Genomic DNA, 206570 nt, shown 5'->3' with positions numbered 1-206570 from the left:
ACCCAACAAAGCAATTTTTTTGCTATTTACCTAGAATAGTCCTGAGCAGCTTGGGATTTGATAACCGTTTCATTTTTGGTAACTGTAACTTATACAACACTAAATATTTCCGTCTAGGATTAGGGGATATAACAGTATTTGTTGGTATCCGGTCAATAATCCGGGTTAAGTAATTACTCAGTAGACGTAGGTTGGGTGGAGCGGAGTGCAACCCAACTGATTATCAGGATGTTGGGTTACGCAAAGCCTCCACCCAACAAAGCAATTTTTTTGCTATTTACCTAGAATAGTCCTGAGCAGCTTGGGATTTGATAACCGTTTCATTTTTGGTAACTGTAACTTATACGACACTAAACATTTCCGTCTAGCATTAGGGGATATAACAGTATTTGTTGGTATCCGGTCAATAATCCGGGTTAAGTAATTACTCAGTCGCTTATACCAATTCTTTATGAAGACGCATAGAAAGAACCCCACCACCTGCGGCACCTCCATGCCTTGGGGAGGTTGGGAGTTCCACAACGACAACTCAAAAGCTACTCTTGAGCCTATGTTCGAGATACTAACACTGTGGAAGATGCCTTCTAGCGGAGATCAACGCTACAACAATGCGGGTTGGTTTATGTATCAGGGATTGTCAGTAGACCGAAAAGTTTTGCGATCGCTCAGTGATGGATACTTGCAAATCATATTGCTGTCTGAAAAATGTACTTTTTGATACATTTTTGGGGAAATTCGTTGATGAGCATGGATACTGAAACCAGTCGTATCCTATGGTGTTGTATCATGTTCAGTGAAATACTTATTATGAAGACAGCAGGGAGCAAGGGGGAAAAGAGTTTTAGATTTTTGCACAGATATATCGAACGATCGTTAATTAACTGGACTTGATGTAACAGAGCGCTTTCAATACTAAAGTCATTGGAACAGGTATATGAAACTAAAAGATAAAATTGCACTGGTTACAGGTAGTAGTCAAGGGATAGGACAGGCGATCGCAATTCGTCTAGCACAGGAAGGAGCAAGTATTGTTATCAACTATCGCTCTCATCCTGAAGGGGCAGAAGAAACCTTGTCGAAGGTAAAGGCAGCTGGTGGCCAGTGCCATATCGTAGACGGGTTCACAATTCAAGGAGATACAGGTAAGGTTGCCGATGTGCAGCGCCTGATTGCAGACAGTATTTCCCACTTTGGCAAGTTAGATATCTTAGTTAACAATGCAGGGATAGAAAAAAACGCCGATTTTTGGGATGTGACTGAAGCTGATTACGATGCTGTGATGAATGTGAATCTCAAAGGAGTATTCTTTGCCACACAAGCATTTGTGCAACACCTACTAAAAACAAAGCAACCTGGCAAGATTATTAATATTAGTTCCGTACACGAAGAATTACCCTTTCCGCACTTTGCTGCTTACTGTGCTAGCAAAGGTGGCTTGAAAATGCTCACCCGTAATTTGGCTGTGGAACTGGCTCCTCATGGCATTAATATTAATAATGTTGCGCCAGGGGCAATTGAAACCCCTATCAATACTAAACTTTTAAACGATCCACAGAAGTTAGGGGCACTCCTGAAAAATATTCCCTTGGGACGATTGGGACAACCAGCAGATGTTGGATCTATGGTGGCATTTCTGGCATCTTCTGAGTCTGATTATGTGACCGGCACAACATTTTTTGTTGACGGTGGATTGCTCTGGAATTATCAAGAGCAATAGAGAGGCAAGGGGGCAGGGGGGCAGGGGGGCAGGGGGGCAGGGGGGCAGGGGGCAAAAGATTTGGAGTTCAAAGCCTCATTAATGGAGTTTAAAGCCTCATTAATGGAGTTCAAAGCCTCATTAATGGAGTTCAAAGGTTCATTAATGGAGTTCAAAGGTTCATTAATGGAGTTCAAAGGCTCATTAATGGAGTTCAAAGGCTCATTAATGGAGTTCAAAGGCTCATTAATGGAGTTCAAAGGTTCATTAATGGAGTTCAAAGGCTCATTAATGGAGTTCAAAGGCTCATTAATGGAGTTCAAAGGCTCATTAATGGAGTTCAAAGGTTCATTAATGGAGTTCAAAGGTTCATTCCCCATTCCCCATTCCCCATTCCCATTTTAAATTTTAAATTTTGAATTCGGAGCGAAGCAACGTGACTCCAGAAGAAGTAAGATTGCAGCAGGATCGGGAACGTGTTGCCTACTGGAAACGCTGGGGGCCTTATCTCAGCGATCGCCAATGGGGAACGGTGCGGGAAGATTATAGCCGAGACGGTTCTGCTTGGGATTATTTTCCTCACGATCATGCGCGATCGCGTGTTTATCGTTGGGGCGAAGATGGTATTGCTGGTATTTCTGATAGTCGGCAGCGTTTGTGTTTTGCGATCGCTCTGTGGAATGGCAACGATCCCATTCTCAAAGAACGACTATTTGGACTAACGGGCACAGAAGGTAATCACGGTGAGGATGTTAAAGAGTATTACTTTTATCTTGACAATACGCCCACCCATTCCTACATGAAATGCTTGTATAAGTATCCCCAACAAGCATTTCCCTACACGCAACTGCTAGAAGAAAATCGGCGGCGAAGCAAATTTGAGCCGGAGTTTGAGCTACTTGATACGGGGATCTTTGCCGAAAACCGTTATTTTGATGTTTTTGTTGAGTATGCCAAAGCCGCACCGGAAGATATTTTAATTCAAATTGCGATCGCTAATCGCAGTTCAGAAGTCAGCACACTCCATCTACTACCAACACTTTGGTTTCGGAATATCTGGGCTTGGAATCCCGAAATTGAGAAACCTTTTATGAAAGTGGTTAGCTCAGATTCCAACTTCAGTTTAATTGAAGCCGATAATTCTCACCTGGGAACTCGCTGGCTTTACTGCCAAGGAGATACAGAACTCCTCTTTACCGACAACGAAACCAATTCCGAACGATTATTTGGTTATGCCAATGGCTCACCTTATGTCAAAGATGGCATTAATGAGTATGTTGTAAATGGGAAAACAGCAGCCGTCAATTCCAAACATATAGGTACAAAGTTTGCTTCTCACCACAAATTAACCATCAATCCAGGTGAAACTAAAGTTGTGCGCTTGCGGTTGAGTGATGTGCAAACACTGACAGATCCTTTTGGCAAAGATTTTGACACAATTTTCCAGACACGCATTACCGAAGCTGATGAATTTTATCAGGGCATCTGTCCCTTTCCCGTGTCAGAAGATGAGCGCAATATTCAGCGCCAAGCCTTTGCCGGTTTGCTATGGAGCAAGCAGTATTATAACTATGTCGTTCATGACTGGCTCAAGGGCGATCCCCAACAACCGCCACCTCCACCGGAACGACAGGCTGGACGCAACCATGAGTGGATTTCTCTATTTAGCGAAGACATCCTCTCGATGCCAGACAAATGGGAATACCCTTGGTTTGCTGCTTGGGATCTAGCATTTCACCTGATTCCTTTAGCTGTCATCGATCCAAATTTTGCTAAGTTGCAGCTTGACCGACTGACACGAGAATGGTATATGCAGCCCAATGGTCAATTACCTGCTTACGAATGGGCATTTGGTGATGTTAATCCCCCCGTGCAAGCGTGGGCAGCTTTGCGCGTTTATCAAATCGAGCAGAAATCTTGCAAAAAAGCCGATCGCGCTTTTCTAGAAAAGGTCTTTCACAAGCTGCTGCTGAATTTTACTTGGTGGGTAAATCGCAAAGATGTAGAAGGTAAGAACGTCTTTCAGGGCGGGTTTTTGGGACTGGACAACATAGGGGTATTTGATCGCAGCAAGGAATTGCCCACAGGCGGCCATCTCAATCAAGCAGATGGTACAAGCTGGATGGGAATGTACTGTTTAAATATGCTAGCGATCGCCCTGGAACTCGCTAAAGAAGATTCTACCTACGAAGACATTGCTAGCAAGTTCTTCGAGCATTTTCTCTACATTGCCGATGCCATTGACGATATCGGGAATGCAGATATTTCGCTGTGGGATGAAGAAGACGGCTTTTATTACGATGCGCTGCATTTACCCGATGGACGGCAATTTCCCGTCAAAGTGCGCTCAGTGGTAGGCTTAATTCCCCTCTATGCCGTCGCAGTGCTGGAATTAGAAACTTTAGAACGTTTTCCCGGCTTTAAGCGTCGGATGGAATGGTTCATTCGCAATCGCCCAGATTTAAAAGATAATATTGCCTGTATGGAAACACCGGGAGTTGGTGCGAGAAGGCTATTAGCGATCGCTTACAAGACAAAGTTACAACGTATTCTGCAACGGATGCTGGACGAGAATGAATTCTTGAGTGATTACGGAATTCGCGCTATTTCAAAACATCACCTCAAAGATCCTTATGTTTTACATCAAGGCGAACATGATTACTGCGTTCGTTACGAACCCGCCGAATCTACCACAGGTTTGTTTGGCGGTAACTCTAACTGGCGTGGCCCGATTTGGTTCCCGGTAAACTACTTAATTATTGAATCACTCTGGAGGTTTTATGATTACTTCGGAGATAGCTTGAAGGTGGAATATCCCACAGGTTCCGGGGAAGAAATGACATTAAAGGAAGTAGCGATCGCGCTTTCTCATCGCTTAGTTGCAATTTTTGAGCAAGATCCTGCCGGTCGTCGTCCAGTATATGGCGGTCTGGAAATATTTCAATCCGATCCCCATTGGCGCAACTATATTTTATTCCACGAATACTTTCACGGAGATAACGGGGCGGGTATTGGAGCCAGTCATCAAACAGGCTGGACAGGATTAGTCGCCGCGCTAATTCTCCAAAATGCTGAACACCGGGCAAAAGAGCAGTATGGAAACATTTAGAAAGCATTTACCAGAATACTTAATGGAAGCAGCAGAACTGGGATTATTTATGATTGCTGCGGGAGTATTTACCTGTGTGTTTCAGTATCCTGGTTCCCCGATTCATCAAGCAATTCCCAATGGCGATTTGCGCCGATTTTTAATTGGTGTGGTCATGGGGATAACGGCAATTACCCTGATTTATTCGCCTTGGGGCAAGCAATCCGGCGCACATATAAATCCTGCTGTCACGCTCACATTCTATCGTCTGGGAAAAGTCAAACGTCAGGATGCTATTTTTTACATTCTGTTTCAATGTTTGGGTGGATTGTTTGGGGTTTATTTGGTGGCATTATTGCTGGGTCAGGTGTTCACCAAAGTGCCTGTGAACTATATTGTCACCGTCCCCGGAAAATCAGGTTGGGTTGTGGCTGTATTGGGCGAACTAGTCATTGCATTTGTGATGATGATCACAGTTTTGCTAAGTAGTAACAATCAGAAACTCAGTCGCTTTACAGGGCTATTTGCCGGATTTCTGGTAATGCTTTACGTTTTTTTTGAAGCTCCTTTATCTGGCTTTAGCATGAACCCTGCCCGCAGCCTTGCTTCTGCTTTACCTGCCCACATTTGGACAGCATTTTGGTTATATATAATTGTCCCACCTACGGGGATGTTGTTGGCATCAGGAGTATATCAATATTTATTTGGCAAACGCGCCGTCAAGTGTGCCAAATTGCATCACGACAATCACAAACGCTGTATTTTTCGCTGTGACTACAATCGTCACGGCAAAATCGATTTGAGCGACTCTCTGCCAATTCCAGGAGAACAATCATGACAACGAACACTCATTATGATGCGATTATCATCGGCACTGGGGCGGGTGGTGGCACTTTAGCCTATCATCTTGCACCCAGTGGCAAGAAAATTTTAATTTTGGAACGGGGTAAATTTTTACCGCGAGAAAAGGAAAATTGGAGTGCGCTGGAAGTTTACCAAAAAGAAAGGTATCACACTCCAGAGCAGTGGTATGACGTAAACCATAAACCCTTCCGTCCAGCAACGAACTACTGGGTTGGTGGTAATACGAAAGTTTATGGTGCAGCTTTGTTACGATTACGGGAACGCGACTTTGAGCAGGTGGAACACAAGGACGGCATTTCACCAGAATGGCCATTAAAATACCGCGACTTTGAAGCGTACTACACTCAAGCAGAGCAGCTTTACGATGTCCACGGTCAAGGGGGTATCGATCCCACCGAGGCAGCTAGGAGTTTACCTTATCCTTATCCTCCCGTACACCATGAACCCCGAATGCAGGAACTTGTTAACAGTCTGAGGGAAGCTGGTTTGCATCCCTTTAATCTGCCGTTGGGATTGAAACTTAATGAAGTAGATAAGAGTTTGGGGAATTGTATTCGTTGCGATACCTGCGATGGCTTTCCTTGTTTAACTCAAGGTAAAGCCGATGCTGAAGTTAACTGTATTCAACACATTCGCCATAATCAAAACATTACTTTACTGACTGAAGCCAAAGTCACACGGTTACATACAAGTCCCTCTGGTCGAGAAGTCACCCGCGTAGAAGCTGAGATTGGCGGCGAAACTCAATTCTTTACAGGTGATATTGTTGTAGTTGCTTGTGGCGCGATTAACTCAGCAGCATTGTTATTGCGATCGCACAATGACCAACATCCCAACGGATTAGCAAACAGTTCCGATCGGGTGGGACGCAACCTGATGAAACATGTTTGCATGGCAATGGTGCAACTAAATACAAAACTTAATCCATCTGTTTATCAAAAGACGATCGCCATTAGTGATTTTTATTGGGGCGAATCCGATTTTCCCTACCCGATGGGTTTGGTACAAAATACTGGTAACGTATTGGCAGATATGCTACCTGCCGAAGTTCCTGCACTACTGGCTCCACTATTAAAACTGCGACCAGGGGCAGAACTGAAAACAGTTGCCGAGCATACAGTTGGCTGGTGGTTGCAAACAGAAGACTTACCCGATCCTGAGAATCGCGTGCAGGTAAAGGAAGAGCGCCTTTACTTGAACTATAAACCCAACAACCTAGAAGCAAGCGATCGCCTAGCTAAACGTTGGGTAGGTGTTCTCAAGCAGGTCGATCGCGCAGAACACTGTATTCCATTTAGCCTCTATCCCCGCAACATGATGCCACTGCAATCGGTTGGTCATCAATGCGGTACTTGTCTTTTTGGAGAAGACCCAACAACCTCCGTACTCGATCTTAATTGCCGTACCCATGACGTGGATAATCTCTATGTTGTCGATGGCAGTTTCTTTCCATCCAGTTCCGCCGTCAATCCGACGCTGACCATTATCGCCAATTCCTTGCGAGTTGGCGATCGTTTACTAGAGCGATTGAAATGATCCACATTCAGGAGGGGTAAAAATCCCGGAGCAAGTCAAACAGAGAACAAAGCAACGAATATGGTTTGAAGACTTCGCAGTTGTAGTCATTGGTTAACTGGATAATGCGTAGACGCTCTTAGCGGCTTGTCGCAGACATCGCCCTCGCGCAACAAATTCCCACCTTATCAAAACATTGTTCGCGTAGCGTCTCGTAGAGAAGGTGGGGACTTTTGCGACACGTTAAATTAAGCCTTGATGTAATTGAAAATATTGTTGTAGAGTACATAATTGTCCTATGCCACTCACCCTATGACTACCGCACCCTTAAGCTGGGAAGAACTAGAAACCCTCACGGACTATCAAATAGATACCGTTAATGGTCTTACCAACGCTAGAGCCAGGTTGCGCTTGTTTGGTCAGCCAGAATCTGCTGTGCGGGTAACGCTGTACCGCGATAACCACGCCTGGTGTCCTTACTGTCAAAAAGTTTGGTTATGGCTAGAGGAAAAACAGATCCCCTATCGCATCGAAAAAGTGACAATGTTCTGCTATGGGGAGAAAGAAAGTTGGTACAAACGTAAAGTACCATCAGGAATGCTCCCCGCGATCGAGCTAGATGGACGGATTATTAAGGAAAGCGATGACATTTTGCTCGCTTTGTCAAAGGTATTTGATCCATTGAGCCAAGGGATGGAAGACCGCACGGTGATTCCTCTACGTCAATTAGAACGACTTTTATTTAGAGCTTGGTGCGCTTGGCTATGCTCTAGAACCGATTCCTCTCAACAAGAACAACGCAACCGAGAACAATTTATCGGAGTGGTGGCTAAGGTTGAGTCGGCTCTGGGTAGCACCTCAAGCCCTTACTTTCTATCAGGCTTCGGCATCGTCGATGTCATTTTTACGCCATATCTCGAACGGATGAATGCCAGCCTTTACTACTACAAGGGCTACTCCCTGCGTTCGGAAAACCCTCGCTTGAGCGCGTGGTTTGCGGCAATGGAAAGCCGACCGACCTACTGCGGTACCCAGAGCGACTTTCACACTCACGTACATGATTTGCCGCCCCAGATGGGGGGCTGTTGGGAAAACGGCGAAACCCAGATGCTTCTCAATAAAGCGCGGGTGGATAACGGCCCCTGGTTCGGGCTACCAGATGTTACTTATCCAGAACCGGAAAACTCCCGCATGGAAGCTCTTCAACGAACTATCGATCACCGGATCAATATTATCCGAGTCAACCCCTTAGATGATAAATTGTTTGATCGAGCGCTACGTTGTGCTTTAACACAGATGATGACAGGTGAAGACTGTGTACCTCCATCGGGATCTGATGTTGCTCTACGGTATTTGCGCGATCGCATTAATGTACCGCGAGACATGTCCATCTACGCAGCCAAGCGATTGAGGGAATCCCTGGAGAAAACCGCAGCCCTTGCCGGTGATGGGCAGCCAGCCCCCATTCCCACTAAGCATCGACGAGATCAAGACCCGTCTAACTTTGTCATCAAGTAGGATTACGCATCACGACCCGTAAGTTTGTTGGGTGGTACTCTGGGTGTATCTAGTCAGAATTATCGTGGCGATCATCTGGCATCTGTGACTAATTCTAACTGCGATCGCCACCTCAATATCTGTGATTTGAATCATCGGTTAATCCGGTAGCCACTGCCGACCATCGCGCATCAACAAATTATCTGCTGCCAATGGCCCCCATGAGCCTGCTGTGTAGTTTGGAAAGTTTTCAGGCGAAGTGCTTGCCCAAGCCTCCAGAATGGGGCTGACGACGCTCCAGCCCAGTTCTACGTTGTCAGATCGCTGAAACAAAGTCGCATCACCGATCATGCAGTCGTACAGCAAGGTTTCATAGCCGGTACTTGCGATCTTACCAAAGTGATCATTGTAGCAAAAGTTCATTTCTACTGCATCCATCATCATGGCGGGGCCAGGAACCTTTGCACCAAATTGGAGGTGAATTCCTTCCTTTGGTTGAATGCGGATGGTCAAGAAATTAGGCGTGAGGCAATCAATCGACGTATTGCGAAACAATAGTGAGGGTACTTGCTTAAATTGAATTGCAATTTCAGTTACGCGTTGGGCCAGACGCTTGCCTGTTCGGAGATAAAATGGTACCCCTGCCCAGCGCCAGTTGTCGATGTTCAGCTTTAAGGCAGCATAAGTTTCAGTGGTAGAGTCTGACGCAACTCGTGACTCTGAGCGATAAGCAGATACTTGAGTATCTTTAAGCGTTCCCGCATCATACTGTCCTCTTACGGTGTTAGTTTGTACGGCTTCAGCAGTTAGCGGAATGATCGACTTCAATAGTTTTGACTTTTCATCACGCACCTCGTCAGCTGAAAACGAGATTGGCGGTTCCATCGCCGTCATTGCCAGTAGTTGAAACAGATGGTTTTGCACCATGTCCCGCAATGCCCCTGTGCCTTCATAGAAATTACCTCTGCCTTCGACTCCAACGGTTTCGGCTACGGTAATCTGTACGTGATCGATATGTTCGCGATTCCAAATCGGTTCAAACAAGCCATTACCAAACCGAAACACCAGAATGTTTTGTACAGTCTCTTTTCCCAGGTAGTGATCGATCCGGTATATCTGTTTTTCCTCTAGGACAGCTGCAATAGATTTGTTCAAGGCACGAGCCGAGTTCAAGTCGTGCCCAAACGGTTTCTCAATGATGACTCGCCGCCATTGATTATTGTCTTCACGCACCAATCCTGCTGCACCTAATTGCGTAATGATGTCGCAAAAGAAGTTAGAGGCAGTTGCCAGATAGAACAAATAGTTTCCCTGAGTACCACAGTCTTGATCGACTTGAGTAAGTAAGTCTTGCAATTGATGATAAGTGTCAGCTGACTGAAACTCACCTGCAAGATAGTACAATCGTTGCTCAAGCGGTTGCCAGAGATCATCTTCTACGGGAACTGTTGCGAACTCATGAATATCTTGGGCGAGTTTGCGGCGAAAATCATCCTGGCTCATTGGAGTGTGTGCGATTCCAACGATCGCAAATTCCGGCGGCAGCAAATTGTTTTGTTTGAGGTTGTAGAGAGCCGGAAGTAACAGACGCTTGGTTAAATCTCCTGCTGCTCCAAAGATAACGATACAGCAGGGTTCTGCCGAATGGATTGAGGGTTCAACAGGAACCTGGGGCGTGGTGGCGGTCGTCATGATAAAATCTCCGCATATTCTTCAAGATGTCCACCAAACTATATCGCATTGCAGACAACAGTTTATCGTCAGCAAACTCACCTTAAGCATAATATTTTGATTTTTACAGTTATCTTCAATTGGGCTAAATCTATTGTTGATGAAATTCCTGTAATTATTGACTATCTGAATATTCATTCTCAATGTCATATCAATATAATATCAAAAATCTCTGATTACAAAAACTGGATAACAGCGGTATGAACCTAAAGATTTATTTGATGAACCTAGGCTGCACATTAATTTAGTAGTTGGCAGATAAAGTTACGATGACACGGTAATTGATAAACCTCATAGTAACCCGAATCTAACAGAACTAATTGGTTATGTTTATTCAGGAAGGCATCACCCAGTCAGTTCTGATGCGTTCATAGTGATTGTCAATTGTAATAAAGCTGAAATTGGGTGGCGATATCAGTAGCAAAGCTTTGTCGTAAATCCCAAGGTGTTAAGACTTCAACTTGAGGTTGCCATGCTCGTAAACGCATGATGATGTTGTTGTCTCTGTGTTGGTGATCTTGATAGCGGATGAATACTTGATAGTAAGCATCTGTTCGCGATCGCTTGCGAAGAACTTTTAGTAAAGTCTGCTGTTGTTGAGGCTGTTTGATTTCACGTTGAATTAGATGCTCTACTTGCTGGTAACTGATTTCTTTAAAAGTTTCGTGGCGTTCAGTACCTTTAACATAGCGATCGCAAAATTCTCTCTCAAATCGCAGTAACATCAATTGCGAAGGCAAGTAGAAATCAAATCCCCAAGCTTTAGACATTTCTAAAGCTATATAATCTGGACTAGGCAAGGATGCTTGTTTAAACTGCTGTTGTAGATTGACAGGCAGATCAGGGTTTGTCCACTCTAAAGAAGTCATACTTTGAATATGGTCAAGGCGAAAATTATACCAGTTAGTATCTTTTTCCGGGCTTTGTCCATAGGCACACAGATAAACCGCTCTCTGTACGTAGTAGATGCATACGGGATAAACGATACAATCAACTTTATCCCCAAGTTTGGCACTACCATAAGTTAGCTTGATCGGTGGAACTGGAGTTTTAGCCCAAAGTTGTCTTAGCTCGCATTCCAAATCCTCAACCGCGTCCAGGGTGTCACGGGGAATCACATAATCGAGTTTCAAAAAAAAGCGTTGGATGCCATTGATTTTTTGAGAGTGATTTTCTGCGATCGCTGCTAAATCTTCATGCATGAAATTCAATTCATAAGCACTAATTTTGGTGATGCTAATGTCATATTTAGCAGTTATGGGACGTGGTGGAAACTCACACACCCGGTAATATTTATGATATTTGTATACAAGCCAACCCAGTTCAGCGAGAATTTCTAAATCAGCTTGCAAGGAACGACGAGTTACGCCAAACAAACGCTGCTGTAACAGTTTGTCTAAAGCCGATGCGTCGATAGCAGTGTGAGCAAGTATTGATTTTTGCCACTGGCTAGCAACTATTCCTGTTTTTTCACTGAATAACCATTGAGTTGTGGTTTTGGTACAAGGACAATGAGAGTCATGTACGAGGGGAATTTCTTCTCCTTTAGGATGTGTGGGACTAAAGAATGCCTTGCGCCAGTCTGCGTAAGAGAAAGAATCGTCTAAAACCACACCGTCTTGATTGTCACCGTAGAGCGATCGCAGCCACACCCACAACCGAATTGCCCGTAAGAGATTTTGCTTGAGATATCCGCGTCCTAAGTACTGCAATAGTTCTACATCAGGAATATCTTGAAAAACTAGTTCAGACACCAGCCCAATCTCAATAAATATAACTTTCTTTAAGATACAGCATCTTGGAAGAAGTATCTTCCAAGTGCGTGTATGATGTACCCATCAAATAAAGCTAAAGGTAATGAGTAGTTACAAAATAGAGCTAAAAGACGGAATTCTACGTATAAATTTTGGAGAACCTGCCCAAAATGACCAGATTGTGCGTGATGCAGCAGCCCGATTGGAGGAAATGGCAACATCAGGAGAACTCACAGGAGGGCAGTTACTCAAAATCAACGGGCCTATTTCTATCCCTGTAGCATTTGTTTTAGCACATAAGCTTGCTCATATTTACGGTGCAGTTGCTTTTTTCGATCCGAAATTAGGTAAATATGTTATATCAATAACACATAACCCCTCGTATAAACTAGGAGACTTAATTGATTGATAAAGGAGATGTAGCTACCAAAAACTTATATGACAACGTATCAGATAAGTCTCGAAGGCGACGTTTTGAAAGTTGGGTTTAGTGCAACACTTGCTACAGGCGATCAGATTGTGCGAGATGCAGCAGCGCAGTTGGATGCAATGATTGCTTCAGGTGAACTTCCTGGTGGTTCCCTGATTAAAATTAACGGACGCATATCGGTACTGGTTAGTCAGGTATTAGCTGATAAATTATCTAAGTTGTATGATGCGATCGCTGTTTTTGACCCCAAGATTGGCGACAGAGGGCTGGATAGGTATGTAGTCACCATTAGCAGACATCCTAAGTATAAAGTAGGGGATACATTGGATGTGGTGCGATGCCTGCAACAATCGAGTATCAAAGTTGTGCTGTGTGGGTTTGCGAATACAGGAAAGACTTGCTTCCGGGATGGTTTAAAACAAGCATTATTGCAGATTCCCAATGCACCAGAGTCTTATGTCATCTCTGGTTGTCCAGATGGTGATGGTTCTTGGTATGGGGAAACTGCACGGCGCGATTTGGATTTGGCGAAAAAGTTAAAAGCTGAATATAAAGCTAGATTTACGCCAGAGTTTGCCCAACTGAAAGCGCAGGAAGTCAGGGGTATCAATACACGAATCTTTATATTTGATGTCGGTGGAAGAATATCTGACGATAACCGCTTGATTATGGCCCAAGCGACTCATGCAGTGATTTTGGTGAAAGATCAGTCTGAGATTGCACCTTGGCAAGGATTCTGTGAATCTTTAGGTTTGGAAGTGGTAGCAATTATTTACAGTGATTATGAAGGTGTAAGTGATGCGATTTCGGGGGAAACGCCGATTCTTAGAGGAAATGTTCATCGGTTGCAGCGTGGGGAGGATGTTTCTAGTCGTCTGATCGTGCAGACATTGGCGCGGGTTTTGGTGGGGTTAATTTGAGGTAAATGTCAAAATGGATAAGATTAGTTCTATTAGTATAGCGATCGCTTGGTGTCTGGCTTGGGGTGATGAGAAAAAACCTCAACATAATTTGTCTGTGTTACAAAAGATGTACCAAGCATTGAAAAATGGGGAACAAGTTCCAGAGGAAGTATCCTTTGTAATAGATGCAGTAAGACAATGGGAAAAATTAAAGAAACCGGAAAATTTTCCTAACACATTAGACAATTTAAAGCAATTAATTGAAAAATACCCCATTCTTTGGGAATCAAAAATTGGTTTAGTTTATGGTGGTGCCACCAAAATTAAGCAGTATGTTTTTGAAGAATCAAAACTCCCAGATATTCGCGGTGCTTCTGGACTGTTAGATAGAATTAACTTAGTAGATTTACCTGCTTTTTTTAATGTAATTCCACAATCATCAAATTGTAACTACAGTATTCAATGTCAAGAAGTTAGAAAATGGCTAAATGATAATTTCGATAATGAACCTAATTTTTCCGATGCTTTAATCCCCGAACTTATTATTTACTCAACTGGTGGTAACATTCTTGCTTTTTGTCCTGCTGCCTTTGTCAATGATTTAGCGAATGCGATTGAAAAACGCTATACCGAGGAAACATTAACAGCTAATTCCTGTGCAGTTGGAGAAAAGTTTAGACTAATAGAAACTCGCTTAGGTTTACTAAAAAATAATATTGATGAAACATTTTGGCTAGAAAAATATCAACAAGAAGAAGTATATAAAAATCCTCTAGTTCAAGCCTGCTTTGGTAAACTAATAGAAGTTTCTCAAACAATAGAAAACTTCATAAAGCATAAAAGTTTTAACGAATTAACTACAAAACTAGCAATTCACTTTAATCAACGCCGGAGTGGGAATGATAGTGAAAATCGTCCCAGTCGTCGCTATCCGCCAATGTTTGAGACTCATCCCTATATCAGGAGAGATGAGAGTGATAAACGCTCAAGTATTACTCACTTAACTCACCTTGCTGGACAACCTTATCTATCTGAAACTTTAATACGTAAACGGCGAGTAGGTGATAGAGCAAAAACTGGTGATTATCGTACACCTAAATGGTATCAGGAAAGTGGATTCAAGTGGGAAGCAGGAATAATTGAGGGCTGGCTTGATAAATTTGAGGATTTTTTGGCAAATAATTCAGAACAGTCCCAAGCATATTATGGAATTAATAACACGCAGAAAAAAGAAATTAAAATTCCCCAATCTTTGACGCAATTAAGCAAAGTAAGTCAAGGATATATTGCCTATATATATGCAGATGGTAATAATATGGGAGGTTTTATTCAAAACATCCGCACACCTGAAAAATATCAAGAATTTAGCAAAGATGTTGAAAATACAACAAAATATGCTGTTTATCAAGCTTTAGCATACAATCTATGTCCCCGTAAAATCCAAGGTATCACTGAACCAGAATCAAACATTCAAGATGGTGATTTAATTCATCCGTTTGAAATTATAACTATCGGTGGTGATGACATTTTATTGATAGTACCTGCTGACAAAGCCTTACAAATTGCTAAGATGATTGGTGAGCAATTTGAAAAAATTCTTTTGGAAGAGCCAGAAATCTCAATATCACCTATAAAAATAATAGGCGACTATAATACAGAAGAAAAACTAGCTGAACCTAACAAATTCCATCGTTTTTCACAACAAGTTGCAGGACATCACCAGTGTAAATTGAGTATATCAAGCGGCGTATTAATTACTGCTTATAGCACTCCAATTTACTATGCAGAATATTTGACAAATCAGTTGATTAAATCTGCTAAAAAATATGCTAACCTCTTGAAATATACTGATGAAAAAAATCAAGAAATTATTTATTATGGTGGTACAGTTGATTTCTTCACAATGAAATCAGTGACCATGATTTCATCAAACATTGAAGAATTTCGTAAACAAGCTTTAAATATTGAAAGTAGAGGCGCAAAACTTAAGCTGTACACTGCACCCTATACACTGCCAGAATTAAATAAATTTTTGCAATCTCTTCAGGCATTAAAAGAGGCTGAATTTCCCAAATCGCAACTATATCAAGTTCGTAGCTTCTTAGAAAGAGGTAAGCGAACTGCAAGTTTAAATTATTACTATTTTCGTCACCGACTAAAAAAAGGACAGCCAGCACTTGAAGCTGACTTTGAAAATATATGGTGTCTAGCTAAAACAAACAAAGGTAATATTGCACCTTGGATGTACGACATAAAAGAAGAACAATATGAAACTATCTGGCGAGAAATGGTTGATTTATTCGATTTAATCGAATTTTCAGATACCAAATATCCACAACTATCATCTATGGAGACTGCGCCATGATAAGACTTAACGAATTATCCAATAGTAACAGAGTTGAAACTTACACAATTACTGCTGTGATTGACTCAGCCTTATGTGTAGGCGCAGGAGGTTCTTCTGGTTCATTAGCAGATAAACCAATTGTGCGTAACTCAGAACGTAATTTACTAATTCCTGGTTCACAAATTAAAGGACGTGTGCGCCACGAATGCGAAAAACTGCTGCGAGGCTTAGGATGGGAAATTTCGGAATCTCCCAATGCAGGAAGAATGGTTATTCGCAGAGATAACGCACCTGCTAAATTTCAACGACATGAATATGAGATAAGTGGATATGAATATACATACCACTGTTTAATTAGTCAGATTTTTGGCGACCCGATTTTACCTTCACGGGTAATTTTTGATGATTTAGTTTGTACTGAAGAACTAGAAGACTTAGCTGAAATCTTACGTCCTGGTGTCACAATTAATCGCCGTCGGCGCATTGCAGAAGAAAAAAAACTTTATTTTCTAGAAACATCACCTGTTAATGCAAAACTTCAGTTTAAAGGAGAGATACACATTCAACCAAATCTCACGCCTGAAAGACCAGATTATGCAAAAGTGTTAATTTTGGCAGGTTTGCGACAAATTTATGCTTTAGGGGGAAGTAAATCGGCTGGTTTAGGTTGGCTGCATTGGGAATTAGAAGAATTACAAAATGGATTAAAAAATATTGATATTGATGAAGTTTGGCAGTTTTTAGCAAAAGGAGAAATAAAGTGAAGCGGATTGAATTAGAAATTAAGGCATTATCTCCCTTAGCGATTTCTCGACAAAAACCAGGTGGTTCTGTGAGTGAATGTGAAGATTATATTCCTGGCAGTGTAATTCGTGGGGCAGTTGCAAGTGAAATTTTGAAACAATCGGGTCAACAGTTTACAAATTTGAGTAAGAATGGTGGTGATTTTCAGGCTTTATTTTTGAGTGATGAACCAGTTATTTTTCAAAATGCTTATTCGGCCAATGTAAAAGCTGAAAAAGGTAGAATATTTCCTCAAAACAGGATACAAGAAATTAAATTATTACCCGCTACTGTTTTGAGTTCCAAAACTAAACCAGGATTTTGCAGAAAGAGAAATGAAAAATGTTCCACTGAATCCAAAGGAGCTTTTGATAGTTTAATCGACCGATTTTGTGCTGAATATTATGGTTTACCTTATGATCCTAATTGTCCAGATGATGGAGGAAGAGTTGAACCATATAGCGGCTTTTACAGCAAAATAGATGGGATGTATTACAATGCTTATGTTAGCAAACGTCTCTTAACAAGAGTCGGTATTAATCGCAGAAGGGCTACTTCTGAAGAAGAAATATTGTACAGTATTGAAGTTCTAAATGAATCTGAATCTAAAAATCGTCAATCTATATATAAATCATCTATTTTAATTCCAGATAATTTAGACAATTTAACAAATGCTTTACAATATTTTATTAGCTACAACGCTAATAAATTTCGTCTTGGTGGTTCAATTTCACGAGGCTTAGGCAAAGTAGAAATTCATGCTAAATTAGTAGACATTAAACAACACATAGAAAGCAAAATAGAAATATTTAACGATCATCTGTGGCAACGTTGGCGAAAATGGTCAGTTTTTGGTAATCCAATAGAGGAATTATCTAAGCGTACTTACTTTACTTTAGATTTACAATCAGATGCAATTTTGAGAGACAAATGGCAAAGTACTACTGTGATTTCTGCACAAATGTTAAAGCAATTTGCAAATATTGAGGATGACTTGTTAAAACTCGAAGTTGCTTACAGTAGTTACGATTACCGTTCAGGTTGGAATGCAGCTTGGGGATTAATGAAAGATGTGGAACTAATAACAAATAAAGGTGCAGTTTATTTATTTAGTACTGCACAGCCGGACATTTGGTATACAGCTTTAGCTAATTTAGAGTTAAAAGGCGTAGGAGAACGTACTTGTGAAGGTTTTGGTCAAGTAGAAGTTTGTAATGATTTTCATCTTGTGTTTAGAGAGGAGGCTGCATGACTGATTTTTCAGAACAACAAAAGCAACTTAAAATTCAGCAAGGAATTCGCAAAGTTGAAGATGAACTAGTTAAAGCTATTCAAACTGTATTAAATGATAAAACATCTTACGATAAATTAGAAGAGTCTCAATTCCGTAATTTAGTTCGTGTTGCAGATACTACTGAAAGTGTGGAAGTAATTAAAAATTTTTTACTCTATCAACTTGGAAGGGATAAAAAGTGGGGTAAAGGTAAAAATTCTCTTGCTCACAAAATTATTAATAATATAGATGATGAAATTAAGACCCTAGCTAAAGAAATTAAAACGACATCCGATGCTGATGAGTTAAATCCTATCTGGATAGAGTTAATTCGCCGTTATTTAGGCTATGGCGCCCGCTATCTGGTTTACAAAAATAAAGGTGAAGTTTAAATTACTAAGGAGTTAGTTATGCCAAAGCTTATAGTTTCTACTGTAGGAACAAGTTTATTAACCAACCAAATTGATGTATACACTGATTCTGAAGAGTATTTTACACATATACAAGAAACAGCAAATGATACAGAGGAAGAAATAAAGGATAAGGCTAAAAAAATTATTCTTGAATTGAAAACTAGGACAGAAGATAAACTTTATAAAGCTAAGAATACTAAACAGATTAGAGATGCCAGTGCTGAACTCAATGGTATTTATGGACTATATGAAGGAAACCTTGAACAAGGAAAATCAGATATACATTGGCTGATTGCTACAGATACCTATCAAGGTAAAATCACGGCACAGATTGTTCAAGAATTTTTAGAGACAAAAGGGATAAAAGCTCATATCCAATCACCAGAAAAACTTTCTACACGAAATACTGAAAGGTTTTCGTATGGAATTGATGAGCTTTTAGAATGGTGGGATGGAATTTTTCTAGCATATCAATATACTCATGATATTTATTTTAATCTTGTAGGTGGTTTTAAAGCATTGCAAGGTTATGCAAACACAATTGGGATGCTGTATGGTGCTGAAATTATCTATATATTTGAGGGAAATTTAGAGTTTATTACAATACCTAAATTACCAATTGCAATTGATTATTCTGTAATCAAACCTGCACAATTTGCTCTGATGGCATCAAAATCTGTAGATATTTATATTAAATTATCAGAACTTGAAAATGTACCAGATAGTTTAATATCAATCGCTGGAGATGAAGCCAAGCTTAACAACTGGGGACATTTGCTTTGGAATAGATGTAAAAGTAGATTTTTTACAGGCGATAACCCAGTAGTTTTTCCTAGTTTGATTTATGACAAGTCTTTTATAAAAGATTATGAGAGAAATAATGTCAATGAACAAAACAAGTTTGATTTACATGAAGTATTAACTGAAGTTTCCGCTTCTATGATTAAGTTTAATGGAGATACTACTCGTTTTGATCCCAGGCTACATTTTACTAGATATGAGGGTGGGCAGAAATATGAAGGAGGATTCAAAAAAAATCAAATTGATCATTTTTATATTAAAAACACTGGCTGGCGTGTAAGTTGCATTGCTAAAGATGGCAATTTGCATTTACGTCACTATGGAGAGCATGATTATGTCAACAACAACCCATAAGTATCTTATGTTTGACACATTCACAAACCGCCTAACAATCATAGGAATACTAACAACAATTACAGGATTACGTATTAGTGCTGGACGTTCTACAGAACCAATTGGTTCAGACTTACCCGTAATCAAAGACACTTTTGGTAAACCATTAATACCTGGTTCTAGCTTCAAAGGCGCATTAAGATCCCGCCTTGAAAGTTTCCTCCGGGGTATAGATCCAAATCTTGCAGCTAATCCTACAATTGAATCAGAATCATCTATTCCATCTAAAGCACTAAAAGATGAATATGGAAATATTCTCAAAAAAGGTTTAGATACTATCAAGCAAGAAATTGAAGATGAACTTAAAGATGACAAAGAAAAAAATCTGAAAGCTGATAAACGATTCACAGAAGAAATTTTGAAAATTTTAAAAAAAGAAGATTTAACTTCACATCTATTTGGTTCTCCTTGGTTTGCTAGTAAATTCCAAGTACGTGACTTAACAGTAAAACCTGAATTTTGGTTTGGACAATACCAAGAACGTGATGGCGTCTCAATTGACCGCGATACAGAAACCGCAGTAGACAATAAACTCTATGACTTCCAAGTAGTTCCCGCCGGAACTTTATTTAAATTTAAAGCTGTAGTGGAAAATGCTGAACCTTGGGAACTAGGTTTATTAATGATTGGCTTACACCAGTTTGAAACTGAACAAATTCCCTTGGGTGGTGGACGTTCTCGTGGCTTGGGTGTTGTTAAACTAGAAATTGATGAGATGAAATGGATTGATGTCAATAACGACCCAAAGAAATTACTTAAATATTTAGAAAAATTGGTTAGTGTTGATAACAACGACCCATCAATCTATGAAGACGGCAAGGAATTCAAAGGTATTTGGACAAAAGCTTTAATTGATAACTTAAAGCAAAAGATTGTTAATAGTTCCACTGAATCAAAACCTGCGGGAGGATAAAATGGCTTTTAGTAACTATAAAACTATCAGTGAAGTTCTCAAAGCATTTCAAGTTACGTACACAGAAGCAATTTTTATTAGCGAAATTCCTTTTAATATTCCCGACTACTTCCGCGAAGATTTAGAACTGATGATGCGGGATGCTGTAGTTGATAATTCAGAATTTGCTATCTGTGAAAATCTCATTTATCCCGTTCTTAAAGAAGTTTGGAAAACCTACCGCCATCATTTTATTTTATGGAGTCATGAATCCTTAAATTATGATGAAAAATTATCCGGGTTTCCTGAATATATTCTGGCGAAACGCTCTCCATTAGGTAAAGTTGTATTTGATAAACCATACTTTATTTTAGTTGAAGCGAAACAAGATAACTTTGAAACAGGTTGGGCGCAATGTTTAGCAGAAATGATTGCTGCTCAAAGATTAAATGGAGAACATCAAATAATTATTTTCGGAATTGTTTCTAATGGGGAACGTTGGCAATTTGGAAAACTAGAACGTGAAATATTTACCAGAAACAGCACTTATTACACCATTCAAGAATTAGATAAATTATTCGGTGCTGTAAATTTTGCCTTTCAACAATCTGAATTACAGCTAAATAATTTAGTCGCCGCCTAAACAGATTTAGTGGAATAAATACATCTATGCACAAACGACTTGTAAACCATTGCACTATTGATTTAAACATCATCCCAGATGGCCCGATTCTGATTAAATCGGGACGTGAAGGTGCAGACCCTACAAATCCTGATATGGAATTTGTCAAAACTTTTCATGGGGGTGGGTGGTCAATTTATTTACCTGGAAGCAGCTTAAAAGGTGCAATTCGCGCCCATGCTGAAAGAATTGTCCGTACTGTTGGTGGTGATAATAATACAAAGAAGCTTTGGGCAAGTGACCCTACCAAAGGTGATTACTTACCTAAAAAGTTAAAAAGTCACGATATTTATCAACAATCTTCATTTACTGACCAAATTTTTGGTAATACTTCAATAGCAAGTCGCATTCGCATTGAAGATGCACATCCAGTTGACTTAAGGCAACTGAAATTAGAAGAACGTAACGGTGTCGCTATTGATCGGGTATTTGGTTCTGTTGCGGTTGGCCCTTTCAATTATCAAGTTTGCACTGCTGGAGAATTTCGTACTAAAATCCATTTGAAGAATTTTACTTTAGCGCAACTTGGTTTAATTGGTTTGGTACTGCGTGATTTAAATAATGGTTGGTTTGGGTTAGGTTTTGCCAAATCACGCGGTTTAGGTACGGTTCGCGTTCAATACAATAGTGCAATTGTCCAGTATCCAGGCTGTCAACTCGAAACAGGAAAAATTCGTCAACTAGGAAATCCAGGAGAATGGGATTCAAATTATCTACTTGGGGTAGGAGAGTTTTTAATAGACGATGAAGCCAAAAAATATGGCTTTCCTAAACCAGATAAACGAGATTCTGAAGGTTTTGCAGAGTCAATGGAATTAGGATTTGGCGTAAAAGTTACATGGAACAATAACACTAATTCTGGTGTAAAAGATTTGTTTATGCGTGCTGTTGAGGTTTGGGGTGAGGGGTTTTAAAAGTATGACACAAGAATTTACAACTGGCTATGTATATCATAAGCAATTGGTAGCACCCGATGAACTCGCTACTTTAATTAATCAACTCTCTAACTCTCAAAGTTATTATTTTTTACGTTACTCTCATGCTGTGAGTGGGATTTGTAGGAAATTGCCTGATCAAAGAGGAGAAATTGAAGGACAGGTATTTAATTCTATCTGTGAAATCCGATGGAAAAAATATAAATCTGGTTATGAAGTTTTAATCCTCAGTCAACAGAAATTTAATTTAGAAGGATTTGAAAATTTAACTGGTAATTGGAAAATTGGTGATAGAGATGCCTATTGGCATAACCCAGAAGAAACAAGATTTCCTAAAGGTTTCATTTTTAAAGGTGAAAATGATCAATCTATCAAGCCTGAAGCAATCAAGCAAAGATATTTCAAAGACTCTGATACTGCAACTATTCATTTTGTCGCCTTAACGGTTAACTCAAATGACCAACACCCCAAAACCTAAACTACGAAACCCAGTACCTCCTCAACCTCAATCTCCTGATGATTCTGTAGTAAACACACAAAAACCATACAATTTTGTTTCTTTTCCACAGGAACGTCCCCGATTAGAACATCCTGCTGGACATCATAGATTTGATCATAATTGTCTACATGGAACTTTATTTTTAACCCTGAAAGTTAAAACTTCACTTCATGTTTCTACTGGTATAGTTGTTCCTGGTAGCGATATTGTAACTCGTGTACCTTTAATTAAAACAATGGCACAGGGGGTTGATAAGCACCTTCTAATTCAAGGGAGTTCCCTTAAAGGTTGTATTCGTTCAGTTTATGAAGCGATTACTAGAAGTTGTATTTGTAAAACCAAAGCAGACTTGAGAAAACTTCCAGAAGGATATAGCAGAGAATGCAAAGTAGATATCAAACAAACAATAAATCAGGTATGTGATGCTTGTCGAATATTTGGAGCATTAAATTTACAAGGATTTTTTGAGTTTAATGATGTTAAGTGCGAAAATATAGGTTTTAATACGGGGTTTATGCCTTCGTTATATCGTCCACGCCCTGAACCCGGAAGCGCATATTTTGACACAAGGGGAAAAGTTGCTGGACGTAAGTTTTATTATCATACAATTCGCGCTATTGAAAAAGGTCAAAATCAAGGAATTGCAATTCAACAAGCAGCAAGAGAATACACTTTTATTACTCAATTGCAATTTAAAAACATCAAACCTGAAGAACTTGGGACGCTGTTTGTTGTGCTGGGACAAGATTCTAACTACCCCATAGCTTTAAAAGTTGGTGGTGGTAAACCTATCGGGATGGGAACAATGACTGTAGAAGTCACCCAAGCTAGGATATTGCAAAACTTTGATGATTTGCGATCGCACTACTCCACTTACACTCCCGATAACAATCATCTTCTCACAGGAGAGGCACTACAAACATTTATCGCTACCCAAATTAAAACAGCACATTCCCGACTCATTCAACTTCCCCAACTGCAACAACTCGCTGAAGTTCTACGCTACCCAACCGACCGCGAACCACCAGAAGGAATGTATTAATGTTGACTACAGAATCTTTAACAGAAGCGGAATCTCAACTTGCTCACAATTTAGCGATAACCTTGGTTAAAGAAGAAACAGATGTTAACGAAGTAGGAAAAGTTATTGCATATCTGCGTAGCATTGTAGAGCAACCGGACGCAGGACGGCGATTTTTTAGCTATCTTAAAACCTTAGTTACTAACGGTTGGCAAATTGGACATAGTGGCCGAACTACAGGCTACTACCGCAGTATCGAACGCGCCTGTAATCAGTACTTGCAAAGCCAACAAGCAAACGCTCAGACCATGTTAAAAATTTTAGGCTGGGCGATGCGTTTAATGCGGTATTACAAAGTTAGTCCGATTGAAGAAATATCCATTTCTCAAAGTCCACAGGTTGAACAAATTTCTGAACGTCAAGCAGAAATTGCGGAAGTTGCTAGTAATTTGAAATTTAATGTTGGTCAAATTCTAGACGCTACGGTAATTGGAAAAAAAGGGAATAAGGTAACATACGAGATTTTGGAAAAAATTAAACTTACTGAAAAAGAACCCAAAAAAGCAGAATTTATTTCTGAAGGGCAAATTGTTAGGGTAGAAGTTGTAGATATCAAGGAAGACGGCAGCATCCGCAAGATTAGATGTATTGATTAAAAAATATCATTAGTTGGCACTGACCTTATAGTGATCGTAATATAAGTGTATGGCTTGTAAAAGTCTGTATTAAGTTGTAAATTTAGATACTTACAAAGGGGTGGTATAAGTATGAGTGAGTGATAACTAGGCTGAAACATACCCATTTATCTAGTTGATTTTTTCAGGTAGTATCCAGCCTGATAGAAGAAGCTTAACTGAAGTAACTGTTGAAACAGTCTACAGAACATGTTTTGAGAACATAGAGGTAAGTATGAAAAAAGACTTTCTGGCATCAGATAGTGACTCAGAAAACGAGAATGACATTGAGTTTTCCTGTATATTTTATGGAAATTGCTCTCATAGCAGAGTGATTACTCAACTACAGCAGCAAATTGAGTCCCTGCAAAAGCAGATGAAAGATTCTTGCGAAGAACAAGAAAGGTCGAAAAAGGAACAAGAAACCTTGACAAATCAAATGGGATATTGTTTAGCAAATTTAGATAGGTTAGGTATCTCAACAGATGCAGAGAGCCTGGAAACCTATAAAGAATATAGCTGTGGTAATCATTACAACTGGTAGGAAAATCAAAACTCCTATAGGCTAAAAAGAAGACTCAGCATTAGGTTGCCTGGAGTGAATTTTAAAATTGCTTCAGGAACCTATTATCGGGTTATTATCTGGAAAAAATTGTTTTTTAGGCATATATTGGCAAAATTGACTATTTAATGTCATAGGTTTATTTGACTTTATGATGGTTTTTAGGTAAGATTTTCATATAGAAACCTGTGCTTGATTACCTAAATAAGCTTTAACTTACCCCGCAAGGGGATTGAAACAGGTTTCTGTAAACTGGTTAAACTGTTACCTCAGTTGTAACCAATTCCCCGCAAGGGGACACTGATTTACCGACTTACGCAACTTTCTTAAGTTCTCACATCACCAAGCTAGAAAGGTTGTTTATTTTTTCCCATTCTCACCACAGCATTAAGAGCGATCGCTTCACTAATACCAAAACTGCGATCGCCCTACAGGTTCAGGAAAAACGGAAACAGCGATCGCCTTACCCTTTTTCACTTGACCTCCGCTTTTTAATTGAATTGAGACTAAATTAGTACATTTTACCTAATCATTCCAGCCTTAATTGAGGTGATGGAGAATAGAAAAAACGTAAAAGTTCTATAGCTTCAAGCTTCAAAACACAACAATTCCAAGCTGGACAGAATTTCTTCAGTAAGTGCGATCGCCACAGTAGATTGTTCATCTCGCCCAAAATCTTGTCGCAGTTGATGACGTACAGACTAAAATTTTACGTGGCTGTAAAACACTCGTTTTACATTCTCAGCCGCAGTCACGTAGAACAACACGATCGCTCCCAGAACCAGCACAAAACTCAACGGCAACGGTTGAAATCCGAGTCGGGTTGCTAACGGTGTCCAGGGAATGATTATTGTCACTCCAATAGTCGCCAGTGTTGCCGCCAACAAGTATTTTCCCGGCTTACTGTTGAAAATGGATTGGCGGGTACGAACGACTAGCACAACCAGCGATGCAGAGATTACAGACTCCAAAAACCAGCCTGTTCTAAACTGTTCTGGTTGAGCGTGCAACAGCAACAACAGTGCCCCAAAGGTGAGATAATCAAATATAGAACTCAACAAACCAAACACAATCATGAAGTTGCGGATAAACTTGATATCCATCCGCCGAGGTTTGTTGACTAATTCCTTGTCTACCCGATCTGTTGCGATCGTCAATTCCGGGAAATCGGTGAGTAAGTTCGTCAGCAAAATCTGACTAGGTAGCAGCGGCAAAAAGGGCAGAAACAGAGAAATTCCCGCCATACTAAACATGTTGCCAAAATTGGCGCTAGTTGCCATAAATACATATTTTAAAGTGTTGGCAAATGTCACCCGTCCTTCCTTTACGCCTTCAATGAGGACATTTAAATCCTTTGCCATCAACACAATATCAGCAGCTTCCTTAGCGACATCGACTGCGCTCTCGACTGAAATGCCGACATCGGCAGCATGAAGCGCAGAGGCATCGTTAATACCGTCTCCCAGATATCCAACTACATTCCCCACTTTTTTGAGGGCGATGATGATCCGCTCTTTTTGGTTTGGCTCTACCTCGGCAAAGACATTTGTATCTTGTACTTGATGCATCAAGGCTTCATCACTGAGCTTCTCTAGTTCGGAGCCTGTCAACGCCTTTGGTTCGGGCAGTCCTACTTGCTGAATGATACTCATTGCAACTGCCTTGCTGTCTCCGGTAATCATCTTCGGGGTGATTCCCAGCATTTGCAACTCTTTGAGGGTGTCAGCGATGCCAGCTTTGGGCGGATCGAACAGAGCAAGGTAGCCGAGAAATGTCATGTTCGTTTCATCGTCTTTGCTGAAAGAATCTTGATTAAAATCACGATAAGCCACACCCAAGGCTCTAAATCCCTTACTGCCCAAGTCTTCAGCCTGTTGGTGGAGTTTTTGTCGCTGATCTGCAATGGGAATTGTTTTCCCCTCAGCAGTCTCAACGGTTGAGCAAACATCCAGAATATTTTTCAGTGCGCCTTTAGTGATAATCAGATGCGTACTCTCTTGCTTGAACAAGATGCTTAGACGTTTGCGGTTAAAGTCATAAGGCACTTCATCTAGCTTTTGATAGCCAGAAATATCGAATGTTTTGTATTCTCGAATCGCTGCATCGATGGGATTAATATAACCCGACTCAGATGCAGCATTCAAATAAGCGTAAAGTAGAACGCGATCGCTTTCTTTCCCCTCCACATCAACCGCAGAGTGAATTTTCACCTCTCCTTCCGTCAGCGTACCCGTTTTATCAGTGCAAAACACATTCATACTGCCAAAGTTTTCGATCGCAGGTAAGCGCTTCACAATTACCTGTTTTTTCGCCATTTTCTTGGCACCACGAGCCAGGTTAACGCTAACGATCGCAGGTAACAATTGGGGAGTCAAACCGACCGCTAGCGCCAGAGAAAACAGAAAGGATTCCAGTACTGGGCGATCGAGGTAGACGTTAGCGACAAAAATTAGCACTACCAAAATTAGCGTTACTTCCATCAGAAAGTAGCCAAACTTGCTCAGTCCCCTTTCAAATTCGGTTTCGCTCGGTCTGAGTTTCAGGCGTTCCGATACTTTGCCGAATTCAGTTTCTTTTCCGGTATGAACGACTATTGCTTTCGCCGTTCCACTAATAACATTAGTTCCCAGATACAGGGAATTGGTGCGTTGGCTCAGTCCAGTTTCAGCCGGCACTACGCCACTTAGCTTGTCAACTGGATAGGTTTCTCCTGTCAGTGCTGCTTCATCCACCGATAAATCTTTTGACTCTAAAACTAGACAGTCGCCCGGAATATTTTTACCTGCACTCAGCAACACAATGTCACCCTTGACCACTTCCTCATTGGGGATTTCTTGAGATTGACCATCTCTCAAAACAGTTGCTTTAACTTGCACTAATGCCAATAATTTTTCGACGGCATTCGAGGCTCCTCGCTCTTGCCAAAATCCTAATAGCCCACTGATCAAGACAATCGTCAAAATGATTATGGCATCTGTCGCATCTTTCAGAAAAATCGATAGCACGGCCGCAAAAATCAGAATCAAGATAATCGGACTCTTGAACTGATTGAGCAACAGCATCCATGCGCTCGATTTGTGTTTTTGTTTGAGGCTGTTTGCGCCGAACTCGCTTAGGCGTTGTTTTGCATCTTGACGGCTTAACCCTGCGGTTGTAGAGTGCATCTGCTGAAGCACCTGATCCGTGGATAAGCTCCAAAACGTGGAGAGTTGGGGATTCATCGGTTTGGTTTTTTGAGGTTAGTCAAGCGATAAAGGAATATCAAGCTTTAACGACAATTGCGAATAAGTATTTAATTCCCAATGCAATCCATCAGGAGAATAAGCAATTTTTTAAAGTTCACTAAATAGATTTTGATCCGGGGGAGTTATACCATTACGAAGGTAAGGAATAACTTCTGCAACGATATCAACGATTGTTAGTTGTTGCTTCACCATTATTATTAATAATAATCAGTTCTACAGGTTGCTTGATAATATCAATAATATCTCGATCTAGTTCAGTTTTTTCTACTGTCCATCCTAGTCCATTGACCGTCATAGGACGAGTCGCTACAACCCAAAATTCCGTGATAACTTGAGACGTAATAAAGCACTGACCACCTTCTACTAAGATTTGTGAAATAGCATTGTTTATCAGGTCATACTCTGCGAAGTCAGTATCAGTAAACCTGAGAATAATATTCGTATCTAGCAAATAGTTTGTCATCTGCCTTGATCATCATAAATATTTTCTCGGCGGATATCTCCGTCAGATAGATTAGCATTACTTTTAGGAAATTGAGCGACCCATTGACGAAATTGCTCGGCTTTTTCGGTTGAGGTTACATTTTTGTGAGTGGTTGCCTCTATTTGCCTATTAGAGAGCTTTTCTTGAAAGAGTTTTTGGTCTTCAGGTGAGAGGTTTAATACTACTTCGACAAGAGAATTAACAAGCTGTACATTCATAGTTATCTTTGAGATTTTTCAGCTTACACTCTATTATATTATTTTGAAGTACATTCCTCTCCCCTTTAATATTAACTGAGTAATTGGTGCAAGATATATATGAGATAGTTAACCCCAATTTAAGGAGCTGCAAGCGGCATTGCTTCTGGCTATCCAGGAAATAATTGGTCTATCTCAGAAGTGATTAAAATTCCCGGCTTTAGGATTAATGAGACTGATACACCTTTAACTGTGCCCGTAATTGGGCAATTTCAGTTGTCATATCTAGCACCATTGCCGCTCCGACTAAGTTCAGCCCCAAATCTCGACGCAAGCGTTGAATCTGAGCAATTCGCGCAATTTCGCGGGAATGCAGCAAATCACCGATGGGTTCGATGACACCTAACTCAACATAAAACTTCACCAGCGTAATCGAAGTCTTAGTGATCAATGCAGCATATTCAAAGCTGTAAAGTTGCTCACCTTCGAGTGAAACCACGGTTTTTGAAAGGCTGAAGGTCATAACTTAATCTCCTCTAATTGGGTACGTGGGTTAAAGGTAGTGTTTGCCTGGATTTTTTCGTAGTATTCTTGCTCGATTGCAGGTTATTTTGCGGTGGGCAGTAAGCAACGCTAGAATAGTTGCCCAAACAGGTTTAGCGATCGCAACTCTCGATATCAGTTCGGTAGATGCGATCGCTAGCAGTACGCCAGCAGCAGCGTGCAGTGCAAGTCCTAATGTTTGTTTTGATGACGGTAAGGCTTCAGCAATCATTGCTCCCATGAAGTTGCTGACAACGGGCAAAGCTGATAGTGTTAGAGCAAATAGAAATTCCTGCATAAATCAGGCTCCGCTAGTCGTAACAGACTTTTTGATGTTTGATCGTTCTACCGATAGATTGCATCATCAATTGTGGCTCGGAAAAATTCGCCCTCTGACTCAAACCGCTCAGTGCCGAAGTACCATCCAACCCGCAGACGGGTGGGAATGGTGTAGCCACAAAATGTACCCTCTTCATCTACAATTGCACCGAAGTCCACATCATGAAACTCAGCACCTTCTGGATTGCCCCAGCGCGGCAGCTTCAAAGTCTTGAGCCTACCCGTTTGATCAATGGTAAAATCAAGTTCTGCTCTCTGGTCTTGCACTACAAAACTGGAATGTAAATGTGATGAATCCGTTGTTGTCCATGACATATCATCACCACAAAATACAGATGGCAAGCACACTGACTCACACTGAAGACGACCAATATTAGATCGCGTAATATCAGCACCTGAACCTATCATCACCGGGAAAATTCCTAAAAGCTTCCACTGCATAGCACCTATGCCGTCTATGAGGCGATCTGATCCCCAAATTGGTAAGCCGTTCATCCATGCCGTAGCACTCCAAATCAGTCCATGCTCCCAGCAAATAACTTGCTCTGCTTTGAATGGAATCCAACTTTTCAATTTGATTTCGCCGTGCATCTGCAATCGAACCGCAGATGCGATCGCAGTTCCAGGAGCGATCGCGTGTTCAAGATATCGTCTTGCACCTTCTGGCAGATGAGCAAATACATCTGAATGGAATACACGATCCTTAGATATCGCAGAATCCCATAGTGTATTGAGAGAAATTTGTTTAGTCATTATTGCCGCCAGTATTTTTAATTCAGAATTTGATAAATTGTGATGATAAGAATCATTATGAAAATAGATGTATAGATCGACTTAGTATATTTGGCTAACCAACTTGGAAGATAAATATCAAAATTGTCCTTTGTAGAATTTGAATATTTTCGGGCAAGCAGATTTAATGGGCAGTGTAATTTAAACGTTAGTAGGGTTAGTCTTTCTATAAATACCAATCCATAACCAATCCAGAGCCAGAAATCGAGTTTATTTGCGCTTGCGGCATAAAGCATATAGAAAATAACGAAATTGAAGAATACCCATATCAACGTGTGAATTACTTTAATTAGCGTCAATTTTCTTTCATTTTCCATATTGGTATTAGTGTCACGGGTGTTTGTTCTATTTCCTGAATGAATTGATTGAATACGATATGAAACGTAACAGTCGATGTCCGAGTGAAACTTTATTGACCGTTACCGTATGCACTTTGAGTAAGTCAAAATCTTTGGATAGCTGAGAATAAGTTTCACCACAGTGTCAAGCTGATGTTGGATCGTTTGGTATTATAAAGTGCGATTTGCCACAGGCAACGCTACGCGATCGCTCTATCTTGTAAAGAATGCCAAAAATTGATCGCAGGTATAATAACAGAGATAGCCAGAAACCAGATTTAAAGTTATGCGATCGCCGCGAAAAGTTGGTTAATTATCCTGCGATCGCAAATAGACCATAATGGAATGGCACGCTTGTAAAGCCCAAAGGCTTGTGTCGTCTTGTTCCCAGCCTCCAGGCTGGGAATGTATTTAAAAGAGGCTCTGCCTCTTGTCAAGCTAATGGAGGCGTAGCCTCCCAGAATGGGTTAAGAGCCTAGAGGCTCTTAACCAGTCAGAGCAAAGGCTGTATCTTTTTTTAGTGCCATTCGACCATAATGTAGGGGCACAGCAATGCTGTGCCCTTACGAAAGATGTGATTTTTAAACTTATGCATATTTAGTATTTATTGTCAATGCGTAAGTCCTAGAGATTTAAAGCAATATTTCAAATAAAAATCCCTGCCACAGTGGACAGAGATAGTAGTTTTTAGCTATAGCTTGTCTCTCAGCTAACAAAATCTTTGTGGGCTGCGACAAGCATCTGAGCTTGCCTTAAAACGTTTCCGAATAAATAAAAAGGAATTTGCCAAGCTGCAACGGTAACTTCTTTGACTATATCCTGTACACTAATTGCGATTAATTCATGCTCTGGCGGCTCTCCCTCAACTGTACCAGACCAAGTAAAAGCTAATAAGAAATCATCGTCTCCAGGCAAGGATGCAATCAAACATTCTTCTGGTGTTGGTTCGCAAATAATTCCATAATCATTTGCAAGTTCTACTAATCTTTGAAAGTTGTTTCCGTTTGTCATTTGTCGTTTGGATGTAATTGAATCTCAGTTTTAGAAGAAATCATATTTTGAACTCCAGAACTCAAGTGAGTTGCTACATAGCAGAAGTTACGAATTATTAATTATTCGTTGAGAGTTATGAGTTATTGGAGTTAGATCGGGCTTAAGTTCAAAATCTTACCGCGATCGCCTGGTTCTATCAGCAACAATTGTTACTATTTTAAAAAAATCCCGACTACCTACTTTTTCGGTTTACCCTATTTACATACACCTCCCTTTGTTAACATTTCAATATTGAAGCCCTAATCTCACACAGGCTGACGCAGTGCATTGAAAATTGCGTCAGCTTTTGGGGGAACAGCTGTAAACCGAAGCAGAAAAAGATGCTCATCAACATGAGATTGTTGGATCACCTTGGCATAGATGTGTTCTTCTTCTGTAGGCATTTCTGCTTCGATCAATAACTTGAGTTTGAGATTACTCAAGAGTTCTAAAGAATGTGGCGATCGCAGCTGCGCCCCTTTTTCTGAGAGGCTAATAAATTCTCCCATAAATACTGTTCCCACTGCATGTTTTCCCTGCAAAACAGTATATTTTACAGGTACTTCTTGAGTGAGAATGATCATTTTCTCATCATATTTAGGCAAGAATAAATTATATTTACCGCCAATGCCACGAATTTCACAAATTGTCACAGGGTGTTTTATTCCCTTGGGTTCTATTTGTAATTGTCCAGCAATTTGGAGGTCAACATTGGCATCTTTCCAGGTATTTTCGGAAATTAAAATCTGTCCCCCCACTGTATAAGACTCAATTCGAGCAGCCAAATTAACATGGCTGCCAATAACTGTATATTGAGCGCGTTTTTGAGAACCAATATTTCCCGCCACAGCCTCGCCTGTATTAATCCCAATTCCCATTTCGAGGATTGGGAAATTCATTTGTCGATTTTGTTCATTTACTTGCTGCATTGCCAATTGCATGGCAATAGCACAGGCGATGGCTCGTTCAGAATCATCTTTGCGACTAATTGGCGCACCAAAGATTACAAAAATCCCATCACCCATAAACTCATTAATCGTGCCTTTATACTGGTTAATCACATCTGTCATTGTTCCCAGATAAAGATTCAAAATCTTTACTACTTCTTCAGGGGGCAATTGTTCGGAAATAGCCGAAAATCCTCTTAAATCAGACACGAGAACCGTAACTTTTCGGCGTTCTCCTCCCAGCTTTAACCCAGAAGGAGTTTCTAGGATATTGGCGACGATTTCATCAGTTAGATAGCGGCCGAGGGTTTTTCGCATCTCGGTAGCGCTTTGAGCAATATACTGAGTGAGTGCGAAAGCAGAACCGACAAATGCCAGCAATGAAGGTACAACGGGAATCCACCAACCAGCAACAAACGCCAGAAAACTACCACCAATTAAACCGCTACCTGCCAACAAAACACTAACAGCCATGAGGGTTTTCTGGTGGCTACTGTGGCGTTGCAGCCAACACAAGCTAGCACCAATAATTGACCAGAGCAAAATCAATAGCCATTCTAGCGGGTCAGGTAAACACTTGATTAGCGGACGACCTTCCATTGCCGCACTTAAAATTTGACTAATCAAATTAGCATGAATTGTCACACCCGCCATCCGTTCCGGGTCAGTCAAGACATTACTGCTGTAGGGCGTATAGAATAAATCCTTCAAACTTTCAGCGGTAGCACCAATTAATACCACCTTGTCTCGCATTAAATCTTGTGGGATGAAGTTCTCTTGCACTTGAGTTAGAGAGACTTTAGTAAACTGCTGTATGCGTCCTCGGTAGTTCAACAGCACTTGATAACTCCCCGCATCTGCTCGGACATAACCCCCATCATTAGCTTCAAAAATCGGGAAAACACCCTGATTTAACTGCAAGTAATTAGAGTTAGTTGCTGATGGCTTCGCAGTAATACCTTCAGGTTTCAAGTACAACAATGCCAGCTTTAACCCAAAGCTTTCGAGAATCTCATCATTATTTAAATTTACGTACAATAATGCTCGCCGAATTTTGCCATCTCCATCTATGGGTATGTCATTCGACCCAACTTGATGAAGTTGCTTCAGTTCTGGAGATGAATCAACCGCCGAACTATCAATAGTATCAGAGACTTTTTGTACTCCAATCAAATTAGGAGTAGACTTAAACACCTTAAGTAAGTCTTGATGACCGGGATTGACGGGTAAATCACGATAAATATCTAAACCAATTGCTCTGGGTTGCTGCTGTTTGATTTTCTCTAACAAACTGGCAAGTTTTGCATCAGACATCGGCCACTGTCCCTGCTTGCGGACATCTGCTTCATTAATCTCAACTATGACGATGCGGGTATCAGCCGACTCTCCTGGACGGAGGAGAAATAATTGATCCAGTGCTGCCAATTCCAACAATTGCAGTAATCCAGTCAAGCGTAGTGCAATCACCAAGGCTGTAATATTGGGAACAGCAAGTAAAACACCCCGCCATTGCCAGATTTGCGGTTTCAGCTTTGCCCACATAATATTTAGTGCTGAGTGCTGTTAGCGGATAGCTAGGGTTTAGCCCGTGCTGAGTTAGGAGTTTTCCCAATACCCTTTTTTAATTTTGTGGTGAATTCTTAGATGTGCAACAATCGATCAATGGTTCGGAAGCGATCGCACTTAAACCAACTGACTTGAAAAATTGTCTCCAATCTAGCCTCGCTTTGAAATTATTCGGCTCAGTCCGGCGTAGCTGCACCAAACTAGTCAGCGCTTCATGCCAAATCCCGGCTTCTGCATAGATAGCGGGCAATTTGTACAAATTTGCCTTTGCTAAGGCTTCCGACAATGGCGATCGTGGTTGAGTGCGTTCCACCCAACCATCTACAGTGGGATTATCACTAGAGTCTTGAGTATCACAAACAATTGTTAGATACCAGTGATAAGTTTTACCTACAGAGAGTGCAGGGGCACTGTCAGGAAGTTTAAAGCTAATAATTCCCGGTTTATTTGGAAGTATAAAAGATGTTTCATAAAATACGTTCTGGTCTTCAGTCAGAAGCAGAAACTTAGCTGTTTTGAGTTGAGATGGAGGTACATACCAGAAAAATGTTGGATGTTGAGCAAATGTCAGCCCTAATTTATCTGGAGGTATTAGGGGAATTATCAATTGTTTCTTTGTTAGGCAAGAGCTACCACGGGTAGAACCACCAGCACTTGCGGGAGGTTTTCCCCGCTGTGGTGGCTTAAATGTTTGACTAATTTGCCAAGTTTTATTGGGATGGTACGACTGAGCCTGTACCTGTGCTGTTAAAGCGGAAAGCAAATACAAAGGTAAAGAAAAGGCTACAAAATATAGAGATGGTTTAATCCATTTCATATTGATAATGCCTAAGTTCTAGATTAGTCAGGTGAATAAATTAAGTATTCCCAAAAGCAGAGTCAGATTTTCCACTCAACTACAGAACTATTTATTGGGCATTGGGGCAGAGGGGCAGAGCGGAAAAACTTACTGCAACTGCTCCCCTGCTTCTTCTCCACTCCCGACTCAAATATATGGTGAAATATCTTCACCACATTTATCTGCTAAATAGGAGAGGGCGCGGAAACGTAAGCCCACGAGTTGCTCATATAACGGGTTAATTTTACACATCGGTGGGATATGCACAATCTTGCGTCCAAATAGGGTGACATCCCGTTCAAAGGGACACTGGGAGGGAATCATTTTACACAAAAAGCGGGCTACTCTTGGGTCTTGGATATCTAGCCCATCGAGCCAGTCACGCAGGGGGTGTAGTGCATTAATTTGACGCTTTGTCAGCCCAGTGCTAGCGATAGTGGGGGTAATTTGCAGTGGGTGTTCCAGGGTGTGGCGAAGGGCTTCCAGTAACTTCTCTGGCTGTTCCAAGGCTTGGCAGAACTGTTGCAGAACTTGATCTTCGCTGGGAGAATAAGTACCATCTGCGATCGCTACCATTATCGCTGTCCTTAAGAAATTTTCGGCGGCGGGTGTAGCTTTACCCAACACTGCGGCTAATTCCTCTGGCGTAATTACCTCTAGTGAGTCGAATTTAATCTTAGGAGCTAATTCATCTTTGGTGATACTGGCAATTAATTCCTGTTCTTGGTCATCAAAATTACCATCTGCCCAAGCAATGGTGAGCAGTCCACGCAACCAAGCGGCAATCTGTTCGCTGCTGTAGGGGGATTGAACTGTACTTGTCATAAACTCACGTCTCAAGCTTTCCTCAGTCACTACTACGCTACCCTACCCAGTGACTATGAAGATAGTAAAAGCAGCAGAGAAAAATAAATTAGAGAAGTTTTCAAATCGTAACAGTCGGTCTTAAGGTAAAATCCATTTGTACCGTTATTGATAATTTTTCTACTTAAAGTGAATTTGATTGGGCTATCTCAAATATTCATCAGATTAAAGACTGGAATTCACGCTACGAAGTCATCGAACAAAGTCTGTAAGTATGGAAACCTGCCAGCTAAATATCGCCAACGTTTTTCTCTAATGAATCGTTTAATGATGTTATTTCCTATTCTGTGGGATTCATATAGCGTTTCCTAATCATATAAGGTACATTATAGTCCCCTCATCGCTTGCTCTTAGGGGGTTGGGGGTGGGGTTCTTGTATCTCACTCAAGCGAGAACCGCTATATCGCTTGGCATTAGTTAGATTAGGTTAACTCTAAGCAATTAAGGTACACATAATGTTTTTTTTTGGCATTGAGCATGAAGTCGCTTTCTTGAACAAAGAAGGAAAATTTGCTGATTTCTCTCACACAACATTTGCTGATTTAAATCAAATTATTCAAAGGCTACCCACATACCCCAGCGACTATCCTCAACTACGGGTCGGCGATGCGGGTATTAAGATGAAGAGATGGTACATTGAAGGATTTGAAAGATTTGCAGATTCCGATGAGGTGATCGACTGTCATGTTAAAGGTATTGAAATTAGAACAACTATACATTCTAATATTCAAGGCGCTATTACTGAATTATCAGAAAGTTTTGACTTGCTACGTGAGGTTGCTGCTAACTTTGGGTTATCACCAGTTTTGGTTAGTTTCAATCCTTACAATCCCGCTTTTGAGCCTCAACCCCCATTAAACAATTATGAAATCAAACAGCTAGAGGCTTATCCTGACGAACAAACTGCTAATATTCACATGGTGTCTTATGGGCCAGATTTAAATATTTCAATGGCAGATTTGTCTCCTGAAGATGTGATTGATATTGGCAGAAAGTTAACTTATTATAGTCCCTATATCGTTCCTTTTAGTTATAGTTCCCCTTTTTATAATGGAGGTTTATGGGATGGGTTATCGGTACGAACATTTATCAGAACTGGAAAAAGACCAGCTACTCTGGTTTTTGTTCAGAAAGAGGAGCAATTGATTAATAGCATACCTTCCTTAACAAAAATCGCCCGCATTCCGGCTGAAGTGGGACGCATCGAATTTAAGGCTTGCGATAGTTGTGATGATTTTTTAATCTATGCGGCTTTACTGATATTATTGAAAGGTTTGGTGTTAGATGAAACCTTGCTAGGTAGAGCAACTGTACCCGATGCAGCGTTACACCAACTTTCTGCAAAAGAAGCGTTTGAAAACGAGGATATTTTTGGGAATGCGACAAAAGTCTTGCAAGCAGCCGAAGTTGCTTTAGGAAATGACCCAGATATTCATTATTTAACGCCGTTAAAAGTGATGCTGGCGAAGCGAAAAATCAGATCCCATGAATTAATAGAAATGTTCCATCGCGTAAGTTCAATAGAAGAGGTAATAAGGCAGACTTATCAAGTTTAAAGAAAAGATTTATTTTTTCCCCTTTATTAAAGAGGGGAATGTTTATATAAATTTATACTTTACAAATGTCCTTTAAGGTGCATAGTCCTGAAAGTCCTTTGATTGGATAAAGTCGAGCTAACACGGTGTACACACAAGTGCTATCCAGATATGTTTCAACTCTTTTCGCCCCCTAAATACCCAAATATTGGGGACTAGAAACTCCACTTCTGGCCATAATTTGAGAGCTAGAGCGACAAAACCAATTATTAGGTGGAATTTTGAGACTTGTGTGTACACCGTAGAAAGCATCGGGGTGGGGTGCAATGACTGTAGTCAGCATAACTAATTATCCGAACTTGATATAACCTGCCAAAACTAGATTAAGTCGATATACCTAGAGACTGATTTTCTTGCAACCAAAGATGCAGGAAATTTCATTCTAGAGATTGATGCAGACATTAGCATTTTCAAAGTAAAAGTATAAATATGGAACCTGGGAACGAAAAATTTCAAGATAAAATCTAATGATTTTGCTAAAGAATTAAGGTGGTATTTGCTTATTATGCCTTACTAATTCGATGCAGAAATCCAAAGAGAATTTCTTCACCAGGTTTGTTTTTCAAGAACTTCTAGATTGAAGCGGAGCTTGGCAGTTTTATTATTGCTTAAATTTGCTAAGTAAAGGTATGTGCTTCGCTTTTTCAGTGAAAGTTCTGCGTTGTTAAAGCTGTTATCGAGGATTTCAAATGAAAATTATTGCTTCTGTTTTATCTATTTTCCGTCCAGTACGTTTTCTAGTAGTAGCTTTTACTTGTGCCCTAGTCTTATTCTCTAATGCTTTTCCTGCTTTTGCAATCGATAGCTACCAAAGTAAGCCTACCGAAGGTACAACACAACTGCTTGATATTCAGGCTAAAACTGACAAAGCCGCTAAAGAACCACCAGCGGGACTAGAAAAGGTTCAAGAAGAGTCCAATAAAGGACTCAATGAAGTTCAGGGAGCAGCTGATATTGACAAGCAAAAGAGTCCTGAAAATTCACAGGGTGCAACCTCAGTGGAAGAAAAGGCAAAGAGTTTGTTGGAAAAAATTACAGGTAAATAACAGAGTTAATACCTTGGTAGTTTTTCGTTAGTAATGGGTGATTGCTTTTACGCAATCACCCATTACTACTTAGTAGTGTTAAGCTGGCAACTTCAACCTCGCCCCTTGCTAAGGGCAGTGTCTGCGCCAGCAAATACGGGCTAGTGACCACTGTATTGCATCCAAGTGAGAACCGCTATAAAACTGGGATTGCAGATGTCTTAATTAACTATTATATTAATATTTCTATTTTTTTAGCTGATAAAAAACAAGGAAATATAGCTAATTGATAAATTATCTATCGACTGAATAGTACTACCTATTAAGACATAGGTATAACTATGTAATGTGATAATTAATCTCAACTCATAATGTTTCCTTTGGTTGATGTGGATGATGTGGAAAATTTGGCAAATTAATAAATAAGTTTGCTTAGGGATGGAAAATAATGCGTGCGATAAACATTGGTTTGACAGACGAACAGCGTCAAGGTGTAATTAATCTGTTGAATCAAGATTTGGCAGATGCCTATTTACTGTTGGTAAAAACCAAAAAGTACCACTGGGATGTGGTTGGCCCTCAGTTCCGCTCTTTGCATCAGCTTTGGGAAGAACACTACCAAAAGCTGACTCTAAATATTGATGCTTTGGCAGAGCGGACTCGTGCTTTGGGCGGTTATCCAGTTGGTACATTGGAAGGATTTCTCAAGCTTGCTAGCCTCAAGGAACATGCTGGTAATGTGCCCACAGCAACAGGGATGGTAGCTAATCTAGTGGACGATCACGAGCAGGTTATTCGTAATTTGAGAGACCATGTAGATCAGTCTGGTGAAAAGTTCCACGATCAGGGAACTGCTGACTTTTTAACTGGACTGCTGGAACAGCATGAAGAGATAGCTTGGATGCTCCGTTCATTTATTGAAGGGGAAGCACTAGACTCAGATGGTAGACAGCCAGCAGAAGGGGCTAAGACTCCCGTAGGTGTATAGCTGATAATGTCTTAGTTGAGGATGGCTGAGTGTGCAACTAGTTGAGTGAGGAATGAATCCTCCCTCAACTGATGTGAAAGAATCAATCTGCCTGTATCTACCCATTCACCATATTCATTGCAAAAACGGCGTTGCTGAATTAGATGTATGAATCTTGGTGTAGAGACGTTGAATTGCAACGTCTCTACACAGGTTTTGAAATCACGCAAAATCATTTTCATACCTGAATTCAGCAACGCCGCCAAAACAAAATAATACCAGGAGTATTTAAGTGCCAGAAGTATATAAAGCAGAACGTACTATATCTGCTGTATTCAAAGATCAGAAGCAGATTGATGATGTGATTCGACGTTTACTAGACAGGGGTGTGCCTAGAGATCATATTTCGGTTATGGGCAGAAACTTCCAGTCGGAAACGAGAATAGCTGGCTTTATTAGTAAAAAAGATGTGATTCTGGGAGGTTTGCGAACAGGGGCAGTTTTTGGTTCTTTGTTTGGTTCCTTTCTCAGCTTGCTTACGGGTGTAGGCGTATTATTTATTCCTTTTGTCGGCCCAATCGTGGCAGCAGGGCCTATTGGTGCAGTGCTGTTGGGGGCTGCTAGTGGAGCGATCGCAGGTAGTGCAGGTGCCGGTCTAGTATCGGTTCTAACTACTTTGGGGATGCCAGAAGATAAAGCGGCTATCTACCAAACTCGCTTACAAGCTGGCGAATTTTTCGTGATGGCAGAAGTTCCGAGCGATCGCACTGGCGAATTTCAATTGCTGCTCGAAAGTGCTGGTGCCGAAGAAATTCACACGATTGAGAAAACTCTGGCTCGTTCTTGTTCTGGACAGTGCAATAGTCCAGAAGATTTGTCTCCTGAAGTTCGCGCTCATCTTTCTGATCAAGCTCAGAGGACATTCATTGAGCGCTATAATAATGTACTCAATGAGAGAAGTGACGAGTTTACGGCTGAACAAGCCGCTTGGGAGACTGTTCACCAGCAATATGATGAAGATGAAAATGGTGTCTGGTCTAAAGCTAAGGTCAAAGCTTAAACTACTTTGCGAGACTTAATATTAGGAATTTATAACAAATAAATTATCCAATCTTGTGAGGTGGGTCGAAAAGCCCACCTTTAGTTATAGGTAAGCGTTTCGTCTACCCGACAAGATATAAATATATTGACAATTCTTTGGTAAGATTTATTACTTTTTATACATAATTAGACGGATGAGGGTAGGCGATCGCACGTAGATCGAAGTTGTCTAGCTTTCAGCCAAGGAAAGCATAACTTCCGATACATTACCGCAAATGCGCTGATATTTGAATTTCCCCTCTTCATAAATTCCGCAAAAACACCGTTACGCTATTTGTGCTTGTGATCAAAACTTAGAGCATCCAGTTTATTAGGGCGTATTTATGACCAACCCTGTAAAGACGGTTATCCAAGTCAATCTGGAGATGGCTCTAGAAGTAGCTCAAGAATTGGAGCAAGCTCCATACACTCAACTCAGTACTTATTGTTTGGAGATTTTACGGGAAATAGGATGTCCTGGTACTGAACTGCCACTTAACTTACAAACTCGCGATCAGCAGCTAAACTTTATCACAGGCTTTGCATCTTATGCTTTTGGGGAGGTACAAAGTGTATAAAACATTAATTGATGATATATTTTCTGATTCAGAAGGGGCAGAAGAAACTACTTTTGCTGCCACAGATGAAGATTTATTAATCTTAACAGAAAAATTTTTAGGGTTTGAAATTCCCTCAAAGGTTTTCTTGCAAGCTATAGCCATTGCTGATTACGACGGTGCAGCGGCTTTTCGCTACGTTGATAATTATTTGATTACTCTCAAGAATAAGAATAAGCGTAAGCATAAGAAATTACTTGTGTTAGGTTATTCGACTAGGTTTGACAATAATTGACGTGCCCATTCACAAGCTAACTAAAAACAAATCCGATTTAGATAAGATAATTTGCACAACCGGTGTAGAGGCGTTGCATTGCTACGTCTCTACACATATTTTTCCCACACCAACAATAAAGAACAATAAGAATTTATCTAGAGTTAGTAGTGGGATCTTTGTTAGACTAAGCATTTTTATGTGTACGCTAATTACGAATTAGTATTACTCTCTCCCAAGACAAACTTGTTCATAGCTTTTACCAGCTATATCCCAAGTGAATTCTGTTTCTACCAATTGTCTGCCGTTGTGAGACAATTCTGAACGCAGATGTGGACGATCAAATAGTTGACTAATAGCGGTGACGTACTCTGCTGGTTTATTTGCTCGTAATGCCCGTAATGGTTGACTAGCAACATCTACAGCTAATCCTTCTAAGCCGCGATCGCTCGCGACTAAAGGTATACCAGCTGCCATTGCTTCTAAAGTTTTATTTTTAATACCAAACCCAGTCCGCATCGGGACAACGCAGATGGTGGCTTGATGTAAATATTCTGCCATCGAAGGTACACGCCCAAGCACATTAATTCCTGGTTTTTTATCAAGTGCTAAAACTTCTGCCACCGGATGAGAACCGACAATATCGAAAGTTGTATCGGGATACAATTTTTGGATTTCTGGCAAAACTTCGTTGCTGAAAAAGCAGACAGCATCAATGTTTGCTAAATTATCCATTGCACCAATAAAAATTAGGCGATGTCCTCCTGGATCGATGGTACGGTTAGGGAAAGAAACTAAATCTACGCCATTGGGAATAACTGTAATTTCACTATTGGGGTTAAATTCTTCTAGTTGAATTTTATCTTCTTCTGTTGTCGCGACAATTGCCGAAAATTTAGCACAGTAGTTTTGCTCATAACGACGCAAAAGTGGTAGATTAATTTTGTCTCTGAGTGAATTTTCCGAAATACCCGTTGCTAGTTGGTTCTGACAGGTAGCGTAAACAGAACTATGAACATTAACGATGGTTTTTAGCTGTTTCTGAAAATGCGATTGTATATAAATTTCATTGACACTATGTTCGCAGGTAATTACATCACATTTCCCTGCTTCCACCCAGTTATCAACCCATGTTTGCATCTCAACTGAGTAGCGGTTAAGTACGCTTGGCGGCGTTCCCTGCTGCAAAAATCTCCCAAATCGCTGTATTTTCTTCAATATTCCGGTGGTTCGAGAATCTGGCGGGCGTTCAAAAATAGCTAGATGATCTACACAATCGCGTAATCCTGCTACTTCTGCGTCTGTAACATCACCCTCGCGTTGAGTAGCGAGGGTGACAGTATGACGTTGACTCAAGTACTTGAGTAAATTAAATGTTCTAACTTGGGTTCCCCCGCGTGTTGGTGGGTAGGGAAAGGTGGAAGATAGCATTAAAATGTTCATACAAGCGATCGCTTTGCAACTAAAGTGTTTTTACGTTCATTTTCAAAAGTTTTTGATTTAGCCAAAATATGAGGGTGCAGCCAAAGTCAATTCTAAAGGGTGCGATCGCATCGGAATTTTAATCATAAACTCTGTTCCCTGACCAGGTGCTGAAAGGCACGTTATGTGACCACCATGTTTGGAGACAACAATTTCCTGGCTAATTGACAAGCCTAAACCTGTGCCTCTACCTACGGGTTTTGTCGTAAAGAAGGGGTCAAATAAGCGATCGCGTATTTCCTCTTTCATACCGGGGCCAGTATCCCTAATCCTAATAGTCACAAACTCATTGTCAGTTACTTCAGTACAAATCCAAATTGTACTGCGGCAAAAGTAAATTTCCTGGGGCGATCGCTCTTTATCGTACTCCTCCAAAGCATCAATTGCATTCGCCAGTAGATTCATAAACACTTGGTTCAGTTGTCCTGCATAACACTCCACAAGCGGTAGGTCGCCATAGTCTTTAACGAGTTGAATACCTAGTTCGTTAGAACTGGCTTTAAAGCGATTGTGCAAAATCAGCAGCGTGCTATCTAGCCCAGCGTGAATATCCACCGGCTTCATTTGAGCTTCATCCACGCGAGAAAAAATCCGTAACGACTGAATAATCTCGCGGATGCGGTCAGCCCCAACCTTCATCGAACTCAGCAATTTAGGTAGGTCTTCACTCAGAAATTCTAAATCTATCGCCTCAGTCAGCTTCTGAATTTCAGGTAGCGGTGAGGGAGTGTACTTAGCATAGAGGTTCAAGAGGTCGAGCAAGCCTTGGCTATATTGATAGGCGTGAGTCAAATTCCCATAAATGAAGTTGACGGGATTGTTAATTTCATGGGCGACACCCGCCACCAATTGTCCCAGACTAGACATTTTCTCACTATGAACCAGTTGGCTTTGAGTTTCTTGAAGTTGGCGAAAGGCAAGTTCTAGCCGATTGGCTTGTTCTCGATAGCGTGCTTCTGATTCCTGCAATGCTTGTTCTGTACAAATGCGCTCTTGAATTTCCTGTTGCAGCAGCTGATTAGATTGCTCAAGTGCAGATGTCCTTTCTTTCACCCGTTCTTCTAACTCAGATGTCAGCTTTAAAAGGGCGTTCTCTGCCTTAGTCCGCTCTTGAATCTCCTGTTCCAGATGCACATTTTGCTCTTGCAGTTTCTTAGTCAGATTTCGGATGCTTAAATGGATTTTGACACGGGCTAAAACCTCTTCATGCTGAAGCGGCTTAGTGATGTAATCCACCGCCCCAAGATTCAACCCTCTGACTTTATCCACCGTCTCAGAAAGCGCCGTCATAAAGATTACGGGGATGTCTTTAGTTGATTCTTGAGCTTTCAAATGCTGGCAAGTTTCAAACCCGTCCATACCAGGCATGAGTACATCTAACAAAATTAGATCGGGGAGAGCATATTCGACCTGTTCAATTGCATCCTCGCCATCCTGTGCTACCAACACTTGGAAGCCAGAATCAACCAAAAAATCAAATAACACTCCTAAATTTGTCGGGTTATCATCAACGATTAAGATAATGCTATTTTCAATGTTGGAAATACTCATTAATTCACCCCTACCTTTTTTAAAATTTCACGAATTTTTTTAACTTGAAACCCTTTAGCTAATTGACGCAACTCTAAAGAAAAAGGTGCATATTTAACATCCAATTCTTCCAAGTGAGTAACTTGCTCCACAATACCTTTGAGATCGCCTTTCATTGCTAAATTCAACAGAATCGCAATTTCGTCTGCCGAGGGAGCTACCAATGATTGCTGAGAATTTTCTTCTTGATTACCTTTACCTACTTGAATTTCCCCATCTTCATAAATCCATTCCAGTTCTAAGTGATACCGTAACTTTTCTAAAAGCTCTGTTATTCGGATGGGCTTAGGTAGAAAGTCATTGCAACCCGCCTCTTTACTTTTGTTGAGATCAAAATCAAAAACGCTGGCAGAAGTGCCAATCACAATCACATTCTTTAGTTCAGGCGATCGCCTAATGCGACGGGTAGTTTCAAAGCCATTCATTTGAGGCATCAACAAATCCATTAAGATACAATCTGGATTCGATTTAGATGCTTTATTGAGACAATCTTGACCATCTATTGCTTCCACAATTTCAAATCCTAAAGGCGATAGCATCTTGACCAAAATTGCCCGATTTTCTGGTCTGTCATCTGCTACGATAACTTTCCGCTTGCCGCCTTTAAAACCTTGAATATTTCGTTGCTCTTTTTTGACAACATCAGCGTATTGATAAACTTCAGGCAAATCTAAATCAAAGAAGAAAACGCTCCCTTTTCCTAAATTACTCTTCACCTCGATTTCGCCACCCATCATCTGAACTAATTGGCGGGTAATTGCCAGTCCTAATCCTGTTCCTTCTGCTTTGCGATTGTGATCTCCTACCTGCTGGAACGGCAAAAATATCTCTTCTAATTGCTCTGGTGCCATGCCAATTCCTGTATCTTCCACCTGAAACCGAATTTTACCTTCTTGATAGCCAACTTTGAAAGCTACGCCTCCAGTTTCGGTAAACTTAACGGCATTACCTAGTAAGTTAATCAAAGCTTGCCGCAACCGTTTTTCATCAGCCTTGACACCTATAGGAAGTTGAGTAATCTGTTCAAAAATTAAGCAAATACCTTTTTGTTCGGCGCGGATACGGCAGATTTCGGCAATGCCTTCGAGAAATTCTGGAAAATGAAAATCCGTTAGGTGGAGTTCCATTTTTCTCGCTTCAATTTTAGAGAGGTCTAAAATGTCATTGATCAGGTTTAAAAGATGGTCGCCACACTGATGAATAATATTCACACCATCTTTTTGTGAGTTAGTTAAACTTTTGTCTCGCTTGAGGATTTGGGCGTAACCCAAAATGCCATTAAGTGGTGTTCTTAGTTCATGGCTCATGTTGGCCAGAAAATCACTTTTAGCACGGTTAGCTGATTGTGCAATTTCTTCTGCTTTTTGCAGATGCACATTTTTTTCTTGTAACTCTAAAGTTCGCCCTTGTACTTTGGCTTCTAAGTTAGTGTTGGCTAATTTTAAGTCTTTATAAAGACGAGCATTTTCAATGGAAATTGCCGCTTGAGAAGATAACAGTTGTAATACTTCTAAGCGATCTGATGTAAATGCGCCAATAGTGAGATTATTTTCTAAATAAAGAATGCCAGTAAGTTTTCCTTGATGGATGAGCGGTGTACATAAAACCGATTTGGGTTGATGGGTAGCGATGTATGTATCTGTGGTAAATGTTCCTTCACAAGTTGCATTGCTGAGGACAACATTTTCTTTAGTTCGGGCTACATAGTTAATCAGTGAAATTGGTAGCTGCTGACTGGTTGATACTAGAATTCCTTGTAGCACAGTTACATCGTTTTTGTCTACTGCTCCTGATGCTTCTATTAGTAAGTCTCCTGATTTTTCTAAAATTAGGTAGCCTATTTGAGCGCCAGCATTCTCTAGCACAATTGTCATTAATTTAGTGAGCAACTTGCTAAAAACTATTTCTCCAGAAAGGGCTTGAGATGCTTTCATAACTGTGGCTAAATCCAGCGAGTCTGATGCATTGTCACCCGTAGAGCTAATTATCCTAGTCACGTTCGTATTGACGGTTTCTCGCTTTGATATCCGAAATAGTTGAGGATATCTTTTTTCCAAGTCTTTGACTTTTGCCTTCGCTCCCCAACAACCATATCCATAGTAGGCATCGTTGAGATAGGTATTAGCAACTTTCTCTCTGCCACACGCAAAATAGAACTCTGCTGCTAGTTCCGAGGCTAGGGCTTCTTCCTGAATATATCCATGTTCTCTGGCTCCAGTTATTGCTCGATCATAAAACGCGATCGCTTTGGCATCTTGTTGCAATAATCGTGCCTTTTGTGCTTCCACGAGATCGTATTTATGCTGATAGTTTGCAGGAGAATGCAACGCCCATTGCTTCATTTTTTTCTGCTGCGCTACCACTTGACTGAAATATTGTTGGCGCTCGCTTTTTGATGCACTGGGATACAAAGCTAGGAGAGTCAGAGAGGAGTAGAACTTATGTTCGGCTCTGTACATCAACCCTCGTCCACCTTGTTCGTATTTTTCTGCCAGCAAGGCATACTCAGCGGCGCGATCGTAATTTTTAAATAAATAACCTAGAATCAGTTTAGAAACATAGATAGGATAAATAGCCATATAATTATTGCTATTTATCAGAATTGGCAACATTTTATTTTCATCAAAACTTTCGCCAATTAATCGATATGGTTCAGCCGTTTTTTTAACTAAATTCAAACCAGTTTGTCGGACTATATTAGCATAAATAATTTGAAATTCTTGTTTGGTTCTTTGCATCAAAGCGATATAGTGCGCCTGTTTCTGGATAACTATTTCCAGATTTTCACCGATAAAAAACAAATGCGTACAATAAAAACAAGCCGAATAAGAAGCATATTCTAAATCTCCTGTTTCTAGCCCTCTTTGGACACCCTCAATTAACGGCTCTATAGTATTAATAGCTGGTTCTTTCCAATGCCTGATAAAATAATTAAATGTTTCATAGATTTTCGCCGTCATTTCCTTAGCATTGAATTGATTTAACAGCTTTAAGCCTAACTGACCGAATTGATAACCAGAATCCATGTCTTCAAAAGCGCCACATAGCAACATTCCATAAAGTACATACGTATAAGCTGACAAAGGAGAGTTTCCATCTTTGAGACAGAGATTGGTCATTTTAAAAACGACCTGGGGATAAAGTTCGGGAGCTGCAATATAAACCGGAGGAATCAGATTTATCAAAACTCGCAGTGCAGCTAATTTATAAACATCAGTCATTTCTGGCAATTCTATTAAATCCTCAATTCGTTTTCCTCCTAAATTCAATCTAGTCAGTCTCATCGGGGGTTTTTCTGATAAAGGCAACCCTAGCATTTTCAGCACTTGCAATCCAGTATTTAACGCAGCTTGCATTTCGTTTTTAGCAATATAAAACTGCATTTTTGTCTCGTACACCTGGACTCGATCGAGTAGGGTTTTTGCTTGTGACAAAACTACATCAGAAAGCATTTCTGCTCGCTCGAAATTAGTGTTGAGGAATTCTACTGCTGCTGTTTCTACATGGAGGTTGAGTGTCATGTCATACTGACACTGCCAACTATCTGCCGCAAGAAGTTCCAAACCTACGTTTAAATATTTAACAGATGATTCATACGCTGTTGCTGCTTTTGCTTTCTGTCCAGCGATGAGATTGAGTTGAGCCAGTCTATCTTTTTGAGGCTGCTGAGTGATAAATTCAGCACCAATATTCAATTGGTTAACAATCTCAAAGATGTTTTCTTCAATGTCCGTTTTTGAGGTATGTATTAGTAACAATTCACCGATTGTTAGGTGAGTCTGTTTTTTCTGGTCATCTGGAATGAGAGAATAAGATGCTTGCTGCACCCGGTCATGTAAGAACTTATAGGTGATGGGTGATTGGGGCTGGTTAATGGGCGATCGCCTGTTCTCAGCCTCCATTTGTTCTGAGTCAAAAACAAGCGGTGTTTTGTAGGAATTATTGAGGGGTAGAACCAAACCTGATTGCAGAGCTTCCCACAAATCGGCTGCTGTTTCTGACTGAGATGTTTTATTAATAATCGCCAACATATCTAAAGTAAATTTGTCTCCAATGCAAGCGGCAAACTTTAACACATTCTGGGTTTTTTCAGATAGCTTTTGAATTTGACTGACCATCAATTCAACGACGTTATCAGTTATATTAACTCCTTGAAGAAACTCAATATTCCATTGCCAAAAACCACGCTGAAAGTCAAATGATAACAAGTTATCCTGATAAAGGGATTTGAGTAACTGAGTTAAGAAAAAGGGGTTGCCTTGGGTTTTTGTAAAAACTAACTCAGCTAGCGGCTTTACCTTTAAAACTTCACTACGAAGAGTATCGGCTACTAACTGGTTGACGTGAGCGATATCTAAAAGCTGGAGGATAATGTTATTTACGATCGCACCAGTCTTTTGAATCTCCTCCAAGGTCTGAATCAAGGGATGAGTGGCACTTACTTCGTTATCTCGATATGCACCAATTAGCAATAGATATTGGCTATCTGGATCGGTGATAATTAACTGGATAAGCTTGAGGGAAGCTGAATCTGCCCACTGTAAATCATCCAGAAACAAAACTAGCGGGTGTTCGGGTTGACTAAATACATGAATGAATTGTTGAAACACCCGATTAAATCGGTTTTGTGATTCTGATGATCCTAATTGAGGAACTGCTAGCTGCGGGCCAATAATCCGTTCTAATTCGGGAATAACATCTATAATCACTTGAGCATTGGAGCCAAGGGCATCTATTAGTTTTGATTTCCAAACGGCGATTTGGTCATCGGTTTCTGTTAGCAATTGCCGCATCAAATCTTGAAATGCTTGAATTAGGGAAGCAAAAGGAATATTCCGCTTGAACTGGTCAAATTTACCGGAGATAAAATAACCCCGTTGGCGCACAATCGGTTTGTGAACTTCGGAAACTAAGCACGATTTCCCGATGCCTGAGTAACCAGAAACTAGCATCATTTCCGTAGTCCCAGAACTGACGCGATCGAATGCTTCTAACAAAGTAGCAACTTCTATTTCCCGTCCGTAGAGTTTTTGCGGGATGGAAAATTGGCTGTATGAATCTAGTTGACCGACAATAAAGTGGGAAATCTCTCCATGCGTCTGCAACTGAGTCAGACAGGTTTCTAAATCGGCTTTTAGTCCTAGAGAGCTTTGATATCTATCTTCAGCAGTTTTAGCTAACAATTTCATTACAATGTCAGAAACCGCTGAAGGAATTTTGGGATTGAACTCGTGAGGCGTTATTGGTGTTTTTGCAATATGGCAATGAACAAATTCTAGAGGGTCAGCGGCATTAAAGGGCAGCGAACCTGTCAGCATTTCATAAAAGGTAACACCTAAAGAATAGAAGTCGGTACGGTAATCAATTGACCGATTCATTCGTCCGGTTTGCTCCGGTGACATATAGGCGAGAGTGCCTTCTAATAAATTGGGATTGCTGATACTTTGATTTTCTTTTTCTAAACGCGATGCAATACTGAAGTCGATAATTTTAACTTGCCCGGTTTTTGGGTTAATAACGATATTGTCGGGTTTAATATCTTTATGAATAATCTTGGCTTGATGCAGTTGAGTGAGAGTGGATGCTAGCTGAATGGCTATTGTGAGAAATTCGGTTAATGACAATTGGCGATCGCTAATATACTTTTTCAGAGATTCTGCACCAAAGTCTGCCAAAATTAGGGCTAGACCGTTATGATGATTTTCTAAAGCTAGAGACTTGACAATTCCTTCTATATCTACTAAGGTCTGTGAGATTTTATATTCATGTCTGAGTCGGGTTAGTTCTTCGAGGCTGGGATACTCGGCTTTCAGGGCTTTAACGATCGCAAGGCTTTGATCCAACTGCTTGGAAGCGCGATAAATAACGGTATTCACACCTTCATGCAGAGCTTCAATAAAGTTGTAACCGGGAAGGACAGGTATCATTTTTCTAGGACTGAGTAGTACGATGAACTGGGTATGAGGCTAATGAACGTTATCCACAACTGTCAAACAAAAGGACAATCAGGTGCTTTCTTTAGCATTCCCAGCCAGCCCAAAATTTCTCTAAGGCTAAATAAAGCTCAACATTTGGAAATATATGCTTGGGTTAAGGGTTATTGGTGTAGATAATTGGTCTTTCAAGACGCGATAAATCGCGTCTCTACATCTGGGTTTTGTTGCTCATTCTGAACTGTATTGGTCTTAAACCCTTTTATTCAGACGCTCTCTGCTTTTTCGGTCAGAATATCCAACTGACTCCTGACTTCTGAATTCTGTATTAGACCTCTTGCACAAATGCAAAATTCGCCCTCATCCCCCAACCCCTTCTCCCAATTTTGGGAGAAGGGGAGCCAATTTCAAAGTCCCTCTCCCAAGCTTGGGAGAGGGATTTAGGGTGAGGGCAAGGGATTCATACAAGAATTCTGTATTGATCACGATCTCATATTTTTAATGACTAAAGATCAAAGCAGAATCAAACCCAGTCGCACACCCACAGCAACAGCCTCGGTGCGACTGGAGACACTGAGCTTTTGAAAAATGGATGAGAGATGAAATTTGACGGTATGCTCAGAAATATGCAAGCGTTTGGCCATCGCTTTATTTCCCAACCCTGACCCCAGCATTCCTAAAACCTCTATCTCTCGTGGTGTCAAGCTTTGTACGGGATTCGTTACCACTTTTTCGCGGATAGATAGTAATTCTACAGCATCCGGGTGCAGCACCAGCAAACCAAAAGCGATCGCCTCCACAGCCGCGACAATTTCTGACTCTGTACTAGTACTGGGCAATATCCCCCGGATACCAGAACGTAACGCTGCCTCTAAGTCGATGCTGTCGAGTTCTTCAACAATCACGATTATTCCTAATGGGTATTGCTGTTCTTGAATAACCAGCAATTTTTCCCACACCGCTTGTTGAAAATTACCGCTCAAATCTACCAGCACCACATCCGGCTGTAATTGCCCAACTTCACTCGCCAATACATCCAAATCGGATGCACTCCCCACAACCGTCAGCCGAGGATTGGTAGTCACCACAGTTGATAACCCTGCCCGCACCACAGGGGAAGTAGCAACTACCATCACCCGGATCATGTCGCCTCCACAGCAGTTTGATCGGGCTGCACGGCAACATAAATCACGAATTGCTGTCTACCGCGTAGGAGTTGTAGCGGCACAGATCCTTTACTGTTAGGACTTACGCATAAGAGATCCCCCAACCCCCTTAAAAAGGGGGCTTTTGAGATCCCCCCCTTTTTAAGGGGGGTTAGGGGGGATCGAGGTTTCAGGTTTTGAGTGCCTAATTCCTGACTGTCATGGAGATATTTGGTTAAGTCATTCATGCTAGTGAATAATCGCCCCGAAACTCCAATTAAAACATCGCCGATTTGCACACCAGCAGTTTCCGCTGCACTGTCAGGTAAAATTGACAGCACCAATAAACCCAATCTACGCCGATCTAAAAGCACAGGTTGCAGCGTGACTCCCAACTGCGGACGACTATTTCTCTGTACAAAACGCTCAACGGTGCTGCTGGGAACTGCCACAGCCAAACCATTAACAATCATCGTATTAATTCCCACGACAAGGCCTTGACAATCGGCAAGCGGCCCCCCAGAATTACCAGGATACAGCTGCAAATCGGCCATAACTGCTCGCTGATTATTTGCATGGATAATTCCAGTTGTCACAGCACCACTTTCAGCAAAGGGATTACCCACCGCCAAGACTAATTCACCCACTCGTAGCGCTTCCGAATTGCCGATGGTTGCAGCAGTTAAATCACTGGCGACAATTTTCAGGGCGGCTAAATCCTGCTGTGGATCAAATTGGGTACGCACCGCATCAAATACTCTTCCATCTGCCAATTCCACAGTTGCGCGATTGCTGGTTGCGACATGGGCATTAGTGATAATTAGTCCGTCAGGTTGCCAAATTACACCAGAACCAATTCCCAAAGAGCCGCTTTTCACTTTGACAGTGCGTAGGCGTAGTTTAGCAGCGACTTCTGTCAATTCAGCAGCGATGTTTGTTAATGTTGTGTTTGCCATGTTATACAATTTTTAAGCATGTCAAAATAGAATCAGTGAAACGTTCGAGGAAAAAGGTCGAAGTTTCGTGTTCAGAAGCGCAACGTTCGAGGAAAAAGGTCGAAGTTTCGTGTTCAGAAGCGCAACGTTCGAGCAACAAGGTCGAAGTTTCGTGTTCAGAAGCGCAACGTTCGAGCAAAAAGGTGGAAGTTTCGTGTTCAGAAGCGCAACGTTCGAGCAACAAGGTGGAAGTTTCGTGTTCAAAGCTTGAACGTTCGAGCAAAAAAGTCGAAATTCCGTGTTCAGAGGTTAAAGTTCCGAGTTCAGAAGCTCGAATGAATAGAAAATTTAGATAAATCTTGACAGAGCTAGTTAAACCCATCCCAAATTGACATTATTCCTCCTTAGTAGGTCGTTCGCCAACTGCGATCGCTAACTCAATTAACACTCCACCCCGGACAATTTGTACATTGACAGCTTTACCAATGCGATCGCTATCATTGAGTAGCGCCAACACATCACCTGTATCACCCACAGTTACGCCATCGAACGTTACCAAAACATCGCCAAGCAGCACACCTGCATTCTCAGCCGGCCCAGAAGGCTCAACATTGACAACAATTACCCCCGTTGCCGAACTTAAATTCAGAGCAGTTTTCAGGTTTTTTGGTAAGCGTACAGGTTGCATTCCCACACCCAAGTAGCCCTTAGAAATGCGTCCTTTTGCGATTAATTGGTCAACCACGCGATCGACTGTAGCAGTGGGGATAGTCAAAGCAGTACCACGCCGCCCCGATGTATTCATACCTACCACAAAACCAGCAGCATCTACGAGCGGCCCACCCGCAAAGCCAGAGTAAAGGGTGATGTCTGGGCGGATGAATTGGTCAATATTTCCGCCATTCATACTCCGCCAAGCACCGCTAACTACGCTGACTGCACCCATCGCCGCCCTTAAGTCACCTTCGCTACCTCTTGCCAGTCCTAGTACCAGATGACCAACTTTCAGCGTTTTGGCATCGCCAACTTTTGCCACAGGTATTTCTACATTTTCTAGTTTAAAAACAGCTATATCGGTGCTAGAATCATGACCAACGAGTGTTACTGGTGCAGTACTACCATTCGATAAGGTAATGGTGATATCGTCATAGCGCTGAAGGCACTCATCAGAAGTAACAATGATGCCATTACGCCAGTGAATGCCGCTTGGGGAAACACGTGTACCCCCATTTACCGCAACCACAGCACTTCCAGCTTCTTCTACGGTATCAGCTAAACTGTTGGACAAAGCCAGTAATGAAGACATAAGATTTTTGTGCAAACGTTCTTAGATATTCATATCGTGCCGTTTTCTCAACACAGATGGCATCGGAAAAATGGGGAGTAATTCATCCTAGAAAAATGGCTAGGATTTACATCAGCATTTTGGTGTTACTGAATCAAGATATAGCAGATTGCAACTTCTCTACGAGAGGCTACGCCAAGGTGAGGTACAGAGAATCGTAGGGGCACAACATGTTGCATTAGTGTCAACTTAACGTGAAAACTAGCCTAGTACAAGCTTTTAGATATTATCTCGTTCCCAGTCTCCGACTGGGAATGTCGTCCTAGAGGCTCCGCCTCTCTTGCTGGCGGCAGAGCCGCTAGGAGCAGCATTTCCAGTCTCCGGCTGGAAACGAGGTTTTAAAGGAGTTTCAGCTTAAGTTGACACCAATGAACATGTTGTGCCCCTACCTGTGTACTTCATTTACCTGAAATACGCTGTATGAATAATTTTGTGTAATTGTGTGTATCCAAATGAGAGATGTTAGCGTACCTGAAAACCGCTATACATTTAGCAACGCCCATTCTAAGGTGGAATAGCAATCAAATGGGAGATAAACAAATGCCCACCCAATCCAGAAAAATCAACCGGCTTACTCCATCTAGAGAATTACCTCTCTATGGCAAGAGAATTTTAGTAACAGCACCGAGAAATTATGCTTATAGGTTATCTGAACAAATCATCAAAAAAGGTGGTTTACCTGTTCTCATGCCTACTATCGAAACTTGTTATTTATCAAACTACACTAAGTTAGATACTGCTCTAAACAACATAGGTAAATTTGATTGGATCATCTTCACCAGTAGAAATGGCATCACTGCATTTTTTCACCGGATGAATGATTTAGATATTCCTGTATCTGTGGTACAAAAATGTCACTTATGTGCTTTAGGAAAAGATGCAGAACACTTATTGTCTTTTTGTAGCCAGGTGGATTTAATCCCAACAGAATCTAGTCCAGCCGGAATTGTGACTGAATTAGGGAAACTTCCGCAAATTCACGACAAAAAAGTGCTGATACCTGCTCCAGAAGTTGTTGGTTTGCCTGAGCCTGATGTTGTACCCAATTTAATTGAGGATTTGCAGAAATTGGGTATGGAAGTAACTCGCGTACCCATATATATTACGCAGGGTTTAGACAAAACTATCTACGGTATGGAATTAAACCTGATGCGTCAAGGAATTATTGATGTAATTGCCTTTAGTAGCACGGCGGAAGTAGAAAGCTTTTTGACAATGGTTAACTCGCAAAGCGATTATGAACGTTGTATTATTGGATGTTTTGGCCCTTATACAACTGCTAATGCCCAAAAGTTGGGAATGAATGTCTCTATCGTGTCTAGGGATTATAGTTCATTTGAGGGATTTGCTGAAGCGATCGCAGCATTTTTTACTCTTACTTCCAGTTCACATTCAGCGCTTCAGGATATAGAGTAATCAACCAGATTTCACTCTAGACTAGCTGCACATAAACCCGTAGTATCGGAAATGGAGTTTATATTGAGTTAGGAATTTTTACATGGCAACTTACAAAGTTACATTACGTACCCCAGACGGTGAACAAATAATTGATGTCCCTGATGATGAGTACATCCTAGAGATTGCTAACGAAGAATATCATCTGGACTTGCCCTATTCCTGTAACGCTGGTTCTTGCTCTACCTGCACCGGGAAGCTGATTTCAGGTAAAATTGACCAATCGGATCAGAACTACTTAGACAACGATCAAATGGACGCGGGATGGGTTCTCACCTGCGTCGCCAGGCCCCTTTCTGATTGCGTTATCGAAACCCATCAAGAGGAAGCGCTTAACGCTTAAGAGCGGGTGAGGGTTGAGGGCGTTGGTGTAAACTTCAGCCCAAACCCTCTTCAAATCTCGTTTCTCTGGCTGAAAATGCTGCTCATTAGGCTGCTGCCGCCAGCCAGGGAGGCGGCAGCAGCCCCTATTGTATATGTCACCCTAAGCAAAATGTGAAAATTAAGCTGCGATCGCAAATGGGTTTAGATGTGCAGCAACTTTTTGGTAATTTGCATTGTCTGAAAGATTAACCAAAACTTACAACCGCTCTAAGTCTGGATAAAAAAGGGGAAAGATAAGGGGACAGATGAGTTTGTTGTCGGTGCAGAATTATGGAATATCAGCCCTCACCCCAACCCTCTCCCCTTGGGAGAGGGAGTCAAGGAGAAGAGGAAGAAGAGAATAAATATCAACAAGATAAATCTTGTTCCCCTCTCCCAGAGGGAGAGGGGGTAGGGGTGAGGGCGGAAATTGCTAAATTAGCTGGTAGTAATCGGCGAATTCCCAAATTATTATTAGAACGCGCCCGTAAGTTAAGAAAAAAACAAACACCAGCAGAAGAAATATTATGGGAATGTTTAAGAAATAGACGTTTGTTAAATACAAAATTTCGCAGACAACATAATATTGGTAAATATATCACTGATTTTTATTGTCACGAAAAATTACTAATTATTGAATTAGATGGTAGTATTCATGCAAATCAGCAGGCTCAAGATTTTATCAGAGAAAACTGGTTAAAATCTAATCATTTTACTGTGATTCGCTTTAGTAATGAGCAAATATTTAATAATATCGAGTTAGTTTTACATACAATTGCTCAAGCCCTCATCCCCTAACCCCTTCTCCCTTGGGGACAAGGGGAAGTAAAATTTTAAGGAGAATTGAATTTATGGCAACAACAGCTTTAATTGTCGGTGCAGGTAGTGGACTGAGCGCTTCTTTAGCTCGCCTATTTGCCAAAGAGGGATTCACCGTAGCTTTAGCGGCTCGCCAAATTGAAAAAATCACTCAATTGAGCAGTGAAATTGGAGCAGTTAGTTTCGCTGCTGATGCCTCAAAGCCAGATGAAGTAGAACAGTTATTTATTGATATCGATCATCAAGTCGGTTCTCCGAATATTGTCATTTACAATCCCAGTTTCCGGGTGCGGGGGCCTCTTGTTGATCTAGACCCTGCTGAAGTGGCAAAAACCCTAGATGTCACTGCTTATGGTGGCTTTCTTGTAGCCCAAGCTGCTACCAAAAGGTTTTTGCAGCAAGGTGGCGGTGCAATATTTTTTACTGGAGCCTCAGCCAGTGTTAAGGGTTATGCTCTGTCTGCTCCCTTTGCAATGGGTAAATTTGCACTACGCGGTTTGGCTCAGAGTATTGCTAGAGAATTAGCACCAAAGAATATCCATGTGGCGCATTTTGTGATTGATGGTGCAATCCGCTCCGCAGGCCGCCAAGATCCACTAGATAATCCTGATAGTACTCTTGACCCGGATGCGATCGCTCAAACTTATCTCAGCATTCTCCGCCAACCCCGCAGTGCTTGGACTTATGAAGTAGAACTACGTCCGTGGGTAGAGAACTTCTAGCCTAGACAATTGTTACAAAAATAGTTTTGCAGGTATGAAAATTGATTTTGGTGCAACTGCTACTGATTATGCAAAATACCGCGCTGGCTTTCCCAGTTCATTATTTAACAAACTGTCTGAATATGGTATAGGTTTACCAGGGCAGAATATTGTTGACCTCGGCACAGGAACAGGAACACTAGCGCGGGGGTTTGCCGATAGAGGTGCTTATGTAATTGCCATAGACCCATCAGCCTCACTTTTAGAACAAGCCAGACTGTTAAGCGAATCTGTCCAAATTAAAGTAGATTATCGAGTCGCAACTGCCGAGAATACCGAGTTACCAGACGCCAGTGCGGATGTGGTGACAGCAGGACAAGCTTGGCATTGGTTTGACCGTCCGCGTGCCGTCCAGGAAATTACTCGTATATTGAGAGGGAATGGCTCGATCGCGATCGCACATTTTGATTGGATACCCTTAAAAGGTAATGTCGTTGAAGCAACAGAACAACTGATCAAGGCTCATAATCCCGCGTGGACACTGGACGGTGGCAATGGATTGTATCCCTTGTGGTTACAAGATATTGGCGAAGGAGGATTCCGAGAAATCCGCACATTTTCTTACGATGTATTTGTCTGTTATACACACGAAGATTGGCGGGGACGAATTCGTGCTAGTGCTGGCGTGGGAGCCAGCTTGACACCAGAAAAGGTAGAAGTATTTGACCAGGAATTGGCGACATTACTCGCAGCCAAATATCCGACGCCAATTCTTCAAGTTCACCATCGAGTTTGGGCTGCGATCGCAAAATCACCACTATCTAATTCGTAATTAAGAGGTGTCAGATATCTGGACTAGTTGATGGGCGCTTATATGAGTAGCAGACGTGTCTGTAACGCACTATTAACCTAGAAAACAATCGCACAATTTTAGGAAAAAAACCATGATTGAACTTTATTATTGGGCAACTCCAAACGGTCATAAAATCACGATTTTCTTGGAAGAAGTCGGCTTACCATACACTATAATTCCTGTGAATATTGCGGCTGGAGATCAATTTAAGCCGGAATTTCTGAAGATATCTCCTAACAATCGTATGCCTGCGATCGTTGACCAAGAACCAGCAGATGGAGGTGCGCCAATTTCGGTATTTGAATCTGGGGCAATCTTGCTATATTTGGCAGAAAAAACCGGGAAATTAATCCCCCAAGATATACGTAATCGCACTCAAGTTTTAGAATGGTTGTTTTGGCAAATGGCAGGGCTGGGGCCAATGGCGGGACAAAATCATCACTTTAGTACTTATGCTCCCGAAAAGATTGAATATGCGATTAACCGCTATGTGAATGAGACGGGACGCTTATATGCACTACTGAATAAACAACTAGCAGATAGAGAATTTGTGGCTGGCGATTATTCCATCGCCGATATTGCTGCTTATCCCTGGATTGTGCCCCATGAGATCCAAAGTCAGAATCTAGAGGATTTTCCTCACCTCAAGCGCTGGTTTGAGACAATTAAAGCGCGTCCAGCAACAATTCGCGCCTACGAAAAAGCAGAAGCATTCAAAACTGAAGCGCTCGATCCAGATAAGTTACGAAATTTGTTATTTAACCAGTCGGCGAAGACTATTCAGCCTTGAGCCTTTTGAATTATCTTCTCACTGTGGCGATCGCTAAGTTAGCTCTAACCCCAGATCATTCAGTTGCAACTATGAGCAAAGATTTCTCACCATCTTCCTTTCCTCAATTAGAAACAGAAATGCTGCTTCTTGGTGAGACAACCTTGCAGGATGCTGAGGCTATCTTTGCTGTCCTCTTTGATCCAGGTGTGACTGAGTTTCACGATCTTGATACCTTCACTTCTATTAAAGAAGCGATGTCTACGACGGGCTACGCCTACGCGGTCATTGAACGTAGTGTACTTACCAAATAAACAAGAGGGGGAAAGGGATGAATTAGGTTGCCCACTAGGGGCGAGGTTTTTACCTTCGATGCGGATTATTTCGCTTAACTTCGGGCGTTAGCGCCGCAGGACGAAGTAAGTAAGGTTTTTAGCTTTCCCCTTTCTCCAACTTGTGATGTTAAAGATGGGGAATCCTGGGCGCTACCAGTTAAAATACGGTAAGTCTTCTAAATTACCGTTGATTGAGCCAACATCATGCTTAACTAGTATTATTACTTATTTGTATAATTGGAAACTCAAATAACTCCTGATGTCAGAACAATATCGTTTTGAAACCCTGCAAGTTCATGCTGGACAAGAGCCGGCTCCTGGAACTAATGCTCGTGCTGTACCGATTTACCAAACGACTTCCTACGTTTTTGACGACGCCGACCACGGAGCGCGGTTATTTGCTCTCCAGGAATTTGGCAACATTTACACCCGGATCATGAACCCGACGACGGATGTATTTGAAAAGCGGATTGCTGCCTTAGAAGGGGGTGTAGCAGCATTAGCAACCGCTAGTGGTCAGGCAGCACAATTCTTGGCAATCATTACCATCGCTCAGGCTGGGGATAATATCGTTTCCACTAGTTTTCTCTATGGGGGAACATATAACCAGTTTAAAGTAGCCTTACCACGTTTAGGTATTAACGTCAAGTTTGTTGAGGGAGATGAGCCAGAAAGTTTCCGTCAGGCGATCGACGATCGCACAAAAGCGTTATATGTTGAAACCATTGGCAATCCTCAATTCAACATTCCCGACTTTGCCGCTTTAGCTGACATTGCCCACGAAAACGGCATTCCTTTAATTGTGGATAATACCTTCGGTGCTGGTGGGTATCTAGCTCGACCGATTGAACATGGTGCAGATATCGTAGTGGAATCTGCAACTAAATGGATTGGTGGGCATGGTACTTCCATTGGTGGCGTAATTGTCGATTCGGGTAAATTTGACTGGGGTAACGGCAAATTTCCTCTGTTTACTGAGCCAGCACCCGGCTATCATGGGCTGAATTTCCAAGAAGTGTTTGGCCCTAATGGTTCCTTTGGCAACATTGCCTTTATTATCCGCGCCAGAGTCGAGGGGTTAAGGGATTTTGGCCCATCCTTGAGTCCATTTAACGCCTTTCTGTTACTGCAAGGATTAGAGACCCTCTCTCTACGTGTAGATCGTCATGTGAGCAATGCCCTAGAATTGGCTCGGTGGTTAGAGCAACAAGAGCAAATATTATGGGTTAATTATCCCGGACTTTCCAATCACCCCGATCATGAACGAGCGAAAAAATATCTCCGGCATGGCTTTGGGGGAGTTTTAAACTTTGGCATCAAAGGTGGACTGGAGGCGGGTAAAGCTTTTATTAATCATCTGAAATTAGCGAGTCATTTAGCAAATGTTGGTGATGCGAAAACCCTCGTTATTCATCCCGCTTCCACAACACATCAACAGCTAAGTAATGACGAACAGCTTTCAGCAGGTGTGACACCCGATTTGGTGCGAGTATCAGTGGGAATTGAACACATCGACGACATCAAAGAGGATTTTGAGCAGGCATTCCGACAAGTTAGGATTTAGTTTTCAATAAATTGGGAATTGGAAATGGGGAATTGGGTTGATAGCGCTTCTCGTTTGTATGCAATAGACTTTGACCTCACTTCCATTCCTCTCTCCTTTTAGCAGAAAGGCTTTGAATCTTACCCCCCTTCCTTACAAGGGAAGGGGCTGGGGGTTAGGTCTGTAGCGCTATCTATAGTAGTCCCCCTTGTCCCCTTGTCGCCTTGTCTCCTTGTCTCCCCCATCTCTCCACTACTAGATATGATCTACTCAGACTTTATCTCACCGCAAACCCAGTTTTACCAGATGACGGTGCCATTTCAACTAGAAGGGGGCGAAACATTAACAGGGGTTCAGGTTGCCTATCGCACCTGGGGACAGTTAAATGCTCAAGGCGATAATGGGGTACTAATTTGTCATGCCTTAACTGGTTCGGCTGACGCTGATGATTGGTGGGAACCTTTGTTTGGTTCAGGGAAAGCCTTCAATCCAGAACGCGACTTTATTGTATGCAGCAACATTTTGGGAAGTTGTTACGGCACAACTGGGCCAACTACTATCAACCCCATTACAGGAAAGCCTTATGCTGTATCCTTCCCTAAGATTACAATTAGAGATATGGTTCACCTGCAAGCTGTACTACTAGAATACCTCGGTGTTCAATCTCTGCGGTTAGTAATTGGCGGATCATTGGGTGGGATGCAAGCACTGGAGTGGGCGTTGTTATATGCAGAAAAGGTGGAAGGAATTGCACCCATTGCTGTTTCTGGCAGACATTCAGCTTGGTGTATTGGATTAAGTGAAGCCCAAAGACAGGCAATTTATGCCGATCCAAACTGGCAAGGAGGGAACTACACCCTGGATGCGCCCCCAAACCAAGGACTAGCAGTGGCGCGGATGATGGCGATGTCTACTTACCGCTGTTGGGATAGTTTTACAATCCGCTTTGGACGCGAGTATGATGCATCTGAGCAGTTTGCTATAGCCAGTTACTTACAGCATCAGGGTCAAAAGCTAACAGAACGATTTGATGCCAACACTTACATTACCCTCACCCACGTAATGGATCGCCACGATGTTGCACGCGATCGCACCAGTCCTGATTTGTCAGATTATGAATCTATTCTGCAAAGCATCCAGCAACCGACTTTAGTTGTCGCAATTGATTCTGATATCCTCTATCCTCCAGTAGAACAACAAGAATTGGCGAATTTAATTCCTAATGCTCAACTGGCGTGGCTGAAGTCAACCCACGGACATGATGCATTTTTAATTGACATGGCTGCATTGAATGAATTGCTGATCTCTTTTCGGCAAAGTTTAGATTTCTCAGCTTCCTAACTCGATAATCTCGTTTTGTCGGGTGTGTTATCGTGTCAGCGTAACGCACCGTCAGGTATTTTCGGTGAGTTAGGACTAAATTCCGTAACGCTACCAAATTAAAGCTTGTGTATATGGAAACAATTTATAGAGTGGCGACAGTCGCGGGAGTTGAGATTTTGCGACAGCGCCAACTAAAAGATAGTGTACCAGATTTACGGCGGGTATCTGAGCGCGTTGAAAAATACCTATTTTTGTTAACCCAGCGGGCGGCTATTGGTAAGGGTAAGCTCTCTTTCAAAGATGGCAAAGCGGCTGATATGGCGTTGCGATGGACAGCAGTGCTGCAAAAACTCCAAGATAAATGGACAATTCAATCGCTGCATTTCTCCTCCAATCTGCTGGATAACCCGGTGTTGAATGCTGCTCAACAATTGGGGCGGATTCTAGCAGTTGCAGCAGGTGTGGGCGGTTTCCTTCTGGGCGCGGTGGTGATGCTACTATTACGTCGCAGCACTAAGAGGATGTTTGAAAAGTCTACGCTTGTATCTAGATCCCCCCTAGCCCCCCTTAAAAAGGGGGGAATAACGTTCTCAAAGTCCTCCAATTTATCGGAGGATTTAGGGGGATCTAAAGTTTTGGATACCTCAGTCACTTATCGATCCCCCCTAGCCCCCCCTTTTTAAGGGGGGAAACGGAATCAAAGTCCCCCAATTTATCGGGGGATTTAGGGGGATCTAAGAGTATTTGATACATCACTAAGGACTTTTCAAACAACCTCTAAGGAACAAACCGAAAAGATATAGCAAATAAAGTGGGAAGAAGCACCTATCAGCCCAGTAAAATTAGCTTTCATCACCGTCTCAAAGCAACCATAGTAGTTTTATTGGTGTGGGGTAGCGTGAGTTTGCTGCACTGGCTACCAGAAACACAATGGTTAATGCTGGGATTAACGGCAATCCTGACTGTGCAAACGTTACGGATGCTGGTAGCAAAACCAGAGGCGGCGGTGATGGAGAGTGACATTTATTTACCGCCAGTCTCGATTTTAGTTCCGGCTAAAAATGAAAGTTCAGTCTTGGCTAATCTAGTTTACAGCTTATGCCAATTGAATTATCCCAGCGTAGGCGATGCCTGCGGCGGGCTTCGCCTCGATATCTGGGTTGTTGATGATGGTAGTACCGATGAAACCCCCCAAGTTTTGAAAGAATTACAAACTCAATTTCCAGCTTTACAAGTTCATCGACGGGAATCAAAAGGTGGTAAATCAGGCGCGTTGAATGCGGTGTTTCCCTTTACCCAAGGGGAGATTATCCTAGTCTGTGATGCGGATGCTCAGTTAAGAGCCAATTTTCTCCGGCAAACAGTACCTTTGTTTCAGAAGCAAGCGATCGGTGCAGTGCAAGTGCGAAAAGTGATTTCTAATGCTAATACCAATTTCTTAACCCGTTGTCAGCAGATGGAAATGAACTGTGATAGCTTTCTGCAAACCCATCGCATTGCTATTGGTGGAATGTCTGAACTACGGGGTAATGGGATGTTAGTTCGTCGGGAATTATTAGAAAAGTGTCAAGGTTGGAATGAGAACACTGTCACCGATGATTTGGATCTTTGCTTCAAACTCTATTTAGCAGGTGCGGAAATTGAGTTTGTTACAGTTCCATGCATTCAGGAAGAAGGCGTAACTACTTGGGAAAAACTTTGGAATCAACGCTGTCGTTGGGCTGAAGGTAGCTATCAGCGTTACCTGGATTATTTTCCGCAAATTTTTACTTTAGGTTGGGCGAAAGAAATTGATTTAATCTTGTTTTTTATATTGCAATTTCTTCTACCAATTGGACTAATCCCCGATTTACTTTGGACAATATTTTATAGCCATCATCCAGTTTTGTTACCACTTCAAACACTACTGGGCATCATTCTGACAATTGCCTTTATTGCTGGACTTTACCAATTTCAAAGTTTACGAGGATGGTCTTTGGTTTGGGCAACAATTCAAGGGTCATTATACATGGTGCATTGGATTCCTGTGATGATTGTAACAACTTTAAAGATGTGTGTGCAAAGGGAGCGATCGCCCTGGGTGAAAACTGAACATCAGGGTCAAAATCCTGACAGTGATTTTGGTAACAAATAAAATAATATTTAATATGCCGGCAAAAGATATCTATCATGATGCTGTTAAAAACTCCTTAGTTCAAGAAGGTTGGATAATTACAGATGACCCTCTACATTTTCACAGCTTTATTCGAGGAACCAATTGGTACACTTTTAATAGAAAGTGAAAATCTAAATTTACTTGTTTTCAATCCTGAAACTGAGAGGATTATCCAATGGATACCTTAGATAACTATCGACGCATCATCAAAGAGGTGTTAGTACCTTATACAAAAATTCCTTATTCTTACGCACTTATTGAATGTAAAACAGTCTTTGATAGCGAAAATGACAGCTATTTGCTGATAACTTTTGGTTGGGATGGTGCTAAAAGAATTCACGGTTGCTTAATTCATATTGACATTATTGATGGCAAAATCTGGGTACAACGCGATGATACAGAAGATGGTGTTACCTACGAATTAGAAGCTGCTGGAATTCCTAAAGATAAAATTGTTTTAGGATTTCACCCACAAAATGTTAGGCAATATACGGGATATGCTGTTGCATAAGTTTAACCAAGTAAATCGGAAGAATGAGCGATGCCTACGGCGATAAACTACGCACTGAGTGAAAACTGAGCATTTGGGTGGATAAATTATGATTGAAGAATCAGATAATCTTATCAAAAAACAGAAGAAATACTTCATGTTAATTGGAATAAGTGTTTATGAAGGTCAAACAATTGAATATAAGCTGAAAAAGCTTAGTAAATTTATCCCTCATAATAGTGACGATGTATTCTCTGAAATTACCGAAGAAGATTTTTTTGCGAGAGAGAAGATTTTACAAAAAAGAACACTTGGTTGTATTTTCAAGTATTTAAAAGAAAGACAATTTTTCTTAAATAATAATGCAGAAGGTTTAATTAATAAATTTGTCAATGATAGAAATACTGTGATTCATCATCTTGTGAAATTACCAGGCTTTAATCTAAATACAGAGGAAGGAATAGATCGAGGAATACACTTTTTACAGGAATATAGAAAAACAATACAAGACATCAATAATATTTTTGATCCAATTTTAATTTCTGCACATATATTATTATACGAAAATGTCGAGAATATAGATGACATGAACAAGTATCAGAATAGTTTAAATAATATGTATTCACTCTTGAATGAATCCTTGACAAGAGCAGGCGGTTCTCTTGAAATAGAATTTCTCAATAATCTTGATGAACGTTTTGATTACCAGACAAAAAGTAATTTGAATAAAAACGATTCTTCTGTAGTTAACCCGAAAGGAGAAAAAAGTAAATTATGGCAAAATACTAAAATAGTTCGTGCATTGATTTGTATTGGGGCAGATATCGCAAATCAAGATGGATGGATTTCTTTATCTATTTGTGAACAACGTCTAAAAACAGACTACCCAGAAATAAAACCTGATGATTATGGCTTTAAGAATATTCTGGAAATAATCAAAATATCTAATTTGTTTGAATTTAAAAAATACAAAAACAAAAAACAGAGTAAATCTAAAGTTTATTTTCGGGTTTATCAAGAAAATCATGAAATGCGCTGAAGTTGCGATCGCTATTTCAAAACAACCCCAGCAAATCCTTTTTCCGCTAAAGCTACAATCAATTTAGAATCACAACTAGACAAAAGAGCGAGATGAGTATTAACCTGAATTTACCATCAGAACTAGAAAACGAACTTCACACCGAAGCCTCTCAACTCAATTTACCCTTATCCGAGTATATTTTACGTATTTTATTTACAAGAAAATCTGTAGATAATTTACCCAAAACTGGAGCAGAAATTGTTACATACTGGCAAAACGAAGGTGTAATCAATTCACGCCCGGATATTACTGATAGTCAAGCCTATGCTCGTGAGTTGCGCCATCAGGCTGAAATACGGGAGCAATCATAGGTAAGTTTAATGTACTTATTGGATACAGACATTCTGATTGACATTCAGCGCGGTCACACTCCTGCAATTGCTTGGTTTGCCAGCCTTCCAGAAGTACCGAGCATTCCTGGCTTTGTTGTTATGGAACTCATCCAAAATGCTCAAAATACCCAACGAGTTCGTAATACTCTTAAGCTCGTTGCTCCTCTACCCGTGATTTGGCCTACTGAAACTGACTGTGCGCTTGCTCTATCAAATTTCACCAGCTATCACCTATCAGATAATTTAGGCTTACTTGATGCTTTGATTGCCGCTTGCGCTGTTGGCAGAGGAGCTACGCTATGTACTTTCAACATCAAACATTACAGAATTATACCTCACCTTACTACAGCACAACCTTACACACGCTGAAGTGGAAATTGAAGATATGAGGCTAGCTTGACATCCTCACCGGACTAAAGCAACGGTGATTCCCAAACATTACTATTTGGGTTCATTTCTAATAAATTCCCAGCCTATAATGGCAATAAACTCCCATTTGAGAGTACCAGTATGCCTCTAAATGAACTGCTTCCTGCTGTTAGTCAACTATCACACCAAGACAAGTTACGCCTTATACATTTTCTATTGCGAGAGGTTGCTAGAGAAGATGGTTGCGAGTTAGAATCAACCGATGAACAAAATCGAGAAAACTTACTCCTAAAGCAACTAGCCTCTACTGAAGCAGTTGTCTGGTCTCCCTATGAGGCTTATGAAGCTGCTGAAACATTGTCTGAACTTCTTAAGGCAGCAAAGCAGGAAGGAAATGCTTAATAGCAAAAGATTTCCTTTTATTGAGCGGAACAATAGCTTTGGTATATCCAGCATAATGCCTTATTTGCCACTAATGTTGACCTACAGAAACCGCTCTTTGGAAGTTATGGCGTTACTGGATACAGGTGCAAGTGTCAATGTTTTACCTTATGAAATTGGTCTGCAACTAGGAGTAATTTGGGAGGAACAAACAGTTCCAGTGCAGTTAAGCGGTAATCTGGCTCAAATGGAAGCACGCGGTTTAGTGCTATCAGCTACAGTTGCCGAGTTTTCACCCGTTCTTCTGGCATTTGCTTGGACAGAATCTAGGGAAGTACCTCTGATACTCGGACATACAAATTTTTTTGCAGAGTTTGATGTATGTTTTTACCGCACAGATTTATCTTTTGAAGTACATCTAAGAAAATCATAGCGGTTAGAAAAACAAACAATTATGCTAGATTTGCTGATTCAAAATGGGTTAATTTTCGATGGCTTAGGCTCTCCACCTGTGCGCGGAGATATCGGCATTGAAAACGGTCGGATTGTCACCATTGCACCCTCCTTAACTACCCCAGCGCGTGAAGTGGTTGATGCTTCTGGGTTATGGGTGACACCTGGATTTATAGATATTCATACTCATTACGATTTAGAGTTAGAAATTGCACCAGGATTGAGCGAATCGGTTCGTCATGGTGTTACCAGCGTAGTTATTGGTAACTGTAGCTTGTCTGTGGCGATCGCAGAACCCCAAATCCTGGCTGATATTTTTCAGAGGGTAGAGACACTTTCCCATCGGCTGATTGCAAAATGGCTACAAAAGTCGGTTTCCTGGCAGACACCAGCAGAATATTTACAGCATTTGCAACAGTTACCCCTTGGCCCCAATATTGCCCCAATGTTTGGACACAGTGCCTTACGCGCTCATGTGATGGGATTAGAACGCAGCTTAACCGTTCAGCCGACAAAATTTGAACTAAATCTTATGCAGCGCATAGCCAGAGATGCTTTAGAGGCTGGCTTTATTGGCATTTCTATTGATATGTTTCCTTGGCATCGGATGAGTGGAGAATGGCAAGGTTGCACAATTCCCTCTCAACACGCGAAATTTAAAGAATATGCAATGTTAGCGGATTTGTGTCGGCAGTGCGATCGCGTTTTTCAAGTCACACCCAATTTACAACGACTTGCTTCCTTTGTGGATATTCTGCGTATGGGTTCAGGGATTGGACAAAAACCCCTGCGGCTAACTGTCCTCTCTGCCTTGGATGCCGTACACGATCGCAAACTATGGCGAATATTTTCCCCCCTACTTTTTATTTGGAATCGGCTTCTAAATGGTAATGTGCGCTTTCAAACCCTAACCGAACCCTTCACCATTTACTCTGATGGATCTGTGACTCCCTTATTTGAAGAATTCTCCACAGGCGCACAACTCAATGGCTGTCAGTCACGAGAGGAAAGGCAACAACTATGGGCATCGGAAATTTTTCGTCGTCAGTTTCGCCAAGAATGGCTGAGTAAATGGCGTAAATCATTCCATCGGCAGTTAGATTTGATGGAAGTTATTGATTGTCCCGAAGCAAGTTGGCAAGGGTTAAGTTTTGCCCAAATTGCTCGTCAAAAGCAACAAGAACCAGTAGATTTATTTATCCACGCATTACAAAAATACGACACAGATTTACGCTGGGTGGCGACAGGAGCGAACGATCGCCTAAAACCCCGTTTAGCGATGATGCAGCATCCTCATATTTTCCCTGGTTTTACCGATGCTGGCGCTCACGTCCGTAATCTGGGCTACTATGATGGGGCTTTGTCTTTGCTCAAACAAGCAGTTGCAACGAAATTTCTTTCACCGGAAGCTGCGATTTGCCGCGTTACTGGAGAACCTGCTGGTTGGTTTCGTCTGGATACAGGAGTTCTGAAAGTTGGTGCGAAAGCGGATATAGTTTTACTCGATCCCAATGCTTTAAATCAGCCAATTAGCCCACAAGTGCAGATATCAGATCCAGTTTTAGATGGTGAACCTCGGATGGTTAAGCGTGGTTCGGATGAGATTGTGCAAGCTGTTTATATTAATGGGGTTAGAGTTGTTTGTGGGGGTGAGGTGAGCGATCGCTTGGGGCGTGAAAAGTTGGGAAGTGTTTTGTTTCCTTGTTGAATTATCTCACGCACAGGTGCAAACAGAAGTTTGAGAGTTTAGCATTGAATTGCTTTTACCCCACATCAGCAATCACCTGCCCAATATCTTGAGGAGTTGCACCTGTTGCTAACATTGCCCGAATCAGCAATTCAATTGATACTGAAGCATCGCCATTTTCAGCTTTAGCAATCCGAGGCTGGCTAGAACTAATCTTAGCAGCGAGTTCACTTTGAGTCATCAGTTTTTGCCGACGCTCTTTCAAGTTTTGGCTGAGAGCTAGCTTAATTTCAACAAGGATAGTTTCTTCGGGTGTTAACTCCAAAAAATCTGAAACTGTGCCAATTTTCCAGCCTTTAGATTCCAAATGTTCTCTCTTAGCTTGCTCCATTGCATTACTCCTGTTGATCGTTATCGTATTTGCTCAGACGCTTTTTGCAAACCTCAATTATCTTTTTGGATGTTGTTCTCGTTGTTTTATTAAAGACTTCAACAATCAAGATTGCATCGTCATCAATTCGATAAATGATCCTCCAGTTTTTATCTGCATCTCGAATACGTAATTCATGACAGTGAATTCCTATACTTGGCATAGGGCGTGAATGTGGCAACCCAAGGGATTCACCTTCCTGTAATTGTCTGAGCAGAACACCCGCTTCTATGCGTGCTTCTTGACTGAAAGGTGGGGTTTTAACTTCACCATGCAGCCAAACTAAAGGCTTACTTTGATCTCCCATCCTGTATTTATATCATATCTGATATATCGATATAATATACCGATTAAAGGGAACTTTATCTTTAGAGCGATACCTACAGCGATCGGACTCTTGGCACTAAATGGATATAGTTTTATTTGATCCCAATGCTTTAAGTCAGCCAATTAGTCCGCAGGTGCAGATATCAGATCCAGTTTTCGATGGTGAACCTCGGATAGTTAAGCGCGGTTCGGAATATCATCTGAAGTATGTAAGTTTCGTAGATTAATAGGACAAATAAACACAATGGAAGCCTCGCCCGCTAAAGTTATTCAGTATTTCAACGGTGAAAAACAAAATCTAATTCCTCTCTTTCAGCGCCCGTATAGCTGGACTGAGAACAATTGGCAAACCCTTTGGGATGATCTGATGGTGCAGTATGAAGAGGGCGATAATGGAACCCACTTTATGGGGGCGATTGTCTCTGTCCCAGCGCGCAGTGTGCCTGTGGGAGTTAGTAAGTATCTCATCATTGATGGACAACAGCGCCTGACAACCGTGTCGTTACTCTTGTGCGTCCTACGTGATTGTCTTGATTCAAATTCAGCCTCACGAATACAGGAGGTTTACCTGACCAATCGCTTCCGTGATCCGGAGGACACCTTAAAGTTTGTGCCAACCCAGGCAGACCGGGATGTGTACCGTACCATTGCCCTTGACCGTGAGATTCCGCCAAAAAGCAAGGATGTTCGGATGGCTGCTGCCTATCACTTTTTTAAAGACAAGCTGACCAAAAGCACTGACCTTAACGACAAGTCCATAGTTGCTGCTAAAGTCTTAATTACCCTGGAGAAATGTCTCCAAATTGTAATGATCAACCTTGGTGACGACGATGATCCGTATTTAATTTTTGAGAGTCTGAATTTCAAGGGCGAGCCACTCACCCAAGCTGACTTAGTGAGGAATTATCTCCTGATGCGCTTCCGTCACTCAATTTCTGCTGGTGGAGAGCAGGAACGGGTTTACTCAAAATATTGGATTCCACTTGAGAGTATGCTTAAATCCAACCTCACCGAATTTCTTCGCCATTACATAATGAAGGATGGGTATGATATCAAGCAAGGTGGCATTTACGCAGCTACCAGGGCGAAGCTGAAAAGTATGAAATCAACAGAAGAAGTTGAAGCAGAAGTTCATTCTATGCAAAGGTTTGGAGAGTTTTATGCTAGATTCCTTTTGCCAAACCAAGAAAGAACAGGAAGCATTCGTGACTGCTTAGAGAATATTAAAGAACTTAAAGTAAGAACTTCTTATCCGCTCTTGCTCCGCCTGTTTGATGCTCGCCAGAATGGTCATCTCAGCGATGTTGAATTGGAGAAATGCCTTGAATTGATCGAGTCTTTCGTAGTTCGGCGGGCTGTTTGTGGAGTACCGACTAGTCCTCTAAACAAACTGTTTATCCAGTGGGCTAAAAACTTTCCGAACACGGATCATTTCAAATGGTTGCACGGTTATTTGTCATCAGGTGGTGCTAAGAGTCGTTTTCCGAAAGATACTGAGTTCGCCGCAGCCTTTATGACTCAACCACAGTATGGACGTGAAAGTACTCGTTTTATCCTTTGCCGTCTTGAAAAATCTTTTAAACATAAAGAAACTGTGGATCTTTCAACTGCAACAATAGAACACGTTCTACCTCAAACGCTGACTCAGGAATGGAGAAATGAGCTAGGTTCAGAACCAGAGAAAATACGTGACAACCTGGTTAATACATTCGGCAACTTGACTCTGACTAGTTATAACTCCGAGTTGGGCAACCTCCCTTTTTCACAGAAGAAAGCTAAACTCCAAAATACTCATATCGAGTTAAACCGTTGGATTCTTCAGCAGACCAGTTGGGGAACGTCAGAAATTGAGGAACGAGCAAAGAGTTTATTACTTATGGCCAATGATATTTGGCTAAGTCCCTTGGATTAAATATAATTCCTGATTAAACTTTCTTACCGAGTTAAAACTTCCTACAATAACCCTCTTCTATCACTCTGGGGTAAAACCTTAATTTCTCGTTAGCTGAAACACCGAAAATTCGTTAATGTTTCCAAGACAGATGGAAGAGCAATAACAGGCTGGAGCGCACTTAGCCTGGTTTGATTGGTGTTGGCAGTTTAGTAAATAATAGGAATTAATTGCCATAAACAACGGAAGCTGTCATCTACGTCACCATGATTCGCATTATAGTTAGAAAAATGAGTCAAATATTACACACTCGTATCTTTTCACACATCTTTTCATGAGTGCGATCGCTTTAATAATGACCAGAAAAAAGCGACAAAATATGAATAATGAGTAATGACTTGTAAAATTTAAACCGTGAAAAATTCCTCTATTCTTATGAGTGAAAAACTTCAGACCGAAAAAGACAAGCTACAGGCAAGCACTAGTATAGAGATAAATCAAGAAACAGAAAACGAAAAAGTTTTATGTTCTCATTGCCAGCGTACTGCTACGAACGGTATTAAATGTAAAGGTATTTGTGTGGCTGATAATGACTATTAATAGATAAATTCTATGGCTTTGTCACAAACTCTCTTATGAGTAATATAAATTCTAATCCTCAAGAAAAGTTGAGAAATCGGATTAATAATCAAATTCTGGATCATCCTTTTACAGACTATTGGGATATTTTTATTCTTAAACATCAACATCCAATTAATATTACTCTACACATTCTCGGAATATTCTTTTTTTACAGTTTACTCTTTTATACTTGGAAATTGCAAAACTTTTGGTTACTCTTGGGCTTACCCTTAACTCAATTGGTGGGATTAATCGGACATATTTTATTTGAGCGTAGCCATATTGATTTACAAGATGCTGTATTTTCATGGCGGGCTTCTTACTGTTTGGGTAAAATGTTAATCAGGATTTTTATGGGTAAATATCAAGATGATATGCGCCAACGACAAAAAATATTAAATAATTATCTATCAAAAAATTATGCAAATATTTAACAACTGGAATGTCATTGCTAAGGGTTGGTATATTGCCTGTCCTAGTCATGAAATACCTAAAAAAACAGCAAAATCTGTAGAATTATGCGGTCAGAAAATTGCCATTTTTAGAGGTGAAGATGGGCAAGTGCGGGCTTTGGATGCTTACTGCCCTCATTTGGGGACAGATTTAGGAATTGGCAAGGTTGATGGTAATTGGATTCGTTGTACATTTCATCATTGGGCATTTGATGAAACAGGGATTTGTCAAAATATTCCTTGTCAATCAGAAATTCCTACTCAAGCTAAATTACAAGTTTATGCAACAGAAGAAAAGTATGGATTTATCTGGATTTATCCAGATGCTAAAGCACCAGAGAGAGTAGCTGATTTTGATGAATTGAAAGGTCAAGAAATTGTTACACAAGCTGATAACGCATTTGCCAGAAATTGCCATCATCATATTTGTATGATGAATGGGATTGATGCTCAACATTTAAAAACAATTCATCATTTAGATATCAAAATGGATTTATCGCTACATCAAAGCGAATTAGGGACGCAAATTGACTTTACAATGCGGGGACAATTCCCTCAAACTACTTGGAGAGAAAAGTTAGCTGAAAGATTTATTGGTTCTACATATCAGTATTCAATGCGTTATGCTCATGGTTGCATTGGTTTGTTAACAATGATGAAAGATGTCCGGCTTTTCCCACCACTTTTTATGATATATGCTTATACTCCAATTGCACCTGGAAAAACGATAATTCAACCGATTTATGTAACTGAAAAACGTCAAGGTATTGTGGGATATCTGCTAAGTCAGTTTTTGCTATTCTGTACTCGCTTGGCTTACTATATGCTCAGAGATGAAGATGGCAAGATTTACGACAATATTCGCTTTAATCCGAAGTTGCTCCTTAGTATTGATCGGCCATTAGCTCAATATATGGAGTATGTAAACCAGCTAAAACCGTCTCGATGGTCAAAAAATAGGGGTGTAGAATAGTAGCCTGGGTTAGCAACAGCGTAACCCAACAAAAGCTTTGACAATGTTGAGTTTTGTTTCTCAATCTAAGAGGTTGTTTTAAAAGTATTATTGCTAACATCTAAGCCTCGGAAACCTAACCCCCTAGCCCCCTTCCCTACAAGGTAAAGGGGGTTTCAAAGCCTCTCTCCGTTGCGGGGAGAGGTTTGCAGAGGGGTTTTAGTATACTTTAAGACATTTCATACATCCTCTAACCTATATCTTAATTATTTTGTAGAGTGGGCAATTTCCATCAACCCTGATTGAGAAGGTTCAAGATGTGAATACGGAATTGTAGTATAGATAACCATTCTGGAATCTGTCGTATTACACTGTAAATTTACCAGAATGGTCAATCAGGTTTTAATTAAATATAATACAAATCGAGTCTAAGTAATTTACGAATAATGAAAAGTTTGCTGATTCCTGTTCAAAAGTTGCAACCAAGCGATCGCACCGCCATGTATGCGCTGCTGCAAAATCACTTTAAAGGTATAACCTGGGATGGATTTCAAATTGATCTACAGCGCAAAAACTGGGTTTTGTTGTTGAGAGATGAAACATCCAATACACTCAAAGGATTTTCAACTTTGATGTTATGCCAAAAGACTTTTTTGGGAGAAAAAATTAGTGTGGTATATTCCGGCGACACTATCGTTGATCCTAGTGCTTGGTCGAGTACAACATTACCACGTAGTTGGATTGCCGCCATCAATTTTCTGCGTCAACACTATGCAGAAAATAAACTTTACTGGCTGCTAATTTGCTCTGGTTTTCGCACCTATCGTTTTCTCCCTACCTTTTGGCAAAATTTCTACCCCCGTTATGATGTCACAACACCTGCTGATGTTAAGCATCTAATGGGGAATTTGGCAGAGGAATATTATGGTAACTTATACCAAGAAGCAACTGGTATTGTCCGGTTTCCGCATCCCCAAACTTTACGGGAAGGGTTGATTGAAATTCCATCAGGACGACAAACTAATCCCCATATCCAATTTTTCGAGGAAAAAAACCCCGACTATCGATTAGGGGATGAATTGGTTTGTTTAACTGAAATTAACTATGACAATCTTACCCTTGCTGGACAACGGATGTGGCGATCAAAATCATTGTTAGAATCTGTACAAGATCCTGTTCTTATTTAATTTTTCCTCATAGCAATTCAAAAAAATTGCGCTAGATAAGGCATTTAATAAAGCTACTAATCACTTTTCCTGCCTACCTCTATATATCAATTTTAACGAGCATCGGTGATATTTTATGCATTCTACCAACCTAGATTCAAACTTTAACAATCCAACGCAATTTGTGGAGGGATGGTACTGGGCATTACCATCAAGAAAATTAAAAGTTAGCCAGGTAAAAGCTGTAACGCTGCTAGGTAGAAATTTGGCAATTTATCGGGGAGTCAGTGGTGAAGTGGTGGTGGTGGATGCTTATTGCCCTCACATGGGCGCTCATCTAGCAGAAGGTAAAGTAGAAGGTGATGGAATTCGCTGCTTTTTTCATAATTGGAAGTATGACAGTCGCGGAATTTGTGTAGATGTTCCTTCTCTCGGAAAACCGCTACCTGTGTGTATTAAAACTTGGCAGACGGCGGAAAAGTACGGCATGATTTGGGTTTGGGTGGGAGAAGAAAAACCAAGTTTACTGCCCTTTGTACCAGAATTAGAACAGGCAGATTGCGATTATATATTGGGTACTCGGTTTGTCAATAACTGCCATCCCAATGTCTTACTAATTAATGCAATTGATGCTCACCATTTTAATACAGTACACAATTTGCCCTTAGAGATTGTATTTGATTCCCAAGACCTCAACCCCAACGCTATTACCTTCAGCAACACTACACGCGGAGGGGATGATTCCTGGTTAATCCACCTGATTCGTCCTTTCTACCGCAACGAAGTTACTTATACTATGTGTTACTGGTATGGCAGCACTGGCGCTGTGACGCTAGGCCCGGATTTTCTGCACTTCTACATTATATTTACACTGCGAATGATCGAAGGTGGTAAAACAGAAGGGCAAACAATTCTTGTCACTCGCAAGCGTCCGAGATTTTGGGGATGGGTTTTAAATCGTGGTTTGTTATGGTTAACTCAGCAGGTTGGTAATTACTTCGCAAAAGGGGATACACAGGTATTTAAAACAATTCAGTTTGATTTGAAGACTCCTACCAAAGCAGATCAGTCTATTCTGCAATTTATTCAGCACGTCAATCACCAGAAAGCCTTAAACTGGGGAACTTGGGACACTGTTAATTATCCAAATATTCAAACCATAGTTGAAAACGAAAAAAATGGATTTAAAATATAACATTGTCGGTTTTGACTTACCGCATAGAGATTCTGATGACCGTTTACGACGGATATTAACAGCAGCATTACCTAATCAAAATAATTACGCTCTTTACCCACAATTAAATTATTGGGATGCTGAATTTTTCAACTTACATAAAATTAAAATTTTTCAGCAATCTAATATTAATGAAAAATCTGCTATTCTGGAACTTGCCAACCGCAGTTTGTTAGAAGAATCATATTTCATTGAGAAAGCAGGCGTTGGCTACATGGCAAAAATGGTACTGTTAGCAGAAACAGTTGAAGAACGAATGCTTTATGCATTATTTACGGCTGATGAAGCTACCCACCTTCACCAAATTAGCCATTTTTTACCAGAAATGGAAGTAAATAGCACGGGCGATCCGTTTGTGCGCTTACTATCAGAAGTGGTTGAAAGTGCAGATAAAACAGTTTTGTTATTTGTGCTGCAAGTCGTTTTAGAAGGATGGGGTTTAAGCCATTATCGGCGTTTAGCGAAGGAATGCCGCTATCCAGTTTTAGCAGAACTTTTTTGCAGTTTTTTACAATCTGAATCCCGTCATCACGCTACGGGAACCACCTTGTTTAACCAAATTACTGTTTCAGCATTCAGTCAAACAACAATTCTTCATGTATTGGCACAGTTTTTATTTATGGTACAGGTGGGGCCACAAAGCTTACTAGCAGCAATCGAACAAGTGAAAGGACATCTGACGCGATCGCAAAAAATCCAAATTTTAGAAGAACTAGATACAGAGACTCACAGCGGAACGCGATTACAAATATTGCGATCGCTCATGGGAGGAACATCAGCCCAGTCTATCCTGCAAAATTTAGAAGAACGCGGAGCCTTTGAACCCCTCCCCGCCCATCAATGTGTGTAATAAATATCAATCTTATCTCTGCGTGAAATAAAAACGGATATGGAAAAAACTATTCATCGCAAATTACAAATTAACCACACCCGCAACAAACAGCAAGATCATACTGCTTTAATGGATGAAGCAGTTAACAATTTTCGCTATGAAGATTGTCAAAATGAGTATTGGAACCCAGAGGAATTTTCGCTGCTATATGGTACACCTTTATGGGAACAGTCCAGCCAACATCAGCGTATAATTTTGAACCAACTTTACTGGGTAGCTTACTACTCACAAATTGTTTCTGCTGAAATTGCAACTATCTTTTTCAATCAAACCAGTGCAGCCGGACTTTACGCTCAAGAGGATTTTCGGTTAATCTGCGATACATTAGATTTGGAATCCGCCCAAGAGCGATCGCACATTAACGCCTTCCGCACGATTGCCAAACAGGTTGAACAAGCGTTGTTTGGGGAACTTATCTTTACCTACCCCATGCGCGGCCCCTTTACAGAAACGATGGTTTATGCTGACACCAATGCTCTAAAAACTTGGTGGAAAAAAATTCAACTTCAATACTTTGGGTTAATTTCTGCGAATAATACTTTTTTGGCTTGTCAGTATTTTACTGTGCGGGGAGTACGGACACTAAATGGCAAGTTAGTACAGCACAAACTCAGCAATTATTATCAAAAACATCCCCATCCTGAAGCTGCTCCAATTCCGGCGAAAGTCTCCTATTATCACTTTCTGGATGAAAGTTTTCACTTCAATAGTTCGACTATTATATCTCACGATGTTATCACCTGCCTTCAGCCACCGACTGCTTTTGAGGGACTGGTTGCTAATTTAGGATTGCTGGGATGTCAGCGCGATCATTTTCATTTTTCGGCGGCGATAAACGGGATATTCTGGTACGATCCGGCGCTGTATAGCAATATTTATGGGGTGTTGCGATCGCCAATTTTTGAGATGAGTGACAAAGATGCTAAAGAAATGATCCGGCGTTGTTTTACAGAAGAGTCAGAAGGGTTACAGCGCAGTTTTTCAACTCATCAGGAGGCGATGAAATCTTATCAAGTGTATGTTGAAAAACTTGATTATATTTGGCAACGTAATCGGGATATGTCTCTGATGGGTACTAATTCAATTTCTCGATATTTGGCAAATCAAAAAAGGGCTTTTTCAGGTTTTGAACACCGAGAGGATTTATTTTTATCTGACGCAAAGGCGCAAAGCCGCAAAGAATAATGGGAGAGTGTTGTTTAGGTAACAGTGTTTTTTATTATGGCTGATTTATGTAAAATATCTTTTCCTGGAAGTGATTTTGTTCCTATCAGTTTGGAATGTCATGAAAATTTATCTGAACATCTCACAATTCAGAATTCACCTGTCTTGTTTGGTTGCCGGACTGGTATTTGTGGCACTTGTTTAGTTGAGGTTATTGGTGATATTCCTCCTCCTCAACTTGATGAACAGGAAATGCTGGAGACATTAGCACCTAATACTCCTCATGCGCGGTTAGCTTGTCAGGTTGACGTTACAGGCAATATTGAAATTCGTATGATGGAAGGATAAATTTAGTTAAACTTAGTTTAAAGGCTTAGTTGAATAAAATCGTGGAAACTGTAAATATCCATCAAGCTGAAACGAATCTCTCACAGCTTTTGTTACGGGTAGAGCATGGAGAAGAAATCATTATTTCTGACAGAGGCATTCCTATTGCCAAGTTGGTTCCGTTTCGCACCTCATCAAATCGCCGCGATAGTTTAGGACAGGATAAAGGGCGTTTTCTAGTGCCAGAAGACTTTAACGCTCCTTTACCAGATGAGATGTTGGCGGCATTTGAGGGCAGTGAGGAGTGAAACTTTTGCTAGATACGCAGTGTTGGTTATGGTGGTTTGCCCAACCAGAGCGTTTAAATGAGGAGTCAATCGCACACATTGCCGATGAAAACAATGAATTATGGCTATCAGTTGCCAGTATTTGGGAAATAGGTATAAAAGTTGCTATCGGCAAGTTGCCACTAGCAGATCCTTTAGACAGTTATATTTCTAGTCGGATGGCACAGTTGGGAGTGCGAGCGCTGGAAATTACAGCGTCTCATGCTTTACAAGCGGCTGCTTTACCGTTGCATCATCGAGATCCTTTTGACAGAATGTTGATTGCACAGGCTCAGATAGAAGAAATGACGCTTGTCAGTGCCGATTCAATGTTCAATAAATACGATATTTCCCTGCTTTGGGCTGCCAAATCGTAAAATTTTACTTCAGTGTAAAATTGAGTTATTCACGGAGAGAGAGCCATGTGATTCCTGTGAGTATGTCATTAAGCAGTTTAGGCAAACTTTCCCGAATATTCGGCTAAATATACATCACGGAAACATTGCGTAAAGGAGCCAGTATAAATGTCAATTCGCAATTTACCCGAACCACTTCAGCTTATTGTTAACGAGAATCAGCTTTTGCCATGTTCAGATTTGGAAATAATTCAATTTGAACGACAAAATGGTATTACTCTGCCGAGTAATTACAAAGACTTTCTCAAGATGATGGGGCATGGTGCAGGTAAGTTTTTGCGTGGTTCAGATTGCTTCTACCACCATCTACCACAAATTCAAGAATGGGCTAAAGAACTTTTGGTAGAAAATGATTTTCCTGAAGCTTTGCCAGAGGATGCTTTTGTATTTTTCATGCACCAGGGTTATCAGTTTAGCTTTTTCAAGCTTTCGGAAGGCAATAACCCACCAACTTACTCATATTGCGAAGGCCAACAAGAGCCTTATTTTGTCAAAAGCCATGATACGTTTAGTGACTTTCTAGCGGTGGAAATAGAGCTATATTTAAAATCTTCGATGTTTCTAGCGAGTTAGATATTTGCCGCATCAATTTGACAATGAGCTTTTCTACTACCTAATATCGCACTTGTCAGTTTTGGGAAATGTTGGGTTTCCTAACGTCAAACCGACCTACTCACTAGAAAGTTTTAGCACTTTAGCTGTGTAAAGACTAAATCCAAGGTAGGCAGTTCACCTTTACATCAGGAAAAATATGCTTCAACAAGTGGCTCCAATGTATTATCATGTTGCGTTTGTTGAGTCCCTGCTTGGGGCATAAGGATCTGTCTCTTGATATCCAGGTTCTCCAGGTCTGTAAGACATATGAGGTGGAACCCAGACATCATAGGGCATCATGCTATCAAATGGATAAGAGAAAGCTTTCCATGACTCTGAAGCATTTAAGTATTCCCAATAAGCGAATTTGCTGACGTTAGTAACTTCAATAGCTCTAGCTAGTAATTTGTAGAATCTTAAAAGTAGCAGTTCAGAAGGCTGGTTTTCAAGGCAACTGATAGCGTATGCATCCATTGGGTTAGGACAGACTTCATCTTCACAGCAGTATGTAATTAAGTAGTGATCAAAGTAATAACAGAGGTTAACCCATTGATAGCGAGGATAATCACGATTGTAATAGAAGAGTGTCTCTCGCATACTTTTTGCACTTACACATTGATCGGTGACAATCAAGAATGTAAATATTTGATCCAAGTGATTGTGCCTTTGATCAATTGGATGACCATCTGTGATTGATAAATTTTTATCACCTGCACTTCGATCTAGTTCTTTCACAGATCGAATATTATCGTAAGCCTCTGCTACTATCTTTGTAGAAGTTAACTGAGATTTAACCTCAGCCACAGCTACAACTGATTCGCACGGGAAAAACATCTTACCGCCAACAGCTTCAAATGAAGGACACAAGGATGCATCGTAGATTACGACATCTATTTGACGGCTAACCTTTCCATGAGCGTCAAAAACAAAACCAGTTGATACACCAAAACGTTTGGGTAGATGCTTCCGAAGAAAATCTCGAATTACTTCCTCACGTCCTGTTCCCAGTTCTCCTGGATGTGAAATCAATTTTTGTTGCAATGCTATACGCATTTGTTCTCCAACACTCTTGAGCAATTGAGATACATGGAATTCAGCCATCTAGTCCTCTTGATTGTTCTGACCAGACAATTCTAGATAATCTTTAGCTTGACCAGCAACAATTATTACTAAACTATCTAAAATATATAAGCACTATTACTCCATAAGCTAATTAGAATGTAAAACAATATTTCCTAAATTTCCCTGAAACCACACCATAAGAGATACAGCAATATTTACTCAAGACATTGCCATAATTTAAATACGATCGCTCCCACCCACTATGGAATTTGCAGATTTCTGGTATATTGTCGCACTCAGCGAACAGTTACAATCTAACAAGGTATTATCACGCACCGTTTTAGGAGAATGGTTAGCGATATTTCGCGGTGAAGATGGACAACCCGTAGCTTTGCGCGATCGCTGTTTACACCGCAATAGCCGTCTATCATCAGGTAAAATCTGTAACGGTGCTTTACAATGTCCCTATCATGGTTGGGTATATGACGGGGTTGGGAACGTTATTGCAGTTCCAGCCGAAGGAGATGATTTCAAACCTTCCCCACAGCGTCGAGCCAAGTGCTACGCTACCAAAGAACAGGATGGCTATGTTTATGTGCGGTTAGCCGATAGCGTTGATTTTGAACCCTTTTCTATGCCTCACTACGGACAAACAGGATGGGAGACGGTGCGGGTAATTAACCGTTTTGCTAATAATGTTACTAATTGTGCGGAGAACTTTATTGATATTCCCCATACGGCTTTTGTTCATCCTGGTGTTTTCCGTACATCCCGCCAACAAAAGTTAGAGATGACTGTAGAACGGTGTGATGGTTCGGTTTTGGTGGAGTATCGCAATGAAAACAATAATTTGGGATGGTACAGCCGTTTTCTGAATTTGCAGAGTGCAGAGATTAAACATAGCGATCGCTTTTATATGCCAAATATTACCTCTGTGGAATATAAAATGGCACACAATCGCCATTTGTTCATTACCAGTCAATCTATTCCAGAAACCGATAATTCAACTCTGGTTTACACCGATGTCACCTACAACTATGGTATTTGGAATAAGTTAGCACGTCCCTTTGTGCGGTGGACTGCTCAACATATTATCCGCCAAGACGTGGAAATTTTGGGTATTCAGGGGGAAGCGATCGCTAAATATGGGACACAATTTTATAATACGTCTGCGGACACAATTCATATATTTGTAGAGTCAATTATAGCGGCTATCTCTCGTGGAGAAGATCCGCGTTTATTGCCAAATCAATCAGTACAAGTTACATTTTGGGTTTAAGAATAATTCGTAATTACCCCCCTTAATCCCCCCTTTACAAGGGGGGAGATCGGAAAATCCAGTTCCCTCCCCTTTATAAGGGGAGGGTTAGGGTGGGGTAAAACCCATGTTTAAAATCGCTGTGAGCAATCAAAAGTGGGAATACAAAACTTTTCACAACTACTAATTTTCGGTTCTTTTATCGGATTAGTTGGTTGGACTATTACCAATCAGATTGGACGAACTCAACTCAAAGTTAAAAGTCGTGAAGATTGGCTAATAGATGCTACAGGATTAACGATTCAAGGAATTTTGATTCCCTTACTACAAGCTACTTTAGTTTATTGGATTTATCAATATTTACTACCTACTCAACATGGATATTTAAAAATATCATTAATTCCGACTTTTATTATCAGTTTTGTTGTGGTTGATTATTTATATTATTGGAATCATCGTTTATTACATACTAAATTGTTGTGGAATGTTCATCAAGTACATCATACTGTTACTCAGATGGATGTATTAGGAACTTCTCGTAACACACTTTGGACAAGTTTGTTAATTGTTTATTTATGGATACACACTTTGTTTTTGTATCTGTTAGCAGATCCAACAGGTTATGTACTTGGAGTAAGTCTAACTTCTGCCTTAGATTTATGGCGACATAGCCGCTTGATAATTCCTGTAAATACCAGGCTTTATCAAGTTTTATCTTCTTGGTTAATCTTACCACAGGATCATGCTTGGCATCATTGTCGCGAAGTCTACAATTATAACTATGGGGCTAATCTGAAAATTTGGGATAAGCTACATGGAACATATTATGAAAGCAAAAAAATGCCATCTATAATCGGAATTCCTATCTCATTAAACTTGCTCCAAAAACTTTTCTTCCCATTCTCATGACAGTTATAAGTAAAATTCTTTTGTTTTTTCCCACCATTGTATTAATGATAACTGGGGCAGCAATAGTCTACCTCGCCTATTCACCCAATATCTTCAGCATTCTGGCGGTGTTCCTTTCTATTTATGGGCTACCAGTGCTAGTTTACCGCTTGCATGAATGGGTTTATCCTCTGCGGGAGGGTATTAGTTATCTACAAAATAAAGAATATAATCCCTGGTGGGGTAGTCATCAAATTCAGGTAATTTATATTGCTATTCCAGCCTTAGAAGCAGTGCTGCGATTAATTCCGGGGGTGTTTTCTTGTTGGTTGCGATTGTGGGGTGCTAAAGTGGGGCGAGATGTATACTGGACACCAAGTTTAGAAATTGCCGATCGCAGTTTATTAGAAATTGGCGATCGCGTCGTTATCGGGCATCATGTCGGTATCTATTCTCATATTATCAAACCCCGCAAGCAAAATTTAATGTTGTATGTCAAAAAAGTCAAGATTGGCAGCAATGTATTTGTGGGAGCCGGCTCTCATCTTGCTCCCGGTGTAGTCATTGGCGATGGTTCTTATTTACCAGCAGCCACCAACCTTTATCCTAATCAAAAGGTGCAATAATGCGTCCGATTATTCAGCTTTTTGGGCAAATTCTTGCACCAACTGCAAGGCGATTTCATCAAGCTTTGGATAACCCAGAGTTAATGCAGACATCTGTACAGAGGGAAATTTGCGATCGCCTAATCAAAAGTGAGTATGGTAAAACTTTGGGAATTCATTCTGTAGACGATTGGCCGCGTGTGCCAATCGTAGATTATGATGCACTCGAACCCTACTTAAATCAAAAACATCAGCAAATTGCCCTCACACCCGAACCCATTTTGTTCTATGAAAAAACCTCTGGTAGTAGTGGGGCATTAAAATGGATTCCTTATACTCAATCTTTGCGGCGATCGTTTAATCAGATGTTTTGTGTATGGGCGCATGATTTGATTGTACATGGGCCGAAATTTTCCACAGGCAAGCTTTACGCTTGTATCTCGCCGCAATTAAATGTAGCGGATAATCAAACTTTACAGGATGATTTAGATTACTTAGATGGCTGGTTGCGTTGGTTTTTGCGTCCTTGGTTGGTGATGCCAAATAAACTTAATCGCCTACATGACGCGAACTTATTTAAACATCAACTGGCTTTGGCATTATTAGAGGCTGAGAAATTAGAAATTATCTCTATTTGGAGTCCTAGCTTTCTGCAAGTACATTTAAAATATATTCAAGAAAATCAGGATTTATTGCGAGGAGAATTACACAACCGGATTTCACATCATCGGCTGCAACTCCTTAATGAAAGTAATATTCCCTGGATGCAACTCTGGCCAAATTTGAAGCTGATTTCTTGCTGGGATAGTGCCAATGCAGCAGATCAAGCTCAAGGATTAAGATCGCAATTTCCAGATGTATTCATTCAAGGTAAAGGATTACTAGCAACCGAAGCCCCAATGACGATTCCGTTGATTGTCGCTGGGGGATGTGTGCCAGTTCTGGATGAAGTGTTTTTCGAGTTCGAGGACGATACTGGTTCTCTGTATGCTTTACATGAACTCAACACTGGCAAGGAATACACGATTATTTTATCCCAGAAAGGAGGTTTGTATCGTTATCGAATTGGCGATCGCATCCGGGTAACTCATTACTATCGCCACACTCCCTGTTTAGAGTTTCTCGGACGACATCAAGCCATTAGCGATTTGGTGGGCGAAAAGTTGCAAGAAACCTTTGTAAATAATGCTCTAACTCTGTTGAACTTGCAAGAAACTAATTTTAAAAGTTTGATGCCAATTGCCGATCCTCCACACTATATTCTATTACTAGATGCGGCAAAAGAAACCCCAGAAATTATTGCTCAACAACTGGATCAGGCTTTATCAGAATCATATCATTACAAGAGAGCGCGATCGCTCGGTCAACTTGCACCACCACAGGTTTTAATCTCTAATCAAATTACTGAAATATTAGTTTCCCATCGTATCCGCGCTGGAAGTGTTTGGGGAGGTATTAAGCATCCAATTCTGGCAACATCACCCATTAACACTGAACTTTTACAAGAATTGAAGTTGAAAATTGGCCAAAAATAGCTTACCAATTACTAGCCTTTTAAAATTTAATTAAATATTTAGCGTGATTCTAATTTAGCAACTCGCTCCTCTAATTTATTGACTTGTTGCTTCAATTCAACCACCAAAGTTGCAAGCCGATCAAACATCCGATCTTGCTGTGATAAGTTACCTCTAGAACCAGTTGACTGTCGTGGGGTAAGTGTTGTTCTTGAGGATGGAGACTGCCGAGTTTTACCTAACTGAGACTCTAGCTGATTTAACCGCGACTCAACACGATTCAAGTCAGCTTCTAAGTTATTGATGCGAGACTCCACTTCTTGGGATGAGGCAGTTTTAGAAAAAAAACTGCCCCAGATAATTGTTATTAAAATCCCGGCGATTACTAACACCTTGATTTTTTTCATACCAATAGCTGACTTGTTAGAACAGTCTATCTAACCAGACTTGATTGAGATAATTTACAGACTAAAAGTCTGTGGATATATCATCTCTTATCTGATTGTAAGTTAGAAAATAAACTCTGCCAATCGATAGAGTTGACAGTATTTTCTCCCTGTTTAACTTCAAATGTGACGTTAGACGCTTTTCCTAGTTTTAGCGCTTGCACACAAAGTTCTGCCACATCCTCACGGCTGATTTTGCCTCTAATATTGTCACCTTGCTCAAATATTAATTCCTTACCACCTGCGTCTTCAGTTAAAGCACAAGGTCTAATAATCGTATAAGGAATTCCGCTTTCTCTTAAACTATCTTCTCCCTTCAACTTCCAAGTTAAAATTCCTCCCAATTGGTCATTTAATTTCACTGCTGGCGGTTCTTCATCTAAATTAATGCCAGGGCGGCCGGGACGAGTGACACCTGCTGAACTGACAAGGATAAATTGTGGTAAAGTTGTCCCGCCATCAGCTTTAATTGATTCCAAGTGCAAAGCAAAACCACCTGGAGAAAATTTAGGATTTAAAGCGCCATCGTATTCAAATTTGCTCAACATCAGTTGGAATGAACAAATTCTATTTTGCTCAATTGGCGGCGCATCTTTGACAACTTTTGCCCGAAATACGGGAATCAAATCTGCAAAAGGAATCTGAATATCTATCCAGGTATTAGCTACAGTATCGAAAGAATAGCTATAGCCAATACCATCCCATTTTGTATCTGTCCGTAGAAAGATTTTATAACGCTGACCGTCACCTTTGACACGCAACTTTACACCTGCGTAACCAGATAAGTTGAAGGGTGGATCAAAATTCTTCGTTCTGACAGAAGCAAATCCGCCAGAGTTAGCGGTAGAGACATTACCCGCAAATAAAGCTGTATTTTCTACTAATTGGATATTACTGGCACTCACGCCACCCATAACGACATCATCCAACGCTCCCCAGTTATCCTTTAATTCTGCTGATGGCTTGGTGAAATCAAATATTAGTTTTTCCTTTGCTTGGGGTAAATATTTTGCCGCCCCTTGGACTAAGTTTTTGACTCCTTGATATTCTACATTTTCTGGAGTGTCGCCAACAATTTCTGGCTGGTAAAATTTAACACCTTGATAATATTTGGTTCTATCTGCTGTATCTCCCTCAACTGGTTGTACACGTACTGCTGTGCAACAAATTACAGCTTGGATATCAGCCATAACTAAAGGAGTTAAAGTTTCTGGTTGCGTGATATCCGCAACGACTAAATCTATATCATTACCAAGAATTGACCGCGCTTTGTCAATGTCTCGAACTAGGGCGCGAACTTTATAACCTTGTTGGAGCGATCGCTGCACCACCCGTTTACCGACACCACCTGTTGCACCTGCTACTAATATTACAGCCATATTTCTTCCTCCATTAGGTCTATCTTGATTATTCTTAGGACGACCTTGGATTAACTGCTGTACCCAGTTAAGGAAAGGAATTACCTCAAAGTAAGTCAGGGTTTCGATAAACCTGCCTAAGTCCCATTGAGAACGATTTTTGTCTGTCATATTTGCGTCCTCATAACTTTAACTTTCTACATAGTGATTGACTATCACTGTGGTTAAAAGCCACAGTGATACAAACTGTTGCTACGAGGCTTAGGAGAAAGTACACTCCGACAGAAAACTTTTGTGCTGTCCAATTCTTGCCCCTGAAGGCAATTTCGTAATCATTGCTTCCTTCTAAAAACTTGGAGATGCTACCGTGCGAGAGCGTGCCAAGACTCATGGGGATTAATTCTCCATCTACCAATTCATATTGGGTATCCGTGCCATCGTTATACAAAAGATACTCTGCAAAAGTAAGTTTTTTGGTGGTTGCAGTCATAGCGATACCTATGGTGGGCTGCGCCTACGCAATCCTCATCGATGACTCAATACACTTATTCTACTCTTAGAGGATGTTTGAAAAGTATTGAGCGAATAGAAATCGCTACTACACAAAACTTAGTCCACCTGCGTGGACTAGGTTTTTAACCTGCAAAGACAGGTAAAGTCTCGTGTAGCCAAGTGCGTTGGGCGGCAAAGCCGCCCAACGCAGTGGCTCCCCTTAAAAAGGGGGACTTTGATTCCGGTTTCCCCCTTTTTAAGGGGGGTTAGGGGGGATCTAAAAGTGCCTAAAGTCACAGCGAAACACTTTTCAAACAACCTCTTAGACCAAAAGTGATGAAGCAATTGCTGCCGTTGGTTTTGTGATGGGGTTGGATTCCCTAACTGTCTAACCAGTAGTAGGCGTGCATTGTTAATTTTCATGTGTCGCTTGAAATTTATTTCTTTTTCCCCTTTCCTAATAAGATGTAGTAATGCTACATTTCCTTTATTTGCAATGCTTCAAGGTGATTTATGAACAAAGGTGAATTAGTAGATGCTGTAGCAGCCAAAGTTAACATCACAAAAAAGCAAGCTGATGAAGTGATCAGTGCTTTTTTGTCAGTTGTTACCGAAGCTGTAGCTAATGGCGATAAGGTAACGCTGGTAGGGTTTGGGTCGTTTGAGCGACGCGAACGCTCCGAGCGTGAAGGGCGTAATCCCAAAACAAAGGAGAAAATCACGATTCTCGCGACTAAAGTGCCAGCATTTTCTGCTGGGAAGCAGTTTCGGGAAAAAGTAGCACCTTAAGGGCTAAGTGTTGAATTGCAGATGTTACAGATGGCGATCGCACTGCTCCCGCAACGAATGCCCATAGATGAATGGGACTGCATCAAGCGATTCATGAGCTACGGGACTTGCGGGAGTGGACGAGGAAAAGCGACTGCCAGCGAGGTGATTCTGTAGCTGTACCTGCACTAGTTTAAAATTAGAAAAAAATTTTATGGCTTACCAATTGAAAAAACTCTGGCAGTTGCCACGCTGATTGCTGCATTTAATATTTTCAGTCAAAAGAGCGCGGGTGCTGTCAGTTTCAATTTCACTCAAGGTGGAATAGTCAGACAATTTTAGATTTTAGATTTTAGATTGACCCCAGCAATCAAGTCAGGGGCAAGTCATTTAATTTCAGATTTGGGATTAAAGAATTATTCTCGCGTTTAAATTCGCTTGCTCTAGACCTTTTTAAATTTGGGATGAAAGAATCTTCTCTTCTTAGGCTCCGCCAACAATTTCATTAAGTAAGTAGGTGGGAAAATTTACAAGTATGTCATTGCGAGTGAAACGGAGTGTAACGTTCGCCTCCGGTCTCCAAGAGTTGCAATCACAAGGACTTTGACGGTTTTACATTTTGTTACATAGTTAGATTAATTCGTGCCTACCTACTTATCCAAAATTTAAAATCTAAAATTCGGTAAAGGAGACAGCGATCTCTACGGTGGTCACTGAGCTTTGTCGTTGGCGCAGCCTAATACGCCTACGCACTGGTGAATTTTAGGCATACTACCAGTTATACACCCTGCTTTTTCCTCTTTGAATATCGAAACTGGATTACTGACCGAGGAGTAATTTGGCCTAGTTTGTGCCTATTCCTCTAGCCATTGTTGCTGCCAATAACAGAATCAAGCCAAAAAGTGACCAATAATTCAGATTTCCATTGACTACGAACCCAAAATCATTAGCAGGGGTTGCTACTGCATTCCCTAGTGATTCCAGCTTTGACTCGCAAGAATTGGCTGGCATCGGCTTTGTCGTGGCCAACGTTAGAAAGTTTGATGGTTGTAGATGAACATAGGAATAATCGAGTCTTACAATAGCGGGTTTTTAGACGTTGTACCAGAGGGTGAAGACAGCGACTATTGGCAGATTGCAGCTATACATATCAATGGCCAAGCCTACTGCCCGACTCCTCGGCTTTATCGTTCAGAAAAAGTGGCCTTAGCAAAAGCTGCACAAATTTATGATTGGCTAGCTGACCATGAAGGAGAAATTAGTAATGGGGCTTGCAACTGCTCTGAATTGAAACTCATCCTATGGCAACAACCAAAAGTATCTTAGTTGACCTAAGCGTAGGCGCTTGCTTTAGGCAATACATATAGTACTTTTGTATTAATGATTGAGAGTAAGTCTATAGTCCCTGCCTCAAGTCTGGGGATTTTACAAGGAAAATGTTGAAAGCCCTTGAGGATGTGTCCGACTCAGGAGGACACATCTGTGCTTTAGACAAGGGATGAAAGCTAACAGCAGGATTTATCCTGCTTTGGTAGTCTCTTGATGTAGTCACGAATCACCTCTGAAATCGTATGCTGTTTTGACTCGGCATATATTTCTAACCTCGTCCATTCTTCTTCAGATAGCCGAACTCTTAAAATTTTTTCTCGGTTCATTGTAGTCTTTTTAGTGCTACAATAATTTTAACAGGAATGGTATTCAACCTGTATAAAAACCCAACTGCCTAACGGCATCTGAACCTTGACAATTAAATCTATGCGGTTCTACTGCATTGTTCTAGTTTCTTCCTAGCAGTAGGTAAAAGATTCATAGGAGCTAGACGACTCAGGATTTTGAAACATTGTTGTTTCAAACTAAATAGGACTTGGAGAAATCCAACTAGGGTAGGGCATACCCGAAGTAAAGCTTGAGGAGAGCCTCACCTCTGGCTTAGATGACGCAAGGACTCTAAGTTAAGTGATCTCGTTGATTCAAGAATCCCCGTCCATTTATGGCGGGGAGTGTCAATTTGTTGACAGGATGGATGCGTAGCGCAGCGTCTCCAAGAGTTGCCCGTCGCAGACATCGCCCCTTTACCAATTTCCTCTCTACGAGACGCTGAACGCGAATCCGGGAACGGCATCGCACTTTAGCAAGAAGAATAGCGCCCACCTAAATACAGGCAGGCGCTATTCTTTTAATTTAAGTTCAGGGAGAAAATATAGTGAAATGAGTTCCCTGATTTTTACTATTAATTAATTCCAATTTAATTTATTACAAAGCTCTGCGGCTAGTTAATGCGTTCCACAAGAAAACTGCGACAATTGCACCAACAACTGCCACGGCAATACCGGGAATGCTCAAACTGGGAGCCGCTAGAGCAAAGCTTCCTGTACTGAAGAATACACCCAAACTACCGCCAATAAAAGCACCAACAATTCCTAATAAGATTGTTGCTAAAATTCCGCCGCCTTGATGACCGGGGTAGATAGCCTTTGCAATAGCACCAGCAATTAGACCTAAAACAATCCAAGCAAGAATATTCATTGTTTTAATTTGATAAACGTTTTTCCCTAACAAATACACAATAACAATCCCAACATTGACATTCAATCTACCAACAGAACCAATTATTAATAGCCTTGAGGATGAATGCTGTTACCTCTGATGATGAACTCCCCTAATTGCGAACTCTTGGGATGGAGCTTGTAACTAGGAAACAAGTGCGAATCGTTGGCTTAGGGCGTATTATAGTACTTTTGACATTTCCTCTACGAATTCTGGGTGATTACTTTGTTAAGCTGCGGTAATGCACTGCTTGTCCATCTAAAGCGGAATTTGAAATAAATACTCCAGCACTCAGATGGCTCAACGGTTAACAGTACTCATGTCAGGGTAGCGATCGCCAGCTGCCACATTTTTTGGTGCAACTGTTTCAAGTCGATTCAACTCTTGCTCAGTCAGGGTAATTTCGGTAGCTGCAACATTCTCCTCCAAGTAAGTACGGCGTTTTGTACCAGGAATTGGGACAATATCTTCTCCTTGAGCGAATAGCCATGCTAAAGCAAGCTGACTAGAAGTTACTCCTTTTTCGCTGGCGATCGCCTTGACTTGCTCGACTAATTGCAGGTTTTTATAAAAATTCTCACCTTGAAAGCGAGGAGAATTTCTTCGATAGTCATCAGGTGCAAGATCCTCAGGGCTAGTAATTGCACCTGACAAAAACCCTCTTCCTAATGGGCTATAGGGAACAAAGCCAATTCCTAATTCCCGCACAGTAGGTAAAATTTCATCCTCTGGCTCTCGACTCCAAAGAGAGTATTCTGTTTGCAGTGCAGCAATGGGGTGAACTGCGACAGCCCGTCGAATCGTCGCCGGGGCAGCTTCCGAAAGCCCCAAATAACGCACTTTTCCCAGCTGGACTAACTCTGCCATTGCCCCGACAGTATCTTCTATGGGGACAGTTGGATCTACACGATGTTGATAATAGAGGTCAATCACTTCAACTCCCAGACGTTTTAGCGAGGCATCGCAAGCTTGATGGACATATTCTGGTCTGCCACTAACCCCTTTAAAACCACCATCTTCAGTGCGGACATTGCCAAATTTGGTTGCTAAAACTACTCGATCTCGGCGATCTTTAATTGCTTTGCCTACTAGTTGCTCGTTGGTAAACGGCCCATACATATCAGCAGTATCGAGAAAATTAACTCCAAGTTCTAACGCCCGATGAATTGTGGCGATCGCTTCAATTTCATCACGACCACTATAGAACTCAGACATTCCCATACAACCAAGTCCGATAGTTGAAACTTCTAACCCAAGTTTCCCTAGTTTTCTGGTTCTCATAAAATAATCTCCTAGTCAGTAATTGGTCTTAGAATATTATCCCTTTCCCTTTCACCAAGTCATCTATTATTAGAAGTATTTATTGATATAAGTAGGTTGATTTGCGGATAGTTGACATTCATTTTATCCGCCGTATTAAGACAGCTTTCTTGTAAAGTAATTTAATTGGTAGCAGTGCGATGCCTACATACTCACTCAAAGAGGCAAGCGATCGCGCAGCCTAAGAAGAAAAGAAAGGAAAACAGGGGAGCGTAGTTTACCACCGCAGGCCTCGCGCTTGAATTAGGCGGGTACGCGATGTCTAGGACGGGCTGCGCCTAGGCACATTTACTATGTGTTTTCTAGTGAATTACTAGCCAGTTGTAGCGTTCGCGCAGCGTCTCGTAGAGAAGCGATGACCAAACGCTGTAAATTTGCTGCTGAGTTATTTTACAGCGTTGGGTCAACAACTGGCGATTTGTGGTTGTTCTGTTCTGTTGATATCTCATTTAAACTGCAAAATACAGAGTTGTGATGCCAAATTGCCAGAACCTTTGAACATGGCATCGTCACTTCAAGTTTTTCTTAGAGGAGGAGTAGAAAGAGTTGATCGCAGGGCAGTATGGTCAAATACCTCCACCAATTCAAGAGACAACTTTTAGCAAGCGTTCGTTAAGCACGTACAATAATGGTCGGTTGTTACCCACACCAGTCTGATTGTTATTAGTCAGAATGTAGTGGTGCAATCAATATATTGCACTCTTACAAAAGCTAAATACAGAGGTAAACTATGTTTCCTTTTTGGGGTAATCCATGTTATGGAAGCGAACCTATTTCGCACAAAGCTAGCTTAGAACGGAAATTAAAATTCTTGATTTGGATGCGAGATGATTTAGAGTCCAAACTGGCTGGGATTAATGCTTCTATTGATACCATTCGGCAGCAAATAGAACGTTCAGACTCACCTGCTTAGAACTGAACTGATGCAGCAATTCATCTCATCACCTACCCAATAGGTAGGTATGAGATGAATTGCCAGTGAGTTGACGACTATTAACCAGTCAACTTAATCACACCTTGGCTCACTAGAGATTCAAGCTGAGAATGATGCTGTGTTTGCTCTCGTAGCAACTTGAGTTGCTCGTAAGACAGAATGTGTAATCCGGGACGGACAACATAACCTTTAATGGTAATGCTTTGTGGCTGCTGGCTGTCGGTGCGGTTGTAGCTAATTGAAGGCATATTTACAAAGGGTAAGTCAAAACTGATTAGTAGAAGAGAGTTTGATTCTTCACTCTCTTACAGCTTCACACAAGTTCTGAGTAAAGGGTGACTAAGGGTTGCATTTGGCTCCCAGTATTGAAAGAAAGATGATATGCCCAAAACAAGAGGGGTAAAGGGAAAGGGATGAATTAGGTCGCTTAACCTCGGGCCTTAGCGCCGCGCGACGAAGTACGGTTTTTACCTTTCCCCATTCCCCCATAAAGAACTTTGGTTAATTAGTCAGTCCGTTATAACTAATAATTTTTGATGCGATAATACCAATTAATACGGCCAGACCTAACGCTCTACGAAAATAATTAACGCCTTGAAATAATTCCAGCCACGCCCAAGTAAACAATGAGCCATTTGCTACTACATCTAACACTGTATTGATTTCACCAGTTGTAACAATTAGAGAAAGTAAACTGGTTACTATCCAAACAATAAGCGGTAGGTTTGGCATCTGAGCTAAAACAATATTGCCATTGCTGTCACGGAATGTTTTATCAACTAATGTATTTTGCATCATTGGAAATTGCCACTTGGCTAAAAGTTAGGAACTTACATTTAGTAACATTAAAGCATTTAGGCTAATCTCTTTTCAAGCATCTAATTGCATATATGAAAGGGGGAAAGCATATTTATATATGACTATATTCAGAGGCATACTCACACGAAATCCGCCAAAATATATATCTATCGGTAGCCGGAATTATTTTGCAGGAATTGGATCAGATTTCATCACCCTGATCAGGTATTGTAGTGCGGCTAAACCTTTGTTGGCATGAGGTAATTAAGATTATTTTTATCCCGCACGACAGATGAATAGAACTATGACGAATGTGGTGGAGTAACATTTGTTTAGCGATACCCCCAAGCTAATTGGTATACAAAGCAGGTAAACTGACTTGATTAGAAGGGGGTTCCTTTTTCTTTTCTTTGTCGAAGCAAAGCTTCTTCGTACCACTCTAATTCATCCAAAAATTGACCGACTCTTTTGGTCAAAGCAGCTTCCTGTGAAGCACCTGCTTCATCTAGAGAGTCTCCAATTTTAGAAATAGCAAAAATGCTTGAAATAGTAGGCATTCCCATCTCTGACAGAAAAGCGCGTAACTGTATGGCTGCCCGCACTCCTCCAAAGCTACCAGCTGAGTAGGAAACAATACCAGCAGGACGGAAAAAGTATTCTTCTAGATAGTGATCCATCAGATTGCTCAACCCTGGTTGAATGGAATGGTTATACTCTCCTGCAACAACTACAAAACCGTCTGCTGTTCGGATATGCTCTGCCAGTTCTTCCATCTTTACAGGAGCCTGACCTTTGCCATATTCTTTATACATCCGGTCTAAGATGCCAAATTCATACTCCTTTGCATCCGCAAAAATCACCTCATGGTTTCTTTGCTGAAGCTGGTCAATCATAAATCTGGCAGCTTTGATGCCCTGGCGATCGCTCCTGTAGGAACCATAGAAGACTATTGTTTTGAATCTCATGATCAATAATTTTTTTTAAGATTGGGAACGAGGTGACACAAGCTTTTGGGCTTTTCTTAGTGCCATTTGTCTGTAACAACTGTGCAATAACGTTAAGCTAGTTGGCTGCGAGAGTCTCAGGGTTACTGACTCCTTTACTTTAATCACTGGCTAGTGTTCATATTGGAGAGTTATACACTGTTTATAAATAATTATCAAGTAGATGAATCAAAGAAAAGTATGCTTATTAACGATGCTGCTTGCAACAGTGGTATTTATTAGTATCATCACATCTAGCCACTCTCTAAAAGCAGCCTCATATTTAGGCAAAGACACGCTGACGATGATTACTTCCCCAGATTATCCACCTTATGAGTTTTATGATACTAAGGGGGGTGAGAGGCAAATTGTTGGCTTTGATGTAGATATTGCCAAAACTATTGCTCAAGAACTAGGATTTAAATTTCAGGTAATAGAATCAGATTTTAATGGATTAATTCCTGCACTGCAAGCGAAGCGGGCTGACTTTGTTATGGCTGGGATGACTCCCACCCCAGAACGTCAGAAAAATGTTGATTTTTCAATCATTTATTACCAAGCAAAGGATACAATTGTCGCTCCCAAAAATAGCAATCTCAAACAGATCCAAGACCTAGCTCTTAAAAAAGTTGGGGTACAACTGGGGACTATCCAAGAGCAAAATGCTAAAAAAATTGCCCAAAAAGTTACAGGGATTCAGCTAAAACAACTCAATAAAGTACCAGAAATAATTCAAGAAATCAAGTCGGGGCGAATTGATGCAGCAATTGTTGAGGAGACAGTTGCTAGAGGATTCGCCCAAGCCAACACAGATTTAGAGTTTAACGTTATTCCCTCTGACGAGTTGAGTGGTTCGGCGATCGCTTTTCCGAAAGGTTCGGGCTTAGTGGAACCTTTTAATAAAGTTCTGCAACAAATGAAGTCCAAAAAAGAACTAGAAAAGTTAGTCACCAAGTGGTTTTCGCAAACTACCTCAACCGCTACCGGATCTGAACCTTCTGCTAAAGGCGGGCTGAATCTAGACTTTACCAGAATTATCCCAGACATTCCCTTTATCCTCAAAGGCATCCCTTTGACGTTGTTATTTACGCTCTTGTCAGTATTTCTGGGGTTAATTTGGGGTACAGTTCTTTCTTTGTGCAAAATCACTGGTATCAAGCCCTTCACGTGGCTTGCCAACGCCTATACCTCTGTATTTCGAGGCACACCCCTGTTGTTACAGTTAGCTTTAGTTTACTATGCAACACCCCAGTTGACAGGTTATGATATCTCGGCTTTAGAAGCAGGGGTGCTAACTTTTACCCTCAACTCTGGGGCTTATATGTCAGAAACCATCCGGGGGGGAATTCAAGCAGTAGATAAAGGACAAACTGAGGCGGCAATGTCTTTGGGTATTCCTTATCGTTTGATGATGTGGGACATAATTATGCCTCAAGCATTGAAGAACATTCTACCTGCATTGGTGAATGAAACTATTGGACTGTTGAAAGACTCAGCTTTGGTATCAACAATTGGTGTAGTGGAAATATTACGCAGTGCCCAAATTGTTGGTGCAAATAAATACATATACTTTGAACCTCTGCTGTTTGCGGGGTTAATCTACTATATTTTAGTTATGGGTCTGACTAAGAGTGCATCCGTTTTAGAAAGGAAGTTAAGACAAAGTGAATAAAGTCGTAATTCGGACAGAATTCTTGTGTAAATCCTTTGGCAAACTCGACGTACTCAAAGATATTTCTACAGAGATTCATCAAGGGGAAGTTGTGGCTATTCTTGGGCCTTCTGGTTCGGGTAAATCTACCTTTCTGCGGTGCATGAATTTGCTAGAACGCCCCACTAAAGGCAGAATTTATTTTCAAGGGCAAGAAATCACTCATCCCAAGGTAAACATTGCTAAGGTTCGTCAACAGCTGGTGATGGTGTTTCAACACTTTAATCTATTTCCCCACATGACAGTATTGCAAAATGTCACCTATGCTCCAATCAAGGTGAAAAGAGTAGATCGACAGTTAGCCGAAAATCAAGGGATGGAGCTATTGACAAAGGTGGGCTTAGAGGAAAAAGCAAATGTCTTTCCATCCAAACTATCAGGAGGACAGAAACAAAGAGTAGCGATCGCCCGCACTTTGGCAATGTCACCAGAGATGATTTTATTTGATGAACCCACCTCTGCTTTAGATCCCGAAATGGTCAAAGATGTACTCCAAGTAATCAAAGATTTAGCTCAAACAGGGATAACAATGGCGATTGTTACCCATGAAATGGGATTTGCTAGAGTTGTAGCTAGTCGAATTATGTTTCTCGATCAAGGAACTTTAGCAGAAGATACTACTCCCGACAAGTTTTTTCAAAATCCTCAGTCCCAAAGGGCCAAGCAATTTTTAGAGGATGTTTGAAAAAGTTAAAAATCATCCCACTCCTCTGACAATGATCCGAATCAGCGCTATATTACTAATGCCCGAATGGCACTAAGAGGATGTTTTAAAAGTTCTCTGGTCGGTAGCAAAACGTTTTAGATCCCCCTAAATCCCCCGATAAATTGGGGGACTTTGATTCCGGTTCCCCACTTTTTAAGGGGGGTTAGGGGGGATCTAGAAGTGCCTAAAATTACAGCCGAACACTTTTAAAACATCCTCTAAGAAAAGCCTAAAGGCATGTGTCGCCTCGTTCCCAGCCTCTAGTAGTCTGTCAAGAACTAATTGACGGATAATTCCCTGTAGAGACGGCGATTTATCGCGTCTCTCTAACCGTCAAAATGAATTTGACAGACTACTAGGCTGGGAATGTATTCAAAGAGGGCTGCTGCCTCCGTCAAGCTACTGGAGGCGGCAGCCCTCCCAGAATCGGTTCCCAGCCTCCAGGCTCTTAACCAGTCAGGGCAAGGGCTATATCTTTTCTTAGTGCCATTAACTAATGCCCCTTGCTGTCTTCTTTTAAGGAAGATAACTTAATCCGCCGACTTTCACGTGATAGTGGCATTAAAACTGGCGCTTGACTTTGAGCGGTGCTTTCTTTAAAGCTTTCTACTACCTGAGATATTTGTGCAATTGTCGGTGCTTCAAATACGCTACGCAAAGGTAACTCCACACGCAAGACATCGCGCACTCTAGAGACAAGCTGAGTTGCTAGTAATGAATGACCGCCTAATTCAAAGAAATTGTCATAAATTCCTACATGCTTGAGTCCCAAAACCTCAACAAAAATTTTCATCAGCACTTGTTCCACAGATGTCCGAGGGGCGATGTAATTTTCAGACAATTGGGGCTTCATTACATCATTGAATGCTCTTAAGGCGCGGCGATTGACTTTACCATTAGCTGTTAGAGGTAAAGATTCTAATACTACAAAAGCTGATGGCATCATGTACTCAGGCAGTTTTTGTGCTACATAAGTCTGCAACTGCGGCACTAATTTACGCGCAGCTTTGGCTTGTAGAGGATTATTGGCGTAAGATTGCCAGGGACGCGAGTGAGCCGTGCTATGTGTAAAAATAGCTCTCTTACCTATTCTATCTTGCCGTACAAAAACCACATCATAGCGTCCTTCAATACTTGAATGTGACCAAGTAATCTCAACTTTGTAAGGGACATCCAGTGTATAAAAATCTTCTGGCTCTACTCCGATATTTTCGAGTTCTTGCAAAGCTTTACGCATTTGACCTACAGTTTTAAAACCTTCTACATCTGATAGCCATTCTACTGTTTTAACAGCTGCCATCACCCGCGGATTAGGTACATTATTAATACATAATATTTCTGGTTGATTCTCAATTAATCGCTGATGTACTGCTGACACTGTTAAATTATCTCCAGACCAGTTTAGTACTGAATAATTTTCAGTATTATTAATAGTTTCATCACCAATATGAAGAATTACATTGTATCGAAATTGGGTTAACTCATTGCGTTCGCGTCCCCGCAACAGTTCAATTTCTACATGGCTAATCTGGGGAAAGTATTGCTTTATTGCACTAAAAAAAGCTGGGTCAATCACCAACTCTGTTTCTTGGAAAATTTGCATTTGAACCCGTTGCTGCAATTCGGATCGGCTGAGGGAAGGTTCAGCTTGATAGAGTTGCACTGAGGCATGGAAAGCTTGCAAAAGTGGCAAACTACGCACATCTCCTATGAAAATAAAACCACCCGAAGCAGTTGCCTTCACAGCACCTTCTAAGACACGAATCAGATAATCAATAGTAGGAAAATACTGTACAACTGAGTTCAAAATTACTGTATCAAAAGCTGCTATTTCTACTTTCTCGAAATCAGTAGCCATTTGCTGGTACAGTGTTACTTGTGGCATTTTCTGCTTTTCTAACTGCTGCTGTATGTAGTTAAGTGAAACTGGGGAAAAGTCTGTTCCCCAATATTTAGTGCAGTCAGGTGCAATTCTGAACAGAATTAAGCCGGTTCCACAACCAATTTCTAACACTCGCTTGGGTTGCAAAGCCAAAATTTGCGCTACTTGGTTATTCACCCACTCACGCATCTGCTCTACTGGAATAGGCTGATTTGTGTAACTACTGTTCCAGCCGACAAAATTGGATGTTGGATTTGAATCAGCCGCAGGTTGATTATAAGTTTCGTTATAGAGCATCTGCCATTGCAAAACCTGCTCATTCTGCAATTGCATTAATTGCCCATTCTCTTGCTCTCTGCTGTATTCAGCTTTCGCTACCACATAAGCTACTAAACGCTTTTCCTGTTCATTTTCACGAATTATTACTACACTTTGCTCTACTCCTGGATGCTGACTCAGTACTGCTTCAATTTCGCCTAACTCAATGCGGTAGCCACGAATTTTTACCTGCTCGTCGAGGCGGCCTAAAAACTCAATGTTGCCATCTACTCGATAGCGGACTAAATCACCTGTTTTATAAAGTCGTACTTTTAACTTATTAGTAAAACTATGAGAAATGAAGCATTCCGCAGTTAAATCAGGACGGTTTAAATAACCTCGTGCCAATCCATCACCACTTATATATAACTCTCCGTAAACGCCAATGGGTACTGGTTGTAAATGTTTATCTAATATGTAAACTTGTGTATTAGCGATCGCACGACCAATTGCAGGTGCTAAATTATCTTTATTCTTAAGAGAAATATCACCAGAAGTTGTCACAACGGTGTTCTCAGTTGGCCCATAATTATTAAATACTTGGAAAGAGTGGGAAGCGAAAGGATATTGATTTAGTTTGTCTCCACCTGTAAGCAATATTCGTAAAGCTGCTTCTTGAGGAAAATCTAACAAGAGAATTTTTTCTGCTAAAGGTGTTGGTAAGAAGGAAATTGTTATTTTTTGTAATATTAACCAATCTCGGAGATATTCAGGCGATCGCCTGATTTCATCATCTACAATATAGATACTTCCTCCAGCACTAAGGTAAGGCCAAATTTCCCAAGCACAAGCGTCAAAGGCAACTCCGGCTATCTGCGTTACTCGGTCAATAGGTGAAACTGCAAAGGCTTTTTGATGCCAAAAAACCAGATTTAATAATCCTCTATGTTCAATTTGTACGCCTTTAGGCTTTCCAGTTGAGCCAGAGGTATAAATGACATAGGCAATATTATTTATTGTAATTTCACTAGTAGGATTATCTTCAATCTCTTGAGCAATAATTGTAGATTCTTTATCTAAACAGATTATTTTGGAATTATAGTTTTTTAGATTTTCAAGCCATCGCTCCTGAGTTAATAAAATTGATACTTGAGCATCTTCAAGCATAAAGTTTAAACGTTCAGATGGATAGCTTGGATCTAGAGGTACATAAGCTCCACCTGCTTTCATGATGCCCAACATTCCGATTACCATATCAAAAGAGCGTTCGACACAAAGCCCTACTAAAACTTCGGTTTTAACTCCTAAATTTTTTAGATAATGTGCAAGTTGGTTACTGCGTATATTTAACTCTTTGTAGCTGAGTTTTTCATCGCCTAATACTAGCGCAGTCGCATCAGTATTCTGTTTGGCAACGCTCTCAAATAACTGATGGATACACTTATCTTGAGGATAGTCTAACTGAGTATTGTTCCATTCAACTAATAAATTATGTAGCTCAGATTCGCTTAAAAGTGGTAATTGGGCAATTGGTTGTTCTGGATTTGCAACTATACCCTCAAGTAATATTTGGAAATGTCCTAGCATCCTGGTGATGGTAGCATCATCAAATAAATCAGTGCTGTAAATTACAAAACCACTAATTGATTCTGAGCTATCTACCCATAAACCATTTTGAGTATTTGGCTCCCACAGATGGAACTCCAAATCAAAGCGTGTTGTTTCCGTATAAAATGGTAGTGGGCTTAAAGTTAAACCAGTTAACTCTAATGCTGACATCGGCGCATTTTGCAGGGCAAACACCACTTGAAACAACGGATTTTGATTCAAATTACGCTCTGGATGTAGTTCCTCTACGAGTTTTTCAAAAGGCAAATCTTGATGAGCATAAGCCCCTAAAGCTACCTCTTTCACACGACTCAATAATTCTCGAAAAGTTGGGTTTCCACTTAAATGGGTACGCAGGACTAAGCTATTGACAAAAAAACCAATTATTCCCTCAATTTCACTACGGTTGCGATTGGCAATAGGTGAACCAATAGCAATATCTTCTTGTTGTGTGTAGCGGTAAAGCAAAACTTTAAATGCTGCTAGTAGGGTTATAAACAAAGTTACCCCTTCTTGCTGTCCGAGAGCTAAAAGTGCTTTGCTCAAACTTTTTGATAATTGCAGAGATTGTCTTGCACCCTGATAAGTTTGAACGGCTAATCTTGGTCTGTCGGTTGGCAGATTTAATATAGAAATGCCGTCTAATTGCTTCTCCCAGTAATTAAGTTGCTTTTCTAATACTTCCCCCTGCAACCATTGGCGTTGCCAGTATGCAAAGTCTGCATATTGGATTGGAAGTTTCGGCAGAGGAGAAGGCTGATTGTTAACAAAGGTTGTGTAGAGTGCCGCTATCTCTTGAATCAACACTCCAATAGACCAACCATCAGAAACAATGTGGTGCATAGTCAGCACCAGGATGTATTGTGTCTCATCCAACCGCAGCAGTTTTACTTGCAGCAATGAATCAGTTGATAAATTGAAAGGACGTTGAGCTTCTTGGGTAGTGAATTGTCGTGCTTGTATTTCTCGTTCGGCTTGTGGCAGTTGCCGTAAATCTATGATTGGTAAAGTAATAGTTAGAGTCGGATTAATTACCTGAACGGGTTGCCCTGACTCGATGACAAAAGTAGTGCGTAAAGCTTCGTGTCGTCGCACAATTTCATTAAAAGTTTGCTCTAGCGCAGCTTGATTGAGCGAACCTGTTAAATGTAGTGCTACTGGAATATTATAGAAAGGATTATTAGGGATTAATTGGTCAAGAAACCACAGCCGTTGTTGAGCAAAGGAGAGAGTCAGATTTCCTGACCGCGAAATAGGTACGAGAGGTCTAAAGCTGTGGTTATTAGTACGATTAGTTACTTTTAAAAATTCAATAATTTCTGCTTTACGCTCTTGAATTTCTGCACGCAGTTCTGCTGTAAGAGTTCCTTCAGGTGCGTTACAGCTAAACTTTTCACCATCCAGAAAAATTTTAATATCTAAGCTACGAAGATAAGATAATAGCTCAACTGTATTCAAAATTATACCCCTTCGGAACAGTTGTTACTTAATAAAAAGCAGCAGGCACAAGGAATATTGTTTGTTAATAGTTATTTTTGCCGCTTTACACTGTTTATCAACTAACCCAGCATTTTTATCATACTTACAACACTGTATAAATCATTCTTGAGAGTGAAAGTTGGATGATTCTAACTATGGTATGAAGCTAAAAGCAGTTAACAAAGTATTGCAAGGTTTAGGCTCATGATATTCATGCCTCATAATTTTTTACTTGTATGGCTGTTTCAAGTGCTGTCCGTTGGGGTACTTGGCGGGGGGATCTACATTCTCTATGAGTGGTATGAACGAGAACTTGTAGGAACGTCCTACTTAGTAGCTGGACTAGTAATGGTTTTGTGGACTTTTGGCGGCCGTTTTATCAGTTTGCCACTGCTGCGCCGTCCTGGGGCCGAGGAACCCAAGTTTATGCGTAGCAAAACCGTGCAGCGCTTGTCACGTCCAGATGGGAGCGTGTTGCAAGTAGAGTTTTTTGGCCCTGAAGATGGTCAACCAATTATCTTGTCACACGGTTGGGGGCCAAACAGTACTATATGGTATTATGCCAAGCGACAATTGAGCGATCGCTTCCGAGTAATTGTTTGGGATCTACCAGGATTAGGAAAATCCGTTAAACCGAAAAACAATGATCACTCTATAGAAAAATATGCCCGTGACTTGGAAGCTGTTGTCGCCATAGCAGGGGATAAACCTGTTATCTTGTTGGGGCATAGCATGGGTGGCATGATTAACCTGACATTCTGTCGCCTGTTTCCAGAGCAATTAGGGAGTCGGGTGGCTGGCTTAATTCTTGTAGATACTACTTACACCAATCCCGTAAAAACTTGTATCTTTAGCAATCTGGTGCGTAAGTTGCAGAAACCGCTACTCGAACCTGTGTTGTACCTGACTACCGTGCTGTGGCCGATTTTTTGGTTGATGACTTGGCTCTCGTATTTGAATGGTTCGCTATACATCACCGTCGAACTGTCTGGATTTACGGGTACTGAAACACGGGGTCAACTAAGTTTTGCCGGTCTATTATCAGCATTGGGTTCGCCTGGGGTTCTGGCTCGTGGCACACTGGCAATGTTCAAATTCGATGAAACAGACACACTTGCAACTATTAACGTACCTGTGTTGGTTGTTTGCGGCAATTCAGATATAGCAACTAAACCCGTGGCGAGCGATCGCATGAAAGCAGAATTGCCTTACTCTCAAAGAGTCACTCTACAACCAGGTGGACACATGGCATTGATGGAACAAAACCAGCAGTTTTCCGAAGCAGTCAGCACGTTTTGCGCTGGCTGCTTATAGCTGCCTTCTTCACGGGCTAGATATACTTAGTACCTTTTGATTAGTTCCAAAGTAGAGGTCGCTCAATTCTTCCAAACAAACATCGGTCTGTGATTCTGGATTACGGAAGTAAGGATGGATGGGAAGGAGTTGGGCGCGATCGCGGGTTTCCGGTGAAGACAGAATCGAATCAAGCAAACTCAGGTAGTTTTCAGCAGTAGATTCCCAAGTGTACATCTTCAACACCCGTTGCTGACCAGCTTGGGCAAAATACTCCCACTCCTGAGCATCACATAGCACCCGCTCCAAGCCCCGTGCAATATCAGCAGGATCTTCTGGGTCAACAAGTACGCCATATTCCTTATTTCCCTGTCGCAAGCTCTCGCTAGGGCCACCGTTCTTAGTTGCTACCACTGGCAAACCTGCAACTGCTGCTTCTAAGGGAGCAAGCCCAAAGGGTTCGTAGAGTGCGGTCAGCGCAAATACTGAGCGGCGTTTAACCATAAACCGATAAGCTGCTGCCAGTGACTCTTGAGACTGATGTGGCAAGCTAAAGGCACTGATTTTGCCCCACAAGTCATTTTCTTTGACCACTTCCCGAATCGGGGCTAATACCTCTTCAGCTATGCCGTCACTAGTTTCCTCTCGTAAAGGATCGTCCAGCCCTCCTGTAAGTATCACCAAGTTAGCTCGTTCCTGAAGAGTTGGACTGATTGCGAAGGCTTGCACTAGCCCTAATATATTTTTTTTAAGCTCTAATCGACTGGATGCTAGGATAACGGGCAAATCTCGACGTGGTTCTGCAATATCCCGTACCAATCGCTCCTGAATGAACTGGTAAGTACCCTCCTCGTTTTCGTAACGCGCTTTTGCACCAAAAATCGAGAAATCTGCCCCCGGTGGAATCACTGCAAAGCGGTTGTCGTTGTCTACATCCACTGCACCACTATAGACTCGATGAGAATACTGTTCAAAACGTTCAAGTCGTGTACTGGTGATATTAACCGCCGAGCGATTCATGCTCAGGCGTTCGGCTAAAATGCGATATCTGAAATTAAATTGCTCGTCTATTTTTGTGAGATTTTCTGGGGTGGCTTCCAGTTTGTCGATCTTTTGAGCGCCGAGAGAATGAGCAGTAAAAGTAAAAGGTATGCCTGTCTCCTCTTCAATTAGAACACCACACAGTCCTCCATCGGCGTAGTGAGCAGTCATAGCATCGGGTAAGCCACCTTGCTGTTGATAAAATTTCAAGATGTTGGGTATCCAATCAGCGACCAGATGAGGCCATAACAACTCTTTAGAAAGAAATTCTTTTGGCCCAGCTGGTAAGCGGATAATGCGGACGTTATCGATCCCTGGATAAGTGTCAATCGCTTGGGCAAACTCTGGCCACTCCGGGTCAATAATTTGACGAGTAATAATATCAACTTTATGGCCCATTTGAGCGATCGCTATGGCGACTTGCTTAACGTAGATTAGCTGACCCCCAAAATCTGGGTGTTTCGTGATGTGGCTATTGCCTGAATCAAAATTGCCTTGAGGGTTGAGAAATCCAATATGCATAGCCCACTTCCTAATACAGGTTGATTTCTACCAGAGATTTTTGCCTGAAGACGGCAGCATAAGAGCTTAGTGAGCTTGTTAAAAACTCCCAAGGCTGAAAAACGCAGACAGTGAGGCTGTAGATAAATACCATCAACAAGTAAGTTAAAGGGTTTTTATTAATTCCCTTTAGAGGATGTTTGAAAAGCCCTCTTGTCGGTATCAAAAGTTCTAGATCCCCCTAAATCGCCCGATAAATTGGGGGACTTTGATTCTGGTTCCCCCCTTTTGAAGGGGGGTTAGGGGGGATCTAAAAGTGCCTAAAGTCACAGTGAAAAATTTTTCAAACATCCTCTTAGCTTAAACCCAGCCAATTCGCGTATCTTCCTCATGCTTAAGTTAATCGTTACTGCGGCTGGCGCACATATACCGGATGACATAAATGCTAAGTTAAAATTCAATGTCTTCTCGCTCTTGTTCCGTAGTTTCAGTTTTATCTGCACCTTTTGCTGCCCAACACATTGTATCAATGCACTTCGCCAGTTGTTCAATAGTTGGTGCTTCAAAGAAATTGCGTACAGTTACATCTATTTGAAAGGTATCTCGGATTCGGGAGATTAACTGAGTCGCCAAGAGAGAATGACCGCCCAATTCAAAGAAATTGTCATGAACGCCTACCTGCTCTTTTACCAATAGTTTAGCCCAAATTTCTTGAAGTAACTCTTCAACTTGCGATCGCGGTGCTACATAATCATATCTATCGAAAGTTACTCTATCGGGTCTAGGTAAAGCCCGACGGTCTACTTTGCCATTAGGTGTTAATGGTATTGATTCCAGTATCACATAAGCAGTTGGCACCATGTATTCTGGTAACTTTTCTTTCAAGAATTTACGTAGTAGAGATGCCAAGTTTGATATTTCTACTACATTAAGAACAATATAAGCCACCAAATACTTATTATCAGGTATGTCCTCATCAGCAATGACCACTGTTTCTCTCACTGCTGGATGTTCACTCAACACCGCTTCAATCTCTGATAATTCAATGCGGAAGCCACGAATTTTTACTTGATTGTCAATCCGGCCTAAAAATTCAATATTGCCATCTGGTAAATAGCGGGCTAAATCACCCGTTTTATAAAGACGTGTTTGGGAATTATTGCTAAAATTATTTGTAATAAAATATTCAGTAGTTAATTCCGTATGATTGAGATATTCTCGTGCCAGACCATCACCACCAATGTATAATTCGCCAATGACGCCAATGGGCAAAGGTTGTAAATGAGTATCTAATATATAAATTTGTGTATTATTGATCGGGCAACCAATAGGAATAGATGTAGCTGATTCTGCTAAACTTTGTATACAGTAGTAAGATGAAAAGGTGGTGTTTTCTGTAGGCCCATAAACATGAATTAAATGCTTTGGCGCACCAGATTTTATAATCTTTTTCACCCATCTCGGATCAACAATCTCGCCACCGAATAGTAAATATCGCAATGAAGCAAAAGCTTGCGGAACATCTCTGGCAATCTGTTGAAATAAAGCTGTTGTCAAAAACAAGACACTAATTTCTTTTTGTTTTAGCTGTAATGCAAATTCATGAGGCGAAAGGATTATATCTTTGCTAATACCCACAAGTTGAGCGCCGTTAAGTAGCGCTCCCCAAATCTCGAATGTTGCTGCATCAAAAGAAGTATTTGAGGCTTGGGCGATTTTATCTAATGGTGACAATTTTATATAGTTTGTATTGCACACTAGCCGATTTACAGCTTTGTGAGTTATAGCCACTCCCTTCGGTTTTCCTGTAGAGCCAGAAGTGTAAATAACATAAGCTAAATTGTTAGATGTAACGCTACTTTCAACGTTATTTTTGTTTTTGTGAGTAATATTTTTCCAGTCTTTATCAATGCAAACGATTGGATTCAAGAAGTATTCAAAAGACTTGAGCAGCTTTTCTTGTGTTAGCAATACTGAAACCTGTGCATCTTCCAGCATAAACTTTAGGCGTTCTTGAGGATAGCTGGGATCTAAAGAAAGATATGCTCCTCCTGCTTTCAGAATGCCTAATAAGCCAACTATCATTTCTATAGACTGTGAAATGCAAATACCTACTAAAATTTCTGAACCTACTCCAATTGTTTGTAAATATTGTGCTAGTTTATTGCTGCGTCTATTCAACTCTTGATAAGTGATTTGCTCATTCCCAAAGATTAATGCTATAGAATCAGGATGATGGTATACCTGTTCTTCAAACAATTGATGGATACACTTATTATCAGGATAAGTAGCGTTAGTGTTATTCCATCCCACTAATATCTGATATAGTTCCGCTTCATTTAATAGCGGTAAATTTTTGAGCCGCTGTTCGGGATTTGCAACAATGCTTGATAACAGAGTTTTAAAATGATCCAGCATCCGACGAATAGTAGCTTGATCAAACAAATCCGTGCTGTAAACTATTACGCCACGGAGTCCTTCAGAATACTCCCAATTTCCACCCCATAAGCTCCTGAAATCATCAGAACACTTCCATAAGTGTAGTTCCAAATCAAAGCGCGTTTTTTTTAAATCAATATTTATAAAGCTAGGCACTAATCCAGGTAGTTCTAGTGCCGACATGGGCGCATTCTGGAAACTAAACACTACTTGAAATAACGGATTATGGCTCAAATTTCGCTCTGGATGCAGTTCTTCAACTAGCTTGTCAAATGGCAAATCTTGCTGACTATAAGCTCCTAGTGTTACCTCTCGTACTCTGCCTAATAGTTCTCGAAAAGTCGGGTTTCCAGCTAAATTACTGCGTAGGACTAAACTATTGACAAAAAAACCAATTAAACCCTCAATTTCGCTGCGGTTACGGTTAGCAATTGGCGAACCTACCGCAATATCTTCTTGATATGTGTAGCGGTAGAGCAAAGTTTTAAATGCTGCCAGCAGCGTCATAAAAAAGGTGACTCCTTCTTGCTGCGAAAGCTTTTCTAGTGCATCAGTTAGCTTTTTTGGTAACTCAAAAAATTGTGTTGCTCCTTGATAGCTTTGTATAGCTAGTCTTGGTTTATCAGTAGGTAAATGCAGCATAGAAATACCATTTAATTGCTGCTGCCAATAAGTTAACTGCGTTTGGAGTACTTCTCCTTGTAGCCACTCACGTTGCCAGTGGGCAAAGTCGGCGTATTGAAGAGGCAGTTCTAACAGAGGGGAAGGCTGATTTTGTGCAAAAGTTGTGTACAGCGTTCCCAGTTCCCGAATCAGCACCCCAATAGACCAATCGTCGCAGATAATGTGGTGCATATTCAGTAATAAAATATATTCTGTATTGGAAAGCACAAGCAACTTCACTCGCAGCAATGGCCCAGAGGATAAATCGAAGGGATGTTCTATCTCTGCGCTAACAATCCTCGTTGCTTCCAACTCTCCTTCATCATCTGGCAGTAGCCGAAAGTCTAATACAGAAATAGGTATTGTTAAGCTAGGTGCAATCGCCTGTAGGGGTTGCCCATCCAAGACTATAAATGTAGTGCGTAAGGTTTCATGGCGACGCACAATCTCGTTAAAAGTCTGTTCCAGTGCCGTTAAGTTAAGCGAACCTGTTAAGCGAATTACTGTCAGCACATTATAAATAGCATTGTCACAGATCAACTGATCGAGGAACCATAATCGCTGTTGAGCAAAAGATACTGGAAAGACGAAGACCTCTTCAGAAGACATATAGCAATCCTAAATCATTTGTGAAAACCTCTCTTTATTCTCTCTGCGTTCTCTGCGCCTCTGCGGTTCGTTATAAAAAATTATTTTATGCCTACGGCAAGCTACGCTAACACAAATCAGATAAGATTCCGATATTGATCCATCCTTATTTTAAAGTTTGTGCTTTCTCAATACAGGCTCTTAACTGTGCGGCCAGAACCTGGATATGGGGTTTTCTCAGCATAGTTAGGTGATTGCCAGGAATATGATGAATTTCTGTTCCTCCCACAGCTAACTGATCCCAACCCATACTCGGCTCTCCCTCAGCAATACTTGACTGAACTCTTGTTCTGAAAAGATTAATTTGCTTAGGGTAGACTTGCGGAACGTAGTTGAGAACTGCTTGGCTATTGGCATTCAAAACACGAAGCATAGGGACAATCGCCGACTCACTTAAAAGTCTTAGCTTGGATTCGTCAGATATAAGGTTGACTGTGGCATCCTCCTTTTGGATGAAATGTGAGAACAGATTTATTTTGAGCGATCGCGTCAGCGACTCCCAAAAGGAATATTGCACCAACTTCTGAAAATTAGGAAATCGAGAAGTTAAACTGTTAATTCCGCTCTTACTAGGAGCGGTAATTAGACACAAATAATCGAGGAAAAAGGGCCACATATATGGCACTACTGTAGTGAGAAGAAACTTTAAAGTATTATTAAAAGAAGGTAGATTGCTCTTAATAGGTGCTACAGTATCAAGCACGGCAAGTAAAGCTACTTCTTCCCCAGAATTTTGAAGTTGTTGAGCCATCTCAAAAGCCACCCATCCTCCGAAAGACCAACCTCCTAAAAAATAAGGGCCTTTCGGCTGTACTGAGCGCAATGCTGCAATGTATTGGGTAGCCATATCCTCAATGCGGGTTAATGGTATTTCTCCATCAATTCCAATAGGTTGTAGCCCATAAAATGGTTGACTTTTACCCAATTGATGAGCTAATTCATAATAAGGAAATACAACACCAAAAATTGGATGAACGCAGAAAAAAGGTGGATTTGAACCATTCGGTTGAATCGGAACCAAAGGAGACCACGGCAGAGAATCTGTTTTTGAATATAGAGCAATTGCTAAACTTTCAATTGTTTGATTTACAAACAGGGTAGATAAGGGTAAATCATCCTCAAACTGTTTGTGTATCTGGTCTAATAAACGTACAGCCAGCAGCGAATTACCTCCCAAATCGAAGAAGTTGTCATGAATACCTATATTCTCAATGTTAAGGACTTCAGCCCAGATTTTTGCCAAGGTTGACTCAGTTGGAGTACGAGGAGCAATCAAGGCGTTATCTATTGAGCGGCTCAGAGTATCAACTGCTTTTAGTGCATAACGATCCACTTTGCCATTAGCCGTTAACGGCAGAGAATCCAGAATTACAAAAACTTTTGGTATCATGTATTCTGGTAATTTTTCTTTTAATAATTGACGTAGTTCAATAATTATTTGCTCCGGCGTTAACTCAGTAACAATGTAAGCTGCTAAATACTTATCATCTAAATTATCTTGAGCAATTACAATTGCTTTTTCTACATGATTATGCTGGCTGATAACTGTTTCAATCTCTGACAACTCAATGCGGAAGCCGCGAATTTTTACTTGATGATCAATACGACCTAAAAATTCAATGTTTCCGTCTGGTCGATATCTGGCTAAATCACCTGTCTTGTAAAGCCTTGCTCCTTTTTTACCATTAAAAGGATTGGGAATAAATTTTTTGGCAGTTAATTCTGGGCAGTTGAGATAGCCTCGTGCTAGCCCATCACCAGCGATGTATAATTCACCTAAAATCCCAATTGGTACAGGTTGTAAATAGTAATCTAATATATAAACTTCAGTGTTAGCAATTGGGCGACCAATAGGCGGTTTTTCATTCACAGATTCAATTTCGGCAACAGTTGACCAAATGGTTGCTTCAGTAGGCCCGTAAGCATTAAAAAACCTCCGACTATGATTCCACCAACGTTTTACTATATCCTCGGAAGATGATTCACCTGCACTAATAATAGTTTGTAATGCAGGTAATGATTCTGTGGGTAAAACTGCCAAAACCGCAGGTGGAAGGGTGATGTGAGTAATAGCTTTTTCGCGCAATAATTGAAGCAAAGGTTTTCCAGGTAGAAGGTATTCTTTCTTTGCTAAATAAAGAGTTGCTCCTGTTCGTAATGCCATCACAATCTCAAAAATTGAAGCATCGAAACTCAATGATGCAAATTGCAGAATGCGGTTACTCGGTTGCAAGTTAAAAACCCCAATCTGATCTGCTGCCAAATTAGACAGCCCTCGGTGTTCGATTAAAACACCTTTTGGTTGCCCTGTTGAGCCAGAGGTGTAGATGATATAAGCTAAGTTTTCAAGTGTTACGCCGCTGGTTGGGTTTTCTCGGCTATGTTGTGTAATAGTTGCCCAATCTTTATCTATACTAATAATTGGATTCGAGAATTCTGTAAAATTTTGAAGTAATTTTTCTTGTGTCAGCAATACTGAAACTTGTGCATCTTCCAACATGAAGTTAAGACGCTCTTGAGGATAGCTGGGATCTAAAGGAAGGTATGCGCCGCCAGCTTTGAGGATACCTAATAGCCCGACGATCATTTCTGGCGAACGCTCTACACAAATGCCAACTAAAGATTCAGTTTCTACACCGATTTTTTGGAGATAATGTGCAAGTCGGTTGCTGCGTATATTTAACTCTTTGTAGCTGAGTTGTTTATTACCAAATACTAGTGCGATCGCATCGGGAGTTTGCTCCACTTGTGCCTCAAATAACTGATGAAAACATTTGTTGTCTGGGTAACTTTTTTTAGTGTTGTTCCAATCAATTAATAACTGCTGTCGTTCTCTTTCAGTAAGCAATCCCAAATCTGAAAGACGCTGTTTTGGATTGACGACAATACTTTCTAAAAGTATTTGGAAATGTCCCAGCATTCGCGTAATGGTGCTTTGATCAAATAAATCTGTGCTATACACCACTTCTCCTTTGAGAGTTTCCAAGTCTCGCCACAGATGGAACTCTAAATCAAGCTTTGCAATTTTGCTGTCGAAGTCGAATAACGAAAGCTTTAACCCAGGTAACTCTAGCGCTTCAATGGGAGTATTTTGCAGGCTAAATACGACCTGAAATAAGGGATGGCGGCTCAAATCTCGCTCTGAATGAAGTTCCTCCACCAGCTTTTCAAAGGGCAAATCCTGATGGCTGTATGCTCCCAAAGTTACCTCTCGCACTCGATTCAATAATTCTCGAAACGTCGGGTTCCCTGATAGATCGCTACGTAGCACCAAACTATTGACAAAAAAACCAATTAACCCCTCTAATTCGCTACGGTTACGATTAGCAATAGGTGAACCTAGTGCAATATCCTCTTGCTGTGTGTAGCGATAGAGCAAAGTCTGAAACGCTGCAAGCATTGTCATAAACAAGGTTACATCTTCTTGGTAGCTAAGTGCCTCTAGCGCTTGAGTTAAGGAATATGGTAGTTCTAGAAATTGTTTTGCACCCCGATAGGTTGGAACTGCTGGTCTTAGTCGGTCGGTCGAAAGATTCAGCACCGAAATGCCGTCTAATTGCTTTTGCCAATAAGCTAACTGCGTTTGTAAAGGCGAACAGCCGTTTGCTTCCACCGCTTGCAGCCACTCCCGTTGCCATTGGGCGAAATCTGCATACTGAATGGGTAGTTCTGGGAGGAGCGTAGACATCAGATATGGTTTATCTTCTACAAAGGCTTTATATAATACCCCCAGTTCTTTAATCAGCACTCCAATTGACCAGCCATCGGCAACAATGTGATGTAGATTGAGCAGCAGCACATATTCTGCTTCATCTAGTTGTAGCAGCTTCACTCGCAGCAATGGCCCGGTAGTGAGATTGAAAGGATGTTGAGCCTCTGCTGTTGCGATTCGCCGTACTTGTGTCTCACGTTCTTGGCTCTCGAAATTGCGTATATCTATTAGGGGAAGAGGTATGGTTAAGCTGGGTGCGTTAGCGCAGCTCTCCGCAGGAATCGCTTGCACTGGTTCCTGCTCTACCATCACAAACGTAGTGCGTAAGGTTTCGTGGCGACGGACAATTTCGTTGAATGTCTGCTTTAAGGCGGTGAAGTTAAGGGAACCTTTCAGGCGAAGTGCTGTTGACACATTGTAAAATGGATTACCCGGCGCTAACTGATCGAGAAACCACAATCGCTGCTGGGCGAAAGAAGTGGGGAAGACAAAAACCTCTGCTTCTTCAGAAAAATTAAGTTCTTCATCATCTGTGAGGCTACTGAAAATATACTGGCTCATAACAATATCTTTGCCAAAAAAAGAGTATGAAGACAGAGGGCTGATGTTCTAAAGTTATTTCTTCTACAACGATATAGGAGTTCTCGCTTTAGAGGATGTTTGAAAAGTGTTTTGGTGTGACTTTAGGCACTTTTAGATCCCCCCTAACCCCCCGATAAATTGGGGGGAACGAATGCTAGTCAGGAACAACTTCAATCTTTACAAGGAATATTGTCACAGAAATTAAATGAAATTACTAAGTTAATCAGATAAAACTTTTTTATTATTTAGAGTATGGTAACTGCTCAACCTGGTTGCCTTGGCGATAAATTGATTTATTTGCAATTGTCAAGATCAATCTGACTCGCTACGATCGCATTGTAAAATTACAGCATCTGACTATGACCAAGCAAGACACTCCACTTACGGGAGACGCGCTCATTAAAGAAGTCTGTCGGCGGATTCGAGTAGCCCGCAGCTATTGGGATGCTCACAACAATGCAGCTTGTCGAGGTGAACGCGATCGCGCCTTAGCCCTTTACAACACCCTGACTAAGGAACAAAAAGAGCAGATTCCGCAAGTGTTGCGGGTGTGGTTGCGTTACCGTAGTGAGAAATACTTTGGCGCACACCGAACGCCGCCAAAGTCAACACGAAAATCAAAATAGTCCAATTACTACCAAGACAACTACTTCCCAACTGCTTTTGTCTAAGTAAGTCGGCGGTTGTCGGGGGCAAGGCGATCGCAACAATTTCTATTTGGCACCACGAACCTTATAACTGCGTCAACTATCTTGCAGCTAAATTACTGTATCAGTTTTCCTGGTGTAGCAATTTAACGTTTATATGGAATGAAATATAACGTTTCTCGTTTGTGTGAGGTACACCCGTAGGGGCACGGCAGTGCCCATTGGTGTCAACTTAAGCTGAAACTCCTTTAAAACCTCGTTTCTAGCCAGAGGCTAGAAATGCTGCTCCTGGCGGCTCTGCCGCCAGCAAGAGAGGCGGAGCCTCAAGGACGAGCATTCCCAGTCGGAGACTGGGAACGAGGCAATCTAAAAGCTAGTTCTAGAACTAGCTTTCACGTTAAGTTGACACCAATGGGCAGTGCCGTGCCCCTACACCCCATTCAGATGCGGTACATCATAGTCCCCTCCTCGCTTGCGGGGAGGGGGTTGGGGGTGGGGTTCTTGTACCTCACTCAACTGAGAACCGCTATATAACCAATTAACCTCATTTAATAAGCAGAAATAATGACAATTCAGTTTTGGGAAAAAAGTAGAGAAATTAATACAACTCTAATTAACTTACTATTTAAGCCTCTGCGTAGACGGGTACTACTAGCTGTTGACTCGCTACATCTAGCAAGTCAACAGACATCGCCTTTGATTCATCAAGGTTGGTGGCTTTTGAAAAAGCGTCTGCTGCCATTATTATGTCTGATATCATTCTTTGCAGTATTGCTACTCAACAGTTTTGCCCCTGCCCTTGCCCAACTACCTCCTCAACCTCGTCAGGAAATTCGGGGAGTGTGGCTAAGTGGTAACGATTTTAGCGTTTTCAGAAATCGTTCACAAGTGCAAGCAGCCATGAGCCAACTGCGGCAGTTAAACTTTAATACTGTTTATCCCGTAGTTTGGAATGATGGTTATACACAATACCCCAGCGCCACCATGCAAAAAATGGGTATCCCTTTTTTCTTCAAGGGAATAGATGGACAAGATGTAATTGCAGACATTATCACTCAAGCCCGCAAACAAGGGCTACTAGCAATACCCTGGTTTGAATTTGGTTTTATGGTTCCTCTAACTTCGGAACTGGCATCGTCGCATCCAGATTGGCTTACACAAAAAGGGGATGGGACTCAAACTTCAATTAGTGCTGCCGGTGAAGTAGCGTGGTTGAATCCCTTTCACCCCGAAGTGCAAAAGTTTATCAGGGAACTCGTCATGGAAGTTATGACTCAATACGATGCTGATGGCGTTCAATTTGACGATCATACGAGTTTACCTGTGGATTTTGGTTACGATAAGTACACGATTAGTCTATATACTCAAGAAACTGGCAATCCTCCTCCACCCAATCCCCAAGCCCAAGCATGGATAAAATGGCGGGCAGATAAAATTACTGCATTCATGGTAGACCTCCAGCAAACTGTGAAAGCCCGAAAACCGAATGCTATCTTCTCAGTTGCTCCTAATTACTATAATTTCGCCTATAAAATGCAACTGCAAGACTGGCTGAACTGGGTACGGTTGGGGATTGTCGATGAGTTGGTTATGCAGGTGTATCGTAATGATTTGGAAAGTTTTATTGCTCAAATTACCCGCCCAGAAATTTTAGAAACCCAACAAATCATTCCAACTGGTATCGGTATTATGGCGGGGTTACGAAATCGCCCAGTTTCCATACCACAAATCCAATCCCAGGTAGAAGCAGCGCAACAACGCGGTTTAGGTATCGGCTTTTTCTACTACGAAAGCCTTTGGGATATCGCCCCTGAACCAGCAGCGCAACGCCAGTCAGCATTTGCGGCTCTTTTTCCCAATTCAGCGTTACGCGATATCTCTCAAAATATACCCCGCAAGCCAACTTTTAACACCATAAGCTTACCTTTATATCCAAAACCTTCCCTTGGGCAACGTGTTCGCGGCTATTTTTTGGAAGTTGCGATGCCTGCGGCGAGCTTCGCTAACGCAAATGGTCAACCAAGACGTATTTTATTGGATACAGGGTCAGCAGGGCTAAGAGTTCCCAAAGAGTTTTTAGGTAATGCTCCGATTCAAAAAACAGGTCAAAATATCAAGGAGGTATTAAGTGATGGTACTATCCTGGAAGGAGAATTAGTTTATACTAATGTCCGGTTTGGTTTAATTCCCACCGCCGAACCTGTTCCCGTACAGGTTGTTACTAGTCGCCAATGTACTGCCCAAAAACCTAATTGTTCAGCAAATAGTGGTGTACCATTTTCTGGAATTATCGGTGTCAACTATTTTGAAAAATCACTTCTTTATAACCCGTTGAGAAAATTACCAGGCAATCTGAGTAACGGATTTATCGTCATCGGAAATGGTGGTAGTAACAACAATGGCAGCCTAATTCTCGGTTTAACTGCTGAGAATCAAGCAGGTTTCAAAATGGCTTCTTGGAGTCAGCAACCCGAAATTAATGGTGTACCCGGTAAAAGATGGGACTCTCGACTGAGCAAAGTTTGTTTAACTATTGCTGGGAGTTCTGCGAAAAATTCTTGTAATGGTACAATGGTCGCTGATACTGCAACTATTAATGGTTTGACTGAATTCAAGTCAGCTTCTACAGCAGGTAAACTCAAACCCGGCTTATTGCGTTCAGCAAATGCTCTGAAAGTAGGAATTAATGGCATTTTTGATTACAGTTTGACACCAGGAACCCGCGACGGCTTTAATCGCTGGAATTTGAGCATCTCGCCACAGGCAGAACTGACTACATTTGTAAATCCTGGAATCGCCTTGTTTGATAAATACGATGTCCTCTTTGACTCAGTTAATGGAAAACAGGGTTTTCGCAGTCGGCGGTAAGAAAGTAAAGACTTGCTCCCAATACGGTAGTAGTAGCGTGGCACAGGTAAAACAGTGCAAAAAATTTAGCCTTGCCACGCCACTACAATAATTTTATTTTTACTTTATAAATAACCTCTCAAACTACCGACACTCCCTTTGAACATCAAAAGCTCTGCTGATGTAAGCTAGTGATAGATAATCGAGATGATTGGGGACTTCCTAATCACGGTTGAATTTCATTTGTGCGAAGTGGTCTTGCAGTAGGAAAATGGATCAAGCGGTAGTGACCATCAAGCTACATTTTGGGAATTATGGTGTTAAATCATTTCTTGTTAAAAGACCCTACTTCGGTATCTCATCAATACTCAGAGTACATCAATCTACTTTTGTGAACCCCAAGTCTACTCTAAAACAAGCTCTGATTGGCGTAAAAGTCATAAGAATTCGTAATTAATAATGACGCTCTCTACGAATTACGAATTAGTAATTATTTGTTAACAGCAAGTAACGATCAAATGTTATTTATTATGCAACCTTCTGGAACCCTTACTGGTTTAGATATCCTGGTAGTTGAGGATGATGATGATACTCGCTTTTTTATCACCACTGTCTTGGAAATGGATGGAGCAAAAGTTATAGCAGTGATATCGGCAGCAGCAGCACGCAATGTATTATCCGAATTGCAACCCGATGTTTTAATTAGTGATATCGGGTTGCCTGGGGAGGATGGCTACACTTTCATCTCCAAATTCCGTGCGCTTAAACCAAAGAATGTTGGACGAGTTCCGGCTATTGCTTTAACAGCCTTTGCCGATAGTGAGGCACGGATACGAGCCTTAGAAGCGGGCTTTGACACTCATGTATCTAAACCGATTGATCCAGAAGAACTAGTTGAGATAGTGGCTAATTTGGTTGCTTCTTGTAATTGGTAATTATTATCATCGGTCTTGATAATCTTCAGAAGACTTTGGATCTAACTCCCAGCGATCGCCGTCACGATCCTCTAAAATATCGTTGGTATGCAGAAACTCAGAATCAGCCATTTCTAGCCCCACTGCTGCTTCTAACTCCTCAGTTACATTTTGATCCGGGGTGGAAGTACTACCACCAACAGCTTCATCTCCAACTGCATCTGCATCTTGCCAATAAGCATCAACATCCCCACCAGTCAGTTCTGGACTAGTTTCTGTGTACTGGTCTGTTTCTGCTTTTATTGAGCGTCCGCCAATATTGTATCCTGGCAAGTCTTTCACACCAGTACCGTAGGATTCGGTAATCTCTTGTGGCAAATCATTGGTTTTAATTTTGTCAGGATGATTTTTTTCTGCCATGATCCTAGCCTTTTTGTGCATTCTCACAATAACGTTTTTCTGTAACTAATTTGTCTAACTAGAGATGTATAGCTGATAAAATAATCTATCCCCTGGGAACGACGCTAAAGTAGCGATCGCGCCATAAGATTATAAATGTGAATTCATGGTAAAGGAACTTGTAGTTGAAGTTTTTAGTTATGAGTTAGGGGTGATCAAACCGAAATTATTCATTAGTCAACTTTCCAATCATAACTATTTTATATTCGACAAAAATCGGCGAATATAAAACTTGAATAAGTTTAGCCTCTTAACTTTTATTTATGTTTTTTACTACCTGAATGCTGAACAGTAAAACTCTCAATAATTTTGAGCAAGCAACGGAGGTAGATAAAAGTAGGCAATTCAAAATTATTCCGGAATAATTTTGGCTGTTTAACTCTCTTGATCGATAAATATTCTTGTAGCTAGTTAAAGACTAGAAATAAAAACTTAATCCCATCTATGACTGAACATAACAATCACTCCGGTAATAAAAAAGTTGCTATCCTCATCGAGCAAGCAGTAGAGGATGCAGAGTTTACAGTTCCTTATAATGGACTAAAACAAGCAGGAATAGAGGTAGTAATCCTCGGTTCCCGAATGAATGAAAAATATAAGGGTAAACGCGGCAAACTTAGTATTCAAGCTGATGGTACCACAACGGAAGCGATCGCAGCCGAATTCGATGCAGTGGTGATTCCCGGCGGTATGGCTCCCGACAAAATGCGACGGAACCTTAATACAGTACGTTTCGTACAAGAAGCTATCCAACAAGGAAAATTAGTCGCGGCGGTTTGTCACGGGCCACAAGTTTTGATTGAAAGTGACTTGCTCAAAGGCAAACAAGCCACTGGGTTTAGCGCTATTGCCAAAGACATGATTAACGCTGGCGCAAATTATTTAGATGAGCCGTTGGTAGTTGACGGCAATTTGATTACATCTCGTGAACCTGGAGACTTGGCAATTTTCACCACAGCTATTTTGAGTCGTTTGGGTTATGGTGGCAAAGATGCTGCATTACCAAATGAAAAAGACACAGCTGCTGAATGGTGGAAACTGGCTGATGCTTGGGGTGGCTCAACTAAAGGTGATATTGCTAGAGGTTTAAATACTGCCCTTACTGGTGAGCGTTATTCACTCGAAGCATTGGATAAGTACTTTGAAAAAGAATCAGATAGCGAAGTTAAATCACTCTTTCAACAAATCATTGCTAATAAACAACGCCACATTGAAAAACTAGAAACCTATCTTCAGCGATTAGGCGAGAAAGCCTCTTTAGGGTCAAATATTGCCAATCAGTATGCCAAGGTGAAAACTGCCTTAACAGGAAGTGATGACATATATCAGTTACGTTCCGCTTTGGGGGATGTGCAAACGGGTATTGGCGACATTGGTAATTTGTCTGCGATGTTGACTGACCCAGTAGCAACTGCTATTTTCAAAGAAATTTACCAGGATTTATTGAAATCTGAACAGCAATTAATAGAGTTGTATCGGGCGCGGATAACCGCTCAGATTCAGCCTCCTAAGCCGACTACAGGGGCAGCTACATCAATGTAACAAACCGCAGAGGTGTATGCTGCTAGGTCGAAGCAAGCTAGGCGTAGCGTCTCGTGAATATTTGCGTTTATGTGGTTATTGTACTAGACATCTGGTAAAAAAGAATCTGTAGAGACGTAGCAGTGCTATGTCTCTACAAGGGTTCTGAATAACGCATATTTAATTTCTGGAGATATCTACTGTAATGGAGAAATAAAAAAGTGACTTCAACATCAGGCGATAAACTGACAAGCAGTCAGGGTGAAGCTAGTGAAGCAGAGCGTTGGGCATCTCTCATCGGTGGCGGTGCTATGGTGCTGATGGGTTTAAAACAAGGTTCTTTGCGGGGAGTGCTGACGGCTTTGGCTGGTGGCGGTTTGATTTACCAAGGTGCAACCAAACAAAGTGCAATCCAGCAAGCACAGGAAGCAATAGGGATAAACCAAGCTATCAAAGTTGAAAAGACGGTAACAATTAATAAATCGGCAGAAGAATTGTATCGCTTTTGGCATAACTTTGAGAATTTGCCCACATTTATGAAGCATCTCAAATCTGTAAAGGTGTATAACGAAAAAAGTTCTCATTGGATAGCCAATGCACCTTTGGGTAATAGCGTGGAATGGGATGCAGAAGTTCTCGAAGACCGAGAAAATGAATTTATTTCTTGGGCTTCTGTGGAAGGTGCAGATGTTGATAATTCTGGTTTTGTCCGCTTCAAAAAAACACCAGACGATCGCGGCACAGAAGTAAAGATTGTCTTGGAGTATAACCCACCTGGTGGAGCATTGGGAGCTACCGTAGCTAAACTTTTTGGTGAAGAACCAGAACAGCAAATTGGTGATGAATTGCGCCGCTTTAAGATGCTAATGGAAGCGGGCGAAATTGCCACTACCGAAGGCCAATCAAGTGGACGCAAGTAGTTTCCATGATTAGCGCCGCAAAAGCGATCGCGATTGATCGCTTTCCCGAACGCCTGGAAATGGCGTAAAAGTTTGCCAAAGCAGAAGTGATTAACTACAAAGAAGTTAATGCTGGCGAAGCGTTGAAACACATAACTGATGGCCGTGGCCCCGATGCTTGCATCGATGCTGTTGGTATACAAGGCCATCACATTTTTCAACAAAAAAAGGATAACTCCATCAAAGTTGTTCTTAAACTCTGAATGGTGAACAGTCATTCAGTATTTTGAATTGTACACCCAACATAATGCAATTGAGGTTTTTATGAATCGAGTAATTTCATGGCTGCGGAATATTCGGATTTCCCAAATAGTTGTAGTTTTCCTTGTCGGATTTATGTTCTTACTGGGTCAGGCTTTTAGCTACGCTAACATAGCACTAGCTGATGTTAAAACCCCAGAGGGTACTTATTACAAAGGAACACCAAATGAACAAGGTGAAATGAGAAATGATACCCAAAATACCCAAAATTCCCAAAATCCATTACAAAGCGCTGTTGATAATATCCGCGAAAAGTTAAACCTGGATGAAAAAGCTCCTGAAGCTACAAAAGAGTTTTTTGATCCGGCAAAAAACACAACCGGAGATAAAACTTCATCATCTGATGCAGATAAAGAAGGTTATTATCACAATTCTTCTAGCAACTAACTGAGAGATAGCAGCTAGACGGTGAGCAAATTTTGAGTCGAGATTTTTGACTCATACATTTAGAACAACTTTTTAGCGGTTAGTGAGACGCGATAGTCATCGCGTCTCCAAATCAGGGTAAATCCAGTATTTATCTGGATATTAATAATCAGCCAAAAATCATAACTAAGGACTAAAAATTATGAAAGCAGTTTGCTGGCATGGAGCAAACGATGTGCGGGTGGAAACAGTTCCCGATCCTAAAATTATCAACCCGCGTGATGCGATTATTAAAATTACTTCCACAGCAATTTGTGGTTCTGATTTGCATATTTACAACGGCTACATCCCCACAATGGAAAAGGGCGACATCCTTGGTCATGAATTCATGGGAGAAGTCGTGGAACTTGGAAGTGCAGTTAAAAATGTGAATATAGGCGATCGCGTCGTTGTTCCCTTCACCATCTCCTGCGGTAACTGCTTTTTCTGCAATCGGGATTTATGGTCACTATGCGATAACTCTAACCCCAATGGTTGGTTAGCAGAAAAGCAAATGGGCTATTCGCCATCAGGTCTATTTGGCTACTCTCATTTATTCGGCGGTTACGCCGGTGGTCAAGCAGAGTATGCACGAGTGCCCTTTGCCGATGTCGGCTTGTTCAAAATCCCCGATGGTTTAACGGATGAGCAAGTATTATTTTTAACAGATGTTTTCCCCACAGGCTATATGGCAGCCGAGAACTGCAATATCCAACCCGGTGATATTGTCGCCGTTTGGGGTTGTGGCCCAGTCGGACAATTCGCCATCAGAAGCGCATATATGCTAGGTGCAGAACGTGTAATTGCCTTTGACCGCATTCCCGAACGTCTGCAAATGGCTAAAGAATACGGTAAAGCTGAAGTTCTCAACTACGAAGAAGTGGATGTAGGCGAAGCACTCAAAGAAATGACTGGCGGTCGTGGCCCTGATGCTTGCATTGATGCAGTGGGAATGGAGGCACACGGCACAGATTTTATGGCGTTGTACGATCAGGTAAAGCAAGCAGTACGTCTAGAAACAGACCGTCCGACGGCATTACGACAAGTAATTGTGTCTTGTCGCAAAGGTGGTCACGTATCAATTCCGGGTGTATATGGTGGCTTTGTAGACAAAATGCCGATGGGTGCTGCGATGAACAAGGGCCTAACCTTGAAAATGGGACAAACACACGTCCACAAGTATCTAAAACCTTTGCTAGAACACATCCAAAACGGTGACATTGATCCAACATTTATCATCACTCACAGCTTACCTCTAGAACAAGCGCCCCACGGCTACGAAATTTTTAAGGACAAGAAAGATAACTGCATCAAGGTTGTACTCAAACCGTAATGGGGAGTGAGGAATGGGAATGAAGCAGGGTACAGATTATTTCCTATCACCTGTCACCTCTCCCCTAATCCTAATGCCCAATACCCAAAGTTAAAACTACAAAAAGGCAAAAAATATGTCTGATACAACCGTTAGCAAAGTAGACTCTAGTCATTCTCCTAAAGGCCAACTTGGTCAAAAATATCTTGCATCTGGCAAAAATATTTCCATGCGTCTGTGGGAAAATGAGCAACCGAATGAAGCTAAAGAGCCAACAGCACGAGAATATGAAACTGTTGGTTATGTAATCAATGGTCGTGCAGAATTACATATTGAAGGGCAAACGATTTTACTAGAACCTGGGAGTTCTTGGATAGTACCAAAAGGAGCCAGCCACACCTATAAAATTCTAGAACCATTCACTGCTGTTGAAGCAACCAGTCCACCCGCTCAAGTTCACGGGCGAGATGAAAACTGATTTGCAGTTATCTGAAATTTCTCAAAAAGAATTCAGAACTCAGCAGGAGGTAGTGCGGTCTTCTCCCAAAGGGAGAAGGGGCTGGGGGATGAGGGCGATGGCGTCTCCCCAAGTAGAGCAACTACCGTTCAAAATTCAGCATGAATTGGAGTTTGAGTGGGTAATAGACTTCTTGCATGAATCCCTTGCCCTCACCCTAAATCCCTCTCCCAAGGTTGGGAGAGGGACTTAGGGTGAGGGGGATGTAGCAAGATCCCGCAGGGTGGGCGAATTTTGCATTTGTGCAAGATGTCTAATGAATATTAGACCAGTCCAAAAAAGAATGTAGAGACGTAGCACTGCTAAGTAGATGGACAAAAATATTTACAGTCATTGCGAGCGAAGCGAAGCAATCCCAGCCCTTGCGATTGCTTCGCTTCGCTCGCAATGACGTTGTGTAATTAATTCTGTTCCACTACTTACGTCTCTACATGGGTTCTGGATAACGCATATTTGATTTGACTAGATGTGTAGTATTTCCAAAAGCGATCGCTCCATAACTTCACTAACAAATTTATTACCTTGCAAGTTGAGGTGAATGTGGTCGTGAAACAAACCTTGCGGGTTGGTAGTTGAATTGAAGCTCGGCAAAAAGTCTATATAGTTAATTTGCTCTGCTTTGGTAAAATCGCTCAAGCGCTGACGTGCTTTAATTTCGTAATCGCGGGGCCCTGGTTCACCAATTTCTCGTAGTAAGGGAGTCATAACTAACAGAAATTGGCTGTTGGTTTGGCGAGTCAGGGCTTGAATTTTAGCGATCGCCTCCAGATTAATTCCTACGCGATCGCCTGGTTCATTTTGCACGGCTTGTAGTTCGGGAATTGGCTTTTGCTTAACGATATAACGCTGCCACACTTCCACTAATGCTAGGGGAGGTTTACGATCTCGATAGTTGCGATCGCGTCCTACTGGTAAAGGAGTCGGAGGAGTTGCAAACAAATCATCGGTATTAATTAATAGCACCACTGCTTGCGCGTTAAAATTGCCAAACTTCTCTAAATAAGCTAATTCGTTCCTTGGCCCCCAAGAGTTAGCTGAAGCATTTAGCACTTCTACTTCCTGATAATTACTATTATTGGATGATCCCAGAGAACGGATCATCAAACTAGATATTGTATTCGTCTGATCTGTCCACCAGCCTCCATTAGCAATAGAATCACCTAAAAGTAGAATTCGTAACTCAGAAGGTGCGGGTATCTTTTTTATCGGACTACCTCGCATAGAATATTCATTAATTTCAATGCGATTCCCAAAACGACGGGTACGCTGGTTAGGAGCCAACAAATAACCAATTTGCTCATCGCCAATATAAATTAGGGGATTACCAAAACCAAACAGCGATCGCAGTCCGATCTCGATTACCACAAACAATCCCACAACTACCGCCAAAATTACGCTCAGTGCCATTTTCACCTACTCGCACCCTCTTATACCGAGTTACTGTTCAATCATACTGGGGCATTGGGGAAGGTGGGGCCCCCTCTGGGGATAAGGGGTAATGGGCATTGGGCATTCAAAAGAGAAAGAGGGGCGGGGGGCAGAGGGGAAAACTCTTCTCCCTTACCCCCTCTTCTTCCCCAGTCCTAAATTGTTAAAGTGAATTTAACATCATCTGCAAAGAGAAGGACTACAATCAAAACGGACAAATACTTCATGCTCCAACAACAGAGGATTACAAAGCTGTGTCCGACTTAAATCGAGGAATTATGAAATTTGAGGGTGCAGATTCCCCCAAAGTAGTCACTATCTCTACCGTGTTGCTTCTGGGATCGATCGCTGCTCTGATCTTCTGGGCGCTGCAAGCTGCCTATGCGCTAAACTAAAACCATTAGTAGCCTAAAAGGACACTGGCAAAAACGGTTTCCGTCTTAGCCAAGTGTCCGTTTAGCAACTAGTAAATAAAAACGCCCTAATAACCATCAAAAATTTCAGAAAAACTTTAGATTTTAGATTTGAGGTTTTAGATGGAAAATTTAAATCTAAAATCCAAAATCCAGAATGTTTGAACCTTGGGGTGTCTTAGTTATTTTAATTATCTGCCCCCTCTTGGGCGGATTACCCCTGATTGCATGGATTACTTACGCCCTGAAGCGGAAGCAATTATCACAAGTTGGTACAGGAAACATTAGTGTATCGGCTGCCTTTTATCATGGCGGTAAATTTGTGGGAATTCTGGCAGTCTTGTCAGAAGCTTTTAAAGGAGTTGCGGCAGTCTTACTCACCCGCGTTTTCTTTCCAGATGGATCGTCTTGGGAATTGCTTGCCCTGATCGCTCTGGTAATCGGTAGATATTGGATAGGCAGAGGGGCAGGTACGACAAATGTTGTCTGGGGATTTGTCGTACATGATCCACTGGTAGCTATATTTGTATCTTTCTTTGCAGCTATTAGTTTTTTAATTCTGCAATCAAGACGGCTAGTCAAATTTGGGGTTTTGCTTCTTTTTCCTCTGTTTGTAGGACTTCTGCACCTTAGCGATATTCCCAGAATACTTGCTGCTGTAGTCTTAGCTGGTTTAATGGGCTGGATTTACACCAAAATTCCTGATGATATGAAACTGCCAGTCCAAGAGGCACAAACAGAATCGCAAGGGACGTTGGAATTTTTACGCGGCGATGTCTACGACGGGCTACGCCAACGCCCAATGGTTTCTTTAGATGAAGAGTTGGATGCTGCCATTGTCGGAGAAAAGGCGGCTACATTATCTCAAATTAAGCGCTGGGGCTATCCAGTGCCGAAGGGGTGGGTATTGGCCCCAATCGACGATCCTCAACTGTTAATAGAATTTCTTCAGCCATCAGAATTATCCCCTTTGGTGGTGCGTTCTTCTGCCATTGGAGAAGACTCGGAACACGCTTCTGCTGCTGGACAGTATGAAACAGTTGTAAATGTGATCAGCCCAGAGGCATTGCAGCAAGCGATCGCTCAAGTTCAAGCTTCCTACAATCATCCTTATGCTCTCCAATATCGGCGCGATCGCGGTTTAAATGATACAGCAATGGCTGTGTTGATTCAACAACAAGTCCAGAGTGTATATTCTGGCGTCGCTTTCAGTCGCGATCCCATTACTCAACAAGGTGATGCAATCATCATTGAAGCCCTTCCAGGCAGCCCGACGCAAGTCGTTTCGGGAAAAGTCACACCAGAACAATATCGCGCTTTTGTTGTTGAAACAGAAAATTCTTACTCTGTACAATTAGAGGGTGAAGGACGAGTCCCACAATCATTAATCAAACAAGTTGCATACTTAGCCTACCGACTCGAAAAACGTTATCATGGCACTCCTCAAGATATTGAGTGGAGTTACGATGGTCAAACCCTTTGGGTATTGCAATCTCGACCGATCACCACTCTGTTGCCCATCTGGACACGCAAAATCGCCGCCGAAGTGATTCCCGGAGTAATTCACCCCTTAACATGGTCAATTAATCGTCCCTTAACTTGTGGAGTTTGGGGAGAACTTTTTACTTTAGTTTTGGGCGATCGCGCCTTGGGGTTAGATTTCACCAAAACTGCAACTCTGCATTATTCCAGAGCCTACTTTAATGCATCTCTCTTAGGAGATATTTTTCTTCGTATGGGACTGCCGCCGGAAAGTCTGGAATTTTTAACCAGAGGAGCTAAATTAAGTAAACCCTCCTTGCAGTCAACTTGGGAAAATTTGCCAGGACTAGGGAAGTTGCTGAAGCGGGAATTAAGTTTAGAAAAGGACTTCAAGCAGGATTATCATAAACGGTTCATTCCTGGATTGTCGCAGTTGGCGCAGTCAGATATAGATAACTTGGAACCACCCAAGCTGTTGGCAAGAATTGATTTTATTCTGGAGTTGGTGCGTCATGGTACGTATTACAGCATTTTAGCTCCCTTGAGTGCTGCTCTGAGACAGGCGATTTTCCGGGTGAAGGATGGACAAATCGATCATAGCGTCACGCCAGAGATCGCAGCATTGCGATCGCTGAGTGCAATAGCTACAGATGCCAAGCAGGTATTGCTTGAGTTTGATCCACAGCAGGTATTTGAGCAATTAAAGCAAACCCCCCAAGGAGAGAAGATCCTCCAAGAATTTAACGAATTGCTTCAAGATTACGGCTATTTAAGCGAAGTCGGAACTGATATCTCCGTTCCGACTTGGCGGGAAAATCCCCAGATGATTAAGCAGATGTTTGTGCAGTTAATGCAGGGGAACGAACCACAAGCAGGGGCTAAAGACGCAATTAATAGTATCTTTGCTGGTAAGCGCAAACGCTCTTTTGTGCAACGGCGTGTAGATATCAAAGGACGAGTCACCGAAGTTTATTCCCGGCTTTTGGCTGAATTGCGTTGGAGTTTTCTGGCTTTAGAGAAAATTTGGTTAAAGTCTGGTTTACTCAGGAAAACAGGCGATATCTTTTTTCTTAATTTTGATGAAGTGCGGCGGCTAATTGTGAATGAAGATTCCAGCTTAATTGAGCAGTTGGATGAGTTGGTGGAATTTAGGCGATCGCAATTCTTGCAAGATAGCGCCATTATTCAAATACCTCTTTTAGTCTACGGACATACACCTCCTCACCCCTTAGCTCCCTCTGCACTCTACTCTGACCAAATTTTACAAGGTATTGGAGCTAGTCAGGGGCAAGCCGAAGGTAGAGTGAAGGTGTTGCGAAATTTACAAGATGTGCCAGAGATTGACCGAAATACGATTCTGGTAGTACCTTACACAGATTCCGGTTGGGCACCATTGTTATTAAGGGCTGGAGGATTAATTGCCGAAGCTGGTGGAAGGCTTTCTCACGGTGCGATCGTTGCTCGTGAATATGGGATTCCCGCAGTGATGGATGTTCGCGGTGCTACATGGATTCTGCAAGATGGTCAACGGGTACGGATTGATGGCTCTAGGGGTATTGTGGAATTATCTAACGATTTAAGACCCGAATGATTACCACTTCCCTGAAAGACTTACCTGAAGAATCGGTTTCTCACAATGCCGAAATCAAGAAAAAAAAGCAATTTTTTTGCAACATTTTAGCCTTGCCACACCAGTAGGTTGGGTGGAGCGGAGCGCAACCCAACATTATCAAGTTAAGTTTTGTCAATTTCAAAGCGATCGCCCTCCAGGGCAAACGCATCTAAAGTATAAGAATCCTTTAATTTGTCGGTATAGCGACGCGGCGTATAAACCCAGATATTACCATCGCTGCGCTTGATGGTTCGGGTTTTTGTGGAACCAACAAGAATAATTGTCCGCATATCAGCGCTTGCTGGTGTTAACTGGTCAAGTGCGATCGCTTTCACCGTTTGTCCTGGCCGACCGAGATTCCGGGCCAACACTACTGGTGTATCTGGTGTTCGATGTCGCAGCAAAATATTTCTTGCTTCTGCCAGTTGCCAGGTACGCTCTTTGGAAACAGGATTGTAGAAAGCAATGACGAAATCAGCCTCAGCAGCAGCGGTAATTCGTTGTTCGATCGCAGACCAAGGTTTCAAAATGTCAGAGAGGGAAATAGCACAGAAGTCATGTCCAAGGGGCGCACCAATGGCTGCTGCTGCTGCTTGCATCGCGGAGATGCCTGGGGCCACATGAATCTCGATACTGTCCCATTCCGGTTTAGGATAGCGATCGCATACCTCAAAAACTGCTGTTGCCATTGCATAGATACCGGGGTCGCCAGACGAAACTACAGCTACATATCGCCCAGATGCCGCCAAATCAAGTGCAAGAGTTGCCCGTGCTTCTTCTTCGCGGTTGTCAGACTCATGCCGTTGCTTGCCATCAGCCAGAGAACCAACTAAATCTAAATAAGTTTTATAACCCACGAGGTCAGTTGCCGACTTGAGTATCTCTTTCACTTCCGGAGACATCCATTGCTCCCCACCAGGGCCAGTACCAATAATCGCTAACTGTCCGCGTGGTTGACCGATAGTATTGGGGTCAATTGGTTGAGGGGCAATAGCGATCGCAATGTGGGGAGATGGCGATAAGGGGGATGTGCCTGTAGCAGCGATCGCTGCGGCTTGGGCGGGGCTATAACCTTGTGAAAGTAGACTTTCTAGCTGATTTGGGGTGAAAAAACGGGCGGGCACTTTCAAGGCGGTAGCTACGACATGGATTGTGGGATCGGCAGCGGCACTGATGGGTGCAAATATCCCGGCAACTGATGCTTTTTCTAATGCAGCATCGACTAGTAGCTGTTGTACTAAAGCTACTGCATCATCAATCATGCCACTAATTGCGATCGCGATCGTTGCTGGATGGTAGACAAGGCAGTTGGGTGTGGGAGTCACCAAGCGTTCTGTAACTTGGATGGTCAAATCTCCCTTGGGATCTATAGGCAGTTTACTATCGCTCAACCAAGGTGCTATTCCTTCGAGCTTAACTTGCGCCCCAGCTAGCAAATCTGAGATAAATTTTTTAGCATCGTCTGGGTTTGCTAAATGGTATCCAGAAGGAGGAGATAACAGCGTTGTCCCCAAACGTAAATCGCCTGTGGTCGTAATTGCCGGTTTGACATCAAGGGCTTCGGCAATCCGACGTGCCAAATCGTTTACTCCACCAAGTCCGCCCAACAGGGGAACAACAGCACTACCATCTTCAGCCACAGCTAGCACTGGTGGTTCCTGTCGTTTATCCGAGATTACCGGAGCTAGCGTCCTAATTAAAATGCCAGCGGCACAAATGCCAATCAGCGGCCTTCCTTGTATAAATAACTCGCGCAGCGTCTCGCCAAAATTTGTAAAGCTGACATCAACTTCCGATGTGCGACCCTCTAAACCGTATAATGTTGCCCCTGGTAAGACGCTGATTATTTTGCGTGCTACTGTCACGCTATTTTGACCCAGTATTACAATGGCAGGTGCAAAGTTCATCATTACTTAATTACAACACTTAATTACAACTTATCTCGTAACTTAGATGATTTGAAAATCGCTGGATTAGTTTAGATAAAGTGTCATAAATATCGCATTTAGGAGAGAATTCAGAGTGCGATGTCTACGACGCGCAACTCTTGGAGAGGCTACGCCTACGCGCATGGTTTCTTCATAGTAGCTTTTGAAAAGCTATTTTGGGTTTATCCCATATTAGGTTTTAGAATTTAACTGAGTTCAGTAATATTTACTAACTCTCATCGAGATCGAATAAACCATCGCCAGAAAAAAGGCAAGCTAAAGTGCCTAAATCAGTTTTCAGCCTTTATTCATGATGGTTGGCAATCAAATATACCTATTCCAGTAACTTACAGATTTTTGGGTACAGAGGTTGATTTTGCCAAAGCTGGCATTATCATTGAAATTCAGTTTTCTAACTATCCTTTCTTACTAAATAACACCTTGCGTTCAGAATTGTTCTTTAACGCTAAAACTGAGTTTGTTGGATACAAGACTTACGCAGAATAGATCCCCCAACCCCCTTAAAAAGGGGGCTTTCAAGTTCCCCCCTTTTTAAGGGGGGTTAGGGGGGATCGAGGTTTCAAGCTTTGATTGCGTAAGTCCTGGGATACTCAACTAGTCTAGTAATTGTAGTAACAAAGGCTCTGATGTTTCCTGCTTCCAATAGCACTCTTTATTACGAGCAAGCTGTTAATCAGTTAACAGCTTTGATTAAATATCAAGTTTTTGATGTACCAATTAGACTGATTGGATTATTTGAACAACAAAATACAATAGTGCCTATCATCTAGTCTAAGGGTAGATTCTCTCTATTAGTCTTCATTACGATACCTACCTTGCAAGTAATACTAGGCTTTCGGCAGTATAACCTATTTTAGGTTATTAGCCAATTACTGAGAAAAATATCAATAGTAAGTAGAGTACAATGCCCCACTTACTTTAATGATCTACCTTGCTGGTGTAGGTATACCCAAAGGCGATCGCATTTCTGAGAAATTAGGGATGCGATCGCATTTCTGAGATAATTAGGGGTGCGATGTCAATTAGCTTTACGCTCTTTCAGCACTTGATCTAGCAAGTTTCTAGCAGGTTGTGCTTTAGCCAACGCTACTTGATGATCATTATAAGCACGAACAAGGCGAGAAAGACTGCTCACACCTGCCTTGAGTTGCTCAAGTTCTTCACCAGCAACCAGTTCCCCATCAAGCATCCGCCCAATCAACGGTTTGATGTCGCCCACTTCCTGACGGACTTTTTGGAGCTTTTCTAGAGTACTCAGTAAAGTTTTTAGTGAGTTCAATATATCGTCAATATCCTGGGCATCCTCCACTGGCTCAGGCGAATCTTCAACTGTTATCGTATCTTTGTCTGAAACTGTAGGCAATTCCTCTACAGACGTTTCACTTGTAACCCCGTTTGACCGTGCCATCAACGCTTCCTCAAGGAATTTTCCTCAGTGTATCGCTGATTTCAAGTTGCCAAAGATAATATTTTTATAATTCGTTAAATAAAGATTTGTACAAATTAAACTGTAAGTCACTATCACTAAATTAAAGAATTCCCTTACTTCTAAATCAGGGCTATTTCATTCTACTTTTAGGGCAGGTTTCACGAATCTTTTTGGCAAAAACAATCATTTAGCAACGAACCTATCTCTCCAAAATGCCCATTTTGTGAGATAATAACTCGGAATTATAAATTTTTGCTTTAGTTCTGAAATTGCTTGCACAAAGACCAATCCCTAAGACTGACAATGTTCAAAGGTGTCCCAGATGGGCTTGTCGTAGACATCGCTCCTCTAAACGTCAAGGTATTATGTACTCGAACACCGTGCAGCATACAGTCTGAGGTTTTGCATGAAAGTAGCAGTTTTCAGTACAAAAGCTTATGATCGGCAGTTTTTGTCAGCTGCAAATTCTCCCACCCAACACGAATTAGTGTTTTTTGAACCCCGTTTAAATCGGGATACGGCTATCCTTGCTGCCGGATTTGAGGCAGTTTGCGTATTTGTACACGATCAGGTTGATGCCCCAACTTTAGAGATTCTCGCCTCACGGGGAACTCACCTGCTTGTCCTCCGCTGTGCAGGGTTTAACAATGTAGACTTACAAGCCGCAGCGGACTTAGGAATTACTGTTGTGCGTGTTCCCGCTTATTCACCTTATGGCGTGGCAGAACATGCCGTAGGACTGATTTTGAGCCTAAATCGCAAAATTCATCGTGCTTATAACCGTGTGCGAGAAGGCAATTTTTCCCTAGATGGACTATTGGGATTTAATCTGCATGAGCGCACAGTGGGGATTATCGGCACCGGCAAAATCGGTCTGATTTTAGGACAGATTATGAAGGGGTTTGGCTGTAACCTTCTCGCCTATGACGTTTATCGCAATCCAGAATTGGAGGCGCTAGGTGGAAAGTATGTAGAACTACCTGAGCTATTTGCCAACTCTGATATTATCTCTCTCCATTGCCCCCTGATTCCCGAAACGCATCACTTGATTAACACTGAGGCTATAGAACAGATTAAGCCAGGTGTGATGCTAATTAATACTAGCCGAGGAGCGCTGATTGATACCCAAGCAGTGATTGAGGGATTGAAGTCTGGTAAAATTGGCTATCTTGGTGTGGATGTCTACGAACAAGAATCGGAATTGTTCTTTGAGGATTTGTCTGGCGAAATTATTCAAGATGATATTTTCCAGCGTCTGACAACGTTCAACAATGTACTTATTACTGGACATCAAGCATTTTTTACAGCAGAAGCTCTCCACAATATTGCAGAAACAACTTTTGCTAATATTACTGATATTGAACAGGGTCGTCATTGTGCGAATGAAATTCGCGCTCAACCGTCAGATGCAATAACGGTTGGCGATCGCTAAGAAAACATCTTCATTAGACATCTCCATAAATTAGGTATCAGCCCAAGCTGCACAATAGTTGTAGATTGATTTTCGGAGATGTCTATGGTCACTGTTTTGTCAATAGACCTCTTGCATAAATCAATAAATTTGAACCCCACCCCGCCAAAGCTACGCTTTGTCTCCCCTCCCGAAGAGCGGGGAGGGGTTGGGGGTGGGGTGTTACGGACTTTTGCAAGAGGTCTAATGGGTTGAGTATTTGTGCCAGGTGTTTATAGCATCTTTGTAATACTGGCGATCGCGAATCAGTGCATCAAGATAAATTTCCTCAAATAAATCTCTTGTTTTTTCTCAGCGCCGCGCCAGTTACTACAAGTCGGGTTCTCTGTGTCTCTGCGGTTTAAAAGTTATTTATTTAACCGCAGAGGCACAGAGAATACAGAGAGAAGACGTGAAAAGTCGGAATTAGGCACGGGTGAAATCACAGCCAAGCTCGATCGTATTGAACAGGCCAGAGTTTATCGTGTCCCAGTTGTTTGGCTGCCAGATGTGGCCAGTAAGGATTGCGGAGGAGTTCACGTCCTAACAGCACTATATCAGCTACTTCTTTCCGAATAATCTCGTCAGCTTGCTCAGGGGAGGTAATTAAGCCCACGGCTCCTGTATGAATATTAGCTTCGCGGCGGATGCGTTCGGCAAACTCAGTTTGATAACCAGGTTTAATTGGGATATGAACGCCCGGTATGATACCGCCTGATGAATTGTCGATCAGATCAACTCCTAGAGATTTGAGTTTGTCGCTTAAAGCAATACTTTGCTCAATGTCCCAGCCATTGTCTACCCAATCGGTGGCGGAGATGCGTACCCAGAGTGGATGTGTCTGGGGCCAAACCTCTCGGACTGCTTGAACTACTTCTCTAAGCAGACGAGTCCGATTTTCAAAACTTCCACCATAATCATCTTGACGGTGGTTAGAAAGGGGTGAGAGAAATTGGTGCAGTAAATAACCGTGGGCGGCATGGATTTCCACTACCTTGAAACCAGCTTGTAGAGAACGTTTGGCAGCTTGAGCAAAGGCGTCAATAACTTCTTGAATTCCCTCAAGACTGAGGGCTTCTGGAACTGGGCTATCTTTGCTAAAAGCGATCGCACTACTCGAAACTAAGGGCCGCCAACCTTCCTGAGATTCATCTAGTACTTTCCCTCCCTTGCTCGGTTTGGCAGTGCTGGCCTTTCTACCCGCATGAGCAAGTTGAATACCTGCAACAGCACCAAAGTTATGAATTAATGCCACAGCCTTGGCTAAACTTTCTATATGTGAATCTGACCAAATTCCCAAATCTTGCGGGCTAATGCGCCCACGCGACTCCACCGCTGCCGCTTCTGTGAACACTATACCTGCACCGCCAACTGCGCGAGAAGCTAGATGAATAACGTGCCAATCATTAGCATATCCATTTGTACTGGAATATTGACACATCGGTGAAACGGCGATGCGGTTGCGAAAGATAACTTCACGAATCTTGAATGGTTCAAACAGATGTGCCATTGATATTGATTCCTTCTATTGCTAGATAAAAAAATTGGGGAGGGATTTGCAGTCAAAGGGACTAGTAATAGGGGACTGGGATTTTACTCCTAAAAATTATCTAAGAAACTTTGACTCCTCCCAAATTTTGGAACAATTTTCCAATACCCAGTATCCATTCCCAGAGGGGCGTTTTTTTCGCCACCACGTACTTGGACAGAGATATTCATCCATCCCATATCAGCCAATAGCGGTTGATTGTAGTAGACATTGGTCACTCCACAAGCGATGTCTGACGACAAGCCGCTTCTCTTTGAACGCGAACAGCCTGTTGCAGAAAGACGTTCCGCGAAAGCGTCTGCGCTAAAGTTAAAACCGTACTTCGGTGCGTCAGCGAATTGCTGTCAGTGGTTAGAGCAGTCTGCTCTTTAAAACTGATTATGATGCACCAAAATATTGAATAGTAGCTTAAATACTGGTTGAATGACTAGAATCCTCATCAAGATTTGGATAAATAGGCTGATTAGTCGGCTTTTGGGTGTGCAATTCCCAGATATCGCGTTTTCCTAGTTCTTGATCTACTAATAGCTGTAGATGATCTGGTAATTTCGTTGTTTGCCAAATTGACCAAATTTCTCCACAACATAATTCTTTTTCAACTTGTCCAAAAAACATGATTTTACTCTCCAGTAATGCTCAAGTTTAAGTTTAGTAACTCCTAATTTAGGAAAGACGAAGTAATAAAATTCTCATCCTTCATTCTTTCGCCATCTTTAAAATACAGGTACTATTCGCCCCTGATACTGCTTGTTAATAAAATCTCTAACTTGTGGATTGTTAAGTAACTTATCTAGCTTCGGAATTTTTGGCTTATTTTCTCGACCCTGTAATGTGACTAATGCCCAACTATACTTTTTATCTTTAGCTGTCTCCTGTCTCATAGATTGCGGTGTTATTCCTGCTATAGCAACAGTTTCAGCCGAAGAAACAATGAAGTCTACATCATTAATAGCTCGAACTACTTGGACTCCTTTTACTTGCTTAATTCGCAAGTTTTTGGGATTCTCGGCGTCTCTGGTGGTTACAAATTCCTTAGTATTTTCCTTAAGTTTTATTAAGCAATTTCTTGCTAGTAACCTAAGTCCTGGGTCATTATTAATAACATTATTGGCAATAGGGACACTGCCATTTTGGGGAACCTCATTCACAGATTTAAGGTTCTTTGAGAAAAGACCGAGTGTGCTTAAGGAAACTAGATTTAATGGGACTAAATTAATTTTGAGTTCCTTGACAGCATTATTCATGAAACTAAAAGTTTACTTGGCACTAAATTTATCGGACTTACGCACTATACAAATGCCTCGTGATGTGAATTAACGATGCTCCCGGTTGTTTCAGGCTTTGCTTAATTATCCTGCGATCGTAAATAGACCAGAATGTAGGGGCATAGCATTGCTCATTGGTGTCAACTTAAGCTGAAACTCCTTTAAAACCTCGTTTCCAGCCGGAGGCTGGAAATGCTGCTCCTAGCGGCTCTGCCGCCAGCAAGAGAGGCGGAGCCTCTAGGACGACATTCCCAGTCGGAGACTGGGAACGAGATAATATCTAAAAGCTTGTACTAGGCTAGTTTTCACGTTAAGTTGACACTAATGAGCATTGCTGTGCCCTGACGAAAGATGTGGTTTTTAAACTTATTCATGTTTGGTATTTATTGTCAATGCGTAAGTCCTAATTTTGAGTTTATTGGCTAATCTACCTAACTTGCTACTTATAATACGGTAAAATGACCAATTTGCCGTATTATATAGTTATGAGATTTACATAGATTGTCCAAAAAAACAAGAGGCTATTAAAATTTATTGATATTACTCTTTAATAAAATGCAGTTTGTGGCGAAAACTTTCTCAAAAAAGTAAAAGACAAGTATAATTCTTGTCCTTAATGGTCAACATATAGCGTTTCCTAATCATATAAGGTACATTATAGTCCCCTCATCGCTTGGTCTTAGGGGGTTGGGGGTGGGGTTCTTGTATCTCACTCAAGCGAGAACCGCTATAACAGATTCTGCGTCGAGTAGGATTAGATGAAATTAATTCTCTGTAGCCGTGAGTCCGTAAAATTGCAAACGTCCAATGCCGAGAAATTGGCCAGCAGTTTTTTCACCAGAGGGAAAAGCCTTAACGCCAAATAAATAGACGCCATCATCAAAAGGATTATAGTAAGTTTTCAGACCAATAGTAACCGTCTTACCTGGTGGTATGGGAGTGTCAAAAGTTACTGTGATAGTCTGCTGTTTGTCGTCACCTTTTACAGCTTTCAGTGCCAACTTTGAACCTTGGTGATTGCGTGTGCCTTCAAAGGCAAAAGTATCTTTGTGATTAAATTCAATATCTTCAGTCCCCTGAATCTGGTTAAAAGTAACCTGCTGCAACGCTTCCCCAGCCATCGCTGGTACTTCCAGAGTGAAATAGTACGTCGTATTCGGAACACTTGTATTACTGTATGGAGTGCTAGCACTAACTAAACGCGGTGGTTGGACAAAGGCGATCGTGCCATTGCTTAAGGTAACTGCATTGGCTACCGAATGAGGTAGTAAATATAGTCCAGTGCTAACAACAAATAGAGTACTAAAAAAACTAGTAACGTACTTCATAATTTATATTTTTATCTCAATGATTTTTCTCTAAGACTCAACTTATTGAGTTTTACTTTAAATACTCATATTTAAGTCTGCTCACATCAATTATTACAGAGTCTAAAATTAGCAACTGCAATCAAGTTTACCGACTATTGTTTAGGTAGTTTTGCTGTAATCCTAGCACGCAATTTCAAACTTTTACATAAAAAAACAGATGTTTAAATTTAAATTTAACTAGTAATTTTGCCGGAATTTTTATTAGTAAATTCCCTCAAAAGTCGATGACTTTACCGGGCTTTTGCTAGATAAAACACTCGTCAATCGATAGCTTTGCCGTAGTTTAAATAAGTTTATATATCTAACAATCGATAGATTTACCGTAGTTTAAATAGTCAGTTATCTGAAAAGAATTATACTAATCGAGGAAGTGTAATTATAGTAGTGATTTATTAACATCAGATTCTAATAGGGCGTCAATATTGCAACCATGCGATCGCCTTGAGAGATCGGGAAGCAAATATTAAAGAAATTAAAAGGGTGCTTAGAAACCGCAGCTACACGAGACTTTAACCACCTCCGTGGGTTTCAAGTATTTTTCATTAGACATCTCCAAAAATTAAATATATATTATCCAGAAGCCTTGTAGAGACGTAGTACTGCTACGTCTCTACATTCTTTTTCACTCATATCTCTATTAGTCCATCTCTGCGGATTATAGGCTGTGGGCAGGTTTTGCCTACGTTTGTGTAGCCGCGAATTCTATTATTTAGGTATTTTCGCAAAATTGGGATGTTTCCAATATTTCAGGCATTACCATTGTGAAAAAGGGTATTTTACTAAATTGCTGTTGAAATATCTGGAGTCATCAGAAACTTCTTGTCCAATCCAGGTTGGTAGTTCAAATTGTTGATTTTCATCACTGAGTTCAACTTCTGCTAAGATTAGTCCTTTATTAACACCATCAAACTCGTCTATTTCCCAAATCAAACCACCCGACTCTATTTTATATCTGATTTTTTCTATAAATGGACGTTCACATAATGTCTCAAGTATTTCTTGAGCATCTTTAACAGGAATAGGATACTCAAACTCTAATCTCGAATATTTAATATTGGGGCCTTTAATGGTCAAATAACTTTTTTCTCCTACTATACGTATACGTACAGTCGCTTTGTCTTCTGTGGCAATGTATCCTTGACGATATACATTACCTTCAGCTAATCCTCTCCAGCTATCTCCTGTCACTAAATATTTCCGCTCTATTTCTTTCGCCATTTTATTTACCAAATTATTTGCTTTTATATATCAAAAATAATATATAGCAATTCTAAATGGTTGTAAGAAAAATCACCCTCCGCTAACGCCATTCCCCCAAAGTATTGGGGGAATTATAACTATTGACTATGGGTTAAAGCAATGAGTTTAGTTAAATCTATATCTTGCTTATAGGAAAACAGGTGGTGCTTGATATTGACTAAGTGATAATTGGCGATCGCTTCTACTGTAGTACGATAATTTTTAGGCGGACAGCGATTTGATGCTATCTGCACTAAGCGATTGCAACTAGCAGTAAATTCGTCATTTTCATCCCACTCATTCCAAGGGGCAGAGAACTAGAAAGACTTTTAATCCCCCATGCCCCATGCCCAATCGCCAGCCCTTAACTCAAACATTTGATATTTATATACAAGAACTCACCAAATTTTCTTGTTTAATTTGTTCTTTTGCTAAAGCCAATACTTGATGAGCATTTTTAAACTTTGTTTCATCTGTAAATTTATGATCAAAATTCTTTAAATAAGCTTCCAGATACCGAATACGTAAGTGTGGATCAGCCGGACTCTCAAGAAAGGGGAGGTCAGCTTCGACCATAAACCGGATAGCCAACAAAGGGATAGGGCTACGAAGTGGACGAAAGTTTGGGTTATGCAGACCAGGACTCTCATTACGTTTATGAAATTCTCCTATCATCAGTCCTGACTCAACAAACAAAGGTTTAAGTTTTTGTTGGACACTATCTATCAGTTTAGAAGCTTCTTCTATATGGATGTCAGGAAAGATAAGTAAAAAAGCTTTATTGATTGCTAATTCATGCTCTTTAAGTTCCATGCCAAGAAAGATATCTCGGTAGCGTCCAACAACCTCTTCTAATTGTTCTCGATACAAATCTTTTGTGTGAATAACTGCCAGATGAATACTGTTTGACTTGAGAGAGTAAGGTACAAAAGGGCAAACTACGCCGGGTCTTCCTAAGTTAGGATGAGGCTTTCCTAAAAAATTTTTCACCCACTCCATAATTTCAATTAAGCACGGAAGATCCTCGTGTTGCTGGAGTTGTTCGATTTCACGAGTTGTATAGAGTTGCATAAAATTGAGAGGATGTTTGAAAAGTATTGTATGAAACACCAAAAGCCTTAGAATCTAACCCCCCTGTCACCCTTCTTTCTAGGGAATGGGGGTTTAAAAGCCTCTCTCCGTTTTGGGCAGAGGTTTTTTAGTATCCTTTAAGACTTTGCAAACATCTTCTTAACTAAACCCGATTCATTATATACAAGAACTCACCAAATTTTCTTGTTTAACTTGTTCTTTCGCTAAAGCCAATGCTTGATGAGCATTTTTAAACTTTGTTTCATCTGTAAACTTATGACCAAAACGCTTTAAATAAGCTTCCAGATACCGAATACGTAAGTGTGGATTATCTGGACTCATAAGAAAAGTAAGGTCAACTTCAGTCATCGGGCGGATAACCAGCAAAGGTATGGGACTCCGCAGTGGTCGAAAGTTGGGGTTATGTAGCCCAGGACTCTCAGTCCGGTTGTGAAATTCTCCTAGCATCAGTCCTGACTCAACAAACAAAGGTTTAAGTTTTTTTTGGACACCATCAATTACTTTAGATGCCTCTTCTATATGGACATCAGGAAAGATAAGTACAAAGGCTTTACTTATTGGTAATTCCTTATCGCCTGGTTCTCTCTCAAGGAAGACATTTCGGTAGGGTCTCACAATTGCTTCTATTTGCTCTAAACACAAATTTTGTGTGCGAATTACTGCTAGCCAAATGTTATTTGATTTCAGAGCGTGAGGCACAAAAGGGCAAACTACTCCCGGTCTTCCTAAATCAGGATGAGGTCTTACTAAAAAACTTTTCACCCACTGCATAATTTCAATTAACGAAGGAAGGTCTTCGTGTTGCTGGAGTTCTTCGATTTCACGAGTTGTATAGAGTTGCATAAGCTTCAATAAAATGTAATAATTGTTTAATTCTAAATCAAAAATTAGTTTTACAATACATAAACATCATGTAGGTCAAACTAATTATTTAAGTAGACAAAATAAGCCTTAATTTTTTTCTTTTTGGTTGATATGTGGCTTGTAGCAGAGAAAAATACTCTGCGATTTGTTTTTGTGAACTTAAAGTAATTCGCGTCAATACACACACAAACATATTTTGCATCAAGGGGAGCATCCCAATGCAAGCAAATTTACCAAGATGATGAGTTGTCATTGCGAATGAAGCGTAGCGGAATGAAGCAATGACAAATTATCTTTGTACACATTTGGGATGCTCTCGCATCAAGCAACTTGTATTCATGGATTTTGGACTTATTTTGTAATATTTTATCTACAATACTTACGTATGATCATTATTACGGATCTTATCCTACTCTTTTTACACTCCTAACCTTCTTTTATTTTTAAGAGATAATTATTATAAAGTTTATGTCTAACTAGTTATTTTTAGTGTAAAAATTTAGTATAGATTTAACAGCAACTATAAAATTACTATCAAGATAGTATACTGTGATCCAAATAAGAGGATGTTTGAAAAGTACTGGGCGAATAGAATTCGCTACTACACAAACGTAGGTAAAGCCTTGCCACAGGGTAGTCCATCTCCGTAGACTAACGAAAAATCAAGGTTTTTAACCCACGTTCGCGTAGCGTTCCGTAAGGATTGGTGGGTAAAGTCTTGTGTAGCCGCGACTTCTAATCGCCAGGGCTAGTAATAAATTGGAATTCTCTTATTTATCAACAAATTCTTTCACCACTGCCCTAGCATCAGGAGGAATCTGCGTGATTAGGCGAAATGGAAATGCGGCAGTTGAAGCAAACTGGGCATAATCTGGTGTCAGAAAGATAGCATAATTTTTAGCTTCTGGAGTCATCTGTGCAGCAAAGGCCAAAGCTATAGCTTTAACGTACTTGCGAACATCTGCTGCTTTTTCACCGACAACTTCACCGCCACTAATCGGTGTATTCGGTTGTCCTATCTGATCCAAAGTGGTACTGGGGTCTTTCACACTCAGATGAGTACCCCCAAGTATACCAACTAGCCATTTGGGGGATGGGATTTTATCAAATCCCACAATCTGTTCAGTTAAAGCTGGGGTGGTTTTATCTGCGGAACCTGCTAACACTAGGGTAGGAACTTGTATCTTAGTTAACCCAGTTTCGCCAAAAATCAGAGAAGTTGTAGGATTGAGAGCGATCGCCTGTTTTATTCTAGTATCTCGTAGTTGATAAGTATTTTCTGGCAGTTCTTCAGCGATACACTGCATACCTTCTCCTAGACTCAAGATAGCCAAGTTCTTTTTGCAGCGTTGTTTGAGATGTTCCAGTTGTAACTCCGCTCCAGCAAGTGCTAAAGCTGTACCACCACCAAAAGAATAACCCACAACCATCACGTTCGTAGTTGCAAGTTTCCCTTGCAGGGGATGATTAGCCGTTTGGTTAAGCTTTTCTAATTCGTCGAGGACAAAACTAATATCTTGAGGGCGATACAAAAACTCTTGAGGCTTCACAACTCTGGTTTTACCTTGTAACGCTAAGTTAGTATTAGCCTGATTACTACCGGGATGTTCTATAGCTGCTACTACATAACCGTGGGATGCTAAATGTTCTGCTAGGTAACGCAAGTCCGTGCGGACTGACCCGAAGCCGTGAGAAAAGACAATCACAGGTTTGTCGGGAGTTGCAGCAGTTGACCAGTAAATATCAACTGGAATTTGACGATCGCGCTTTTGGTCATTCAGACTCAAGTTGAGTATTTTTACTTGAGCGTTTCCTGGTTGGCTGGGATCAAAAGGGAAAGCAATCTGCGGTGTTCTCGGCTGTGCTGTTATGGGATCGAGTTGGGGAGCAATCGCTAACATGAATTGCTGGGTGCGCCAAAAAGCTGTATTCAAACTCTCTGCAACAACGAAAGCCTTTGGCAAATCAATTACTAAGTTTTTACTGGGATAAGCAGCAATAAAACTCAGTATAGAAAGACCCGCCGGTGCAGTAGAACCTAATACCAATCCTGCTCTCAGTGCTTGTACCCCAGCTTTATCCTTTCGGGCTAAGGCTGTAGCGAAATCATTGAGAATAGTTGTACCAATCTGAGTATTAATTAACTTATCAAGTGTGACAACATTCATCGGTATATTCATACCCAGCGCCCCTAAGAAAAAGCGGCGTTGTTCTTCAGATAATCCTTTAGTGTAAGCCTGTAAACTCCCTGACAATTCCCCAGTTTTTGCAGCCTTTTGCAACTCAGCAAGAGAGATGGATTCTGTAAATAAACCCAAACGTACAACAACTGTGTCAGCAGCAATGGCCGAAGTATTCGCCCCGAACTGTGTAAGTGCTATCACGCCAAAGAAACCCGCAACTGTCTTAAGACTTCCCCAAATTCTTACCATAAACTTTTATACCAATTGTTACTTACGGGAATATAACGGATATTTGTGTATTTGACTACCCCATTAATTCCCTAGAAATAAAAGTAGATTTTTTCTGAACTTGATAGCGATGTCTACGACGGTTACTGAGCTTTGTCGTACCACTTCCTTGGTGGAAGCAAGCTACGCGCAGCGTCTCGTAGAGAAGTACGGGCTACGCTTACGCCCTGATTTGTTCAAAACATCTGTTGATGTGAACAAAGATCATCAAAAGCAACGAATTGTAGAATTCATCACAGCTAAAAATTTGAGCATAAATCAGTGTTAACAGCCACAAAAGCTTGATGGTTTCTCAGCTAGGTTTAATACTGTAACGGAGCTACTAGAACAGAGGAAGCGATGCCTGCGGCGGTAAACTACGCATCTACAATCTGCAATTTTTTTGACAGGAAAGTTTAACCGACTGCAAAATGTTTTGTCTTTGCCCTTTAAAACGTTTTGCAGAGGTGTTGCAGGTGAATAGTCTTACTACTGTAGCTGCACTATCATTACTCATCAAATTCTACCAGCCGCATCAACAATTTTTCTTGGCTTTATGCGTCGCAGACTCCCATATATTTTAATTTTGCTGCTCTCCATGAGTATTATTACACTGTGCTGGCCTGTGAATGATTCTGATTGCAATTTCGAGGCTTTTATCGCATCAAAAACTACAAAATTTCAAGTACACGCTACTAAGGTTATTGTTCAGCCGTGGCGTGGTCGTCACCATGTATATGGAATATTTATGATTCCTAATGAATACAAACAATCTCCATTTTTTGTGTTAACAGTCAAAGGTGCTGGCAGTTACTGTTCAAAACAATTTGGTCATAAACAAAACTTTGATGATATCTTTGCTGAACCAGGAACTTATCTGGTAAAGAAGCCTATTAGAACTCGAAAAACTCTGCGGCTCATTCTCCAAGGTTTGTATTCTCAGGTCAATGATAAAAATAATTGGACGTTGACTTTCCCTGAGCCAAAAGCTAGTCAAGATAATTCATAAGTTAGCTTGGTGGTTGAGTTTCTAAAACCTGGTTTTTCTCTAACAAGGCAGTAGTAGTATTGACTACAATTTGTGCTGCTCCGGTGAAGAACGATCGCTCGATAGTCGCTGGAACATCGCTAGGTTTATGATAATGTGGAGTACGTAAATTTGCGGTATCTGTCACCAGCACAGCAGCCACGCCCTGATACCAAAACGGTGCATGATCGCTGCGTAGGGTGTCTGGTGTCAGTAAACCTTTAAAAGGAATTGGTAGTGTTAGAACTGATGGCAGATTTGATTCTTGTTTATTCAGGGCGGTTGAGGGGGTATTTTGTGAGTTTTGAAAGGCATTTAAGAAAGGCAAATGTTCTGTATCACCGATTACTGCCAAAAAGTCGCCCTTGTCGCTAGGTGGCGTAACAGGCAATCCCGCAGGGTATTTCTGACAGCCAGCAGTGTAACAAGCGTAACCTACCATGTCCATAACGATCGCTCCGCCTAAATTTTGCAAGCGTGCTGTCTTACTCACAAAAGCCTGACTACCCAAAAGTCCTGCTTCCTCTTGGTCAAAAAAAGCTAGCTGTAACGTCCGTGGCGTAGGACGGGAACCGAGCAACCGGGCTACTTCCAGCACTACAGCTACACCACTGGCGTTATCATCGGCACCAGGGGAGGAGGCAACAGTGTCGTAATGCGCTGCTACAAGAATTGCTTTAGCGGCTTTGTTAGTTCCTGGACGTTCGGCAAAAATATTCACACCCTCAGAGAACTTTTCCAATTTGGGCTTCCAGCCTAATTTTGTGAGTTCAGTTGTAATATAAGTACGAGTAAGCGATCGCTCTTTTGTGGTGTAGCGCTGAAAATTCAACTTTTGGATATGGGTTAATAGCTTGTCAGTAGACACTTGCGGCGCACTGTCAACTTCCTTTGACTCTAGTTGTGGTTGGGGTGTTTTCACTGGAATGCGCTCAACAATTGCCGATGAGGGACGCTGTTCAAAAAACGTGCTACCTCTGCTACCCAACACGGCAACTGTCATCAGTACCAACAGCATCAGCCAAATCCATTTTCTCATCTGATTTATCCTTGGCTTTCTGACTTAGGGTAGCGCAAATCAACCTTGGGGAGGACAAGAGGGTTATGTCAGAAGTATTCAGGCAACAGGTGTTAGTGTTTGCCTTGTTCAAGACGGATCAATTCATCAGTTCCCTATGATCGCTCTTTATGAAAATAAACCTGTTACCAAGTTTAATATTGCTTGGTAAGGTGTTTATACATTCAGTGCTGCTGTTTGGGTTATTAAAGCGATCGCCGCCATTGAGCAACTCCGAAAATTCAATAAAAAGCTAAGAAAAGTATGATTTCATCGGATTTTTGGAATTGCTCAATGGTGACAAATACGGTTCTTCCCTTGGACTTCTAGATAACGGGCTAACTTCGTTCGCCTGTTATTCCTCATCATTAAAGGTCTGCTTCTGACAAAATCTCAATTTGTCTCACATACTTCCCAATACCCGTAAGAATTGTTTTACCAACTGTAACTGTAGTTGTGGCTCCTCCCAGTACTGCTGCTGATTCCTCGTCGGAAAGTTCCTTCAAGTCATCGACTTGGTTGTCAGACTGCAATTCAATGATTTTGGTGTTAGTCATAATTCCTTTTGTGTAAATAAATACTGTAAATTTTACCCCAATTGGAGGGAATAAGCATATACCGCGCGGGAAAGTTGAACACCAAATCTGATTTTCATCGTTTAGCCTCCATTATTCCTCAACAGAATCTCAATTCCTGTCTCAATGAAAGGCTCAGTAAAATCCACATACTGCTTACGTAGGTCATTAGTGCCACCCAATAAGTGATTATTATTGTAGAGACGGCGATTCATCGCGTCTCTTGCTTGCGTTAACCGAACATTTGTCTCTTAACAAGAGCATGCCCAGATTGCACATCAAACCAGTGAATATCTTCAGGGGGTAATGCTAGTGTAATATCCTCATTACTCCAATTTTGATCTGTTGGCAACAAAGCACGTACCGTAATCGCTCCGGTTTGTGAACCCTCAACTCTGACACTGATCAAATAGTGCATACCCAAATTTTCCACTAAAAACACTCGTCCTTGGATAGTCTGGGTATCACCTGGTTGAGCAATGCGAACATCTTCTGGGCGGATTCCCAGAACAATCTGCGGTGGTACAGTTGGTATATCTGGAAGAAGCACTTGGAAGTTACCCAGGATTGCGTATTGTCCCTTACAAGGTAGAGTCAGCAAATTCATTTGCGGACTACCAACAAATCCAGCCACAAATAGATTAGCTGGATGATTATAGATGCGGTCAGGCGGATCGAGTTGCTGGACATAGCCATCGTTGAGTAATGCAACCTTCGTGGAGAGCGTCATCGCTTCGGTTTGGTCGTGGGTGACGTAGACAACTGGCACTTTTTGGGCTGCAAAAATTTGCTTGATATCGGCTCGGACTCGTTCCCGCAGCAGTGCATCCAGGTTACTTAAAGGTTCATCCAGCAGGTAGACATCGGCATTACGCACCAAAGCACGACCAACAGCAACCCGCTGGCGTTGACCTCCAGACATTTGTCCAGGCTTGCGGTTCATTAACTCTGCTAATCCTAAAACTTCTGCCACTTCTGCCACTCGCTGTTTAATTTCTGTAGGTGGTACTTTTTTCAGCTTGAGTCCAGAAGCGAGGTTTTCGTACACCGTCATGTGAGGATAGAGTGCATAACTTTGAAATACCATTGCAATATTGCGATCGCTTGCTCGCTTATAGGTGACATCCACCTCCCCAATCTCGATCTGACCGCGAGTCGGTTCTTCAAGACCCGCAATCATGCGTAGAACGGTGGATTTGCCACAGCCAGAAGGGCCAAGTAAAGTCAGAAACTCATGGTTATCTACAGTTAAGCTAACGTCTTTAACAGGGATGACTTTAGGATTGTAGGTTTTATTCAAGTTTTTGAGTTCGAGTTTAGCCATTTTGATTTTTATCCTTTGACAGCACCAGCGGTAAGACCTTGGACAATCCGGCGCTGGAAAAACAAAACTAATAAAATCAGGGGTAATGTCCCGATGACAGTTGCAGCAGCGATTGGGCCATAGGGAATTTCATATATTGTCGCACCACCCAACTGAGCCGCAGCAACGGGAATTGTCTTCAACTCTTCACGCGTCATAAACGTGAGAGCGAAAATAAACTCGTTCCAAGCAAAAATAAAGGTGAGGATTCCGGTAGTTACTAAGGCGGGAAGGGTCATAGGCAAAACGATTTGCCAAAGTAGTTGAAAGGTATTGTAGCCATCGACCCTAGCGGAATCTTCCAAATCTTTTGGTAATTGTTGGAAAAAGCTTTTAAGTACTAAAATTGTTAGCGGCAAATTGATTGCAGTATAGGGTATAATCAGCGCCAGATAATTGTTACCCAATCTCAGCGCCTGGATAATTTCTAATAGTCCTAAGAACAACAGAATTCCCGGAAATAAGGTAACAATTAAAATGCTGGCGAGGATAACTTTTTCACCCCAAGGGCGTAACCGTGCGAGGGCATAAGCGGCAGGTGCGCCGATCGCTAAAGCTACAGCTGTGGAAGTAATCGACACAAAGGCACTGTTGAAGATATAGCGCCAAAATGGACGACGGGTGAATAACTCAATGTAGTGATTGAAGGTGAATCGTGTGGGGAAATAGACAGTAGGAACGGCGGCAATATCCTCATTCACTTTAAACGAGGTCAGCAATTGCCATAAAGCTGGCGCTAGGCTAAATAGCACTATTAATACAACTATGATGGCCAGCAAGATTTTTTTCAGAGAAAACTTGTTTCCCCCTGTTCGTTTTGGAGTCGTTGGAACTGCTTGGGGAGTTACACTCATGGCTTAAATGGCTCCTGATGTTTTGGCACGGTATTTGTTAAGGAAGAAACTAGCGATCGCTACCGCCGCAATTAATATTAAAAATGTCACCACTACCAGGGCTGCTCCATAACCAAAATCTAAGTAGCGCATCACTGTGGAGTAAATGTACAATGACACCACTTCCGTAGCACCACCAGGGCCACCCCCAGTCATCACAGCAATCAAGTCGAAAATCCCGAAAGCTTGAGCAAACCGAAATAGCACTGCAATTAAGATTTGTGGCAGCAGTAATGGCAGGGTAATATTGCGGAAGCTTTGCCAAGCAGTTGCCCCATCGACTGAGTAAGCTTCATAAAGGTCTTGTGATATCGACTGCAACCCAGCTAGCAACAGGATACTGATAAACGGCGTAGTTTTCCAAACATCAGCAAAAACCACTGCGATCATCGCCAGCGTTGGCTCTCCTAACCAGTTAATTCCAGTCTCAATCAGCCCCAATCGCCGCAGAATATCGTTCACAACCCCAAACTGGTCGTTAAAAATCCAAGACCACGCCAGACCAATCAAAGCGGTAGGCAAAGCCCAAGGGATAATTGCGGTTGTACGCACTATGCCCCGCCCAAAAAACGCTTGGTTGAGAACTAAAGCAATCCCCAGTCCTAGCAGTAGTTCTGAGATTACTGATGCTGTTGTGAAAACGGTTGTCGCCCACAAACTCTGCCAGAAACGACCATCTCCCGCCATCCGCACATAATTGTCTAAACCAGAGAATACAGGTTGTAGCTCTGTTCCCAAATTTTTAGTAAATACGCTTAACCAAAAGGCTCGTAAAATCGGGTAGGCAAATACAAACAACAGTAGCAGCAATGCGGGTGTTAATAAAATCCAGGCTGTCTGTTGTTCTCGACTTTTTAGTGTATGTAAATTTGTCATTTGTCATTTGTCATTTGTCATTGGGCATTGGCAAAGAGGAGGCAGAAAGCACAAGTTGTTTAATTTTTAATTTTTAATTGCTCTTCCCCTGCCCCCAACAGTCGGCGCGTTTCAGCAGCAGCAGCTTGCATTGCTCGTTCCGAATTCATCCGACCGGATAATGCGGCGCTGAGATAACGCTGCAAAATATCTGATGTCTGAGCATATTGGGCGATCGGTGGACGTAAAACTGCATTGTCTACGACCTCCAATAACTGCGGATAGTGGGGGTATTTAGCAACAATCTCTGAGTCTGTAAACAGTTCCCGACGACTGGGCACATAGCCGGCACTGAAAATGAATCGGCGCTGTGCTTCCCGACTGGTAAAATACTGAATTGCTTTCCAAGCTTCTTCAGGATGTTGAGAAGATTTAGCAATTCCTAAACCCCAGCCTCCTAAACAAGCCGCTCCCGTCTTCCCAGGAGCATGAACCATCGGTTTAATCGCAATTTTGCCCCGGATTGGCGAATTTTCTGCCTGGGCTAAGGGCCAAGCATAGGGCCAACTGCGTAAAAACGCTACTTTACCACTTTGAAACAAGCGCCGGGTGTCTTCTTCTTGATAGGTTGTGACTCCAGGAGGAGAAACGCCTTGGCTGATAGTACTACGGAGAAACTCAATGGCTTGTAATGTTTCTGGTCGATCTAGTCCAACTTCGAGGGTGTCGGGATTAACCCAGAAGCCACCAAAACCACCCAGGACTTCTGCAAACATGGCCACAAGTCCTTCATATTGGCGACCCTGCCAAACATAGCCCCAATTTACCTGGTTTTTCTTCTGCAAAACTTGGGAAATTCGGATCAAATCATCAAAGGTTTCCGGCGGTTTCAACCCTGCTTGTTTGATTAAATCTTCCCGGTAGTAGAGCATTCCCACGTCGGAACGCACTGGAATGCGGTATAGCTTGTCTTGATAACGTCCCCCTTCTAGATCCTGGGATGAAAATGCTGCCAACTCGTCTTTAGAAATGCGATCGCCTAAAGGTAGCAACCATCCAGCAGCAGCAAACTTGGATGTCCAGATCACATCCATATTGATCAGGTCGTAAGGAGATTCACCCAAGATAAAAGATGAGGTATACAGGTCTTCGAGCAAATTTGTGGCATTCGGCCCTTCAACTAGGTTAATCCGAATACCTGGGTTTTCAGCCTCGAAGTCTCTAATTAAACCCTGTCTCCAAGGTTCGGCATCAGGGGCAGTCATTAACAGATTGAGGGTAACTGGTTGCTGCGAGAGTGCTACCCAACTGAACAATATGATGCTCAAGAGAGTTGCCAAGAAAACCCCTATATGTAGATAACTTTGTTTTTGAATGAATTTTTGCAACTTGTTTATAGGCTTTCGGTACAACATTATCAATGTAGCGATCGCTAGTAGTAATTCTTAGGAAATAAAAACATAAAATATCTCAAAAAAGATTATTTCGTATTATTTTTTTACGGTTTTTTATAAGTAAAATTAATTTATCCCAGTCTAATGGTTAAGATATTTTAGCAAAAAACTGTATCTCAAGTTACCAAATAGTGGCGTTCTCTCTTGGAAAAAACTTTTGATAATTGTAATGACTACACTCTGCTTGTATTTGGATACGCGATTATTTGCAGACATATCCAGACCAGAGCGATCGTCAGTCTCTTTACCGATCTCAGCGAAACTCTACTTGAGGTGTAGACACTATCCCCATCCAAATACCTTCTATAGGACTAGTATTTGATTTTTGAAATGCACGTAGTGGACTGTCTAGGCAAAATAGTGCATTAGACGTAGGTTGGGTGGAGCGGAGCGCAACCCAACTGATGAGAAGGATGTTAGGTTACGCAAAGCCTCCACCCAACAAAGCAATTTTTTTGTCACATTAAAGCCTAGACAGTCCACTACAAGACTACCGAGATTTTTTCAGAAATCAAATATGATTCCTATATTAAGTTAGTATTCATAGTTTATCGGTCATATATCTCTGCTATTGCTTCTTTGTTATTATAGGTAAGCCGAATTTGATAGACACCCACTTTAAGAGCTTTAAAAATACAATAACCCCCATCTCCGGCATCAATCTTAAGAGTAAACTGGTTCCGCTTGCACCAAAAAAATAAGGTGTATGGAAAGAAGGTAATATTTTCTCCTGGCAGAATGAGTGGAAAATCAGATAATAACGGTCTTTTGGTGATGGTTCTGGAGAAATATCTCTGCAAACATACTTGATTGTTAGCTTTTACAAGTTGGGGAATTATAGTAACAAAAAAGCTAAAGCGGACTACTGTGGGCGTATTATTAGTAATACGAATCCCTAACTGCATACGAGTTTCAATCCCGCGTTTTTTTCTGTTAAGAAAAATGTATCGTATATGCAAAAAGCAAAAAAGCCTGATCCGCGCCAGAAGGATGGGCAGCAGTGGCTCTCAGAAGCTTGTGTGTATTGAGTTTTACACCCAGGCTTTCTTTATTAGAGAAAATATCAAGTTTGACGCTTTGTCTTTTGACAGCGATCGCAACTTCACGTACAGTGCCCCACTAGAGGAGTGTTGAGTACTGAGCAAAGAAGAAGAGAAAAGAATTTCTTAATTACTTCTTCAAAATCTTTATTCTGACACTCAGGACTCATGACTCAGAACTCAGGACTTTTTTTATGGTAGATTTGTTGCTGATCGCAATCCTGGGGTTCCTGGGGAGTTTTGGACACTGCTTTGGGATGTGTGGCCCTCTAACAGTGGCATTTTCTCTGTCTCATCAGCCGAAAAGCCCACAAACAGTCTCCTTGGGACGGACATCAACCTTAGAAAAGTCCGACACTTGGCAACAGCAATTAAAATTTCATATCCTGCTAAATTTGGGGCGGATGTTGAGCTATGCTCTAGTCGGTGCTGGCATTGGGGCGCTAGGTTCGGTATTGCTGCAAGGTGGACAGCTAGCGGGTGTTGGCAGCGACTTCCGGCGCTGGATGGCAATTGTGACTGGTGTAATGCTGATTTGGTTTGGCTTAGGACAAGTAAAACCCGATTTACTGCCGCGCATTCCCGTGTTACACCCATTATTGCAAGGTAGTTTACACGATCGCCTCAGTACCGGAATGGTTAAGCTTTCCTTCAAAACCAAATGGTGGACACCAATGCTTTTGGGGATGACTTGGGGTTTAATGCCCTGTGGTTTCCTGTATGCTGCCCAAATTAAAGCTGCTGAAACTGGCAATTTATGGATGGGTACAGCTACTATGCTGGCTTTTGGCTTGGGAACCTTGCCCACGATGCTAGGTGTAGGCGTTTCCACATCGTTGGTAAGTAAAGACAAACGCAGTCAGTTGTTTCGCTTAGGTGGTTGGGTAACACTCACCATTGGCGTCATCACCTTGCTGCGAACTGGTGACACAATGGTAGATTATACCGGACACGCCGCCTTAATCTGCTTAATTTTGGCGTTAATTGCGCGTCCGATTAGTGGCTTGTGGGCTTCACCACTGCGTTACCGTCGGGGCTTGGGAGTGGGATCTTTTGTGCTTTCTGTGGTTCACACCTTCCACATGATAGAACACTCATTGCAATGGAATTTTGCTGCCTTTTCTTTTCTGCCGCCAGAATTTCAGTGGGGTATGGCTGCGGGTGCTGTAGCATTGGTATTAATGTCCCCCGCCGCTTTTACGAGTTGGGAATCGTTGCAAAAATCTTTGGGCAAGCGTTGGCGACAGATTCATCTATTGGGTGTGCCAGCCTTGCTCTTGAGCGCCATTCATACTGTGTTGATTGGTTCCCATTACCTGGGTTCCTTGCAATCAACTTGGGGAAATAAATTAGCGGCAGTACTGATGGTAATTGTTACTCTCAGTGTCTTGCTAGTGCGATCGCGCTTTTTTTGGTCAAAGTTAGCCGTAGAAAAGTTTTATGTTCCCCCAACCAAATCGCGGTAAATCACCCTTATTTTCTGGCTCTATTCTAACGAGTCAAAAACAGAGGCGTTACCCCCTCAAAGGTATTTTCTGGAAGAATCAAGGAACAATAAAGTATTTATTATTCCTGAGTTGCTTAGTTATATCAATAACTAATCTTTACCCTGCTTTTGCTCATAAGGTAGAAGTAGCCTCAGATGTTGGCGGCACCCTCCACATTGAACCAAATGATAATCCCCGTGCTGGAGAAGCAAGCCAAGCCTGGTTTGCACTTACCCGCAGAGGTGGAAAGGTGATTCCGTTGTCACAGTGTAATTGTCAGTTGGCTGTTTATGCCGAACCTTATGCCGTTGGAGAGCCACCGCTGTTAGAACCACAGTTACAACCTGTGGCAGCTGAACGCTATCAAGGCATCCCAGGTGCAGAAGTTATCTTTCCCAAGCCAGGTATTTATGAGTTGCAACTAAATGGTAAACCTGTCTCTGGGGCAAGATTCAAACCCTTTGAGTTCAAATTTGAAGTGACTGTGGCAGGAGGCGGATCTACACAGAATACACGAAACCTGCGAGATGTCAATGGGGATTTAGTAGAGGGTCAATCTCAACAATTACCAACTTGGGCGATCGCACTCCCCATTCTCGGATTTATTGGCATCTTAGTTGTCGTACTGCAAAGTATGAGGAGGGGTGGGGAGTAGGGAAGAAGCTGAGGGGCAGGGGAGCAGGGGGCAGGGGGAGAAAGAATAAGTAATGCCCAATGCCCAATGCCCAATGCCCAATGCCCAATGCCCAATGCCCTTACTTATGTCGCTTTTGATGCCACTGCCACGCATGAGCGACGATATCTTGGATGGATGGATACTGAGGTTGCCAGCCTAAGATTGTTCTGACTTTCTCGCTGGTGCCAATGAGAATTGGAGGATCGCCAGGGCGGCGATCGCGCTCTTCTACTGGTATGCTAATTCCTGTCACCTCTTCGGCAGCTGCAATTACTTCTCTGACGGAGAAGCCGCTGCCATTACCTAAATTAAAAACTTCGCTATCGCCACCTTTTAATAAATATTCCAATCCCAAAATATGGGCATCTGCTAAGTCATTAACATGAATATAATCGCGAATACAAGTACCATCGGGCGTGGGGTAATCGGTGCCGAAAATTGAGATAGATTCTCGTTTGCCTAAAGCTGTCATTAGCACCAAGGGAATCAAATGGGTTTCGGGGTTGTGATCCTCACCCAGTAAGCCATTGGGATTAGCACCAGCAGCATTGAAATAGCGGAAACGCACTGATTGCAAACCGTAAGCAACATTAAAATCAGAGATAATCCGCTCTACCATTAGCTTTGTCGCGCCATAGGGATTAATCGGATTTTGGGGATGAGTTTCTGGAATGGGCACGAATTCCGGTATCCCGTAAGTAGCACAGGTAGAAGAAAAGACAAATTTCTTTACAGATGCCGTCAGCATCGCTTCTAACAAGGTCAAAGTACCAACGACATTATTGCGGTAATATTTGGCCGGATCAGTCACCGACTCTCCTACGTAGGCATAAGCAGAAAAGTGCATGACAGCGGCAATATCGTGGGTTTTAAATAGGTGATCGAGTAAGGCGCGATCGCCTGTGTCCCCTACTATTAGTTCAACCTGTAAAACCCTTTCTACTAGATCGCGATGCCCATAAACCAAATTATCAAGGATGACAACGTTGTAACCCGCTTGCTTCAAAGCAAGCACCGTATGAGAACCAATATATCCAGCTCCCCCCGTTACCAAAATTGTAGGCTTTCCAGGCGACATAGTTTTTCCTTTTAAGTGGATTACTCAATTAATTTAGTTTATCGGTACCATATTACTCTTCTGGAAAATTATAAATAATAGACGCAGTGTCAAAAAATTGCACTAAAATCACTACGACGGTAGTCTTTGGGTGTGAGGTTTAAGGTATTTTGAGTCAAACAGTGCGATTACAATTTGACAATAAAATAAATCCATTTCCCGAAACCTCTGGACTGACCTTACGGGTGACGCTTCTGGCGTCGCTATCAGTAAGAAGTCGCCAGTTGTTTTATGCAGGGAAACCATGTAAGGCAGTCCTTTCTGAGGTTTCCCCCAGAAAGGACTGCCTTACCACCACACTGGCTCACTGCACCAGAAAATTTGAGAGTTAGTCTATGTTTCTATTGTTAAGCCGGGTACTGCTGTGGCTGCTGATTGGCACTATCGTTTATTCTCTGTTCCAGCGATTTTATCCCTCTGGAAGTTTTGTCGGGCGATTAATCTTAGTCGTTATCTTGGTAATCGTAGCCCTATCATTTCTTAACCCCAATGAACCTGCTGTGGCGTCGTTGTGGAGGATGCTATCTTTTCCACTCAAGCCTCTAGGAGCCTCTGTTTTACTGATGATTATTGCCGCTCAGAAAATCAAAGGAGGTGGGATAGAGAAACCAGGAGGATACTTGATCGGTTGGGCACTGACGATTTTGCTCTTAGCAAGTACACCAGCAGTCGCCTATTTCCTTTATCGAGCACCTCTAGCAATGACAGGTGAAACATCTGTGGCAAGTGCTGTACGAACATCTGGGACACTGGTGGCATTAGGACAACAAACCACCACAGCGAACATCTCAGATATGACGGGCGATCGGATTCTTTCTTATAATTTGAGAGTGCCTCCCTATTTATTACAAGGAAATCCTCAAGATATTCGCACACGCGGTTTACGGCTTGAAGACTTTGTACCGGATGCACAAACGTTGCAATTGACAACAAGAACTTGGGAAAGTTATCTCGTTGAAGTTTACAGGTTCTTGCGTGTTCAGCGGTAATAAAAACAAACAAGAGGGGTAAAGGGTAAAGGGTAAAGGGTTGAATTAGGTCGGACAGCATAGCTGTATCTAATTTTACCTTAGACATCACATAAGGATTATTTCGCTTAACTTCGGGCGTTAGTGTCGCGGGACGAAGTACGGTTTTTACCCTTCCCTTTCCCCATTCCCCTTTTTTATTTCACAAGCCATATTCCCTTTTCATAGCTGCCTTCTTGGACTAGCAGTTAATCTACGATGATAAAGTTGCAAAATTGCTTTAATGGCAAAATCTCGACGAATTGCTAAACTCAGTGCTTACCTACGACCCCATTGGCGGGAGGCCTCCTTAGGCATTCTTGCTTTGTTGTCTGTCAATGCACTGGGCGTTTATATCCCTTGGTTGATTCGTGCTGGTGTTGACAAACTCTCGACAACCTTCAGCTGGAACCAAATAGTACATTACGTAGTAATCATCGTCTTGCTTAGTTCGGCGATGTGGCTAATGCGGATGGCATCACGCATTTGGCTATTTGGGGTGGGGCGTCAGGTGGAATTTGACCTGAAACAACGGATTTTTGAACACTTACTGAAGCTGGAGCCTGCTTATTTTGCCAGTAATACTGCTGGCGATTTGATTAGTCGGGCTACTAGTGATGTGGACAATATCAAGCGGTTATTGGGTTTTGCGGTCTTGAGTTTGGCAAATACGGTGTTTGCCTACGCCCTGACACTGCCAGTAATGCTGGCGATTAGTGTGGATCTCACACTAGCCGCTCTGGCAGTGTACCCTTTTATGCTGTTGTTGGTGAGTCTGTTTAGCGATCGCTTACGCAAACAACAAGCAAAAGTCCAAGAGCAACTCTCTGACATCAGCGAACTCATCCAGGAGGATATCAGTGGTATTGCCTTAATTAAAATCTATGCCCAAGAAGCAAACGAGCGTCGAGCTTTTGCCAAGAAAAATCACCAGCTATTGACTGCTAACCTGGAATTGGCAAAAATCCGCAATACACTGTTTCCGCTAATTGGCGGGCTAGCTAATATCAGTTCACTGGTAATCATCTGGCTAGGGTCGGCACGGATGTCTTCTGGGACACTTCAGGTTGGCGATTTTTTAGCACTGTTAATTTATGTAGAGCGTCTAGTTTTCCCCACTGCCCTTTTAGGATTCACAATTACTGCCTACCAACGCGGTGAAGTTAGTATCGATAGGCTTGAATCTATTCTCTCTGTTACACCAAAAATTAAAGATGCAGCCGATGCCATACATCTACCAGTGGCTGAACTTAAAGGCGAACTGACAGCTAAAAATCTCACCTACAATTATCCTGGTTCCACTACTCCAGCTTTAGCAAATATTAACTTTACCATTGCTTCTGGAGAAACTGTAGCGATTGTTGGGGCAATTGGTTCGGGTAAATCTACTTTGGCCAATGCTTTACCACGCTTGTTGGATATTGAACCAGGACAATTGTTTTTAGATGGGCTAGATATTACTAAGATCGCTTTGACAGATTTACGAGGTGCGATCGCCTACGTTCCTCAAGATAGCTTTCTATTTAGCACTACAATCAAAAATAATATTCGCTACGGCGATCCACTTAGCGAACAACAGCAGGTAGAATCTGTTGCTAAACTTGCCCAAATTGAATCAGAAATTCACAATTTTCCCCAGCAATATGAAACTATTGTTGGTGAACGCGGTATTAATCTTTCTGGCGGTCAACGGCAACGTACTGCTTTGGCTCGAGCAATGTTGGTCAATGCTCCAGTGTTAATTTTGGATGATGCTCTCTCTAGTGTGGATAATCAAACAGCTACGCAAATCCTCAAAAATCTCTCCGGTGGTACTGAACGTAAAACAGTAATTTTTATTACGCACCAATTATCAGCGGCGGCGGGTGCTGACCGAATTTTTGTGATGGAAAAGGGAAAAATTATTCAGATCGGAAATCACTTAGAACTTTTACAACAACAGGGTTTATACAGAACTTTGTGGAGTCAACATCAAGTTGAGGAATTACTGCGGTGAAGGGGGCAGGAATTTAGATAGGATAAATAGTTAGGAGTATCTCTGCCCCTGTGTAACTGTCCAACGGTGCGACCCGCTCCACCCATCCCATATTCAGGGCGGGCAAGACTTCGGCGTGAGCGCTCAGTCGAACGCTGTCCACCCCACAAGATGGATAATTTATTTATTGGAAATCGCTTATTTCCGACTTTACTGAAGGATTGTAAATAGGTCTAGCAAAATAATTGCATTTGTCATAACTTTATAGTTATAGAACTATTGATTCGATCGCCTCATTACTCATGGTTAACACCCTACCCAAGCCAGAAATCAAAACCCCCAGCAAAGAAACTGTACTCACCCCCCGGTTTTACACTACAGATTTTGAAACCGCAGCCAACCTGGATTTGTCTGCCCAGGAAACGGAGTTGCAGGCGATGTTGACAGAAATGCGGACAGACTACAACCGCCACCATTTTGTTCGCGATGAAGCGTTTGAGCAGTCTTGGGAACACATTGCTGGTGAAGCAAGACAGGCGTTTATAGAGTATTTGGAACGCTCTTGCATTTCTGAGTTTTCCGGCTTCTTGCTATTCAAGGAATTATCCCGCAAGCTGAAAAATCGCAGTCCAGTGCTAGCGGAAATATTTCAACTGATGGCGCGTGATGAAGCCCGCCATGCTGGATTTCTCAACAAAGCAATGGCTGATTTTAAACTCTCCCTTGATTTAGGCACTGTTACCAAAACCCGCACTTATACATTTTTCCCGATTGAATGGGTACTTTACACCGTTTACCTCTCAGAAAAAATCGGTTACTGGCGTTACATTATTATTTTCAGGCATCTAGAAAAGCACCCGGAAAACCAGTTTTACCCCATCTTCCGCTACTTTGAGAGTTGGTGTCAGGATGAAAACCGCCACGGAGATATATTTAAGGCGCTTTTACGTTCTCAACCGCAACTCTGGAACAACTGGAAATCTAGGCTGTGGAGTCGCTTTTTCTTGCTATCAGTATTTGCTACCCACACCCTGACAGTTCATGAACGTTCCGGGTTCTACAAATCACTAGGACTTGATGCCACAGAATTCGATCTCCAAGTTGTCCGCAACACCAATGAAACCGCAGGACGGGCTTTTCCTGTGATGCTGAATACCGAACATCCTAAGTTTTTCCCACGTCTGCAACGCTGTGCAGGTTACAACTTGAAAATTGCAGAAATTGAGGGCAGTTATAATCCGAAATTGGTGAAGCTAATTCGCAAACTACCTTTGATTGCAGCAATTGTTTGGAATCTGCTGTTAGTTTACCTGATCAAACCAATTGATACTGAAGCCGTGCGGGGAACGGTTCGTTAGCTATTAGACATCTGCTGATGAAAAATAATGTAGAGATGTAGCACTGCTACATCTCTACAAGGGTTCTAAATAACGCATAATTAATTTCACCAGATGTCTATTCTTGAGTTTTTGGGTGGCTGAATGATTAGACCTCTTGCAAAAGTCCCTAACACCCCAACCCCTCCCCAAAGCATCGGGGAGGGGATTAAGGGGAGCCAGCGCGGTCTTCTCTACGAGACGCTGCGCGATGGGGGTTTCCCCCATGAGCGACTGGCGTGTGGGGTGCAATTGACTGTGGGAATCATAACTAATTATGCGGACATGATATAACTCAGGTTTGCCTCCCGCAGACATGCTTGATTGAAGTTGGTTTTACCTAGCTGTGTCTGAGGTAAATCGGCCAAAGTTTTTACTGCCAAAGTGCTAATTTCATATGTTTTAAATAGGACATTTGATGACGTATCTTGCTGACTTTTTACTAGTATATTAGCCACTAATATAGCCTTTCCTAATCATACAAGGTACGTCATAGCCCCCTCTCGAAGAGGGGGGAGGGGTTCTTGTATCTCACTCAACTGAGAACCACTAATAATGCAGTGATGGTTAAAATACTTATCCAGAAATAACGCTTGATTTTTATCAGATAAAAGATATAAAAGTTATTAATTTTGAATTTTCCCATACTGGATAGCAAAATCCATAGATGCCCGCCAGAAGGCTGGTCATAGAGTAAGGTAGGAGGTTGACGCGACTAGCTTACAATGCAGCAATAATTGAAACAAATATTTTCACAAGGTGCTTGATTATTCTGGCTGTCTGTGATAATTTTCTTTTTACGAACACCAAAATACTGTAAATCTATCAAGATACCGTTGTTTTTGGAATTTTGTTAACCTAGTTGCAGGGATTTGGAGTTAAGAATAAATAGCTAATCTATCGAGCTTATTTATTGCAGGTAGTACATTGCGAACTAACGAACTAGAAATTAATCTCTAAGCTAGGGCAACCTTATGAGCAAAATACGTGCTGTGATTGTTGATCCCAATGTGCCAGGGCGTTTGGCACTGAGTGAAGTGATTGCACCAAAGCCTGCCCCAGATGAATCTCTAGTACGGGTAGCGGCAATTTCCCTGAATCGGGGAGAGATAAAACGTTCAACCACTGCTGAGGCTGGTTGGCAGCCTGGTTGGGACTTAGCAGGTGTAGTGGAAATCCCCGCCGCCGATGGTTCGGGGCCTCCCGAAGGGGCGCGTGTAGTTGGCTTGCGCCGCGCCGGTGCTTGGGCAGAACTCGTGTCTGTTCCTACTAACGCTTTAGCAGTAGTGCCGTCATCAGTATCTTTTGCTCAAGCTGCCACACTGCCTGTAGCGGGTTTAACTGCATACCATGCACTATTAAAAGGTGGTTCACTTTTGGGTCGGAAAGTTCTGGTTACAGGCGCATCAGGAGGCGTTGGTTACTTCGCTATCCAATTGGCGCAACTGTCAGGAGCGCAAGTTGTGGCACATATTCGTCAAGCTGGCTATGAAACTCTAGTTAGAAAAGCAGGGGCGCAATCGGTGGTGATTGGCGAAGACCTTTCACCCGCCAGCGATTACGGCCCCTATGATCTGATTGTAGAGTCAGTAGGTGGCAAGACTTTGGGGGTAGCCCTTGGCTTACTCGCACAGGATGGGAAAACTGTGCTGTATGGAGTATCTGGGGGATCTGAAGTGACATTCAACGCGGCTCAATTTTTTGGGACTGGTAGCGTGAGCTTGTATGGTTTACGTCTGTTTGATGAATTGAGATTTGAATCAGCATCAGTCGGTCTAAAACGGCTTTTGAGTTTAGTAGAAGCAGGTGAGTTACATCCTCACATTGATTTAGAAGCTTCTTGGACAGAAATAGCTGATGTAGCCCAACAACTACTCGATAGGCGTTTTCCGGGCAAAGCTGTGTTGCATATTTCAAATTGAGCAATAGCAGATGGTATGAGGGATAGTACTGACTTCTGGTTCAAACTAGATCAGCTTGTAGCCATTAGTAATGTCAAGATAGATCGCCCAAAAGGGACATCACATCCACGTTATCCATCCTTTGTTTATCCGTTGGACAGCGCTTTATCTAATACCAATTATCCCAAATAAAGCTAGAGATATAGACCTATAAACCCCGATTAAAATTGACTTTCTTAATTACGAATTACGAACTACGAATTAATAGTAAGATATGCCTTACTCCGCTATCCTTTTTGATTTAGACGGGACTTTGACAGATCCTAAACTTGGTATCACTGGCTGCATTCAATATGCTCTATCTGAACTCGGTTACAAACCACCGGATGCTGATGAATTACATTGGTGTATTGGCCCACCACTGAAAGACAGCTTTTCGCAGTTACTCAAGACCTTAGATGACGCAGTAATTGAACAGGCCATTTCACTGTATCGTCGTCGCTTTGCCACCATTGGATTATTTGAAAACTTCCTTTATCCCCAGATTCCAGAAATCCTAAAAACTATTCGTTTTGCTGGTTATAAAACTTTTGTTGCGACTTCTAAACCATATATTTATGCTACGCAGGTTATTGAATATTTTGGCTTATCGTTGCTTTTTGATGGTGTTTATGGTAGTGAACTTGACGGAAGTCGAAGCATAAAAGGCGACTTAATTCACCATATTTTATTAATAGAAAAACTTTTACCCTCTACTGTGGTGATGGTAGGCGATCGCTCACATGACATCATTGGAGCCAAGCGCCATCACATCGCTTCAATTGGTGTTACCTATGGCTATGGAACTGAAGAGGAATTGAAAGCTCATGGTGCTGACTTGATTGCCCATTCTCCAAGTGATATTTCTAGATTAATAATTAGTAACTCAAAATAATGCCGCCATCATTAACCTTTATCCATAGCTTGCTGTTGTTTAGTACCGCTTTTATTGCAGGCGGATTAAACGCTGTAGCGGGTGGTGGAAGCTTTATCACGTTTCCAACTCTCATCTTTACGGGTGTCGCCCCGATCGCAGCTAACGCCACCAATAATACTGCAATTTGGGTGGCTTCCCTAGCCAGTGCTGGAGCATACCGTCAAGATTTGGGCATCGAGCGGCGAGATTTTTTAGCTCTATGTGGTGTCAGTTTAGTTGGTGGCATGATTGGCTCCATAGCTTTGTTGTATACATCGCCAGATGTCTTTAAAAAGCTGATTCCCTATCTATTGCTGCTAGCAACAGTTGTATTTACCTTTGGCGAACCGTTCAAAAAGTGGTTGCAACGTCAAAACCAGAATACATCACCGGAATCTGTACTGGGGTTTAATTTGGTACTCGCTCAACTTGCGATCGCAATCTATGGCGGTTTCTTTGGCGCAGGTTTAGGGATTTTAATGCTGGCAACTCTGACATTTTTAGGTATCAAAAGTATCCACAAAATGAATGCTTTTAAAACATTTTTAGGGAGTTGTATTAATGGTATTGCGATTATTCCATTTATTTTTGCAGGTGTAATTGCTTGGCACCAAGCTATTTTGATGGCAGTCGGTGGCTCTCTTGGTGGTTACTTAAGCGCCCATTATGCTCGTAAACTTGAACCGCACTTAATTCGGAAATTTGTCATGATTGTTGCCTTTAGCATGACTGCCTACTTTTTTATTCACGGTTAAGAACTGGGAACTACTCAGGGGTGATATATGGAAGCATCAAAAAAATCACAGGTCATGCTGCGTGCTTTTAGTTCTAGAAATTTTCGCCTGTACTACACAGGTCAGGCAATTTCTCTGATTGGTACGTCAATGACTGAATGGCACTAAGAAAAGGCGAAAGGCTTGTGTCACCTCGTTCCCAGTCTTCAGACTGGGAATGTATTCCAAGAGGCTCTGCCTCTGGTCAAGCCACTGGAGGCGGAGCCTCCGAGAATGGGTTAAGAGCCTCCAGGCTCTTAACCAGTTAGGGCAAAGCTTATAGCTTTTCTTAGTGCCATTCCGTCAATGACTCAAGTGGCTACTAGTTGGTTAGTATATCGCCTCACTGATTCCGCTTGGTTACTAGGTCTAGTGGGCTTTGCCAGCCAAATTCCCACGCTTGTATTGATTCCTCTAGGTGGAATCATTGGCGATCGCTGGAATCGTCATCAAATCTTGCTGGTTGCCCAGATATTGGGGATGCTTCAGTCTTTAGCTCTAACGTGGCTAGCCCTAAGCGGTACGATTAATATCCAGTACATTGCAATTATTGGTGTACTACAAGGTTTTGGTGCAAGTATTTGTATTACAGGCTCAATTTTATTTATGCAGCAAATTTCCACCTTCCGCGATCTGATTCGTCTGAATCTACGTACTGAAGGAGCTTAAAAGAAAAATAGCTCTGGCTATTTGAAAGAGTGCATAATCAGCCATAAAATCAAAAATTGGTAACAATAATGACTACTATAAATGACCCTACTGTTGTAACTGAAGTAACTGATTTGTACCTCAAGTATGAAGAAGCCCTTTCTAATAACAATTTGGAGGTGATGGATAGCTTGTTTTGGGATGCGCCCGAAGTAGTACGGTTTGGCATCACAGAAAACCTCTATGGTGGCGATGAAGTTCGTAACTTTCGCCAGAATCGACCTAACCCAAAAATAGAGCGAGAAATCTCGAATCTCAAGGTTGTAACCTTTGGGAAAGATGTCGCAACACTGACTTTAGAATTTCGCCGGATTATCAATGGTGTAGAGCGTTTCGGGCGACAAAGCCAGACTTGGTACCGGTTTACCGAAGGATGGAAGGTGGTTTCAGCGCACGTTTCGTTATTGCCAGTGTGATGGTACGAGAAGTTTTGATCAAGGAGTAGACATGGCAACCTAGAAGTTTAATAATTGGTCTTTCAAGACGCGATAAATCGCGTCTCTACATCAGGGTTTAGGGCTTATCTGAACTGTACTGCCTGATAATTGGGTTGTAGAGCGAACTTTTGGTTGGTTATGCTTCAAAATATCAGGTGCATTTGATTTTTTGAGTATAAAATCTAGTTGCCAAAAGAGCCGCACCTGCTACCAAAGTTGCTAATACACTATCAGGTTCAGGGACGGCAGCAACTTGAGCATCAATTCGTGCAGTTCCAGCAAACAAACCGGACAATTCAGGATCGCGCAATATATCAGCAAACTCTGGAGAAATCAACAATTTCACATCAGGGATGGTTAAATTTTGGCCATCAAATGCCACAAGTCCCGGAGTACTCAAATCAAACAAAATTGTATTTAAAGAAAATGTATCTCTTAAAACAAGTCCGCTGGCACCTGTGACAGTACGTCCTGGAGCAAAACCAATTGAAAAGTCGCCAACACTAATATTATCATTGAATGTAACAGTACCAGTATGCTCGATTGTACCTGAGAGCGGAGTAAAACCGCCCTCGTCACTGAATGTGAAGTTGGTGGCTGAGTCGATGTTGAAGCCAACTAAATAATTGCTGGGAATTGGTGCGACTGTATTATTACTGCCTGTCAAGTTTAACCCAATACTACTAAGAATCTCCTCGTGGTCACGATCAATGCTGGTGACTCCAGATATCACTTTAAAAGTTGCAGCTTCTACCTGTATAGGTGCTATTGAGATAAAAGCTGCTGTGGTACAACCAAGAATTCCTACAAACTGAGAAAAATGCATATATACTTCTGATGATCTTCGTAGTTTATTTTATCGAATAAAACGTTATTTGTTAACCTATAAAATCAGAATTTATCGCTAAAAAGCTACTCTCAGAAGTTAAAAAAAAACTTTTTCAAAGTTAATATTAAGTAAAGATCCAGTTAATAACAAAATTTAAGCCATACAGTTACAAATACAAATTTAAGTAAGCGGGTGCAAATAAAGATCGCTACTCAAAATGAGCCGTAGGGCATGAGGTATAAGGCATTAAGGATAGAATATGAAAAAAATATAGTTACGTTTAATTATATCCAATGCCAATTATTTAGCCTTCAATCTAACAATTATGAAGTGGTCAAAGATAAGTTTTACCTTTAATTAATTTATAAGTTTAGGTTAAGAGTTGCAGTAGTGTCTTACAGCGTATTTCAGGTAAATGAAGTACACGGGTAGGGGCACAACATGTTGCATTGGTGTCAACTTAAGCCAAAACCCTTTTAAAACCTCGTTTCCAGCCTCTGGGCTGGAAATGCTGCTCCTGGCGGCTCTGCCGCCAGCAAGGGAGGCGGAGCCTCTAGGACAGCATTCCCAGTCAGAGACTGGGAACGAGGGAACGAGACAATCTCTAAAAGCTGGTTATAGGCTGGCTTTCACCTTAAGTTGACACCAATGAACATGTTGTGCCCCTACGATTATCTGTACCTAACCTTGGCGTAGCCTCTCGTAGAGAAGTTGCAATCTGCTGTATATAATTTCGGTTTAATGATGATACAAAAATGATTTAAATACGTTGCTAGAGGCACAGCAATGCTCATGCGTATCAACTTCAGCCAAAACACGAGAGAAAATTCTCGTTTCCAGACTCTGGCTGGAATGCTACTCTGCCGCAAATTCAGAAGGCATAGCCTGACAATAGGCATTCCCAGACTCTTGGTGGGAACCAGAGAAAGCTGATTTATTCTCGCCGATTTAGAGGTTGTTTGAAAAGTCCTCTTGTCGGTATCAAAACATTTTAGATCCCCCTAAATCCCCCGATAAATTGGGGGACTTTGAGAGAGGTTGCCCCCCTTTTTAAGGGGAGCCAGTGCGGTCTTCTCTACGAGACGCTGCGCGATGGGGTCTCCCCAAGTGGAGCGACTGGCGTGGGTTAGGGGGGATAAAAGTGCCTAAAATCACAGCCAAATACTTTTCAAACATCCTCTTACTTCTTAGTTCACAGACTTGTTCTAATCCACCAGCTTATTTTCTCCAAATTAGGATCTATTTCCTGCCAAAAGCTTGCTGAAGAGTCTACTTCTCTTGTTGCTGCGAGTATTTTATCTATACTGTCGAAGTTTTTTTGAATCAATTGTTTATCTAGTTTAGGAATATCTAATTTCAGATATTTCAGACGGTTGGGTAACTCTACTTTCTCTTGTGTCGGCAAGTGGGGAATCTGAGTAACTTGTGCTAAAATTTTGTCTACTGATACAATTATTTCTTGCAGGCTCGGCTTTTTAGTTTGTAATTGTAAATCTTTTTCTTCAAAGTTTGCTTCTTGATTACCTAACTTTACTATGACTATTTTGACAAAGAAAAGATTGTAATCAATCTCACTGACTTCACCCACTTGCTTGTGATACTTTCCAATTTTATTTATAAATACTATGTCACCTTTCTCAATTCTGTCGTTCATAATTTATACAGCCTCGGAATTAAATTACTAAATAATCTCCTCTACGGAAAATACGACTCTAAAGCCACAAATCCTCAGTCCACCGTCTGACTCATTCCAGCTACGACTGGCGCTGCGACAAAGTTCTGCACTGAAACTCCAAGAACCACCGCGTAGTACCCGGCGATGTATATCACCGCCAACTTCCCAAACTGTTGCATCTAAGGGTGCGTCGTTGTAATTGTTGTGCCACGAATCAGCACACCATTCCCAAACTAACCCGTGCATATCATACAATCCAAAGGCGTTGGCGACTTCAAAACTACCGACGTTTGTTGTTTCTTTACGGAATTTGCTTTTTGGTTCCATAGTGCAGCTGACTAACTCAGGGGTAATCGTTTCGCCAAAGTGGAAAGAGGTTGTAGTTCCAGCCCGACAAGCATATTCCCATTCAGCTTCACTCGGTAAACGATAGTCGCGTCCAGTTTTTTCTGAAAGTCTGAGACAGAATTCTACAGCCTCATACCAAGATACATTTTCTACTGGTCTATCTAGACCTTTAAATTTCGATGGATGGGGATTTAAAGCTTGCTTGACTTTGGGTAAAGCTGCGACTACTCTCCACTGTGCTTGAGTTACGGGAAATTTCCCCATAAAAAATGGTTCGACGGTAACTTGATGTCGAGGACGTTCGTCAGCATCTCCTTCAAACTCTGGTGAACCCATCATATAAGTACCGCCAGGAATCGATACCATTTCTAATGTGACAGACTTACTCAATTCTTCGGCAAAAAAGTTTGCATTACAGTTCATGCGGTTTACTTCTCTACCACCTGTGTCTACTGTCACTACGTCAAATTCAAAGGTTTCTAACGGGGGTAATGGTAGGATTACTTTTTGTGGTGGCAGCGGTAATATAGGTTGAGACATCGAAACAATTTTTAGGGCAACAGGTTCAATGTTCGATGTGGCAAACTTTAAATCGTTGATGACTTCTACTGCTGTTTGATATCTTTCACTCGGTAGATGTTTGAGTAATTTATCTAAAATTTTCCCTAAGTCGTCACTGATAGTAATACCTTTTTTCTGTAACCGTTCATGCCACATCCATTTAGCATTCATGGCATCATAAATAGGATCATTAATCTGTCCAGAAGCATCCTGCAAAGGCAAACATTGAGTTAAAAGACGCACGCAAGTTACACCCAAAGCATACAAATCACTGCCGTGACATGCAAATCCAGCCATTTGTTCAGTTGGGGCATAGCCAAGGGTATAAATTACCGTAGCTTGTCTTCCTATACTGGTTTGTGTTACCTGTTTAGCACCGCCAAAGTCAATTAAGACGGGTTTTTCATCACTTGCACGGCGGATAATATTTTCTGGTTTGATATCTCGATGAATAACGTTATGGGTATGAATAAATTCCAGAACTGGCAATAAATCAGCTAAAAGTGACCAAATTTGTTGTTCACCATAGATTTGTTGCTGAACTTCTTGTAAAAGAGTTTTTCCTTGAATAAATTCTTGTACGAGATACAAGCTACTACCTTGTTCAAAATAAGCTAGTAATCTGGGAATTTGGGTATGATTTTCTCCCAGTTCATACAACCGAAAAGCCTCTTCTTTGAAAAATTCTGCTGCTTTAGTGCGTTGTCCTGTTCCCTGAAACTGCGGGAAAAATTGCTTGATGACGCAAGGGGCGTTTAGTCTGTCTACATCTTCTGTAGCATAAGTTCTACTAAATCCACCTTCACCTAAGAGTCTTAATACGCGGTAACGGTTTCTGAGAAGTTTGCCAAAGTTGCTTTGTCCGCAACTCACGCAAAATCTATTGCTATCAGAGTTGAATGGATTTGAGCAATTGGGATTTTGGCAGATTTGCATAATGACGGGGAAATAGCATCTTCTCCAAAGTTAGCCCCAATATTATCTAATTGAAAACAGTTATGTAGAGAAGCGAACACGGAAGTTTATTTATGTGCTTAAAACTATCTTTTACACCAGGGCATAAGGATGAATAAATTATATTTATTTACTTATCTATACTATGACGTTGTGTTAGCAGAAAGTACGGCCTATTGCCATAATATTAGGGCGTTAGGCTTGCCGTAACACACCCGGCATTTTAATATAGCTGTTGTTCACTATCCAAAAAAGTTCATGAATAACCAAATCACCTACCGATAACTTTTATTGCAAATTAGAAATCTTATTTGAAAGTTTTATTCTCTCCAGAAGCGCGAATTAATTCAGCTACAAGCGCAACGATCGCAGATACTGAAATCAGCATCACACTCAGTGCATTAATATCAGGTTTAACTCCGGCCCTAATGCGGCTAAAAATTTCCATTGGCAGGGTGTTAGAACCGCTACCAGCTGTAAAACTGGCAATGAGAAAATCATCTAAGCTGAGGACAAAAGCCAAGAGACAACCAGCTACAATCCCAGGCATTAATTGAGGTAGCAATACTTTGATGAAAGCTTGGGTTGGTGTAGCACCTAAATCTAGTGCTGCTTCTTCTAAGTGAGGGTCTAAATTAGTCAGTCGGGAAGCAACTACAAGTCCGACGTAGGCGAGACAAAACACTATATGGGCTGCAACTATCGTCCACAAACTCAAAGGTATTGCAAAGGCCGCTAGACATACTAGGGTAGCCACTGCGATCGCAATATCAGGAATAATCAATGGTAGGTAAGCAATACCCCGATACAATTTCTTACCAGGAAATTCGTAACGCGCCAACCCAACCGCCATCAAGGTTCCCAGCACTGCTGAAATTGCCACGGCACAACTAGCAACTATCATACTGTTTTGCAAAGCCGATAAAATGCGATCGTCACTGAATAACTTGCGATACCAATCAAGAGTGAATCCTTGCCAAGTTGCACTGTAGGGCGACTGATTGAAGCTATAAAAGCCAAGTACCAATATGGGCAGGTACATGAACACAAACATTAGCACTGAGAAAACCGCCTGCCATGAGACACGCGGTTTTTTGAGAGATGGAGAGATATTCACGTTTATATATGTTATCGATAGCAATACAAAATATCATATTTGATGCAATAAGTCAATTGCAGTTTAAAGGTGATTTATCGAACCGCAGTAGACGCTTTGCGGCTTCCCGCAGGGTGGCACAGAGAACGCAGAGAGGAAAGCAGAGATTTTATGAATCATCTCAATCTGACCCTTGCTTCTCTACGAGAACGCTCGAATTTAAAAAAGGGATACAAGCCCCTAAATTTATGTAAAAAGACGAAAAATAACCCCCGAAATCAAGCAATAAAATTGGGCAGCTTTCAACAAGTCACAATCACCAGAACGGTTAGGGGTTAGGTTTTTGTGGGCTTTTCCATACAACGTTAAAAGTTAAGTTAATTGTTACTTTTAAGAACTAGGATAGAACTTATAATAAAAATTGCCGCTTCTGATTTCAAACTACCTACTTTACGAGAATTTACCTTTTTAACGACTAGAGATTATCCTTTAGAGTGCGGAAAGCCGCCCAAAGAGTGTCTACGCACTTTATTCTTTAGTTAACATTTTAAAATCAGATGATTGACAGGCATAAATAGAGCTATTTGACCCAATATCACGATTAAATGGTAGTTTTTGACGATTCTATCAAGTTTATATTTCTCAAGAAATCTCTATTTAAAATTGCACTCAATCACATAAAAATTAATAATATAGAATATAGTTACCTCTTTAGGAGTGGGTAATTTCCGTACTAGGATAGACAAACAACATAGAAGGTACAGCGTAAGATTTAAAGGAAATTGTTAATAGGTTTAGTATCTGAAGTTACTTTCTGATGCCAAAGTGAATCAATTACAAGCACTAAAACAACAGAAATAAAAAACTTCTAATTCAAGTTTTATTTTTTAGGAGGTTTGTGATGAGAATTGCTCAAGTAGCTCCACTATGGGAAAGAGTTCCGCCTCCAGCTTATGGGGGTATAGAGTTAGTAGTAGGGTTACTGACCGATGAATTAGTCCGACGCGGACATGATGTAACTTTATTTGCATCGGGAGATTCTATTAGTCTGGCAAAACTAACGTCAGTTCATCCCCGTGCCCTCAGACTCGATCCTAGTATCAAAGATTACGGCATTTACGAGATGCTGAATATAGCTTCGGTGTATGAACGTGCAGGAGAGTTTGATATTATTCACTCCCATATCGGGCATGGGGCGCTGGCTTACGCAAATCTGGTAAAAACTCCTACGGTTCACACGTTGCATGGTATTTTTACCCCTGACAACGAAAAGATGTTTAGTTTTGGTAAAAAACAACCCTACGTCAATATTTCCAATTCACAACGAGAACCAAGGTTAGGGTTGAACTCGATAGCGACGGTTTACAACGGGATTGATGTCAGCAGTTATGAGTTTCACTCCCAACCAGAAGAACCTCCTTACTTAGCTTTTTTAGGTCGGATGTCTCCAGAGAAGGGAGCGCATTTAGCGATAGAAATTGCAAAACTTGCTGGTTGGCATTTGAAAATGGCAGGTAAAATAGATGCCGTTGATGTGGAATACTTTGAGAAGGAAATTAAACCACACATTGACGGGGAGCAAATTGAATATCTGGGTGAAGCCAACCATGTTCAAAAAAATGCCCTGATGGGAGGTGCAGTAGCAACTCTGTTCCCGATTACTTGGCGAGAACCCTTTGGATTGGTGATGATTGAGTCAATGGCTTCAGGTACGCCAGTGATTGCAATGAAATTGGGGTCTACTGAAGAGGTAATTTCCCAGGGTAAGACGGGTTTCCTCTGCAATAATATTCAAGAGTGTATCAGTGCCATCGATCGCGTCATAGAGTTAGACCGCTATGCCTGTCGTCAGTATGTCGAAAACCTTTTCAGCGTTGAGCACATGACTGATGGCTATGAGACAGTTTATCAACAAATAATAGCAGAACGATTTTCTCAGAATGGGCATTTCCGCAGTTTGGTTGATTTAGCTAGCGATCGCATTTAAATATCACATTTCTGTAATCTTACAGCTCTGGCGAATAAAATTCGCGGCTACACAAACAAAGCCCACCTCCGTGGGCTAATAAAAAATGCTGTGCGCTTTACCAAGTGATCTGATCGCCCCATTTTCCCAACATCTTAGCACTCACCCCTGGAACTCGTTCTAAGTCTTGTAAAGATGTAAATTTTTGCTGTTGACGACTAATAATTATTCGCTGTGCTAACTTTTTACCCACGGCAGGGAGAGTTGTTAATTCTTCTAAACTTGCAGTGTTAATATTTACTTTTTGAATGGCTTGTAGTTCAGTTGATGAAGAAGTTTTTATCTGGGGACACCGTGTTTGTTCTAATTTAATTTTTTCTTGAATTGCTGGTGGTAAGCCGGGTTTAACTCTGGCATAAAGACGAGCAAATTCTCGCACATAATGGGCAGCAACTATCGGATTTTCAATCACTACAAGTGTCTCATCGTTACCACTATTAGCAGCATCTGACCAATTATGAGAACCTGTAATTACTGTTTGACTATCAATAACACCAAATTTGTGATGCAATAAATCACCTTTGGGTAACATAGGTACACCTACGCTAGTAATTGGATTTGACCAAGGATGATTGTCAACTTCATATTTACATTTGTTACTAAGAGCAACCCCCATCATATCTAATGCTTCGCTGTAAGGACGATAAGCAAATTGTGGTTCAATTAAAGCGCGAATTTGCACACTTTGTTCATGGCGTTTTTCTAAAATATTCGCAAGACGCTGTTCGGAAAAAACAAATAACGCCATATCAATAGATTTGGTTGCTGAATCTAAAGTTTTACCAATTAAACCATTACTACTGTTACTCCAAGGTTGAGTTGGAGAAGTAGGCGAAAATTGTACAGTAATTTGGCTTGTTCCTAAAGTTATTTGTTTAGGTAAACGCATCGGCTTTTTTAAACCAAATCTACTATCTGGCTGACCTCCCGGCCCATCTCCCCATAAGATGTTAAACTCTTGTGTAAATAAAGATGCTAATTCTGGGCTGTCAATCTGCAATAAATTATTGGCATTGCCTAAACTGCTGGAATTTGTGAAATCGCCAGAAGTATCACTTAAAGTAAAATTGGCCGAAGTGATAATTACAATGCGATTGTCCACAATCACAAATTTGTGATGCATCAAACTGCTACCCGCTGAACCATCGGCTCGATCGTCTATCCAGGGAATTTTGGCATTATGCAAAATTATCAAGGCATCTCTTTGATTGATTTCTGCTGGACTGAGTTGATTATCTTGGTTAATATCGATAAATTTGCGAAATTCGTTGTAGCGTTCCTGTTCTCTTTTATCTAACTTACCTACTTCAGTAGATGTTAAAGTACTCCAAGGTCGGCTATAGATATTTTCTAAAATTATCCTGACTTTTACCCCAGCTTTTTGTCTATCAACCAATGCTTGAGCAACTTTGGGTAAACGTAATTCTTGCACAGCGACATCTACTGTAGATTTAGCGTGCGAAATAGCATTGACAATCTGTTTTTCTAAATCATCCCCAAGGCGAGTTTGCTGACGGTAAGGTTCTTGGTATTCTGAAGATTCAGAATGGTTAAAGTAAACTTGAACTAACGGGTCTTGTGGTAAAGAAGCTGGACGCTGATTGTAGGATTGGACTCGTTGACAACCAGCCAGGGAAAATATCAGTAAAAAGATATATAAAAAATATCTTTGTCTAGAGATAAATTGCACTGTAATCTGTTAAAAGTGGATTGGGAGTGAACATATTTATCATTCCCAAAATCTTGTGTTTTGAATTAAGTAGAGAAATAGCTTTCTTTCTTCAAGAGAAAAATCCACTGCTTGACGCAGAATTACAGAGATTTTTATTCAGGATTTGTTGACTCAAACGGTATATGCTGACAAGATCAGCAGCCTACTATCAACGTGTTCTCACCATTATCGGTTATATGCAAATTTATCTAGATTACAGCGCCACTACACCCACTCGAAAAGAAGCGATCGCAGTTATGCAAACAGTCCTCACTCAACAGTGGGGCAATCCTTCCAGCTTACATGAGTGGGGACAACGGGCGGCAACGGTTGTAGAACAAGCCAGAGTCCAAGTTGCTGGTTTAATTAACGCCGCTACCCCTGAATCGATCGTTTTTACCTCTGGTGGCACTGAGGCTGATAATTTGGCAATTATGGGTGTGGCTCGGTTGTATGCTGTTCCTCAACATCTAATTATTTCCAGCGTTGAGCATTCTGCAATTTCCGAGACAGTGCGATCGCTAGAAATGTGGGGTTGGGAAGTTACGCGCTTATCTGTAGATGTTAAAGGTAGAGTCAATCCCTTAGATTTAAAGGCGGCGTTGCGAAATAACACAGTCTTAGTTTCTATAATTTATGGACAAAGTGAAGTAGGGACTGTGCAACCGATCGCAGAATTGGGTAAGATTGTGCGATTGCATGGGGCTTTGTTCCACACAGATGCAGTACAAGCTGTGGGACGCTTACCCATAGATGTGCAACAACTCCCCGTAGATTTACTGAGCATTTCTAGTCATAAAATATATGGCCCCCAAGGTGCAGGGGCGTTGTACGTGCGTCCTGGTGTAGAATTATTGCCCTTAATTAGTGGTGGTGGACAAGAAATGGGACTGCGTTCTGGTACCCAAGCAGTACCGATAATTGCCGGATTTGGTGTAGCAGCAGAATTAGCAGCGCAAGAATTAGCTACAGAAACACCACGATTGATTGAGTTACGCGATCGCGCTTTTGCCCAATTAGCTGAGATTCCGGGTTTAATTGCTACAGGGGATGGCTGCGATCGTTTACCTCACCACGTCAGTATGTGCCTAGAAAACGCCGATGGAAAAAAATTGAGCGGTAAAACCTTGGTACGACAGCTAAACCTTGCAGGTATCGGTATCAGTGCTGGTGCTGCCTGTCACAGTGGTAAACTTAGCCCTAGCCCGATATTGTTAGCAATGGGTTATTCCGAAAAAGCTGCTTTGGGCGGAATTCGCATTACATTGGGGCGTGATACCACGCAAGCTGATATAGATTGGACAGTGATGGTGTTGAAGCAAGTTTTGCAAAGGCTGACACCTGATTTATCTTTAGTTAAGCGTTAAATTAAATGTGACAAATCGTATATTTGTGGTAATATTAGCCACAATTTTTACAATGAATTAATCAGTTTTAGGGATGTACATCTGTAAGCCCCTATTCACATATCTATGGTTATTAAGGAGTAGGTTTTTTCATGTTGGGTTACATATCTTTAGCTCAGGTTATAGTCAGGGTTATGGCTTAGTTTTAATGAGAATATCTCCAAAAGATTATTTATCTATTTTCCAGACAAAATCATAGCAATATTGAGCTAAAGAATTTGTTCTATCTTTAATTTCTTTTTCACCCCAATCTTTAATTTCTTCTTTCGCAAATTCTTGTGTTAGTTCAAAATTTGAATCCTTATATATTTTTATTTTACTAACTAGTGGCTTATTAGCACATTTTCCATTTAATTCCTCACCCAAGGGCAACAAATTTCCTATACTACCTATATAATTTTCTGAGCCAGATGATTGAGAAAGTATATGCTCTAGAGTTATACTATCAGGTTTGAATTCGCTAGTTGTCTGCTTGATAGATTCAATATAACTAAAAATATATTGAATAAGTTTTTTGTCTTTAGTATAATCTTTGATATATCTTAACTTAGAAAATTTTTCTATAAAAGTATTCTGATCTGGTAATCTGCTTACTAAATTAGCCTTTAAATTATCTATAACTTTTTTTGCTGAATTTTTGTCTTGTGCAGCAAATAATTCTCTGGATGCTTTAGAATAACTTCCCTCAATACCCGATGGTCTCATAGAGGAAACAGCATTGAAAAAGAAGTGAAATTTTTCAAGAAAAGAAACAATATCTTTCATTTCATTTAAGCTTATAAGCTTCTTTTCTCTAACCTTGAAAAGACTTAAAATAAAAGGTCTCTGTTGGCTAACATTGAATATTTTTAAAGCAAGCAAAGACCGATATAAATCTTTTTCTTCCATCTGTTTGAAATCTTCAACTACAGGGGAAGCTAGCTTAACATATAATTTTGCATCATGCACAAGATCATTTAAAAATTTTTTAGCTTCTATTTCATCACTACTCCAGTTTTTTTCAAAAGATTTATAAACCTTTTCTTTACTGACATAAGCGTATCGAGCTATCCACCAGTGTCTAATAAATGTCTCTAAATTCCCTACACCATCTCTCGAACCTATTACTTTTTTCAACTCTTTCCACTTTGTTTTTGCAAAATCATCGGGATGTTTTTTATCAAGTTCCTTAAAGACTTTATTTTTTATTAAATCAACAAAGCTTAAATTCTTTCCTCGCGCATTTAAAATTTCAAATATTGTATAGGCTTCATTTTCTTCAGCTACAGTAATATATATTATCTTTAAATAATTAACGACTTGTTCTCTAACAACTTTAAGAATTTTTTCGTATAATTCATCATCCAATTCATTGAACTTAAATTTTTCTTTTAAACTTTCTCTAGATGTATACGTATATATATCATTATATGCAGACAGAAGAGTTTTTTCTTCTTCCGAAGATGGCGTATGTTTTTCCTTATCGATGTATTGAATTGTTGTTTGAAAAAATGGCTTAGGTGATTCATTCTCTAATTTGAAATATTCTTCACCTTCATCATTCTTACCAGAAATATAGTTATCATATATTCCTTTAGCTAAAAGGTCTCTTCCAATATCTTTAAATCTTTGACAAAGAGCAGATAACAATATAGTAAGTGTTGTAAGGCGTTGTTGACCATCAACAATTTGCAGTGATAGAGATTGATCATCTCCTACAAGAACAAGTGAGCCAATAAAATACTCCTCATGGGTAAAATTCTGATCATCATTAATAGAAACATTTGAAATAATATCATCCCATAATTCAGAAACTTCTTCTTTTGTCCATGAGTATTCTCTTTGAAATCTTGGGACAATATATTTTTTCTTGACGGAAAATAGGTCAGAAATTGTCTTAGTGTATGCGTGAAGTTCCATGATTTATAGTACAGTAGTGCAGGTTAACAGTTTAAATATGTCTAAACAAGTTTAGCAAGTATTTTACAAATGCACATTTGTTAAGCAGCTCTGTCAATCAGACATTTAGGATAAAATAACACGTACTCAAGTTTGAGAGCTATGTAACCAATAAATGAGTCTATCTAACCCAGAACCGAGTTCCCCCAACACCTTAAAACGCAAGGCTACCAGCACAGTTGGTCGTGGTAAAGTAGTCAATCTCAACACCAACTTAAATTTTTCTGTGTGGAATGATGAAAGCGTTGCTCTATATCTAGGCGATAGTCTCGAACACTATAACAATTGGGAGCAGCCTACGGTCATCGTTTCAGATGGGGCTTACGGTGTTCTTGGTTTTGAAGGAGATACTTCAGATCATATTGATTTACCTAATTGGTATGAACCTCATATTGAAGCATGGTCAAAAGCAGCCATACCATGCACAACACTTTGGTTTTGGAATTCAGAAATTGGCTGGGCTGTTGTACATCCACTTTTAGAAAAGTACGGTTGGCGTTATGTTAATTGTAATATTTGGAACAAAGGAAAAGGTCATATCGCAGGGAATGTTAATACAGAAAAAATTCGTAGATTTCCTGTAGTTACAGAAGTGTGTGTTCAATATGTAAGAGAAGTTAAAGTCAACGAACTGACGTTGAAAGTATGGTTGCTAGAAGAGTGGAAACGTTCTGGATTACGACTACGACGAGCAAACGATGCTTGTGGTGTAGCTAATGCTGCAACTAGGAAGTATTTCGATCAAGGACACTTATGGTATTTCCCTCCTCCAGAGATGTTTGAGAGGTTAGTGAACTATGCAAATGAGCATGGTAGTCCAGAAGGAAGACCTTATTTTTCTTTGGATGGGAATCAATCTTTAACAGGGCAAGAATGGAGTAAGATGCGCTCCAAATTCAGATGCCCTCATGGTTTTACAAATGTTTGGGATCGGCAAGCTCTACGGGGCGATGAGAGAGTTAAGATTCCTTCGGGAAAAGCACTACATCTTAATCAGAAGCCTCTTGATTTAATGAGCGTTATTATTGAAGCGTCAAGTGATAAAAACGATGTTATATGGGAACCTTTCGGTGGACTGTTCAGTGCATCTCTAGCAGCGCGTAAACTAAGACGAAAAGCTTACTCTTGCGAAATTGATCCAGATTATTTTTATTATGGAGTGCAGAGATTTAATCAAGAAGTTCATCAATATTCTCTTCTCTAATCTCTAGATAATCTTGTAGACATTTCTTGATGCTGTCTTCTCGACGGCTTGATAGAAGCCTATTCCATTGACCAACTTTAATACCAGAAACTTCAATGTTATAGACACGCTGCTTAAATTTTTCAATACCTGGATGTACGATTCTGTCCATCTTTGCAAAATTAGTATCCAGTCTGTATTTGTACCGGATCAACAGTTCACGCAGAAGGCGCTGATATTCTCTAGTTGGTTTATAGATTTTTCCTTCAACACCCCATGAGTCAACTATTTTTTGAGCTTCTAATATCTCTTCGACAGATCCTTGAAATTTATAACCGCTAGTGTTTGTCTGCTGTAAATTTGCTGTTCTTTGAGTTGTATCTTCTGGCTCCAAAACAAGATAATCCGGCGGATTATGATAATGAGTATCTCTAGCTAAAGCTACAGATAAACCAGAGACAACACATACATCAAGAATACGAGGCTTGCCATAGATAATTTTCTCAGGCAACCATGCCAGCATAGCAACATAGGTCTGATCATACTGAAAGTGATTTTGGCTGTCTTTAAAGCGTGCTGTTATTTCCGTTGCTAATGGAAACCATGCTTTAATCTCTAATCCTGGTGTTGGCTGAACTCTTCCCACGAAAATAGTATCTGGAAAGCCTGGATCTTGCCTCTGCCACTTTCCAAACTCAGAAAATTCATTTTGTTTATTCAAAAATTCAACTGTGTTAAATTCGATTAAATTTCCGAGTAAGGGTGAAAGCTTTGAGATAATTTTAGCCAAGTTTAGCGCTGCGTCTACAGTTACAGGCTTAGATATATCTAAAACGTCAAAAATATGACCCGATAAATTATCTAGATACTGAGATGCCAGCCCGATTACATCCTGTGTATTCATACCTCCTCCTCACAAGATGCTTCAGATATTCCTTGTTCAACTTTTCTGAGAATATCGCAAGGATCTACGCCGATTACGCGAGTAACTAACAGAAACTCAATTACATCTAACCGCCGTTCACCGTTTTCATATTTGGCTACAAAAGATTGTGGCTTTTTCAAGGATTTAGCAAGCGTGTGTTGAGTTAGTTTTGCCTCCTTACGAGCCTCAATCATACAGCGACGGAATATTTTATAGTCCTGGCTGAAAACAAATTTCATTGTGCCTTTGCTTTAGCACTATGTATACGTTGAACACAATAAACCCATTTTCGGATAATCCCAAAATAGGATACTTGTATCCTAGCAGCGATGGTGTTGAAGCTAGTTTTGCAGAGGCTGACACCGGATTTATCTTTAGTTAAGCGTTGATCGCTCATACTAAAATTTAGATACAGCATTTGTCGGAGTGTTTTCTATGTCCCTGCAAGAGCTTAAAGAGCAAGCCTTTACCATATTGATCCTTTCGTCACCATCATATTCATCGGCAGGACTGCTAGGATTTCCATAGATTTGGTTTAACAATGAGCTACTCAAGCAAATTTCAGAGTTGCATCAGGTTTTTGTGCGATCGGTTCGGTTAAATCTAACTTGGGCCACTTGGAAGCGGCATCGGGCATTTCGCAAATCGCCAAGGTGCTATTGCAGTTCCAGCAAAAAACCCTCGTTCCAACCATCAACGCTACGCCTAGAAATCCCCGCATCAAACTCGACAATTCACCGTTTTAGCTACAGGAACAATTGTCGCCCTGGATTACTCAGTCGAATTCCCACAATAGCGAAAGCCTACCGCGCCGTAGCCTGATCAATTCTTTTGGCGGCGCAGACTTACCGACACCAAAAGATGCTGAATTGCAATCTGCTATTGACGATCGCGACCTGATCAGGTTAGCGCGTTACTGGGCTGCTGGTGCAGACATCGATTTTGCTCGGCTGAATCGCGTCGAGCGCAAATCGTGTGTGGTGTTGCCCGGATACGTATTTGAGCATGACAATGAGTTTTCCTACATCATCCATGATTCCCAGGACGAGTTGACAACGAGCGATCGAGCGATCGTTGCTGGGTACATACTCGGTTAGTCAAGAATTCTGGCGAACTGATTCTGTTTGATCCAGATATTATTTCTGATAACTCCTTAGTGGTTGCCCGCTTGCGGGGTTGTTCGTTAAAGCTTCTCCTCTCCATGACCACGTTCGCAAGTGCGTGTCGCAGACAAGCAATCGCAAAAACTACGGGATTATGCGATTACTTCGCTCCGCTCGTAATGACAATTTGATTGCGTCTAGAAGGCTTGAAACCCTTGCAGATACTACTTGTGTGTACACCATAGCCCCAAAGCATCGGGGAGACGAAGCGTAGCTTTGGCTCTTTGGAGTTCTTCGGGTTTAATAAGTAATCAAGCGGACATTATATGAGATTCATTCTTAGAGGATGTCTGAACATGTTATTATTTACTTCGACATTCCTAGCTATTTGTGCTGATAGAATATAGTGCTTGTCTTTGTTATCCCACTCAAAAGTGCACAAGTTTCCAATTCCTGGGAGCGTGTTACACAATTATTTGAAAGATGCATTAAATCCGTTTGCAATCAAACCTCACCTAAGTTTCACGTTATTGTTGTTTGTCACGAAAAGCCCAAAATAGAATTCAGTCATTCCCAGATTACATATATTACAGTTGATTTTTCCCCTGCAAACGAGATTAACCCTGTAGCAAAAGGAGACACAGATAAAGGGCGTAAAATATTAAAAGGATTGATTTATGCTCGTCAATTTTCTCCCACTCACACTATGACAGTTGATGCTGACGATTGTGTTAGTGAAAAATTAGCCAAATTTATTCAACAACACCCTGACTCTAATGGATGGTTTATAAATAAAGGTTATAAATATCAGGAAGGCAGTAATTACATATATATTAAGAGAAGCAATTTTTATAAAATGTGTGGCACTTGTAACATTATTCGATATGATTTGAATGATTTGCCAGAAATCGCAGAATATAATCGTGGCTATGGATACTATAGATATTATATAGACCACGCTAAAGTCAGAGACATTTTAAAAAATAAAGCAAAAGCCATTAAATCATTACCATTTCCAGGCGCAGTTTATATTTTGGAAACAGGAGAAAATCTTTTTGACAATTCAAAAAGATTAAGATTTAGCATTTTTAATCGCAAATTATTAAATCAATCAGTTAGAGATGAATTCGGATTATACGAATTACAGCAATCCAAAGAAATTTATCAACTATCGGAATCGTAAATTATTTTTGAAAAAATCTAAGTAGTCTTGTAGGGTGTGTTAGTGGAGCAGAACGCACCAAAAGCTTGGCATAGTGCTGTACTTTCTGCACTAACACAACGCCAGTTGCTACAACGGGGGGAACCTCCGCAACGCACTGGCTCCCCTACGTATATTTCCAAAATCAAATATTAGTCTTGTATAAGATAACATTTTCCGAGGCTGATAGGCTACAGTGCCACTATGCCAAAATTCAAATCAAAATCTCAGCAATCTAAAAACTCGAAAAAACAGGCTAAAAAGGAAACTTCTACCCTTAGCCTCAAAGAACAGTTAGCCCAAAAGCGCAAAGCAGCCCAAGCACGTAAAGAACTCACTAGCTTACTCACCACCGCCAGCTTTGTCGGTGTCTTCGTTGGCATTCTGCTTTTTTTCGTAGCTGGAATTAAAGCAGCAGTCCCTGGTGTCTTGGGGATAGTAGTCATGTCCCTTTCCTACAAATACCCGCGCCAAGCGCTATATGCCTTCATCATTTACGTACCGATTGGGGGTACTATCACCTACTACTTGGGCAATAGTCCCATACTCCAATTAGCTAAAGATGCCTTTTACGTTCCAGCGCTAATTGGACTTTGGCAGACTTGCCGTAAACAGGGGCTACCCCTAATTATTCCCCAAGGCATTAAAATCCCACTTTATATTGTTTTGGGTTGCTGTATACTAACCCTATTGTTTGTTAATGGTGCCCAACAGTTTAACCCACCTAGTGTAGGATTATTACAAAAAGCAGAGAAAGAAATACCCTTAGGAATGGGAATTCTGGGACTGAAAGTATTTTTAGGCTATGTCCCTCTGCTTGGTTGTGCTTACTATTTAATTCGTGATAAGCGAGATTTTCTATTTTTATCGCGCCTCCAGATTGCCCTCACGCTGATTTGCTGTGTGCTGGGATTTATTCAATACCTGTTACTACTAACTGGTGTATGTCAGGGCACTAGAGGTCTTGAAGGAAATGCCCTATTTGTCACATCACTAGAAGCCCGGTGTTATTTTGGTGGAGCGCTCTTATATAGCCCCGATGAAGGAGTTATTCGCCTCCCAGGGACATTTGTAGCTCCTTGGCAGTGGGCATGGTTCTTAATTTCCAGTACCTTTTTTACCTTTGCCACGGGCTTCACCGATCCCTCGCTAATATGGCGGGTGATTGGTTTAAGTTCTTTAGTGACAGTCTTTATTAATGCTGTAATCTCTGGCCAAAGAATCGCCTTAGCTTTAGTACCAACCTGCTTCGGGATTTTGCTATTGCTGACTGGACAAATTGGCAACCTAAAACGATTTATCCCCATAGGCGTAGGACTTGCTCTAGTTGTGGGGATTGTGATGGTGGCTAACCCTACTGTGGTACAAGAGAGAACCGAGAGTTTTACAAGTCGCTGGGACGCTTCACCACCTCAAGATTTTATCGTCCAGCAATTTGAAGAGAATTGGAAAAACGTAGATGGGCCACTGGGAAGTGGCTTAGGTCGAGCAACCAACTCTGCCCGTGTAATGGGTAAAACTAAGCTTGTGGAAACCTACTACCCCAAAGTACTTTATGAAATTGGAATTATTGGAGTACTAGCGTTTCTGGGTTTGGTAACAACTTTAACAATTATTGGCTTTAAAACCTATCGCTCCATAAAGAACCGTAATTTCCGCAGTTACGGAGCAGCTTTGTGGGTGTTTATATTGTTTATTAGCTACAACACCTACTACTATCCTCTGGATGTTGATCCAGTGGGTGTCTATTATTGGTTTTTTGCGGGAGTTCTTTTTAAATTGCCAGAACTGGAGAAACAAGATAAGGAAGATGCCAACCCTCAGCAAAAAAGCAAGAAAAAACGTCTAAAAACAATTTAAATGAAATAAAAATGGCAAAAATTATCATCTGCGGTCAGAACCACATTAGAATTCCTAACCTACCGCGTAATTCTAGGCATACACTAATTCACCTCAAGTCTTTTCCTACAGGCAGATATCCTATAGAAAAACTCTGGTATCCTTTAGGAAGCTTTATGGCTTGGCAACCTTTATGGGAAAAATACCAGGCTATTCATTCTTTCAACAGAATTTTATATACAAATAAACCTTGGTTTCTCACATTTGAAGATCATCGGGTTTTATATAGGAATCCTCAAAATAAACAAGAAGCAGTAATTTATGAATTATTAAACAATCGTTTAGCACTAGACAATTGCCAAAAACTTATAGCCATGTCAAATTATGCCAAGTTAAGATTTCTTAAGCGCATAGAAGGCTGGAAAACAGAAGAAAAGTTAAGTAAGAAATTGGATGTAATTCATCCAAATTTTACTGCCAGGGTTGACAAACCTAAAACTTATCAACAAGACCAAAATTTGCAGCTTGTTTTTGTAGGACACCACATTGCTAGAAAAGGTGGAGTTGTTGCTTTAAGACTAGCAAAAAAAGCGGAAAAACTAGGTTTACCTCTTACCATCCATATCATATCGGGACTGGGGTATGGTTCTGGAGTACCTACAGATTTTCCCGATACCACCAAATATCTGGAAGATTTAAAGTTACTGAATTTAAAAAACGTTGTTTTTCACAAATATATCCCTAATGAAAAAGTTATGGAGTTATTATCGCAAAGCCATTTTCAATTAATGGCGACATTACATGATACTTATGGTTTTAGCATCATTGAAGGATTTTCAGTCGCCACGCCAATAATTACGACTAACGTCTGTGCCTTACCAGAGTTTGTTAGTCACGGAGAAAATGGGTATATTTTAGAATTACCAATTGATGAAATTAGGCACTGGAGTAATTGGCTACACGGAGAGAAAACCAAAAGTAATGAATATTGGGAAATTCTGAATAGCACCTATGACGATTTGGCAGAGCAAGCATTGCAACAAATCATCCAATTTCTTGATAGAACCGATAAACGAGAACATTATGAATTTTTAAGTGCAGGAGCATTAGCTCAAGCGCAAATTGTGCATAACTCTGAAAAGCAAAATGAGTTATTTGATAATCTCTATGCAGCAGCAGTGTAAACAATCTGACTTTTCACGTCATGGGGAAAAACCAATACCAAACCTAACCCTCTCCTAAGAGGAGAGGGAAGCGGAAAAACTTTTGTTAGCTGGGAAGGAGGAAAATTCAAAGCCTCTTCTCTGGTAGGAGAGAGGTTTTCCAGAACCCGCGAAAAGTCAGAATGTAAATTAAAGCAATGGTAGCCTACTGAATTTCATGAAAATTAATTTTTACAAGGCTATTATAGAAGTAGTAAAATTACTTAATAAAAATCATGAATAGTTGTCCATTAATTACTGTAGTAATTCCGACTTACGGACGAGAAGAACCGCTACAAGATAGCATTGTGGATATCCTAAAACAGGACTATCCGAATTTTGAAGTTTTAGTTATAGACCAAACCCCAAAACATCAACCAGAAATTCAAACCTACCTAGAGGAGATGGCAAAGGCAGGTAAAATTAAATGGTTGCGCTTAGATTGGGCGAGTTTGCCAGGGGCGCGGAATTATGCAGTCCGACGGTCTTCTGGTGAAATAATATTATTTATTGATGATGATGTTCAGCTAACCCCAGGATTGTTAACAGCCCATGCAAAAAATTATTTGCAAAACCCAGAGGTGGGGGCTGTGGCCGGACGGGTATTTGACAGAATGAAATTAGGTGATTCTGGAGGAGATTTAGAAATTGAATATCTCCCTCCCCAAGCTATGGATCCAGGAATTGCTTGGTATCATATTGATTTAGTACATACCACCAAACCCCAACAAGTGCTGACAGCGAGGGGTTGCAATATGTCTTTTCGCCGCGAAATTTTTACTAAGTATGGGCTGAGGTTTGATGAAAGGTTTCGCGGTAGTGCAGTGCGCGAAGAGTCAGATTTTTGTTTGCGGGTGAGACAGACGGGGTATAAGATTTGGTACGACCCAGAGGCGCATTTGGTGCATTTAGGCGAAGAAACAGGGGGTTGTCATGATATTAGTATGCGATCGCTGAAATATCAACTCACCTTCTACCACAACCATTTCTTACTGGGGCTGAAAAACCTCACTGCGACTCAAGCTTTACGCCTATACGCCCGTTTATTTGACTGTCACGTTCTGGGACGCCCACCTTGTCACAAAAGCGGTTCCCCTGTCAAAATTGCCACCCGTGGTATTTTCTACATTTTAGGTTTTTTCAAAGCTTTGGGTACTGTCATCGAATCAATATGGAACGATGGTCAAATTTACAGTCGATTGGATCAAAAAGTTTAGTTATTGGGCATTGGGCATTAGTTATTTAAATAAATGACAAATAACAATGAAAATCTTAGTTGCTAGTCACACTTATATCGTAGACCTCAACTGTGAGAAATTGCGTGTTTTATCTCAACTAGAACCGGGAGTTGAAGTGACGGTTGTAGTACCAAAGCGTTGGAAACCAGGTGGTGTACAAAACAGAATTATTGAAACTGAATACCGCGATGAAGGCACATTTAAAATAGTTCCAGTTTCTAATTTTAGTCAAAATCATCAGGGACTTCTTACCTTTGGTGCTGATTTGATATCTTTGCTAAAACAATTCCGTCCCCAAATCATTCAGGTAGAACAAGGGTCTAGAGCATTGGCTTATACTCAAATGATTGCCTTAAATAAGCTATTAGGACTCAAGGCAAAAAATGTATTTTTTACTTGGTGGAATCTTCCATATAATCTGAAACTACCAGTTTCTTTATTAGAAAAATATAACCTCAATCACAGCCACGGTATTATTTCTGGCAATCAGGATGGAGCAGAAGTTTTGCGACAACGGGGATATCAAGGGGCAATTAAAGTCATGCCACAATTAGGCGTAGATGAAAGTCTATTTACTCCCAAAGCCCAACCAGAGTTAGCAGCTAATTTGGGCATTAAAAAAGGAGATTTTGTGGTAGGTTTTGTTGGGCGATTTGTGCAAGAAAAGGGTTTATTAACACTTTTACAAGCCTTAATCACCCTGAAAAATAAACCTTGGAAATTACTACTACTGGGACGGGGGGAGTTGCAAACTGAATTAATCAAAATAGCGGTAGAAAATAATGTTAAAGAACGGTTAATTTTGGTAGAAAGTGTCCCTCATGACGAGGTGACAAACTATATCAATTTAATGAGTACTTTAGTACTACCTTCAGAAACAACTCACAAGTTTAAAACCTTAACTTCTGTTGGTTGGAAAGAACAATTTGGTCATGTGCTAATTGAGGCAATGGCTTGCCAAGTACCTGTAATTGGTTCTGATTCTGGTGAAATTCCCTATGTAATTGGCGATGCTGGTTTAGTATTTCCTGAAGGTGATGCTCAAGCCCTTGCTAATTGCTTAGTTGAATTAATAGATAAACCATATTTTGCTCACAGTCTCGGTGAAATGGGTTATCAAAAAGCAATGATTAAATATACAAATAAAGCTTTAGCTAAACAGCAATTAGAGTTTTATCAAGAATTGGTTAATAGTCATTAGTAGACCTCTTGCATAAATCACAAAATTTGAACCCCACCCCGCCAAAGCTACGCTTTGTCTCCCCTCCCCGCTTGCGGGGAGGGGATTAAGGGGAGCCAGTGCGGTCTTCTTTCTCCCTTCTCTACGAGACCGCTCCCTTTGGGAGAAGGCGAGACGCCAAGGGCGATAGCGCAGCGTTAGCGAGTCCGCGTTCGCGCAGGATCTCGTAGAGAGCGTCTGGGGATTTCCCCAAGTGGAGCATCTGGCGTGTGGGGTATTAGGAACTTTTGCAAGATATCTAGTGAATAAAAAATGACAAATGAAAAAGGACAAATAACAAATGACAAAAAAATGAAAATATTACAAATTGTTCCCTCAATTTCTTTGATTTACGGCGGCCCTAGTCAAATGGTACTAGGATTAGCTCCAGCGTTGGTAAAAGAGGGAGTGGAAGTTACAATTCTCACAACCGATAGTAATGGTGATAATGGTCAAACACCTCTGGATGTTCCTTTAAATCGCCCAATTAAACAAGATGGCTATGAAATAATTTACTTTCGTTGTGCCCCGTTTCGTCGCTACAAATTTTCCCTAGATTTATTAAACTGGCTAAAACGTCATGCTCACGAGTTTGACATAGCACATATTCATGCTCTATTCTCGCCAATAATTAGTGCTGCTGCTATTGTGTGTCGTCAGCAAAAGCTACCTTATATTTTCCGTCCTTTGGGTACTCTCGATCCAGCTGATTTACAGAAGAAAAAGCAATTAAAACAGCTTTATGTCGCAATGATAGAACGTCAAAATTTAGCTAGTGCGGCAGCTATTCATTTTACCAGCGATCAAGAAGCTAAAATATCAGAACGCTTTGGAGTATCTACGCCAGATTTAGTAATTCCCTTGGGTGTGATCCCCCCTCAATCCCCCCTTCAAAAGGGGGGAAGTATTGTATCTGCTCATTTGCAAATACCAAAGGATGTGCCGTTGGTGCTATTTATGTCACGAATTGACCCTAAAAAAGGGTTGAATTTGTTGATTCCAGCGCTAGAAAAGCTGTTAGCAGTTGGTTACAAATTTCATTTTGTTTTAGCTGGGACAAATCCTCAAGATCCAGATTATGAACAAAAGATCATATCCCAAATTCAAAATTCACCACTGCGATCGCACACTACAATTACGGGCTTTGTCACTGGTGAACTCAAAGTTAGTTTACTACAAGCTGCTGATTTATTTGTCTTGCCTTCCTACTACGAAAATTTTGGAATTGCTGTAGCTGAAGCGATGGTAGCAGGTGTACCCGTAGTCATTTCTGACCAAGTGCATATTTGTCAACAGATACGTGATAGTGAGTCAGGTTGGGTAGGTGCAACAGATGTCCAAGCACTGGTAGAGTTACTGCAAGAAGCTTTGCAAAATCCCGCAGAACGCCAACGACGGGGATTAAACGCCCAAAGATATGCCTTAGAAAATTTTAGCTGGGATGCGATCGCAAAGCAAACAATCCAAGCTTACGAGAAAATTCTAGCAGCCCACACCAATCATTTCCGCAAAAAGTTTTAAGGACAATTCAACTTTAAGTTTTTCTGTAATCAATTAACTCAAGAGCAAGCAAATGGTCTTGAAGTAACTTGTGGATAAAACGATAGCGCCCACCGACTCTTTCCAGAAGCCCTTGCTGTGTAGCATAGTTGAGAAAACGGGCATAGTTCCAGGGAATATAGTTATTTTTGTAAAGAATGAGCCGTAGCACAAAATGTTCAATGCAAGCAACGCCCGGTACTAGCCCACCAATCAGTGCACCCATTAGCCCAAGAAACTTTTCAAAATAAAACTCTTGATTTGAGATAAAGAAATTAATGAACCAGCCAAGTAGCACACCGATTATTCCAAATACCAGCGCAAAAATTACAGCATAGAATGCTGACTTCCGAATACCTTGATTAGCATATACCTTATTTTCTACATTATCAGACTCGCCCAATCCATTAATGAACGCACTCATTGATCCACTAATTAGGCCACCAATCAAAACATCTATCCTAGATTTCAGTAATAGTACCAAGTTTGATATCTGATAAAAGTTTTTACTGTCAGTAATACCCAAATTAGAAATCACTCCGAAAATCAGCCCTTCACCCAGCCCAACAGATATCAACCCATTATTCAGATTACGCCATGGTGCTCTTTTGGCAGACCATCTTAGAGTCTCAAATGGTCTGATACTACTTTCCTTCAGACCACTAATCAGCGCACCTATTAAGCTTAAGCCCCCAATCAGCGCCCCTATCAACCCGCCAATCAACACAGAAGATATCGACCCACTAATCAGCGCACCTACCAATCCAATAATTAGTCCAATAATCAGTCCTACTCCAATACGATACATGCGTCTCTCATTCTCATCTAGTAACCAACTAGGCTGCATTTCCTCAATCAAGAACTCAGTTGGGTTATCCTCTGTCAATCCTCTGGCTAACCATATCAATCTATATCTAGCCTGCTGTCTAGTTTCGGCAGAAAATTGATTGTCGATATGATTATCAAACAAAGCCCGTCTATATGCTTGAGTGGAATTTAAGCTTTGATCTTGATCAATAAATATTTGGTTATCCTTAGGCGTTGAAATCAGGAGATGCAGCATTAGCGGCGATTCGAGTAACTCCAATAGTTCTGAACTATACTGAATTCTCTGCCATAAATCTTGGTATTTGGTTTCTATTAAATAATTTTGAATTTTTACCTTGTCCAAGGGTTGTAAACAGATTGCCATATTGAGAGAGAGTTTTAACTCATCGGGGATCTTTTCGTATTCTGTTCGACGACTGCATACAATCAGATGTTTCGGTTCATAAATCCCTTGAAGAAACAATTCATTAATTGCTTTTACACAGCGTAGTTGAATCCTAAATGACTGTTCATCTAGACCGTCAAGTAGCAGCAACAGTTTTTGAGACTTGAGCCACTTTAGTCCAAGATCCCTGGGAACGGTATACAGAGTTTCGAGTTTAGCCAGCAGCCAGTTACGAAGACTTTCTTTATCCCTTCTGTTGACTCTCCTGTATTTACTGGGCTTCCAAGATGAGAGGTTAAACAAAACTGGTACTGGTTCGTTTGGATCGTTTTTAGCGCGAGTGATTAGTTCCTTAGCCAATTGCATTAGGGTGGCGGTTTTGCCTGACCCTGGTTCACCCAAAATCAGTAACTTGCCTGCAATGTATTCCTCATCAAATACTTCTATAATGCTCGTTCGTTTGGGTTGCGGAGAAGTTGAATTTCGACCTCCCCTATATGCTTGATTTCCTGGCGGTATTAGCTCAGGTCTTTCTTGCATTAGCAGGTTTAGCAGATGTTTATTATGTAAACGGCTATGGTGCCAATTTGCAACTTCAGTAATCATCTTTTCTAGCACCCAATCCCGTTCCTGCTCACTTCGGTCGCTCGAATGCGATCGCTTCCGGGAAGATAGGTAAAAATTATTTGTGGATTGGTTTTGGTTAACTGTCTTACCTGCTTGGGCAAACTGACTCTCTTGCGCTGAAGAGTCTTCAAATTTCTGTTTAAAATCCGGTTCATCAGTAGGCTGTTGACTCATAGACCTATTTCCCTAGTATCCAAAGAAGCTTTTTGCCACGCCCAGCCAGCCCAGCAGTTGTGTAAGGATAGGTTGAACCTTTTTCCAAAGTCCGGTACTTGCCTCTACTGTTTCGTTTGCATTTTTTAGAGTTTCAGCCACACGTTTCAAGCTTTTAGCTGCCAAATCTTTGTCAGGTTCCTTTTGCTGAACCTCTTCCTTAGCTGCATTTAAATACCTAATTGCTTTTTCTTTTTCGGGTTCCGCCAGATTTGCACCTTGAACTAGTTCTTCGATGCGTGTTAAGAGTTCAACGACATCTGCTGATTTGAGCGCTTTCTCAGTGGCATTAACGTGCTGTGATTGAACAACATCACGACCAGCTTGCCCTACCTGCACTCCACCTGACAACTCGCTACCACTAAATGATTGTGAAAATTTTTCTTCTGACATAATTACATCCTAATAATTGCGATTACAGTTATTCTAAGCAATCAAACTGCCTCAAGCATCCTTCTTGCTTTGATAGTTCAAGCTTGGCAAGGGCAAATCCTAAAGATAAGCGAGTATCAATTAAAAGCTGAGGATAAGTTCACTGACCGTAAAAGACAGGACGAAGACACCACTAGCAGAAATCCATAGAAAAGTGAATAATCCCTACTCTGTAACTGCATTCATGACTGAATCCTTCTAGTCAGATAGTCTCAGAAAACGATTTTTAGCGACTTAATTTGTCGGTTTATGTTGACGCTCGATTTTCGATTATGCTTATTATTGCAATATTGGGCGTTGGTAAGTCAATCGTAGTTGAGTTCGTGAGCTTGAAACTTAAAATTTTGTTTCAAACTGCTAAACTCCGATGGGAAAATCGGGGTTTATGTCATGATGGCATACTAGAATATATATGCTTTTCTAACTACAGGGAATCTCACATGGCTCTCCGTCTAGGTGACACAGTACCCAACTTTACGCAAGCCTCAACACACGGCGACATCGATTTTTACGAATGGGCAGGTGACAGCTGGGTAGTGCTGTTCTCTCACCCTGCTGATTTTACACCTGTTTGCACAACAGAACTCGGCACAGTTGCCAAGCTAAAACCAGAATTTGACAAGCGCAATGTCAAAGCGATCGCACTCAGCGTTGATGATGTAGAATCCCATAAAGGCTGGGTGGGAGACATTGAAGAAACTCAAGGCACCACCCTTAACTACCCAATCTTGGCAGATGCCGATCGCAAGGTTTCTGACCTTTACGATATGATTCACCCGAATGCTAATGCGGCTGTGACAGTGCGATCGGTTTTCGTGATTGATCCTAACAAGAAACTCCGTCTCACTTTCACCTACCCCCCCAGCACGGGACGCAACTTTGATGAACTTTTGCGGGTGATTGATTCTCTGCAATTGACTGATAACTACAGCGTGGCGACACCAGCTGACTGGAAAGATGGCGAGGATGTTGTAATTGTCCCCTCACTCAAAGATCCAGAAGTACTCAAAGAGAAATTCCCCAAAGGCTACAAGGAAGTTAAACCCTATCTGCGGCTAACTCCTCAGCCTAACAAGTAAATCTGAAAATGATTTCGGATGAAAAAGCAAAGACGCCAAGATATAACTTTGCGTCTTTGTTTTTTGCGTGAGAATATAGTTAGTGGGCTAGGCATCCGAACCTGGAGGAAATCCCGATGTTTTCATCCCCTTTGGTTTTGCAAATTCCGTCATCAATGCAAATGACAGACGAACAATTTTTTGAGTTCTGTCAGGTGAATCGTGACTTACGCATTGAACGGAATAAATTTGGAGAATTGGTAATTATGCCCCCTACTGGTTCAGAGACAGGAAACCGACAAGGTAACATCTCAGGACAGCTATGGGTGTGGTCAGAACAAGATGGTACAGGTATAACTTTTAGCTCTAGTACCGGATTTAAGCTATCAACACGTGCAGAATGCTCTCCAGATGCTTCCTGGATTAAACTAGAACGGTGGAATGCTCTTTCTCCAGAACAACAGCGAAAGTTTGCACCCATTTGTCCAGATTTTGTAGTCGAACTCAAATCTCCTAGCGACAACCTCCAGACTTTGAAGGAAAAAATGGAGGAATATATGAATGAGCCGGGAATACAGTTAGGCTGGTTGATTGACCGTAAGCAGCGTAAACTTTATATTTATCGTCCTGGATTGTCAGAGGAATGTTTAGATAATCCTGCGACTGTTAGCGGTGAGTCGGTATTGCCTGGGTTTATTTTGAATATGAGTAAAGTTTGGTAAGAAAATTTTATTTAAATTTAGGCTGGCGACGATAGAGTAATTTAAATTGGTAAATTGGCGTGACATCGAAGGGTAATTGAATAGTAAAAGTGCTACCTTTGCCTAATTGACTCTGCACTTTTAAACTACCTTGATGTGTATGAATAATTGCCTGAGCGATCGCTAATCCTAATCCAGAACCGCCACTTTTACGAGAGCGATCCCTATTTACTCGGTAAAAGCGATCAAAAATCCGAGTCAGTTCCTTATGTGGAATACCAATACCTGTATCTTGAACCTGAATCACAGCATAACTTTCACTGCGATCTAAGACAACAGTCACCTTTCCAGATTGTGGCGTGTATTGAATTGCATTGATAATTAAATTAGAAACCAGACGATAAAGCTGGTCAGAATCACCTACGATATTTAGAGGTTGCTCCACTCGAATTGCAGATGTTAGTGTCACTTGAGCAGAAAAGGCGATCGCTGCAAATTCCTCTATTAAGTCATTGACAATATCATTTAAGCAACATTCATGTCGTAATGGCAGAGGTTGCCGATCTAGGCGAGCCAAGAGGAGCAAATCAACAACTAAAGAAGTAAGTCGATGATTCTGACGCTGTATAGTTTGTAGAATGTCTCGCGCTTCGATTTCATCCAATTTCGGCATCAACAAAGCTGATTCCACCGTTGCTTGTGTTGCAGCTAAAGGGGTTCGCAATTCATGTGCGACATCTGCTGTAAATTGTTGGATTTGTCTATAGGATTGATAAATAGGTTGCATCGCTAATCCTGCTAACCACCAACTAGCAACACTAACTACAACCATCGTTGTAGGTAATCCCACGACTAAAATTAATTTCACAGCATCCAGATAACTATTGAAATCTTCTAGACTTCGCCCGACTTGGATGTATCCCCAATCACGATTGTCTTGAGTGTGCAGTCCAAATGAAATTTGGTGGTATAGCTTGCCTTTGCTGTTTTTGAGAGTTTGCCAAAGTTCCTTGTTAAAGACTAGAGAAAGTTCATCTGGATGAGAACCTGCGATCGCAATCAAGCGTCCTGAATTATCAAAAAAACGTACATAGTAGTAACCTTGATGGATGGCGCTGAGAATATGCCGTTTAGAACTTGACTGCTGTTGAATACATCTTTTCCCAAGTACACAAATATTTGGTAAAAGCTGCTGTACAACTGGTTCAATGCGGCCGGGTTGCTTTAGTTTCAGTTCGATACTGTCGTGTATTGTTCCAGCGACAGATTCCAATTCTCGGTCTAATGCTACCCAATGAGCATGGGATACAGCTTTGTATACGCCGAATCCGCATAGGCTTAAAATTACAGCCATGACGAGCGCATACCACAGAGCCAAACGCACCCGCGTTAGGTTAAAGAGTTTATTTTGATTCATAACAAAACATTATTAATAGCCGCTTGAACCTATAGCACAAATGCAACAAATCAGAAAAGCAAATGACTAAATATCTTTAATTAAAAGAAAAATATTGCCATAAACCGCATTATATTGTAGCGATGAGGTTAAAAATGCTGAATAATATTGAAGGCATATATCCTAATGGTCGAGTGGAACTCACTGAACAACCCACTGATATAGATGAAGGAACGCGAGTAATTGTGACTTTTATGAGGTCGAATGAGATTGACCTAGCTTCTCAGGGAATTAACAAAGCGCAAGCTGAGATTTTGCGATCGCATCTAGCAACCTTTGCAGATGACTGGGATAGTGCGGAAATGAGTATTTATGACAACTATGATATCAAGTCCGGTTAATTAGTTATGATTCTCACAGTCATTACACCGCACCCCTTAATCCTCTCCTCGCTTGCGGGGAGGGGAGACAAAGCGTAGCTTTGGCGGGGTGGGGAACTCCTGGGTTTAATAAGTAATCAAGCGGACATGATATGACGCAGCCAAAACAAACCTTTAAGCGAGGTGATGTTGTTTTGGTACTATGCTAATGCATCCCGATGCAATGTTAATGCGTCCCGATGCAATGTTAATGCGTCCCGATGCAATGCCAATGCGTCCCGATGCAATGCCAATGCGTCCCGATGCAATGCCAATGCGTCCCGATGCAATGCCAATGCATCCCGATGCAATGTTAATGCGTCCCCCTGGAATGCCAATGCATCCCCTTGCATTAAAATAAAAACACTCTTTCTACTTCTTCCCTTACACCGCTTAAGAACAGGGACTTTCATCAGTGAGATTAAGACGATATCCCACACCATGCATAGTTTCAATCGGGTTCCCGCAGCCACTATTAGCTAATCTGCGGCGCAGCAAACGTATTTGAGCCGCCACCACATTACTAACGGGTTCTGCACTCACCTCCCAAAGCTGATTGCGAATCTGTTCAGTTGTGACAATTTGGTGCGGGTGCTTCATAAAATACTCTAGTAGCTGGAATTCTTTATTAGTTAAAGGAATTACCTGTTTATCCCCTTGATGGTTCTGACTAACAACCATACTGTTACTGTAATCGAGAGTCAGATTGCCAACAGTTAACTCCTTAGATTGAAATTGGGGCGATCGCCTCTGCAAAGCACGCAATCGCGCCAACAATTCCGCCATACCAAAGGGCTTCACCAGATAATCATCAGCACCTGCATCCAATCCAGCAACTTTATCTTCCATCCGATCTTTAGCTGTCAGCATCAAAACTGGCAGAGGATTACGTCGTGTTCGTAGGCGACTACACAGTTCTAACCCAGACAATCCTGGCAACATCCAATCGATAATAGCCAAAGTGTACTGCGTCCACTGGTTTTCTAGATAATCCCATGCCTCATCACCATCTAAAACCCAGTCAACTACATACTTTTCCAGGTTCAAGGTGCGCTTAATTGCCGAACCCAAATCTGGCTCATCTTCGACTAGCAGGACTCGCATATAATTTATCCGCCAACGATTAATTTATATCTCCTAGATGGATATCCTGACAACCACTTCACCTCTTCAAGGGTTAAAAATCTATCAAAAGTAGATCCGAAACTGGGCTACACCTATGGGAATTTCTGCATCACTACCAACAAATTTAGCAGAAACTCGGTAGAGCCAAGCATTTGAAGTTCCCCTTCGGTTTACCCTGTTCATATCAATATTGAGTATATTCGTAGGGGCAACAACTTGGGCAAAAGCGATCGCAATCTTGCTACCGTTAACAGTGGTATTTGCCTGAATTTTTCGACCAGATTGGTCAGAAATACTGAAATTATTTTTTACACTTAAACCAGGTGGAACCTCGATATTTATCTGGGTAATAGCATTGCTTTTTTGAGGAATTTCCAATTTGAAACTATGCCGAACAGTTCCCCATTTAGTCTGAGGAAATTGTCCTGTGCTAAGAATATGAGGAAAACTCTTAGTATCTGGTATCTGACTTGCATAGACAGCAGAAATCGAAGCTGTAAGTGTCAAACTCACCGCAGTTGTAAAAATGAATTTTTTCAGCATTTCAAATCTTTAATAAATCAATCTTGTTAATCTAGTATCAGACTCATTTTTTAAAATAAATCTGCTATTAACTAGCTTGACAGAGACAGATGAAATCAAGATGAAATTTAGGTGCGTCTTAATACGGTTTAGTTAAGGCTGAAACTCTTTGTTAAAGTCAGTTATTTTAACGTAGACGCGGAGTGGCTTGCCGAAGGCTACCACAGAGACGCAGAGTACACAGACAGAAGAAAAACGCTTAACTGAACTGTATTGACTTTTAAGATATTTTCTGAGAATTACTTACAGATTTACTTATTAAAACTAAAACGTCCGTCTACTTTTTTGCCATCAATATCTACAAGCATCTTCACTTGATATTGACCCGAAGACTTTTCTGGTAGCAAAACAGTATAGTGTTTACCTTCTTGATCGTAAGCAAGGTTTAAAGTTTTCTGTTTTCCATCAGGTGTTTGAACTTGAGCCTTAACTTTAGCATTAGATATTGTTTCGTGATTGTCGCCTTTTAGCAAATAGAAATCCATGTGAGTTCCATTAGCTTCTTTCTCAGGTACAAACTCTAAATGATAGGCTCCTGTCTCCACAACTTCACCTCCTTTAGATTCACCATGCTGGCTAGATGTTTTGGCAGCAGGTGAAGCTGGGGAATTAGTATTTGAGGTAGAAATAGCTGGACTTTTTTCGGTATTAGCTGCTTGATTACTATTACTACAAGCTCCCAGAAAAAGCAGCCCTACACTTCCTATAACAACAAAACTTGACTTTAGTGAAATCATTGATTTACTCCTGATCAAAACAATCAACTATTGAGACATATAAACAGAAAAGTCTAGCTATTACACTGAGTATTTGACTACATCAATATTTTGTATTGATATACTATTTTTAGGAACCAAAAACTTCCTAAACTGAGAATACAAAGCTGGAATAACTAACAGTGTTAATGCTGTAGAGGTAAATAAGCCACCTAACACTACTATTGAAAGGGGTTGCAAAATTTCTTTACCAGGGCCACTGTCAACTACTAATGGTGCTAATCCTAAAGCTGAGGTAAAAGCTGTCATTAAAATAGCGTTAAGCCGTTCCATTGAACCTTTAATAAGCACTTCTTTAAGAGGCATCCCTTCAGCAAATTTGGTATTGTAATTATCTACCAGTAGCAAACCATTACGAGTGGCAACTCCAAATAGAGTGATAAAGCCAACTAAAGAAGCAATAGAAATAACACCGCCTGTCAAAGCTACTGAAAATACTCCTCCCACCAATGCTAAAGGTAAATTAATCATAATCATGACGGTAGAAGGGATAGATTTGACTGAAAGATACATAATTACTGTAATGACGACGAAGGCGATCGCACTGGAAATTAAGATATTCTGAGTGGCTCGTTCTTGCGCCTCAAATTGCCCTGCATATTGAATATAGTAACCAGAGGGAGGATGCACTTGTTGGTTAACTTTATCTCGAATTTCATTGACAATAGAGCGCAAATCTCTACCGCTAGCGTTAGCCGAAACCACAATCAAGCGGGAAACATTTTCTCGGTTAATCGTATTTGGCCCTGTGCCATTGCTAATTATAGCAACTTGTGATACAGGAATCTTTTGACCGTTAGGTGTATCAACTAATAAATTGCCAATCGCATCCAGACTTTGCCGCGCATCTGGTTTTAACCACACAACTAAGTCAAAAGTTTGTTGTTTTTCCAAAACTTGGGAAACTACTTTTCCGTTGAGAGCAGTTTCAACAATTTTAGAAAGTTTTCCTGCTGTCAAACCATATCGGGAAGCAGCTTGGCGGTTGAACTTAATTTGTATTTGTTCGACTGGTACTTGAGGCTCAAGTTGTAAATCAACAATCCCATTAACGCTTTTCATTACTTCATTTACCTGGCTGCCAATGATGCGGAGTTGTTCTAATTCTGAACCGAAAATTTTGATAGCGATCGCACTTCTCACACCAGACAAAACCTCATCCATCTGGTGAGAGATAAAACCACCAATATTCGGTGCTACCCCTGGTAATTTAGCAAATTCTTCTCGCAGCTTTTTAATAGTTTTCTCCCTGTCTTCCATTGCGGCTTTGCTCAACTCGATATCCAAATGTCCGAAATTTACCCCTGCTGCATCTGCATCACCAGGCGCACGTCCAGAACGCAACTGCACGTAGGGAAATCTAGAGTCTCCCTTCAGCGCATCTTGAAGTGCTTCTCCAGCTGCATTGGTAGCTTCCAAAGATACACCAGGATAAAGAGTGAGGGTATTCACCAAAGTTTGTTCTTGAAATTCTGGTAAAAACACTCTTCCAAAAGAGGGAGCAATCACAGCAGCTGCTACTAAACTGGCAGCAGCTAAGGTTAAAATAATTCCAGAACGCCGCAGAGAAAATCCTAACAGAGGATGATAAAGCTTCTTAAAAAATCTTGCTATCCAAGGCTCCTTTTCTGGCAAGTTACCGTAAGGTAATAAGATCGCACATAATGCCGGAGTTACCGTCAGTGCTGTGATACTAGAACCGATAACTGCCGCTATATAGCCTAATCCCATTGGGATAAAAATACTACCTTCTACACCAGCCAAAGCAAAAACTGGGGAGAAGACAACTAGGGTGATTATAGTGCCTCCAAAAAGTGAATCACGTACCTCTTGACAACCGTAAAATACCACATCTAAAACTGGGCGCGGGTTAGGAGAGTATTTATTTTCTCGGAGGTTACGATAGACGTTTTCGGCATCGACAATGGCATCATCAACAGCTGAACCAATTGATACTGCTAATCCTCCCAAGGTCATGGTATTTAAGCCTTGTCCTAGCCAGTTTAGTAATAGTAGTCCTATTAGTAAGGATAAGGGCAGGGTAGTTAGGCAAACAGCTAGATTCCGCCAATTCATCAAAAATGGGATGAGAATAATTGCAACAATAATACTGCCTTCAATTAAAGCTTCTCTAACATTTTCAATAGAAGAATCAATATAGTTCTCTTGTCGAAAGGTAGGGGTGATATTAATATCTTCGGGTAAGCCAGATTTTACTTCTGACATCGCTTGTTCTATGGCACGGGTAACAGTAGGAGTATCGGCTTGAGGCTGTTTATTAATCATTACAATAATTGCCTTTTGACCGTTAAAACTGCCATCACCCCGTTTGATAGCTGCACCAATTTGGACATCAGCTACATCGGATATTTTTATAGGTGTACCGTTGCGGGCAGTAATTACTGACTGCTGTAATTCTTCAATAGATTCAATCCGTCCAATACCTCGAATTAATTTTTCGCGATCGCGGGTAATTAAATAACCGCCCGGTGCATTAACATTGGCAGCAGATACAGCTTCCTGCACATCTTCTAAACTGACATTAAAGGCTTGTAACTTATCTGGGTCAATTAATACTTGATATTGGCGGGTATCGCCGCCATAGGCTACAACCTGACTAACACCTGGAACAGCCAAAAGGCGATTTGTTACTTGCCAATCGACAATGCGCCGTACTTCCATCAAAGGAGTATTTTCAGAAGTGAAGGCATATTCCAGTACAGTACCGATGGGGGAACTGGTGGGGGAAATTTGTGGCGTTTCCACTCCTTCAGGAAGCTTACTAGAACTTTGTTGCAATCGCTCTGTTACCAATTGGCGAGCTTGATAAATATCGCTTCCCCAGTTAAAAATTACTTTGACAACGGAAACTCCTGATGCACTAGAAGAACGTACTGCTGTAATTCCTGGAGTACCATTAATCGCACTTTCAATTGGTAAAGTTACTAAAGATTCAACTTCTTCTGGTGCTAATCCTGGTGCTTCAGTTTGAATTTCAACTTGGGGTGGTGCAAAGGTAGGAAAAACATCCAACGGCATTTGGATAATTGTCCGAAATATCCAAAGCGTTAGGACAATTGTACCCAGAATGATTAACCAACGGCGGGCGATCGCCCATTTAATAATCGCACTCAGCATTATTCTTTCTGAATCTTAATTTCTGAATCTTCACTCGCTGTACAGTGGTTATCAACCCATTCTGGCGATGCATCTACTTGTACAGAACTGGCTAGTTGAAGTTGATTGGTGCGACGATTAGACCAAAAAGCACCTGCGATGAAAGCGATCGCAGCTAATGCTGTTCCTGCTCCCAGCAGCCACAGTGGTGCTGGCTCTGTTGTAGCCTGTATAGGGGTTTCCGGGTGTTTGTCTACTTTTGGCTTAGTATCACCACGCAAAGACTGAGCATAAAGCTGAGGCGATCGCACAGTAACTATTAAATCATCCTCGAATAAGCCAGTTTTGACCTCAACCATATCCCCAGAGGTTTCACCTAAAGTAACTTCAACAGGCTGATAGGCGTTGCCATTTTGTACATAAACTTGTTTTTTGCCATTGGCTTCAACTACAGCCGCACTCTTAATTGCTAATATGGCTGATGATGTTTGGTTTGTAACAACTTCTAGTTCTGCAAACATTCCTGGTTTTAGCACTCCACTAGAATTTTCTAGTTCAGCTTGCACTGGTACTACTCGCGTTTCCCCTTCCACCACAGAAGCAATTCGGGTAATTCGTCCGATGAAGGTACGGTTAGGTATAGAAGCAACTTTGACCCTTACCTGTTGACCACTTCTTAGCTGATTCAAATCTTTTTCATAAATATTCGCGGTGGCAAAAACGCGACTGTCATTGATAATTGTCATCAACTTCCCACCCGCATCCTCAAATGATTGACCGAGAGTAACTTCCCTATCCGCAACTTTGCCGGAAATTGGAGATATTACGGTAACAATTCCTTGAGCATTGGCGCGGGTTCCCAATTGCGAAAGCCGAGTTTGATAAATGCTATTACTTAGTTGGATACGAGACTTTGCGACCTGAACAGCGGAATCAGCGCGTTTTAGCTGATTTTCTGCCTCAATAACGTCCCGACGACTGGCGGCTTTCGTAAGGTCAGCTTTGGCTTGAGCTAACTGAGTTTCGGATTCAAGAGCGTTACGACGTGGTAAAGCGCCAGCATCAGCTAATTGTCGATCTTTGTTAAACTTTTCTTGAGCATAAGCCACTTGGCTCTGTGCTTGAGCTATTTCAGCTGCGGCTATTTGTTGATAGCGATCGCGGTTTTGTTGAGCTAGCCTTAAATCAGCCTGTGCTTGCTGTAAATCAGCCTGACCTTGGGCAAGTTTTTCTTGGGAGTTAACCCGCAGTTCCACCAGTTCAGGACTGAATAAAACGGCAACTGGTTGACCTTTTTTCACCATGACACCAGGTTCAACCAATAACTCAACCACTTTCGCTTTAGAAATTGGAGTATTTACTTCCACTTTTTGGCTGGGTAGAGTTTCAATCTGTCCGGTAGTTTTAATACCAACAGCTAGCTGCTGGCGTTTGACAGGTTCAACTTTAATTCCTAGCCGTTTGGCTGTTTGAGCATCAACTTGAATAGAACTAGTAGCACCAGTTGTTTCACTTCCTCCTTGAAATTCATTTCCGTGTCCGGCGTGAGCCAAAACAACTGCGGGATTAGCAAGTAACAAAAGGTTGAAAAGTGTCCCAGAAACACAGCGAATAACTGTAAGTGGTTGAGAATAGGATTTAGGCATCGCTATCAAAAGTTTTTGGATACAAAGGCAGAGAAAATACTATCGTTCGGTTTCACTACCCAGTCTTCCATTGAGAAATGAAATTAGGATGAAATGATTCTGCGTAGGCGTAGCCCATCGTAGACATCGCTCCTGAAATAACCAAAATCCCTAACCATAAATGCATATCAGTTACTTGCATCTCTACGCAGAGACTTAGTACAGCATTTCATTAATTTGTAGCGAATTAATTTGGCAACACTCTGCCTAACTCTGCGTTTAAAAACGCCACGATTTTCCGCAAAACTTTACTTAGGTTTACTTGTTGTACCAAGCTTTTCGCCACTGTTGCATTTGTTTAATTTCTATATCTTGGGCTTTAATAATTTCTTGGGCTAATTGCTTGATTTCAGGACGCTTAGACTTACTCAAGGCATCTTGCCCCATTGTTACCGCCCCTTCGTGGTGAGGAATCATCGCATTGATAAAGCGCAAATCAAATTCAGCATCAGCTGCACCTAAATCCTGACTCATCATCATGCCTTTGGTTTGGTCAGATGACATTTCCATCGTATGCCCCATTTGACTGTTGTAAGCCATTGGTTTATCTCCCGCGCTAGGATACCAAACTTGTCGCCACTGCTTCATCTGAGTTATTTCTGAGTTTTGCGATTTGATGATATTGTCTGCTAGCTTTTTGATTTCAGGACGTTTTGATTTCTCCTGTGCAACATTCGCCATTTCCACAGCCCCTTGATGGTGTGGTATCATCGCATCGAGAAACCGTAAATCAAAATTAGCATCGGCTGGGCCTAAATCCATTGCCATACTGTGATTCATACCACTACCGTGGTTCATCTGTTGCTTGTCGCTAGTATTGGTAGCGGTTGCGTTTGGCGCTTGGCTTTGGTTCTGAGAAGCAGCATTAGTACAGCCTGTGATTAACCCACCAGATGAAGCGATCGCACCAAAGGTTAATACCAAAAAGCCATTCCTCAAAGATAGCAGTTGCATAAATCTTACCTAACAGTTTTCTAATTCTAATGATCTAATGAACTAATGAAATGAGGATGAAATCTAAAGATCCCCGCCAACTTTTACCAAGTCGATAACCAAATGCGGTGATCATTTAGTCTCAAAATCGCTTAACCTGGCGGGGCTGCTTCTTTAAAGGGACGAATAATCGCCGGGGCTGGTGTAACTTCTGGTTTAAAGATTCCTTGCAATGCTTGTTCTAAGGTTTGTGCCATGACAATCCGGTTTTCGTAAGCCACGACTACCCGCACCAAAGTCGGCAGACTATTCTGTGTGGCTTCTAGATAGATTGGCTCGACATACAGCAGCGATTGCTCAATGGGAATTACTAGTAGATTGCCTTGAATAGCTCTCGATCCCTGGCGATTCCACAAGGAAATTTGCTGAGAAATTACTGGGTCTTGGTTAATCCGCGCCTCAATTTGCTCTGTCCCGTAAATCAGGCGTTCTTTAGGAAAGACATATAGTACCAGCCTACCGTAGTTCTTGCCATCCGATCGCGCCGCTAACCAAGCGATTAAATTAGTCCGTTGTTTGGGAGTATAGGGTAGAAGCAGAATAAATTCTTCTCTACCAGAGGCAACTCTATCAGAGACGCGATCGCCAATAAAAGCTACGGTTGGTAGACTAGTAATCAAATAGTACGGCTCTACCGGACGGGGTTTACTGCCATAGATTTCGTTGGGGATTTGCCACTGGTCTTCCCGATTGTAAAATACCTGGGGGTCGGTCATGTGGTAGGTCATCAACCGCTCAGATTGAATTTTGAAAAAGTCCACCGGATAGCGTGTATGACTGCGGAGATTGACTGGCATTGTACTGAGCGGTTTGAACATCTTGGGAAATATCGCTGACCAAGTGGCAATGATCGGATCGCTCTGATCGGCAATATAAAAGTTAACAGTGCCGTGATAGGCATCAATCACTACTTTGATAGAATTGCGAATGTAGTTGATACCATCGCTACCAGTGTCGGAATAGGGATAGCGATCGCTCGTCGTGTAGGCATCAACAATCCAGTAAAGATAACTGGGATTACTTGGAAAATCTTGATTAGCAGCAGCAGCTACTAAATAAGGGTCGCTGTCAAATTTCAGGAAGGGTGCGATCGCTTGAATTCTTTCCTTGACATTTCGTCGAAGTAGCACTTTTGTATCTGGCAAGAAGTCCCGCGTCAGCACCATCTGCCAATCTTTCAAATACATCGCAAATAGCCACCGTCGCCATGCTGAACCGATTTCAACGCCACCCAGACCATCATAAGAGTTGTAAACATTCTCACTACCGCTAGGGTAATCTAGCTCTCTAATTTTTGTGCCAGTCATCACATAACTATCAGTAATTTCACCATAATAAATCCGGGGTTGTCGAATGGGAATACTTTGACGAACGGCTTGATTAGAAGTTGTGAGGGCGCTACTATTACCGCTAATATCTTTGACAAAATATTCTGGTAGCCCACCCGGCCCAACTGTATTAACTGGACTAACAGTAAACCCGAAACCGTGGGTATAAATTAAATGGCGATTAACCCATGTTTGAGCTTCCTGTGGTACGGCACTGTAATCTAATTCTCGTGCGGCAATCAGTACCTGCCGCCCTTCTGATTCAACTGGTTTCTGCTTAGGTTCTGGTGGCTTTGGCGGGGCAGATGGTCGAGGGGAAGTTTCAGCTGTTTTGAGAGTATATCGATCAATATCGGCATCGGGAAACCGATAATACGGTCGAATTTGTTGCAGTTGACGGTTAGTTTCTAACAGTGGTCGCTCATCCCAAAGGCGAATATTCCGAATTGTCAAGGCATTCTTTTGAATATCAGCTTCAGTCAATGTTCCTTGCGGGTTGAAGGTTCTGGCATCGATCGCCTCTAAATCGAATGCTTGGCGAGTCAAGGCGATAGTACGCTGAATGTAGGGTTGCTCTCGTTGCAACTCATTAGGTTGGACAATTAAATATTGCACGACAGTAGGTAGAACAATGTTAGCAGCTGCAACTAATACTAGATAAACCCCTAACCCGTAAAATAGTAAAGGACGAGACTGAGATTTGGGTTTCCAGAAAAACGATCGCCAAAGTAGGTAAAAGGCGATCGCTACTGCCAGGATGCACAAGACGGTATAAGCTGGCAACTGGGCTGTCACATCGGTATAGCTGGCACCATAACTCACTCCACGGCTAGAATACACGAGTTCATAGCGACTTTGCCAATAACTCAGAGCCACTACCAGCATTAATAAGCCACCCATACCGGATAAATGACGCTGCTGCTGGGGCGAAAAACCGGGGAAAATTCCCTGACTCAAACTGTCCCCTGACAGGAGATAAGTGAGAGTAACGGCGACAAAGCCATACAAACATAATCCCATCAGCCAGAGTTCTAGGAGTTCCCAAACGGGTAAGGAAAATACGTAAAAGCTGATATCTCGACCAAATAAAGGCTCCGTGCTGTTGAAAAGCGTGGGGTGGAAATATTGCAGCACCTTTGGCCAGTGTCGGAATAGGATGAATGCAAAAATGGGACTGAAGAGAATTGCGATCGCGGTTAATAAAAATTGGGGATAGATTAAGATGGCGATCGCTACTCCCACAATTAAACCGACATACCAGACTTGAGAGACAATCTGCCTCAAAAGTTGCCAGATTGTCTCCGGTCGAAATAGGGCGGGAATGGGTAAAATAGCCTGATTAACTGGAGAATGCCAGTAGAAAAGAGCAATTTGACCATAGTGAGCCAGCATTAACCCAATCAACAAGCTCAGTACCAGAGTTAAAGGTAATAACCAGCGCAATCTTAATGTTTGAAAGCTTTGGGGTGCAAGTATCCGGGTTTCGTTGCGTGTTGGATAAAAATTTGTGAATTGACTGTTGAGTTCTGCTGATTCAATCTTCAGAGACTTGGGATACTTCAGCCTTTGTGCTAGAGCCAGGTTTAGCAGTAGATAGGCAGCAGTTATTCCAGCCACGACTACCCACAAAACTCCACGAGTTACTAGCCTCAACAAAAATACTTGAAGATAGCCGACTTCCTGAAACCAAAAGATATCTACTCCCAGGCGGGAACCTAGATCCAACAGTAGCCACAGCCCCAAGAATACAATTAATAGTCTAAAGCCCCATTTCCAATACATTCCGTGGCAGCCAAACTATCTGCAAAGCCAACCTTACTGCATTAAAGCATCTTTTTCAACTGAGGAATAAACAACGCACCCATCGATGAAGCTACCTGAATTAACTCTTGTCGAGCCAAACTTCTGCGTCTGAATGCCAAAATGCTTCAATTTTAAACCGGATTTGTGCCATCAGCGATCGCTAACAATCTAGTTCTAGTCATTGTCGGGGCACAACAATCTTGTGCCGCGATCGCGGTTGTGCCCCGATCGCGTCTTGCATCCCAACGCGAATTGATATTTATGACATAACACAGGGTTTGAAATTAAAAAGGGATATCAAACAGGAAATCTCGATCGTCAAAATTATCTTGCGGGTTTTCTGGATCATCTGCCCAACGCTGGGGATTATTTAAAATATATTCTCGGATATTATCTATAGATTTTTGCTCTCTTCCAATATGTTCATAAAAATTGCGTTGCCAGATTGATTGTCTTTTGGTCTGCCAAATTATATTAATGCCTTTGGTGACAACACCTTTATAGCTACGAATAACTGTAGAAATAGAACCACGTACAGGTTTACCGAATTTTTCTGTGTTGCAGTCAAGATCTTGATTGAGGGCAGAACATTGTTGCTCTCCAGCGTGTTTTTCAGTCATGATTAGGATACCGTGTAGATGGTTAGGCATGACTACAAAGGTATCTAATTCAACATGGGGAAAGTGATCGGGTATTGTTTGCCAGCAGTTGAAGGCAATATTACCTAAAGAATTTAATTGCATTTCGCCCTTAACTACATTACCAAATAAACATTGCCGCGCTTTGGTGCAAATGGTGATGAAATATGCACCAGGTTGGGTATAATCGTAGCCTTTCAAGCGAATAGAATGGCGGTGATGTATTTGTGGATCATAAGGCATGAATTTTTATATGTAGTTATTAGCAATATGTGTTTATTTTAATCGATGATTTTTATTTGCACCCATATACACAACGTAGGGGCACGGCATTGCCGTGCCCTCCAACCTGTTTGGCATCTCAACGATAAACAATATTGTTTTGCACAGTGCGTATTACATTTGAGTGATACTAATTCTTCTACGGGAAATTACAAATAAATTCTTGGCTGGGGTGAACAGTTATATCAGGGCACAACATTGTTGTGCCCCTACGCAAGATATTTGTAGTAGCTTGAGTTTGCAGGTTTGTAAAGATGGAATAATAAGGAAAATATTCGCCCTTAAATCACCATCATTCACCCTTGCATCTCGGATGTTGCAGTTATGAGCATGAAGTTTCGAGTTCAGAGGTGGAAGTTTCGAGTTCTGAAGGTGAAAACTGAAGTTCTGAGCCTAAATGGTGGAGATAATTAAGTACAGACCATTGTAAGGGCACGGCATTGCCGTGCCCCTACCCACGTTCTTTACTCCAAACATATTTACGGCAGACTTCGCAAGCGGCTTTTGCTTCCTCTGTTTGCGGATTGGTGAAAATAGGATGGTAACGCAACCTGTCGCAACAGACTTGCAACCACGCACGCCAACCACCGCGCCAAAACCGCACTGTGCCGTCACGACCGCCACTGACAATCGTCTGCCCATCGCCGCTGATGGCCACAGAATAGACAGAACCTTCATGACCACGCAAAGGTTCAGCCAAGGACTGACCTTGCAGGTTCCACAACCGCACTGTGCCGTCACGACCGCCACTGACAATCGTCTGCCCATCGCCGCTGATGGCCACAGAATAGACAGAACCTTCATGACCACGCAAAGG

191 protein-coding genes and 2 pseudogenes are annotated in these 206570 nt (G+C 41.4%); 110 read left to right on the top strand and 83 right to left on the bottom strand.

What is annotated here, in order from left to right:
- Positions 1–451: 451 nt before the first annotated feature.
- The 7 genes from V7K62_RS04610 (at position 452) to V7K62_RS04580 (ending at position 8681) form a co-directional block, all read left to right on the top strand.
- On the top strand, positions 452–718 hold the full coding sequence (locus V7K62_RS04610; protein ID WP_334862158.1) for a hypothetical protein: 267 nt from the start codon (positions 452–454) through the stop codon (positions 716–718).
- A gap of 216 nt (positions 719–934) precedes the next feature.
- Positions 935–1717 (top strand): glucose 1-dehydrogenase, encoded by a 783-nt coding sequence (locus V7K62_RS04605; protein WP_334862156.1) that lies wholly within the window; start codon positions 935–937, stop codon positions 1715–1717.
- Positions 1718–1777: 60 nt separating this feature from the next.
- Entirely contained in the window at positions 1778–2101 is a 324-nt protein-coding gene (locus V7K62_RS04600) for a hypothetical protein (RefSeq protein WP_334862154.1), read from the top strand.
- Between the two features lie 31 nt (positions 2102–2132).
- Positions 2133–4805, top strand: a complete 2673-nt coding sequence (locus tag V7K62_RS04595) for an MGH1-like glycoside hydrolase domain-containing protein (protein ID WP_334862152.1) — start codon at positions 2133–2135, stop codon at positions 4803–4805.
- Positions 4792–5622: an MIP/aquaporin family protein gene (locus V7K62_RS04590; RefSeq protein ID WP_334862150.1), complete on the top strand. Its 831-nt coding sequence runs from the start codon at positions 4792–4794 to the stop codon at positions 5620–5622. Before V7K62_RS04595 ends, V7K62_RS04590 begins: the two co-directional genes overlap by 14 nt.
- Positions 5619–7184, top strand: coding sequence for a GMC family oxidoreductase (locus V7K62_RS04585; RefSeq protein ID WP_334862148.1), 1566 nt, complete (start codon positions 5619–5621; stop codon positions 7182–7184). Before V7K62_RS04590 ends, V7K62_RS04585 begins: the two co-directional genes overlap by 4 nt.
- A gap of 291 nt (positions 7185–7475) precedes the next feature.
- Complete coding sequence (locus V7K62_RS04580) at positions 7476–8681, top strand: glutathione S-transferase family protein (RefSeq protein ID WP_334862146.1); 1206 nt, start codon at positions 7476–7478, stop codon at positions 8679–8681.
- Positions 8682–8690: 9 nt separating this feature from the next.
- Here the strand turns inward: V7K62_RS04580 and V7K62_RS04575 are convergent, their stop codons facing one another.
- Together V7K62_RS04575 and zwf are read right to left on the bottom strand one after the other, a co-directional pair.
- The gene (locus V7K62_RS04575; RefSeq protein ID WP_334862144.1) at positions 8691–8816 is read right to left on the bottom strand and encodes a hypothetical protein; all 126 of its coding nucleotides are present in this window, start codon (positions 8814–8816) and stop codon (positions 8691–8693) included.
- A 3-nt stretch (positions 8817–8819) separates the two neighbouring features.
- The gene (gene zwf / locus V7K62_RS04570; protein WP_334862142.1) at positions 8820–10352 is read right to left on the bottom strand and encodes a glucose-6-phosphate dehydrogenase; all 1533 of its coding nucleotides are present in this window, start codon (positions 10350–10352) and stop codon (positions 8820–8822) included.
- 232 nt (positions 10353–10584) lie between these two features.
- On the opposite strand from zwf, the pseudogene V7K62_RS31465 reads away from it, so the two are divergent.
- Positions 10585–10740 (top strand): annotated as a pseudogene (locus V7K62_RS31465) (IS701 family transposase); the annotation flags it as partial.
- Between the two features lie 31 nt (positions 10741–10771).
- Here the strand turns inward: V7K62_RS31465 and V7K62_RS04565 are convergent.
- Entirely contained in the window at positions 10772–12145 is a 1374-nt protein-coding gene (locus tag V7K62_RS04565; RefSeq protein ID WP_334862140.1) for a TIGR03985 family CRISPR-associated protein, read from the bottom strand.
- Positions 12146–12248: 103 nt separating this feature from the next.
- On the opposite strand from V7K62_RS04565, the gene V7K62_RS04560 reads away from it, so the two are divergent.
- The 15 genes from V7K62_RS04560 (at position 12249) to V7K62_RS04490 (ending at position 25267) form a co-directional block, all read left to right on the top strand.
- Positions 12249–12554 (top strand): CRISPR-associated protein Csx3, encoded by a 306-nt coding sequence (locus tag V7K62_RS04560; RefSeq protein WP_334862138.1) that lies wholly within the window; start codon positions 12249–12251, stop codon positions 12552–12554.
- A gap of 29 nt (positions 12555–12583) precedes the next feature.
- Positions 12584–13495, top strand: a complete 912-nt coding sequence (locus V7K62_RS04555; protein WP_334862136.1) for a CRISPR-associated protein Csx3 — start codon at positions 12584–12586, stop codon at positions 13493–13495.
- Between the two features lie 13 nt (positions 13496–13508).
- Positions 13509–15842 carry a type III-B CRISPR-associated protein Cas10/Cmr2 gene (gene cas10, locus V7K62_RS04550; protein ID WP_334862134.1) on the top strand — a complete coding sequence of 778 codons (2334 nt, stop codon included), beginning with the start codon at positions 13509–13511 and terminating at the stop codon, positions 15840–15842.
- Positions 15839–16588, top strand: coding sequence for an RAMP superfamily CRISPR-associated protein (locus V7K62_RS04545; RefSeq protein ID WP_334862132.1), 750 nt, complete (start codon positions 15839–15841; stop codon positions 16586–16588). Before cas10 ends, V7K62_RS04545 begins: the two co-directional genes overlap by 4 nt.
- Positions 16585–17859 (top strand): type III-D CRISPR-associated RAMP protein Csx10, encoded by a 1275-nt coding sequence (csx10, locus tag V7K62_RS04540; RefSeq protein ID WP_334862130.1) that lies wholly within the window; start codon positions 16585–16587, stop codon positions 17857–17859. Before V7K62_RS04545 ends, csx10 begins: the two co-directional genes overlap by 4 nt.
- Positions 17856–18272, top strand: coding sequence for a hypothetical protein (locus V7K62_RS04535; protein ID WP_334862128.1), 417 nt, complete (start codon positions 17856–17858; stop codon positions 18270–18272). The genes csx10 and V7K62_RS04535 overlap by 4 nt, the downstream gene beginning before the upstream one ends.
- A gap of 18 nt (positions 18273–18290) precedes the next feature.
- A complete protein-coding gene (locus tag V7K62_RS04530; protein WP_334862125.1) occupies positions 18291–19448 on the top strand; it encodes a putative CRISPR-associated protein in 1158 nt (385 codons plus the stop codon).
- Between the two features lie 7 nt (positions 19449–19455).
- The gene (gene csx7 / locus V7K62_RS04525; protein ID WP_334862170.1) at positions 19456–20400 is read left to right on the top strand and encodes a type III CRISPR-associated RAMP protein Csx7; all 945 of its coding nucleotides are present in this window, start codon (positions 19456–19458) and stop codon (positions 20398–20400) included.
- 1 nt (position 20401) lies between these two features.
- Positions 20402–21022 carry a hypothetical protein gene (locus V7K62_RS04520; RefSeq protein WP_334862123.1) on the top strand — a complete coding sequence of 207 codons (621 nt, stop codon included), beginning with the start codon at positions 20402–20404 and terminating at the stop codon, positions 21020–21022.
- 26 nt (positions 21023–21048) lie between these two features.
- Positions 21049–21975, top strand: coding sequence for an RAMP superfamily CRISPR-associated protein (locus tag V7K62_RS04515; protein ID WP_334862121.1), 927 nt, complete (start codon positions 21049–21051; stop codon positions 21973–21975).
- Between the two features lie 4 nt (positions 21976–21979).
- The gene (locus V7K62_RS04510) at positions 21980–22474 is read left to right on the top strand and encodes a hypothetical protein (protein ID WP_334862119.1); all 495 of its coding nucleotides are present in this window, start codon (positions 21980–21982) and stop codon (positions 22472–22474) included.
- Positions 22452–23537, top strand: coding sequence for an RAMP superfamily CRISPR-associated protein (locus V7K62_RS04505; protein ID WP_334862117.1), 1086 nt, complete (start codon positions 22452–22454; stop codon positions 23535–23537). The genes V7K62_RS04510 and V7K62_RS04505 overlap by 23 nt, the downstream gene beginning before the upstream one ends.
- Positions 23537–24172, top strand: a complete 636-nt coding sequence (locus V7K62_RS04500) for a hypothetical protein (protein ID WP_334862115.1) — start codon at positions 23537–23539, stop codon at positions 24170–24172. Before V7K62_RS04505 ends, V7K62_RS04500 begins: the two co-directional genes overlap by 1 nt.
- A gap of 253 nt (positions 24173–24425) precedes the next feature.
- A complete protein-coding gene (locus tag V7K62_RS04495) occupies positions 24426–24734 on the top strand; it encodes a hypothetical protein (RefSeq protein WP_334862113.1) in 309 nt (102 codons plus the stop codon).
- Positions 24735–25108: 374 nt separating this feature from the next.
- Complete coding sequence (locus tag V7K62_RS04490; RefSeq protein ID WP_334862111.1) at positions 25109–25267, top strand: hypothetical protein; 159 nt, start codon at positions 25109–25111, stop codon at positions 25265–25267.
- Between the two features lie 186 nt (positions 25268–25453).
- Here the strand turns inward: V7K62_RS04490 and mgtA are convergent, their stop codons facing one another.
- The 10 genes from mgtA to V7K62_RS04440 all read right to left on the bottom strand — a co-directional run bounded on the left by mgtA (position 25454) and on the right by V7K62_RS04440 (position 35898).
- Positions 25454–27973, bottom strand: a complete 2520-nt coding sequence (gene mgtA / locus V7K62_RS04485) for a magnesium-translocating P-type ATPase (RefSeq protein ID WP_334862108.1) — start codon at positions 27971–27973, stop codon at positions 25454–25456.
- A gap of 187 nt (positions 27974–28160) precedes the next feature.
- Entirely contained in the window at positions 28161–28460 is a 300-nt protein-coding gene (locus V7K62_RS04480; RefSeq protein WP_334862106.1) for a nuclease, read from the bottom strand.
- Positions 28457–28699 carry a hypothetical protein gene (locus V7K62_RS04475; RefSeq protein ID WP_334862104.1) on the bottom strand — a complete coding sequence of 81 codons (243 nt, stop codon included), beginning with the start codon at positions 28697–28699 and terminating at the stop codon, positions 28457–28459. The genes V7K62_RS04480 and V7K62_RS04475 overlap by 4 nt, the downstream gene beginning before the upstream one ends.
- A 205-nt stretch (positions 28700–28904) precedes the next feature.
- Positions 28905–29201, bottom strand: a complete 297-nt coding sequence (locus tag V7K62_RS04470) for a chaperone modulator CbpM (RefSeq protein WP_334862102.1) — start codon at positions 29199–29201, stop codon at positions 28905–28907.
- A 30-nt stretch (positions 29202–29231) separates the two neighbouring features.
- Positions 29232–29519: a hypothetical protein gene (locus tag V7K62_RS04465; RefSeq protein WP_334862100.1), complete on the bottom strand. Its 288-nt coding sequence runs from the start codon at positions 29517–29519 to the stop codon at positions 29232–29234.
- Between the two features lie 47 nt (positions 29520–29566).
- Positions 29567–30313 carry a DUF6920 family protein gene (locus tag V7K62_RS04460; protein WP_334862097.1) on the bottom strand — a complete coding sequence of 249 codons (747 nt, stop codon included), beginning with the start codon at positions 30311–30313 and terminating at the stop codon, positions 29567–29569.
- A 1082-nt stretch (positions 30314–31395) separates the two neighbouring features.
- Positions 31396–31701 carry a hypothetical protein gene (locus V7K62_RS04455; RefSeq protein ID WP_334862095.1) on the bottom strand — a complete coding sequence of 102 codons (306 nt, stop codon included), beginning with the start codon at positions 31699–31701 and terminating at the stop codon, positions 31396–31398.
- 287 nt (positions 31702–31988) lie between these two features.
- Positions 31989–34211 (bottom strand): CHASE2 domain-containing protein, encoded by a 2223-nt coding sequence (locus tag V7K62_RS04450; RefSeq protein WP_334862093.1) that lies wholly within the window; start codon positions 34209–34211, stop codon positions 31989–31991.
- A 79-nt stretch (positions 34212–34290) separates the two neighbouring features.
- Positions 34291–35052, bottom strand: a complete 762-nt coding sequence (locus tag V7K62_RS04445; protein WP_334862091.1) for a DUF928 domain-containing protein — start codon at positions 35050–35052, stop codon at positions 34291–34293.
- A gap of 168 nt (positions 35053–35220) precedes the next feature.
- Positions 35221–35898 carry a Mo-dependent nitrogenase C-terminal domain-containing protein gene (locus V7K62_RS04440; protein WP_334862089.1) on the bottom strand — a complete coding sequence of 226 codons (678 nt, stop codon included), beginning with the start codon at positions 35896–35898 and terminating at the stop codon, positions 35221–35223.
- A 494-nt stretch (positions 35899–36392) separates the two neighbouring features.
- Between V7K62_RS04440 and V7K62_RS04435 the strand changes: the two genes are divergently transcribed.
- The gene (locus tag V7K62_RS04435; protein WP_334862087.1) at positions 36393–37493 is read left to right on the top strand and encodes a glutamate--cysteine ligase; all 1101 of its coding nucleotides are present in this window, start codon (positions 36393–36395) and stop codon (positions 37491–37493) included.
- 172 nt (positions 37494–37665) lie between these two features.
- On the opposite strand, the gene V7K62_RS04430 is transcribed toward V7K62_RS04435, so the two are convergent.
- Entirely contained in the window at positions 37666–37815 is a 150-nt protein-coding gene (locus V7K62_RS04430; protein WP_334862085.1) for a hypothetical protein, read from the bottom strand.
- A 406-nt stretch (positions 37816–38221) separates the two neighbouring features.
- On the opposite strand from V7K62_RS04430, the gene V7K62_RS04425 reads away from it, so the two are divergent.
- Both V7K62_RS04425 and V7K62_RS04420 read left to right on the top strand, forming a co-directional pair.
- Entirely contained in the window at positions 38222–38578 is a 357-nt protein-coding gene (locus V7K62_RS04425; RefSeq protein WP_334862083.1) for a hypothetical protein, read from the top strand.
- Between the two features lie 427 nt (positions 38579–39005).
- Positions 39006–39545: a Dps family protein gene (locus V7K62_RS04420; protein ID WP_334862081.1), complete on the top strand. Its 540-nt coding sequence runs from the start codon at positions 39006–39008 to the stop codon at positions 39543–39545.
- Between the two features lie 11 nt (positions 39546–39556).
- Here the strand turns inward: V7K62_RS04420 and V7K62_RS04415 are convergent, their stop codons facing one another.
- A complete protein-coding gene (locus V7K62_RS04415; protein ID WP_334862079.1) occupies positions 39557–39766 on the bottom strand; it encodes a hypothetical protein in 210 nt (69 codons plus the stop codon).
- Positions 39767–39816: 50 nt separating this feature from the next.
- Between V7K62_RS04415 and V7K62_RS04410 the strand changes: the two genes are divergently transcribed.
- From V7K62_RS04410 to V7K62_RS04400, 3 genes are all read left to right on the top strand, one after another.
- A complete protein-coding gene (locus V7K62_RS04410) occupies positions 39817–40584 on the top strand; it encodes a ChaB family protein (RefSeq protein ID WP_334862077.1) in 768 nt (255 codons plus the stop codon).
- A gap of 364 nt (positions 40585–40948) precedes the next feature.
- A complete protein-coding gene (locus V7K62_RS04405) occupies positions 40949–41182 on the top strand; it encodes a hypothetical protein (protein WP_334862075.1) in 234 nt (77 codons plus the stop codon).
- Positions 41175–41456, top strand: a complete 282-nt coding sequence (locus V7K62_RS04400) for a hypothetical protein (RefSeq protein WP_334862073.1) — start codon at positions 41175–41177, stop codon at positions 41454–41456. Before V7K62_RS04405 ends, V7K62_RS04400 begins: the two co-directional genes overlap by 8 nt.
- Positions 41457–41660: 204 nt before the next feature.
- On the opposite strand, the gene V7K62_RS04395 is transcribed toward V7K62_RS04400, so the two are convergent.
- From V7K62_RS04395 to V7K62_RS04365, 7 genes are all read right to left on the bottom strand, one after another.
- On the bottom strand, positions 41661–42878 hold the full coding sequence (locus V7K62_RS04395) for a glycosyltransferase family 4 protein (RefSeq protein ID WP_334862071.1): 1218 nt from the start codon (positions 42876–42878) through the stop codon (positions 41661–41663).
- 57 nt (positions 42879–42935) lie between these two features.
- Positions 42936–44468 (bottom strand): hybrid sensor histidine kinase/response regulator, encoded by a 1533-nt coding sequence (locus tag V7K62_RS04390; protein WP_334862069.1) that lies wholly within the window; start codon positions 44466–44468, stop codon positions 42936–42938.
- Positions 44468–50434, bottom strand: coding sequence for a hybrid sensor histidine kinase/response regulator (locus tag V7K62_RS04385; RefSeq protein ID WP_334862067.1), 5967 nt, complete (start codon positions 50432–50434; stop codon positions 44468–44470). Before V7K62_RS04385 ends, V7K62_RS04390 begins: the two co-directional genes overlap by 1 nt.
- 518 nt (positions 50435–50952) lie before the next feature.
- The gene (locus tag V7K62_RS04380) at positions 50953–51585 is read right to left on the bottom strand and encodes a response regulator transcription factor (protein WP_334862065.1); all 633 of its coding nucleotides are present in this window, start codon (positions 51583–51585) and stop codon (positions 50953–50955) included.
- Complete coding sequence (locus V7K62_RS04375; RefSeq protein ID WP_334862063.1) at positions 51582–52541, bottom strand: S1C family serine protease; 960 nt, start codon at positions 52539–52541, stop codon at positions 51582–51584. Before V7K62_RS04375 ends, V7K62_RS04380 begins: the two co-directional genes overlap by 4 nt.
- Position 52542: 1 nt before the next feature.
- The gene (locus V7K62_RS04370) at positions 52543–52902 is read right to left on the bottom strand and encodes a hypothetical protein (RefSeq protein ID WP_334862061.1); all 360 of its coding nucleotides are present in this window, start codon (positions 52900–52902) and stop codon (positions 52543–52545) included.
- A 12-nt stretch (positions 52903–52914) separates the two neighbouring features.
- Positions 52915–53826 carry a S1C family serine protease gene (locus V7K62_RS04365; RefSeq protein WP_334862059.1) on the bottom strand — a complete coding sequence of 304 codons (912 nt, stop codon included), beginning with the start codon at positions 53824–53826 and terminating at the stop codon, positions 52915–52917.
- 564 nt (positions 53827–54390) lie between these two features.
- Between V7K62_RS04365 and V7K62_RS04360 the strand changes: the two genes are divergently transcribed.
- The 19 genes from V7K62_RS04360 to V7K62_RS04270 all read left to right on the top strand — a co-directional run bounded on the left by V7K62_RS04360 (position 54391) and on the right by V7K62_RS04270 (position 68995).
- Positions 54391–55281 (top strand): uroporphyrinogen-III synthase, encoded by an 891-nt coding sequence (locus V7K62_RS04360; RefSeq protein WP_334862057.1) that lies wholly within the window; start codon positions 54391–54393, stop codon positions 55279–55281.
- Between the two features lie 82 nt (positions 55282–55363).
- Positions 55364–55663, top strand: coding sequence for a ferredoxin (locus V7K62_RS04355; RefSeq protein WP_334862056.1), 300 nt, complete (start codon positions 55364–55366; stop codon positions 55661–55663).
- Between the two features lie 311 nt (positions 55664–55974).
- The gene (locus V7K62_RS04350) at positions 55975–56481 is read left to right on the top strand and encodes an endonuclease domain-containing protein (protein WP_334862054.1); all 507 of its coding nucleotides are present in this window, start codon (positions 55975–55977) and stop codon (positions 56479–56481) included.
- Positions 56482–56534: 53 nt separating this feature from the next.
- On the top strand, positions 56535–57224 hold the full coding sequence (locus V7K62_RS04345; protein WP_334862052.1) for an SDR family NAD(P)-dependent oxidoreductase: 690 nt from the start codon (positions 56535–56537) through the stop codon (positions 57222–57224).
- 34 nt (positions 57225–57258) lie between these two features.
- Positions 57259–58035 (top strand): class I SAM-dependent methyltransferase, encoded by a 777-nt coding sequence (locus V7K62_RS04340; protein ID WP_334862050.1) that lies wholly within the window; start codon positions 57259–57261, stop codon positions 58033–58035.
- 112 nt (positions 58036–58147) lie between these two features.
- Positions 58148–58846: a glutathione binding-like protein gene (locus V7K62_RS04335; RefSeq protein ID WP_334862048.1), complete on the top strand. Its 699-nt coding sequence runs from the start codon at positions 58148–58150 to the stop codon at positions 58844–58846.
- Positions 58843–59139 carry a hypothetical protein gene (locus V7K62_RS04330; RefSeq protein WP_334862046.1) on the top strand — a complete coding sequence of 99 codons (297 nt, stop codon included), beginning with the start codon at positions 58843–58845 and terminating at the stop codon, positions 59137–59139. The genes V7K62_RS04335 and V7K62_RS04330 overlap by 4 nt, the downstream gene beginning before the upstream one ends.
- A gap of 280 nt (positions 59140–59419) precedes the next feature.
- Positions 59420–60724, top strand: a complete 1305-nt coding sequence (locus V7K62_RS04325) for an O-acetylhomoserine aminocarboxypropyltransferase/cysteine synthase family protein (protein WP_334862044.1) — start codon at positions 59420–59422, stop codon at positions 60722–60724.
- Positions 60725–60964: 240 nt separating this feature from the next.
- Positions 60965–62044: a homoserine O-acetyltransferase MetX gene (metX, locus tag V7K62_RS04320; protein ID WP_334862042.1), complete on the top strand. Its 1080-nt coding sequence runs from the start codon at positions 60965–60967 to the stop codon at positions 62042–62044.
- Positions 62045–62157: 113 nt separating this feature from the next.
- Complete coding sequence (locus V7K62_RS04315) at positions 62158–62709, top strand: hypothetical protein (protein ID WP_334862040.1); 552 nt, start codon at positions 62158–62160, stop codon at positions 62707–62709.
- Between the two features lie 128 nt (positions 62710–62837).
- Positions 62838–64160: a glycosyltransferase gene (locus tag V7K62_RS04310; protein WP_334862038.1), complete on the top strand. Its 1323-nt coding sequence runs from the start codon at positions 62838–62840 to the stop codon at positions 64158–64160.
- A 13-nt stretch (positions 64161–64173) separates the two neighbouring features.
- Complete coding sequence (locus V7K62_RS04305; protein ID WP_334862036.1) at positions 64174–64308, top strand: element excision factor XisH family protein; 135 nt, start codon at positions 64174–64176, stop codon at positions 64306–64308.
- Between the two features lie 48 nt (positions 64309–64356).
- On the top strand, positions 64357–64692 hold the full coding sequence (locus tag V7K62_RS04300) for a XisI protein (RefSeq protein ID WP_334862034.1): 336 nt from the start codon (positions 64357–64359) through the stop codon (positions 64690–64692).
- Positions 64693–64780: 88 nt separating this feature from the next.
- Positions 64781–65710, top strand: coding sequence for an OST-HTH/LOTUS domain-containing protein (locus tag V7K62_RS04295; protein WP_334862032.1), 930 nt, complete (start codon positions 64781–64783; stop codon positions 65708–65710).
- A gap of 92 nt (positions 65711–65802) precedes the next feature.
- A complete protein-coding gene (locus V7K62_RS04290; RefSeq protein ID WP_334862030.1) occupies positions 65803–66063 on the top strand; it encodes a hypothetical protein in 261 nt (86 codons plus the stop codon).
- Between the two features lie 9 nt (positions 66064–66072).
- A complete protein-coding gene (locus V7K62_RS04285) occupies positions 66073–66453 on the top strand; it encodes a PIN domain-containing protein (RefSeq protein ID WP_334862028.1) in 381 nt (126 codons plus the stop codon).
- 141 nt (positions 66454–66594) lie between these two features.
- Complete coding sequence (locus V7K62_RS04280; RefSeq protein ID WP_334862026.1) at positions 66595–66855, top strand: hypothetical protein; 261 nt, start codon at positions 66595–66597, stop codon at positions 66853–66855.
- Complete coding sequence (locus tag V7K62_RS04275) at positions 66848–67267, top strand: retroviral-like aspartic protease (RefSeq protein ID WP_334862024.1); 420 nt, start codon at positions 66848–66850, stop codon at positions 67265–67267. The genes V7K62_RS04280 and V7K62_RS04275 overlap by 8 nt, the downstream gene beginning before the upstream one ends.
- 21 nt (positions 67268–67288) lie before the next feature.
- A complete protein-coding gene (locus V7K62_RS04270) occupies positions 67289–68995 on the top strand; it encodes an N-acyl-D-amino-acid deacylase family protein (protein ID WP_334862022.1) in 1707 nt (568 codons plus the stop codon).
- Between the two features lie 55 nt (positions 68996–69050).
- Here the strand turns inward: V7K62_RS04270 and V7K62_RS04265 are convergent, their stop codons facing one another.
- The gene (locus tag V7K62_RS04265; RefSeq protein ID WP_334862020.1) at positions 69051–69365 is read right to left on the bottom strand and encodes a helix-turn-helix domain-containing protein; all 315 of its coding nucleotides are present in this window, start codon (positions 69363–69365) and stop codon (positions 69051–69053) included.
- A 4-nt stretch (positions 69366–69369) separates the two neighbouring features.
- Positions 69370–69711, bottom strand: coding sequence for a type II toxin-antitoxin system RelE/ParE family toxin (locus V7K62_RS04260; protein ID WP_334862018.1), 342 nt, complete (start codon positions 69709–69711; stop codon positions 69370–69372).
- Positions 69712–69811: 100 nt separating this feature from the next.
- On the opposite strand from V7K62_RS04260, the gene V7K62_RS04255 reads away from it, so the two are divergent.
- From V7K62_RS04255 to V7K62_RS04200, 13 genes are all read left to right on the top strand, one after another.
- Positions 69812–69958: a hypothetical protein gene (locus tag V7K62_RS04255; RefSeq protein WP_334862016.1), complete on the top strand. Its 147-nt coding sequence runs from the start codon at positions 69812–69814 to the stop codon at positions 69956–69958.
- Between the two features lie 17 nt (positions 69959–69975).
- Positions 69976–71643: a DUF262 domain-containing protein gene (locus V7K62_RS04250; protein ID WP_334862014.1), complete on the top strand. Its 1668-nt coding sequence runs from the start codon at positions 69976–69978 to the stop codon at positions 71641–71643.
- 614 nt (positions 71644–72257) lie between these two features.
- Positions 72258–72677 carry an Mpo1-like protein gene (locus tag V7K62_RS04245; RefSeq protein ID WP_334862011.1) on the top strand — a complete coding sequence of 140 codons (420 nt, stop codon included), beginning with the start codon at positions 72258–72260 and terminating at the stop codon, positions 72675–72677.
- Entirely contained in the window at positions 72664–73668 is a 1005-nt protein-coding gene (locus V7K62_RS04240) for an aromatic ring-hydroxylating dioxygenase subunit alpha (protein WP_334862009.1), read from the top strand. The genes V7K62_RS04245 and V7K62_RS04240 overlap by 14 nt, the downstream gene beginning before the upstream one ends.
- A gap of 425 nt (positions 73669–74093) precedes the next feature.
- A complete protein-coding gene (locus tag V7K62_RS04235) occupies positions 74094–74834 on the top strand; it encodes a hypothetical protein (protein ID WP_334862007.1) in 741 nt (246 codons plus the stop codon).
- A gap of 115 nt (positions 74835–74949) precedes the next feature.
- Positions 74950–76008, top strand: coding sequence for an aromatic ring-hydroxylating dioxygenase subunit alpha (locus V7K62_RS04230; RefSeq protein ID WP_334862005.1), 1059 nt, complete (start codon positions 74950–74952; stop codon positions 76006–76008).
- On the top strand, positions 75992–76897 hold the full coding sequence (locus V7K62_RS04225) for a ferritin-like domain-containing protein (protein ID WP_334862003.1): 906 nt from the start codon (positions 75992–75994) through the stop codon (positions 76895–76897). The genes V7K62_RS04230 and V7K62_RS04225 overlap by 17 nt, the downstream gene beginning before the upstream one ends.
- Positions 76898–76936: 39 nt before the next feature.
- Complete coding sequence (locus tag V7K62_RS04220; protein ID WP_334862001.1) at positions 76937–78124, top strand: P-aminobenzoate N-oxygenase AurF; 1188 nt, start codon at positions 76937–76939, stop codon at positions 78122–78124.
- Between the two features lie 36 nt (positions 78125–78160).
- Positions 78161–78451 (top strand): 2Fe-2S iron-sulfur cluster-binding protein, encoded by a 291-nt coding sequence (locus tag V7K62_RS04215; protein ID WP_334861999.1) that lies wholly within the window; start codon positions 78161–78163, stop codon positions 78449–78451.
- A 41-nt stretch (positions 78452–78492) separates the two neighbouring features.
- Complete coding sequence (locus V7K62_RS04210; RefSeq protein ID WP_334861997.1) at positions 78493–78738, top strand: type II toxin-antitoxin system Phd/YefM family antitoxin; 246 nt, start codon at positions 78493–78495, stop codon at positions 78736–78738.
- Positions 78735–79133, top strand: coding sequence for a type II toxin-antitoxin system VapC family toxin (locus V7K62_RS04205; RefSeq protein ID WP_334861995.1), 399 nt, complete (start codon positions 78735–78737; stop codon positions 79131–79133). Before V7K62_RS04210 ends, V7K62_RS04205 begins: the two co-directional genes overlap by 4 nt.
- Positions 79075–79266 carry a deaminase domain-containing protein gene (locus tag V7K62_RS31460; protein WP_442937223.1) on the top strand — a complete coding sequence of 64 codons (192 nt, stop codon included), beginning with the start codon at positions 79075–79077 and terminating at the stop codon, positions 79264–79266. The genes V7K62_RS04205 and V7K62_RS31460 overlap by 59 nt, the downstream gene beginning before the upstream one ends.
- A gap of 14 nt (positions 79267–79280) precedes the next feature.
- Positions 79281–79745, top strand: a complete 465-nt coding sequence (locus tag V7K62_RS04200; protein ID WP_334861993.1) for an SMI1/KNR4 family protein — start codon at positions 79281–79283, stop codon at positions 79743–79745.
- Positions 79746–79952: 207 nt separating this feature from the next.
- On the opposite strand, the gene V7K62_RS04195 is transcribed toward V7K62_RS04200, so the two are convergent.
- On the bottom strand, positions 79953–80867 hold the full coding sequence (locus V7K62_RS04195; RefSeq protein ID WP_334861991.1) for a DUF6602 domain-containing protein: 915 nt from the start codon (positions 80865–80867) through the stop codon (positions 79953–79955).
- A gap of 223 nt (positions 80868–81090) precedes the next feature.
- On the opposite strand from V7K62_RS04195, the gene V7K62_RS04190 reads away from it, so the two are divergent.
- The 4 genes from V7K62_RS04190 to V7K62_RS04175 all read left to right on the top strand — a co-directional run bounded on the left by V7K62_RS04190 (position 81091) and on the right by V7K62_RS04175 (position 85114).
- On the top strand, positions 81091–82107 hold the full coding sequence (locus V7K62_RS04190) for an aromatic ring-hydroxylating dioxygenase subunit alpha (protein WP_334861989.1): 1017 nt from the start codon (positions 81091–81093) through the stop codon (positions 82105–82107).
- Between the two features lie 135 nt (positions 82108–82242).
- The gene (locus V7K62_RS04185) at positions 82243–82995 is read left to right on the top strand and encodes a sterol desaturase family protein (RefSeq protein ID WP_334861986.1); all 753 of its coding nucleotides are present in this window, start codon (positions 82243–82245) and stop codon (positions 82993–82995) included.
- A complete protein-coding gene (locus tag V7K62_RS04180; RefSeq protein ID WP_334861984.1) occupies positions 82992–83600 on the top strand; it encodes an acyltransferase in 609 nt (202 codons plus the stop codon). Before V7K62_RS04185 ends, V7K62_RS04180 begins: the two co-directional genes overlap by 4 nt.
- Complete coding sequence (locus tag V7K62_RS04175) at positions 83600–85114, top strand: GH3 family domain-containing protein (protein WP_334861982.1); 1515 nt, start codon at positions 83600–83602, stop codon at positions 85112–85114. Before V7K62_RS04180 ends, V7K62_RS04175 begins: the two co-directional genes overlap by 1 nt.
- A gap of 38 nt (positions 85115–85152) precedes the next feature.
- On the opposite strand, the gene V7K62_RS04170 is transcribed toward V7K62_RS04175, so the two are convergent.
- From V7K62_RS04170 to V7K62_RS04160, 3 genes are all read right to left on the bottom strand, one after another.
- On the bottom strand, positions 85153–85500 hold the full coding sequence (locus tag V7K62_RS04170; protein ID WP_334861980.1) for a hypothetical protein: 348 nt from the start codon (positions 85498–85500) through the stop codon (positions 85153–85155).
- Between the two features lie 80 nt (positions 85501–85580).
- A complete protein-coding gene (locus tag V7K62_RS04165; protein ID WP_334861978.1) occupies positions 85581–87068 on the bottom strand; it encodes a CIA30 family protein in 1488 nt (495 codons plus the stop codon).
- A gap of 10 nt (positions 87069–87078) precedes the next feature.
- Entirely contained in the window at positions 87079–87387 is a 309-nt protein-coding gene (locus V7K62_RS04160) for a hypothetical protein (RefSeq protein WP_334861976.1), read from the bottom strand.
- A gap of 515 nt (positions 87388–87902) precedes the next feature.
- On the opposite strand from V7K62_RS04160, the gene V7K62_RS04155 reads away from it, so the two are divergent.
- A complete protein-coding gene (locus tag V7K62_RS04155; protein WP_334861974.1) occupies positions 87903–88178 on the top strand; it encodes an HU family DNA-binding protein in 276 nt (91 codons plus the stop codon).
- 822 nt (positions 88179–89000) lie between these two features.
- Here the strand turns inward: V7K62_RS04155 and V7K62_RS04150 are convergent.
- Positions 89001–89168: a hypothetical protein gene (locus V7K62_RS04150; RefSeq protein WP_334861972.1), complete on the bottom strand. Its 168-nt coding sequence runs from the start codon at positions 89166–89168 to the stop codon at positions 89001–89003.
- 42 nt (positions 89169–89210) lie between these two features.
- On the opposite strand from V7K62_RS04150, the gene V7K62_RS04145 reads away from it, so the two are divergent.
- Positions 89211–89483 carry a hypothetical protein gene (locus V7K62_RS04145; protein ID WP_334861970.1) on the top strand — a complete coding sequence of 91 codons (273 nt, stop codon included), beginning with the start codon at positions 89211–89213 and terminating at the stop codon, positions 89481–89483.
- A 179-nt stretch (positions 89484–89662) separates the two neighbouring features.
- Here the strand turns inward: V7K62_RS04145 and V7K62_RS04140 are convergent, their stop codons facing one another.
- From V7K62_RS04140 to V7K62_RS04125, 4 genes are all read right to left on the bottom strand, one after another.
- Positions 89663–89812 (bottom strand): hypothetical protein, encoded by a 150-nt coding sequence (locus V7K62_RS04140; protein WP_334861968.1) that lies wholly within the window; start codon positions 89810–89812, stop codon positions 89663–89665.
- 598 nt (positions 89813–90410) lie between these two features.
- A complete protein-coding gene (locus V7K62_RS04135; RefSeq protein ID WP_334861966.1) occupies positions 90411–90683 on the bottom strand; it encodes a GlsB/YeaQ/YmgE family stress response membrane protein in 273 nt (90 codons plus the stop codon).
- A gap of 321 nt (positions 90684–91004) precedes the next feature.
- On the bottom strand, positions 91005–91985 hold the full coding sequence (locus tag V7K62_RS04130; RefSeq protein WP_334861964.1) for an aldo/keto reductase: 981 nt from the start codon (positions 91983–91985) through the stop codon (positions 91005–91007).
- Between the two features lie 341 nt (positions 91986–92326).
- Entirely contained in the window at positions 92327–92473 is a 147-nt protein-coding gene (locus V7K62_RS04125; protein ID WP_334861962.1) for a hypothetical protein, read from the bottom strand.
- A 281-nt stretch (positions 92474–92754) separates the two neighbouring features.
- On the opposite strand from V7K62_RS04125, the gene V7K62_RS04120 reads away from it, so the two are divergent.
- Positions 92755–92937: a hypothetical protein gene (locus tag V7K62_RS04120; protein WP_334861960.1), complete on the top strand. Its 183-nt coding sequence runs from the start codon at positions 92755–92757 to the stop codon at positions 92935–92937.
- A gap of 80 nt (positions 92938–93017) precedes the next feature.
- On the opposite strand, the gene V7K62_RS04115 is transcribed toward V7K62_RS04120, so the two are convergent.
- From V7K62_RS04115 to V7K62_RS04105, 3 genes are all read right to left on the bottom strand, one after another.
- Positions 93018–93206 carry a hypothetical protein gene (locus tag V7K62_RS04115; protein ID WP_334861958.1) on the bottom strand — a complete coding sequence of 63 codons (189 nt, stop codon included), beginning with the start codon at positions 93204–93206 and terminating at the stop codon, positions 93018–93020.
- 253 nt (positions 93207–93459) lie between these two features.
- Positions 93460–93753 carry a hypothetical protein gene (locus V7K62_RS04110; protein WP_334862168.1) on the bottom strand — a complete coding sequence of 98 codons (294 nt, stop codon included), beginning with the start codon at positions 93751–93753 and terminating at the stop codon, positions 93460–93462.
- A 386-nt stretch (positions 93754–94139) separates the two neighbouring features.
- Positions 94140–94721 carry an NADPH-dependent FMN reductase gene (locus V7K62_RS04105; RefSeq protein ID WP_334861956.1) on the bottom strand — a complete coding sequence of 194 codons (582 nt, stop codon included), beginning with the start codon at positions 94719–94721 and terminating at the stop codon, positions 94140–94142.
- A 202-nt stretch (positions 94722–94923) separates the two neighbouring features.
- Here V7K62_RS04105 and V7K62_RS04100 point away from each other — a divergent pair, with 202 nt between their 5' ends.
- A complete protein-coding gene (locus V7K62_RS04100) occupies positions 94924–96411 on the top strand; it encodes an ABC transporter permease subunit (protein ID WP_334861954.1) in 1488 nt (495 codons plus the stop codon).
- Positions 96404–97135: an amino acid ABC transporter ATP-binding protein gene (locus V7K62_RS04095; RefSeq protein WP_334861952.1), complete on the top strand. Its 732-nt coding sequence runs from the start codon at positions 96404–96406 to the stop codon at positions 97133–97135. Before V7K62_RS04100 ends, V7K62_RS04095 begins: the two co-directional genes overlap by 8 nt.
- A 514-nt stretch (positions 97136–97649) precedes the next feature.
- On the opposite strand, the gene V7K62_RS04090 is transcribed toward V7K62_RS04095, so the two are convergent.
- Entirely contained in the window at positions 97650–102362 is a 4713-nt protein-coding gene (locus tag V7K62_RS04090; RefSeq protein ID WP_334861950.1) for an amino acid adenylation domain-containing protein, read from the bottom strand.
- A gap of 234 nt (positions 102363–102596) precedes the next feature.
- Between V7K62_RS04090 and V7K62_RS04085 the strand changes: the two genes are divergently transcribed.
- Complete coding sequence (locus V7K62_RS04085; protein WP_334861948.1) at positions 102597–103697, top strand: alpha/beta fold hydrolase; 1101 nt, start codon at positions 102597–102599, stop codon at positions 103695–103697.
- A 9-nt stretch (positions 103698–103706) separates the two neighbouring features.
- On the opposite strand, the gene V7K62_RS04080 is transcribed toward V7K62_RS04085, so the two are convergent.
- The 3 genes from V7K62_RS04080 to V7K62_RS04070 all read right to left on the bottom strand — a co-directional run bounded on the left by V7K62_RS04080 (position 103707) and on the right by V7K62_RS04070 (position 113241).
- A complete protein-coding gene (locus tag V7K62_RS04080) occupies positions 103707–105239 on the bottom strand; it encodes a glycosyltransferase (protein WP_334861946.1) in 1533 nt (510 codons plus the stop codon).
- A gap of 429 nt (positions 105240–105668) precedes the next feature.
- Positions 105669–108929 (bottom strand): non-ribosomal peptide synthetase, encoded by a 3261-nt coding sequence (locus tag V7K62_RS04075; protein WP_334861944.1) that lies wholly within the window; start codon positions 108927–108929, stop codon positions 105669–105671.
- A 145-nt stretch (positions 108930–109074) separates the two neighbouring features.
- The gene (locus V7K62_RS04070) at positions 109075–113241 is read right to left on the bottom strand and encodes a non-ribosomal peptide synthetase (protein WP_334861942.1); all 4167 of its coding nucleotides are present in this window, start codon (positions 113239–113241) and stop codon (positions 109075–109077) included.
- A 380-nt stretch (positions 113242–113621) separates the two neighbouring features.
- Between V7K62_RS04070 and V7K62_RS04065 the strand changes: the two genes are divergently transcribed.
- The 3 genes from V7K62_RS04065 to V7K62_RS04055 all read left to right on the top strand — a co-directional run bounded on the left by V7K62_RS04065 (position 113622) and on the right by V7K62_RS04055 (position 117691).
- Positions 113622–113888 (top strand): Precorrin-3B methylase, encoded by a 267-nt coding sequence (locus tag V7K62_RS04065; protein ID WP_334861940.1) that lies wholly within the window; start codon positions 113622–113624, stop codon positions 113886–113888.
- A 585-nt stretch (positions 113889–114473) separates the two neighbouring features.
- A complete protein-coding gene (locus V7K62_RS04060) occupies positions 114474–116777 on the top strand; it encodes a family 10 glycosylhydrolase (protein WP_334861938.1) in 2304 nt (767 codons plus the stop codon).
- A gap of 509 nt (positions 116778–117286) precedes the next feature.
- Positions 117287–117691, top strand: a complete 405-nt coding sequence (locus tag V7K62_RS04055; protein ID WP_334862166.1) for a response regulator — start codon at positions 117287–117289, stop codon at positions 117689–117691.
- Positions 117692–117697: 6 nt separating this feature from the next.
- Here V7K62_RS04055 and V7K62_RS04050 read toward each other — a convergent pair whose 3' ends face one another.
- A complete protein-coding gene (locus V7K62_RS04050) occupies positions 117698–118090 on the bottom strand; it encodes a DUF6335 family protein (protein WP_334861936.1) in 393 nt (130 codons plus the stop codon).
- A 483-nt stretch (positions 118091–118573) separates the two neighbouring features.
- Here V7K62_RS04050 and V7K62_RS04045 point away from each other — a divergent pair, with 483 nt between their 5' ends.
- From V7K62_RS04045 to V7K62_RS04020, 6 genes and pseudogenes are all read left to right on the top strand, one after another.
- On the top strand, positions 118574–119671 hold the full coding sequence (locus tag V7K62_RS04045) for a DJ-1/PfpI/YhbO family deglycase/protease (RefSeq protein ID WP_334861934.1): 1098 nt from the start codon (positions 118574–118576) through the stop codon (positions 119669–119671).
- A gap of 200 nt (positions 119672–119871) precedes the next feature.
- A complete protein-coding gene (locus V7K62_RS04040) occupies positions 119872–120570 on the top strand; it encodes an SRPBCC family protein (RefSeq protein ID WP_334861932.1) in 699 nt (232 codons plus the stop codon).
- A 20-nt stretch (positions 120571–120590) separates the two neighbouring features.
- Positions 120591–120758: pseudogene (locus tag V7K62_RS04035) on the top strand (zinc-binding dehydrogenase); the annotation flags it as partial.
- 115 nt (positions 120759–120873) lie between these two features.
- Complete coding sequence (locus V7K62_RS04030; protein ID WP_334861930.1) at positions 120874–121257, top strand: hypothetical protein; 384 nt, start codon at positions 120874–120876, stop codon at positions 121255–121257.
- 181 nt (positions 121258–121438) lie between these two features.
- Entirely contained in the window at positions 121439–122608 is a 1170-nt protein-coding gene (locus tag V7K62_RS04025; RefSeq protein ID WP_334861928.1) for a zinc-dependent alcohol dehydrogenase, read from the top strand.
- A 115-nt stretch (positions 122609–122723) separates the two neighbouring features.
- Positions 122724–123065 (top strand): cupin domain-containing protein, encoded by a 342-nt coding sequence (locus V7K62_RS04020; protein WP_334861926.1) that lies wholly within the window; start codon positions 122724–122726, stop codon positions 123063–123065.
- A gap of 501 nt (positions 123066–123566) precedes the next feature.
- Here V7K62_RS04020 and V7K62_RS04015 read toward each other — a convergent pair.
- Positions 123567–124511 carry an SGNH/GDSL hydrolase family protein gene (locus V7K62_RS04015; RefSeq protein WP_442937221.1) on the bottom strand — a complete coding sequence of 315 codons (945 nt, stop codon included), beginning with the start codon at positions 124509–124511 and terminating at the stop codon, positions 123567–123569.
- Between the two features lie 591 nt (positions 124512–125102).
- Between V7K62_RS04015 and V7K62_RS04010 the strand changes: the two genes are divergently transcribed.
- On the top strand, positions 125103–128018 hold the full coding sequence (locus tag V7K62_RS04010) for a glycerol-3-phosphate acyltransferase (RefSeq protein ID WP_334861922.1): 2916 nt from the start codon (positions 125103–125105) through the stop codon (positions 128016–128018).
- A gap of 143 nt (positions 128019–128161) precedes the next feature.
- On the opposite strand, the gene cobJ is transcribed toward V7K62_RS04010, so the two are convergent.
- The gene (cobJ, locus tag V7K62_RS04005; RefSeq protein WP_334861920.1) at positions 128162–129949 is read right to left on the bottom strand and encodes a precorrin-3B C(17)-methyltransferase; all 1788 of its coding nucleotides are present in this window, start codon (positions 129947–129949) and stop codon (positions 128162–128164) included.
- A 1057-nt stretch (positions 129950–131006) separates the two neighbouring features.
- Complete coding sequence (locus tag V7K62_RS04000; protein WP_334861918.1) at positions 131007–131396, bottom strand: hypothetical protein; 390 nt, start codon at positions 131394–131396, stop codon at positions 131007–131009.
- A gap of 427 nt (positions 131397–131823) precedes the next feature.
- Between V7K62_RS04000 and V7K62_RS03995 the strand changes: the two genes are divergently transcribed.
- On the top strand, positions 131824–132849 hold the full coding sequence (locus tag V7K62_RS03995; protein WP_334861916.1) for a 2-hydroxyacid dehydrogenase: 1026 nt from the start codon (positions 131824–131826) through the stop codon (positions 132847–132849).
- 460 nt (positions 132850–133309) lie between these two features.
- Here the strand turns inward: V7K62_RS03995 and namA are convergent, their stop codons facing one another.
- The 10 genes from namA to V7K62_RS03945 all read right to left on the bottom strand — a co-directional run bounded on the left by namA (position 133310) and on the right by V7K62_RS03945 (position 142678).
- The gene (gene namA / locus V7K62_RS03990) at positions 133310–134377 is read right to left on the bottom strand and encodes an NADPH dehydrogenase NamA (protein WP_334861915.1); all 1068 of its coding nucleotides are present in this window, start codon (positions 134375–134377) and stop codon (positions 133310–133312) included.
- A gap of 89 nt (positions 134378–134466) precedes the next feature.
- Positions 134467–134658, bottom strand: a complete 192-nt coding sequence (locus V7K62_RS03985; protein ID WP_334861913.1) for a hypothetical protein — start codon at positions 134656–134658, stop codon at positions 134467–134469.
- Positions 134659–134824: 166 nt separating this feature from the next.
- Positions 134825–135031 (bottom strand): hypothetical protein, encoded by a 207-nt coding sequence (locus tag V7K62_RS03980; protein WP_334861911.1) that lies wholly within the window; start codon positions 135029–135031, stop codon positions 134825–134827.
- 98 nt (positions 135032–135129) lie between these two features.
- Positions 135130–135660: a MetQ/NlpA family ABC transporter substrate-binding protein gene (locus V7K62_RS03975; RefSeq protein WP_334861909.1), complete on the bottom strand. Its 531-nt coding sequence runs from the start codon at positions 135658–135660 to the stop codon at positions 135130–135132.
- A 785-nt stretch (positions 135661–136445) separates the two neighbouring features.
- Positions 136446–137009, bottom strand: a complete 564-nt coding sequence (locus V7K62_RS03970; protein ID WP_334861907.1) for a DUF2808 domain-containing protein — start codon at positions 137007–137009, stop codon at positions 136446–136448.
- A 795-nt stretch (positions 137010–137804) separates the two neighbouring features.
- Positions 137805–138269, bottom strand: coding sequence for a CYTH domain-containing protein (locus tag V7K62_RS03965; RefSeq protein WP_334861905.1), 465 nt, complete (start codon positions 138267–138269; stop codon positions 137805–137807).
- A 119-nt stretch (positions 138270–138388) separates the two neighbouring features.
- Complete coding sequence (locus V7K62_RS03960; protein ID WP_334861903.1) at positions 138389–138544, bottom strand: hypothetical protein; 156 nt, start codon at positions 138542–138544, stop codon at positions 138389–138391.
- A gap of 130 nt (positions 138545–138674) precedes the next feature.
- Entirely contained in the window at positions 138675–139361 is a 687-nt protein-coding gene (locus tag V7K62_RS03955; RefSeq protein ID WP_334861901.1) for a DUF6875 domain-containing protein, read from the bottom strand.
- Between the two features lie 177 nt (positions 139362–139538).
- Entirely contained in the window at positions 139539–140225 is a 687-nt protein-coding gene (locus V7K62_RS03950) for a DUF6875 domain-containing protein (RefSeq protein WP_334861899.1), read from the bottom strand.
- Between the two features lie 791 nt (positions 140226–141016).
- Positions 141017–142678 (bottom strand): alpha/beta hydrolase, encoded by a 1662-nt coding sequence (locus tag V7K62_RS03945; RefSeq protein WP_334861897.1) that lies wholly within the window; start codon positions 142676–142678, stop codon positions 141017–141019.
- 109 nt (positions 142679–142787) lie between these two features.
- On the opposite strand from V7K62_RS03945, the gene V7K62_RS03940 reads away from it, so the two are divergent.
- Entirely contained in the window at positions 142788–142985 is a 198-nt protein-coding gene (locus tag V7K62_RS03940; RefSeq protein ID WP_334861895.1) for a hypothetical protein, read from the top strand.
- Between the two features lie 267 nt (positions 142986–143252).
- Entirely contained in the window at positions 143253–143705 is a 453-nt protein-coding gene (locus V7K62_RS03935; RefSeq protein ID WP_334861893.1) for a hypothetical protein, read from the top strand.
- Position 143706: 1 nt separating this feature from the next.
- On the opposite strand, the gene V7K62_RS03930 is transcribed toward V7K62_RS03935, so the two are convergent.
- From V7K62_RS03930 to V7K62_RS03895, 8 genes are all read right to left on the bottom strand, one after another.
- On the bottom strand, positions 143707–144762 hold the full coding sequence (locus V7K62_RS03930; protein ID WP_334861891.1) for a M28 family peptidase: 1056 nt from the start codon (positions 144760–144762) through the stop codon (positions 143707–143709).
- A 386-nt stretch (positions 144763–145148) separates the two neighbouring features.
- Positions 145149–145337 (bottom strand): hypothetical protein, encoded by a 189-nt coding sequence (locus tag V7K62_RS03925; protein WP_334861889.1) that lies wholly within the window; start codon positions 145335–145337, stop codon positions 145149–145151.
- Positions 145338–145438: 101 nt separating this feature from the next.
- Complete coding sequence (locus V7K62_RS03920) at positions 145439–145570, bottom strand: hypothetical protein (RefSeq protein ID WP_334861887.1); 132 nt, start codon at positions 145568–145570, stop codon at positions 145439–145441.
- Positions 145571–145587: 17 nt separating this feature from the next.
- Positions 145588–146679 (bottom strand): ABC transporter ATP-binding protein, encoded by a 1092-nt coding sequence (locus V7K62_RS03915; RefSeq protein WP_334861885.1) that lies wholly within the window; start codon positions 146677–146679, stop codon positions 145588–145590.
- 8 nt (positions 146680–146687) lie between these two features.
- Positions 146688–147572: a carbohydrate ABC transporter permease gene (locus tag V7K62_RS03910; protein ID WP_334861883.1), complete on the bottom strand. Its 885-nt coding sequence runs from the start codon at positions 147570–147572 to the stop codon at positions 146688–146690.
- A 3-nt stretch (positions 147573–147575) separates the two neighbouring features.
- Positions 147576–148487, bottom strand: a complete 912-nt coding sequence (locus V7K62_RS03905; protein ID WP_334861881.1) for a carbohydrate ABC transporter permease — start codon at positions 148485–148487, stop codon at positions 147576–147578.
- Between the two features lie 59 nt (positions 148488–148546).
- Positions 148547–149881: an ABC transporter substrate-binding protein gene (locus V7K62_RS03900; RefSeq protein WP_334861879.1), complete on the bottom strand. Its 1335-nt coding sequence runs from the start codon at positions 149879–149881 to the stop codon at positions 148547–148549.
- A gap of 587 nt (positions 149882–150468) precedes the next feature.
- Complete coding sequence (locus tag V7K62_RS03895; protein ID WP_334861877.1) at positions 150469–150825, bottom strand: hypothetical protein; 357 nt, start codon at positions 150823–150825, stop codon at positions 150469–150471.
- Between the two features lie 329 nt (positions 150826–151154).
- On the opposite strand from V7K62_RS03895, the gene V7K62_RS03890 reads away from it, so the two are divergent.
- A complete protein-coding gene (locus V7K62_RS03890; RefSeq protein ID WP_334861875.1) occupies positions 151155–152426 on the top strand; it encodes an urease accessory protein UreH domain-containing protein in 1272 nt (423 codons plus the stop codon).
- Positions 152401–153102 (top strand): hypothetical protein, encoded by a 702-nt coding sequence (locus V7K62_RS03885; RefSeq protein WP_334861873.1) that lies wholly within the window; start codon positions 152401–152403, stop codon positions 153100–153102. Before V7K62_RS03890 ends, V7K62_RS03885 begins: the two co-directional genes overlap by 26 nt.
- Before the next feature lie 100 nt (positions 153103–153202).
- Here V7K62_RS03885 and galE read toward each other — a convergent pair whose 3' ends face one another.
- On the bottom strand, positions 153203–154201 hold the full coding sequence (gene galE / locus V7K62_RS03880) for a UDP-glucose 4-epimerase GalE (RefSeq protein ID WP_334861871.1): 999 nt from the start codon (positions 154199–154201) through the stop codon (positions 153203–153205).
- A gap of 374 nt (positions 154202–154575) precedes the next feature.
- Here galE and V7K62_RS03875 point away from each other — a divergent pair, with 374 nt between their 5' ends.
- From V7K62_RS03875 to hpxZ, 8 genes are all read left to right on the top strand, one after another.
- Positions 154576–155229 (top strand): hypothetical protein, encoded by a 654-nt coding sequence (locus V7K62_RS03875; RefSeq protein ID WP_334861869.1) that lies wholly within the window; start codon positions 154576–154578, stop codon positions 155227–155229.
- 262 nt (positions 155230–155491) lie between these two features.
- Positions 155492–157243 (top strand): ABC transporter ATP-binding protein, encoded by a 1752-nt coding sequence (locus tag V7K62_RS03870; RefSeq protein ID WP_334861867.1) that lies wholly within the window; start codon positions 155492–155494, stop codon positions 157241–157243.
- A gap of 281 nt (positions 157244–157524) precedes the next feature.
- Positions 157525–158580 carry a magnesium-protoporphyrin IX monomethyl ester (oxidative) cyclase gene (acsF, locus tag V7K62_RS03865; RefSeq protein ID WP_334861865.1) on the top strand — a complete coding sequence of 352 codons (1056 nt, stop codon included), beginning with the start codon at positions 157525–157527 and terminating at the stop codon, positions 158578–158580.
- Between the two features lie 992 nt (positions 158581–159572).
- On the top strand, positions 159573–160520 hold the full coding sequence (locus V7K62_RS03860) for a zinc-binding dehydrogenase (RefSeq protein ID WP_334861863.1): 948 nt from the start codon (positions 159573–159575) through the stop codon (positions 160518–160520).
- Between the two features lie 253 nt (positions 160521–160773).
- Entirely contained in the window at positions 160774–161433 is a 660-nt protein-coding gene (locus V7K62_RS03855) for an HAD hydrolase-like protein (RefSeq protein ID WP_334861861.1), read from the top strand.
- Positions 161433–162209 (top strand): sulfite exporter TauE/SafE family protein, encoded by a 777-nt coding sequence (locus V7K62_RS03850; protein ID WP_334861859.1) that lies wholly within the window; start codon positions 161433–161435, stop codon positions 162207–162209. Before V7K62_RS03855 ends, V7K62_RS03850 begins: the two co-directional genes overlap by 1 nt.
- A 324-nt stretch (positions 162210–162533) precedes the next feature.
- The gene (locus V7K62_RS03845) at positions 162534–162896 is read left to right on the top strand and encodes an MFS transporter (RefSeq protein WP_334861857.1); all 363 of its coding nucleotides are present in this window, start codon (positions 162534–162536) and stop codon (positions 162894–162896) included.
- 68 nt (positions 162897–162964) lie between these two features.
- The gene (gene hpxZ, locus V7K62_RS03840) at positions 162965–163351 is read left to right on the top strand and encodes an oxalurate catabolism protein HpxZ (RefSeq protein WP_334861855.1); all 387 of its coding nucleotides are present in this window, start codon (positions 162965–162967) and stop codon (positions 163349–163351) included.
- 172 nt (positions 163352–163523) lie between these two features.
- On the opposite strand, the gene V7K62_RS03835 is transcribed toward hpxZ, so the two are convergent.
- From V7K62_RS03835 to V7K62_RS03820, 4 genes are all read right to left on the bottom strand, one after another.
- The gene (locus tag V7K62_RS03835) at positions 163524–164198 is read right to left on the bottom strand and encodes a hypothetical protein (protein ID WP_334861853.1); all 675 of its coding nucleotides are present in this window, start codon (positions 164196–164198) and stop codon (positions 163524–163526) included.
- A gap of 1195 nt (positions 164199–165393) precedes the next feature.
- Positions 165394–165855: a hypothetical protein gene (locus V7K62_RS03830; RefSeq protein ID WP_334861851.1), complete on the bottom strand. Its 462-nt coding sequence runs from the start codon at positions 165853–165855 to the stop codon at positions 165394–165396.
- Between the two features lie 27 nt (positions 165856–165882).
- Entirely contained in the window at positions 165883–167721 is a 1839-nt protein-coding gene (locus tag V7K62_RS03825; protein WP_334861848.1) for a bifunctional serine/threonine-protein kinase/formylglycine-generating enzyme family protein, read from the bottom strand.
- Between the two features lie 325 nt (positions 167722–168046).
- Positions 168047–168856: an ABC transporter permease gene (locus V7K62_RS03820; protein WP_334861846.1), complete on the bottom strand. Its 810-nt coding sequence runs from the start codon at positions 168854–168856 to the stop codon at positions 168047–168049.
- 880 nt (positions 168857–169736) lie between these two features.
- On the opposite strand from V7K62_RS03820, the gene V7K62_RS03815 reads away from it, so the two are divergent.
- A complete protein-coding gene (locus tag V7K62_RS03815; RefSeq protein WP_334861844.1) occupies positions 169737–170822 on the top strand; it encodes a glycosyltransferase family 4 protein in 1086 nt (361 codons plus the stop codon).
- Between the two features lie 97 nt (positions 170823–170919).
- Here the strand turns inward: V7K62_RS03815 and V7K62_RS03810 are convergent, their stop codons facing one another.
- The gene (locus V7K62_RS03810; RefSeq protein WP_334861842.1) at positions 170920–172551 is read right to left on the bottom strand and encodes a phospholipase D-like domain-containing protein; all 1632 of its coding nucleotides are present in this window, start codon (positions 172549–172551) and stop codon (positions 170920–170922) included.
- 218 nt (positions 172552–172769) lie between these two features.
- Between V7K62_RS03810 and V7K62_RS03805 the strand changes: the two genes are divergently transcribed.
- The gene (locus V7K62_RS03805) at positions 172770–173939 is read left to right on the top strand and encodes a cysteine desulfurase family protein (RefSeq protein WP_334862164.1); all 1170 of its coding nucleotides are present in this window, start codon (positions 172770–172772) and stop codon (positions 173937–173939) included.
- Positions 173940–174146: 207 nt separating this feature from the next.
- On the opposite strand, the gene V7K62_RS03800 is transcribed toward V7K62_RS03805, so the two are convergent.
- Complete coding sequence (locus V7K62_RS03800) at positions 174147–175877, bottom strand: DUF262 domain-containing protein (RefSeq protein ID WP_334861840.1); 1731 nt, start codon at positions 175875–175877, stop codon at positions 174147–174149.
- A 154-nt stretch (positions 175878–176031) separates the two neighbouring features.
- On the opposite strand from V7K62_RS03800, the gene V7K62_RS03795 reads away from it, so the two are divergent.
- Positions 176032–177120, top strand: coding sequence for a DNA methyltransferase (locus V7K62_RS03795; protein WP_334861838.1), 1089 nt, complete (start codon positions 176032–176034; stop codon positions 177118–177120).
- On the opposite strand, the gene V7K62_RS03790 is transcribed toward V7K62_RS03795, so the two are convergent.
- Positions 177086–178003 carry a hypothetical protein gene (locus V7K62_RS03790; RefSeq protein WP_334861836.1) on the bottom strand — a complete coding sequence of 306 codons (918 nt, stop codon included), beginning with the start codon at positions 178001–178003 and terminating at the stop codon, positions 177086–177088. The genes V7K62_RS03795 and V7K62_RS03790 overlap by 35 nt on opposite strands.
- Positions 178000–178263 carry a helix-turn-helix domain-containing protein gene (locus tag V7K62_RS03785; RefSeq protein ID WP_334861834.1) on the bottom strand — a complete coding sequence of 88 codons (264 nt, stop codon included), beginning with the start codon at positions 178261–178263 and terminating at the stop codon, positions 178000–178002. The genes V7K62_RS03790 and V7K62_RS03785 overlap by 4 nt, the downstream gene beginning before the upstream one ends.
- 369 nt (positions 178264–178632) lie before the next feature.
- Here V7K62_RS03785 and V7K62_RS31455 point away from each other — a divergent pair, with 369 nt between their 5' ends.
- From V7K62_RS31455 to hpsP, 8 genes are all read left to right on the top strand, one after another.
- Positions 178633–178770 (top strand): hypothetical protein, encoded by a 138-nt coding sequence (locus V7K62_RS31455; protein WP_442937220.1) that lies wholly within the window; start codon positions 178633–178635, stop codon positions 178768–178770.
- A 12-nt stretch (positions 178771–178782) separates the two neighbouring features.
- Positions 178783–179121 carry a hypothetical protein gene (locus V7K62_RS03780; protein WP_334861832.1) on the top strand — a complete coding sequence of 113 codons (339 nt, stop codon included), beginning with the start codon at positions 178783–178785 and terminating at the stop codon, positions 179119–179121.
- Positions 179122–179533: 412 nt separating this feature from the next.
- On the top strand, positions 179534–180310 hold the full coding sequence (locus V7K62_RS03775) for a glycosyltransferase family 2 protein (protein ID WP_334861830.1): 777 nt from the start codon (positions 179534–179536) through the stop codon (positions 180308–180310).
- Between the two features lie 222 nt (positions 180311–180532).
- Positions 180533–182188 carry a hormogonium polysaccharide biosynthesis protein HpsL gene (gene hpsL, locus V7K62_RS03770; RefSeq protein ID WP_334861828.1) on the top strand — a complete coding sequence of 552 codons (1656 nt, stop codon included), beginning with the start codon at positions 180533–180535 and terminating at the stop codon, positions 182186–182188.
- 155 nt (positions 182189–182343) lie between these two features.
- On the top strand, positions 182344–183351 hold the full coding sequence (locus V7K62_RS03765) for a glycosyltransferase family 4 protein (RefSeq protein WP_334861826.1): 1008 nt from the start codon (positions 182344–182346) through the stop codon (positions 183349–183351).
- A gap of 254 nt (positions 183352–183605) precedes the next feature.
- A complete protein-coding gene (gene hpsN / locus V7K62_RS03760) occupies positions 183606–184586 on the top strand; it encodes a hormogonium polysaccharide biosynthesis glycosyltransferase HpsN (RefSeq protein ID WP_334861824.1) in 981 nt (326 codons plus the stop codon).
- 46 nt (positions 184587–184632) lie between these two features.
- Positions 184633–185808, top strand: a complete 1176-nt coding sequence (gene hpsO / locus V7K62_RS03755) for a hormogonium polysaccharide biosynthesis glycosyltransferase HpsO (RefSeq protein ID WP_334861822.1) — start codon at positions 184633–184635, stop codon at positions 185806–185808.
- 330 nt (positions 185809–186138) lie between these two features.
- Positions 186139–187347: a hormogonium polysaccharide biosynthesis glycosyltransferase HpsP gene (hpsP, locus tag V7K62_RS03750; RefSeq protein ID WP_334862162.1), complete on the top strand. Its 1209-nt coding sequence runs from the start codon at positions 186139–186141 to the stop codon at positions 187345–187347.
- Positions 187348–187360: 13 nt separating this feature from the next.
- Here hpsP and V7K62_RS03745 read toward each other — a convergent pair whose 3' ends face one another.
- Both V7K62_RS03745 and V7K62_RS03740 read right to left on the bottom strand, forming a co-directional pair.
- Positions 187361–189379, bottom strand: a complete 2019-nt coding sequence (locus V7K62_RS03745) for an NACHT domain-containing protein (RefSeq protein ID WP_334861820.1) — start codon at positions 189377–189379, stop codon at positions 187361–187363.
- Positions 189380–189391: 12 nt separating this feature from the next.
- Positions 189392–189811, bottom strand: a complete 420-nt coding sequence (locus V7K62_RS03740; protein WP_334861818.1) for a hypothetical protein — start codon at positions 189809–189811, stop codon at positions 189392–189394.
- Positions 189812–190290: 479 nt separating this feature from the next.
- Between V7K62_RS03740 and V7K62_RS03735 the strand changes: the two genes are divergently transcribed.
- A complete protein-coding gene (locus V7K62_RS03735; RefSeq protein ID WP_334862160.1) occupies positions 190291–190929 on the top strand; it encodes a peroxiredoxin in 639 nt (212 codons plus the stop codon).
- Between the two features lie 116 nt (positions 190930–191045).
- Complete coding sequence (locus V7K62_RS03730; protein WP_334861816.1) at positions 191046–191630, top strand: Uma2 family endonuclease; 585 nt, start codon at positions 191046–191048, stop codon at positions 191628–191630.
- A gap of 7 nt (positions 191631–191637) precedes the next feature.
- Here V7K62_RS03730 and rppB read toward each other — a convergent pair whose 3' ends face one another.
- On the bottom strand, positions 191638–193026 hold the full coding sequence (gene rppB, locus V7K62_RS03725; protein ID WP_334861814.1) for a two-component system sensor histidine kinase RppB: 1389 nt from the start codon (positions 193024–193026) through the stop codon (positions 191638–191640).
- 134 nt (positions 193027–193160) lie between these two features.
- Between rppB and V7K62_RS03720 the strand changes: the two genes are divergently transcribed.
- Together V7K62_RS03720 and V7K62_RS03715 are read left to right on the top strand one after the other, a co-directional pair.
- A complete protein-coding gene (locus V7K62_RS03720; protein ID WP_334861813.1) occupies positions 193161–193406 on the top strand; it encodes a hypothetical protein in 246 nt (81 codons plus the stop codon).
- A gap of 187 nt (positions 193407–193593) precedes the next feature.
- A complete protein-coding gene (locus V7K62_RS03715; RefSeq protein ID WP_334861812.1) occupies positions 193594–193785 on the top strand; it encodes a hypothetical protein in 192 nt (63 codons plus the stop codon).
- 32 nt (positions 193786–193817) lie between these two features.
- On the opposite strand, the gene rppA is transcribed toward V7K62_RS03715, so the two are convergent.
- The 7 genes from rppA to V7K62_RS03680 all read right to left on the bottom strand — a co-directional run bounded on the left by rppA (position 193818) and on the right by V7K62_RS03680 (position 204812).
- Positions 193818–194528: a two-component system response regulator RppA gene (gene rppA / locus V7K62_RS03710; RefSeq protein WP_334861811.1), complete on the bottom strand. Its 711-nt coding sequence runs from the start codon at positions 194526–194528 to the stop codon at positions 193818–193820.
- Positions 194529–194612: 84 nt separating this feature from the next.
- Positions 194613–195092, bottom strand: a complete 480-nt coding sequence (locus tag V7K62_RS03705; protein ID WP_334861810.1) for a DUF2808 domain-containing protein — start codon at positions 195090–195092, stop codon at positions 194613–194615.
- 290 nt (positions 195093–195382) lie between these two features.
- Entirely contained in the window at positions 195383–195868 is a 486-nt protein-coding gene (locus V7K62_RS03700; protein WP_334861809.1) for a hypothetical protein, read from the bottom strand.
- Between the two features lie 60 nt (positions 195869–195928).
- Positions 195929–199045 (bottom strand): efflux RND transporter permease subunit, encoded by a 3117-nt coding sequence (locus V7K62_RS03695; protein WP_334861807.1) that lies wholly within the window; start codon positions 199043–199045, stop codon positions 195929–195931.
- Complete coding sequence (locus V7K62_RS03690; RefSeq protein WP_334861806.1) at positions 199045–200670, bottom strand: efflux RND transporter periplasmic adaptor subunit; 1626 nt, start codon at positions 200668–200670, stop codon at positions 199045–199047. Before V7K62_RS03690 ends, V7K62_RS03695 begins: the two co-directional genes overlap by 1 nt.
- A gap of 297 nt (positions 200671–200967) precedes the next feature.
- Entirely contained in the window at positions 200968–201663 is a 696-nt protein-coding gene (locus tag V7K62_RS03685) for a DUF305 domain-containing protein (RefSeq protein WP_334861804.1), read from the bottom strand.
- 131 nt (positions 201664–201794) lie between these two features.
- Positions 201795–204812: a UPF0182 family protein gene (locus V7K62_RS03680; RefSeq protein WP_334861802.1), complete on the bottom strand. Its 3018-nt coding sequence runs from the start codon at positions 204810–204812 to the stop codon at positions 201795–201797.
- Positions 204813–204977: 165 nt separating this feature from the next.
- On the opposite strand from V7K62_RS03680, the gene V7K62_RS03675 reads away from it, so the two are divergent.
- Positions 204978–205103, top strand: coding sequence for a hypothetical protein (locus tag V7K62_RS03675; RefSeq protein ID WP_334861800.1), 126 nt, complete (start codon positions 204978–204980; stop codon positions 205101–205103).
- Positions 205104–205117: 14 nt separating this feature from the next.
- On the opposite strand, the gene V7K62_RS03670 is transcribed toward V7K62_RS03675, so the two are convergent.
- Positions 205118–205714, bottom strand: coding sequence for a transposase (locus tag V7K62_RS03670; protein ID WP_334861798.1), 597 nt, complete (start codon positions 205712–205714; stop codon positions 205118–205120).
- Between the two features lie 490 nt (positions 205715–206204).
- A partial coding sequence (locus V7K62_RS03665; RefSeq protein WP_442937219.1) for a WD40 repeat domain-containing protein occupies positions 206205–206570 on the bottom strand: 366 nt, incomplete at its 5' end.

The sequence above is a fragment of the Nostoc sp. genome (assembly GCF_036917935.1).
Taxonomy (GTDB): domain Bacteria; phylum Cyanobacteriota; class Cyanobacteriia; order Cyanobacteriales; family Nostocaceae; genus Nostoc.
This window is presented reverse-complemented; position numbering and strand designations above follow the sequence as displayed.

Bases quoted from the DNA above. Each gene is read 5' to 3' on its own strand.
- V7K62_RS04610 (WP_334862158.1), top strand. From the start codon at position 452: ATGAAGACGCATAGAAAGAACCCCACCACCTGCGGCACCTCCATGCCT.
- V7K62_RS04605 (WP_334862156.1), top strand. From the start codon at position 935: ATGAAACTAAAAGATAAAATTGCACTGGTTACAGGTAGTAGTCAAGGG.
- V7K62_RS04590 (WP_334862150.1), top strand. From the start codon at position 4,792: ATGGAAACATTTAGAAAGCATTTACCAGAATACTTAATGGAAGCAGCA.
- V7K62_RS04585 (WP_334862148.1), top strand. From the start codon at position 5,619: ATGACAACGAACACTCATTATGATGCGATTATCATCGGCACTGGGGCG.
- V7K62_RS04580 (WP_334862146.1), top strand. From the start codon at position 7,476: ATGACTACCGCACCCTTAAGCTGGGAAGAACTAGAAACCCTCACGGAC.
- V7K62_RS04575 (WP_334862144.1), bottom strand. From the start codon at position 8,816: ATGATTCAAATCACAGATATTGAGGTGGCGATCGCAGTTAGAATTAGT.
- zwf (WP_334862142.1), bottom strand. From the start codon at position 10,352: ATGACGACCGCCACCACGCCCCAGGTTCCTGTTGAACCCTCAATCCAT.
- V7K62_RS04560 (WP_334862138.1), top strand. From the start codon at position 12,249: ATGAGTAGTTACAAAATAGAGCTAAAAGACGGAATTCTACGTATAAAT.
- V7K62_RS04555 (WP_334862136.1), top strand. From the start codon at position 12,584: ATGACAACGTATCAGATAAGTCTCGAAGGCGACGTTTTGAAAGTTGGG.
- cas10 (WP_334862134.1), top strand. From the start codon at position 13,509: ATGGATAAGATTAGTTCTATTAGTATAGCGATCGCTTGGTGTCTGGCT.
- V7K62_RS04545 (WP_334862132.1), top strand. From the start codon at position 15,839: ATGATAAGACTTAACGAATTATCCAATAGTAACAGAGTTGAAACTTAC.
- V7K62_RS04535 (WP_334862128.1), top strand. From the start codon at position 17,856: ATGACTGATTTTTCAGAACAACAAAAGCAACTTAAAATTCAGCAAGGA.
- V7K62_RS04530 (WP_334862125.1), top strand. From the start codon at position 18,291: ATGCCAAAGCTTATAGTTTCTACTGTAGGAACAAGTTTATTAACCAAC.
- csx7 (WP_334862170.1), top strand. From the start codon at position 19,456: ATGTTTGACACATTCACAAACCGCCTAACAATCATAGGAATACTAACA.
- V7K62_RS04520 (WP_334862123.1), top strand. From the start codon at position 20,402: ATGGCTTTTAGTAACTATAAAACTATCAGTGAAGTTCTCAAAGCATTT.
- V7K62_RS04515 (WP_334862121.1), top strand. From the start codon at position 21,049: ATGCACAAACGACTTGTAAACCATTGCACTATTGATTTAAACATCATC.
- V7K62_RS04510 (WP_334862119.1), top strand. From the start codon at position 21,980: ATGACACAAGAATTTACAACTGGCTATGTATATCATAAGCAATTGGTA.
- V7K62_RS04505 (WP_334862117.1), top strand. From the start codon at position 22,452: ATGACCAACACCCCAAAACCTAAACTACGAAACCCAGTACCTCCTCAA.
- V7K62_RS04500 (WP_334862115.1), top strand. From the start codon at position 23,537: ATGTTGACTACAGAATCTTTAACAGAAGCGGAATCTCAACTTGCTCAC.
- V7K62_RS04495 (WP_334862113.1), top strand. From the start codon at position 24,426: ATGAAAAAAGACTTTCTGGCATCAGATAGTGACTCAGAAAACGAGAAT.
- mgtA (WP_334862108.1), bottom strand. From the start codon at position 27,973: ATGAATCCCCAACTCTCCACGTTTTGGAGCTTATCCACGGATCAGGTG.
- V7K62_RS04480 (WP_334862106.1), bottom strand. From the start codon at position 28,460: ATGACAAACTATTTGCTAGATACGAATATTATTCTCAGGTTTACTGAT.
- V7K62_RS04475 (WP_334862104.1), bottom strand. From the start codon at position 28,699: ATGAATGTACAGCTTGTTAATTCTCTTGTCGAAGTAGTATTAAACCTC.
- V7K62_RS04470 (WP_334862102.1), bottom strand. From the start codon at position 29,201: ATGACCTTCAGCCTTTCAAAAACCGTGGTTTCACTCGAAGGTGAGCAA.
- V7K62_RS04465 (WP_334862100.1), bottom strand. From the start codon at position 29,519: ATGCAGGAATTTCTATTTGCTCTAACACTATCAGCTTTGCCCGTTGTC.
- V7K62_RS04460 (WP_334862097.1), bottom strand. From the start codon at position 30,313: ATGACTAAACAAATTTCTCTCAATACACTATGGGATTCTGCGATATCT.
- V7K62_RS04455 (WP_334862095.1), bottom strand. From the start codon at position 31,701: ATGACAAACGGAAACAACTTTCAAAGATTAGTAGAACTTGCAAATGAT.
- V7K62_RS04450 (WP_334862093.1), bottom strand. From the start codon at position 34,211: ATGTGGGCAAAGCTGAAACCGCAAATCTGGCAATGGCGGGGTGTTTTA.
- V7K62_RS04445 (WP_334862091.1), bottom strand. From the start codon at position 35,052: ATGAAATGGATTAAACCATCTCTATATTTTGTAGCCTTTTCTTTACCT.
- V7K62_RS04440 (WP_334862089.1), bottom strand. From the start codon at position 35,898: ATGACAAGTACAGTTCAATCCCCCTACAGCAGCGAACAGATTGCCGCT.
- V7K62_RS04435 (WP_334862087.1), top strand. From the start codon at position 36,393: ATGTTTTTTTTTGGCATTGAGCATGAAGTCGCTTTCTTGAACAAAGAA.
- V7K62_RS04430 (WP_334862085.1), bottom strand. From the start codon at position 37,815: ATGCTGACTACAGTCATTGCACCCCACCCCGATGCTTTCTACGGTGTA.
- V7K62_RS04425 (WP_334862083.1), top strand. From the start codon at position 38,222: ATGAAAATTATTGCTTCTGTTTTATCTATTTTCCGTCCAGTACGTTTT.
- V7K62_RS04420 (WP_334862081.1), top strand. From the start codon at position 39,006: ATGCGTGCGATAAACATTGGTTTGACAGACGAACAGCGTCAAGGTGTA.
- V7K62_RS04415 (WP_334862079.1), bottom strand. From the start codon at position 39,766: ATGAAAATGATTTTGCGTGATTTCAAAACCTGTGTAGAGACGTTGCAA.
- V7K62_RS04405 (WP_334862075.1), top strand. From the start codon at position 40,949: ATGACCAACCCTGTAAAGACGGTTATCCAAGTCAATCTGGAGATGGCT.
- V7K62_RS04395 (WP_334862071.1), bottom strand. From the start codon at position 42,878: ATGAACATTTTAATGCTATCTTCCACCTTTCCCTACCCACCAACACGC.
- V7K62_RS04390 (WP_334862069.1), bottom strand. From the start codon at position 44,468: ATGAGTATTTCCAACATTGAAAATAGCATTATCTTAATCGTTGATGAT.
- V7K62_RS04385 (WP_334862067.1), bottom strand. From the start codon at position 50,434: ATGATACCTGTCCTTCCCGGTTACAACTTTATTGAAGCTCTGCATGAA.
- V7K62_RS04380 (WP_334862065.1), bottom strand. From the start codon at position 51,585: ATGATCCGGGTGATGGTAGTTGCTACTTCCCCTGTGGTGCGGGCAGGG.
- V7K62_RS04375 (WP_334862063.1), bottom strand. From the start codon at position 52,541: ATGGCAAACACAACATTAACAAACATCGCTGCTGAATTGACAGAAGTC.
- V7K62_RS04370 (WP_334862061.1), bottom strand. From the start codon at position 52,902: ATGGGTTTAACTAGCTCTGTCAAGATTTATCTAAATTTTCTATTCATT.
- V7K62_RS04365 (WP_334862059.1), bottom strand. From the start codon at position 53,826: ATGTCTTCATTACTGGCTTTGTCCAACAGTTTAGCTGATACCGTAGAA.
- V7K62_RS04360 (WP_334862057.1), top strand. From the start codon at position 54,391: ATGGGAGATAAACAAATGCCCACCCAATCCAGAAAAATCAACCGGCTT.
- V7K62_RS04355 (WP_334862056.1), top strand. From the start codon at position 55,364: ATGGCAACTTACAAAGTTACATTACGTACCCCAGACGGTGAACAAATA.
- V7K62_RS04350 (WP_334862054.1), top strand. From the start codon at position 55,975: ATGGAATATCAGCCCTCACCCCAACCCTCTCCCCTTGGGAGAGGGAGT.
- V7K62_RS04345 (WP_334862052.1), top strand. From the start codon at position 56,535: ATGGCAACAACAGCTTTAATTGTCGGTGCAGGTAGTGGACTGAGCGCT.
- V7K62_RS04340 (WP_334862050.1), top strand. From the start codon at position 57,259: ATGAAAATTGATTTTGGTGCAACTGCTACTGATTATGCAAAATACCGC.
- V7K62_RS04335 (WP_334862048.1), top strand. From the start codon at position 58,148: ATGATTGAACTTTATTATTGGGCAACTCCAAACGGTCATAAAATCACG.
- V7K62_RS04325 (WP_334862044.1), top strand. From the start codon at position 59,420: ATGTCAGAACAATATCGTTTTGAAACCCTGCAAGTTCATGCTGGACAA.
- metX (WP_334862042.1), top strand. From the start codon at position 60,965: ATGATCTACTCAGACTTTATCTCACCGCAAACCCAGTTTTACCAGATG.
- V7K62_RS04315 (WP_334862040.1), top strand. From the start codon at position 62,158: ATGGAAACAATTTATAGAGTGGCGACAGTCGCGGGAGTTGAGATTTTG.
- V7K62_RS04305 (WP_334862036.1), top strand. From the start codon at position 64,174: ATGCCGGCAAAAGATATCTATCATGATGCTGTTAAAAACTCCTTAGTT.
- V7K62_RS04300 (WP_334862034.1), top strand. From the start codon at position 64,357: ATGGATACCTTAGATAACTATCGACGCATCATCAAAGAGGTGTTAGTA.
- V7K62_RS04295 (WP_334862032.1), top strand. From the start codon at position 64,781: ATGATTGAAGAATCAGATAATCTTATCAAAAAACAGAAGAAATACTTC.
- V7K62_RS04290 (WP_334862030.1), top strand. From the start codon at position 65,803: ATGAGTATTAACCTGAATTTACCATCAGAACTAGAAAACGAACTTCAC.
- V7K62_RS04285 (WP_334862028.1), top strand. From the start codon at position 66,073: ATGTACTTATTGGATACAGACATTCTGATTGACATTCAGCGCGGTCAC.
- V7K62_RS04280 (WP_334862026.1), top strand. From the start codon at position 66,595: ATGCCTCTAAATGAACTGCTTCCTGCTGTTAGTCAACTATCACACCAA.
- V7K62_RS04275 (WP_334862024.1), top strand. From the start codon at position 66,848: ATGCTTAATAGCAAAAGATTTCCTTTTATTGAGCGGAACAATAGCTTT.
- V7K62_RS04270 (WP_334862022.1), top strand. From the start codon at position 67,289: ATGCTAGATTTGCTGATTCAAAATGGGTTAATTTTCGATGGCTTAGGC.
- V7K62_RS04265 (WP_334862020.1), bottom strand. From the start codon at position 69,365: ATGGAGCAAGCTAAGAGAGAACATTTGGAATCTAAAGGCTGGAAAATT.
- V7K62_RS04260 (WP_334862018.1), bottom strand. From the start codon at position 69,711: ATGGGAGATCAAAGTAAGCCTTTAGTTTGGCTGCATGGTGAAGTTAAA.
- V7K62_RS04255 (WP_334862016.1), top strand. From the start codon at position 69,812: ATGGATATAGTTTTATTTGATCCCAATGCTTTAAGTCAGCCAATTAGT.
- V7K62_RS04250 (WP_334862014.1), top strand. From the start codon at position 69,976: ATGGAAGCCTCGCCCGCTAAAGTTATTCAGTATTTCAACGGTGAAAAA.
- V7K62_RS04245 (WP_334862011.1), top strand. From the start codon at position 72,258: ATGAGTAATATAAATTCTAATCCTCAAGAAAAGTTGAGAAATCGGATT.
- V7K62_RS04240 (WP_334862009.1), top strand. From the start codon at position 72,664: ATGCAAATATTTAACAACTGGAATGTCATTGCTAAGGGTTGGTATATT.
- V7K62_RS04235 (WP_334862007.1), top strand. From the start codon at position 74,094: ATGAAAAGTTTGCTGATTCCTGTTCAAAAGTTGCAACCAAGCGATCGC.
- V7K62_RS04230 (WP_334862005.1), top strand. From the start codon at position 74,950: ATGCATTCTACCAACCTAGATTCAAACTTTAACAATCCAACGCAATTT.
- V7K62_RS04225 (WP_334862003.1), top strand. From the start codon at position 75,992: ATGGATTTAAAATATAACATTGTCGGTTTTGACTTACCGCATAGAGAT.
- V7K62_RS04220 (WP_334862001.1), top strand. From the start codon at position 76,937: ATGGAAAAAACTATTCATCGCAAATTACAAATTAACCACACCCGCAAC.
- V7K62_RS04215 (WP_334861999.1), top strand. From the start codon at position 78,161: ATGGCTGATTTATGTAAAATATCTTTTCCTGGAAGTGATTTTGTTCCT.
- V7K62_RS04200 (WP_334861993.1), top strand. From the start codon at position 79,281: ATGTCAATTCGCAATTTACCCGAACCACTTCAGCTTATTGTTAACGAG.
- V7K62_RS04195 (WP_334861991.1), bottom strand. From the start codon at position 80,867: ATGGCTGAATTCCATGTATCTCAATTGCTCAAGAGTGTTGGAGAACAA.
- V7K62_RS04190 (WP_334861989.1), top strand. From the start codon at position 81,091: ATGGAATTTGCAGATTTCTGGTATATTGTCGCACTCAGCGAACAGTTA.
- V7K62_RS04180 (WP_334861984.1), top strand. From the start codon at position 82,992: ATGACAGTTATAAGTAAAATTCTTTTGTTTTTTCCCACCATTGTATTA.
- V7K62_RS04175 (WP_334861982.1), top strand. From the start codon at position 83,600: ATGCGTCCGATTATTCAGCTTTTTGGGCAAATTCTTGCACCAACTGCA.
- V7K62_RS04170 (WP_334861980.1), bottom strand. From the start codon at position 85,500: ATGAAAAAAATCAAGGTGTTAGTAATCGCCGGGATTTTAATAACAATT.
- V7K62_RS04165 (WP_334861978.1), bottom strand. From the start codon at position 87,068: ATGACAGACAAAAATCGTTCTCAATGGGACTTAGGCAGGTTTATCGAA.
- V7K62_RS04160 (WP_334861976.1), bottom strand. From the start codon at position 87,387: ATGACTGCAACCACCAAAAAACTTACTTTTGCAGAGTATCTTTTGTAT.
- V7K62_RS04155 (WP_334861974.1), top strand. From the start codon at position 87,903: ATGAACAAAGGTGAATTAGTAGATGCTGTAGCAGCCAAAGTTAACATC.
- V7K62_RS04150 (WP_334861972.1), bottom strand. From the start codon at position 89,168: ATGCCAGCCAATTCTTGCGAGTCAAAGCTGGAATCACTAGGGAATGCA.
- V7K62_RS04145 (WP_334861970.1), top strand. From the start codon at position 89,211: ATGAACATAGGAATAATCGAGTCTTACAATAGCGGGTTTTTAGACGTT.
- V7K62_RS04140 (WP_334861968.1), bottom strand. From the start codon at position 89,812: ATGAACCGAGAAAAAATTTTAAGAGTTCGGCTATCTGAAGAAGAATGG.
- V7K62_RS04135 (WP_334861966.1), bottom strand. From the start codon at position 90,683: ATGAATATTCTTGCTTGGATTGTTTTAGGTCTAATTGCTGGTGCTATT.
- V7K62_RS04130 (WP_334861964.1), bottom strand. From the start codon at position 91,985: ATGAGAACCAGAAAACTAGGGAAACTTGGGTTAGAAGTTTCAACTATC.
- V7K62_RS04125 (WP_334861962.1), bottom strand. From the start codon at position 92,473: ATGAGATATCAACAGAACAGAACAACCACAAATCGCCAGTTGTTGACC.
- V7K62_RS04120 (WP_334861960.1), top strand. From the start codon at position 92,755: ATGTTTCCTTTTTGGGGTAATCCATGTTATGGAAGCGAACCTATTTCG.
- V7K62_RS04115 (WP_334861958.1), bottom strand. From the start codon at position 93,206: ATGCCTTCAATTAGCTACAACCGCACCGACAGCCAGCAGCCACAAAGC.
- V7K62_RS04110 (WP_334862168.1), bottom strand. From the start codon at position 93,753: ATGCAAAATACATTAGTTGATAAAACATTCCGTGACAGCAATGGCAAT.
- V7K62_RS04105 (WP_334861956.1), bottom strand. From the start codon at position 94,721: ATGAGATTCAAAACAATAGTCTTCTATGGTTCCTACAGGAGCGATCGC.
- V7K62_RS04100 (WP_334861954.1), top strand. From the start codon at position 94,924: ATGAATCAAAGAAAAGTATGCTTATTAACGATGCTGCTTGCAACAGTG.
- V7K62_RS04085 (WP_334861948.1), top strand. From the start codon at position 102,597: ATGCCTCATAATTTTTTACTTGTATGGCTGTTTCAAGTGCTGTCCGTT.
- V7K62_RS04080 (WP_334861946.1), bottom strand. From the start codon at position 105,239: ATGCATATTGGATTTCTCAACCCTCAAGGCAATTTTGATTCAGGCAAT.
- V7K62_RS04075 (WP_334861944.1), bottom strand. From the start codon at position 108,929: ATGTCTTCTGAAGAGGTCTTCGTCTTTCCAGTATCTTTTGCTCAACAG.
- V7K62_RS04070 (WP_334861942.1), bottom strand. From the start codon at position 113,241: ATGAGCCAGTATATTTTCAGTAGCCTCACAGATGATGAAGAACTTAAT.
- V7K62_RS04065 (WP_334861940.1), top strand. From the start codon at position 113,622: ATGACCAAGCAAGACACTCCACTTACGGGAGACGCGCTCATTAAAGAA.
- V7K62_RS04060 (WP_334861938.1), top strand. From the start codon at position 114,474: ATGACAATTCAGTTTTGGGAAAAAAGTAGAGAAATTAATACAACTCTA.
- V7K62_RS04055 (WP_334862166.1), top strand. From the start codon at position 117,287: ATGCAACCTTCTGGAACCCTTACTGGTTTAGATATCCTGGTAGTTGAG.
- V7K62_RS04050 (WP_334861936.1), bottom strand. From the start codon at position 118,090: ATGGCAGAAAAAAATCATCCTGACAAAATTAAAACCAATGATTTGCCA.
- V7K62_RS04045 (WP_334861934.1), top strand. From the start codon at position 118,574: ATGACTGAACATAACAATCACTCCGGTAATAAAAAAGTTGCTATCCTC.
- V7K62_RS04030 (WP_334861930.1), top strand. From the start codon at position 120,874: ATGAATCGAGTAATTTCATGGCTGCGGAATATTCGGATTTCCCAAATA.
- V7K62_RS04025 (WP_334861928.1), top strand. From the start codon at position 121,439: ATGAAAGCAGTTTGCTGGCATGGAGCAAACGATGTGCGGGTGGAAACA.
- V7K62_RS04020 (WP_334861926.1), top strand. From the start codon at position 122,724: ATGTCTGATACAACCGTTAGCAAAGTAGACTCTAGTCATTCTCCTAAA.
- V7K62_RS04015 (WP_442937221.1), bottom strand. From the start codon at position 124,511: ATGGCACTGAGCGTAATTTTGGCGGTAGTTGTGGGATTGTTTGTGGTA.
- V7K62_RS04010 (WP_334861922.1), top strand. From the start codon at position 125,103: ATGTTTGAACCTTGGGGTGTCTTAGTTATTTTAATTATCTGCCCCCTC.
- cobJ (WP_334861920.1), bottom strand. From the start codon at position 129,949: ATGATGAACTTTGCACCTGCCATTGTAATACTGGGTCAAAATAGCGTG.
- V7K62_RS04000 (WP_334861918.1), bottom strand. From the start codon at position 131,396: ATGGCACGGTCAAACGGGGTTACAAGTGAAACGTCTGTAGAGGAATTG.
- V7K62_RS03995 (WP_334861916.1), top strand. From the start codon at position 131,824: ATGAAAGTAGCAGTTTTCAGTACAAAAGCTTATGATCGGCAGTTTTTG.
- namA (WP_334861915.1), bottom strand. From the start codon at position 134,377: ATGGCACATCTGTTTGAACCATTCAAGATTCGTGAAGTTATCTTTCGC.
- V7K62_RS03980 (WP_334861911.1), bottom strand. From the start codon at position 135,031: ATGTTTTTTGGACAAGTTGAAAAAGAATTATGTTGTGGAGAAATTTGG.
- V7K62_RS03975 (WP_334861909.1), bottom strand. From the start codon at position 135,660: ATGAATAATGCTGTCAAGGAACTCAAAATTAATTTAGTCCCATTAAAT.
- V7K62_RS03970 (WP_334861907.1), bottom strand. From the start codon at position 137,009: ATGAAGTACGTTACTAGTTTTTTTAGTACTCTATTTGTTGTTAGCACT.
- V7K62_RS03965 (WP_334861905.1), bottom strand. From the start codon at position 138,269: ATGGCGAAAGAAATAGAGCGGAAATATTTAGTGACAGGAGATAGCTGG.
- V7K62_RS03955 (WP_334861901.1), bottom strand. From the start codon at position 139,361: ATGCAACTCTATACAACTCGTGAAATCGAACAACTCCAGCAACACGAG.
- V7K62_RS03950 (WP_334861899.1), bottom strand. From the start codon at position 140,225: ATGCAACTCTATACAACTCGTGAAATCGAAGAACTCCAGCAACACGAA.
- V7K62_RS03945 (WP_334861897.1), bottom strand. From the start codon at position 142,678: ATGGTAAGAATTTGGGGAAGTCTTAAGACAGTTGCGGGTTTCTTTGGC.
- V7K62_RS03940 (WP_334861895.1), top strand. From the start codon at position 142,788: ATGTCTACGACGGTTACTGAGCTTTGTCGTACCACTTCCTTGGTGGAA.
- V7K62_RS03935 (WP_334861893.1), top strand. From the start codon at position 143,253: ATGCGTCGCAGACTCCCATATATTTTAATTTTGCTGCTCTCCATGAGT.
- V7K62_RS03930 (WP_334861891.1), bottom strand. From the start codon at position 144,762: ATGAGAAAATGGATTTGGCTGATGCTGTTGGTACTGATGACAGTTGCC.
- V7K62_RS03925 (WP_334861889.1), bottom strand. From the start codon at position 145,337: ATGACTAACACCAAAATCATTGAATTGCAGTCTGACAACCAAGTCGAT.
- V7K62_RS03920 (WP_334861887.1), bottom strand. From the start codon at position 145,570: ATGAATCGCCGTCTCTACAATAATAATCACTTATTGGGTGGCACTAAT.
- V7K62_RS03915 (WP_334861885.1), bottom strand. From the start codon at position 146,679: ATGGCTAAACTCGAACTCAAAAACTTGAATAAAACCTACAATCCTAAA.
- V7K62_RS03910 (WP_334861883.1), bottom strand. From the start codon at position 147,572: ATGAGTGTAACTCCCCAAGCAGTTCCAACGACTCCAAAACGAACAGGG.
- V7K62_RS03905 (WP_334861881.1), bottom strand. From the start codon at position 148,487: ATGACAAATTTACATACACTAAAAAGTCGAGAACAACAGACAGCCTGG.
- V7K62_RS03900 (WP_334861879.1), bottom strand. From the start codon at position 149,881: ATGTTGTACCGAAAGCCTATAAACAAGTTGCAAAAATTCATTCAAAAA.
- V7K62_RS03895 (WP_334861877.1), bottom strand. From the start codon at position 150,825: ATGCAGTTAGGGATTCGTATTACTAATAATACGCCCACAGTAGTCCGC.
- V7K62_RS03890 (WP_334861875.1), top strand. From the start codon at position 151,155: ATGGTAGATTTGTTGCTGATCGCAATCCTGGGGTTCCTGGGGAGTTTT.
- V7K62_RS03885 (WP_334861873.1), top strand. From the start codon at position 152,401: ATGTTCCCCCAACCAAATCGCGGTAAATCACCCTTATTTTCTGGCTCT.
- galE (WP_334861871.1), bottom strand. From the start codon at position 154,201: ATGTCGCCTGGAAAGCCTACAATTTTGGTAACGGGGGGAGCTGGATAT.
- V7K62_RS03875 (WP_334861869.1), top strand. From the start codon at position 154,576: ATGTTTCTATTGTTAAGCCGGGTACTGCTGTGGCTGCTGATTGGCACT.
- V7K62_RS03870 (WP_334861867.1), top strand. From the start codon at position 155,492: ATGGCAAAATCTCGACGAATTGCTAAACTCAGTGCTTACCTACGACCC.
- acsF (WP_334861865.1), top strand. From the start codon at position 157,525: ATGGTTAACACCCTACCCAAGCCAGAAATCAAAACCCCCAGCAAAGAA.
- V7K62_RS03860 (WP_334861863.1), top strand. From the start codon at position 159,573: ATGAGCAAAATACGTGCTGTGATTGTTGATCCCAATGTGCCAGGGCGT.
- V7K62_RS03855 (WP_334861861.1), top strand. From the start codon at position 160,774: ATGCCTTACTCCGCTATCCTTTTTGATTTAGACGGGACTTTGACAGAT.
- V7K62_RS03850 (WP_334861859.1), top strand. From the start codon at position 161,433: ATGCCGCCATCATTAACCTTTATCCATAGCTTGCTGTTGTTTAGTACC.
- V7K62_RS03845 (WP_334861857.1), top strand. From the start codon at position 162,534: ATGACTCAAGTGGCTACTAGTTGGTTAGTATATCGCCTCACTGATTCC.
- hpxZ (WP_334861855.1), top strand. From the start codon at position 162,965: ATGACTACTATAAATGACCCTACTGTTGTAACTGAAGTAACTGATTTG.
- V7K62_RS03835 (WP_334861853.1), bottom strand. From the start codon at position 164,198: ATGCATTTTTCTCAGTTTGTAGGAATTCTTGGTTGTACCACAGCAGCT.
- V7K62_RS03830 (WP_334861851.1), bottom strand. From the start codon at position 165,855: ATGAACGACAGAATTGAGAAAGGTGACATAGTATTTATAAATAAAATT.
- V7K62_RS03825 (WP_334861848.1), bottom strand. From the start codon at position 167,721: ATGCAAATCTGCCAAAATCCCAATTGCTCAAATCCATTCAACTCTGAT.
- V7K62_RS03815 (WP_334861844.1), top strand. From the start codon at position 169,737: ATGAGAATTGCTCAAGTAGCTCCACTATGGGAAAGAGTTCCGCCTCCA.
- V7K62_RS03805 (WP_334862164.1), top strand. From the start codon at position 172,770: ATGCAAATTTATCTAGATTACAGCGCCACTACACCCACTCGAAAAGAA.
- V7K62_RS03800 (WP_334861840.1), bottom strand. From the start codon at position 175,877: ATGGAACTTCACGCATACACTAAGACAATTTCTGACCTATTTTCCGTC.
- V7K62_RS03795 (WP_334861838.1), top strand. From the start codon at position 176,032: ATGAGTCTATCTAACCCAGAACCGAGTTCCCCCAACACCTTAAAACGC.
- V7K62_RS03790 (WP_334861836.1), bottom strand. From the start codon at position 178,003: ATGAATACACAGGATGTAATCGGGCTGGCATCTCAGTATCTAGATAAT.
- V7K62_RS03785 (WP_334861834.1), bottom strand. From the start codon at position 178,263: ATGAAATTTGTTTTCAGCCAGGACTATAAAATATTCCGTCGCTGTATG.
- hpsL (WP_334861828.1), top strand. From the start codon at position 180,533: ATGCCAAAATTCAAATCAAAATCTCAGCAATCTAAAAACTCGAAAAAA.
- V7K62_RS03765 (WP_334861826.1), top strand. From the start codon at position 182,344: ATGGCTTGGCAACCTTTATGGGAAAAATACCAGGCTATTCATTCTTTC.
- hpsN (WP_334861824.1), top strand. From the start codon at position 183,606: ATGAATAGTTGTCCATTAATTACTGTAGTAATTCCGACTTACGGACGA.
- hpsO (WP_334861822.1), top strand. From the start codon at position 184,633: ATGAAAATCTTAGTTGCTAGTCACACTTATATCGTAGACCTCAACTGT.
- hpsP (WP_334862162.1), top strand. From the start codon at position 186,139: ATGAAAATATTACAAATTGTTCCCTCAATTTCTTTGATTTACGGCGGC.
- V7K62_RS03745 (WP_334861820.1), bottom strand. From the start codon at position 189,379: ATGAGTCAACAGCCTACTGATGAACCGGATTTTAAACAGAAATTTGAA.
- V7K62_RS03740 (WP_334861818.1), bottom strand. From the start codon at position 189,811: ATGTCAGAAGAAAAATTTTCACAATCATTTAGTGGTAGCGAGTTGTCA.
- V7K62_RS03735 (WP_334862160.1), top strand. From the start codon at position 190,291: ATGGCTCTCCGTCTAGGTGACACAGTACCCAACTTTACGCAAGCCTCA.
- V7K62_RS03730 (WP_334861816.1), top strand. From the start codon at position 191,046: ATGTTTTCATCCCCTTTGGTTTTGCAAATTCCGTCATCAATGCAAATG.
- rppB (WP_334861814.1), bottom strand. From the start codon at position 193,026: ATGAATCAAAATAAACTCTTTAACCTAACGCGGGTGCGTTTGGCTCTG.
- V7K62_RS03720 (WP_334861813.1), top strand. From the start codon at position 193,161: ATGCTGAATAATATTGAAGGCATATATCCTAATGGTCGAGTGGAACTC.
- V7K62_RS03715 (WP_334861812.1), top strand. From the start codon at position 193,594: ATGCATCCCGATGCAATGTTAATGCGTCCCGATGCAATGTTAATGCGT.
- rppA (WP_334861811.1), bottom strand. From the start codon at position 194,528: ATGCGAGTCCTGCTAGTCGAAGATGAGCCAGATTTGGGTTCGGCAATT.
- V7K62_RS03705 (WP_334861810.1), bottom strand. From the start codon at position 195,092: ATGCTGAAAAAATTCATTTTTACAACTGCGGTGAGTTTGACACTTACA.
- V7K62_RS03700 (WP_334861809.1), bottom strand. From the start codon at position 195,868: ATGATTTCACTAAAGTCAAGTTTTGTTGTTATAGGAAGTGTAGGGCTG.
- V7K62_RS03695 (WP_334861807.1), bottom strand. From the start codon at position 199,045: ATGCTGAGTGCGATTATTAAATGGGCGATCGCCCGCCGTTGGTTAATC.
- V7K62_RS03690 (WP_334861806.1), bottom strand. From the start codon at position 200,670: ATGCCTAAATCCTATTCTCAACCACTTACAGTTATTCGCTGTGTTTCT.
- V7K62_RS03685 (WP_334861804.1), bottom strand. From the start codon at position 201,663: ATGCAACTGCTATCTTTGAGGAATGGCTTTTTGGTATTAACCTTTGGT.
- V7K62_RS03680 (WP_334861802.1), bottom strand. From the start codon at position 204,812: ATGTATTGGAAATGGGGCTTTAGACTATTAATTGTATTCTTGGGGCTG.
- V7K62_RS03670 (WP_334861798.1), bottom strand. From the start codon at position 205,714: ATGCCTTATGATCCACAAATACATCACCGCCATTCTATTCGCTTGAAA.